The organism is Allocellulophaga tsushimaensis (genome assembly GCF_055383085.1).
This window is the reverse complement of sequence record NZ_AP039451.1, coordinates 2,883,572-3,114,257: the sequence shown is the minus strand read 5'-3', so window position 1 is coordinate 3,114,257 and position 230,686 is coordinate 2,883,572. Positions and strand designations below refer to the sequence as shown.

Below are 230,686 nucleotides of genomic sequence, written 5' to 3'. Positions count from 1 at the left end.
TCTTTATAAGCCTGATTATAAGCTAAATCATTAAAATCTTTATAGTTAAATGTGGTTTTACGAGACTTTTTCATTGTTTTAGAAATCAAAGTTTCTGATAAGTCATTTTCATGAGGTTTGTTTTCAATGAAATTACTAGCTTTTTTATCATTCTTTAGGGTAGCATTCAAAAATTGTAAGGCATGTTCACAAAGCAAATGATAAGAAGCCATTATTTTTTTGTCACTTTTATCTTGCCTTGTATCTCTATTGGCAAACAAAATACCGAAAGAACTAAAATAGGAATGCGATAAGTCATGAAATTTATACCGATACACATTACTATATTCTAGGGAATCGTACAATTGGAATTTGTAATTCAACTCTTCAGGTATTTTATCTTTAGTAAGAACTTCTTTAGGAATCTCTTTTTGAGCAAAATGGATATAGGGAATAGTGAACTTATCTAAATTAAAATAAGGTGATTTTTCTAATACAGCATAATTATATCTTTCAGTTCCGTCTAAACTTACTATTGCTCTAACATTCTTATTTTTCATAACCGTTATAGCATTTGACAAACCTCCAAAACTAAAGCCCATTAATGCAACCTTATCAGAATCTATATTCTTGTAATTGTGAATTTCATTTAAGAGGAATTCTACATCTCTAGATTGCGTTTCCATATCTTTTGTAGTACCACCATCTAAGGATCTGGTATCTGTTCCTATTGAAGGGCTTGATATCACAACAAATCCATTACTTGCTAAATATTCGAATAGTACAAAATTCTCAATCGAAGAAGCCTGATAACTTGGTGCATAAATTATAACCGGAAAATTACCTTCTAAAAAAATTGAATTAGAAAATGCAGTCACTTTTTCAGTAAGATGAGCTTTATTCTGGGGGGTGTTCTGCAAGTAAGGAAACCAATCTAATAAAAATACATTTGGTAAGTTCTTCCATTCTTCCTCTTCTTTTAAAACCTCTAAATAATTTAAAACCGTTAAGGGTTCGTCATTATTCTTGTTAATTACCGCAGGGTACCAAATGCTAATAGGAATTGGTCTGTTTATGAATTGATTGTTAAAATCATTTTTAATTTGATAAGTTCTCGTACTATCAATACGCGTATAATGTTTAAATCCTACTTTATACTTTCCCTTACTTAGGTTTATTGCTTTTAATGATGTCTGCCCTTTAACATAACATACCTGAAAAAATATTACAATTATTAAAATAGCTATTCTCATCTTTATAGTTTAATGTTTATACTATAGATGTAATATTGTGCTAATTGTTACAGGTCTTTTCAGCTTAAAGATAATGTTCAATGTAGGCGTCTTTGCGAGCAGAAAATCACAAATTTTAGGAATAAACACAAGGTGTTACCTTATTATTTTTTTAAATACTCTTTTGATTTTTCGTTATACTATTTGATATAATTCCAAAGAATGAGCAATTAATCAAAACTTTCTATTTTTTTAACAATATCTATAAGATAACCTCTAAACATTTCTGCACGTGTTCTTAGGTGTATTATTTTATTGTTGTATGGTACTAGATAATTTGGTTCTTTTCCATTGCAATATCCATTAGATGATTCAAAAGCGTTAAGTATTTTATTTTTAGCTATTAGCGCCTGATTTTTATTTTCAAATTCATAAACCCAAATTGTAAAATCAGGATAATAATTTTTAGGTTTAGCTAATGTTCTTTTTACATAATATTGCTTTAATCCTTTTCCTTCAATTCTCAATATGGTATTGTTTTTACAATTGTTATAAGAATTACTTTTAATCAGCTTAGCCTCCTCAATTTTAAATTTTTTCTTATTCAAAAATGGTTTTAGGCTTGAGATCAATGTGGTATCATTAATAAATCTATTTGATTTTAAAATTTCTGTTTTAGTATTTTCATTCGGAATGTCCCAAAAATCTACCTCTTTGACTGATTTATTTTCGATAGATTTTTCATTAGATTTTTTTTCTGTAATTAGCTCATTCTTGGTTGTAGAAGATTCTTTACAAGAATGTAAAATCAAAATTATTGATAGGTATAAAATAGATTTCATTTGTAGTTTTTTAATCCAAGTTTAAAAAAAACTTGTAATGATGTATAAGAAAGTAACTATTAAAAAAGTAATTAAAAAAGCTGTGTATGCTATTTCCAATTGCATATAATTTCTTGATATGCTTTTACTCATAAAATAATTAAACCTTGTGAGGTTTCCTATTTGTAAATTTTGACTCTTTAAAACCTTTTTCATGGAAGATTCATATTTTTCAAATTCGGGTACATCAAATAGCATGAAGTTGTTTTCTTCTAAATTTGGATACTTTTTCTTTATTGTTTTGTTAAACACTTTATACATGGTATAGCTAAAAGGTTTAGCAGCAAGAATTGCAAAAATTAGTGAAATAGAAAGTCCCACAATCAGAATTGGAATGATTTGATTGTTAAAAGATGAATTCCCTTCAAAATAACCTTCAAAGACTATCAATGCAGAAATTATTGCAGTATTTATTCTAATCAATATTGCTGCTTTTTTATCAGCAATGGCAATGGAATTCATGATAAGTCTATTCTGATTTTTTAAATAAACTCCAAGTGATTTTCTAGGTTCTTTTTTTGTATCATACATCTCAATAACCGATTTACTTGGATTTATATCATTTATATTTTGAGCTTCACTATTCATTTTTATTCATATTTTGATTTACAAAATCGTTTTAAATCATTTAGAAAAAAGAATTATTCATATTTTCTTGATATCATTTATCATTTCACTATCCAATTTAGGGTAACACGTTTGTATATAGCGTGTAACAGTTAGTTATAAGGTTGTAACTAAGTTAGTAAAAGAAAACGAACTAGAGGAGAATCAAAAGGATTTCTCAAGTATACACAGAACAAACAATTAAATATACTACTGTTATAAAACTGTATTTTATTATAGCTATTCATATTAGCTTCTACAAAAAATATTTAGATTAAGTTCATTGGCTTTATTAAATACATATTACATTTTTTTAAAATTCAATAATAAATATTATTAATAAAACTAAAAACAAGTAATCAAACCTTCTGAATGAGTATAACTTTATTCTCATTTAGTGTAGGGCCAAAACGGTTTGTATATGATTTGTGAATGAAGTACAAAAGCCAACATTAATTATACATGTTGTTATAGCTGCTAGTATTTAATTTTATTTAATTCAAGAAGTTGTTTTGCTTCTTTAGCAACTATTTCTATTATCGAAACAAGTATACAAAAGTAACACTACGTATTTTAACATGTAAACCAATCCAAAAATTTAAAAATTTTCAGACTCTTTTATAAGAACGAACACTTTCAATAGCTACGGAGCTTAATATTAAAACACCACCAATAATGGTTGTCCATTCAGGGTATTCTTTTAAAAATAGTACTCCTATAATAATCCCAAAAATAGGCTGTATACTACTTAAAATACTTACCGTTGTAATAGAAAAATGCTTAAAACTATTTAAAAACAGCGTATGCCCAATAGCGGTAGTTAATAATGCTAATGCAACTATTCCTTGCCATTCTCCTATAATTTCATCAAAAGAAACCGTAAAAACTAATGGAGCTAAAACAAAACCAATAACTAGCATCTGGTAACACATTAGCATAGAGCCATTATAGGCTGCAACTTTTCGTTTTAAAATTAAATTCCGAAGGGCATAAAATAATGCTGATAATACCCCCACGCCTACCGCTATAGTATTAGAATTTACCATATTAAAATTTGGAACTAAAAAATAGATCCCAGCTAAAACAAGAATTCCTAAAAACAAATGTATTTTCTGCAGTTTTGTTTTCAATAAAAGTGGCTCTAAAAAAGCAGTCAAAATAGGATATGTAAACATAGATAACATTCCTATAGCTACATTAGAAAGCTTTAAAGCATAAAAATAAGTAATCCAATGGGCGCCCATAAAAACACCACTAGCTATTACTGCCAATAAGTGTTTTTTTTCAACTTTTAAAGAAATATTTTTCCATTTACAATACAAAAAAAGAAAAAGTAGGGCTAATAATGCTCTCAATGCTATGGTTACGGGTACTGGTAATGACACATACCTTCCTAAAGCACCAGAAGTACTAATAAAAAGCATGGAAATATTTAACTCTAAAAGCTGTCTAAAATGGATGTTTTTTGTGCTCAATATAGGATAGCTTATCTGGTGAGCATTGCTGCTTTTTCTTTAATAATTTGTGCCACAGGTTTGTTATGCAAATGGCTTTCTAACCAAGACAAGATATCTAAATATAAAAAAGCTCGTTTTTCATAAGGGTGATCTTCATATTTTTTGAGTTCGTTGTATAATTTCTGAAATTCATTTTGCAACTCATTAGGGTATATATCACCTAAGTTTCTTAAAAATTTAATCATCTCTTTTTGCACTGCATGTAAATCATTCATTTTTAATAAAAACTTATAGGTACTTTTTAATTGCACTTCTAAATGATAGTCCATACCTGCCTCATAATGTGCTACTAGACTTAATACACGGGAAAAACACATAAGGTCTTCTCGCATTTTTAAATTTTTATTACTAATAATTTTTTTGAGGTATTGTATGCAGGTTTTATTATCGCCCATTCCAAAATACAAACAGGCAATTTTATAATAAAAAAGCATAATATGATGTGCATCTAAACGATCCTTATGCTTTGCAATACCATATTCTATAATTTTTACGAGGTATTCCCCTTTTGTAAAAGTGCCTTTTAAAAAGTGTAAATTTAATTTATTGCTATTAATGTATAGGAATGCCAAAGAGGTAATATTATCGTTTTTAGGAAAATCTTTAGCACTGGTTATTTCTTCTAGTTTTACCAAAGTTTCTTCAAACTGTGAACTATAACGCACATAAAAGAGCGATTCTAATAAATAATTATTCCCCTTTAAAAAGAAAACTGGATTTAAATAAATCATCTCTGGATGGTCATAAAATAATTTGGACCATTTTTTAGCATACTTGTAACAGGATAAAAAATCTTGCGTTAAAAAGCTATACCACAAGTGCGCTTTATACAACCATAGTTTTTCTCTAAATCCTAAATCTTCTAGTTTATATTTGGGCAAATGCTTTTCAAAATACTGTTTTACAAATTGAAAATCTTCATCGCTTCTTACATAACCTACTTTTAGCATTTGTCCGTATAACTGCAAAGATAAATTAGAGAGCTTGCTCGTCATTACATTTTGAGCAGAAAGCTCTTTTGCTTGTACCGCTAATTCATCTGCCCTATCTGGGATACTTCTTGTAATATATTGTGTTTCAATAATCTTCTCAAGCTCTACAATCTCGTAGGCTATATTTTTTTCTTCATTATCAATTGCTGTAGACTTCGCTTTATCTAAAATTTTAAGACTTTGCTTATACAAACCTTTTTGGTATAATATGGTTGCAAAGTCTAATTGCTCTCGTATTTGTACTCTAATATTTTGGTTTACGGGGTTTAACCGCAAGCTCACCAGAATTTGTTTATACAAATGCGCTTTTAAATTAGAGAGCTGTGATTTTTTAACGATACCGCTATCTAAAATTATTTTTTCTTGATATTCTTTTATTTTATCTAACAAATTAAATAATGCTAAAAATTTAGCATCAGTATTGACACCCAATCGCCCTACATATAACTTAAATTGTCGTTTTTCTGACTTAGAAAGCGATTTTATAAGTACAAACAAAGAGTCTTTATGCGTATTTGTCATCGTAAAAATTATAGTTTAAACAATTGTTAATCAGTTATTTAAATATTCCAAAAAGTCATTTAACATTGTAAATGGTTTAATAAACAACGTCTATTATTTTAAGTTAAGTATATATTCGTATAGACTAGTTAAAATTAAGCAAATATAATGAGCAAAGATATAGTACAAATTTTTGATACCACATTAAGAGACGGAGAACAAGTACCAGGTTGCAAATTAGATGCAACACAAAAATTGGTCATTGCCGAGCGTTTAGAATTTCTTGGAGTAGATGTAATAGAGGCTGGTTTCCCTATTTCCAGTCCTGGTGATTTTAATTCTGTTTTAGAAATTGGAAAATTAGTGAAGAATGCTACTGTTTGTGGATTAACACGTGCTGTTAAAAAAGACATAGAAGTAGCAGCAGAAGCCTTAAAGTACGCTAAAAAACCAAGAATACATACAGGAATAGGTACCTCGGATTCTCATATAAAGTTTAAATTTAACTCTAATAAAGATGCTATTATAGAACGTGCTATTGATGCGGTTGCTTATGCTAAAACATTTGTTGAGGATGTAGAGTTTTATGCAGAAGATGCAGGGAGAACAGATAATGAATTTCTAGCACGAGTATGTGAGGCTGCCATAAAAGCGGGAGCAACAGTACTTAATATTCCAGATACTACAGGGTATTGCTTACCTGAAGAATATGGGCAAAAAATAAAATATTTACGTGAAAATGTAAAAGATATCCATAAAGCAATTCTTTCTTGCCATTGCCATAACGATTTAGGCTTAGCCACTGCCAATTCTATTTCTGGTGTAGCTAATGGTGCGCGCCAAATTGAGTGTACCATTAATGGTATTGGTGAACGTGCCGGAAATACAGCTTTAGAAGAAGTTGTCATGATTCTTAGACAACACCCAACATTAGGTTTAGATACCAATATTAACAGCAAATTACTAAACGATACTAGTTTGATGGTTTCCCAAAAAATGGGGATGATGGTACAACCCAATAAAGCTATTGTAGGCGCTAATGCTTTTGCACATAGTTCTGGAATACACCAAGATGGTGTTATTAAAAACAGAGAAACCTATGAAATTATTGACCCTGCTGATGTAGGTGTAAACGAATCTTCTATTGTTTTAACCGCAAGAAGTGGTAGGGCTGCCTTAGCATACCGCGCTAAAATTGTGGGCTATGAGCTTACTAAATTACAACTGGATATAGTATACCAAGAGTTTTTAAAATATGCCGATGTTAAAAAAGAAATTTTAGACGAGGATATTCATAAGATCATTGAAACAAGTGGTATAAAAATAGAAAGTCTCGTTTAAAATGAATCTTAAAATAGCATTATTACCAGGAGATGGTATTGGACCAGAAGTGGTAGAACAGGCTGTAAAATGTTTACAAGCTGTAGAAGAAACATTTAATCATAATTTTACGTACACCGAAGCTATGGTTGGCGCCGTTGCCATTCATAAAACCGGAGACCCGCTACCAGAAGAAACTTTACAATTATGTAAAGATGCTGATGCTGTGTTATTTGGAGCAATTGGTTCTCCAGAATTTGATGATAATCCAGATGCAAAAGTTCGCCCAGAACAGGGTTTACTTCGGTTAAGAAAAGAGTTAGAACTCTTTGCTAATATTAGACCCGTAGAAATTTTCCCAACCTTAATGCATAAATCGCCTTTAAAGGAAAATATACTAAAAGGAACAGATTTTGTAATCTACAGAGAGCTTACTGGAGGTATTTACTTTGGAGAAAAAACCTTAAGTGAAGATGGCAGTTATGCTTCAGATTTATGTGCCTATTCAGAAAAGGAAATTACCAGAATAGCGCATTTAGCATTTAAAAGAGCAAAAAAAAGAAAAAAGAAAGTAACCCTTATTGATAAAGCTAACGTCTTAGAGTCTTCTCGTTTATGGAGAAGAGTTGTTTCTAGAATCGGAGAAAGCTATCCAGATATCCATCTAGAATTTATGTTTGTAGATAATGCAGCCATGCAAATGATTCTAAACCCTAGTCAGTTTGATGTTATTTTAACCGAAAATATGTTTGGCGATATTATTTCTGATGAAGGAGGTGTTATAGGTGGTTCTATAGGTTTATTACCTTCATCTTCTATTGGAACCAAAAATGCTATGTTTGAGCCCATTCACGGTTCGTATCCGCAGGCAAAAGGTAAAGATATTGCAAATCCTATAGCTACTATTTTATCTGCTGCAATGTTATTAGAACATTTTGGTTTGCGCGAAGAAACAAGAGCCGTAGTAAGAGCAGTAAATAAATCTTTAAAACGGAATATTGTAACACCAGATTTAGATTCAGAGAGTAATTATGGCACCAATAATGTAGGCGATTTTATAGCCAATAATATTGTTGATATAGAAGACGAACTGAATATGAATGATGAAAATATAGATTTAGGAAAATCTACCATTATCTAATTCATAATATCTAAACTAAATTATTCTTTAGCTAGCATTGTTACAAACGCTGAAAATTCCTCTTTAAAAGCAGTATACTTTTCTCCAGTGGCAGGTCCATTAAAACCAGTATGGATTTTTCGTATAACTCCTTTTTTATCTATAAAAATACTAGTAGGATAGGACAAAACATGATTTAACATCGGCAATTTTTCTTGCGCTTTCTTTTTATCAGAAGTACCATATTGTGCTAGTAAAATAGCATAATCCACTCCTATTCTATCTTTTAACCGCTGTATGCTTTTAAAAGCTTTTTCTTCTGTTTTAGCATATTCAAAAGCTAAGCCAACAAATGCTACAGCTAGGTTTGGATTTTGTTCCTGAAAAGCTGCATAAAACTTAGTTTCATCTAAACAATTTGGGCACCATGTTCCCATAATTTGCACTACAGTAACTTTATCTTTAAAAGCATCATCTTGTAAAGAAATTAGGTTACCATTAACATCAGGAAAAGAAAAAACAAGTTGATCATAACCTTCTCTTAAATAAGTTAATTTATTGGCATCTGGAAGTTCAAAATTGTCATTACGTTTTGCTACAAAAGGTTCTTTCCAATGATTGCCAGAGTAAAACATACCATTTAAGGTAGAATCGGTAACCTTAGCTGTAAAAAGAAATGCATGTGCGCCATCAAAAGCAGATAGTTTTAAAGAATCTCCACTAACAACACCTTCTAAAAACCTGTAATCTCCTGTAGTTGTTCTAAAAGTACCAGTAACCAAATCTCCTTGCTGCTCAAAAATGCCTTTAGCAATATAGGCATCATCTGTTTCTTTACTAAATATTGTTTCCCAAGTTCCGGTAATATTATTCTGAGCAGCATTTTTTACCATAAAACGATCAACTATACCATTCTTGGCAGTAAAGGGCACAATTCTGTCTAGACTTTCTTTTACAAAAACACCTTTAATTTCATTTTCGGTAAACACTCCTTTTAGATAGCCTTCAAAAACGGGCATTTGTATAAAAATAGAATCGTGATCAATACGTATTTCGTCTACTGTAATGATTTCTTCTGCATTGTACACCTCCGCAATATAATCTGTTGTATTATTTTTACGAAGCAACATTTTAAAAGGCAATGTCTGATGTTCAGAAATTTCTAATGAAACTAACCAATTCCCTGTATTTAATTCTTGTTTTTGGGTGCAAGAAATAAAAGAAAACAATACAATAACTAAAAAATAAAACCGCTGCATAAGTACTTTTTTTGAAATATGATTCCAATTAACGACTAAATCATGAGTAAATAAAATAATTCGATAAAATTGCTATTGAATGTATAGCAGCATTGTTTTATATTTGTCAACCTTTTGCCATATCAATATTTCTAATGTGTTGTATTGATACTACAGACTAACAGCTATAAATAAAAAATAGTAATGAAAATTTCATACAACTGGTTAAATCAATTTTTAAAAATTGGTTGGGAACCAAATAAAACTGGCGAACTTTTAACAGATTTAGGTTTAGAAGTAGAAGGTATTACTTCATTTGAAACTATAAAAGGAAGTTTAGAAGGTATTGTGGTTGGGCATGTTTTAAGTTGTGAAAAACATAGTAATGCGGATAAATTAAAATTAACTACTGTAGATATTGGTTTAGAAAAACCAGTGCAAATTGTTTGTGGTGCTAGTAATGTTGAGAAAGGCTTAATGGTACCTGTTGCCACAATTGGCACCAAACTCTATACTCCAGAAGGGGAAGAATGGGTTATTAAAAAAGGAAAAATAAGAGGCGAAGAAAGCCATGGAATGATTTGTGCCGAAGATGAAATTGGCTTAGGAACAAATCATGATGGGATTATGATTTTGAGCGATAGTTTGATTCCTGGCACCCCATGTTCTGAAATTTTTGAAATAGAAATAGATACTGTATTTGAAATTGGTTTAACGCCCAACCGTGCAGATGCTATGAGCCATTTAGGGGTAGCAAGAGATTTAAAAGCCGGTTTAAAGCAAAAAGAAATTCAAATAGAACTTATTACTCCATCTGTTAGTACATTTTCGGTTTCTAACAGATCTTTAAAAGTAGATGTAGATGTAGAAAATTCTGCACTAGCGCCAAGATATTGTGGCGTAACCATCAGTAATTTAACGGTTGAAGATTCTCCTAGTTGGCTAAAAAATAGATTAAGAGCTATTGGTATAAACCCTATAAATAATATTGTAGATGTTACCAATTATGTGCTTCATGAACTAGGGCAACCGCTACATGCTTTTGATACCAATAAAATAAAAGGCAACAAAATAAACGTTAAAACTGTAGCAGCTGGCACTAAATTTACAACCCTTGATGCAGCAGAAATTGAACTTCATGAAGATGATTTAATGATTTGTGATGCCGAAAAACCTTTATGTATTGCTGGGGTATATGGAGGCTTAAATTCTGGCGTAACGCGAGAAACAACTTCAATATTCCTAGAAAGTGCATATTTTGATCCAGTTTCTGTTCGTAAAACATCAAAAAGGCATGCTTTTAATACAGATGCTTCTTTTCGTTTTGAGCGAGGTATAGATATCAATAATGTAGAATATTGCTTAAAACGAGCAGCCATACTTATAGCACAAATTGCAGGAGGAGAAATTACTTCTGATATTATAGACTTTTACCCAAACAAAAAAGATGATTATCAGGTTTTCTTAACTTTTGATAAAATTAATAGATTAATAGGTCAAGAAATTCCGCAAGATACTATTAAATCTATTTTAGCATCTTTAGATATAAAACTTAATAATGTTACAGAAACTGGCCTAGGGCTTACCATTCCTTTTTACAGAGTAGATGTACAGCGAGAGGTAGATGTAATTGAAGAAATACTGCGGGTTTATGGTTATAACAATGTAGAATTTACACAAAAATTAAATGCATCTATTGCCAATACTTCAGTTTTTGAAGATTATAAAATTCAGAATACAATTGGCAACATACTTGCTGCTAATGGTTTTTATGAAATAATGACCAATAGTTTATCTGCTATTAATTACAACAGCAATAGTGAAGAATTTAAAGAAGAAGAAACCGTTAAAATTATAAATCCATTAAGTAATGATTTAGCGGTTCTTAGAAGGTCTTTATTATTTTCTGGTTTAGAAACAATAGCGTTTAACATCAATAGAAAAAGAGCAAATCTTAAATTATTTGAGTTTGGGAAGAGTTATCATATGTATACTAATAAACGGATAGAGAACAAACATTTATCTATATTTATTACGGGTAATACTACCGAAGATAATTGGAATATTAGCACCAAAAAAACCGATTTTTATTACTTAAAAGCAACTGTAGAAAATATCTTTGAACGTTTAGGAGTGCCTATAACAAATTCTGGAGATGTTAATAATGATATTTTTTCTGAAGGCATAACACTTAAATCAAAGAAAATAAACGTAGTAGAAATGGGATTGGTTTCTAATACTGTTCTTAAGAATTTTGGTTTAAAACAAGATGTATATTATGCAGATTTTAAATGGGATGCCATTTTAGCAATTGCCGCAGATAATGTGATTAAGTTTCAAGAAATTTCTAAATATCCAGAAGTAAAAAGAGATTTTGCACTGTTAATAGATGAGCAAATTACCTTTAAACAAATAAGAGATATAGCATTTGAAACAGAAAAAACAATGCTAAAAGAAGTTAGCTTATTTGATGTGTATACGGGTTCTAAACTGCCTAAAGGAAAAAAATCATATGCAGTGAGCTTTACGTTAAATTCTGAAAAAGCGACTTTAACGGATAAGCAAATTGAAAAAATGATGCGTAAATTTCAAGAAAAATACGAAACTAAACTTGGTGCTACCCTTAGATAGCAATTAAATCCTAGTAGCTTTTAGTTTCTTATCTTTTTTAACTGTAATGCTATCAATAACGTGGATAACACCATTGCATTGGTTAAAATCTGCTTTAGATATTACTGATTTATTCCCATTTTTATCTGTTAAGATAATATCTATCCCCTTCATAGTAGCGGTTAAGATATCTCCTCTAATGGTTGTAAATTTTGCAACGCCATTTCCTCTAGACAATGCTTTTAAAATTTTAACTGCTGTTAAATTTCCTGCAATAATATGGTAGCCAAGAAGGGTTTGCAATTCTTTAATATCATTGGTATTAATTAATTGTGTTACCTTATCCTTTGTAGAGCTATTAAAGTTCATATCAGAAGGCGTAAAAACAGTAAACGGACCATCGTTATCTAGTGTCTTTTCTAAATCGGATGCACGTACAGCTGCCAAAAGTAATTTATGATTCCCTGAGGCTTCCGCATTACGTATAATAGATTTATCAGGATCCATTTTTGTATTTGAATTTTGAGAAAAAGAAGTATAACAAATACACGAAAAAAGTAAAATAAGAGGGGCTTTTAGTTGTTTCATAATTAAAGTTAAGTTCATGTTATTTAACAATATAATTGGGGATATATTGCAGATTAACGACAAAATCGGTATTATATCGAACAATATACATCATACTTACGCTCATTGACACAAAAAAGATCACTAATTATGTATTTTAACTTTTTTTTAACATTTAGAAATGTAAGGCGAAAAATGAAAAGTATTTAGTAAATTTGGTATAGGTATAAAAAAAATAGGAAATGGTGTTTAAAAAAATTGATCTTGAAGAAAAATTAAACGATTATAAAACTCTTAATAGTCCTGAGAGTATCCTTAAAGATGTTGAAAAAATATTGTTATTAAATGATACTAAAAGAGCTGCAATTAAAGAAAAATTACACCATACAAAAAAAGTAACTTTTAACAATTTTAAATTAGATTTACTTGAAACAAAATACATTTATCATAAAAGCCAGATCAAAAATATTTGTATTGATTACAGGTTACGCTTTTTAGATGCTACATACTTTAAAGGTAAAATACCAGAAGAAGGTATTTCTAAAATTAGGCATTTAGAAGAACTACACGATACAACTTTAAATGGTTTTAAAATTGTAGCCCCTTCTAAATTATTTAGACTAGAGGATAAAGATGATCCCCTATTATTTGCTCCAATAGGAAATGGATATTTTTATTTAATACACAAATGGGGTAATGATCTTCATCCCCTACGGAAAGCGTATGCTTGGCCATTTAAAAACATAAAGAACTTAGTTGCCGTTTGTTTAGTATTAAGTTACTTTCTAACTCTGTTAATTCCTGAAGGCTTATTTTCCAAAAAAAATTCTTCAGCCGAATTTTGGATTCTGTACATGTTTTCTTTTAAAACAGTATGTTTTATTGCTATCTACTATAGTTTTGCAATGGGCAAAAACTTTAATCCAGCTATTTGGAATAGTAAATACTTTAACTAAGATCAAAACAAAAGCCTCATTTCTTAGGAATGAGGCTTTTGTTTTTTAAAATACAGCTACTTAAGCTGTATACATTTTTTCTCTTTGTGCTTTTATAGATTTATCAGACATATAATCATCAAAACTTAAGTACCTATCTATATTTCCATTGGGTGTTAACTCTATAATTCTATTAGCAACTGTTTGCGCAAACTCATGATCATGTGTAGTAAACAAAACAGTTCCTTTAAAGTTCTTTAACGAGTTGTTAAATGCGGTAATACTCTCTAAATCTAAATGGTTTGTAGGCTCATCTAATTGTAAAACATTAGCGCGTAACATCATCATTCTGCTCAGCATACAACGTACTTTTTCCCCTCCAGAAAGCACAGAACATTTTTTTAAGGCTTCTTCTCCACTAAAAAGCATTTTTCCTAAAAAACCTCTAATATGTACTTCTTCCCTTTCTTCTTCTGTCTTGGCCCATTGTCTTAACCAATCTACAAGATTATCATTCCCTGTAAAAAAATGATGATTATCTGCTGGTAAATAAGACTGGTTTGTAGTAACCCCCCATTTATACTCACCACTATCTGCTTTCTTATTGCCATTTATAATCTCATAAAAAGCAGTAGTAGCTCTAGAGTCTCTAGAAATAACAGCAACTTTATCTCCCTTTGCCAGGTTTATACTCACATCTTTAAATAATAAATCGCCATCTTCTGATGTTGAGGCTAGTTTATCTATGTTTAATATTTGATCACCGGCTTCTCTTTCTCTCTCAAAAATAATAGCGGGGTATCGTCTACTAGAAGGCTTTATATCTTCAACTTTTAACTTAGAAAGCATTTTTTTACGAGATGTTGCTTGCTTACTCTTTGCTACATTGGCACTAAAACGCATAATAAACTCTTGCAGTTCTTTTGCTTTTTCTTCAGATTTTTTATTCTGTTGTGCACGTTGTCTGGCTGCTAACTGACTACTTTCATACCAAAAGGTGTAATTACCAGAAAATAAATTTAATTTCCCAAAGTCTATATCCGCAATATGTGTACAAACGGAGTCTAAAAAATGACGGTCATGTGATACTACTATTACGGTGTTATCATAATTTGCTAAAAAATGTTCTAACCAACTAATGGTATCATAATCCAAATCGTTGGTAGGCTCATCCATAATTAATACATCAGGATTTCCAAATAATGCTTGTGCTAATAAAACACGTACTTTTAATTTAGAATCTACATCAGCCATGGTTGTATAATGCAAGTCTTCACTAATACCTAAGTTAGATAATAGTGCGGCAGCATCACTATCTGCATTCCAACCATTCATTTCTTCAAATAAAACTTGTAACTCCCCTATTCTATCCGCATTTTTATCATCATAGTCGGCATACAGCGCATCCATTTCTGTTTTTATAGCAAATAAAGGCTTGTTACCTTGTACTACGGTTTCTAGTACCGTATGAGTATCATATTCATTGTGGTTTTGCTCTAAAATAGACATTCGTTTACCAGGCTCCAGATTAACACTACCCGAAGTAGGGTCTATCTGACCCGCCATGATTCTTAAAAAAGTAGATTTACCTGCCCCATTAGCACCAATTACTCCATAACAATTCCCTTGCGTAAAACTAATATTTACTTCATCAAAAAGAACTCTTTTTCCAAATTGTACCGATAAATTAGATACAGATAACATAGACTTGAATTTTAAAATTTGCGCAAAAATAAACAAAAATAAACCCGTAGACTAAAAATCATACATCCAAAAAAAGATCACTTTAATAGATTTTAACGCAGCATTAACAACAACTACAACCGCTGTTTGTTAGATTTGTTACCTATAGTATAGCTATTGATATGGACAAATATTCTTTTTACTTAATGCTGCTAGCTTTAATTGGCTGTAATACAGGAGAAAAAGAGCTTTATACAGTCTTTACTGGTGAGATCATAAATCCCACTAGTAAATCTATTGTATTACTTAAAGATGATGTAGTTGTTGATTCTGTAAACCTAGATATGTTTAATAGGTTTTCTTTTAACCTAAAAAATATAGAAGAAGGCTTGTACTATTTTAGACATGCTCCTGAATATCAGTATATCTATTTAAATAAAGGTGATAGTATTTTAATGCGTTTAAATACATTTGATTTTGATGAATCTCTTGTATTTTCAGGAAAAGGAGGAGATATCAACAATTTTTTAATTGATGTTTTTCTGCTACAAGAAGATGAAAAATATAGCATTACGCAATATTATAAATTAGAACCAAAAGAGTTTAGCCATAAGTTAGATTCATTAAGGCAATATAAATTAGATTTATTAGACGAAATGTTGTCTGAGATTGATGTAAAACTTTCCGAAAAAACTATTGCCACTGCAAAAGCTAGTATAGATTACACCAACTTTATAGCAAGAGAAGAATATCCTTTTAAACACAAAAGAAAAAAAGGAGAAAAAAATATGCATGAGCTAGCAGGCAGTTTTTATGACTATCGTAACGAAATTGATTTTAACAATAAAAACTTAACCTATTTTAGACCATATTATGATTTTATGAAAGGTTATTTTGAAAATCTTTCTTTTAAAGGTTGTAAAGATAATTGCGAGCATAAAAAGGAAAAATTAAGAACAAGACTACATTTTAATAAACATAAATTAGTACTTATAGATAGTATTGTTAAAGAAAAAGAATTGAGAGATAATTTATTTAGAAATGTAGCTATGACCTACTTTTTATCTACTCATGACAATACTGAGAAAAACAAAGTTTTTTTAGAAGAATTTTCTAAACTTTCTAAAAACAACAAACATATTAATGAAATTAATGAGCTGTATAATGATGTTACTGATATGCAACCCAATAATAGTTTACCAGATTTAGTGGTCTTAAATCGCTTAAACGAAAAAAAATCGTTGCAAGACATTAAAGAAGATAATGTGGTCTTCTATTTTTGGTCTAGTAAGCAATTAAGGCATTTTGAAAATATTTCTAGACGGGTTAACAAGTTAAAATTAGAATACCCAGATCATCATTTTATAGGCATTAGTTTAGATACGGATGCAAAATCTTGGAATGCTACACTAGAAAAATATAAACTAAATAAAGAAAAACAATATAGAGCAGAAGATTCTGGAAAAGTGAGAAGTAAATTGGTAATTAATGAGCCTAATAAAGTAATCATTACGCAAAAAGGGATCATCAAAAATGCTTTTGCAGATATTTATTCTTCTTTCTAAATAACTTTTAAATAAAAAAAACCGCAGTTATAAAAATAACTGCGGTTTTTTTATGGGTAAATTCTATGTCTACTATTTAATTTCCTTTAGCATAATCTGCTAAAAATTTAGCAAGACCACTATCAGTTAAAGGGTGCTTTAATAAACCTTCAATTGCAGATAAAGGTCCAGTCATAACATCTGCTCCAATTTTAGCACAATCAATAACATGCATGGTATGCCTTACAGATGCAGCTAAAATTTCTGTTTCAAAACCATAGTTATCATAGATGTGTCTTATTTCTGCAATAAGGTTTAAACCATCTGTAGAAATATCATCCAAACGTCCTATAAAAGGGGATACATAAGTAGCTCCTGCCTTCGCCGCCAATAAAGCTTGCCCAGGAGAGAATACAAGTGTTACATTTGTTCTTATGCCTTTATCACTAAAATACTTACATGCCTTAACACCGTCTTTAATCATTGGTAGTTTAACTACAATTTGTTTATGTAAAGCAGCTAGTTCTTCTCCTTCTTTAATCATTTGCGCGTATTCTGTAGCAATAACTTCTGCAGAAACATCACCATCAACAATATCACAGATAGCCACATAATGTTTTAAGATATTATCTTTTCCAGTAATACCTTCCTTAGCCATAAGCGAAGGGTTAGTAGTTACACCATCTAAAACTCCTAATGCTTGAGCTTCTTTTATCTGTTCTAAATTTGCTGTGTCAATAAAAAACTTCATTCTTCTTATTTTAATTTGTATTGCTTTTGAATATAAGGTCTACAAAACTACAATTTATAATGGTTTAACAACAATTTCTCATATATTTTATCTGGTAGTATTTTTTTTAAAACGATCGAAAATTTCTGCATAAAATCACCTACTTTATAATGTACTTTTGGGTTCTTTGTATTTATGATTTTTAAAACTGCATAAGCAACTAAAATAGGGTCTTTACCACTATCTACGTGGCTATCGATCATTGCTAAGGTATTTTTATAAGGTGTTTTGTAGGGCGAATTTTCTAAAACGGGCGCATGGTATCTGCCTGCTGCAATATTGGTAACAAAATCTCCTGGTGCCAAATTGCACATTTTTACTCCAAAATGTTTGGTTTCCATGCGTAAGGTTTCGGTAAGTAGCTCTAAAGCACCTTTACTAGCAGAATAAACACCTCTGTAGGGCAAGCCCATATAAGCCGCAATAGAAGTGATATTAATAACCAAACCAGCGTTCTGCTTTCGCATTTGGGGTAAAACCGCTTTTATAGTACGTATAGGCCCATAAAAATTAGTATCAAAATTATGTTGTATTTCTGCTTCAGCAATTTCTTCAATAGGGCCTGTAATTCCTACTCCTGCATTGTTTACAAGCACATCTATACGGCCTTCTTGAGCAATAAGCTTAGACACAGCACTTTGTATAGTTGCAGCATCATTTACATCTAGCTCTAATAAATTAAAAGCATTAAAATTAGGATATTTAGTTACATTACGTGTAGTACCATAAACAATAAAACCTTTAGATTTTAAATACACACCAATAGATTTTCCAATACCAGAAGATCCACCAGTAATCAATACAACTTTTGCCATGTTACATTTTTTTAAAGGGCTACAAAGAAACAAATAAAAAGGGTCTCGAGAAAAAATTAAAGTGCTTTAGCAAAAGCATTTAAGTTTGGGGTATAAAAAAAGGCAAGCTACCTACGTCGCACCGCTACAACCACATACCCTTGCTGCGTTCCCACCCTGGGGGATTCTGCAGGAGCTGGTCGCGTAGGACTTGCCAAGGGCAAAGATACAATCTTTGAATTCTTTTCACAATCATTTTAGTTTCTTAATTTAAATAAATACCTTGCTTACTTATCGGATTTATAGTATCTAATTGATACCCAATTTTTTGAGTTTATAAAACATTAAAATTTAACCAATGCGCATTGCAAATTTCTTCCTTTTTTTAAGTTTATCCCTCCTTTTTACATCTTGTGGAAGTGGAAATTTAGCTACATCAGATCTTTTTGAAATAAAACTTGACGGTAATAAAAGTAAGTTTCAACAAAATGATGTAGTTACGATAAGCCTCCAAAACAAGAAAAATGTACCTGTAGAAAGCATCAGCTATTTTATTGACGGAAAACAACTCACCGTAACAGATCAAAAAATAAGCTTAAATGTAACGCACTTAGGGAATAAGGTATTAAACGCTAAAATTAAGTATGATGGTAAATCTGGTGAGCTTTCTAAAAAAATACAAGTCTTAGCTAATAAAGCACCATCTGCTTATACCTATGAAATTATTAACGAATTTCCGCACGATATAAAGGCATTTACACAGGGCTTGGAATTTTATAACGGCGTATTATATGAAAGTACTGGATCTGGTAGAAAAGGGAAATCTTTTTTACGTAAAGTAGATTTTAAAACAGGAGAAGTATTAGCGCAAACAGATTTAGACAAGGCTTATTTCGGAGAAGGGATTACCATTTTAAATGATAAGGTGTACATGCTAACCTGGCAAAATAAAATAGGCTTTATTTATGATGCGGAAGATTTAAAAAAAATAGATAGTTTTAAATACGGGCAAAGTAAAGAAGGTTGGGGCTTTGCAAATAATGGTACTAAATTATTTAAAAGCGATGGCTCTGAAAAAATATGGATTTTAGATCCTGAAACCCTTATAGAAGAAGACTATATCCAAACCGTTACCAATAGATCTATTTTTAACAAGACTAATGAATTAGAATATGTAGACGGAAAAATATATGCAAACGTTTGGCAAAAAGAAAGCATGATGATTATTGATGCCAGTTCTGGTGCTATAGAAGGTGTTGTAAATTTTGGAGGACTTAAAAGCAAAGTAGAAAAGCATCCTAATTTAGATGTTTTAAATGGAGTGGCCTACCATAAAGAAAGAGGTACATTTTTTGTGACAGGAAAAAACTGGAGCACTTTATTTGAAGTAAAAATATTTAAAAAGTAATGTTCAAAAGTTTTGAGAAAATTATAAAGGTTATAGAAGATGATATTGATGATCTTAACCATGTAAACAATGTACGTTATGTACAATGGATACAAGATATTGCTAAAGAACATTGGAAAACTAAAGCGTCAGTAGCACTGGTAAAAGAATGTATTTGGGTGGTAAAAAGTAATTTTATTGAATACAAAAAAGCATCTGTTTTACATGATACTATAAAAATTAAAACCTACATAGAATCTTCTAAAGGAGCATTATCTGTACGTATTGTAGAAATGTTTGATGCCTTTACAAATGATTTATTGGTACGGTCTAAAACAGAATGGTGTCTTTTAAACGCTAGTAGTTTAAGACCCATACGTGTATCACAAGAAATACAAAACGTTTTTAAATAATATGAAAAAATACCAAACTTTTACCTTCTTATTTTTTGGCATAGTCATCATTTTTAGCTCGTGCAGAAAAGATTTTGACTTTAGCCCAAGTACAGGAGATTTAAGTTTTTCTAGAGATACGGTTTTTCTAGATACCGTATTTTCTAATATTAGTAGCAGTACCTATTCCTTAAAAGTATACAACAGAAGCAACCAAGATGTACAAATACCTAGCATACAACTTTCTAACGGCCTAGAGAGCGAATACCGATTAAATGTAGATGGGCAAGCAGGAAAGCAATTCCAAAACATTCCGCTTGCTGCCAAAGACAGTTTATACATTTTTATAGAAGTAAATTTTGATGTGAGCACAACGGCTCTGAACGAATTTTTATATACCGATGCCATTTTGTTTGATGAAGGCGCCAACCAGCAAAGTGTACCATTAGTAACCCTAGTAAAAGATGCTATTTTTATTTTTCCAAAAAGAAATGCAAACGGAATACAAGAGACCATTCCTTTAGATTTTAATAGTACAGGTAATACAAGTGTTGGTTTTTTATTAGACACTACACAATTACAGTTTACCAATGAAAAACCCTATGTAATATATGGTTACGCAACAGTACCAGAATACACAACGCTACAAATTGATGCAGGTGCAAGAGTACATTTTCATAAAGATTCTGGAATATATGTGCAATCTGGCGCTTCGCTACGTGTAGATGGGGCCTTAAGTACAGACCAAGAATTCTTAGAAAATGAAGTAATTTTTGAAGGAGACCGCTTAGAACCAGAGTTTTCTGATATAGCAGGGCAATGGACAGGTATTTGGTTAGCCAATGGTAGTACCAACAACAACATTAATTATTTAACCTTAAAAAATGCCATCAATGGTATTTTTATAGATGGTTTAGGAGCCAATACAACATTAAATATTAGCAACTCGCAAATTTACAACAGTGCAAATACTAATTTAAGAAGCAGTGCAGGTATAGTAAACGGTACAAATGTAGTATTAGGAAGCGCAGGCAACAGCTCTTTATTTTGTGAGTTGGGTGGCAGTTATAGTTTTAACCATTGTACTATTGCAAATTATTGGAATACTAGTTTTAGAATTGGTTTTGCTGTACAACTTACAAATACCTCTGGAACAAACTCTAATGATTTACTGCAAGCTAACTTTAGCAATTGCATTATTGATGGTTTTAACAATCAGGAGCTATTGTTAAGCAGTAATACCAACAATCTCTTTAATTTTAATTTCACCAATTGTATGCTAAAAATTAATGAAAATATAGCAGACAATATGCTTTATAATTTTGAAGACAATACCTTATATGACACCGTCTTTTTTAATGAAGATGCCGCTTTTACAGACCCTGTAAATAATATTTTTACCATAGAACCAACTTCTTTTGCAATAGACAATGCAGATCCTGTAAATGCAGGGCTAGCTCCCACAGATCTTTTAGGGCAAAATAGAATAATGACCCCTGCCATTGGGGCGTACCAATAAGTTTTTATAGAAAATTAGCCGCTATAGAGCTTAAAATTATAGGAAACCCCTAAAAAGTTTAAGGTTTTCGTGTAATGGATTCTCAATATGATGTATTATTTTATGATAAATTAATTATCATGGAATATACCTATGCCATAATCAATTTAGATCCAGTTACTAGCCATGAGCTAACGCAGGAGCTATGTGGGTTTGAGTCGTTTTATTGTTCCGGAATTACTGAAGATTGTAAGCAAGGTCTAAACCTTATTTTAAAAGAAAATCCTGATGTTGTTTTCATAAATCTGTCGAAAAATGCAGCAAATTGTTTTGCAATGATCGTTGAACTGCATCAATTTATGAAAGTTTTACCCGTTTTTATAGGAATTTCTAAAAATACAAAGCACGCTTATAATGCTATTAAAAATGGCTTTTTTGATTATTGGTTGTATCCCTTTAACGAGTTTGAAATTAGAAAAACAAAACTTAAGCTAGACAAACTAAAGTTAAAGGAAGACAATGATAATAACACTATATGTATAAAATCATATAGTGATTACAGATATATTGCTACTGATGAAATATTATATTTAAAAGCAGATAATAATGCTACAGATTTTTTTATGGAAGATGGTACCATAATAAGCGCTTTTAAAACATTAAAGACATTTGAAGACAAATTGCCTAAGAAATTTATTAGAATACATCAAAGTTATATTCTTAATACGGATCATGTATCAAGAATAAATTACGGAAAATCGGTATGTTCTATAAAAAATAGAAATACTAAAATACCATTTTCAAAATCGTATAAAACCAATATAGATGAGTTTAAAAATATATTGGCAAAAAATACTACTATTAATCTTAATTAAAATATTTGCGTATATACACTTCTATAACAGTACAATAGTTTTACATAAGTACCTCCTCCATTAAACTATTATAAATATCCCCCCAGATATCTTATCATTTTTTAAACTTAAAACAACTTACACACTGGCTTAAAGCATAGCAATACTATGTTTTAAATCCTCCTATATTAAAAAAATTATAGGAGCAAAAGCTGTAATATACAACCATATTAAGCTAACATCTTCATTTAACATAAAAGTAACCAATAACAAAAAAATTGCCTTTGTTTGGCTAAATTCTTACAAACGCCACATAAATACTAACAGATATCTGCGCTTTACTTCTACACTACAAAAAATGCCGTAAAACCCTTACAGTCGTTATAAATTTGACATATAAATATTAAACTCAAAACAGAATATTATGAAAAAATTTGTAGGAATTATCGCATTATTAGTATTAAGTTTAGGAATGTTCTCTTGTACAGAAACCAGTGCAGAAGATGATGCTGTTTTTGAAACACAAGCAACCGAAGGAAATGAAGAACCAGAAGTAGATGGTAGAGATTAATTTTTTTAGTCTTAAAATAATATAAAGCCTTAAATATTTTTATTTAAGGCTTTTTTATATCTTGTAGGTTTATTCAGCTTCATATGCTTTACAAGAGTACAAAAAATAAAATTTATTTTATATGTTTATTTACCATAACATTATACGGTATTTCTTGCAAATCAGATGTATCAAATACCAATGCAAATAGTACAAATAATACTATTGCTGCAGATAGTCTAAGGCTAAAAATAGAAGAAGCACTAGATAGAAATGAAGATCCAGCAATCCGTTCAAAATTGTTATCCTCTTTAACCAAAACCTTAGAACAATACCCAGATGATACACTGAAAAACAGGTATTTATCTAGAATTTCTTTGGGTTATCTTAGATTAAACGACTCCCTTGATTTCAGAAAATTAAGCACCCAAGTATTACAATTATCTACAAAAATTGGTGATTCTGTTCGGCTAGCTGAAACGTACTGGGATTTAGGAATTTTTTTTAGAAATAGCACTCAAAAAGATAGTTCTTATTACAATTATACCAAAGCGCAAAAAATTTATCAAAGCTTAGGCGATAAAGAAATGGAAGGTAGAATGTTACTTAGCATAGCTTCTTTACAAAATAGCGCAAGAGATTATATAGAAAGTGAAATTACCACCATAAAGGCTTTAGAAATTTTTAAACCCTTAGGTATCACAAGAAGATTATATACATCTTATAATCTTTTAGGAATTGCTAATAGTTCAATTGGTAAATATGAAACCGCATTAAATTATTACCAAAAAGCACAAGAATATACTGAGAATAACACTAATTTAACAGTCATCACATTAAACAATATTGGCTTAGTGTTATTAGACTCCGAAAAATACCAGGAAGCCAAAACTAATTTTGAGCAAGTTGTTACTACTGATGGTATAGAGAGAATCAACCTAAGTTTATATGGTACCGCCTTAAATAATTTGGCCAAAACCAATTTAAAACTAAAAGACTTTAGCCAATTGCCTGCCATGCATTTCAGGGCTTTAGACATACATGAAGAAACCGGTAATATAGCCAAACAATCTGGAGTACATTTTGCCTTGGCAGAATACTATGCTGCAAAAAATAACACTGCAATAGCTATAGAACATGGTAAAACTGCAAAAAAATTATGTGAACAAAGTGAAAATTCTGATACCCAGCTTAAAATTTTAAACTTTTTAATTGAAAACGATAAAGCCAATGCCTCTGCATACGCAAAAGAGTTTATTAACCTTAGTGATCAATTACAACAAGAAGAACGTAATTTAAGAGATAAATTTGCACGGATAAGTTTTGAAACGGATGAGTTTATTGCGGAAAACAAATACCTGGAAAGTGAAAACAATTTGCTAGAAAAACAAAAACAATTATGGTTATTAGGGGTTGTTTTTGCCATCATATTTGTAATAGCTTCTTCTGTTATTTATTGGCAACAGATAAAAAATAAAGACCTAGAGTTTAAGCAGAAAGAGCAAGAGAGTAACCAAGAAATATTTAATTTAATGCTTTCGCAACAAGAAAAATTTGAGGAAGGCAAAAAAATTGAACAAGACCGGATGGCATTAGAATTACATGATAATGTATTAAACAAAATGCTTGGCATACGCCTTATTTTATTGGGCTTAAACAAAAAAACAGATCCAGAAGCCATAGCAGAACGCGCACAACGTTTAAAGGATTTAGAAGCCCTCTCTGAAGAAATAAGAGCAGTTTCGCATGAATTAAATAGTGCGGCTTACCAAAAAATTAATAACTTTATTGAAACTATTAAAAATTTACTGGATGAATTTAGGCTTGCTACAACAGAAATAAAGTATGAATTTAAAGCAGATCATAAAAAAGGTTGGGAGACTTTAACGGGTGATATAAAAATTAATTTATACCGTGTAATACAAGAAAGTATCCAAAATGCCGTTAAACATGCAAATGCTGACACTATTTCTTTAGAATTAAGCCAAACCGAAACAGAAATTATTGCCCAAATAAAAGATAACGGTGATGGTTTTAAATTCCATAAACGAAAAAGAGGAATAGGTTTAAAAAACATTTCATCTAGACTAGGTAAAATAAATGGCAAATGGCATGTAGATAGTACAGTGGGCATTGGCACTTGTATTAAAGTAACCATTGCTAAAGATAAAAATAGTAATATTGCTTAACTAATAAATATATATATGAAAAAAACACCAATTCGTATTCTATCAGTAGACGATCATTTTATGACTATGGTAGGATACAAATATATTTTAGAAGATGATGATTTTCCAAGATATACTGTAAAAATGGATATGGTGACCTCTTTAGATAGCGGTAAAGAAGCGATATTAAAATCTACTAAAAGTCCAAAACTAGCCTATGACATTTTGCTTTTAGACATTCAATTATCAGATGACCAATCTAAGGAATTTGGTACAGGTGAAGATTTAGGCATTTTTGCACGTAAAAACATTCCAGATTCTAAAGTGGTATTTATGTCTTCTTTTAGCGATAATTATAGAATTAATAGTATTCTTAGCTCAGTAAATCCAGAAGGGTATTTGGTGAAAACAGAAATTAATGAAGTTACCTTAATGGACATGGTACATGCTGTAATAGATAGCCCACCATTTTATACACCAAAAGCCTTATCTGCCATCCGCAAAAAAATGGCCAACAATATTCATTTAGATGAAAAAGATAAGAAGCTCTTATATTATTTATCCTTAGGTTCTAAAACTGCAGATATTGCAAATAAAATATCATTATCTGTTGCCTCAATCGAAAATAGAAAAAGACATATAAAAGAATTATTAGGCATTCAAAAACAAAATGATCAGGCCTTAATTACGGCAGCCAGAGAAAAAGGATTTTTATAAAAAGTAATCTTTTTCTTTATATAATACATCCAAATCTTTTGAATATGTAATATTTAGTCGTTTTTTGCAGGAAACCCCTAGAAAGTCTAAGGTTTTCCTGTAATGGAAAGAGAGAGATATAAAGTAAATTTGTTAAGTAACTTTTATTTCTTAGAGGGATGGCAAATAAAAAAAACGATAACAATAATTTAAAAACTAATTCTGAGTATAGTGATATCATATTTGGATTAGAAAAATTTCAAAAGAAACTAGAAAAAGAATTTTTCGCTACAATTACAATTAACACAATTTCTACTGGTGATAATGCTAAGGATTTACTAATTGAAGCACAGTGTAATTTTTCTTTACTGCAAGGACTTCCTTTTTTAAGTTATAAAAATACTGCTATACTAGATCAAAAAGATAATCGTAAATCTAATTTTATATTATTAGATGCTCTTGAGGATTTAAACAAACAAAATTGTACAGACATTGATATAGAAGAGGTTACCATTTTGTTTTCAGATACCTCTATAATTATTTCTAAAATTCATGAATATAGTATTGCCAATCAGTTTGGGAATATTCTAGTAGAACTATACCGTAACCATAGCACCTACTCTTGTCCAAATTATGGAATACCCTACGAAATACATATTCCTATTTTTGAAGAAATCCCCGCTAAAAACAATTTTATGCTTTGCAATCTTAGCATTCCAAAAATTTCGCATAACGCATACTACCATTATTGGGGTGTTTATTTTGAAGATACTATTGAATCTAAAATTTATGATTTCTGGAATACAACCATTATAGATGGCGAATTAAAAATGATAAATATGTAAAAAACTACTTTAAAAAGCCTATAAAATCATAAAAATAATGTAAAAAAGTAACTATTCTCTAACCAACAACATGTTTTACATTAAAATAAAAAGCGTATTTAAGAATTTCTTAAATACGCTTTTTAGGTTTTATAGGGTAAGTTACTTAACTCATATAAAATAAGTCTCTACCACGCATTAATGCGTTTACTTTTTCTTTTACCGATGCAATTACAGCATCATCTTCTGCATTAGTTAAAACAGTATCAATTAAATCTACAATAAGAGCCATATCAGCTTCTTTTAAACCTCTAGTGGTAATCGCTGGTGTTCCAAAACGAATTCCAGACGTTACAAAAGGAGATTTATCATCAAAAGGAACCATATTTTTATTAGCTGTAATATCTGCCTTTACCAATGCTTTTTCGGCATCTTTACCCGTAATATCTTTATTTCTTAAATCAATCAGCATCATATGGTTATCTGTTCCTCCAGAAATAATTTGATATCCTTTGCTTACAAATGCTTTAGCCATGGCATCAGCATTTTTCTTTACTTGTAATATGTAGGACAAATATTCGTCTGTTAACGCCTCACCAAAAGCTATAGCTTTCCCAGCTATAACATGCTCTAAGGGACCACCTTGGTTACCTGGAAAAACGGCCAAGTCTAATAAGGCAGACATTTTTCTAAGTGTACCATTTTTTAAAGTAATTCCAAACGGATTATCAAAATCTTCTCCCATTAATATTAAACCACCTCTAGGACCACGTAATGTTTTGTGTGTTGTAGTAGTAACAATATGGCAATGTGGTATAGGATCGTTTAAAACGCCTTTAGCAATTAAACCAGATGGGTGCGAAATATCTGCTAACAATAAGGCACCTACGCTATCTGCTATTGCTCTAAATTTCTTAAAATCGATATCTCTAGAATATGCAGAAGCTCCTGCAATAATCATTTTTGGTTTTTCTTTAGTTGCAATCTCTTGGATGGTATCATAATTTAAGACACCTGTTTCTTTTTCAACTCCGTAAAATACAGGGTTGTACAATCTACCAGAAAAATTAACAGGTGAGCCATGTGTTAAATGCCCACCATGCGATAAATCAAAACCTAAAATAGTATCACCAGGTTTTAAACATGCATGGTATACCGCTGCATTAGCTTGCGATCCAGAGTGCGGCTGTACATTTGCATATGCAGCTCCAAACAATTCTTTTGCTCTATCTATTGCAATTTGCTCTACAATATCTACTATTTCGCAACCTCCATAATATCGCTTGCCTGGATAACCTTCAGCATATTTGTTCGTTAAAACAGAACCTTGAGCTTCCATTACTTGTGGGCTTGTAAAATTTTCAGAAGCAATAAGTTCAATACCATTAATTTGGCGTTCTTTTTCTTCTGCTATAAGATCAAAAATTTGATTGTCGCGTTGCATACTAAATAAGCTGTTAAAATTAAGCGGCAAAAATACAAATTGATATCTGTAAATTTGCATAAAACAATATATTTGATTGTATATTTATCAAACAATAATTAACAATTACGCTATGCCTATACATACGAACAATCCGTCTAAAAAAACATGGTTACCTGTACCAGAGCACTCTGACTTTCCCATCCAAAATATTCCATTTGGTGTTTTTTTAACTAGAGATGATATTATTACCATTGGAACCAGAATTGGTGACTATGCTATAGACCTTGGTGCTTTACACCAGCTAGGGTATTTTAAGGATATTCCTTTAACAGATGATATTTTTCTTCAGGATACCTTAAACGATTTTATATCAGACGGCAAAAAAACATGGCGTTTGGTACGGAATAGGATCAGCGAAATTTTTGATGTTAATACGCTAGACTTACAAAACAATAAAGCACATCAAAAAATAGTGCTTTTTAAAATGGACGAAGTAGAAATGCAATTGCCAGTACAAATTGGTGATTATACAGATTTCTATTCCAGTAAAGAACATGCTACAAATGTTGGGACAATGTTTCGTGATCCAGACAATGCATTATTACCCAATTGGCTGCATATTCCTGTAGGGTACCATGGCAGAAGTTCCTCTATCGTTACAAGCGGAACACCTGTGCGGAGGCCTATAGGACAAACATTACCTAACGGTGTAAAAGAGCCTGTTTTTGGTCCTTCTAAACTGGTAGATTTTGAACTAGAAATGGCTTTTATTACAACAGACACCAATAATTTAGGAGAGCCTGTGAGTATTGATGAAGCTGAGGATTATATTTTTGGAATGGTTTTATTTAACGACTGGAGTGCTAGGGATATTCAAAAATGGGAATATGTTCCTTTAGGACCTTTTTTAGCTAAAAACTTTGCTAGTTCTATCTCTCCATGGATTGTAACTATAGATGCTTTGGAACCTTTTAGAGTAGAAAGCCCAGAACAAAACCCTAGACCACTACCCTATTTACAGCAAAAAGGTAATAAAAGTTTTGATATCCATTTAGAGGTAAGCATTACTCCAGAAAATGGAAGCCCTACTAAAGTTACTAAATCTAATTTTAAATACATGTATTGGACCATGGCGCAACAACTTACGCATCATACCAGTAATGGTTGTAATGTAAATAGTGGTGATATGATGGGAAGTGGAACTATTTCTGGGCCAACACCAGACTCTTATGGCTCAATGCTAGAATTAAGTTGGCGTGGCGAAAAACCAGTACCATTAAATGATGGTAGCACCCGTAAATTTATACAAGATAATGATACAGTTACCATAACTGGTTATTGTAATAAAGACAATGTTAGAATTGGTTTTGGAGAAGTTTCTGGTAAATTATTACCTGCATTTCAACCAAAATTAAAATAAATATGAAGTTTTTCTAAAGTGCGATATTTATTGGGTTTTCATACGAAAACCAAGTAAACATACGTTAATATATAAATTTTGTGGCATAACTATTGAAATATTCAGTAGATAGAAACCAATTAATCTGTTGTATTATGAAAAAAATTACGTATACAATAATCGTTTTGTTTTTAATTTCTTCTTGTGGAGGTGTAAAAAAAACGCAGGAAGCGCTAAATTCTGGAAATTATAATAGTGCTATGAATAAAGCGCTAAAAAACCTTGCTGATAATAAAACTAAAAAAGGAAACCAACCTTACGTTTTATTACTAGAAGAAGCTTTTGCTAAAAATGCTGAAAGAGAATTAGCAAATATTTCATTTTTACAAAAAAATGGAAACCCGGCCAATCTAGAACAGATTTATAAAGCTTACAATAATCTAAAAAATCTTCAAGAAAGAATTAAACCCTTATTACCGCTTTCTATTTATAATGAAAATAGAGAAGCGCAATTTTCATTTATAAATTATGATAACAAAATTATTGCTACTAAAAATAGGTTATCCGATTATTTATATGCTAATGCATCTGGATTATTAAAAAATGCTATTCAAAAAGAAGATTATAGACAAGCCTATGCAGATTTTGATTATTTAAATAAAATTAATCCTGGTTTTAAAGATACCAGAGTTAAAATGGAAGAGGCGCATGGTAAAGGCCTAGATTATATACAATTATTAATGCTAAACAATACAGAGCAAGTAATTCCTGTTCGTTTAGAAGAAGAGTTGTTAAATATTAACACCTATGGCTTAGATAATTTATGGGCAGAATACCATACAACTAAAGTAGATGATGTTAAGTATGATTATGAACTTCAGGTGGTATTTAAAGATATAAGTATTTCTCCAGAACAAATAAAAGAAAGAGAAATTGTAAAAGAAAAACAAATTAAAGATGGTTATAAATATGCAGTTGATAGTAACGGTAACCAAGTAAAAGATAGCTTAGGAAATAAAATTAAAGTTGATAAATTTAAAACAGTTCGATGCAACTTCTATGAGTTTAACCAATTTAAAGCAGTACAAGTTGTTGGCGATATTAATTTTATTGATTTAAAAACACAACAAGCACAACAATCTTTTCCTTTGGCTAGTGAATTTGTTTTTGAGCATAGTTATGCAACTTATGAGGGAGATAGAAGAGCTTTAGATTCTGCTTTAAGTGTTTTACTAGACAGAAGAGCAATTGCTTTCCCAACAAATGAACAAATGATTTATGATGCAGGAGAAGATTTAAAGCAAAAATTAAAAAGAGTTATTGTAAACAACAATTTTTAAATACCTAAACTCTAAAGTAATAAACACAAAAAAGCAACGAAAATTCGTTGCTTTTTTGTGTTTAACTATTTTTATAGTGTTCTAAAAATATTTTAAACAAACCTATTTAAATCTATATCTGTAATTGCTCCATGTGATGCATGCGCCACTGTAATACCATTTTTGATGACTAATAATTGTGGGGACTGATGCATGACTTGAAACTTATATCCTGTTTCATTAGAAACTTCTCTATTTCTATGCAAATCTAAATAATACAAATCCATTTGGTTTTCTGTAAAATTATACGTGTCTACAAACATTTTAATTACCATTCGGCTAATACCACAAGTGGTTGAATGTTTAAAAATAACCTGTGTTTTAGATTTTGACCTTTTTTCAATTTCTTTAAGTTGTCCAACTGTTTCTAATTGAAGCCAAGGCAGCACTTTTTCTACTTTCTTTTCTTTACTACCTCCTAAAAAATTAAATAATCCCATAAAAAAATTATATTTTATTATCAGTCGGCTTAAAATTAAAATCTTACAGACTGACGAATTGTCTTTATTTTTCAGCAGTTAACAGACATTTAGTCAGCAACTTAGCATTGGTAAGGTTATTGATTTTAGCTGTGTAAAAATAATATAAATAAGCATAAAAAACCCGGATCATGAATTTTAATAATTTCACTATAAAATCTCAAGAAGCAGTACAACAAGCGCAGCAAATTGCGCAAGGTTTAGGGCATCAACAAATAGAGAACGAACACCTATTTAAAGCTATCTCAGAGATAGACGAAAACGTATTGCCCTTTATTTTGAAAAAAACAAACGTAAACATTGGGCTCATACAGACAATTTTAGAAAAAGAATTAGAAAGTTTTTCTAAAGTTTCTGGAGGAGATATGATGCTTTCTGGAGAAACAGGGAAAACTTTAAATGAAGCCATTACTATTGCAAAAAAAATGGAAGATGAGTATGTTGCTATAGAACACTTACTACTCGCCATTTTAGATTCTAAAAGTAAAATAGCGCAAATTTTAAAAGATCAAGGAGCTTCTAAAAAAGACTTTACTGCAGCCATAGCAGCATTGCGTAAAGGTGGTAAAGTAAGCTCGCAAAGTGCAGAAGACACTTATAATTCTTTAAACAAATATGCTAGAAATTTAAATGATTTAGCAGATAGTGGAAAATTAGACCCAGTAATTGGTAGAGATGAAGAAATTAGGAGAATACTACAAATACTATCCAGAAGAACAAAAAATAATCCTATGCTCGTTGGTGAACCTGGTGTTGGTAAAACAGCAATTGCCGAAGGTTTAGCGCATAGAATTGTACAAGGTGATGTTCCAGAAAATTTAAAAGAAAAAACAATTTACTCCTTAGATATGGGCGCTTTAATAGCAGGAGCAAAATATAAAGGTGAATTTGAGGAACGCCTAAAGTCTGTTATAAAAGAAGTAACTGGCTCCGATGGTGATATTGTTTTATTTATTGATGAAATACATACCCTAGTAGGTGCTGGCGGTAGCGAAGGAGCTATGGATGCAGCAAATATTTTAAAACCTGCCTTGGCCAGAGGAGAATTACGTGCTATAGGTGCAACAACTTTAGATGAATATCAAAAATACTTTGAAAAAGACAAAGCCTTAGAGCGTAGATTTCAAAAAATAATAGTAGATGAACCAGATACAGAAAGTGCTATATCTATTTTAAGAGGCATCAAAGAAAAATATGAAACGCACCATAAAGTACGTATTAAAGATGAAGCTGTAATTGCTGCCGTTGAGCTATCTCAACGCTATATTACAAATCGATTTTTACCAGACAAGGCAATTGATTTAATTGATGAGTCTGCAGCTAAATTACGAATGGAAATTAACTCTAAGCCAGAAGAATTAGATGCCTTAGATCGTAAAATAATGCAGTTAGAAATTGAGCTAGAAGCCATAAAAAGGGAAAACGATAAAACAAAATTAAAATCGCTAAATCATGATCTAGCCAATTTAAAGGAAGAGCGAAATGAAATCTTTGCCAAATGGGATAGCGAAAAAACTGTGGTAGATAATATCCAAAAAGCAAAACAGGAAATAGAAGACTATAAATTAGAAGCAGAGCGTGCCGAACGCAATGGTGATTATGGTAAAGTTGCAGAGCTTAGATATGGCAAAATAAAAGATGTACAAGAAAATTTAGAACACTTACAAAACACTTTAGAACAGCAACAATTAGGAGATACTATTATAAAAGAAGAAGTAACTTCTGAAGACATTGCACAGGTAGTAGCCAAATGGACAGGTATCCCAGTAATTAAAATGTTGCAAAGTGAGCGAGAAAAATTATTGCAGTTAGAGGCTGTTTTACATGAACGCGTAGTAGGGCAAGAAGAGGCTATTGAGGCTGTTTCTGATGCTATTAGAAGAAGTAGAGCTGGACTACAGGACACGAAACGCCCAATTGGTTCTTTTCTATTTTTAGGTACAACCGGAGTTGGTAAAACAGAACTAGCAAAAACATTAGCGAGTTACCTTTTTGATGATGAAAATGCAATGACTCGTATAGATATGAGTGAATATCAAGAGCGTCATTCTGTAAGCAGATTAGTTGGTGCACCTCCCGGTTATATTGGGTATGATGAAGGAGGGCAACTTACCGAAGCTGTAAGGCGCAGACCTTATTCTGTTATTCTTTTGGATGAAATTGAAAAAGCACATCCAGATACTTTTAATACCTTATTACAAGTTTTAGATGAAGGTAGACTCACAGATAATAAAGGTAGAGTGGCCGATTTTAAAAATGCTATTATCATTATGACCAGCAATATTGGGAGCCCTATTATTCAAGAAAAGTTTGAAGAAACAAGCAATATTGATGAAGCATCATATGCTTCTAAAGTAGAAGTTTTAAATTTATTACGGAAAACGGTTCGCCCAGAATTTTTAAATCGGATAGACGATATTATTATGTTTACCCCTTTAAGTAGATCTAATATTACTAAAATAGTCCGTTTACAATTAAATGCATTAAAAAAGATCCTCTTAAAACAAAACATCATTATTGATGCTACAGATGAGACGATACACTACTTAGCCGAAAAAGGGTATGATCCTCAGTATGGTGCTAGGCCCATAAAAAGAATTATTCAAAAAGAGGTTTTAAATAACTTGTCTAAAGAATTATTAAGTGGACGTATAAAAGCAGAAAGTATGGTGCTTATAGACTCTTTTGATGATAAATTAGTCTTTAGAAATCAAACAGATCTGGTAGGCTAAAATCATAATAATAGAACCTTATTTATGATATAAAGCCAGTACTATAAATTAGCATAAGAGTATAAGGTGTTCCTTTTTTATAAATTTAAAAAAGCCTCTGCATATCTAAATCTGGAACATAAAGTAGTTTATATTCCAGATTTGATATTGCATTTTAAACTTTATAGTAATGTTTTAAATTAGGTACCAGTACCATTTTTTTTTCCTAACATATACCATACAGTATATAATTTTTTTATATTCGTAATAAATTGGTTTTTAATGGCTACAAAAGCGCAAAAAACAACTGGGTTTATTATAGAAACTGTAGCGCCTATATTTAATAAATTAGGTTATGTTGGCACCAGTATGAGTGATCTTACTGAAGCAACTGGTTTAACAAAAGGTGCTATCTATGGTAATTTTGAAAACAAAGAAGCACTCGCTTTAGCTGCTTTTGAATTCAATAGAAATATTTTATTGAATACTATTGATGAAAAATTAGCTATAGAAGGTTCTGCATTAGAAAAAATATTTTCGCTTACTAAATTTTATCGTCACTACGACATTTTTACCTTAAAAATGGGTGGCTGTCCTATTTTAAATATTGGAGTTGATGCCAAAAACAATAATAAATTATTAACTGCTGCGGTTAAAGAAACCGCTAAGGAATTAGAAGGTAAAATTGCATTAGTATTAGAAAATGGTGTAAATAGTGGAGAATTAAGGCTACCCGTAACACCGCTACAATTTGCAAAACAAATGTATACTATGATACAGGGCGCCATAGCCATGGCTACAATTACGGATGACAGAAAGTATTTGCTAAACACCATAGCCTACCTGGAACAATTAGTACAGAAAGAACTACAGAAATAGTAAAAGCTTAAAAATTATTATGAAAAAAATATATTGCAGTGCAGCATTACTTGCAGTACTTACCATTTTTAGTTGTAACCCAAAAAGCGAAATTGAATTTCCCATACAAGTAGGAACAAGACCTGAAAGCATTACCAAAGGTTTTAACGATAACTACTATGTAACCGTAATGAATGGAAAAGAAAAGGGAGATGCAGAAATTGTTGAAATTTCTAATGGTGTTGCTAAAACGTTTGCAAAAGGTTTTGATGAACCTAAAGGAATTGCCTTTGTAAACAATCACTTATATTTTTCTGACCTTACGCGTGTTTGGAAAGTAGATAAAAATGGTAAAGCAAGTCTTTTAGCAGATAAATCAGCTTTCCCTGAAGAAGTATTGTATTTAAATGATGTTGCTGTAGATGCAGAAGCTAAAGGTATTTATGTGGTAGATATGGGTGCTACAAGCTACATGCGAGATGCAAATAACGACTTATGGCCATTAAATAGTGAACAAGCAAAATTAATTCCGCAAGTAGGACGTGTATATCATATTACTTTAGATGGTATTGTAAGTATAGCACAAAATACTTCTCCGCTTATGCTAAACCCAAATGGTGTAGGTTTAGACAACGATAACAACATCATGATTGGTTCTTTTTTTCTTGGGAATTTTTTAGTGAAAAAAGATGGGAAACTTAGCCCTTTACAAGGTACTTATAGAGGAGCTGATGCTGTTGAGCAAGACAGCAAAGGAAATTATTATGTAAGCAGTTGGTCTCAAGGTAAAGTCTGGAAAATAGATGGTAAAACCGAAAAATCAACGGTATTAATTGATGGATTAGAATCTGCAGCAGATTTTTATTTAGAAGAAGAAAAAGGGCGTTTATTACTACCAGATATGCTTACAGGTAAAATACATAATGTAGCTATAGATAAGTAACGTATTTTAGTTTAAAAAAGCTTCAAAATATTTGAATCTTGATTATTTATTATAATCGGTTTTAGGACAAGCTATATAAAACTGAAAAAGGAACCAAAATTGGTTCCTTTTTTATTATTCGTCACGTTTCGCTTTTTTAGCGTCTCGTTTTTCTTTTAAAAATTCAAGTAAAGATCCTCCTAACCAATAGGGTATAACAAAGGTTAACAAGAAAATCATTAACCAAAAACCTATAGTTAATATGGTTAAAAAGGCTATAAATCCTAAATATTGATCAAAATCGAACATAATATACTATTTGTTAGCACAAAGATACTTTGAAAATGATGAATTGTACAAATGAAATTAAAAAAAATATAAATAAATGTTAGAGTCTTAAAAATAATAGACAATGCAATATCTTTGTAAGACATTAAATTTAATGAATCATGAGTTTTAGAATAGAAAAAGATACGATGGGGCAAGTACAAGTACCATCAGATAAATATTGGGGGGCACAAACAGAACGTTCTCGTAATAATTTTAAAATAGGTGCTCCTGCTTCAATGCCATTAGATGTTGTTTATGGTTTTGCTTATTTAAAAAAAGCAGCAGCATATACAAATGCAGAATTAGGTGTTTTAACAACAGAAAAAAGAGATTTAATAGCCACTGTTTGTGATGAAATTTTAGCAGGCAAACATGATGATCAGTTTCCATTAGTCATCTGGCAAACAGGATCTGGTACACAAAGTAATATGAATGTAAATGAGGTGATTGCTAATCGCGCTCATGAAATAGCAGGTAAAGTTATTGGAGAAGGCGAAAAAACAATACAGCCTAATGATGACGTAAACAAATCGCAATCTTCTAATGACACATTCCCAACAGGAATGCATATTGCCGCCTATAAAAAAATAGTAGAAACCACTATTCCAGGAGTGGAACAATTAAGAGATACTTTTAAAAAGAAATCTAATGATTTTGCAAATGTGGTAAAAATTGGGCGAACACATTTAATGGATGCTACTCCCCTAACCTTAGGCCAAGAATTTTCTGGTTACGTTTCTCAATTAGATCATGGCCTTAAGGCATTAAAAAACACCTTAGCACATTTATCTGAATTAGCATTGGGTGGTACTGCTGTTGGAACAGGATTAAATACTCCTGCTGGTTATGACGTATTAGTAGCCAAGTACATTGCACAATTCACTAAATTACCATTTGTTACTGCTGAAAATAAGTTTGAGGCATTAGCTGCGCATGATGCCATAGTAGAAAGTCATGGAGCCTTAAAACAATTGGCTGTTTCTTTAAATAAAATTGCTAATGATATTAGAATGATGGCTTCTGGGCCTCGTTCTGGTATTGGTGAAATTATAATTCCTGCAAATGAACCTGGCAGCTCAATAATGCCAGGGAAAGTTAACCCTACACAATGTGAAGCCATAACAATGGTTTGTGCACAGGTAATGGGTAATGATGTAGCTATAAGTGTTGGTGGTACACAAGGGCATTATGAGTTAAATGTATTTAAACCTATGATGGCTGCCAATATATTACAATCAGCACAATTAATAGGTGATGCATGTGTTAGTTTTGATGAAAATTGTGCCGCTGGTATAGCACCAAACCATGAAGTGATTAAAGAACTTTTAAATAACTCTTTAATGTTAGTAACTGCTTTAAATACTAAAATAGGCTATTACAAAGCGGCAGAAATAGCTAATACAGCACATGAAAACGGAACTACTTTAAAAGAAGAAGCGATTAATTTAGGTTATGTTTCTGCAGAAGACTATGACAATTGGGTAAAGCCCGAAGAAATGGTTGGGAGTTTAAAATAATTTCAAATTTATTTATAGAAAAAAGGGCTATCTATTTAAAGATTAGCCCTTTTTTATGGATAGTGTTTTTGTTTGTTTTATTTTAAAGTAAACTTACTAGTTCCTAGTAATTTTAGTTTGTTGTCATAAACATTAACCATATAATTCCCTTTTTGAAAATCACCTGCAGGTTTGCTTACATAATCACATACATCTAAGGCATTATTTTCATAGTAAAAAGCTGTTTGCTTGCTATAAATTACAGTAGCACCAGAATCGTTAGTTTGAGAATTACCACCCCCTAAAACATTACCTTGTGGATCTAACACCTCTAATAAAAATGCTTTATCACCCGCTTGTGCAATCGCATTGTCAGTGATGGTAAAACAAACTTTAAATTTGTCTGTACTTTTAGCCTTTGAAGTAGATACCAATTTTCCGCTTTTACGCTCTTTAACTGCATCCACAGATAATTTTGCTAAGTTTAAGGCAGAACCTCTTTCAACAGCATCAGACAATTGTGTATTTTGGATTAATAAAGAGTCATTAAATACTGTTTGTTTCTCTAACTCTACAAATGTACTATCTCTTTGCATTGCTAACATCGTGTTAGATTTAGACAAAGAATCTACTTTTTTAAGCAATTTTGCTCTTTCTGCTTTTAATCTACTTACTTGTCTTCTATATTTTCCTAATACAGCAATATCGGCTTTCATAGTATTTACAGAATCAATGTATTTAGAAATATTATCTCTTGCAGAAATTAATTCATCATTTGTTGCATTACTTTCTAAGATAGCCTTATCATATTCAGATCTTAAACTCGTTAGATCTTCTACAACAAGGTCTTTTTCTTGGTTTAGTTTAGCTTCATTATCTTGTTTCTCATTATAAAGTGTTACAGAGTACCCTATTACACCTATTAATAAAACCAATAACAAACCTGCTATTACTTTTAAACCTGTATTACTTTTTGTTTCATTCATAATAATAAAAATTAATTCATTTTTTAATTGTAGTGGTCTGATTTGTATTCTGGAATTATATACGGTGCTTTTTAATTTTTAGATTTTTTGGTTCAAATATTTAGATAATCGGCAAATAAATCAGATGTATTAACTTTATACTGTATTTCTAATAATGATTGGTTAATGTTAACACAAATTATCCCTTTTAAAAAAGAGTATGCCAGCGCTTTTAAAGAGTTAAACATCGCATGGTTAGAAAAATATTTTTATATAGAACCAAAAGATGCAACTTTACTAGAAAATTGTGAAAGTAGTATTATAAAACCTGGTGGTTTTATCTTTTTTGCTTTACAAGATGACCAAGTGGTTGGATGTTTTTCATTTATAAAAACAAATGATAGAGTATATGAATTAGGAAAAATGGCTATTGCTCCTAATTTTCAAGGACAAAAAATTGGGCAACAGTTATTGGAATTTGCCATTCAATTTGCTAAAAATGAAAACTGGTCTAAACTAATTTTATATTCTAATACCATTTTAAAACCAGCCATACATATTTATAAAAAATATGGTTTTAAAGAAATACCATTAGAAGAAGAACTCCCTTATGCGCGTAGCAATATAAAAATGGAATTGCTTTTAAGGTAAGCAATGCCATTTCTAAGAGACTAATAGAATTGTAAGTGATCACCTAAAATAAAAAACAAATGAAAAAGCAACTACTTATTATCTTTTTAAGTGTTTTAGGTTTACAAGGATGTAAAGAAAACACTAAAAAAGAACGGACTTCTGATCTTGCAGAAAACAATATAGAAAATGAGTTGACTGTAAAAGAAGTAAAAATTATTCCTATTTCTCATGCCACTACTATATTAGAATGGGGAGATATTACTATTTACATAGATCCTGTTGGTGGAGCAGATGTCTTTAAAAACCAGAAGCTTCCCGATTTAATTTTAATAACAGATATTCATGGAGACCATTTTAGTCTACAAACTTTAAAAGGCTTAGATACTTCTAAAGCAAAAATTATAGTTCCACAAGCTGTAGCAGACAAAATGCCAAAAAACTTTACACCACAATTAGATATTTTAAATAATGGTGATGCTAAAGAACGGTATGAAATTAATATAGAAGCAATACCCATGTATAATTTAAGGAAAGACGCCTTAAAATTTCATACAAAAGGAAGAGGAAACGGTTATGTTTTAAATATAGATGGGAAACGTTTTTATTTTTCTGGTGATACTGAAGATATACCAGAAATGCGTGCTTTAGAAAATATAGATAAAGCTTTTATTTGTATGAACTTGCCCTATACCATGACTGTAGAAAGTGCTGCGAGTGCAGTTTTGGAATTCAAACCCAAACAAGTATATCCTTATCATTATAGAGGAAACCCTGATGTGAGTGATGTAGCAAAATTTAAACGTATCGTTAATAAAGAGAATGCAAATATTGAAGTAGTTCAGTTAGACTGGTATCCCTAGTGTAAAGCCAATTAAATTTTAGTAGTTTTAAACTTTTAGTAAATAATCTTCAGAGCAACCGAGGCATTACAATAGAAAAGATTAAGTTGATTGGTTTTGAGCAAGAGTTCATATTCTTGCTCTTTACATATTGAGTAATTGTCCTTTGATTGCTGTGACGTTCAACTGCATTTAGATAAAAACCACTACCTAGAGAAAACCTCACCAAAGAGTTCTTTTTACTCCAAGAGTTTCTCAAAATATTTACCCAGCTGTTATACTTCTTATTGTTCTTGGTATTTTAGTAGGACTATAGGTTGGAACACTCTGTAAAAGAAAATGAATATGATCAAGATCTTAGCAAATTTCAAGAAGACGTATATTATATCTATCTAAATATCCAAACATGCATTTTGTATATGTGGGTGCTTTATCTCAAACTTAAGATTACTATTTTTTTCTTGTACAAGACAAGCCCCAGGGTATTAAAGCTAGCTAGAATAATACAAATTGTAATCTTAACAAAAGAGCTAAAGATTTATATGACTGATATTAAATAAATGAAATCCAAAATCAATTAACAAATGTTATTCTAATTCATGAGAGGAAAATGTTTTCATAAAGACTATTCTTAGACTGCAAAATAATCAAATAAATGAACTAAATTAAAAACCTGAAAATAATTTATTATAAATAAAGAAGAACTTAAAATGAGGTAATCTAAAAGATAATAGAGCAGTAATCCCTTGAATAATTTTAATGAAAGGACAAAATTATAATTGCATTTGAGTTTAAGCATTTAGACAACATACAAATAGATTTAATAAGCAGACAAAATAAACTATAAAAATAAAAATTCTCAGTAAAGCAAGTTCACTGAGAATTAAATTGTATATTATTAGAGTAATAATATACATGGATTATTTAGTATACTACACTTATACCATAAATAATATTTGGAATAAGCGTGAATAGATTTTTAATTGCAATCTATTGTCAACACTTTTTTTCTTAATACACCATCATCTTCAGATTGTGCCCAAAATTCTATTGAAAATTTGTAAGATCTTAATCTTCTACTTGAATAATAAGGTCTAAAAGATTTGTTAGCCTTATTAAAAATAGTTGATTGGTGAGGGCCAATAGCTCCTGTCCTCTTTTTGTTCCTCCAAACATTTCCAGAACCATTAGTTTTTAAAAACATTTTCCAGCTACTTGTCCCATCTAAACCTAATTCTTCTTCTATCTTACTTTGTAAAGAATTTAAAAATCCTGCTTTTTGGTATACAACTTTTGCATGAATTTTATTAGATAAACTTCTGAAGTCAATATTCCAAGATAACTTTCTTTTACTGCAATATCTACGCCTAGATGATGTATTTTCATCCTCTTTTCCATCTAAAATATCTAAGACATTATCATCAGTACTGAAAACTTTTAAGTTTTTGCTTGTACTTTCAGAAAAAGATTTACTATAATCATTATTATTAATAACAAAAACTTTTTCTTCTAGCGCATCTAATTTTAAGGTATTTCCACCAATTGAAATTTCAGAATTTAAATTTATAATTGATGCTAATAAATCATCATAAATACCTAATTCTTCCAATTCATTCTGTGATAATTGTGACTTCATAGATCGGAATTCAATACTATTTGTCCATGATGCTAGTTCTTCAGCCGATTTCTGACCTAAATAATCTATCGCTAAATCATAATCAGATGTTGTGGGAAAATAAAGCATTTCATTTTTTACACTAACATTAAACTCTGGATTAGAATTAGCAATTAAAATTTGGTTTTTTTCTTCGAGAATCGATTCACTTTTTTGACATCCTAATATTAAAATCATTAATAAGGATAATCCGGATAAACATTTTTTTTTCATTTTATATATATTATAAGGTTAATAATAATTTTATACAGAGTATTATTTATATTAAAATTCAATTTTGGTTTAACATTGAAAATCATGCTTAAATAATTAATTTGTTCATTAACATTAGATTATTAATTTTAAGTAGTCACTGTACATACTCAAAAAACAAAAAACTTAAGTAGAAATTTTAGTTAAAACAATTGATGAATATTTATCATTATTGTATAAAATATACATCAAATATAGAATAAAATAATAATTTATAAAAATTTATTCTATATTTAATATTATTTTTTAATAAAATTTAATTATTGTTAAGTAAGTGTAGGTAAAGTAATTTTGGATAGTATTTACTCTAAAGGTTTAATATAGTACCTCATAAGTCAAAATTGATCATAAAATAGTAAGAAAAGTGTTTCGTATAGATTTTAAAATGAAAGAAGGTTTTTTTATAGTTTAATTGTGTTAATTAGTTTTTGATCTTAATATTATGATATTCAAAATAGGTTTAATTGATATGTTGTAAAGGAATTACTTCATATTACCATATAAGAACAATTTTTAATTGATCCTTGGTGTCTTTAATAATTAATGTTAATACGAGAGAAACACAAATATCCTTATCGTTATATAAGGTATCTTAATGTAAGTGATGTTGCAAAATTTAAACGTATCGTTAATAAAGAGAATGCAAATATTGAAGTAGTTCAGTTAGACTGGTATCCTAATGAGAGGTATTAATTAATTATTTATTTATTTATAATACTACCATTTTAAATTAAATTTAAAATGGTAGTAAAAATGTTCCATTAGTTGATTTCCATACTCTTTCCCTTGACTTACTTGTAAGATAAAATGGTTTTCCAATCCCTAGTGTTTTCGCTATAAATTCATTATAATTTTCAAAATCAATATAATTCTCAGATGCAGCTTGTAATAATTCATATTGAACATTACCAATCTTATCTTTTAATATAGCGTTCTCAAAAATTTCAGAAGGAATTTTTGGTATTGTAATCTGAGTTTGATCATCACTAGTCATTAAAAATGTGGTAAGTGCTAGACCTGAAGTATTTCTTAAATAAAAACGAACAGTCTCAAAATTATTTAATCCTGTATAATTTATAGTTTGATTTTCAAATGTATAATTAATACTTTCTTGCGGTAAAATCAATTTATTAGGAATAGTATCCACGCCTTCTATTTCATAATTAGCGTGTTGAATTTTATATTTAATATTTGTAAAAATATCAGCATAAGAATAGTATGTACCAAAGAAATCTAGGCGAATATTATTTGAGTATAATAGGTGACCTACATCAGCTTCATACTTTTTAACAGTTTCATAACCTCTTATTTCCATAAATGCTAATTCATAAGGATTATCAATCTCTATAGAGCCATGTTTAACATTCACATCTAAAAGTGTTGAAGTATTAATACTTTCCAAATTTTTTAAATCATTATTATCAATAAAATTATATTTGTAATCATAAGGATTTTCAGAATTTATATAACTTATAAAACTTTTATTTAAGCCAAGTTCGTTAAAGTGATTAGATGAAAAATGCCCTCGAAATTTATTTTCTTGATTTGCTATTATAGAATATCCATTTCCTGAAGCTCTTAAAGACCATCTAGAGTCTAAATTAATTATGGGTTTTTCTAAAATGTTAGTGGTTGCTCCTAATCCTTTTGGAGTTAACTTAATTATATTTCTTAATAAGTTTAAATTTATTTTTTTGTATAACTTTTGAAATAGTATCTCATCTTCAAAATTTGTGATAATAGCTATGCTAAACAATGCTTCATTGTCAAATTCATTTTCTGAAAAAATTTGTAACGTTTCAGACGAACCTGATTTATGAGTTGCATAACCTATCATTGAATCAGAATCATCGTAAAGCACAAAATGAATTTTATCGATATTTGGTCTTACATACCCTTCTGGAACTTCTATAGATAATATTAAATTGTCATCTACTTCATTTGAGATTACTTCTTCTTCCGTATTTTCAAGGTCAATAATCTTAGATTCATCACCATCCCTATTACAAGATAAAAATGTAAATATTAAAGTTATAATTATTAAAATATGTTTGTTATAAATCATATGAATATTATTTATCTGATCAACTTCTTATACTTGATACGTTTCGGGATGAGATCACCTCCTAAACGTTTCTTCTTATTCTCTTCATAATCAGAGAAAGACCCTTCAAAGAAATACACTTGAGAATCGCCTTCAAAAGCTAAGATATGGGTACAAATCCGATCCAAGAACCAACGGTCGTGACTAATCACTACAGCACAACCTGCAAAATTTTCTAAACCTTCTTCCAAAGCACGTAAGGTATTTACATCCAAATCATTAGTAGGCTCATCTAAAAGCAAAACATTACCCTCTTCTTTTAGGGTCATGGCTAAATGGAGTCGGTTACGCTCTCCCCCAGATAACATACTTACTTTTTTATTTTGCTCGCTTCCAGAAAAATTGAATCGACTTAAATAAGCTCTGGAATTCACCTGTTTTCCACCCATCATCACCAACTCTTGCTCATCACTAAAATTCTGCCATATAGATTTTTCCGGATCTATATTAGAGTGACTCTGATCTACATAAGCAATCTTAGCCGTGTCACCCACTTCAAACTCACCTTTATCTGGAGTTTCCTCTCCCATAATCATTCTAAAAATAGTAGTCTTACCCGCCCCATTAGGACCAATAACACCTACTATCCCCGCCTGCGGAAGTTTAAAATTTAAATCTTCGTATAATAATTTATCACCATAAGCTTTACTAACGCCATTACCTTCAATTACATTAGTTCCCAAACGTGGACCATTAGGGATATAAATCTCTAATTTTTCGTCTAGCTGCTTTTGGTCTTGACTCATTAATTTGTCATAATTCTTTAGACGCGCTTTCTGTTTGGTTTGACGACCTTTAGCCCCTTGACGTACCCATTCTAACTCTCGTTCTAATGTTTTTTGACGCTTAGATGCTGTTTTACTCTCCTCTGCCATTCGCTTAGATTTCTGATCTAACCAACTAGAATAGTTACCTTTCCATGGGATACCCTCTCCTCTATCCAATTCTAAAATCCAACCTGCTACATTATCTAAAAAGTACCTATCATGCGTTACGGCTATTACGGTTCCTTTATATTGTGCTAAATGATGCTCTAACCAATGTACCGATTCTGCATCTAAATGGTTGGTTGGCTCATCTAATAATAATATCTCTGGTTCTTGAAGTAGCAAACGGCATAAAGCAACACGTCTTTTTTCTCCACCAGATAATACACCTATTTTCTTATCAGAATCTGGAGTTCTTAACGCATCCATAGCAATTTCTAACTTAGTATCTAATTCCCAAGCATTGCTGGCATCAATCTTATCTTGAAGTTCTGCTTGCTTATCCATAAGTTTCTGCATTTTATCAGCATCACTATAGACTTCTTCCAAGCCAAACATATCATTAATCTTATTGTATTCGTCTAAAACAGCAACCGTTTCTGCTACACCTTCTTTTACAATTTCGAGCACTGTTTTTTCTGGATCTAATTGCGGTTCTTGTTCTAAATACCCTACATTATAACCTGGCGAGAAAACAACATCACCTTGAAAATTCTTATCTACTCCTGCAATAATTTTTAATAAGGTAGACTTACCAGAGCCATTAAGTCCTAAAATTCCAATTTTAGCACCATAGAAAAAGCTTAAATAAATATTTTTGAGTACTGGCGTGTTTGCTGTTTTAAAGGTTTTTGTAACCCCAGACATTGAGAAAATTACTTTCTTATCGTCAGACATATGCTAAGAATATTAAATATTATATTTTGTATTTAGTGACTATGACTTGCGTATTTTAAACCCTTCCTTTTAATGCATTAAAAACCCAAGCAATGGCAAAGAAACCCACTCCTACTGCAGAAAAACCCCATGCTGCAACATGGTTATATCTTATGATACCAAGTGCTATTAATGAAATACCTACTACTATCATTATAAATGTTGCCCATGCAAGCACCGTATTTTTATTCATTCCCATATAGTATATTTTTTTAGATTAGTTGGCTAAGAATATATTTTTAAAACTTTTAACCTTTGATTATGAAATCATTAGAGTGTGCGCTAAAAATAAAACATATTCTTTTTGGCTATTTATATTGCAATATAGGGGATTTACAAGAATCTAAAAAGCAAAATCTACTCTTCAAACGGAAAAATCACTCCTGCTTTAGCTCTAACCAGATCTAATAAGTAGATTAAATCTATGCTATTTTGATGATTCCATAAGTCACTTTGCTTTTTATTTGTGCGCAAACAGGCATGCACTTCTTCAATTTCATGGGTATATCCTTTCCCTAATTTTAGATGTGTTATTTCTTTTTTCTCCTCTCCAATTAATATAGAAAACCCTTCTGTTTCATGCCATCTAGGATGGATTATAATAGTACCTTTTTCTCCAGATATTTCTGCTCTCATTTCAGAATTTGAGTTTAAACCACTATATAAAATGGCTTGCGCATTAGGGTAATCAAAAATCATGGAAGTTTGAACTTCAACACCTGTTTTATACATTTTTGATGTTGCCGTAATAACATCTGTTTTTCCTAAAAGTAAATATGAAAGAAATATAGGATATATGCCGATATCTAAAATAGACCCCCCTGCCAAATTAGGATTTAAAAGTCTACTTTCTTCTGCTCTATCCAGAGCAGGAAAAGCAAAATCTGCTTGTATATGTTTAATTTCCCCTATGAGTCCCTCATCAATTACAGCCTTTATTTTTTGTATGGCTGGGTTAAACCTTGTCCATAAGGCTTCCATTAAAAAAACATTGTTTTTTTGAGCAGCAGTTATCATTTTTTGTACTTCTGCACTATTAACCCCCATAGGTTTTTCGCATAGCACATGCTTCCCTGCTTCCATAGCCTGTATGGCAATAGCCGCATGATGTGTATGAGGAGTAGCAATATAAATAACATCAACATCATTACAGTGAAATAATTCTTCATAGCTGCCAAATGCATATGCTGTATGATATTCTTTAGAAAAATGTGCTGCTTTTTCTGTGTTTCTAGACGCTACTGCAACCAATTGAGCATCAGAAACTAATTGTAAATCTTTTGCAAATTTATGTGCTATACTTCCTAAGCCTAGTATTCCCCAACTAATTTTTTGTTTCATCTATAATGCAAATTATTTATTTTCTCAAAGTTAATACATATTACTCCTTATCTTTATGCTGGAAATACAAAACGATTAAAATGGATCTAAACTTCAATAAAAACGAAGATCATAATAAGTTACTCCTATCAGATTTAAAAAAGAGATTAAAAACTGTTAAACTAGGGGGTGGAAAAGCAAGAATTGAAAAGCAACACGCTCAAGGAAAAATGACCGCTAGAGAAAGAATTGATTTTCTCCTAGACAACAATAAGGATGCTATAGAAATTGGTGCTTTTGTGGGTGATAATATGTATGAAGAGCATGGCGGGTGCCCTTCTGGAGGTGTTATTATAAAAATAGGCTACGTACAAGGCAAGCAATGTATTGTTGTTGCTAATGATGCTACTGTAAAAGCTGGTGCCTGGTTCCCTATTACTGGAAAAAAGAACCTAAGAGCACAAGAAATTGCAATGGAAAATAAATTACCTATTATCTATCTCGTAGATAGTGCTGGTGTATACTTACCGATGCAAGATGAAATTTTTCCTGATAAAGAACATTTTGGGCGTATTTTTAGAAATAATGCGATAATGAGCAGTATGGGCATTACACAAATAGCTTCTGTTATGGGCAGTTGTGTTGCCGGTGGTGCCTATTTACCTATAATGAGTGATGAAGCGCTGATTGTAGATAAAACAGGAAGTATTTTTTTAGCGGGAAGTTATCTGGTAAAGGCAGCTATTGGCGAAACTATAGATAATGAAACCCTTGGTGGAGCAACTACTCATTGCGAAATTAGTGGGGTTACTGATTATAAAGCTAAAGACGATACCGATGCTTTAAATACCATTAAAAATATCATAGGAAAAATAGGGGATTATGATAAAGCAGGTTATAACCGAGTTACCGCAAAAAAACCAAAAGAAAACCCCGATGATATTTTCGGAATCCTTCCAAAATCAAGAGCAGATCAATATGATATGCTCGAAATTATAAAGCGTTTGGTAGACGATTCTAAGTTTGATCAGTATAAGAAAGACTACGGAAAATCTATCTTAACAGGTTATGCTCGCATCGATGGTTGGGCCGTTGGTATAGTGGCGAACCAACGTAAATTGATAAAAAATGCTAAAGGAGAAATGCAATTTGGAGGCGTTATCTACTCCGATTCTGCAGATAAAGCTACCCGATTTATAGCCAACTGTAACCAAAAGAAAATTCCATTGGTGTTCTTACAAGATGTTACCGGTTTTATGGTAGGAAGTAAAAGTGAGCATGGCGGAATCATAAAAGATGGTGCAAAAATGGTGAATGCCGTTAGTAATTCTGTAGTGCCAAAATTTACTATTGTTATAGGGAATAGCTATGGTGCAGGAAATTATGCTATGTGCGGTAAAGCATATGACCCAAGGTTAATTGTAGCTTGGCCCAGTGCTGAACTTGCGGTAATGAGTGGAAATTCTGCCGCAAAAGTGCTTTTACAAATAGAAAAAGCATCATTAAAAAAGAAAGGAGAAAAAATTACTCCAGAAAAAGAAGCAGCTCTTTTTGATAAAATAAAAAGTAGGTATGACAATCAGGTTTCGCCATACTATGCAGCAGCTAGACTATGGACTGATGCGGTTATTAATCCTTTAGACACTAGAAAATGGATATCTATGGGAATTGATGCTGCAAACCATGCACCTATAGAAAAACCGTTTAATTTAGGAGTGATACAGGTGTAATTGGCTCTTGGCTCTTGGCTCTTGGCTCTTGGCTCTTGGCTCTTGGCTCTTGGCTCTTGGCTCTTGGCTCTTGGCTCTTGGCTCTTGGCTCTTGGCTCTTAAAAATTATATTTTTACACCATATAAACAAAATAAACTTTATAAACTAGCAGAGCGAATAAACTCATAAACTCTTAAAAATTATCGAAACAAAGAAAAAACAAAACTGGCCTTATTTAGTTCTACTCATTTTAGCAGGAGAGGCAGTTTTTATATTGCCGTTTGTATTAAAACGTGTTTTTAGGTCTACTGTATTAGATGTTTTTGAAGTCACAAATCTAGAATTAGGGTCGCTAAATGCTGTTTATGGTATTGTGGCTTTCGTCTCTTATTTACTTGGTGGGCCTATTGCCGATAAATATGCGCCTAGAAAATTAATTGCTGTTGCTTTATGGGCTACTGCTTTAGGTGGCTTACTTCTGGCAAGTTACCCTTCGCTAAACACCTTACGAATACTATACGGTTATTGGGGTTTTACTACTATTTTCTTGTTTTGGGCACCTATGATAAAAGCCACAAGAGTTTGGGGAGGAGAAACATCACAAGGAAAGGCTTTTGGCTTTTTAGATGGCGGCAGGGGATTAGTTGGTGCATTGTTTGGCGCTTTAGGTGTTTTTATTTTCTCATTATTTATAGTAGGTAAGATTGAAGATGCTATTTTATTAGATAGAAAAGAAGCTTTTAAATATGTGATTTTAATTTCATCAGGAATTGTTACGCTTATTGGTCTTTTAGTTTGGTTTTTTATGAAATCTCCTGTAGAAAATGAAAAAGAAATTCTAGTAGAAAAAATTTCAGTTTCTCAGATTATCACCGTTCTAAAAATACCCGCTGTTGGGTTGTTAATGATCATTATTCTATGTGCTTATGTAGGCTATAAAACTACAGATATCTTTTCGCAATATGCTAAAGAAATCATGTTATTTGATGAAGTGAAAGCTGCACAAATAGGAACCTTTTTATTATTTATACGACCCGTTATCGGAATTACAATTGGCTTTTTAGCTGATAGATCTAAAACAACACTATGGCTTATGATTAGTTTTATCATTAGTATTTTGGGTGCACTATTATTTGCTTCTGGTATCATAATTCCTTCTACAAGCACTTTATTTTTTATGGGCATATTAGTAACAGCTACTGGAATATATGCTGCTAGAGCTTTGTATTTTGCCACTATGCAAGAAGGTCATATTCCGCTTGTACTTACTGGTACTGCTGTAGGTATGATGTCTTTAATTGGTTTTACTCCAGATATTTTTGCAGATTTATTAAGTGGTTATTTATTAGATCATTCACCTGGCAAAACGGGACATCAACATGTGTTTATGATGCTCGCTGTTTTTTCTTGTATTGGACTAATTGCTTCATTTATTTTTTATCGTTTGCAGCAAAAAAAATACATAAAAAAGACCTATTAGGTTTTAAAATAAATACCTGTCAGGTTTTTAAAACCTGACTGATTCACAAATTAATATATTAATTATTTTTATGGATTGCAAAAAGAATAGGTGCTTCTATAGGTTGCATAAAAGGTAAAACACAAACCCCATTATTAGGGTTGTATCCCAATACTACTACTTCTTTTAATTTTATAAAGCGTCTTTTTAAAAATATATTAATGGTATCTATTTCTGATATTATTATTTTTTCCTTTTTACAATCCATTCCTTCAAAAACTAATGTATCTCCTTTTGAACCTTTTATGGTAAACGATCCTAAAAAATTAGTTTTTGTTCCTTTTTTAGTATTCAGATTTCTAATAACAATACTAGGTAAAGGACCCATTTCATCAGAAACAAATCCTTTAATTTCATTGTTTTGCCCTAATATTGTTAGACTATAGCATAGTAACAAGAAAGTTATTTTACTTACCATAATCCCCTTTACCAATTTGGTTTTTCGATGCTTTTACCAGTCGTATAAACTCCGCTCTATATCCTTGTTGATCATCCCCTCTACCCGCTTCTGCAAGTGCTAGTACATTAGCTACATTTGTAGCATTTGTGTATTGAGATTTACGCAATTGCATGCCAAATAAAGCTACAGATGCAGCAAATTTAAAATCTGAAGACATTTTAGTCTCTTCCGTTTTTAATACCTCTACTAATTCAATACTCTTTTCTCCATCCGGTTTTTTATAACGGAATTTTACCGTAAGCCACTCATCTGTATACTTTGAATATACTTTAGACTCTGTATATTTTAAGTCTGTCATATCTTTTACATAATCACTTTTCACTCCTACAGGTACTACTTCATACAATGCCGTAACGGTATGGCCACTTCCTAATTCGCCCGCATCTTTAGTATCATCCACAAAATCTTCATCGGCAAGTAATCTATTTTCATACCCAACAAGTCGATAAGCTTGTACTTTATTAGGATTAAATTCTACTTGAATTTTTACATCTTTAGCTATCGTATATAAAGTTCCTCCAAACTCTTTTCCAAAAACTTTTTGCGCTTCCTGCATGGTATCTATATAGGCATGATTTCCGTTTCCTTTATCGGCTAAGGTCTCTAATTTAGAATCTTGATAGTTCCCCATTCCAAAGCCTAATGCTGATAAGAATACACCCGATTTTCTTTTTTCAGTGATCAATTCTTCCATGGCCATATTGCTTGATGCCCCTACATTAAAATCACCATCGGTAGCAAGAATAACTCTATTATTTCCATTCTTTTTAAAGTTTTTAATGGCTAATTTATAAGCCAATTCTATTCCTGCTCCACCAGCAGTAGAACCTCCCGATTCTAATTGATCTAATGCCGCTATAATTTTCTCTTTTTGTTCCCCACTTGTAGGTTCTAAAACAACACCAGCTGCACCAGCATATACTACAATGGCTACTTTATCTTTTTTACGCAATTGGTTTACTAATAATTTAAAAACGGACTTTAATAATGGTAATTTATTATGACTACTCATGGAACCAGATACATCTATTAAAAAAGTAAGATTAGATGCAGGTAATTCTTCATTGGTATATTCTTTTCCTTGTAAACCTATTCTAACTAATTTGGTATCCGTATTCCACGGTGTTCCTGCTATTTCTGTATTGATAGAAAAAGGATGTGCTGTTGGTTGCGGATAGGAATAATCAAAATAATTAACCATTTCCTCAACTTTTACAGCACTAATTGGTACTCGTTGCCCATTATTAATCATTCTCCTCACATTACTATAACCAGCCTTATCAACATCGATAGAAAAAGTAGATAACGGATTTAATGTGGTTTTCTCAAAAGTATTTTCGGTTATCTTAGCGTAATTCTCATCATTTTCTAATTGATAATTACCTCTTTTAGTCGTAATTACTACGCATCCTCCTTGAGCAATTTCTCCAAATAATTTGGTTGCTTTTTCTGGTTTATGAACCTTCATCTTTTTAATTTGATTGGGATTCATCTGAGTTAAAACAGCATTATTATATTTAGGCATCGGGGTACCATCAATAATATACAAAGGCTCTTTATCTGTTTCGGTTGAATTTACACCTCTAATTTTTATTTTAGTGGTACTTCCTGAAGTTCCATTAGCACTAGTAACTTTCACTCCCGTAATTTGTCCTTGTAAAGTATTTGCTAAAGATTGTTGATACGCTTTTCTTTTTTCTTTTCTGGTTGGACCTCTAGAAACGTAATCTTTTGAACTGACTCTTGAAACAGCACCTGTTAGATAGCTTCTTTTTTGGACTCCATAGCCAACAACAACAACTTCATCTAATGCTTGTGAATCTGCTTCCATCTGAACATTTATGACTACACTATCATCTACCTCTATTTCTTTAGTGATATACCCAAGATAACTAAAGGTTAAAAAATCTCCTTTTGATGCTTTTATTGAATATTTTCCGTCAAAATCTGTAGCATCACCTATTGATGTTCCTTTAATTAAAACTGTAACTCCTGGTAATGGAGCATTCATCTCATCAGTTACTACTCCATAAATACTTTTTACTTGTGTATTTCCCACTATGCTACATAGCGCTATAAATACAAATACAATTAAATTTTTCATTTTATTGGTTATTAGAAGTTAGAAAATAGTTTAAAGCTGAGGGATCATTAGAAACTTTTATGGTTTCTATATCAGATGGGTTTATGGTATTTAAAGCCGAAAGAGACCTACGAACTCCATCTATAATTACAATAGTATTATCATCACCGCGCATCGTTATTCTAGGCGTTTGATTAGGATAACCTACTGTATTAGAGATTCTAACACTAGGTACTTGAGATTGTATAGCGTTATAGACATCTTGTTGGGTTACAAAGTTGTTATTCTGAATCTCGTAGACTTTGAAAGGATATTCTTTTTTATAATTAAAGTAACAACAACACGATAAAACAACATCTTCAAATTGCTGATCTTCTCTTAATTCAATTTTTAAGTTCGAGAAACCTTTAATTTCAATTTCTTCTGTTATAAAACCCAAATAAGAAAACTGAAGTATATCTCCCATGGCAGCCACAATTTCAAATACACCATCAAAGTCAGTTACTGTATTATTTTTAGTTCCTTTAATAATAACCTTTCCTCCAGGCAGTGGTTCATTATTACTATCTAATAAAACTCCTTTTATAGGCTTCGCTTTAATAGTATCCTTTTGTTGAGTTTCCTGTGCACTTCCCAAAAATGCAATACATAATGCAATTCCTAAAATTATATTTCTCATCTTTCGCTGGTTTTTAAATTCTAGGTAAACCTACACAAGATGTATACTATATAAAATGAAGAATGAGTAAAGTGGACTTTTGGATGAGGGAAAGTTACTTCTTTAAAATCACTAAGGCCTTAAAGCGGTTAGTATTACTATCTTATAATTAAAGCTCAAAAAAATAATAGCTATTCTAATTAGTTTCCTTGATGCTGCTGAACTCTTGGTATTACTAAGAGTTCTGTTTGCCTTCCATTAACATATCTAAATCCGTTTTCGCCATAAAACCCAGCCTCTTCTAACATAATACGGATATCTCTTTTCCACTCAGGTATTGTAATTGTAGTATTTAATTCAATAGCATAAACGGTATTGGGGTTTAAAGGATAATTGTCGCCATCATCTTTCATTACTCCCCCTTGAGAATCCCACATACCAATGGTAGTACCTGCAGAATGACCATAAAAACCTAGCGGATGTGTGTAAATAGATGGTCTTAATCCTGCAGCTTTAGCTTGTTGTAAAGATTTAGATAAAATCTCATTACCCGTTCTACCTGCAATCATATTTTTGGTTAGGAAGTCTTGTACGCTATTACCCTCTTTTAAACCATCAATTAAAAATTGAGGTGCGGTTTTCTCACCAGATTTTAAAACATATGCCAACTCTTGGCAATCTGTGTTTAAGCGCAAATAGGTAATCCCAAAATCACAGTGTAATAAATCTCCTGGTAAAATCACCGTATCATCTGGTCTACCAGAAAAGGAATATAAATGACCAACAAGCTGTTTGCTTGTGCGTTGCACATCTACTGTGGGATGAAACCAAGTTTCTAAACCCAAATCCGTAACTTTTTGACGCATCCACCACTCCACTTCGGTTGTTGTGGTAATTCCTGGCGTTACTACTTTTTCTGAAAATGCTTCAGCAATAATATCATGAGTTACACTTACTAACTGATTGTAGATCATCATTTCTTTATGTGTTCGTGTTTCAATCCAACGAACCGCTAATTGCTCTGCCGAAGTAACTTTTGAATGGTGTTTTTTAGGCAGATTAGCCATAAATTCATCATAATCTGTTTTATCTAAACCGTCGGCTATATTATGGTCTTTAGAAAAGTTTAATCCAATTTTATTAGGTTTTCGTTCTTCAATCAATTCCATTAATCTTTTCCATTGATCTGGTTCTTTTTCCTTATCCCAAGCAGATTTTATACTTTTCCCAACATCATAACGCGCAACTGCTAATTTTTCAAGAGTATTCTTTACTTTATTTCTATAAAAAAGCAGTATGGTTCTTCTTCTTGCATTTAGCCATGTAGCGGGTAACATTGTTTTTAATACAGGATCCTCATTATATTCTCTTGAAATTACAATCCACATATCAATATTACTTTTATCCATTAACGCTGGAAGTAAATTTGTGAAGCGATCTTCTAAGATTTCATCTACTAGCCTAGCGCGTTGTTTTTCTGGAAGAATTTGTTGTGCACTAAGTAAGGTTGTACATAAGATAAATATATAAAGAATGTATTTTTTCATAATCGGTTGTATTCAATTATGAAAATACAAAAATGTAATGTATTTATTCCTTCTTTATGGCAAGTTCTAAGGTTTTGATGCGTTGTATTTTTCCGTTCTGTGTAGTTATAAACTTTGGAAGTTGAATAATTTCTTTAGGAATTTCAAATTTTTTAAGATTCGTTTCCTTTTTCAGCTGCGCTAGCAACCCTTTCGTTTTTGTATTGCCTTCAACAATTAAAACTAATTTTTGACCAAGATTTTTATCTGGAAAACCCACCACAAAAAAACGATTCGAAATAATTTTTGAAACTATACCTTCTATACGTTCTGGATTTAGTTTTATTCCACCAGAATTTATAATCATATCATAACGTCCTAACCATTCAAATGCTGTTTCAGAAATTAAATGAACCACATCATTGGTAATCACAGGTTCCTCAGTTATCTGTGGAGCCGTAATGATAAGGCAATTTCTATGATCTATTGAAAATGATACCTCAGGTAAAGCTTTAAAGGTATTTTGTGTAGTCTGAATATTTTTTACAGCGACGTGAGTAATCGTTTCCGTCATCCCATAGGTCTCATAAACTGAAGTAATTTTATTTTGAACTTTATTTTTCAATGCTTTAGCCATTGGTGCTCCACCAACAATTAGGGTTTTAACTTGTTCTATTTTAGCAAATGAATTTTGAACCTGTAATGGAATCATTGCACAAAAATCATAGATTTTAGAAGTTTCTGTTAAAGGATTTAAGTTAGGTGCAACAGCATCTAATTGCAAACCTAAAACCATAGCTCTAACAAGCATCATTTTGCCAGCTATAAAGTCTACAGGTAAACATAATAATGCAGTATTAGTCGCTTTTAAGTTAAAAAAAGTACCAGTAGCAATGGCCGAATTTATCATGTGTCCTTTTTTTAACACTATAGTCTTTGGTTTCCCTGTAGAACCAGAAGTTTTCACTTTTAGATCTTCGGAATCATTTAACCATTCTAAAAGAAAACTGCCTATTACTCTTTTATAAGACTCTTGGCTCTTACTATAGTTTTGAGCTTCTAAAAAAAGGGTCTTTTCATTATACAAAGAACCATTAAAAGCAAAGCTAGGATGAATTATTTGGCTGCCCACTCGTTTATTTCTTCATTTACAACTGACTCCCTAGGCAATACCTTTCCAAATAACCGTTCTTTCCAATTTTTCCATCTGTATATTTTAGAAAAAATGAAAAGTAAAATAGGATAAATCACTAAAACAGGAATTAAAACATCCCAACCCAACACTGGATCAGAAATATCACGATATATAGAATCCGTTTGAAAAGCGGTCCAATCTGCCGTAACTAAAAGGGCAGTAATTAAATTATTAGCGGCATGAAAACCTAAAGCTAATTCCATACCTTCATCCATTAGCGTTAAAATCCCCAAGAAAAAACCTGTACCGATGTAATAAACCATAATACCATAACCCAGTTTTTCTACTTCTGGATTAAAAATATGCAAGCCTCCAAAAATAACTGAGGTTAGTACTAAAGGCAACCATCTATTTTTAGCTAATATTCCAATACCTTGCATTAAATATCCTCTAAAAAAATATTCTTCAAAACTAGTTTGTAAAGGAATAAATATTACAACTATAAAAAAGAGCGTTAAAAATGGTTCTAACTTAAAATTACAAACATAATTATCTGGTGCTATATAGATGTCTATACCTGTCATTATCATAGAAATAACTGCCCATAAAATAAAAGCAAAAGCTATTCTCTCTTTATCTATTTTTTTTCTTGAAGTAGTTAATTCTGTAAAAGATTGCTTATGTAAAAGCTTAGAAGTTACATAAATAGCTAATAGGCCTATTGCAAATGATAACAACATTAAAAAGAAAAATAAGTTAGACCCCAAAGCTTTTGAAATAGCAGAAATATCACTCAGTAGATTACCATTTTCAAAGAATTCCATAAACATTGCCACCCCAATAGGAATTGAACCTATAACTTGCCAACCTATAATAATGATTATAAAACCTAATAAGTACCTCCAATTATCATACAAACTCTTATATGCTTGTTCTATATACATAATTCTTTAATTAAATTTTCTTTCCAATTTTCATTTTTATCGTAATATAAATTTCCATTTGCTACTGTAAGCGGGCTGTCTATATTATTTGTATATAAACCACCAGTTCCAAGACCTTGAGGCATGCTATTATTTAACTGATATGTCCATTGTGCAATGGCATTAAGTCCTATATTGCTCTCTAAAGCACTAGTAATCCACCATTTTATCCCTAATTTATTAGCTATTGTTATCCATTCTTTACTTCCATTGTAACCACCAACAAAACTAGGTTTTAAAATAATATATTGTGGCTGAATGGTTTTTAATAGCTGTTGCTTTTTCTCAAACTCAAACACTCCTATTAATTCTTCATCTAATGCTATAGGTAGTGGTGTTTCTGCACACAAAATACGCATTTCTTCTATATTCCCTTGTTTTATAGGTTGTTCTATAGAATGTAAATTATATTCGGAGAGTCTTTTTAATTTTTCAAAAGCCTCGTCTATTCCAAAAGCTCCATTGGCATCTACACGCAATTCTATTTGTTCTGCTTTGTATTTTTTTCGAATAACGGATAGTAATTTCAACTCGGTTTTAAAATCTATAGCACCAATTTTCATCTTAATGCATTTAAAACCTTCTTCTAATTTTTGTTGAATTTGATCTAACATAAAACTTTCGTCTCCCATCCAAATTAGACCATTAATTACAATTGGACTTTTGCTTTTAGTAAATTGAGAAGGGAAAAGTGCAAAGGGTGTTTCTGATGCTATGGATAAAAAAGCTTGTTCTACACCAAATTGTAGGCTAGGGTATGTCAATAATTTTTCACATAATTTTCCTCGACCTAAATGAATATTTTCACAAGTCCATTTTAATTTTTCTTCATAATTAGGAACATCATCTATACTTAAGCCTCTTAATAAACCACATTCTCCTATTCCTATTTTATCATTGTGTTCTATAATAATAAACCAGGTTTCTTTTTGACGCAGTATTCCTCTAGAAGTTCCACTTGGTCTTTTAAAGTCTAAAATGTATTTTTTGTAATATGCTTTCATTTTTTAAAAGCATTTTTTAATAGAAATTGCATGTCTTAATGGTAATAAATGTAACTATTTACCGCTTTTAAATTTTTCTTTCGCTACATCATGATCAATTTTAACATATCTAAAAGTATCATAATGATAGTGAAATGGTATAGAAAAGTAGTTTTCATAATACCATATAACAACTATTAATACGTTTTTATTTAAAATTAAACCAAAAACGAACTCCTTCAGAAACTTTATCGATATTTAATGTAGATTGTAATTGATTTACAAGGCGATTCATTAAACGAACTCCCATTGAAGAATCTGAACGTTCATTTACATCTACTGGTAAACCTACACCATTATCTGTATATTCGAAAAAGCCTTCTGTATTATTTTTTCTAAGATGGATATAAATTTTTCCACTTTCGTCATTATCTGGAAATCCGTATTTAAAAGAATTAGATACCAATTCATTTAAAATTAGCCCAAAAGGAATTGCCCTGTCGATATCTAACTCAACATCTTCAGCATCAATTGTAATATTAATGTTATGCCCACCTTTTCTATACACTGACTGTACACTATTAATAAGGCTTTCTATATAACCTTGCATTTCAATAACAGAAAGGTCTTCATTTTGATATAGCTTTTGATGAATTAATGCCATTGCCTTAACTCTGCTTTTACCTTCTTCCAAAGCTTGTATTGCTGCCTTACTTCTTGTGTTTTTAGTTTGCAAGCTAAGTAAGCTAGAAACCATTTGTAAGTTGTTTTTTACTCTATGGTGAATTTCTTTTAGTAATGAGTCTTTTTCAACCAAAGAAGCTTCAATAATATGTTTTTGCTCTACAATTACGCGTTGCGCTTTAATACTTCTTAAATAAGCATACACCAAACCTGCAAAACCTAATAGCGTAAATATTAAAGAAATATAAATAACACTTATTTTGCTATCCATAGCCTCAATTTCTATACTCTTTTTTGCTAAATCTTCTTTAGAGGCATCTAGTAATGCTTTTGAGTTTTCTAATTCTGCATCATAAACAGCTTTAAATTGTTGATCTATAAGATCTGATTCAGTATTTATTAATGAATCTCTGACTCTTTCATTTTCTTTTAAATAAAATGTTGCCTTTTCAAATTCATTCGTTTTATCATAATATAAAGCAAGTAACCTATTCTTTTTTAATATTGCCTTAGGTTCTAAATAATTAAAATTTGTTTCTAAATATATAAATGCATTTTCATACGCCTCTTCTTGTAATTCACATTCGGCTAAACAAAGTACATTTTCGGTAAAAACCGTGTTATAACTATCTATCTTATAATCATTTAAAATAGTAATGCTAGATTTAAGATTTTCTATTGCCTTGGTATATTCTTTCATTTCCATTTGGCATTTACCAATATTACCAGCTATTATACCCTTTAATAAATTTGCTTTAATTAGTTCATTTTCAGTTCTTTCATTAGTAATATTACTTAAATACAATTCAATAAAGCTATTTGCTTTTTTAAGATGCATTAAAGCAACTGGATTGGAATCATCTAATCTTAAATAATAACCTATCGTATTGTTATATTCTGCTTGTTCATAATAATTATCAGTATCTAAAGTCTTTTTAGACTCTTCAATATAACTTCCCATAGCCTTTCTTGGCGATCCCATATTGGCATAGATATCATAAAAAATAATATCATCTGTAAGTCCTATTTGTTTTTTTTCTTTGCGAACTTCTAATTGTTCTCTGTATAGCTTTAAATTATAGTAATTGTTATCCATTAATTCTAACAATAACTTTTTTTCTTTTAAGCTGATATTTTTTACCTTATAATATAGATCACTACTTAATTTAACACTGTTAGCGTATTTACCAATATCATAATCTAATTGACTCAGCATTATTTTGTATTTAACCAAAGATGTAGAATCTTGTTTTTCTTCGGATGTAGTCACATGACCTCTAATGAGATCTAACCATTCGTACTGAGAAACTTGAGAGTATCTATTTGAGGAATTAAAAAATACATTAAATTTATCCTCTACACTATTCGCATTTTGGAATTTGGTAAATGAATTTGGTATTTGCAGATCTGTTTCTTGGGAAAGAACTGATATAGATACTAAAATAAATAGTATTAGAAGATATTTTTTTATGATAAATACTTTCACGATGTTAGTTCAAATATAGTCAATTAATGTAAAAAAATAATATACTATGTAAAAGTAAAGTATTAGTTGTTACAAATACACAAAACTTAACATAAACAAATTCAAAATTTTTATTTTATGCAACAAGTGGTAGGATAGTATTAATTAAATATAATGTTGAAACACTAAATAATTTAATTATTTGGCTTTTAAAATTATTTAATCTATGAATAAATGATAAGATTTGGGATGTTCTTATAAATATAAATTAAAGATATAAGCAACATCTAAAATTTAAAATATAATGTTGTGTACAAGTACATATTTGTTGTGAAAAACTTATAAAAATTGGCATATAAGGATGCTTAGAATCATAACAGTGATGCACTAATAAGCTGTAGTAATCTTTGAACTTTAAAAAAAGAAAATTATTTTATTTAAGAATTCATAGCAGAAATAATAAACTCTTTAAATTCCTTTGAAATTGGAATTAGGTTATTATTAATCATAATATCTTTTGAGTTAATAGCATCAATATGATCTACATTAACGATATACGATTTATGTGCTCTGTAAAACTTTTTTTGTGGTAATTTTTCTAAATAATCCTTTAATGGAGAACGAACCAAGAACTTTTTATCAACTGTATTTACTTCTAAATAAACATTATCAGCCTTTATAAATTGAATATCTTCGAATTGAATTCGATAATAAAGATGCTGTTTTTTGACAAAAATAGAATCTTTTAAAACAGAATTAGAAACTACTTTTTCATCCATATCATTAGCACCATTAGCAGCACTAGCTGAATTAGATTTTTCATTATAGTTAAAACTAGATAATGCTATTTCTATTGAAGTATATAAATCTTGTTGCTCAAAGGGTTTAACTAAGTATCCGTTTGGCTTTACAGTTTTTGCATTTTCTACAGTAGCTCTATCAGAATTAGAGGTTACAAAGATGAAAGGAATATTATAATGTTCTCTTATATGCTTACCTAAATCAATACCAGTTTTATCAGAAGCTAAAATGATGTCTATTAAAACAAGATCAACCTCTTTACTTTTAAGTATTTCTTCCGCCTGCTCAAAAACAATAACGTTACCTACAATTTCATATCCAATCTCTTCTAACATAGATTGCATATCATCTGCTATAATAACATTATCTTCTACTATGAGTATCTTAATTGGTTTTTCCAAGATCAGTTTATTTATTAGTATAAATTTACAAAAAAATATTAAAACTAAAATAAAAGAGTATTGCTAATAAAAATGTGCTAATAGCAAGCTTTTTTAATTCAGGATCTAATGCGTTTGGTGTGTTTGTTTGGTAAACTTTTTTTATATGGGCTAATATAGGAATAAAAGCAACCAAAAATAATAATTGTTTCCAATTTTTAAAATGAATAATGGAAAATATAGCTATAGCGCTAAATGCTATAAGGATTAAAACGTAATGATATATTTTCCCATTATTAAAACCTATCTTAACAATTAGAGTGTTTTTTCCTGCTTTTTTGTCAGAAATAGCATCTCTTAAATTGTTTAAATTTAGAACCCCTACACTTAAAGTACCTATACTAATTGCCGGTAATATTGCCATAGGTGTTATAAATTTTGTAAATAAAAATAATGTTCCTAAAACACTTACTAAACCAAAAAATAAAAATACAAAGATATCTCCAAAGCCCTTATAACCATAGGCAGAAGAACCAACAGTATATTTAATAGCTGCCCATATACTAAAGATACCTAGAGACAAAAAAAATAGGGATAAGCCTATTTTTTCAACTCCAAAAGAAAAATATAATAATATAATAACAAGAATAAGGTTTATAATTACGGATATAATAATTCCGTTTTTAAGTTCTTTTCTAGTAAGCAAACCAGCTTGTAAAGCTCTTTTAGGTCCAATTCTATCTTCATTATCGGTACCTTTTACTCCATCACCATAATCATTTGCAAAGTTTGATGTGATTTGGAAACCTACTGTAGTAAAAAGCGCAATAATAAAAATTAAGTAGTTAGAATAACCATAATAAGATGCTAAAGATGCTCCTACTATTATACCAGAAATGGAGAGAGGTAACGTACGTAATCTTGCAGCATTAAGCCAAGCCTTAATTTTATGCACTAATAAGGGTCTTCTATTTTTAAACGCTTTCCATCTTTATATGAAGCTACAAATGCATCTTCAAACCCCATTTTTACTAATTGATATCTAAAGTCTCTTGCCTCTTTAATAGTTTCAAAAGTTCCTAAAGAATAAGAATAAAATGGGTTTGCTTTAACAAACATGGTGTTGTTTAATGCTTTTGATGACAACGTAAGGTTATTCTCTACAAACGATTTAATTTGTACGGAATAGACCTTTTCTTTCTCTATAAATTCTTTTGCTAAATAAAATTCTTTAACATTACTAAGTTCTTGATTTTTAACTCTAAGGTTATCCATTCTTGACTTAATAACATCTAAACTATCAATAGATACTAGAATATTGTCATCATTGGTTTGATTAATTCTGGCTCCCATACTAAAAGAATACAAAGCGAGCACTCCTAAAAGAAAAAAACATGTAAAACCAGCCAAAATGTTACGTTGAATTTTACTGCGTTTTAATTCTTTATTCTTATACTTTACTTGATCAAGAAGTCTTTCATTTAAAATTCTGGATTTATCAATATCCTTGTGTAAATCTAAAAGGTCGCTTTCTTCTATAAACGGCATATTTTTTTGAATTAGGGGGTCTGTTAATTTTTTCTAAAAATAAAAATTTTTATTGGAGTTTAAATGTAAGTATTTCTAAATAAAAAAATAAAAAATATTGGATATATTTGATTGGTTTTCATAGTATTAGATGTGAAATGCCATATTTCTGTGGTCAAAGTAAATAAATGCCATCATTTTTTATCTCAATCTTCCGGTTTTTATACAATGTACCAATACTTTTTTTAAAAACTTTCTTACTAATTTGTAGTATTGCACTTATTTCTTCTGGTGAAGATTTATCATGTAAAGCTAAAAAACCTCCTTCTTTTTGCAACATTTCATAAACTAGATGTGCTCCTGGTTCTAGAACATTTGCACCTAATGGTTGCAAGCTAACATCTATTTTTTTGTCTGGTCTTATATTTTTAATATACCCTTTGGTAGTATCTCCTACAGCAATTCTTTTAAATACTTCATTTTTATACACTAAACCTTTATGCTTATTATTTATGATAACGTCCCAACCTAAATTATGCTGTCTCGTAATAATAATAGAAACTTCTTCTCTTTCTCTTAAAGCAATTTTTTCATTATCTAAAAACTTGTCTAATTTGTTTGAAGCTACCAGCCTAAAAGAAACCTCATCTAAATAACAAAAAACTACATACCATTGTCCTTCTTGCATTTTTGTACGTTGCTCTTTAAAAGGAACTAATAAATGTTTTTCTAAACCCCAGTCCATAAATGCGCCAATGTTATTTACCTCAACAACTTTTAACAATTGAAATGAGTTTCTTATGATATGTGGTTTTAAAGAAGTAACTATAGGTCTTTCATCATGATCTAGGTAACAAAAAACATCAAGTTTGTCGCCTATCTTATAACTTTTAGGCACGTATTTATTGGGTAGTAACACATCATTCCCCTCATCATCACCCAAAAAAAGTCCAACACTAGTATCTCTTAAAATTTCTAATGTATTATAATTTCCTAATTCTATCATAGTGCAAAAATACGTTATAATACGAAATACAAAGTATATAAATTCCTTACTATTATTTTGTTTTTTAATACTAAAAAAAGCCGTTTCTTAGTAGAAACGGCTTTTTAAAATAGTTAAAAAAACTTATTTGTTGTAAACAGATGCTTTTTTAAAATGTTTAGCTAACATGTAATAAACAACAGCTCTGTGTTTATTTTTATTAGACTTTCCATACTTTTCTACAACATCTTTAATAGCAGACATTAAATCGTCACTGTCAGCCATTCCTAATTTTTTCATTAAGAAGTTCTTTTTAACAGTTTCTAATTCCTTATCATCACTACCAGATACTTTAGATGCATCTGCATTATAAATAGCAGGACCTAATCCTATTGCTACTTTAGTTAAAAGGTCCATGTCTGCTGCTTCACCAAATTTATCTTTGATATCTGCCGCATACTTTACAATTAGTTCGTCTCTTTTGCTCATAATTAATTTAGTATTCTTAGATTACAGTTAATGATTTTTATTTGCTCTAAGATATAAAATCAAAATAACTAAGCAAAATTTTATCATTTATTAACCTTGGCGTTTTAATTTCTAAGAGTTTTGCATTTTTACTACTCGAGTAAAAATCAAGCAAACTTTTTGTTAAACTATTTTCATCTTCAACAAGATCATAATCTATCTGATACATTCTACATAAATAGGATGCTTCTAAATTGTGTTTTGTTTCAAAAAAGGTTTCAAAATTTTCTGTATTTGTTTTCCCTGGTAAAATTCTAAAAATACCTCCTCCACTATTATTAATTAAAATAATTCTAAAATCCGGTCTCATATAGTTATTCCACAAACCATTACTATCATAGAAAAAACTTAAATCTCCTGTAATAAGTAATGTTGGTTCTTTTGCATGTATTGAGGCTCCTATTGCTGTAGAGGTACTGCCATCTATACCACTAGTTCCTCTATTGCAAAACACTTTTATAGAAGTATGAATATCAAATAACTGTGCATAGCGTATGGTAGAACTGTTTGCTAAATGTAATTGATAGTTTTTAGGTATAGTTTTAGCAATATGATGAAAGGCAAGCATATCAGAAAATGAAATTTCTTTTAAATAAGCCACTCTCTTTTTTTCATAATTTATTTTAATAGTATTCCAATAGGAGTAGTAATTACTCTTTACGTTTATATAGTTTTCAAGAAATTTATTAAAAAAAGTAGCTGCCGTAGTTTTGAAATGATGTGACAAACAAAAAAAAGTATCATAGGCCTTATTAGGAGATACATGCCAATGCTGTTTAGGCGCATAACTTCGAAGAAAACTTTTTATTTTTTTAGAAACTATTAGCCCCCCAAAAGTTAAAACAACATCTGGTTGTAATGCCGCAAATAATTCTTCTTTTTGGTCAGATTTTTCTATTGGAGCTATTAAACTATCGATACTCGGAAAAAAATTAGGGTGATGTAAATTAGAAGTTGTTTCTGTTAAAACAATAACCGAATCATCTTGAGCCAAAATATTTAAATATGCATCTAGTAGAGTATTTGGATATGCTACACCAACCAAAACTAATTTTCTTTTAGCTGACTTCCATAATGCTTTAAAATCAGAAATTTGAGCTAATACATCAATAGTATTTTCTTGAACGCCACTTACTAATGGTGTTACTGTTTGTTTTTCTGTAGTATCATATAGTGGCTCTTCAAAAGGAATATTTATATGTATGGGTCTTAATGTTTTAACTGCTAATGACAAGGCTTTATCTAATTCGGTATCATTATAAATCTGTACTTTTTCTTGTGCTTCTTTAATAGTTATACTAGTGTCTAATAAATCTTTACCCTGTGTTCTTACTTTTTCGGTAGCATGGGAGACATCTAATTTTAAATTAGCCGAATAACCAATATGCCTATCAAAAACAAAATCTTGTCGTATGGTTTGCCCATCTCCTACATCAATTTTATAAGGTGGCCTGTCCGCAGAAATAACAACTAAAGGAATATCACTATAAAAAGCCTCTGAAACTGCTGCATAATAATTTAATAAAGCACTACCTGATGTACATACTACAGCTACTGGTTTTTGTTGTTGTTGCGCAATACCTAATGCAAAAAATGCTGCACAACGCTCATCTACAATACTATAGCAATTAAAAAATGGATCTTCGGAAAAACTAATGGTTAAAGGAGCATTTCTAGAACCTGGAGAAATTATAATATTTTGTATATCATGTAATTTACAGTGATAAACAAGTGTTTGAGCAGATGGTATGGTAGAATATAACATGCTTTACAAAAGTACAACCTAGTGTTTTCTTAAACCAATTCTAACGCCTTTTATTCTAAAATAACTGATAACATTGTTTCACTTTTTGCAACCGTTTCTAACCATTCTTTTTCTGGGTCAGAATCTTGTGTAATACCACCTCCTATATAAATTTCAGCAGTACCTTCTTTTATCTGCATGCATCTAAGGTTCACAAAAAGGGTAGTTACGTTTGTGATACTCTTATATGCTTGGTTCTCCTGATTTTTTTTATTCCCAGAACGTTGCTGCGCTACTTTAAAATTAAGCTCTCCTAAATACCCAGTATAATACGTCCTGTTATAATTTTCATGCGCTAGTATAAAGGTTTTTGTTATCGCTTTTGGCAAACCACAGACTGCTGGAGTTGGATGCAGTTGATGAATCACTTCTTTTACATTACTTGTTTTAAGAATTCCAGAGATTATCGTTTTTAAATGCCATAAATTACCAGCTTTAGTCGCTGTTGTTTCTGCCACCTTTAATGAACTTACTTTATCTTTTAAAGCATTAACAATAAAAGTAGTTACAAGCTCTTGTTCTTCTAGTTCCTTTGCACCCCATTCTGGTTTTTCTACTCCAGTATATTGGCATGTTCCTGCTAAGGACATCGTTAGAATTCTTTTATTTTCTGTTTTTAATAAACTTTCCGGTGTAGCTCCCAACCACAAGCCTATTTTAGGATGGTACCATAAATAACAAAATGCATTAGCATAACGATCCAAAATGGTCTCATAAATCTCGAAAATAGATTTTTCTATTGTTGTATTTAACTTTCTTGAGAGCACTACTTTTTTAAAAGTACCACTAGCAATTTCTTTAATTCCCTTTTTAATTAAATTGGTATGAAATGTTTTTTCTGAAGGAAGCGTTTCTAAAGTAACTTTTTGAGGTGATTTTTTTTTAACACTATATTCAGCAGTAAATTGCTCATCTTTCTGTATTAAAATAATTTTATGCTGATCGTTAAAAGGGGCAAAAACAAAACCTGTTTCTGAAAAATCTTTAACGAAATGAAGTTCGTCATCAAACTGAAAAATTCCTGTAACCCATTTTTCTTTGGGCTTTCTATATAGTACAAACGGCTTACTTGTTGTATAAGAAGTATTCGCCTTATCAAGTAAATTAGCAAACATATTACTTTCTGGGTAATGCAATTGTTGTTAGTTTACATACTGATATTAAATTCTCGTTTGCATCTGTAATCTTAATATCCCACAATTGTGTTGTTCTTCCTTTATGCACAATAATAGCTTTTGCAAAAACATAACCTTCTTTGATACTCTTTACATGATTAGCAGAAATCTCTATTCCTCTTACCATAACTTCTTGCGCATTTAAAAAAATATAAGAAGCAGCACTTCCAACGCTTTCTGCAAGTGCAACCATAGCTCCACCATGTAAAACGCCATCTGGCTGGTATACTTTAGGTGTAACAGGCATTTTACCAATTAAAAAATTCTCTCCAACATCTACATAGCTAATATCTAAGGTTTCCATTAAGGTTCCCTTACAAGTTTCATTACAAATTTTAAGTATCTTCTCTTTATAATCGTCCATGTAAAATTGGTGTCTATAGTTTATGTAAAAATATGAAAACTATATGCAACTACTTCATGTTTTATCCCATCAAGTAAACATTAATTATAAAAACTATTGCCTTTCCATTAGAAGAAAAGCTAAAAACACGAATTTTTTATTTTAAAGAAATAAAAATTAAGAATTAACTTTGAGTATATGGAACAATTAGAAAAGAAAATTTCTTATACAACTACCAATACTTACCAAACATTAAACACACTTTCTGAAACTACTAAAAACATATGGATTGTTTTACATGGTATTGGTTACTTAAGCAAATATTTTTTAAAATATTTTAAGGAGCTAGCACCGTTAGAGAATTATATTATTGCACCACAGGCACCCTCTAAATATTATCTAAATAATAAATACACCCATGTTGGTGCTAGTTGGCTTACAAAAGAGCATACCGCATTAGAAACTAAAAATATTATCAGCTATTTAGAGGGCGTTTTAGATAATGAAAAAATACTGACCACACATCATTTAATTATTTTTGGATTTTCTCAAGGTGTTTCCATTGCTACACGCTGGGTAATACAAACTAAAATAAAATGCCATCAATTAGTCCTTTATGCGGGTAGTATTCCAAATGAAATCACAAAAGAAGATTGTGGTTTTTTACAACAAAACCATACCAAAATCACAATTATAATTGGTGATAAAGATCAGTACATAACTGCCGAACGAATGCAAACCGAAAAAGAGAAAATTCAACAGCTTTTTAATGGCAATGCTGAGTTAATTTCTTTTAATGGTGGGCATGAAATTGTAAAAGAGCTTATTCACAACTTAATTATTTAACTCGCTTTTTTTTATCCTACACATCAATCTAGAGCATATTCACCACTTTTATTTTAAAAAATTAACGAATATTCTTTTCTTGTTGGTCCAAATCAAATTAACCTACAACCAAGATGAAAAAATTTACTTTTTTAACTTTACTTGCTATCCTTATAAATTTTAATGCTTTTGCGGAATGTGCTGATGCATATACTGCAACTACATATGCATTAAACCACACTAAAAAATCTTTATCTGCTAATAATTTTGAGCACCAAACCTATTATGCAGAAAAAGCACTTACTGCTATGGAAAAATCTATGGCACAATTTGGATCTTGTTCTTGTTCTGAGTCAAAAGAAAATATAGAAGATATTATGGGTGTACTAGAACGCTCAATAGATCCTGAAAATTGGGAAGAGGGCAGGTATTATGCAAAAGATGCCTATGCTAAAATTCAAGAATTACTCACTACATATGATCTTTGTAGCTCTTCTGGCGCTGATGAAACAGAAGCAGATATAGAAGATGCTGTTAATTACGAAGAAGTACAAAATCTTGTTATTGAGTTAAACGAATCTTTAAAAGCGTACCAAGAAAATTTAAAAACTGTAGCTAGATCATTAAAATGCTACGATTTAAAAGTTGAGAAAATCAATGAAGGAATTGATACAGAAGGGAAAACTGCAAATGAAGTACGTAAATTATATGCAGAAAAATTAATGCATATACAGCGTAAACAAGCAGATATTCTAAAAACTTGCTCAGAATAAAGTCTATTCAGCCTCGGTTAGTTCATCTTTTTTATAATATGCTATTTTTCTGGTGATATAGGTATTATCTGGAGTAATAATTTTCTTTACCCAGTTTCCATTTTCACCATTATCATATTGATAAATAAAATTTTGTGAGCTAACCTGCTTATTCTTTGTTGTTTTTATTTCTGTAAGCATTCCTTTATCATTATAGGCATAATTAACAGTCTTTTCGGCAACAAAAGAATTTACAATAGTATCGTATACAAACTTATTTTCTGTTAGCACTTTATTAGTCTCAATATCTACTATTTGTTCTGAAGCAGTTTCAGGAATACCTTCTAGATACTCTTTAGTAAGTACTATTCTGATATTTTTATTATTTACTATTTTTTTTGAAACACGAACCGATTTTTGAAGCGCATCATTTTTAGTATATGTAGTGGTAGATTCTCCTTTGTGGTTTGTGTAAGCAACTATAGTTTGTTCTATACCATTTGCATTATTCCTTTTAATATGAATTAGTCTTTGATCTGCATCATAAGTATATTCATACTGGTCTAAAAACTCTTTATTATAGGTAAGTATTTGCTCAGTAACTTTTCTTGCTACTGTATCTACAGCATACATATTAGCTATGGAAGTATTTTTATCGAATATTGCATTTCTATAATTTTCAAAACGTTTTTCAATAATTTCTCCATTCACATATTTATAATAGGTGATATCGTAGTCTTTTTCATTATGGCGAGTTACTTGTTTGGTAAGTCTACCTCTTTCATCAAAATAAAATTCTTCTTTTCCATAGGTAGTACTCACCAGGCAGGATTTAACGTTTTCATTTAAATCAAAATCGTGTATTGTATAGATCTTTTCTTTCTGACTATATGCAATGGTATACCCCAATATAAAATTGGTGATGATAAAAAAGCGAAATAAACGCATTGTAATTTTCCAACCCATGCTACAAATTTACATGTTATTCCATAAAAAATAATACTTTCAGTAGTAAACTCCAACACCATAAATTGTAAAAGCAATTAAAATAGGAATTAGTACCTTCTTAATTCTTCGAGAATTTTTATACCCTCGCTCCAATCGCCTAAACCAGATTCTGAATTAATATGTCCTAAATGTCCAACATTCTTAAATTTACTTCCCCATTTAATTGCTAATGCTTCAGCACGTTCTAGTGTTACATACGGATCATTTTCACTTGCTACTACTATTGAAGGAAAATTTAATGCTATTAGCGGCATTGGAGCAAAAGAACGTACTATATCTGGAGTATGCTCAGGTGAATCTACATCAGCTGGAGCTATTAATAATGCCCCTACAATATGCTTATTCTTAAAGTTTTTATTCCAATGGGCTACTAAAGAAACGGCAAGACTATGCGCTATAAGAATTGTTGGTTTTTCTAATTTTTGGATATATGAATTTAAACGAGTTAACCATGCATCTTTTTCTGGTTTATCCCAACTATCCTGAACTACTCTATCATATGAAGTTAATTGATTACGCCAATGCGTTTGCCAATGGTCTAAATCGGAATTTCCTAAACCAGGAATAATTAGGTAGTTGTAATTTTTCATATGATAGATTGATTATAGCTATTGTTGGCTAATCATTTCATTTTTTAATTTCAGCTTCAAATAATTCAGCCAAATATTTCTTTGATCTAATACTTTCATACTTAAAACTGCCCGTTACTAAAGCATAGCCAAAAATCAGCATTCCAAACGGAATTAAGCTCATTGGTTCAAAATTTTGATTCTCAAACATAGATGCTAAAAAAACTAAACAGCCAAATCCTACTCCTCCAAACCACGCGAACATAAAGACAATTACGAATGTATTGAGTCTCATTTTAATATTTATTTTTGTTCCATTAGAGTCTTTTTCAATAACTCCATTAATTCTAGGTAAAAACGAATTCCTATAACTAATTATTCTAGTTATGTTAAATGAGTTTCCAACGAAACTTCCTTGATATGGCTTATGATTATTACTCCAAAAAATCCCCGATATCTTAAATGGTTTTTTAGGCTCAATACTATCACCTATTCTTTTTAGGATTTCCTCGGAATTATGTCTAGACTTATATGTTATATTTTCAAATGGCAAGTATTTCATTTGAATATTTACTAACTTATTTTATGTCATAATTGGTACGGGCTTTCTTTGCCCAAGCTATTAAGGCTTCTTTTTCAGCATCCGTCATACTACCATGTGTCCATGTATATTCATCTAATGGCATTTCACCTTCTTCAACCTCCTCAATAAGTTCATCTAACTTATGATCTTTTTTCTTGTCATTATAACTATTCCATTGGGAAAGGTTAAAATGCTCATTCCCTTCTTCTATATGATCTGCTAACCATATAGAAACTGGAGAAATTTCTGCATACCATGGGTATTCTGTATGATTGCTATGACAATCATAACAATTATTTTTTAATATCTCTACTACTTCTTTAGAGGGTTTTGTTTCACTTTCAAAAGCAGCAACATCTCTAAATTCTGCAGTGTTTTTCTCAGGTCTCACAAATTGAATGGCCACAAAAGCAAGTAATAAAATAATTAAAATAGGTTTGATAACTTTTTTCATAATTCAGGTTGTTTTTTGTTAAAATTTAAATTGTAATGTGGTATAAAAAGTTCTGGGTTCTGATGGAATTATCCCTGGTCCTGGATAGCCTGTTGCTCTTCTTGTAAAATAGCTATTGTCTAAAACATTATTAATTCCCGACTCTAATTTCCACTTTTTATAGGAATAAGACAAAGAAAAATCTAAAATATCATACGCTGGTATTTCTCCTACAACACCAGCACCTGTTGCTCTAACAAATAACGGGGCTGCATTTGAAGCATCAGAAAACTGACTTGATAGATAAGTATATTGCAAACTTCCTAAAAAGTTTTTATACCCAAAATTAAAACCAGTTTTAAGGTTGATTGTTGGGATAAATTCTACCTGATTACCCTTTTGTATAGGAACAACTTCTGATTGGCCTTCTGGAGCTAAACTATTAACAGCTATATATTTTGATTGTGTCAATGCCAAATTTGTAAACAAATTAAGTTTATAATCTGTGTTATTATCAAAAAATGTATTGATAATACTCCAATTAAAAAAACTTTCTAATCCATAAATAAAGGCATCACCAATATTTCCTCTAGCTCTGCGAAGGCTACCATCATTACTTACAAATAATGCTTCACCTAAACGATCTTTATATAATAACCCAAAAGCACTGATATCATAAGACAAAATATTGTGATACCTACCTCTTGTACCTATATCTGCTGTAAAACCATCTTCATCACTAATATTGGGGTCTATTGAGAAAGAAGGATTTACCACTCTAATATCACTAAAGGTAACAGATCTGTAATTCTGAGAAAAGTTACCATAAGCTTCTACGCTAGACGATATTTTATATGTAGCTCCAACTCCTAATAACAGAAAAGTTCTATCAAAAACCCTGTCATCCTGATTGTCTTCATTCGATATTAAATTTCCTGCTAAATCTAAATTTATCGTTTTAAAACTCCCTATACTTTCAGTTTTTATATGTTCTAATCTAAAGCCTGGCGTAATCGTAAATTTATCATTTAAATAAAATATGTTTTCTCCAAAAAAAGCGAGATTTAAATTTGGGAATTCAAACTGTGATTGTCGCTCAAAATTAGGAAACTGATCATCAGCAAAAGTAAAATCTGCATTTAGTGCATTAGAACCTGGCCCTTGACGCTGATCGTTTTGGGTCTGGTAATATTTAGCGCCAAGCAATAATACAGATTCTTGATTACCAAGTGCATAACGTGTTAAAAAACGTGCTTCTGCTCCCCAGTTTACAAAATTATCTACTAATAATTCTCTTGGCTCTTCTAATATATCAGCTTGAAAAACTCTATTGGTTCTAAAACCAAGTGCTTTTCTAGAGGCATCTAGGCTAAAAATATTTAAACTAAAATCTGATTTTGGCGAAAACTTGTGATCTAAACGTAGTGAATACAGTTTCCAATCTACATTAAACCAATTTCTAGTTCTATTGCTAAATGTAGGATCTTCTATAAATTGTGCATCGGTAAGTCCGCCAGGCTGCTTGGCCAAATAATTTAAGAATGTAGTTTCTAATGTAATCTTTGTATCGTCAGCAATTTGGTAAGCGAGATGTGCAAAATAATTTCTACTATTAAAATTAGAATTTGGTCTAAACCCATTCCCTTCTTTATAATTAAAATAGGTATAGTAACTAAATTTCCCAACTGTACCACTTAAACTATTAAAACTGGTAAATAGGTTGAATGAACCTAAGCTCTGCCTACTGATCAGTTCTATTTTTTTCTTTGGATTAGGCCTTTTAAATTTAAAATTAACTAAACCTCCAAATTGCGTTCCATATTGCAATGATGCTGCTCCACGAATGACTTGGATTTCCTGTAAAGCTTCTGCTGGAGGGGTATAGTAACTTTCTGGATATCCTAAAACATCTGCACTAATATCATATCCGTTTTGCCTTGTATTAAAATTAGACGTACGATTAGGATCCAGACCTCTACCCCCAATATTAAGTTGCAAACCAGCATCGCCGCTGTCATAAATATTTAAGCCTGCTACTTGGCTGTATATTTGTCTTGGGTTATTTGCTGCTAAATTCCCTGTAATACCTTCTAATAAAACTACTTCATTTTTCTTTCCATCATAAATGGCAGTTCCTTCTACTTTTTTTAATTGCTTTAGTGCAAAAACACGTTCTCTTTGTGCTGTTACCACCACTTCTGATAGTTCTTCTCCTAATGAAACAAGTGCTACATTAAATGTACGGTTTGCATCTATGGTTAAAGTCTCTTCAAAAACTTCAAAACCGTAAGCAAAAAAAACAAAGTTATAATCACCTTCGGCAATATTTTCTAATTGATAAAATCCGTCTGCAGTTACTTTTGCAGAAAGTTCTAATTTTTGTACATAGATTTCTACATCTGGTATCACATTCCCTTTTTCATCAGTTACTTTACCTGCAACGGTATATTGCGCTGTTACAAACTGCGTAAAAATGATCAAAATAACAATGCTTCTAAATTCCTTTAATGACATCCTTGAAAGGTATAATATAACTTTTGTGTTTAAACGATTCTTTTTCTTGTGCTAAATCTACTTTTGGATCTATAAGTGGTGTACTCAAACGCCCGTTTAATGTGACGCTATTCTCTACATAAACTTGAATATTTTCATGCCCCTCTTTTTTAAAATGATCTCTTAAAAAATGCGCATATTCTAATATAAAATCAGATTGAAAAGCCATTTGTTTTTCTTGAAGCGGAGTTAAAAAATCTGAATTATTTACATAAAACCATTTTTTAGTCTCGCCATCTACAATTTTAAACTGTGCGTAACCTGATTTTTCTGTTAACATTACGCGCCATGAAAAACGATAGCCTTCTTCTGTCCAAAACAGTTCTCCAGGATATAATAGATACCGAAATGGAAAAATAAGTTGAAAAACAAAAAATACTACAACAATACTATATTTTATTTGCGCAAAACTATGTGTTTTAAAAACAAGTTGCTTTTTATGATCAAAATATTCTTTTTTGATCTTGAAAAATTTGCTAATACCTGCTAATATTTTGTGATGTAGTTTAGCATCAAAGAAAATTAACGTGGCTATGATCATGATATATGGGAACATTCCTATTGGAAATAAAATCCGCGTTAACAAATGAAAAATAACTACCGCTACAAATGCTAAGGGTCTTGTTTTACGGTACAATAATAAAAAAGGAATACTTAAATCATAAAGTGCCCCACTCCAACTAAAAAAATATTGAAACCATTCTAAATGAAAAAGCTTGCCTAATAAAGGGAGATCGTACTTTGCGGGCAACCATATTTTTAAAGGCATCGCCTTAAACAACCAATCTGAATTTAATTTTGCTAAGCCTGCATAAAAATAAACGATCCCCAATAGTAACTTAATACTATTGATCGTCCATACAGGTATACTCTGATATGCTTTTGTCTTGTTTTTATAGGCATCAATAGCATAATACGCATTAGCGGGTAAAAAAATCATTAAAAATGATAGGATACTTATAAAATAATAGTGGTTAAGATAAGTGGTCTTATCCATCAATTCGATATAGGTAAAGCTTAAAAAGAAAGTTGCTATTGCTATTTTATATTGATAGCCAATGGTGATAAATAAAGCGGAAAGCCCGCAAATGATAAAAAGTAAGTAGGTATAGTTCCCTAAAGGCTGTACCCATTCAAAACCATAGTATGAAAAGAAAAATTTAGGTTGTATATAGAATTTATCAATCCATCCGTAGCTCCAAAACCGAATAATACTAATACACATCATAAGTCCAAACAAAATGCGAAAGACCGCCAAAGGGGCGGCCTCTACTTGTTTTGTTATGTATTGATGTTTAAATGACATATTTCTTAGTCGCCATCTGCATCAGCAAAATCAATACTGATACTTAATGCCGATACCATATCAACTTTTAATAAAGGTACCAAACGTTGTACCTCATCATAAGCCAATAACATTTGTGTGGGAACTGTATTATTCTCAATCTCTTCTTTAAAAGCTTCTAATGTTGTTACACTAGCTCTTGCAGTATTAAATTGATTATTGATCAGTGCATTTAAATCTTCTCTATTGGTATCTTTACGTAAAGCATCTAAATAGGAAGATAAGCCAACTCCTGTTGTGCTAGCATTAAAATGGTTACCATTAAAGATATCTTGAACTGCCTGTAAGCCTTCTAAAAATAATTCATTAGATAAATTATCTCCTCTGTAAAAAGCTTCTATATTTTCTGGGATTGGATTATCTGAGAATACGCCTAATGGAATTCCCATTTTTCCTGCTCTAAGAAATCTTTCAAAATAAAAAATATAATCATTCACAAAACGATCTACCGAAGAATTTGCTGAAGAGCCATCATTAGCTATAAAACTAGCTCTAAAACTACCTTGCCATTCTGCCAATACTCCATTTGATATGGTTTGTATATCTGCAATAATAGCTCCCATATACTGCAAGTCAGCTTCAGTCATCGCAGCTATAATTTCAGCATCAGTAGCAGCTAGTCCATTGATTAGATAATCTAATGCTGGAAAACCTTTAGCATCTCTATTGGAAGGAAGAGATAAATCATAATTTCCACTACTGATATTATTCTGTATTTTAGAAACATCTGTTGGGTATATATTTACGTTTAAACGCAGGTCTACTATTTCCGCAGGTCCTGTTTCTAAAACGGACACATACTGCCAAGATTTATAACTAGCAACCCACTGAGCACGTAAAGCCACAAGATTAGTTGTCGTTTTTTCGGCCTCAAAAGTGTTAAATGCTGTATTTAAAGTCGCAATAGCTGAAGAAAAAGATGCATATGACGGGATAATAATATTATCTGCCCAATTGGTTAATAATGCAGCTCTATCAAAACTAACAGTACCTGGTGTAGGTTCATCACTTCCTCCATCTTCTGTACTACAAGCCCAAAATACTACCAAAGAAAGGAATACTATACATACCTTTTTCATTACACTATTTTTATTTATTCTAATTAAATACAAAATTAAATAAAACAGTCTATAATATCCCAGTTATAAACTGCTTTTTTTTAACATTTATTAAAAATTAAACTTTATTAATTTTAATCTACGCTTTGTGCTTGAGCCACAGTAAAATTAAACTTATCTGCAATTGCTGTAGACAAAGCATCTAAAGTTTCTTCGGAAACCGTCCAAAGACCATTTTCAGTACTATTCATTAAATCATTAATAAATCCATCTACTTCTGCTTTAGTAAAATATGAAGCATTTGTATTTGGGTTTCTAGTGAATTGTAAGCTATAAATAAATCCATAACCTTCAGATAAATCATGAAAAGCTGGACCAAAACTAGGTGTAGCACCTCCAAATAAAGCATTTTTACCTTGTTGTAAATAATACACTGCTCGTATTCCTATTACTTCTGAAATCTTTTCTCTTAATACAGCTGCTTGTTCATCTCTTACCGTATAATTTTTAGCAACTATAGCTGCTCTACCTAATTTAAAAGCTTGAAAAATTTCTTCTGCTATACCTGCAAAATCTGAATCACCTTCTACTCTACCCACATATTTATTTAAAAAACTATCTGCACCTAAATCTAAATTGGGATTTGCTTCATCTGCATTTATTCCATATACATAACCATAAGCCTCATCCCACTTATGCTCCATTGTAGTATAGTTTTTACCTTCACTAACTATATCATTATCATTATTAGCTCTATTGTCTTTTTCATCTAATACAGCAGTTCCTAAATAGTTGTTTAATGCTTGGTCTACCATTAAAGCACCTATTAAACCTTTATTTAATGCTTGGTTATATTCTAAGCCTTTACCACTTACATATCTTGTAGAAGTGCCATCAGCAATTTGACCTGCAATTCCCGCTGAAGCGGCCACATTCCAATTAGGGAATACTTCTGAAACTTGAGTTGTAATAAGCGCATCAAAATCTGCTCGTATCAATGCTTGATCAGCTGCGTTAGTAGAAAAGAAATCTTGAGAAGCAGCTACTTTACTTCTTATGCTTTTATTTGAAGCATTTAAATCTGCTTGTTCAAAATCTGCATCACCTTCTTGATGCGCAAACATTGCATTTAATTTTTCTGCTGTATTAGTTGGTACTTTAACAGCGCTTATTAACTCTTCTCCCATGAGTATTCTAGTCGTTTGCCCACTAAAACTAACAGTACTCTCTCCGTCTCTGGCAAATGCATAGGTAGCAGGTGCTACAACTTCTACTGGTGGAGTTAACCCTCCTTCATCTATATCCTCATCTTTACTACAAGATGTAAATAGTGTTAATGCTAATGCTGGTACTATAAAAAATTTATTCATTATGATTTCTATATTTATTTAGACTTGTTTTAAATAACTGTTGTAATTTGATGCAAAATTAAGATCAAAAATGGATCTCACAAGTTTTATTTAAACTAAATCTAAATAAAATTAAAGATTTAACATTTACATAATATCTAAGGTGATTTTTTAATAATATGCTAATAATCTTAAAAAAAATAAATAGTTGAAAAATACTAAAACAGTAATAAATACAGCACTTATACAAATAATAGAGGAAAATATATTTCTTTATTTTTATTTATTCTAAATAAAAATAGTAATTTTAGCCCATCATTTAAAATACTAAAAAAGGAATCATGGAAGACATTAATCATATCTATCACAACAAATTTGGAGTAGCTTTTCAATGGAAAAAAAATAGAGCTGAAAATGCAAATAAAGTACAAGTTGTTTTTAGAGATACTGGCTTTCTGTTATCTAAAGAAGAACTTGTCTTATTCTCAAAAAATTTAAAATACCTCAAGGATAACTATCCGCTATGCGAAGATTGTGCTCAAAATGAATCGTGTAAATCTTTGGTTGTAGCAACTCCTGCTTCGCAAGTATCTTTGGCTATGAACACAAAAGAATTAGATGCTGTATACGACTTAATTGAGGGCACTTTATTTCAGTTAAATTTTGATGATTATTTGAGTGATATTTGGCAGTGAGTAGCGAGTAGCGAGTAGCGAGTAGCGAGTAGCGAGTAGCGAGTAGCGAGTAGCGAGTAGCGAGTAGCGAGTAGCGAGTAGCGAGTAGCGAGTAGCGAGTAGCGAGTAGCGAGTAAAAATAATTTTTTTAACTCTTATTCTTACTCTAAACTCCTAAACTTTTTTATAAACTTATAAACTAGCGAAGTGAATAAACTCATAAACTCTTTACTGAATACTCTTTACAAATTACATTTACTCAATACTTTTTTTATAAACTTATAAACTAGCGAAGCGAATAAACTCATAAACTCTTTACTGAATACTCTTTACAAATTACATTTAATCAATACTTTTAATAAACTTATAAACTAGCAAAGCGAATAAACTTATAAACTTTTTACTGAACACTTAATGATATTTAGCGAAAAGTTCTGTAGCCTTATTGTAAGCTGCTTCAAAAACCATCCAATTTACATTTGTATTTGCTTTTACTGAGGTAAAATAAGAAAGCATCTTTTCAGTAGGCATATTTCCTGTTAATTCATCTTTTGCCATTGGGCAACCGCCAAACCCTTGTACTGCACCATCAAATCTACGACAACCTGCTTTATAGGCGGCTTCTACTTTTTCGTGCCACTTTGTTGGTGTGGTATGCAAATGTGCTCCAAATTCAATAGTGGGGTATTTGGGAATTAAATTAGAAAACAAATATTCAATTGTTTTTGGATCAGAACTCCCTACGGTATCTGATAAGGAAAGTATTTTTGCACCCATAGCGGCTAATTTCTCCGTCCACTCCCCTACTATTTCTACATTCCAAGGATCACCATAAGGGTTTCCAAATCCCATAGAAATATATGTGACTACTTCTTTATTTGCCGCATCTGCAATATTAAATATTTGTTCTAATGTAGCTACAGATTCTGCAATTGTTTTATGTGTATTACGCATTTGGAAATTTTCTGAAATAGAAAATGGAAAACCTAAATAATCAATCATAGGTTGTTTTACCGCATCTTGAGCACCACGTACATTAGCAACAATAGCTAATAGCTTGCTTGTTGTAGCTGACAAATCTAAAAGTGATAAAACTTCAGCAGTATCTGTCATTTGAGGAATAGCTTTAGGAGATACAAAACTGCCCACATCTATAGTATCAAAACCACAACCCAACAATGATTGTATGTACCTCACCTTCTCTTGGGTAGGTATAAAAGTTTTAATGCCTTGCATGGCATCTCTAGGGCATTCTATGATTTTAACTTTGTTTTGCATTCCTTAAATATCTGCATCTCAAAATTACTATTATTTATTCGATAAAAATAGCCATATGATAATCCCTATAAATACTGGTATTTACATCAGAACTGAACTATTTTGACAATATATTCATTTAAGATGAATGGATTAAAAACTTAACATTCAGTTTCTACTTTAGAGGATACTCTTGATTTGAATATGATTTAAACTCTACAAATACGATTACCCCAATTATAAAAAACTCAAGTATAAAATAAATGAATCCCAATACAGTTAGTTTTTCATAATACATAAACACTAAAGCTGTAGAAGCTAGTAAATAAATACTATTACAAACTAGTAGTATTCCTAAAAAAGATTTCCAATTAGATTTTATAACTAGAGAACAACATATTGAATATATAAATATGCAAAATGCTACTCCTGATAATACGTACAAAACTTTACTAGGCATCCCAAAATAGGATTCAAATTGTGCTAGGATTCCAGCTAATAAAATTGAAGTGAGTAATGCTCCTAAGGCATCTATTAAAAAAACATGTTTAGGAATTACTTTAAATTTATTTAGAAAATTTTGTTTTTCATTATGCATATACAAGATCTTCTCATCAGGTAAATTTTAACAATACGATATTCAATTTAAGATTGTTGTAGTAGGGCTTTATTAATCTTCTTAATTAATGCCGGACCTTCGTATATAAAGCCTGTCCATAATTGAATTAAATCTGCTCCAGCATCTAATTTTTCTAAAGCATCTTCTGCAGAATGTATTCCTCCAACTCCTATAATAGGAAATGCTTTATTACTTTTCTCTGCTAAAAACTTAATGACCTCGGTACTTCTCTTTCGTAAAGGCATACCACTTAAACCACCCATTTGTTCTTTTAACAGCATATCTGACTTTAAATTATTTCGTTCTATGGTAGTGTTTGATGCAATAACCCCATCTATTTTAGTAGTAGCTACAATTTCTATAATATCTAATAATTGACTATCTGTTAGGTCTGGTGCAATTTTAAGTAGAATTGGTTTTTCTTTTAATGCTCTTTTTGTGGCTTGTTTTGTATTTGCTTTTTTTAATTGCTTTAGCAAATCTGTTAAGGGCTCTTTTTCTTGTAACTTTCTAAGTCCCGGTGTATTAGGCGAACTTACATTGACTACAAAATAGTCTACATGCTCAAAAAGCGCATCAAAACAAATAAGATAATCTAAAGTAGCATTTTCATTGGGCGTAATTTTATTTTTTCCAATATTACCTCCTATAAGTACGCTATGTTTCTTTTTAAGTTCTTCTACAGCTTCTAAAACGCCTAAATTATTAAATCCCATACGGTTTATAATTGCCTTGTCTGCTTTTAACCTAAATAAACGTGGCTTAGGGTTTCCGTCTTGTGGTTTAGGAGTTAAGGTTCCTATTTCTATAAAACCAAAGCCAAAGTCTGATAACTCATTGTAAATTTTAGCATTTTTATCAAACCCTGCCCCAAGACCTACAGGGTTTTTAAAAGTAAGTCCAAAAACGTTACGTTCTAAACGCTTATCTTCAACAGTATATATAGACTTTATGAGCTTAGAAATACCCAGCGCTCCGAAAATTTTAATCATTGAAAAAGAGAAATGATGGACTTTCTCAGGATCAAATAAAAAAAGGAAAGGCCTTATAATTAGTTTGTACATGGTATGGATTTGTTTATGCAAAAGTACAAACAACAAACACCAAGTCATTCACTATACCCAAAATTTATCAACACAGAAATTAACTGTAACAAGCTTCTTTTCCTATTAAATCTCGCTTAAATATGTTATTACTCAGGCGTCTCTGTTTCTAATACAGGTATTGGTGTTCTTTTGGCAGAAGCACATAATGCCACATAGCGTTCATATTGTTTTTCATTAAATAAAGAAAGTAATTTTTGATCATAAATAACAGTGGTTAGAAGCATGCTTTCTTTTAAATCTTCATGCTTTTGCCCTAATATAGTTAACTCTTCTGGTGTTTTTTGTGGATGTGTAGCTAACAGTTCTTCTACCTTCTCTTCTTGTAAGCGTCTTTGAATTGACAACTCATTAACTAATACATCCAATTTTGCTTTTTGCTCGTCATTTAATTGAAAAATTTGAATGATGGTAGCCGTGTCTTTACCTCCAATATCTAGAATACAATCTTGAGCTTTAGTTGAAAAACTAAATAGAACAAGCATCAAAAAAACAAAAACTAATTTCAATTTCATCATAATATTTATCAACAACTCTAATTAAGCTGCATTTTCCGATGTATTTTCATTAAAAAAATCATTTATAATACCTTTTAAATGCGAAGAAGACATTTCCATAGCATCACCCATTTTTGCAATAAGCGCTAATTCTGATTCATCTACATGACCATCTGAAGCGGAAACTGCTAAAGCACATTTAATAATAGTTTCTTTTCCATGCTCATTTAATGATGGACCTACTTTCTTTAAATAGGTTTTTACATCTTCATTTTCTTGTTGTACCTGAACAATATAATTTTCCAATTCTTGCATGCTTATATCATTGTGTCCAAACTTATTAATAATGGCTAATACCGTTTTCTTTTCATTATCATCTATCTCACCATCAGCAAGCATAATTAGCACCATAGAATGCCTTATCGCTTTTTGATAAGTAGCCATAAATTCTTCTTTGTTTGAAGTATTACCTTCTAAAACCCTAGTAATAAAAGTTCCTTTGCAACTACCACATTCTACATATTCTCCTTGACTTCCTAATGGAATAATAGGAATAAAATAAAGTGTAAAAAATTTAGTGACTTTTCTATGCCGATATGCTCTAGATTGTTCGCATTGCGGGCAATTAAAATTTCCTGACTTTATGGTTGACTTTACACCTCTGGTTCCAAATATAATCATATGAATCTTGGTTTAATTTAGGTATTCTTTTTTATAAAACCGTATAATAAGAAAAAAAGTATATTAAATATCTTAATTTTACGCTATCTACAATCGTTTATTTTCAATAAAACCATAAGAATGCAGCATATTATAGATCGATTTTTAAGTTATGTAAAAATTGACACACAAAGTGATGAAAATTCGAATACTACACCTAGTACTGAAAAGCAATGGGATTTAGCAAACAAACTTGTTACTGAATTAAAGGCAATAGGAATGCATGAAGTTTCTATTGACGAGAATGCATATATTATGGCAACATTACCTAGTAATATCAACAAGGAAGGGCCTACTATTGGTTTTATTTCTCATTTTGATACTACGCCTGACTTTTCTGGTACGGATGTAAAACCACAAATTATAGAAAATTATGATGGTAAAGATATTATACTGAATGCAGCACAAAACATTATTTTATCTCCAGCTTATTTTGATGATTTACGCCAATACAAAGGACAAACCCTAATTACTACGGATGGCACCACCTTATTAGGTGCTGATGATAAAGCTGGTATTTGCGAAATTGTAACGGCTATGGAATACCTTATTCAGCATCCGGAAATTAAACATGGAAGAATCCGTGTTGGGTTTACTCCAGATGAAGAAATAGGACGAGGTGCTCATAAGTTTGATGTAGAGAAATTTGGAGCAGATTGGGCCTATACTATGGATGGCAGTCAGATTGGAGAATTGGAGTATGAAAATTTTAACGCAGCTGGTGCTAAAATTTCAATTTCAGGCAAAAGTGTTCACCCAGGTTATGCAAAAGGGAAAATGGTAAATGCTATTAGTCTCGCTCAAGAATTCATGGAATTATTACCCAAAGAAGAAACGCCACAGCATACTGAAGGCAGAGAAGGTTTTTTTCATGTGCATACACTCTCTGGAGCAATAGAAAAGGCAACCATAGAACTTATTATTAGAGATCACGATAAGGTAAAATTTGAAGAACGTAAACAACTTTTACAAACAATTGGTAAAAAATTAAATACACTCCATGGTGATTATGTTTCAGTAGACATCAAAGACCAATATTTTAATATGAAAGAAAAAGTCACCCCCGTTTTTCATATTGTTAAAATAGCCGAAGAAGCCATGTTAGCTCTAGGCATTACGCCCATTATTAAACCAATACGTGGTGGCACGGATGGGTCTCAGCTTAGTTTTATGGGACTACCATGCCCAAATATATTTGCTGGCGGGCATAATTTTCATGGAAAATATGAATATGTTCCTGTAGAAAGTATGCAGCGTGCTGTTGATGTAATCGTAAAAATTTGTGAATTAACGGCTGAGAAATAGCTTGGCTGTTCGCTGTTCGCTAAGAAAAAAAAGCTAAACTTCTAAACACATAAACTCTTGAACTTTTTTTAAACTAGCGAAGCGAATAAACTCAATTATTACATCATAGGCAATTTCCAACCATTATGGTAGTTTGCTTTTGTAAACGCCTCTGCTTCATCTTCTTTAAATCTATTTGCTGTAGCATCCCAGTAAATTCTATTTCCAGTCTTGTATGCCACATTGCCCATATGCGAAACAACAGCGGCATCATAACCCACTTTTATAGGTGCTGTTAAAATAGTATTGTCTCTACTTTTTACCGCTTCAATAAAATTCTTAGTATGCAAATCTAATCCGCTTATTCCTCCATTACCTTGTAAAGCTATACTTTCCATACGTGGAGTTCCTGGTTTTCCCCAACCATTAAAATCATTTTCATGAATTACTTCCCAACCACCTCTATTTAATACTAAGGTACCTTCATTACCAATAAAAGCAATGCCATGAGTTCTTCCATAAGGGCCACCATCTATCCCAGTAGCATGTTCCCATAAAATAGAAAAGTCGTCATATTCATAAACGGTTTGTAGTGTGTCTGGTGTTTCTGCAGCATCATTAGGGTATGCAAATTTTCCTCCTAAAGCCATAACAGATTTTGGAGTATTAGCCTTCATACCATATAAAGCATAATCCATAAGATGTACGCCCCAATCTGTCATTAGTCCCCCCGCATAGTCCCAAAACCATCTAAAATCAAAATGAAATCTGTTTTTATTAAAGGGTCTTTGCTTTGCTGGACCTAACCACATGTTATAGTCTACACCTTGTGGTACCGGACTATTCGGAACTACTGGGACAGAACCCATCCATCCTTGATATGCCCAGACTTTTACCAAGCGTATTTTTCCTAATTTACCAGAATGTACATAATTGATAGCATCAACAAAATGAGGTTGACTCCGTTGCCATTGCCCAATTTGAACCATACGATCACTAGATTGCACATATTTTATCATAATGTCTGCTTCTTGGATAGAATTTGCGATAGGCTTTTCGCAGTACACATCTTTCCCTGCTGTTAAAGCCTCCGTTAATTGTAAACAATGCCAATGATCTGGAGTACCAATAATTACAACATCTATATCTTTATTTTCGAGTAATCTTCTATAATCTCTGTACCATTTTGGTTTCTTAATACCCGCTTTTTCTAATTCTATTGTTTTAGATTGGAGGACATTTTCATCAACATCGCAAAGCGCAATTATACTTACTTCGCTCATTTTCAACATAGAAGTTAAATCTGCAAAACCCATCCCCTTACAACCTATTAAACCAACATTGATACGATCATTAGCACCTACTGTTTTTCGTAGTGTAGCCAATAATTCTATAGGAAATAAAAATGCAGCACTTGTTCCTGCCACTGCTAAAGAGCTCTTTTTAATAAAATTTCTTCTATTGTGGTACATAGTTTTTGTTTTTTGATGGATGAAGATACTTATTTTTAAAAACAAAAAGCTCCAATTTTTAATTGGAGCTTTTAAATATATTATATTATGATGAACTATTTTTTCTCAGCAGGAGGCGCATTTAATTTTTTGCTCATCTCCATAGAAATTGCAGAACGATCAAATTTAATTTTACCTGCCATGGTTTCAATTACACAAGATCCATCATCATTTAAATCCATAATCTTACCGTGCATTCCACTTTTGGTAATTACTTTATAGCCTTTTTTTAAATCAGCTGCAAATTGTTTTTCTTGCTTAGCACGCTTTCTTTGTGGTGCAATCATAAAAAAATAAAAAACGGCGAACATGGCTACAAAAGGAGCCCATGGTGGTAAATTTTCTAACATAATCTTTATTTAGTTTTTAATGGTCCTACACCAGCACCAGCATCTTTAGGAGTAACAAAAGCCTTTATTCTTATTACTTCACTACCCTTAGCTGTATTAGCAGTTACGGTAACATCTTTAGTAACTTGGTTGTTTCCGTTACCATTGAATTTTACCAATAACTCTCCAGTTTCTCCAGGAGCAACTGGCGTTTTTGGATAACTAGGCACAGTACAACCACAACTACTTTTAGCATTTGTTATAATTAAAGGTGCATCTCCAGTGTTTGTAAATTTAAAAATGGTTTCCTGTGGAGTTGATTGTACAATAGTACCAAAATCGTGTTCCGATTTTTCAAAACTCATTACGGGCACTTTTTTAGAAGCTTCATCTCTTTGTTGTGCAACTTCTACATTATCTGAATTAACTTTTGCTGTTGCATTCTCTTTACATGAAGTAAATGTAACAACGCTTGCTAGACTTAAAATAAGAATAATTCTTTTCATGATTTTTATTTAAATTTTATAATTTCAAAAATAACACTATTTATAATAAACCTCTACCAATTTTGTTGAGTTTTCCTGCAATTTTATATTCTTTAACTAACTTATCTAGAATTCCATTAATAAAAGTGCTACTCTTAGGCGTGCTATACTCTTTTGCTAGTTCTAAATATTCGTTTATCGTAACACGCTCTGGTATAGAGGGGAAGTTTAACAACTCTGCAATAGCCATTTTCAGTAAAATAGCATCTATATCTGCAATTCTATCTTTATCCCAATTAGGTGTTTTTCCTTCTATTTCTTTTACTAAATCATCATTTTTAAGCAATGTTTTTACTAATAATTGTTCAGCAAAATCTAAATCTTCATCATCTCTAACTAAATCTGGTAAAAAATAAGAGTCCGCACTATTTTCTTTTGTCTTCTTTAATAATTTTAACAAAGCTGTATTAATAATAGGAATATCATCTACCCAAGTCAGCTGATCATCCTCAAAATAGTCATAGATCTTATCATTGGGCGCTATAATATTTTTGAAAATAGCAACAATTAATGCTTTATCTTCTTCAAAAGAGGTGTTAGCTGAAGACATGTAAGTTTTATAGGCATCACTTGCTATAATTTCCTTATATAATATTTTTACATATTCACCATTTAAATACCAATTTTTAAGTTTCCTCTTTTCTAACTCATTTTTTAAAACAGTATTATGAACAATCATTTGTAAAAGAGTATTATTTACAAATTTATTGGGATTAGTAATTTTATCTGTTGCATCAGAAAGGTATTTTTTAGAAGATAATTTTACTTGTTCTTCTGCCATTGCATGGATTTCTCTTATAAGACTTACCATCAACAGGTATAGTACCTGCATATTATTTATGCTTAATCTTAAAAATTTTTGTTGTTTCTCTAAGGAATCGTCTTTAGAATGGGTTAATGCATAGATACATTGCATTACTTTTACTCGGATATGCCTTCTTGTGAGCATTAAAAAGAACTTTTAAAAGATTAAACTTAAGAGCACAAAAATAATATTATATTTTTAATAACACTGCACCATTATAGCATTAAATCTTAGGGGTTTTATAACATTTGTTTGCATTGTAATGTTCTATATTTGCACAACTTTTTAAAGATTAATATTAGCTTAAAATTTGTATGAAGGAATTAAAATATATTAATAAATACTTTAAAAAATATGGTTTTAAACTATTTATAGGTTTATTAATAACTGTTACTGCACGTATTTTTTCTTTAGTAATGCCTTCATACGTAAAAAAATCTATTACGGTTGTAGAGGATAAATTTAATGGCACTATTACCAGTGAGTTTGCACAATCTGAACTTACTTATTACATCCTAATTATTTTAGGGACTACTTTATTATCTGCCTTTTTTACTTTTTTAATGAGGCAAACCATCATTAATGTATCCAGATATATTGAGTACGATTTAAAAAATGAAGTTTTTGATCACTACCAATTACTTAGCCTAAATTTTTATAAAAAAAATAGAACTGGAGATTTAATGACGCGGATTAGCGAAGATGTTGGTAGTATCCGGATGTACGGTGGCCCTGCCATTATGTATGGTATGAATACTATTACGCTTTTTGCTTGTATAATTCCATTAATGTTTATTACAGCTCCTACCTTGGCACTTTATACACTAATTCCCTTACCTATTTTATCTGTTTTGATCTATAAAATTAGTAAAGTAATACATAAGCGTAGTACGGCAGTACAAGAATATTTATCTCGATTATCAACATTTACACAAGAATCTTTTTCTGGAATTTCGGTAATTAAAGCCTATGGATTAGAAGCTAGAACCAATACTGAATTAACAGAATTAGCTTTAGAAGGGAAAGAAAAAAGTATGGATTTAGCCAAAATAAATGCTTGGTTTTTTCCACTTATGATCCTGTTAATTGGGATTAGCAATATTTTTGTAATTTATATTGGCGGCAAACAATATATTAGCGGGGAGATTGCCTCTATTGGAGTTATTGCTGAGTTTATCATATATGTAAATATGTTAACTTGGCCTGTAGCTATTGTAGGTTGGTTAACTTCAATTATCCAAAGAGCTGAAGCTTCTCAAAAACGTATTAATGAGTTTTTGAATGTGCTTCCCGAAATAAAAAATGAAAATACCGAGGACACAAAAATTGATGGTAAAATTGAGTTTAGAAACGTTACATTTACATATGAAGACACTAATATTACAGCTTTAAAAAATTTATCGTTCACTATAGAAAAAGGAGAAACTGTAGCCTTTATTGGTAAAACTGGATGTGGAAAATCTACGATTTTAGATCTTATTGCACGTTTATATGATGTTTCTTCAGGCGAAATTTTAATTGATGATATTCCAATTAAAAAATTAAACCTAAACAATGTTAGAAATTCGGTAGGAGCTGTTCCTCAAGATTCCTTCTTATTTTCTGATACTATAAAAAACAATATAAAGTTTGGAAAAGAGAATGCCACTGATGAAGAAATTATTACTATTGCTAAAAAAGCAAAAGTTCATGAAAATATCATGGGCTTTACAGAAAAATACAATACCATATTAGGAGAACGTGGTATTACCTTAAGTGGTGGTCAGAAACAAAGAGTTTCTATAGCTAGAGCCTTAATTAAAGATCCACAGATTTACCTTTTTGATGATAGCCTTTCTGCTGTGGATACAGAAACAGAAGAAGAAATTTTAACGAATTTAAAAAGTATCTCTAAAAATAAAACAACCATCATTGTAAGTCATCGTATTTCTACAGCCAAAAATGCAGATAAAACGATTGTTTTACAAGATGGAGAAATTTTACAAAATGGAGCTCATAATGAGCTTATTGAATTAGATGGGTACTATAAGCAACTCTATGAGGATCAATTACTTGAGAAAGAAAACTAAAAAAAGGTTGGCAGATTAGGTTTTTTTTTTCACTTTTGATAAGCAAACACTTAAATATTAATACTAATATAGATTGAATATGGGGGATAAAGATTCAATGGATCAAGAAGATATTTACTCAAAAGTTTTAAGAGCAGGAAGAAGAACTTATTTTTTTGATGTAAGAAGTACAAAGGCTGGAGATTATTATTTAACAATAACAGAAAGCAAAAAATTTACACATGATGATGGATCTTTCCATTACAAAAAACATAAAATTTATCTTTACAAGGAGGATTTTGCTGCTTTTAAAGAAAATGTTGATGAAATGATGAACTATATCATTGATGAAAAAGGTCATGAAGTGATTTCTGAACGCCATCAAAGAGATTATAAGAAAGAAGAAAACAACATACAAGAAGTAACTACAAAAGAAACGGGTAGTTTTACTGATGTTGATTTTGATGACATTTAAAAAATATTTTTAATAGACATAAAAAACGACTCTTAAATAAGAGTCGTTTTTTTATTTTAAATTATTGTAATCAGAATTTAATTAGCAACTTCACTTATAAATTTAAGGCGGTATAAACGTAATTCTTCATCTTCATAATCGTCATCAAACTCATTAATTGCTTCTTCTATACTATCTGTTTCTGCTTCTAAGAAATATTCATGGATTTCTTCTTGCTGATCTTCGTCTAAAATTTCATCAATCCAATAATTAATATTAAGCTTTGTACCACTATAAACTATTAATTCCATTTCTTTAATAAGTTCTGGAAGCTCTAAACCTTTAGCAGAAGCAATATCATCTAAGGGTAACTTTCTATCTACATTCTGAATTATATAGAGTTTTAAGGCAGAATTTGCACCTGTACTTTTTACCACTAAATCATCTGGTCGCAAAATATCATTCTCTTCTACATAGCTTTTAATAAAATCTACAAAAGGTTTTCCATACTTTTTAGCCTTTCCCTCACCTACTCCATGAATATTAACTAATTCTACTGTAGAAATAGGATATTTTAAGGCCATATCATTAAGAGAAGGATCTTGGAAAACTACAAAAGGTGGTACTCCTAATTTATCGGCTTCTCTTTTTCTTAAGCTTTTTAGCACTTTAAGTAATTTTGCATCAGCAACACCACCTGCGTTTTTAGAAGCGCTTACGATAGCATCATCTGCTTCTTGGCTGTACACATGATCTTTTGTCATCATAAAAGAAACTGGCTTTTCTAAATAATCATGACCTTTAGGAGTTACATGCAGAATACCATACTGTTCTATTTCTTTTCTAAGATATCCGGCTACTAAACCTTGACGTACAAGTGCCATCCAATGTCCTTTATCTTTATCTTTTCCGATACCAAAAAATGGTTTTGTATCTGTTTTATGAGAAGCTATTAAAGCATTTACTTTACCCGTTAAGGTTAGTACAATTTCTTTAGATTTAAATTTCTCCATAGTACCTTTAACTACTTGGATTAATTTTACCAAATCTTCTTTTGCTTCTACTTTTTCTTTAGGATTTCTTGTATTATCGTCCATTAGAGCCCCATCACCATTCACCTCGTCGTAAGATTCTCCAAAGTAATGAAGAATAAATTTCCTTCTAGACATAGATGTTTCTGCATAAGCAACCATCTCCTGTAATAATGCATTACCAATTTCTTGTTCAGCAACTGGTTTACCTGACATAAATTTTTCGAGTTTCTCTATGTCTTTATAGGAGTAAAACGCTAAACAGTGTCCTTCTCCACCATCTCTACCAGCTCTACCAGTTTCTTGATAATAGCTTTCAATACTTTTAGGAATATCATTATGTATTACAAAACGTACATCTGGCTTATCTATACCCATACCAAATGCAATTGTGGCAACAACTACATCAACATCTTCCATCAAAAACATGTCTTGATATTTAGATCTTGTTTTGGTATCAAAACCTGCATGATATGGAACGGCTGAAACACCGTTGACTTGAAGAACCTGAGCTAGTTCTTCTACTCTTTTTCTACTGAGGCAATAAATAATACCCGATTTCCCAGAATTCTGTTTTACAAAACGGATAATGTCAGATTCTATATTTTGTGTTTTAGGGCGTACTTCGTAGTACAAATTGGGTCTATTAAATGACGCTTTAAAGAGGTTTGCATCAGAGATTCCCAAGTTTTTAATAATATCTTCTTGTACTTTTGGAGTAGCAGTTGCTGTAAGCCCAACAATAGGAATACTAACATCTAATCTACCAATAATAGCTTTAAGGTTTCTATATTCAGGTCTAAAATCATGACCCCACTCAGAAATACAATGTGCTTCATCTACGGCAACAAAAGATATTTTAACAGATTGTAAAAATGCTACATACTCATCTTTAGTTAAAGATTCTGGAGCTACATATAAAAGTTTAGTGATGCCGCTAGTAATATCACTCTTAACCTGTTTTATTTCTGTTTTAGTTAATGATGAGTTTAAAACATGTGCTACACCGTCTTCTGAAGAAATACCTCTTATAGCATCTACTTGGTTTTTCATTAAAGCGATTAAAGGAGATACTACTATAGCTGTACCCTCTTGCATTAATGCTGGTAATTGATAACAAAGTGATTTTCCTCCACCTGTGGGCATCACTACAAAACTATTTTTCCCTTCAAGAATACTTTTTATAACACCTTCTTGGAGTCCTTTAAATTTTGAGAATCCAAAATATTTTTTTAACGATGCATGCAAGTCCATCTCCTTCAAACTCATAATTTTATTTACCTATTGTCAATTTTAAACCTCTAAATTTAAACCTTTTTTAACACTTGTCAAGAATTCTAAAAACTAAGCGCAGTAATTTACATAACTCATCACATATAACGTATAGTTTATGTAATTTTGTAACAACAATATAATACATTCTTTTAGGAATATCATCAGTAAATGAAATTATTAGTTTGAAAAAAGCAACCGACATCTTAAAAATTGCAAGAAATACTATTGAAAATGAAGCTATTGCTATTAAAAATTTAACGCAATTTTTAAATGATCATTTTACAAATGCAGTAGAACATATACTTGCTTCTAAAGGCAGAGTTGTAATTACTGGGATTGGTAAAAGTGCACTGATAGCCAACAAAATTGTTGCTACACTAAATTCTACTGGTACTCCAGCCATTTTTATGCATGCAGCTGATGCTATCCATGGTGATTTAGGGACGATACAAGCAGATGATACTGTAATTTGTATTTCTAAAAGCGGTAATACCGCAGAAATAAAAATGCTACTCCCATTACTGAAAAAAGGAGGTAATACGCTTATCGCAATTACTGGAAACGAAAATTCTGCATTGGGGAAACAAGCAAATTATATTTTAAATAGTTATGTAGAAAAAGAGGCTTGCCCAAATAATTTAGCGCCAACAACCAGTACAACAGCCCAATTAGTACTTGGTGATGCGTTGGCTATAAGCCTATTAAAGCTCAGAAATTTTGGAAGCAAAGATTTTGCCAAATATCACCCAGGGGGTGCGTTAGGCAAACGGCTATATTTGACTGTTTCGGACATCTGTGAAAATAATTCTAAACCTTTAGTAACTATTACCACGCCGGTAAAAAAAGTAATTGTAGAAATTTCTCAAAGTATGTTGGGGGTGACTGCTGTTACCGAAAATAATAAATTGGTAGGCATTATAACGGATGGTGATATTCGTAGAATGCTAAACAAACATGATAATATTAAAAACCTAACCGCAAAAGATATTATGAGTCATGCGCCAAAAACAGTTGCTGTTGATGTATTAGCGGTTAAAGCTTTAGAATTAATGCAAGTAAATGGCATTTCGCAACTGCTTGCTGTAGAGGGTGAAAAATATAAGGGTGTAGTACATTTGCATAATTTAATAAATGAAGGTATAGTATAATGGCAAAGAAAATTAGTACTGCTGAGATGTCTTTTTTAGATCATTTAGAAGAATTAAGATGGCATTTAATTAGATCAACTTTAGCTGTTATTATTGTTGCTTGTGTAGCCTTTATAATGAAGGAGTTTATTTTTGAGACGGTCATATTTGGTCCTAAAAAAATGAATTTCCCAACATATAGATTCTTCTGTAATATTGCTACTTTTTTTGGTTTCGATTCTGATTTTTGTGCAGATGCACTACCATTCACTATTCAGAATAGAACCATGGCCGGGCAATTTTCTGCACATATATGGACATCTATTTGGGCTGGTTTTATAGTAGGCTTCCCATACATATTATATGAAATGTGGAAATTTATTAGCCCTGGTTTATATGAGAATGAGCGTAAAAACTCCAAAGGTTTTATTTTTATAGCTTCATTTTTATTTTTCTTAGGAGTGATATTTGGATATTATATTGTTGCTCCTTTTTCTATTAACTTTTTAGGTACCTATTCAGTAGCTGAAGAAATACAAAATCAAATAGATATTAGTTCTTTTATTGCTACGGTAAGGTCATCTGTTATTGCCTGTGGACTCATTTTTGAATTGCCTATCATTATTTATTTTTTAACTAAAGTAGGCCTAGTTTCCCCAGAAATATTAAGAAAATATCGTAAAATAGCAATCGTTGTTGTACTGATCCTTTCAGCCATTATTACGCCACCAGATGTAGTGAGTCAGATTGTAGTAGCTGTACCAGTTTTAGGTTTATATCAAATTAGTATTTATATATCAAAAGTTGTTTTAAAACGGCAAGAAAAAAAAGAAAAGCATGTCAAATCCAATTGAAGAATTTAATGCATATCGTTCTAAAATGAATGATAAGATCCTTTCTGATAACAATAAAGTCATTAAAAGAATTTTTAATTTAGATACCAATGCATATGCAGCTGGTGCTTTAGATGTAAAAACAAAAGAATTATTAGGTTTAGTAGCTTCTGCTGTTTTGCGTTGTGATGATTGTGTAAAATATCATTTAGAAAGTTCTTATAATGAAGGTGCTAGCAAAGAAGAGGTTATGGAAACCTTAAGTATTGCTACCTTAGTTGGTGGTTCTATTGTAATTCCACATTTACGAAGAGCCTATGAATATTGGGAAGCCTTAGAAACACAAGAAGGTTAAAAAATATATAATTGCTACTGACTACGTATTTTTTACATTAGTTTTGAGCATTAAACAGGAATTGCAATTGATAGTAGTTTTAAAAACATTTTCAACTAATCATCAAAACAATTAAGTAGTAGTATGAAGTTAAGTGCAGACAATATTATGAAGTCCTATAGAGGACGGCAAGTAGTTAAAGGAATTTCTTTAGAAGTAAACCAAGGAGAAATAGTTGGACTTCTAGGACCTAATGGTGCAGGAAAAACAACTTCTTTTTACATGATTGTTGGTCTCGTAAAACCTAATGGCGGTAATATTTACTTAGATAATATGAATATTACTAAATTTCCGATGTACAAAAGAGCACAAAACGGAATTGGATATTTAGCACAAGAGGCTTCTGTTTTTAGAAAATTAAGTATTGAAAAAAACATATTAAGTGTACTACAACTTACGAACCTGAGTAAGAAAGAGCAAGAAATGAAAATGGAATCGCTCATTGAAGAATTTAGCTTAGGTCATATTCGTAAAAACCGTGGTGATTTATTGTCTGGTGGTGAACGTAGACGTACCGAAATTGCACGTGCATTAGCAACAGATCCAAAATTTATTTTATTAGATGAGCCTTTTGCTGGTGTAGATCCTGTTGCTGTAGAAGATATACAACGTATTGTTGCGCAATTAAAAGACAAAAATATTGGTATCTTAATTACAGATCATAATGTACAAGAAACACTTGCCATTACAGAACGTTCGTATTTAATGTTTGAAGGGGGCATCCTAAAATCAGGAGAACCAGAAGAACTTGCTGCTGATGAAATGGTGCGTAAAGTGTATTTAGGACAGAATTTTGAGCTGCGTAAAAAGAAATTGTTTTAGGCTAATCAGCTGTACTTTTCCAAAATAAAGAAACCAGTATATAAAATAAAATAATTATAGGTATTGCTAAAAATTGTAAAGTTATGAGCAGTACTAAACTTATTATCAAAAAAATATAACGCAGCCCATTCTCTTTAAACCCCCAGTTTTTAAACTTTAAAGCAAAAAGCGCCAATTTTGCGTTTAACAGATAAGCACTTAATAGCGTGATTACTAATAAAAACCATTTGTTTAGAATAATACTATTTAAATAATCATTATTTTGATATAGTAGAATTAAGGGTAAAGAAATAACGAGCAGGGCATTAGCAGGTGTTGGAAGACCAATAAAAGATGAAGTTTGGTTTTCATCTATATTAAATTTTGCCAAACGATAGGCTGAAGCCATTGTAATTAAAAACCCCAGAAAAGGCATTAATTGTATATCCGCTAAAGCAAAAGAAGTTTCCATATTCCAATCACTAGAAATAGACATCCCTAATAACTTAAACATTACAATTCCTGGTACTAAACCGCTTGTAATCATATCTGCTAAAGAATCTAATTGTAAGCCTAATTCACTTTTAACATCTAAAGCCCTGGATGCTAAACCATCAAAAAAATCGAAAAATATTCCTAAAAATACAAATAGCGCTACAAGTTGAAATTCCCCTATTACAGCAAATAAAGTAGCAATACACCCACAAAGTACATTTAATAATGTTATAAAATTGGGAATATACTTTTTCATGAAGATTGGTTTTCGTAAAAATAGTATAAAATTCTGTTTCGCTTATTTAGTACAGCAAATTATTCAGATATTTGTTTTTTAAGACTAAAAAGTGAAGTTACAATGCAATTAAAAAAAATAATTCTTTTTCTTTTTTTACTTAGTACAACAATTGGTTTTTCACAACTTCCAGAATTATCTACCTCATCTAAAGTAAGCTTACTAACAGTAGGCACTGCTGATGAATTACATTCTAAATTTGGTCATACTGCTATACGAATTCAAGATCCTGAATTAAGGATAGATGTTGTTTATAATTACGGACATTTTGATTTTAACACTCCCAATTTCTATTTAAAATTTACGCAAGGAAAATTACTATACCAATTGGCAAGGCATTCTTTTAAAAATTTTATGTACACCTACGAAATTGAAAACAGATGGGTAAAAGAACAACTATTACAAATCAATCAAGCAGAACGCAACCAATTATTTAAGTTCTTAGAAGATAATCACTTGCCCGAAAACAGATATTACAAATATGATTTTTTATTTGATAACTGTGCTACTAAAATTCCTATAGTCTTTTCAACTGTTTTTGGTGATCATATTAGCTATAATTATGATCATTTGGTAAAAGAAAATACTTTTAGGCAATTGATTCATGAAAATCTAGATACCAACTCTTGGTCTAATTTTGGAATAGACCTTGCCTTAGGATCTGTAATCGATAGAAAAGCGACCAAAAAAGAACATCTGTTTTTACCGCTATATGTTTTTGAGCAAATGTCAAATACCTATATGAATGGAAAAGCAATAACAACAGAAAGTACTCTTCTACTAGAAGAAACACCTACAGAAAAAAATAGTTCTTTTTTCCTTTCCCCATTATTTTGCTTATCTGTATTATTGATTCTTACTGTTTTTGTTAGCTACCGTGATCATAAAAATAAAACAAGAAATAGGGCTTTAGATTTCTTTTTATTCTTTGCGACTGGTATTGCTGGTATTTTAGTTCTTTTTTTATGGTTTGGTACTGACCATAAAGCTACTGTAGAAAACTTTAATTTTTTATGGGTTTTTCCTTTAAACCTTGTTTTTGCATTTTTTACGCTCCAAAAAAGTAATTTACCCCGTTGGTCTAGAAAGTATATATTATTTCTTTTAAGCTTACTTATAGTTACTACTGTAGTATGGATCTTTAAAATTCAAATATTCTCCCCTTTAATTATCATTATAATGCTAGCATTAGCCATCAGATATGTATTTTTACAGTCTTGGTTAAAAAAGCAATCCTTTTAAATAAAATAAGATTTAAAATATGTTAGGTTAAAGCCAGTATAAGTTTATATTAATTACAAATCATTTATAGTTCTTAACTGTACAGAAACATATATTAATTCTCTTTTATAAATAGTTTTGATGGCTAAATAAACCTTTTATTTAATTCATAATCACGCAAATGAACCTACTGTCTGTAGAAAATATAGCCAAAGCATATGGCGAGCATGTCCTTTTTGATAATATTTCTTTTGGGATTAATAAAGATCAAAAAATTGCTTTTATTGCAAAAAATGGAAGTGGAAAAACGTCTATTTTAAATATCTTATCTGGTTTAGATACTCCAGATGCTGGTAAAGTAAATTATAGAAAAGGTATACGTGTTTCGTTTTTAGCGCAAGAACCAAATTTAGATCCTACCTTAACTATAGAACAAACTATTTTTGCTTCAGATAATGAGGTTTTAAAAGTAATTAGAGCGTATGAAAAAGCACTAGAAAACCCAGAAGACCAAGACGCATACCAAGCTGCTTTTGAAGCTATGGAACGCTTTTCTGCTTGGGATTTTGAAAGTCAGTACAAACAGATCCTTTCTAAATTAAATTTAGATGATGTTTCTTTAAAAGTAAATGTTCTATCTGGTGGGCAAAAAAAACGGATTGCACTTGCCAATGCGCTCATCAATAAGCCAGATTTACTGATTTTAGATGAGCCTACAAACCATTTAGATTTAGAGATGATCGAGTGGTTGGAGCAATACTTTGCTAAAGAAAACATTACGCTTTTTATGGTAACACATGACCGTTATTTTTTAGAGCGTGTATGCAATGAAATTATAGAATTAGACGAAGGCATTTTACATCCATACAAGGGTAATTATTCCTATTATTTAGAGAAAAAGGAAGCCAGAATAGAACAAGAAAACACAGAACAACATAAATCTAAACTATTATTTAAAAAGGAATTAAATTGGATGCGAAAGCAACCAAAAGCACGAACCACAAAATCTAAATCTAGAATTGATGATTTCTATCATATAAAAGAGAAAGCTAGTAAACGTAGAAAAGATCACGAAGTACAATTAGAGATTAATATGGAACGTATGGGAAGTAAAATTCTTGAACTTCATAAAATTTCTAAGTCATACCCTGGCAAACCTATTTTAGACAAATTTGAGTATAATTTTTTACGAGGAGAACGCATTGGGATTATTGGAAAAAACGGTGCTGGAAAATCTACTTTTTTAAATATCATTACAGGGACAGAAAAACCAGACAGTGGTAAAGTAATTGTTGGGGAAACTATAAAGTTTGGGTATTATACTCAAAAAGGAATCAATATAAAAGAAGGGCAAAAAGTAATTGATGTTATTCGAGAATTTGGTGATTATATTCCGTTACAAAAAGGGCGGCAAATTTCAGCGCAACAACTTTTAGAGCGTTTTCTTTTTGATCGTAAAAAACAATACGATTTTGTAGAAAAACTGAGCGGTGGTGAACGCAAACGCCTGTATCTATGTACCGTTCTTATACAAAATCCAAATTTTTTAATCTTAGATGAACCTACAAACGATTTAGATATTGTTACCCTTAATGTTTTAGAAAGTTTTTTAATGGATTTTCCAGGCTGTCTTTTAGTTGTTTCGCATGATAGGTATTTTATGGATAAAATTGTAGACCACTTATTTGTTTTTAGAGGTAATACCGAAGTAGAAGATTTTCCAGGAAATTACTCAGATTTTAGAGCTTATGAAGACAGTGTTGTGATAGAAAATAGAGCTGCTAAAAAAGAGAAAACACAAGATAACGTAGTACCTTCAGAAAAAGGTTCATGGAAAAATGAAGGGAAAGCTAAAAAACTATCTTTTAACGAACAGAAAGAATATAATCGTATCGAAAAAGATATTCAGAAATTAGAGGCTAGTAAAATTGAGACGCAAGAAAAATTCATGGATGGTACGCTTACAGGTGATGAAATTGCAGCACTTTCAAAAGAATTAAAGCAAATAGAAAATGATATAGAAATCAAAACAGAGCGTTGGTTTGAACTTTCTGCAATGATGGAAGAGTAATTTTAATATAGTGCCCAACCTAACAAAATATATAAAATTCTTATTCAACTCCACCAACCAACATGGTGTACATTCTCCTTTTGTATATGCATTTGTAACCAAATGCTTGTACTCTGGCAAAAAAAAGCATTCAAAAAAAAACTTAAATACCTTTTTTAAAAGCATCGCATACTTTAAGGTTTCAAATCTTAATCTAGCTTCAGACAATAAAAAGTTAAAAAAAGAAATCTTAATTCATTTTCCATCAATTAAAATTGATTCCAAATCATCTAATTATATGTATTTGGATATTTTAAAAGATAAAAGTTATTTTCTAAAAATATTAGAAATGGCACCTATACATAATGAGAGTATTGTATTCATCGATAATCTTAACCAAAAACAGGAAATTTGGAAAGAAATTATTCAAATAAAATACATTACTGTTAGCATAGATATGTACTATTGCGGAATGCTCTTTTTTAGAAAAGAACAAGCAAAAGAACATTTTATAATTCGGATATAAACTAGTAATTTTAAGCATAAAATAAATGATATGGGAGATTATGCACTATACATCATTGCAGGAGTTTTATTAGCCATTTTTATTTTTAATATAGGTGCTACTAAAAAACGAAACGCAAAGCGAAAAGAACGTAAGTTTATGGATAGGGATAAGAGATAATGAGTTATGGGTTATGGGATATGGGTTAAAGTTATCTATGCAAAACTATTCAACATATAAACCCTTAAACTTTTTTATAAAATCACAAACTGCGAGGCAATACGCTTATAAACTTCTTATGAATTGCCATCCAAAATATTTTTCAATTAAATAGCGTATCTCAGTATACATAAAACATTTAGAGTACATGAAAATATATACCAAAACAGGAGATAAAGGAACTACAGCACTTTTTGGAGGCACCAGAGTAGCAAAACATCATATTAGAATAGATAGTTACGGCACAGTAGATGAGCTTAATTCTTGGATTGGACTTATCCGCGACCAAGAAATAGACTTGCATTCTAAAAAAATATTGTCTAGAATACAAGATAGGCTTTTTACTGTAGGTGCTGTATTAGCTACAGCTCCAGAAAAATTACTCCTAAAAAATGGTAAAGAACGTTTAAATATTCCTAAAATAAGTAATGAAGACATTCTACTCTTAGAAACAGAAATGGATGCTATGGATGCTAATTTACCTCCTATGACACACTTTATACTACCAGGTGGGCACACCACCGTGTCATACTGTCATATTACCCGTACAGTATGCCGTAGAGCGGAGCGTTTAGCATCTCTTTTAAATGAAAACGAACCTTTTGATGCTAATGTTCTTGTTTACATTAATAGATTATCTGATTATATTTTTGTGTTGGCACGGAAATTGTCAATAGATTTAGGAGCGGATGAAGTAAAATGGATTCCTGAAAAAGAGAAATAAATTCGTTATTTATTCGTTATCAAAATATTAACGCAAAAATATAGCCAAATAAACTTGGCTATTTCGATTAAAAAATTATTTTTGCAAAAAATTAAAATAATACGAATAGCATGTATTGGACTTTAGAATTAGCATCTTATTTAAGTGATGCACCCTGGCCAGCAAGTAAAGATGAATTAATAGATTACGCAATTAGAACTGGTGCCCCTTTAGAGGTTGTTGAGAATTTACAATCTATGGAAGAAGAAGGTGGAGAGATTTATGAATCTATTGAAGAAATTTGGCCAGATTACCCAACAGAAGAAGACTACCTCTGGAATGAGGATGAATATTAAATAGTAGTATAATAACAATATAAAAGTCTCATCTGAGGCTTTTTTTTTACTTAATTTTGGTATTCACTGTTAGTATTCTTAGATATAAGTACTAAAGAAAATGAAACTGCTTTATTTAGAACTATTTAAAGCAAAAAACATCAAGTAACACTATATAAATATGAGTTTTTTAAATTCAATTTTAAAGGTTTTTGTAGGAGACAAAGCAAAAAAAGATGTAAAAGAATTACAGCCTTTAATAGACAAAATACACTCTTTTGAGAAAGAATTGGAGCAATTATCTATTGATGAACTTCGTGCAAAGACTGCTGAATTTAAACAGAAGATACAAGATGATTGTAAAGAAATTAATGATCAAATAGCAGCACTTAAAGAAGAGGTAAAAGCATCTAAAGACATCGATAAGAACGAAAATATTTATATTGAAATAGATCGTCTTAAAGAAGAAGCGTATAAAGTTTCAGAAGAAACATTAAATACCATACTTCCAGAAGCATTTGCTGTAGTTAAAGAAACGGCAAAACGTTTTACAAATAATACCACACTTACTGTTACCGCATCAGAATATGATCGTGAGCTTTCTGGAACAAAAGACTATGTTACGCTAGATGGTGATAAAGCTATTTGGAAAAACTCTTGGGATGCTGCCGGAAAAGAAGTAACCTGGAATATGATCCATTACGATGTACAGCTTATAGGTGGTATCGCATTGCACCAAGGTAAAATTGGAGAAATGCAAACTGGGGAAGGAAAAACTTTAGTAGCTACCCTACCCCTATATTTAAATGCTTTAACAGGTAATGGTACACATCTTGTAACTGTAAACGATTATTTAGCAAAAAGGGATAGTGCTTGGATGTCTCCAATTTTTCAATTTCATGGTTTAACTATAGATTGTATTGATAATCACACGCCTAATTCAGATGGTAGAAGAGCAGCATATAATGCTGATATTACCTATGGTACTAATAACGAGTTTGGTTTTGATTATTTAAGGGATAATATGGCCCATACACCAAGTGATTTGGTACAACGTCCTCATAATTATGCAATTGTAGATGAGGTAGATTCTGTTTTGGTAGATGATGCCCGTACACCATTAATTATATCTGGACCCGTACCAAAAGGAGATATTCATGAATTTGATCAGTTAAAACCTAAAGTAGCTGATATTGTACAGCTACAAAGAAAATATTTAACAGGTGTTTTATCAGAAGCAAAGAAATTAATTACTGAGGGTGACACTAAAGAAGGAGGTTTTCAATTACTACGTGTATTCCGAGGTTTGCCCAAAAACAAAGCTTTAATTAAGTTTTTAAGTGAAGAAGGTGTAAAACAATTGCTACAAAAAACAGAAAATTTCTACATGGCAGATAACAACCGTGAAATGCCTAAAGTAGATGAAGCATTGTGGTTTGTTATTGATGAGAAGAATAATCAGATAGAACTTACTGAAAAAGGAGTTGAACATATTTCTGGTGAACAAGACAAAGAGTTTTTTATTATGCCAGATATTGGTGGAGAAATCGCCAAAATAGAGACTCAAAACTTAGACATTGAAAAAGAAGCTGAGCTTAAAGACGAATTATTTAAAGAGTTTAGTGTAAAAGGAGAACGTATCCATACCTTAAACCAGCTATTAAAAGCATATACTTTATTTGAAAAAGATGTGGAGTATGTAGTAATGGAAAACAAGGTAATGATTGTTGATGAGCAAACGGGGCGTATTATGGACGGTCGTCGTTACTCAGATGGACTGCATCAAGCTATTGAAGCTAAAGAAAATGTAAAGATAGAAGCAGCCACACAAACTTTTGCTACGGTTACTTTACAAAACTACTTTAGGATGTATAGTAAATTGTCTGGTATGACGGGTACTGCTATTACAGAAGCTGGTGAATTCTGGGAAATCTATAAGTTAGATGTAATGGAGATCCCAACCAACAGACCTATTGCCAGAGATGACAGAAATGATTTAATTTACAAGACAAAACGTGAAAAATACAATGCCATTATTGACGAAGTAACTAAACTTTCGAAAGCGGGCAGACCTGTATTAATTGGTACAACATCAGTAGAAATTTCTGAGTTATTGTCTAGAATGTTAGGCATTAGAAAAGTACCTCATAATGTTTTAAATGCAAAATTGCATAAGAAAGAGGCAGATATTGTAGAAGAAGCAGGTAAAGCTGGTATTGTAACGATAGCCACAAACATGGCGGGTCGTGGTACCGATATTAAATTATCAGATGAAGTTAAAGCAGCTGGTGGTTTAGCCATTGTTGGTACAGAACGTCATGACTCAAGAAGGGTAGACAGACAGTTAAGAGGTAGATCTGGTAGACAAGGAGATCCTGGAAGCTCGCAATTCTATGTTTCGTTAGAAGATAACCTAATGCGCCTTTTTGGTTCTGACAGGGTTGCTAAAATGATGGATAAAATGGGCTTAGAAGATGGTGAAGTAATTCAGCACTCAATGATGACCAAATCCATAGAACGTGCTCAGAAAAAAGTAGAAGAAAATAACTTTGGTGTTCGTAAACGTTTGTTAGAGTATGATGATGTGATGAATGCGCAACGTGAAGTAGTCTATAAAAGAAGACGCCATGCCTTACAAGGAGAGCGATTAAAAGTAGATATCGCCAATATGATTTACGATACTAGTGAAGTTATTGTTGAAACGAACAAAGGTGCGAGTGACTATAAGAACTTTGAATTTGAACTGATTAAATATTTTTCAATTACATCTCCAGTATCTGAAGAAGATTTTGGAAAAATGAGTAATCAAGAAATTACTGATCTTTTATACAAAGCATCTTATCAGCATTACCAAGAAAAAATGGAGCGCAGTGCTGCAAATGCATATAGAGTCATTAAAAATGTTTTTGAAGATCAATCTAATACATTTGAACGTATTGTTGTTCCTTTTTCTGATGGTACCAAAACGTATAATATTGTAACAGATTTAAAAGATGCGTATGAAAGTGATGGGAAACAATTAGTTACAGATTTTGAAAAAAGTATTACACTAGCTATTGTTGATGATGCTTGGAAGGTACATTTAAGAAAAATGGACGAATTAAAACAATCTGTACAATTAGCAGTTCATGAGCAGAAAGATCCATTGTTAATATATAAGTTTGAAGCCTTTGAACTTTTTAAAGGAATGATAGAAAAAGTAAACAAAGAAGTTGTTTCTTTCTTATATAAAGGTGAAATACCTACTGGTAATACTTCTAATGTACAAGAAGCAAGAAATATAAGTAGACCTAAGGAGAAACTTAATGTAAGTAAAGAAGAGGTTTTAAATAGTGATGAACTCGCAGCACAAAACCGTGCGGTTGGGCAAAATCAAGGTCAGAGACAAGCCGTTACAGAAACAATTACTAGGCAAGCTCCTAAAATTGGCAGAAACGACCGTGTTACTATAAAAAATGTAATGTCTGGAGAAAGTAAGACCGTAAAATATAAACAAGCGGAACCACTTATTTCTAAAGGAGAATGGGTTCTTACTGAACATTAAGTGTTAAAAACCTTATAAATAGTAAAACGACAGCTAAAAAACAGCTGTCGTTTTTGATTATATCAAAAAACCTTTTAGATTTACGTAACGAAGAATATCTCGTGAATTCAATTATATAAATTGAAAACCATTAGAAACAGTGGTCTTTTTATAAATCATATAAATGTCCCTAAAAGCAAAGACTTCATTAGTACTTAGAGTAAATTATTTTTCAAGTGCGCTTACCCTTTTGTTTTGTATCGCTTGCTATTACTTTTTGGATATTACAGATGTTATTCCACTTACATTTTGTTCTTTTAGTTTTTTAAATCTTGTCAATACTTTAGTATACAAATCGCATAGAAATTTAACGCTTACCTACAACATTACCTCAATTATGGCACTATCTGCTGCTGTTATTGTTACCCTTTATAGCGGAGGCATTAATAGTGGTTTTATATTTGTTTTGGCCTTAGTAGTTTTTGCAGGTTATGTTACTACCAGACAATATGGAACCATATATTTATATATTGTATTCTTATTAATAACCCTTATTTATGTACAAGGCGCTGGAGATTTTGAATTTACCAGAAATGTAATCCCTGAAAAGTCTAGAAGTGTTTTTAACTATCTAAGTGTTATGTTTTCGGTATACATATTAGGCGGTGTTTTTGGTAAAATACTAATCACAACACACTATAAATTATATAGTTCTAAAAAAGAAGTAGATCAAAAAATAAAAGAAAAAGAAACTTTACTAAAAGAAGTTCACCATAGAGTTAAAAACAACTTACAAACCGTTTCTAGCTTATTAAATTTACAAGCTAGAACTATGGATAATCCAGCTATGAAAAGTTTGTTTAAAAGCAGTCAAAACAGAGTAAATTCTATGGCTATGGTACATGAGATGCTTTATATGAGAGAAGATCTTTCTAAAATAACATATAAGTCTTATGTAAAAGAACTAGCCGAGTATTTAATAAAATCTATTAAAGGTGCTGAAAATAATATTCAATTAAAAGTATCCATTAATGATATTGATTTAGGTATAGATACAGCTATACCATTAGGTCTTTTAATTAATGAAGTGATTACAAATTCACTCAAATACGGTTTTAAAGATCGGACAGAGGGAGAGATTAATATTGCTTTAACGAAAGTTGAGCACCAAACGTATAAATTAATTATAGGTGATAATGGTGTGGGATACCCAGAAGATACAGATGCTACTAAAACAAAATCTTTAGGTTTAAAACTCATACAAAACCTCAGTAGACAATTACAAGGTTCTGTAGAAAGAGATACCAGCTTAGAAGGCACCAATTATATTGTGATTTTTAAAGATTTAGAAGATAACACTCCACTTATTAAATAGTAAATTCTTATTTTTTACGCAGAAAAGTATAAAATAAGTGAAATTATAAGTAATATTATCATACTATTTTTTCAAAAAAATAGTTTTTATTTAAAAAAGTTATAGTTCTTATCATTAATATCAAGATATTATACAGATGAATTTAAAGAAAACAAATAAGAACAGGCTGGTCAATAAAACTCGCCTCCTTATAAAGTTTAATTATATTTCATCTATTTTGAGTATCGTTTTAGGGGTCTTTTATATATTTTTCATAGACTCAAAAAAAATAATACTTCCTGCTATTTTTTTTTCATACACAGTCTTTAATTTAATTAATGTAATTTCTTATACCTTTCATAAAAAATTAGTTGCTATGGCATTAGCAACTTCCTTAATTTCACTTATCAGCACATTATTAATTACGCTATATAGTGGTGGAATAAGCAGTCCTTTTATGTTTATTTTAGCCTTAATTGTTCTTGCAGGCTATGTTTCTACTAGTAAATTTGGGAAAATTTATCTCTATACCATCATCATAATGATTATTGCTATCTATTTTTTAGATAGTTATTATTTTGATTTTACCCAAAATGTAATCCCAGAAAAATCTAAAAAACTTTTTGATTTTATTAGTATTTTATTTGCAGTATACTTATTAGGAGGCGTATTTGGCAAATATTTACTTAGAGATCATCATCAATTATATAAATCCAAAGCAGAAATAGAACAGCGTATAAAGGAAAAAGAAATGCTTCTTAAAGAAGTACACCATAGAGTTAAAAATAATTTACAAACAGTATCTAGTTTGCTTAATTTACAAGCAAGAAATATAGAAAGCAACAATGTAAAAACGCTTATAAAAAGCAGTCAAAGTAGAGTAAATTGTATGGCTATGGTTCATGAAATGCTATATATGAGAGAAGATTTATCTAAAATAGAATATAAATCTTATGTGGAAGAACTGTGTAAATATTTAATAAACTCTATAAAAGGAAATGATAATGATATTGCATTATATATAGATATAAATGACATTAAATTAGGAATAGATACCGCAATTCCGTTAGGGCTTCTTATAAACGAAATTCTTACGAATTCTTTAAAATATGGATTCCAAAAAAATGAAAAAGGAGAAATCTCTATATCTATTAAACCTAAAAATTCAGACAATTATATTTTAAAAATTGGAGATAATGGTGTTGGGTATTCAGAAGACATTACTCCAAAAACGGTGAAATCTTTAGGTTTAAAGCTAATCTATAACCTCACTAGACAATTACAAGGGTCTATACAAAAAGATAATAGCCTAAAGGGTACTAATTACAATATCATTTTTAAAGAAATTGATCAAAACATTCAGCATATTACAACAGTATAGAGGGCTATTTCGATAGTGTTTTAAGTGATATAAAAAGTATTAAGCCTTATTACAAGCCTTTGCCGATATAACGAGTCAACCAAGATTTTACAGAAAAAGCAGTATGAATTCTAACATACAATTTTGAGTAAGTCTTTTCAACTTATCAAAATTGAGTTCAACAAATAAACACTTTCTTTTCGCATTTAGAAATAGTCATGAGAAAATCCTCAAGATACAGATTTATGTAAGGTGATAAATGTCTTGAATAGTTTTTAAAATCTTAAAATTGATTCTGAACACAAAATTATTGTGAAATTGAATTATAATTAAACAGAAAGATTCAATCTAAATTTTAAACTAAAACTTCAAATTCATTCTCTTTAGTTGTAAAATTTAATGCTTTTTGTACCCTATAATTCTTGAATAAGTATAAACGAGTAATTTGTGTTGGAGGATTTGATTTTAAAATATTGACCTTGAACAAAACAACTTGTTTTGCTTTTAAAGTTATTTTATTTTCTGGTTTTTTCTCGTTTCCGTAAGTAAAAAACCCAATGCATAAAGCAAAAAGGATTGTAATAATTGATTTCATAATGTAGGTAGATTTGGGAGTCTAATTATAAATGTAATAATAACTTCCATGATAACACAAAAAAGTCGCCCAAACTCACTAATATCTGTTGTTTGAACAAAACTTCGATAAAATGCATATTTTTTAACCGATAAACGATAGTATTCATCCACCCATCTAAGCAAAAACCTATAACTATCTAAAAAAGTGAAGTTGCTATTTTTAGGATAAAACTTAGAACTACATCAAAAATAGAAACCTGAATAATAACTATAAAAATTATTTTTTCTTTTGAATATATACCATAATTGGTTTTAATATATTTTTATTATTTCTACTTACCCCATAAAAAGAAAAAAATAGTACTATAGTAATCAGTATTATAGTTAAAATCATAATTGCTTTGTTTTACAACTATAAATTTAACAGCTATAGTGGTCGTAGCTACTTTATAATCGCTCAAGGCAGTTTATTTTTCGGTATCTAACAAAAACGTAGATAAGATGAGTATGTAATGGAAAGAATTATATTATTCTGCCATTGGCAAAGTTAAGGAGAGTAATTTTTGTAGCTTTAGTTATATAGTACATGTAAACGTAAAACGCAAAATAAAGTAGTATTTAATGAACTAAGCCAATTTAGCTCTATTTCTTTTGGTATAAAAAGATAATTCTTTCTTTACTCTAGAATTTTTGTACAGATATAAACGAGCAATATTATCTGTTTTTTCAATACTATTTATAATAACTACTGTTTTAGTTATTGTTTTTACTTTTACTTCTGTGTTTTTAGTATTAGCATTTGCAAAAAGAGTTGTAAAAAGAATAAAAGATATTGTAATAATTAATTTCATGACTTGCGTTTTAGTTACACTGCAAAGTTAGTAGCAAACACAGGTCTATTTCTTTAAAAATCGCTCAAAACCCCTTATTTTTAGGTATCTGATCAAAACTTGGATAAAGTGTTCTCTTTAACCGTTCATCGATATTACACCTGTTTTCGCTCATCGAAATGAGATGCATTTCATCGACTTTTTAAAATTATACTTTCAATAATAGATTTGGATTTGGACTATTTTCAGCATAAAAAGGCAGGTCTTTTTTTGTACAAACTCCAGGATAATCACCCATATACAATGCTATATTCTTAATAATTTGAAAGTGTAAATGGGGCGCATAGTTTACATTTATAGCCGTCTCCCCTATTGTTCCTAGAACTTCTCCATCTTCAAAAACTTTACCTACATACAATTTGTCTAAAGACGCTATGGTTAAGTGTCCATATAGGGTATAGAATTCTATACCGCCTGTATTGTGCGAAAGAATTATGGTTGGACCATAATCACCTTTAACAGCATTATTCTTAAAGCTATGCACTATACCTTTTATAGGAACTAATACTTTGGTGCCAACTTTTGTCCAGAAATCTAAACCTAAATGAATGTTACGTAAAGCATCTTTATTTTCAGAAAAATTACTTTTATCTGCATATAAATTTCTTTCTTCTAAATAACCACCGTACGCCACTGTAGCCTTATTGGAATGCAAAATAGTATCTATATATTTTTGACATTCTGTAGGCTGAGTAATATCAATGGAGTTTAATGCCGTATTATGAACAGATAAATCTAAATTTGTATATGTATTTAAATGAATAGCAGTGTCTAAAATTGCTATAGGTTGTTCTGAGACCTCAGTAAGAGTTTTTTCAAAAGAATTCATCTGGTAATTTAACTTAAAAACATATGTAACGCTATGGTAACTAAGAATACAAGAATAAGCAATATCTAATAATGTAAGGATTTATATATTTCTTGTACTAATATTTTATAAAATCATATCATGAAATTAATTAAAATTACTCTTTTATTAGTATTAACATTTGTTTCTATTGGCTGTCAGTCTAAAAGTAAAGCTAAAGATAACAGTAAAGAAATTGCTATTGCAAACCAACAAGATTTAGATAAATACGAAACTGCATATTTTGCAAGTGGTTGTTTTTGGTGTGTAGAAGCAATTTTTGAGAGTGTAAAAGGAGTTAAAGAGGTAATTTCTGGTTATTCAGGTGGTACAGAAAAGAATCCTACATATGAACAGGTGGGCTATGGAAGAACTTCACATGCTGAAGCTGTTGAAATATATTACGATCCAAAAGTAATTTCTTTTGAGGAGCTCGTAATTGCTTATTATGGTTCTCATGATCCTACTACTGTTAATGGGCAAAGGCCCGATATGGGACGCCAGTACCGTTCTATAGCTTTTTATAAAAATGCAGCAGAGAAAAAAATTATTGAAGATTATATGGCAAAACTAGAAGCTGCTAAAATTTATGACAGCCCACTAGCTACAGAAGTAACTAAATTTACTGTGTTTTATGATGCCGAAGAATATCACCAAGATTTTGAAAAAAGAAATCCCAATCAGTCTTATATACGCGCTGTATCAGTACCACGTTTAAATCGATTTAAAAAAAGACATCCAGAATTATTAAAGAAGGAAGCTGAAGCAAATCATTAATATTATTCAACTACAATATTGCTATAGTTAGACGTTACTGTAACTGTTTTATCACTGTTTTTATTTTTATGGTAACCCTTGTATATCGTTGTTCCGTTATTGTCTACTTTGTTTAGTGTTAAATTTGTTGTACAATGTACTTTTGACCTTGTTCCGTTAATGTAAACGTCATAAGCAATTACCTTAGGCATTTTACAAGAAAATTCGCCATTATCTACAGCAATATCAATAGTAGAAAAATTAGGGGCTACAGCATTAATCTGTAGCGCCCCTAAGTTATTCTTTGCGTATATATTTTTCATTAAATTATCAATATTGATATCTGAAGATACTGCATTCAAGGTCAAGTGATTCACTTCTTCTAAAGTAACATGATCAGAATAATCAACATTTAATCTTCCATAATTCCATTTTTGAATGCTTATAGGAGAATAAGATGCATTAATTTGTGTTTTATCACCATCTATAGTAGCGGCATATAAATCTGTATATGCCAAAGTAGCATTTATATTTCTGGTATTAGCTGCTAGTTTTACCTCACCATGACGCACATTCATTTTTAAAGTAGCCGATTTTGGCATTTTTATTTTTATACGCTTTGTTACCTTTACTTTAGCATTTTTTCCATCTTCACGACCATCAAAATAAAAAACACTTGGTTTGTGATCACCATTCCAAAATACTCTTGGATCTTTCTCACGTTCTGTAATCCTATTTATCCATTCTTCTCTTCTTTCAGTTAAATTTTTTCTGCGCTCTTTGTATTCAGCCTCACGTTCTTTTCTACGTTCTTTGTATTCGGCTTCACGTTCTTTTCTAGCTTCTACAAATCGTTTTCTTCTTTCTTCATATGCTTTCTTTTTTGCATCTATTCCTTTTTTATTCTTAAGTTTCCTTTTACTATTCGCTATTTTAATTTTTACAGCACCATCAAAATCGTCTCCAAAATTTTTCTCAAATTCTTTTTGCCATTTTTTTAAATATGAATCTCCTTCTCTTTTAAAAGCTTTATGATCAAATTCTGGTATATTATCGGTAAGATCTATTACAGCATCACCCAAATCCAAAGCACTCTCTTCCAATTCAATCACTAAAGGTTCTATGTGAGAGATATCAAAATCAAAGTCTTCATATGTAACATGACCAAAATTTCCATTTCCCACATGATCTAACCAACGATTAGAGGATCCTGTATTAATTTTTATTTCTTTGCTATTTCCAGTGATTTTAACTTCATTCCGTTCAAAATATTTTTCAACATCTTCAATTTCAACACCATCAATCTCTACAATGGCTTCGATAGAAATTTGGTTTTTATCCCAAGTTTCAAACTCAATATCTGTGTGTGTGGTATTAATATTTAATACCGCATCATCACCAACATTATAAATTTCACTATAGGTTTTTGATTGTTTTTGTGCTGTTAGACTTAAATTAGTAAGTATAAAACCTAAGGCTAGAATAAATTTATATATTTTGTACTGTTTCATTTTTTGATGATTTTAATTCGTTTAATTTTTCTTTTAATTTTAATAACAACTTTAAACGTAATTGTAAATTAGTAATCAAGGCATTAATAGTTTGATCATTTGGCCCTAAGGTATTTAGCTCTTCATTAAGGTTTTGATATTCTTCATTTAATTCAGATAATCTATTCATAAAATTATCTACAATGATTTTATTATCACCTTTTATTTCTATTTGAGCTAATTCTAAATTAATATTGGCTACATAGTACTGTTCTATCTTTTTTAAATCTGGAGATAAATCACCTAAAGAAATACTACTATTAGCATCTTCTTTTGGTTTTTCAGTACCAACAATAGTTGTAGTTTTTTCTATATCTCCATTATTAAAAAACATATATCCTATACTACTAAGACCACATAAAAGCAAAACGGCAGCCGCTATTTTATATACAGAAAAAGCAGGTTTTTGAGCAACTGGAAAAGCATCATCTAACAATGCACTAAAGCGCTCTTTATGCCCTTCTTTTAAAGTAGGTTTTTCAGACATTCTTTTTTCTTTAAATAACTCTCTAAGATCCTGTCCCATATACTTTTTCTTTTAATAATTCTTTTAAAATAGCTTTACCTCTTAACAATCTAGTTCTACAGGTTGGCCCTGGAATAGCTAAAATTTCGGAGATTTCTGAATGATCATAACCTTCAATAAGATACAGCATCAATACATATTTATAAGTATCGGAAATACTTAATATTGCATCCCGTACTTCGTCTATTGACACTTTACTAGAAACACTCCAATCTTCATCTTCAACAAGTTTTAATTGATTTTCTGCCAATGGAACGTGCACATTCTTTTTCGCTTTTAAAAAATCTAAACTTGTATTGACCACTATTCTTTTTAACCATGCACCAAATGTAACTTCACCTTTAAATTGATCAATTTTTTGAAACGCTTTAATAAAAGACTCTTGCAAAACGTCTTCTGCATCATCTTTGTTCTTAACAAAGCGCATCGCTACACAAAACATTCCATCACAATATTTATCATAAAGCTTTAATTGTGCTTTACGGTTATTACGCTTACATTTTGTAATTAAATCTGTTTGGAACATGTAATGAATTTCCAATTATTAGTTTTTAGTTGTTATTTTAAAGACGACACAATTATTTTGATGTTTCAAAATAATGTAATTTTATAACTTAAATATATGATTTGTGATTCAAAACACCATTAAAACTAACGCTATAAGCCTTACTGTACTTGATTATGGGGCTATTATTCAAAAACTTATTGTTAAAGATAAAAATGGAAAACCAACCAATATGGTTTTAGGTTTTGAACATCCTGAAGATTATCTTAACAATCCTATGTATTTAGGTGCTTGTATTGGTAGATATGCTGGAAGAATAGCAAATGAAGGTATTGCTCTAGAAGATAAAAAGTATCCTATACATGCTGACAAAGGAGTGCACCTACATGGGGGTATAGAAGGTTTTGATAAAAAATATTTTACTGTTGATGAAGTTTCTCATGGAGACACTCCTTTTATTAAACTATCATATACAAGTCCTGATATGGAAGAAGGTTATCCGGGCAATTTAAATGTAACGATTACCTATACTTTAATTAACGATACTTTACAAATTACACATGAAGCGCAAACAGATAAAACCACAGTAATCAATTTAACAAATCATTCTTATTTTAAAATAGATACAGAAGATAGTATTAACGGATATGAGTTGACATTAGATTGCGAAGAAATTTTAGAAACGCATGATAATTTAGTACCTACTGGAAATTTTCTAAAGGTAAAAAATACGAAGTATGATTTTTTAAATATGACAAGAATAGGCGACACTCGTTTAGACACCCCTTTTTCTATTAGCCATAAAAAAGAATATACTGCTTGTTTACACTCTCCAATTTCGGGTATTAGTTTAAATGTAAAAACCAATCAACCTGCAGTAGTTATATACACTCCAGAAGAAAAACCATCTATTTGTTTTGAAACGCAGAATTTCCCTGATGCACCAAACCATTCTAATTTTCCTTCAAGCATATTAAAACCCGGAGAACAGTATAAAAACGAATCTTTTTTTAAATTTACAACACAATTATAATTAACGGACTAATAAGGCATATAAAAACCCACAACGAAAAATGAATGATTAAATTTGTATAAAACTTTAGTCATACATCAATAAAGTTTTTAGTATTAAAACATTGGGCATTTGTGAAAAAAACCACTAAAAAAGCTACGCTAAAAGAAAATGCTGGAATCCCTCCTCCAAAAAGCATCAACACAAAATCTATTGAAAAAATAGTTGCTAAGCGAAAATCACAACCCAGTGCTCTAACATTACATAAAGCAATTTTAAAAAGTGATAAAACGGCTTTAAGCAGAGCAATTACCTTAGTAGAAAGCACTAATCCTGAACATCTTAAAAAAGCAAATCTCATTATTGAGAAATGTTTATTATCGTCAAATAATTCGGTTAGAATAGGCATTACTGGAGTGCCTGGTGTTGGCAAAAGCACTTTTATAGAAAGTTTAGGAAAACAATTAACACAAAGTGGTAAAAAAGTTGCTGTGCTAGCGGTAGACCCAACTAGTTCAATTAGTAAAGGGAGTATTTTAGGAGATAAAACACGTATGGAAAACCTTGTAAAAGATTCTAATGCATTTATACGTCCTTCTCCTTCTGGAAAATCTTTAGGTGGTGTTGCTCGTAAAACTAGAGAAACTATTGTTTTGTGTGAAGCAGCTGGATACGATGTTATTTTAATAGAAACTGTTGGTGTAGGACAGAGTGAAACCGCAGTACATAGTATGGTAGATTTCTTTTTATTATTAAAATTATCTGGTGCAGGAGATGAATTGCAGGGCATAAAAAGAGGTATTATAGAAATGGCAGATGCTATTGTAATTAATAAAGCCGACGGAAAAAATATTAATGCAGCCAAGCTTGCCAAAATAGAGTTTACACGTGCATTGCATCTTTACCCTGCAAAAGATAATGGTTGGGTTCCTAAAGTATTATTGTGTTCTGCTATAGAAAAAACAGGTATAGATGGTACTTGGCAGGTAATTGAGAATTATATCACTGAAAATAAAAAAACAACGTTTTTTCAAGAAAAAAGACAACTCCAAAATAAATATTGGGTATTACAAACGATAGAAGAGCAATTAAAATCTAATTTTTATCAGCATAAAAAAGTAAAAAAAGCACTAGAAGAGATCTTAGAAAAAGTAACTACTCATAAAATTTCTCCTTTTATTGCTGCAGAAAAATTGCTAGCGCTCCAAAATGAAAATTAAAATCATAAATTTGCAGTCCTAAGACAGACACTATCTATGAGTATTTTAACCGATTCCCTTCTTTCTATAGTCGTTCCTTTATATAACGAAGAAGAGAATGTAACGCTATTAACGCAAAAAATTCACGAAAGTTTACAAGGCTATACCTATCAAATAGTTTATGTAGATGATTTTTCTACTGATGCTACTAAAAAAGTAGTAAAAGCAATGAAAGATGATAAAGTTCATCTTATTGCATTAAAGAAAAATTATGGCCAGAGTTTGGCTTTAGCTGCTGGTTTAGATTATGCAGAAGGCGAATATATTATTACTATGGATGGTGATTTACAAAACGATCCAAGTGATATTCCAGAAATGCTATCCTATGCTGTTAGTGGTGAGTATGACGTAGTAACAGGAATTCGGCAAAAAAGAAAAGATTCTCTGGTAAAAAAAATACCCTCTAAAATTGCTAATTTTTTAGTGCGTAGAGTTACAAAATTAGATATAAAAGATAATGGGTGTGCCCTTAAAGTATTTACAAAAGACATTGCCAAAGACTTGAATTTATATGGCGAAATGCATCGCTTTATTACCTTATTAGCACATTTAGAAGGTGCGCAAATGAAACAAGTGCCTGTAAAACACCATGCAAGAAATGCTGGCGTTTCTAAATACGGTTTAGAACGTGTTTTTAAGGTAATTGCAGATATGGTGCTTTTACTCTTTATCCGCAAATATTTTCAAAGACCTATTCATTTATTCGGAATCTTTGGTGCATTATTGATCTTTTTAGGAGGAGGTATAAACATCTACTTATTAGTGGTCAAATTATTAGGAGATGATATTGGCAACAGACCCTTATTAATATTTGGCTTGATGTTTATTTTAGCAGGAATACAGTTATTTACCATAGGAATTGTAATGGAACTATTAATCCGTACCTACTACGAATCTCAAAATAAGCGGCCATATCGAATTAAAAATATTTCCATAGGTGATAAAACCAAATAAAAAACTGGTCACTGCACTAAAAATTGTTATTAGTGTTATCTTATTATATTTTATTTTTACCAAAATAGGTCTTGATTCTGCTTTAGAAACGCTACAAAAAACACAGCCTTTTTATCTTCTTTTAGCAGTTCTCTTTTTTGTCATCTCAAAAGTAATTGCAGCCCTAAGGCTTAATCTTTATTTTCATCAATTAAACGTTTTTTTAACTCAAATAAGTAACCTAAAGCTATACTTATTAGGGATGTTTTACAACCTGTTTTTACCTGGTGGAATTGGTGGTGATGCCTATAAAGGCTATATTATAAAAAAGAAATTTGAAATAAATACCAAAAAAATTGTAGCAGTTTTAGTTATAGACAGATTAAGTGGTTTATTGCTGCTTTTTGTTTATGCTTGTATTTTATTAGCCATATTAGACACTTCCTTATTTATATATAGCAAACAAGTAGCTATTACTGCTAGTATTGCTAGTATCTTTATTTTTTGCTTACTTCATAAAAAGTTTTTTAGCTATGTACATGCAATTTTCTGGAAATCATTTGGATATTCTGCTTTAGTGCAATTATCGCAATTAGTTGCGGTATTGCTTATATTGAAAGCTTTACAAATAGAAGCATCAACTATCCCCTATTTGTTTATTTTTCTAATCTCTTCTATAGTATCTGTAATTCCACTTACTTTAGGCGGATTAGGAAGTAGAGAAATTACTTTTTACTATGGAGCAGCCTTACTTAGTTTAAACGAAAATACTGCTATTAGTGTTAGTGTTGTCTTTTTCTTAATTACTGCTCTAGTGTCCTTATTTGGCGCGGTATATCATTTTAAAAAGCCAGAATTAATAACTTCTGTTTAAATTATAACTCTTTTTTGTTTATTATTTTAAACGATTCATACCTGAAAACTTTGGAATAATCTGGTTTTTCAGGTGTTTTTATTTGATAAGATCTCGAAATTCCTTTTTCTAGATAAAACTGTCCAACCAATTTTAAATTCTGATTTTGGTAAATTGTATCAAAATATTTTTCTGGAATGATATTATTTTTATCATTTGGTTCAATAAAAATACAATCTTCCGCTTTTAAACTATATGCCGTATTGTGTTGATACAACTTTGTTTCATAGAAGTTTGCACAATCACAAGCCCAATTTACATAACCTACTTCTATGGTTTCAATTTTATTACTCAAATTATTGGGATGATCTAGAAATGTTGGAGTTGATTTAAAGTATGTATAACAGAATATGATTCCGATTACAGTAGCACTAATTTTGCCTGTCCAAATTAGTAATTCTTTCAACTTTTGCAATTTATTTATATACTAATGACTACTTAATAAATATAAATAAGATGTCTCTTATTAAGTACTTTTTCTCTTTTAAAAGGATTTAAAAACCTAGCTTGTAAACGGCTTATTCTAAACTGATTTACGGTTAATTGCTTATTCCAATAAAGATTAGCTTTTCGTAATGCTTCAAGATCACTATCAGTAGCATATACCCATACCGCATTTTTATATTTCAACTCGTTTATAGAAATAGATTGTACCGGCTTTTGATTGTAAAAATCTAAAGCCCAAGTATGATCTTCTGAAAATTTATAGATCGTTGTTTCTAAAGGAATATTTTCTTCTTGCAATTTTTTGGCTATGGATGATCCTGCTTGATATTCTAACAAATTTGGATAAAAATGAAAATTCATAACTGCATTGATCAATAAAGAACTTGTAACAGACAGTGTAATTATTCTTAGGTAATAGGCCTCTCTTTTTAGCGAAAAATATACTGCAAAAGCGTATGAACCAAATAGTGAAGCATATGTGAAAAAAGAATCGATTTTAAACACAAAAAAGCAAATTAATGCACTAGCAATAAATACAACACAAAGCATAAAATACTGAATACCTAGTATTACTTTAATGGCTTTTTTCTGGGTATAGACATATAAACTGTATAAATAAGATGCTGTAAGAATTGAATACAGCGGTATAATGATATTTAAATAGTGTGGTAATTTAAATTGTGCAAAACTTATTAAAATAAAAACTACAGCAATTCCTCCTAAGGTTAAAAACTCATACTTAGGATTGTATTTAAATTTTAGTTTAATAAATGTTCCTACTCTACTCCAATACGCTATGATACAGATAAATGTCCATGGTAGAAAAATCCAAAAGAAGGTATGAAAAAAGAAAAAGTAATCGCTACTATTCTTGCCAATTCCTTGTCCACTCATTCGTTCAAAACTTTGTTCCCAAAGAATAAATAAGATTCCACTTCGATGATCTTTACCTCTTATAATTTTCTCCGGATGCAAATCAAATTGAATATAATAAGCATACAACATTGGAGCTATTGTTATTGCAAAAACGACTATTGCAACTAAAACACGCCAATTTATAAACTGATTCCATTTACGTGTATATGCTAAGTGGCATAATATAGGTAAACCAATAACAACTAATGCTATTTGTCCTTTTGTAGAAAATGCAATACCAGCCCCAAAAGCACCTAAAACAATATGTTTTAAGCTATTTTTATTAATGTAAGCAGTTAAATGCCAGAGTCCAAAAATGGTAAAGCCTGTTAAAACAGCATCTGTACGGACATCTATAACAGACAAGATAATAGTCTGTGTTGTGAGAAAAATTAAAGCTGCAAATTTACCAACGTATGTATTATATAATAATTTTCCTAGTCCATAACAACTGTATGCCCCTAGAAATGTAGCCAATATAGCTGGGATTCGATACGCCCAATCATGAATTCCAAAAATTTTAAAAGATAAAGCAGCAAGCCAAAAATGCATATGTGGTTTATCTAAATATTCACTTGGTCCTTTAAATAAATGTAAAAAATCATTTTCTTGAACCATTCTCATGGCCATAGTTGCAAATTGCGCAGAATCGTTTTCAAATAAAATAGAAAACATTCCTGCAATATAAATTACAACTACACAAAAAAGTAAAAACCAATACCTAGTATTAGAAATCATACACCTATTTTACGAATCACAAATATATACAACTTTGCAAATAACCAACTAAAAACTAGTCCTATAATAGCTCCTGTAAAGATATCTAAAGGGAAATGAACACCAATATAGATACGGCTATACGCAACTATAAATGCCCATGTTAATAAGAAAATAACGATATATTTTACTTTTTGTTTTAATAAAATGCTAAAAAATCCAGCAACAGCAAAAGAATTTGCTGCATGCGCTGAAAAATAACTGTATCTCCCTCCGCAAGAATCTTTTACCAATCGCATTAGACCATACAAACTATCATCATAACAAGGTCTTAAGCGTCCAATTCCGTATTTAAATAATGTAGAAAGTTTATCTGTTGCTGTTATTAATAAAGCAATCATTACCAATACCAACAATAGCTTCTTTACACCATAAGATCTATAAAATAAGAATGCTAAAAATAGGTATAATGGAATGGCAGTAAATTTATTTGTCATAAACATCCAAAAGCCATCCCAAGTAGTATTTCCTAAATTATTTAGAAATAAAAAGAGTTCTTTATCATACTGTATGATTTCCTCTAGCATCTTATTTTATTCTTCATATCTAGCAACTTCTCTATCATAAAAAGCGGTTGCCTGTTGTATTAAGTTTTCAGCCTCAGATTCTAGTTCTTTTTCATCTTCTCTAGTAAAATCTTCTAACCACTCTACTTCGTCATTTTCAAGATTTATTATAAACCTAGGATATTCTGTATGCACTATAAATATAGCGCTTGGATAATCAGTATTATCCCCTAATAAAAATTTAGGAAATTCCATTTATTTACTATTTAAGCTAATTAGTTTTTTAGTTTGTATGTTAAATCGAATATACAACATTATGGCTGATGCTGTAAGCCCTGCTAATAATCCAATCCAAATTCCTGTGCTTCCAAAATTTGTATGTAATCCTAAATAATAACTTATAGGAAAACCAATAAGCCAGTAGGCAATAAAGGTAATAAAAGTGGGTATTTTAACGTCTTGTAGACCTCTTAAAGCCCCTAAAACAACAACTTGTAAGCCGTCTGAAATTTGAAAAACAGAAGCTACTAATATTAATTTAGCTGCCATTAAAATTACTTCTGTATTATCTACTTGATTGGCTACATTATTAATATCTAAGTAAATGGTAGGCAACCAATTATTAGATAATAAGAAAAATAATGCAAAAATAATTTCTATCAGTAGGGTTAAAAAGAATATAGACTGCGCTATACGTCTCAAATCTTTAAAGTTTTTTATCCCTTTTTGATTCCCTACTCGTATCATAGCAGCAACACCAAGCCCCATACCAACCATAAAGGTCATACTAGAAAGGTTTAATGCTATTTGATTGGCAGCTTGGGCATTTTTTCCAAGTACACCACTCAACCATATGGCAGCGGTAAAAATAGCAACTTCAAAAAACATTTGTAATGCAGAAGGGAAACCTAAAGCTATAATCTTTTGCATCACTTTTTTTTCTAACGTTTTAAAGTTAAAATTGGTCACATAGGCCTCAAATTTAGCAGCCTTTTTTAATAATAACCAAAGGTATAACAGCATTATAATTCTTGCTACTAATGTACCTATAGCTGCTCCTATAATTCCAAGTTTTGGAAAACCAAAACTTCCAAAAATGAGGAGGTAATTTAACACAATGTTCACCACATTTGCTATCACTGTAGCATACATAGGGTATTTGGTTTGCGATAAGCCTTCAGAAAATTGTTTTAAGGCCTGAAATATGATTAAAGGCACCAATGAAAATGCTACTAAATCTAGATACGGTAAGGCTAATGAAACTACTTCAGGTGGTTGTTTCATATAGTATAATAATGGTTTGGCAATAAGTATACAACCAAATAAAGACAGGCCTAGTACAGTACAAAGTACTAAACCATGTTTTAAAGCACTTTTGCCTTTTGCAATTTCACCAGATGCATCGGCTTCTGCTACTAAAGGTGTTATAGCGGTAGAAAAACCTATCCCTAAAGACATTGCAATAAAAACAAAACTATTCCCTAAAGAAACAGCTGCTAATTCAGCTGTACCAATGCGACCCACCATGATATTATCTGCAAGACCCACAAAAGTATGTCCTAGCATTCCCAAAATTACTGGAAATGACAGCTTTAAATTATAACGGAATTCTTTAGTGTATTGCTGAAACAATTTGTACGTATTTTAAAGTACACAAAGATAAGGGGTAGTATTGGATAAATATGAAGTAACTGTTTATTTAGATTAGTGAATTAAACTTTACTAGAATACCGTCAAAAACACCATTAATTCCGCTAAAAAGAAAATTTAAAGTTTAAATACAAACGGATAGTTTTTTTTTATTACCTTGCTTACGAGACACATAGTTTAATATAACTGAACACTATATGAAAACGAAAAAAATACTAGCTCTGCTGGCACTCTTGTGCTTTGCATACACGGCTACTTATTCACAAAAAAATGAAGGTACTATAAGCTTTAAAGATGGTACTACTGCAAGTGGAATTGTACAAATTAAGGGCAATAAAATTATTTTTAAAGCAGAAAAAAATGCCAAAAAAATAATTTGTAACTACAAAGAAGTAGATATAGTTGAATTGAAAGATAAAAAAGGACTTAGCTATTTCTATGAATATGTAGCTTTAGATGATGAAAAAGATCCCGTACTTCTCTACATAGAAAAAGATGGGTATTTAAAAACATATTCTGACACATATACTTCTGTTAGAAAGCGATTGAAACCAAAATATGGTATTGCAACAGAAGTAGAAGTTGACGAAGATTAAAAAAATTAATCGCTATTACACTTCAAAAAAGCTAGGTTAAAAATATTTTTAATCTAGCTTTTTTTATTTTCGCTTACTGTAAAATTAAAGTTCTTTAAACATTTTTTGCTTCATTCCAAAATACATCCATTTCAGCTAAGGTCATATCTTTAAGGGCTTTTCCTAAACCTTTTGCTTTATTCTCCAAATATTGAAATCTACCAATAAATTTTTTATTAGTACGCTCTAAAGCATTTTCTGGATTTATTTTTAAAAAGCGAGCATAATTCACCATAGAAAACAAAACATCACCAAATTCGGCCTCCATAGCATCTTTATTATTGGCTATTACCTCTTCTTGAAGTTCTGCTAATTCTTCTTGTACTTTTTCCCAGACTTGTTCTGGTTGTTCCCAATCAAAACCAACACCGGATGCTTTATCCTGAATTCTATTTGCTTTTACTAATGCTGGCAAGCCTTTAGGAACACCTTCTAAAACACTTTTTTTACCCTCTTTAAGTTTTAATTGTTCCCAATTACGTTTTACATCTTCTTCATTTTCTACCTTTACATCTCCATAAATATGTGGATGACGATGAATAAGTTTATCACAAATTTCATTAGCTACATCTGCTATGTCAAAAGTATTTGTTTCACTTCCAATTTTTGCGTAAAAAACAATATGCAATAAAAGATCTCCTAATTCTTTTTTTACCTCCTCTAAATCATTATCTAAAATAGCATCGCCTAATTCATAGGTCTCTTCTATAGTTAGGTGGCGTAGCGTTTCCATAGTTTGCTTTTTATCCCAAGGACATAATTCTCGCAACTCATCCATAATACTTAACAATCTATCAAAAGCTTGTAATTGAAGTTCTCTTTTACTCATAAACTATAATTCTACTATTTTTTTCTTTGCCGCTTCAAACTCTTCCATCATTGTTTTTACAATTTCACCAGCAGGCTTTATTTCATGAATTAAGGCAGATACCTGTCCTATTTCTAATTCTCCATCATCTAAATCACCTTCAAACATACCGCGCTTTGCTCTTGCTCTTCCTAACAAGGCTTGCAATGCTTCTGGAGTAGTGCCGTTAGCATATAATTCTTGTATTTGGGTATAGAATTTGTTTTTTATCAAGCGTACAGGAGCTAATTCTTTTAATGTTAAATGAGTAGCGCCTTCTCCAATTTCTACTACTTTTTTCTTAAACAATAGATGTGATGAAGCTTCTACACTAGCAACAAACCTACTTCCTACTTGTACCCCATCTGCCCCTAATACCATAACGGCCAGCATTGCATCACCAGTAGCGATACCACCAGCAGCTACTAACGGAATAGATATTTTTTCTTTTATAGCAGGAATTAAAGTTAGGGTAGTTGTTTCATCCCTTCCATTATGACCACCTGCTTCAAAACCTTCAGCAACTACAGCATCTACACCTGCTTGTTCGGCTTTTAAAGCAAATTTTAAACTACTAACTACATGCACGACAGTAATTCCATTTTCTTTTAAAAAAGAGGTCCATGTTTTTGGATTTCCCGCAGAAGTAAAAACAATTTTAACGCCTAATGCTACAATAGTATTCATATGCTTCTCTATATCGGGATAAAGCATTGGTATATTTACCGCAAAAGGTTTATCTGTAGCTTTTTTACATTTTAAAATATGTTCTCGTAATACTTCTGGATACATAGAACCAGCACCTATAATACCCAAACCACCGGCATTAGAAACAGCGGAAGCCAAACGCCACCCACTTGCCCAGATCATACCGCCTTGTATAATAGGATGTTTTATCCCAAAAAGTGATGTAATTTTATTTGGCATATTTCTATTTTGAATATTTTTCAAGATTTTCTTTTTCTTTTTTCGATAAACTATCAATTCCTTTTTTACTTATTTTATCAAGTAATTTATCTAACTCTTGTTGTTTGTTTTGCTTTTTTTCATAATACTGTTTGTCAATATCAAAATACGTACTCTTTTGTTTTAATGAAAAATTATTCAAAATTAATATTTCAGGTCTTGTAACAATCAAATAAATAAAAAGTAGTGTTGGTACAACAATTAGTAAAATAGGTAAGTAATTTTCAAACAAAGCATTAGGTTTCATTGCTATGGCTATTAAAACGCCAACTAAGCCTCCTCCTAAATGCGCTTCATGGCCAATATTATCTTTATTTGATGTAATCCCATAAATAGAATACCCTACATAGAAAAGTCCATAAATCCAACTTGGAATTGAAAATGGAAGTCCAAAAAAACTTAATCCAAGTCCGGGATAAAGAGCAATTGTAGCAAATATAACTCCGCTTACTGCTCCTGAAGCCCCTACAGCAGAATAGTTACCATGATTTCTATGGATGTATAATGCAAACAAATTACCTCCTACTAAACTTAGTAGATAAAGTATTAAAAAATAAAATCTTCCTAATTTAATTTCTAAAAGGTCACTAAAAAAATATAGCGTAAACATATTTAGAAGTAGGTGTGTCCAACCTACATGTAAAAATCCTGATGTTAAAAGCCTTTTGTATTCTTTATGAATTAATACGCTATCTACTTCAAATTTATAAGCATTAAATAAAGAGAGATTCATAAAACCTTTGTAAGAAAAGATAATATTAGATACGATCAATAGCACTCCAACAACTCCACCAATATCAATCATACTAAAATTATAATTTCTTGATCTAAGATAAAACTAAAAAAATCTTTTTTACATATTACGAAATCACACCAGAACCTACAAGCTCATCTCCTAAATACCAAGCTACAAACTGTCCTTCGGTAATGGCAGATTGTTTTTCTTTAAAGTCTACATATAATCCTCCATCAATTTTATAAAGAATTGCTTTTTCTAAAGCCTGTCTATATCGTATCCGTGCCATTACCTCCATAGATTCATCTATCTGCAAAGCCAAATCTGGACGTACCCAATGCAATTCACTATCATTTACGAATAAGGTTCTACGGTATAAACCTGGATGACTTTTTCCTTGCCCTGTATAAATAATATTTTCTTCTACATCAGTATCTATAACAAATAAGGGTTCTTTAGTACCACCTACATCTAAACCTTTACGTTGTCCTTTTGTAAAGTAATGCGCTCCTTGGTGTTCGCCCACAACTTTACCATCATTTAGATGATAACTTGGTTTTTCTGAAAAGAAAGCTAATTCTTCTTTTTTTGTTTTAAAATCTGGAATTGTAGTCTGTAATTGCGGGGTGTCTGATGGTACTTCTACTATAACACCTTTTTTAGGTTTTAATTTCTGTTGTAAAAAGTCTGGCAAACGAACTTTACCAATAAAGCAAAGCCCTTGAGAATCTTTTTTATCAGCAGTGACAAGATTTTGCGTTGTTGCAATTTTCCGAACCTCTGGTTTTAATAATTCTCCAATTGGAAATAATGTTTTTGCCAATTGCTCTTGCGATAACTGACATAAAAAATAAGATTGATCTTTATTAGGATCAACACCAGATAGGAGTTGATAAGTTTCTGATCCATTTTTATGTACAATAGTGCCTTTTCGGCAATAATGACCCGTTGCTACGTAATCAGCCCCTAAATCTAATGCGATTTTCATAAAAACATCAAATTTTATTTCTCTATTACATAATACATCTGGGTTAGGTGTTCTTCCTTTTTCATACTCGCTAAACATATAATCTACAATACGTTCTTTGTATTCTTCACTTAAATCAACTGTTTGAAATGGGATTCCTAGTTTATCAGCAACAATAAGAGCATCATTACTATCTTCTAACCAAGGGCATTCATCAGAAATGGTAACCGAATCATCATGCCAATTCTTCATAAAAAGACCAATTACTTCATATCCTTGCGCTTTTAAAAGATACGCCGCAACACTAGAATCTACCCCTCCAGAAAGTCCAACAACAACTTTTTTCATCATTTAAATATATCAATATAAAAATACAAAATTACAGTTTATTTATGTACCTGCACAAGTCGTTAATCAAGCAATTTTGAGTAATACAACACTTATACTTTAAACCAATATCTTAAAACCACAAATACTAATATTATGTTAAAATTAAAAAAGATAAGCAACCTTTTTTGTTTAACTGTATCTAAAATATATTAAACAAATTTAAAAACATATATCATGAAAAAATTCTTGAAATTAAAAACCTACTCTTTTTTAGCTATTGTATTTTTATTTGCTGTATCCTGTAATAATGACGATGATGATAACACACCTACACCATCGCAAACTATTACAGATTTAGTGATTTCAAATCAAAATTTAAGTAACTTATTAGCCGCCTTACAAGCCGCAGATGGCGATTTACCAACAGTATTACGAGGCACCGGACCATTTACAGTATTAGCTCCAACTGATACTGCATTCGAAGCATTTTTAGATGGTAGAGAATTAACTGATATTCCTACCGATGTATTGACTCAAGTATTATTAAACCACGTAATAGCTGGCGCAATCACATCTACAGATCTTGAAGCCAATGTTGCTGCTGGTAATTATTATGCCAAAACACTCGCAGATGGGCAAGCTGAGGGCAGTAATATGAGTATTTATTATGATACAGAAAATGGAGTGACATTTAACGGTACTTCTACTGTAACTACAGCAAATGTAGTTGCCGACAATGGAATTATACACGTAGTTAATAGTGTTATAGATTTACCTACCGTAGTTACTTTTGCCACTGCAGACAATAGATTTTCCACTTTAGTGAGTGCCTTAACCAGAGAAGCTTCTTTTGGATATGTTGCTGCACTAAGTACTGCTGACGGAACTGCACCTGCACCTTTTACGGTATTTGCTCCAACAAACGATGCATTTGGAGATTTACTTACAGACTTAGGAGTCTCTGGATTAGGAGATATCGAAACTGCAACTTTAGCAACTGTATTAGAACTACATGTTATAGCTGGCAGTAATGTACAAGCTTCTGAATTAGCAGGAATAGATGGAATGATGGTTGAAACTCTTGGAGGCACTAACATTACTATTGACGCAAGTACTCCTGGAATTATAGGAACAGACGAAACTGTTAACCCAATTATAATCACAGATGTACAAGCTTCTAATGGCATTATACATGCTATAAGTAGAGTAATTAGATAGTTACTAAACATCTAAATAAATATCTCCTTTACATTAAAAGTAAAGGAGGTATTTCTAACATATCTACACAAAAAATAAATTTGAAATGTCTAACATATATAATAATTAATTAAACAAAAAAATAAATTAAAATTTTCTAACAATAACTCTAAAAACACTTTTAAAAATGAAAACACTACCCCACTTAAAAAAGGTGCTATTTATATTAGCCTTAATCACTTTTACGATTTCTTGTGAAAAAGAAAAAGATGATCCAGTAACTACAACACCAAATATTGTTGAAACGGCACAAGCTACTGACGCTCTTAGTAATCTAGTAGCAGCTTTACTAAAAGCAGATGAAGACACCAATAATAATCTGGTTAGCACATTAAGCAGTGATGGGCCTTTTACGGTATTTGCACCAACAAATGATGCTTTTACTGCTTTATTAAGTCAACTTGAAAATTACAATTCTCTCGATGACTTTGAAACTACAGAAGACAAAGCCTTATTAGCTAAAATCCTTACTTACCATGTCATTTCTGGTAATAGCCTAAATTCGGAGCAGTTATCTGATGGTCAAGAAATAGAAACGGTACAAGGAGAAACGCTTACTATTCGTTTAGATGATGGTAATGTATTTGTACAAGATGCCACAAATGCAGATGCTAGAGTTTTAATGGCTGATGTAAATGCTAGTAATGGCGTGGTACATGTTATTAGTAAAGTATTACTACCACAAGAAGTTATTGATGCAATTAATGGTTCAGATACGCTTGTAGACATTGTTGTAGCTAGTGAAGCCTTATCTATTCTTGAGGCTGCCGTTATTAAAGCAGGATTGGTAGATACTTTAAATAGCGATGGACCTTTTACTGTTTTTGCGCCTACGGATGATGCCTTCATTGCTTTACTAGATTTTCTAGGAGATGATTATAATAGCTTAGATGATTTTGATACCGATGAAGAAATGGCTTTATTAAAAGACATTCTTTTATATCACGTACTTCCTATTAGTGTATTAGAAGCAGATCTTGCTCCAAGTACTGTAGGTACAGCTCTTGCTGATAACAGTTTAGAAATTATTGCTAGTGGCGATTCTTTTGTTATTGGTGATGCTTCAGGTGTAGATGCCGAAATTACAGCAACAGATATTCTTGCCTCTAATGGAGTAGCACATACCATTAATAAAGTGCTTTTACCACAAGCTGCTATTGATTTTGTAGCAACATTAAATTTAGAAACAATCGTAGAAATTGCAGTAGCAACAGATAATCTTAGCTTACTAGTAAACGCATTAGTACAAGCTAATGCAGGATTAGCAGAAACACTTAATGGCAATGGACCTTTCACTGTATTTGCTCCAACCAATGCGGCTTTTATTAATTTATTACACGCTTTAGGTAGTAATTACAATAGCCTTACTGATTTTGATACTGATGAAGAAAAAGAATTGTTAGTAAAAATACTTACGTATCATGTTGTATCTGGCACTGCAGCTTTTTCTGGAGATTTATCAAATGGGCAACAAATAGAGACCGTACAAGGAGAAAAAGTAGGTATCAACATTAAAAATGGCACCATCCATATAGAAGATGCTACAGATAATAATGCAACAGTAGTCTTAAAAGATATTGAAGCTAGTAATGGCGTAGTTCATGTTATCAATAAAGTTTTAATACCACAAGAAGTTTTAGATATTTTAAACCCTCCTACTCCTAATATTGTAGAACTAGCACAATCTGTAGACAATTTAAGTTCTTTAGTAGCAGCTTTACTGCAAGCAGACGCAGGTTTAGTTGATATATTAAGTGGTGATGGTCCTTTTACGGTATTTGCACCAACCAATGCAGCTTTCCAAAACTTATTAGATGCGCTTGGTAATGATTACAATAGCCTTGCTGATTTTGATACCGAAGAAGAGAAAGAATTATTGGCAACCATACTTAAATATCATGTAGTAGCTAATAGAACAATACGCTCAAGGGGCTTAAGAAATCATCGTGCTTTTAGAACAGTTCAAACAGAAAGAATATTTTCAATTGTAAGCCATGGTGATATTTTTATAAGAGATAAAACTACTACTGATGCAAAAGTAATTGCAAAAGATAATGAAGCAAGTAATGGTTTAGTTCATATAGTGAACAAAGTGTTAATACCTCAAGAAGTATTAGATATTTTAAATCCACCAGCAAATCATTAAAAATACTATTTAGATAATAGCGTAAGTTGAGTTAATAAAAACGTCCTTGAGTATTCAAGGGCGTTTTTTTATGTTTATGATATACTGAAAAACTATGCTAGTTTATTGTTTATTACAAAGATGGGCTAATTTTATTTTGAGCTACATTATTTAATTTGTGTAAATACTTTACAACTTAGAAATTAATTCATTCTATTTTTATTAGCATAAAAAAATTAAAAAAAACCCTAAATAATCATATGATTATTTAGGGTTTAATAAAGTAATAAACACTTCTTATTTCTTATTTGCATTTTTCTGTGCCTCCGCTTGCTCCATCATTTCACGCATTTTACGCTGAAATTTATTCTCCTTTTTGGGCTTAGCTTTATTCTCTTGTATCTGAGCTCTAATCTTTTTATCATCTAGAATATAATTCTTAATGACTAACATAATTAAAATAGTGATTAAGTTAGAAATAAAGTAATACAAACTTAAACCACTGGCATAATTATTAAAGAAAATTAACATCATTAATGGTGATAGATATATGATGAATTTCATATTAGGCATTCCTGGCTGGGTTGGCATATTTTGCCCAGTCGTCATCATCATATAAAAGAAAATGGCGATAGAAGCTAATATGGGGAATAAACTCACATGGTTTCCATAAAAAGTAGAAATCAGTGGAATATTTGTGGTCCATTCAAAAATAGAATCATAAGAAGACAGATCATTAGCCCATAAAAATGATTTTTGACGCAATGCAAAAGATGTAGGGAAAAACATGAATAAGGCATAAAATATAGGCATTTGTATCAATGCAGGAATACAACCACTAAGAGGGCTCACACCTGCTTTGTTATTAATTTTCATGGTTTCTTGCTGCCTTTTCATTGCATTGTCTTTATACTTCTCATTAACAGCAGCAATCTCAGGTTTTAATACCTTCATTTTTGCCTGTGACAAGTATGATTTATAGGTAACAGGTGACATTGCCAAACGTACCAAAATAGTCATAACTATAATTGCAATACCAAAAGGTAAAAAGCTACTTAACAAAGTGTAAAGTGGTGTAAATACATACCTATTAATTAAACCAAAAATACCCCAACCAAAGGGTATAGAATCTTCAAGTCCTAGTTCATTATACTCTTTAAGCACTAAAACATCTGTTGGCCCGTAATACCAGTTTAAGTTATGAGAAAGCTCTCCACCTTCTAATTTTAATGGTATTATTGAAGCATATTGTTTAGTAAAACCTGCCGTTTTACTTTCTTCTTTCACTAAATTAACAGAACTTAAATCAGCTGAATCAAATTTATTTTTATTCGCCAAGATTGAGCTAAAGAAATGTTGCCTGTAAGAAATCCATTTTACGCCTTGTTCCGTTTCTTCATCTAAATCGCTACTCTCCGATAATTTATCTATATCATCATCTTCATGATTATACGTAAGTCTTGTATATCTGTTTTCGTACTTTATACTCTTAGAATGGCGGATTCCTTTTAATGACCATTCTAATTTTACAGGGTTAGAAACATTAATTACACCGTTTAAACCTTGAGAACGTATTGTAAAATCAACCAAATAATCATCTGGCTTAATTTCATAACGGTATTCTAAAAATTTATTTTCTGCAACTTTAGCTTTCATAGAAAGTACTGTATTCTCTCCATTTTTAGATAATGTTGGTTCAAAATATAGATCTTTAGTATGTAAGGTTCTGTTATCTGAGGTTGTAAAGTTTATTCCAAAACTAGCATTACCATCTTTTATTAAATAAACAGGAATAGAGTCATAAGTCTTAAACTTTTTCATTTTTGCCTCTACAATCTGCCCTCCTTTATTGCTTATTTTAAAATAAACCAAATCGTTTTGAAATTCGGTTATACCATCAGAAGCTTTTGTGTAACCAAAGGCTCCAATACTACTTTTATAGTTGGCTACTGCTGTAGAATCTTGAGTGTTTAAAACAGGTGCTGTAGCTTTTTCTGGTACAAGTTCAGCTGGTTTATTACTTTCACTCTCTTTATCAATTTGTTCTTGCTTAGCTTTTTCTGCTGCTACTTCCTCTGGTGTTGGCTGGTTTTGCCAAAACATAAACAATAAGATTGCAAAAATTAATACAAAACCAATAATTGAATTAACATCTAATTTTTTTTCTTCCATCTAATAAATCTCTTTATATACTACCTGCAACATTTATTTGGTTGTTCTACGCCTTAAATAAAATGTTTTAGCATTTTTAACTTTACAAAAACATCACCAAACCTGTGGTTTATGCCATAGTGGCATAGAATGTTATTTTTTATTATTTAAAGCAGCTTTTACAAATGCAACAAATAATGGATGTGGGTTTAACACCGTACTCTTGTATTCTGGATGATACTGAACACCTACAAACCATGGGTGTGAAGGAATTTCTATAATTTCTACCAAACCAGTTTCTTTGTTAATTCCAGAAGCAATCATTCCTGCTTTTTCTATTTGCTCCTTATATTCGTTATTAAATTCGTATCGATGACGATGACGCTCTGCTATTTCTTTTTCACCATTATAAATAGTGCTAACTAGCGTACCTTCTTTTAATTCACAATTCCAACTTCCTAAACGCATAGTACCGCCTTTATTAGTAATATTTTTTTGGGCTTCCATTAAATTTATAACGGCATTATTTGTACTATCACTCATTTCTGTTGAAGAGGCATCTGATAAACCTAAAACTGTTCTAGAAAATTCAATTACGGCCATTTGCATTCCCAAACATATTCCTAGAAACGGAATATCATTCTCTCTGGCATACTGTACTGCTTTTATTTTACCCTCTATACCGCGTTCTCCAAACCCTGGTGCTACCAAAACACCATTCAACCCCTTTAATTTAGTTTCAAAATTGCTTGCATTGATATGCTCGGAATGAATAAATCTGATATTAACTTTTACCTCATTTACAGCTCCTGCATGTATAAAAGCTTCTAAAATAGATTTATAGGAATCTTGTAACTCTACATATTTACCCACTAAACCAATGGTAACCTCATTCTTTGGGTTTTTATGCTTGCGTAAAAACTCATTCCATTGGTCTAAATCTGGTCTGGTAATATCTGGTAAACTTAAGCGCTTTAATGTTACAGTATCCAAACCTTCTTCCTGCATCAATAAGGGTACATCGTAGATGGTAGAAGCATCAATAGATTGGATAACAGCTTCTCTTTTTACATTGCAAAACAATGCTAGTTTCCTTTTTATATCATCTGAAATCTCATGCTCTGTCCGGCATACTAAAATATCAGCTTTTATTCCACTTTCCATTAGGGTTTTAACAGAATGCTGTGTTGGTTTTGTTTTTAACTCTCCAGCAGCAGATAAAAAAGGTACTAATGTTAAATGAATAACAATACCATTATCGTCTCCCAACTCCCATAATAATTGTCGAACTGCTTCGATGTAAGGCAAAGATTCGATATCACCCACTGTTCCACCAATTTCTGTAATCACAATATCATATTCTCCACTTTTTCCTAAGATTTGAATACGCTCTTTAATCTCATTAGTGATATGGGGTACTACTTGCACGGTTTTACCTAAAAATTCTCCTCTACGCTCTTTCTCAATTACACTTTGATATATTCTACCTGTAGTTACATTATTGGCTTGTGATGTTTTTCCATTCAAAAAACGTTCATAATGCCCTAAGTCCAGATCCGTTTCTGCCCCATCATCCGTTACATAACACTCTCCATGCTCATATGGGTTTAGTGTACCCGGATCTACATTGATGTATGGATCTAACTTTTGAATAGTAGTTTTGTAACCTCTAGCTTGTAATAACTTTGCTAAAGAAGCTGCTATAATACCTTTACCAAGAGAAGAAGTTACTCCGCCTGTTACGAAAATATATTTGGTTTGTGCCATGTAGCGTTAGGTTGAATTCTTAACGCAGGCAAAAATACAAATTGCTATAACATATAGCGGCTATTGTAAAGGAAAATCTTTTTGAATTTTTCTAATAAGCCCTTCTAAGCCATTAATTTTTATTTCCAGCATGCTTTTTAACATTATTCCAAGCTTACCCTCAGGAAATCCTTTTTGTTGAAACCATACTAAATAGGGTTCCGGTAGATCTACTAAATAAGCACCTTTAAATTTACCGAAAGGCATTTTATAATGAGAAAGGGCAATAAGTTCTTCTGGGTTGTTTTTTAACATCTTAAAGAAATCGAAATTATTACGTAAGTATTTCAACAAAAAAACTACAAAATATAGAAAAAGAAAAAGAAAATACAATGAAAAAATTAACACTAATATGCGCCATGATAGTATTGCTAATATCATGTAGCAAAGAAGAACAAGGAATTAATGATCCTATTACAGAAGCAATTGAGAATATTAGCCCTCAAGAAACAGATGACGATACGGATACTCAAACTGAAACTGATCCAGAACGTGATACTGAAACTGAAACTGAAAATACACAAGAAGTTATTGATACCGACGGTGACGGTGTGTATGATCTAACAGAACTAAATGATGGAACTGATCCAAATGATAATTGTTCTTTTATTTTAGAGAATCAAGAAACGGAGACTTCAGTCGCTTGGAATACTGCTGATTGCGATGCTGACGGAATCTCTAATGCAAATGAAATTGCAAATGGAACAGATCCATTAACTGCTGAAGAAGCACAAGAAGAAAATATCCCTTCTCCTATTTCAGGAAATTGGAATTTAACTGATGCAGCTGTTGCGGATGGTACAGCAACAACAGTCTTAAACGGCGTTAATGCTACTATTAACTACACTGCTTCATCAGTAAATGAAAATGCACAAGTAAGCTTTACAGAAAATCCAAATCTTATAAGTGGTTCTGGTTCGTTTGATATCGATATCACTTTTGTTTTTTTAGGGGTACAAAATAATGAAGTCACCACTTTTGACAATCCTTTGACAGATGGGGTTTGGGAAATACAAAATGATACTGATTTAGTCATAACCAATAGTACAAATTCGGATGGCAGGTATAGTATTGTTCAGTTAACAGAAACAACACTAATTATAGAAACAGCAGTAGATAGAATGATTACTTTTGCTGGGTCTGATTTAGACGCACAAGGAACTTTAGTTTTAACTTTTATGAAATAATAACACAAAAATAATAAAGCAACCGTAAGTTAATTAGTTAACTTACGGTTCTATTATTTTATAATATTGAGATAAATTTATATGTAAAACAACTAAAAATAATAGCAAATTACATAAAAACAAATTTAACATGTTTTAAAAAATCTAAAGCAATAAAATTTCCGTATACTAACTAGGTTATTATTGCTAAAATTAGCCCAAATTTAGAAATAGTAATCCAGAGCCTACACAAAAGAACAACACTAAATAAATATAAAGGAAAACAAAACGAACACAAATGAAAAAAATCGCACTATTCGCAATCTTTATTGTATTACTAGGCTCATGTAGTAATGGAAGTCAGCAACTCTTAGACATTCTTCAAGAAGAGAATAACAATCCCGAAGATCCTGGAAATCCAGAACCAATAGATACAGACGGTGATGGCGTATATGATAGTAAAGAAATAGAAGATGGTACAGATGGTAATGATAATTGTTCTTTTATATTAGCCAGTCAAGAAGCTACACCTTCTGATGAATGGAATATGGGTGATTGTGATGAAGATGATGTAACTAATGCCGATGAAATTACGAATAACACAAATCCATTAAATCCAGATTCTGATGAGGATGGTGTAAATGATGGCGTAGAAAATACGGATGGCACAAATCCATTAAATCCAGACTCAGATGAAGATGGCGTAAACGATGGTGTAGAAAAAACTGATGGCACAAATCCATTAAGTGCTGATTCTGATGGAGATGGTGTAAATGATGGTACTGAAAAAACCGACACTACAGATCCTTTAAATAATTGTTCTTTTGTTTTAAGTAGTCAAACTCTTGCTCCTAGTGAAGAATGGAATAATGGAGATTGTGATTCTGATATGATTACAAATGGAGATGAAGTTGCAAATGGTACAGATCCTTTAACTCCAGAAGATAATACCCCACCAGCATCTCCTATCGCTGGAACTTGGGATCTTGTTTCTGCAGAAATCGCTAATGGTACTGCTACTACGCTTTTTAACGGAATTCCTTTTGATTTACAGTATACGGCAACTTCTTCAGATGAAAATGCTCAGGCAATTTTTACCGAAGATCCGAATGTTGTAACTGGAACAGGAACTTATAATACCATAATTCAATTTTCATTTTTGGGAACCGAAAATACCGAGATTGTTCCTTCTGATAATCCTTTGCAAGATGGCAATTGGGAAATACAAGGTAATTCTATTATTATTACTAATAGTAGTAACGAATCTGATGGAACTTATACCATAGTTGAGCTTACCGAAACTAGCCTTATCGTAGAAGCAGAAATCAATAGAGTGGTTAATGCTGGTGGTGTAGATTTAGATACTAGAGGTACTTTAGTACTTAGTTTTAGTAAACAATAAGAAAAAACTAATTTCCTAATAGAGATTAGACTAAGTATACTCGAGTATAAAATAAAAATAAGCCTCAGATTTTAATATAAAATCTGAGGCTTATTTTTTTGAACAATCTCTATAAAAATTCTTCATTTAAATTTTAAAAAATTATATTTAAATCTTTTACACGGCAAATTTTATATCTAAATATGAAAAGAAGAACTTTTATTGAAACCTCTGCAATGGCTACTCTTGGAGTAGTATCTTGTAAAAACAATACCGAAATGTCTAAAAACCAAAACCCAGCATTTAAATTAAAAAATAATATTAATCATAGTGTTTGCCATTGGTGTTTTAATGATATTCCTTTAGAAGATTTTTTGAAAAATTTAAATGAACTTGGCGTAAAAGCCATAGATTTAATGGGACCTGATGAATGGCCACTTCTAAAAAAATACAATATCCATAGTGCGATGTGTAATGGAGCTGAAATAAGTTTAACTGAAGGATGGAATGACCCAAAATATCATGAAATTTTAATAAAAAACTATTCGGAAATTATTCCTAAAGTAGCCGAAGCTGGTTATACAAATCTTATTTGTTTTAGTGGTAATAGAAGAGGTATAGCTGATAGTACTGGGTTACAAAATTGTGTTGATGGGTTAAAACAAGTGATCCCTTTAGCTGAAAAACATGGCGTAGTACTTCAAATGGAACTTTTTAATCAAATAGATCATCCAGATTATATGTGTGATACTTCTGCGTGGGGTATTCAATTATGTAAAGCATTAAACTCTTCCAGTTTTAAGTTGTTATTTGATATCTATCATATGCAAATTCAAGAAGGTGATATTATTCGTAGTATTCAAGAAAATCATATGTATTTTGGGCACTATCATACTGCTGGCGTTCCTGGAAGACACGAAATTGATAACGATTATCATCAAGAATTATACTATCCTGCTATTATGCGAGCTATTTTAGAAACTGGATATAGAGGTTATGTAGCACAAGAGTTTGTACCGCAAAGAACTGATAAAATAGCTTCTTTAAAGCAAGGCTTTATGATTTGTGATGTTTAATTTAATTGCAACGCTTTAACAATCTTTGCATTCCAAAGAATTTGCTGTTCGCTGTTCCTAGAAAAATTAGTTTCGGTATCATATAAATCCTGATAAGCTGCAAGCTCTTTTAAAATTTCTTTGTAGATTTTTTTTACCTCAGCCTTAATATTATCTGTAAAAGTAGTTGTATTTAAACGTTTTATAAACTTACGAGTATACAATTCAGTTATATCAAAATGATGTTGTTCATGCTCCAGAATAAAAGCGTCGCAAACTGCGGGTCTATACCACGAACTACCAGGGTAAAAAAATGATTTTACTTCAAAATCTACTTCCATTTTCCCATTGTGATTGGATGTTGAAAAACGATAAGAAATGCCGCTAGCGGTAATTGCAGCAGCAGCACTATTTTCTGGTTTGCCTTTAAAGTCTTCCCAAGTTAATAACCTGTCTTTATCCCATAATAAATCATCATATTCTTGTGCTACAACAGTACTTATGCAGAAACACAAATAAAATAGTAGCGATGTGATTTTTAAACTATTCACAAATTAAGTATTGAAAAACAAAAGTTATTTTACTTCTTTAATATACATTTCATGATAAGACATGATATAGGTACCTGAATTAAAGTATCCAGAAGAAACATCTTTTGTATAATTATATTTGGTATTACTGTATTCCGTTTCTGTAACTAACTTAGATACTTCAAATAAGTTTTTCTTATACGCTAACTTTAACAAAACATCAAGCGTAATATCAAAACCACGTCTTGCATATTTATCTGGTGCTAATCCAAATCGTTTTCTATATTTAGCCGTAAAAGCATCATAACGATCTTCTTTTTCTATAGAAGGATACGTAAAATTTAAGTTAGATAAGTGGGCATTTTGTAGTTTAGGATTATCGTAAGCCTTACTCTTATTTGTGGTGAAAAGTTTAATCTTAATATCATCCATATTAGATGCATTTAAAACTGATATCACACTATTGATGGTATTAAATTGATTGGTTTCTAAAAAAACCCAATTCTCTTTTTGCTCTGATAATAAGGCTACAATTTTATCTTTCATTGCAAATTCTTCATCAAGCTGCATAGACTTAGATTCTGGAAACTCTATTTTAAATTCTTCAATGAGTCCTTTATGCTTTTCATCTACAATAACTACAATGTTCTGATCTGTTCGTTGCGCTTTAACATAATCAAAAATTCGTGTTTTTAACACCTTATCAGAAGGCACAGAAAAGAAAACATTAGAAAGGCTTATATCGCTTTTTGATGGAATTGGTGCAATTACTGGAATACGATTAGCGGAAAGCCTAACCGCTACCTCTTGCAAAGATTTTTGATCTAGCGGTCCTATTATAGCATCAGCAACTTTAATATCTTGATTTTCTAGAAGTCCTTTTATTTTATCTAAATTTTTCTCTGTATCTAAAAAGGAAACATTAGCCGATATCCCTAACTTTTTAATAGAATCTAACGCTATTAGTGCTCCTGAATGGAAAGCAAGACTAAAATTAGCGTCTGCTCTTTTTTCTACAGCATTCCTTGCTTTACTTTTATTATTTAAATCGATTAAATCTAAGCGATATGGTAATAAATAAACCAAATTAGGTTTGTTATCTGTATTGATAAGATTTAGCAAATTAATATTTTCTATTACAAGAGAGTTTTTAACTTCAAAATCTCCTGTATTATTTTTAGGTAATTTTAAAACAGAACCCGCTTTTAAACCATCTAGCAAATCTGGATTTAATGCTAAAAGCTCTTTATAGCTCAGGTTAAGCATCCGCGTTAAAGAATACTCCGTATCTCCTTGTTTTACCTGGTAAAAATTATAATTATCGGTATTAACGGGTGCATTAGACAACTTTTTCTGAGGCAATCTAATGACCATTCCTTCTTGTAAACCACGTTCTAAAAGCTCTGGATTTAGCTTCTTTATTTCTTCTTCTGTTGCTCCAAACTCTCTTTCTAATGCTAAAAAACCTTTTTTAGCGGGCACAGTATATGAAATAAACAATTCTGTCTCTACATTTTCTAAAGTGCTGCCTAATAGTTTTGGCAAACGCAATTTTTGACCTGCAGCTAAATACGAATCATCTTTTGAAAGTCCCGGATTCAATACAAGTAAACTATCAATAGTTATTCCATATTCATGTACCAATGACCATCTTGTTTCTTTTGGTTGTACTATATAATCCTTAAAAAATTCATCACTAAAAGGATTGTCTTTAGGGTCAATTTTTTTATACTTCGGAATCTTTAAAGTCATTCCTTTTTTAAGTTGTACAGAATATAACTCTTTATTATAACGCTTAATATCCTCTTCTGTAATGTTATAACGTTCGGCTAAGCGAAAAAGATTATCTCTTCTTTTAACTTTATGGGAGGTAAAGGCAAAAGGTTTTTGTTGGTATGGATCAGGTATTTCTTCTACTTCATCTACAGTCGGTTTCGTAATTACTTCTCCCGTTGTTGCATCAAGAGGAATAACTAATATAGTATTTGGCTTAAGGTCTGAGCTTGTTTTTATCTCCTTATTAAAGCTTAAAATATTGTAAGGGGTAACTCTATATTGTTTTGCAATACTTTCTAATGTTTCTCCTTTTACTACTGTATGAGTCGTATATTTTTGCGCAAAAGCTACGCTACTCAAAAATAAAAGTAGTACCGTTGTTACAAAACATTTCATTATTCTTTTATTCATCGTTATTCCCATTCTATTGTTGCTGGTGGTTTAGAGCTAATATCATAAACAACTCTATTAACACCTCTTACTTTATTTATTATTTCGTTAGAAGTTTTTTGTAAAAACTCATATGGTAAATTCACCCAATCAGCCGTCATCCCATCTGTACTTTCAACTGCACGTAAAGCTACACATTTTTCATAAGTACGTTCATCTCCCATAACTCCTACACTATTTACGGGTAAAAGCATCGCTCCGGCCTGCCAAACGCTATCATAAAGTCCAGATTCTTTTAACCCGTTAATAAAAATAGCATCAACTTCTTGTAATATAGCTACTTTTTCTGGAGTAATATCACCTAATATTCGAATTGCTAATCCAGGTCCAGGAAAAGGATGCCTTCCTAAAAGCTTCGCCTCCATACCCATACTAGCCCCTACTCTACGCACCTCATCTTTAAATAACATTCGTAACGGCTCTACTACTTTTAATTTCATAAAATCTGGTAAGCCACCAACATTATGATGACTTTTTATCGTTGCAGAAGGTCCTCCTGTTGCTGAAACAGATTCTATTACATCTGGATAAATTGTTCCTTGCGCTAGCCATTTTGCATCTTCTACTAGATGAGATTCATCATCAAAAACTTCAATAAAAACGCGACCAATTGTTTTTCGTTTCTTTTCTGGATCGCTCTCTCCTGCTAAAGCATCCAAAAAACGTGCCGAAGCGTCTACACCTTTTACATTAAGCCCCATGCCCTCATATTGTTCTAAAACATCTGAAAACTCATTTTTACGTAATAAACCGTTATTTACAAAAATACAGTGCAAGTTTTTACCAATAGCTTTGTGTAATAGCATTGCTGCAACTGAGGAATCTACACCACCGGAAAGTCCTAGAATAACTTTATCTGAGCCTATTTTTTCTTTTAATTCTTTAACGGTACTATCTACAAAAGAATCTGGCGTCCATGTCTGCTCTACTTCAGCAATATGTACTAAGAAATTTTCTAATAACTGTTTCCCATCTGTACTATGGTACACTTCTGGATGAAATTGTATGGCATAGGTTTCTTCTCCTTCAATTTTATATGCTGCATTTTCTACATCATGTGTACTAGCCAAACGAACCCCATTTGTTGGTAATTGCTTAATCGTATCACTATGGCTCATCCAAACTTGACTTCCTTCAGAAATATTCTGAAAAAACCTTTCATTAGCAGCTACGAAAGATAAATTAGCTCTACCATACTCTCTTGTATTAGATGGCGCTACGTTACCTCCTTTAAAATGCGCTAAATATTGCGCTCCATAACAAACCGCTAATAATGGCTTTTTTCCTTGTATTTCTGATAAATCTGGATGTGGTGCATCTTCAGCACGCACCGAAAAAGGAGAACCTGAAAGTATTACAGCTTTATATGATTTGATATTTTCTGGAAGTTTGTTATAGGGCTTAATTTCGCAGAAAATATTGAGCTCTCTAACCCTTCTTGCAATAAGTTGTGTATACTGAGAACCAAAATCTAAAATGAGAACTTTATTTTGCATGGGCAAAAATAGTAAAATGATTTTTTTGCAATAGCTTCTTTTTTGATATTTATTACAAATTATAAACATCTTTTCTTAAGATAAGGAATTGCTGTAATTCTTCTTATTGATTCCCTTAAATTTGATGTTTAATAAATCATCTATTTATGATTGAAACTATTTTTACAGCACTAAAAAATGAATTAAAAACAGGCAGCTCTAGTAAAGGACATCCTTTTAAATTTTGCTCACTAGCAACTGTAGACATTAATCAAAAACCTCAGCAAAGAACAGTTGTTTTACGTGGAATTTCAGACCATCTAGAATTAAGCTTTTATACGGATAAACGTTCTAAAAAAGTACTGGAAATTGAAAAAAACAATACTGTTAGTGTTTTATTTTATCATCCTGAAAAGCAAATTCAAATTATAATAGAAGGTATTGCTAGTATCATTTCCGACTCAAAAATAGCACTAGAACAATGGAATAGTGTTCCTGAATATGCACATAAAGATTATACTACAACAAAAAGCCCTGGAACTCCTATTTCTACACCTGATGAAACTGTATATACGAATAATGAAAATTATTTTTGCTTACTAAAAGTTGTTCCTACTAGAATAGAATACCTAAAACTAGGAAGAGAAAAACACACAAAAGCGAGTTTTACAAGGGTAGAAAATACCTGGAAAGGGGAATTTTTAACGCCTTAATACTATTAATGAAGTTCTATTTTTTAAAATATATTTATAAGAAGTATTAATGGTATAAAATTATCTCACTTAGGATAATTCAGAAACTCATAATTTATTATACATATTACTATTCTCTTACAATATCTTTATTTTTAAACTCAATACTTTTAGCTTTTAGATACTCCCAAACTTCAATAGCGTTGGCTGCTTTTGATAATTCTGAAAAATCTTTTTGCGACATGCAATATGTCAAAAATCCATCAATAGCTGTTTCGGGGATATCAAAATCTTGTGATATGGTTTTCTTTGAAAATTTGGTGATAATTTCTTTTTCTAAAGCTATATCTTCATCTCTAGCAACCATATCTTCAAAGGATTTGGTTCTACCAGAAACCCTATTCATAATTTTATGTGTATTGATTATTAAAGCTATTCCATAATAATAGAAATATTTTCCTCTATCTGCCTCTATAAGTAATCGTTCACTTTGTGTCATTTTTATGACATCAGCATTAGGTATACCCAATGTTGAAGTGGTAACAGCAGGTTCAATATTAAGTTTATTAATATCTAAGCCTATTTCACCTGTTAAATTATAAGGTGTAACAGTAACTTCCTTTAAATTGATAACATTTTCAGTAAGATTCACGATAAGCGAATTTTTAAGCAGAATGGAATCGGTTATAACAACTTCTTTTTTTTGATACTGAACTGCAGTAAATCGCAATGAATCTCGTAACTTAACTTCAATAACAAACAAGCCTAATGAATCAGTAATTGTTGATTCTTTAGAATTTAAGTTGATAATTAATACATTAGAAATATCATTTTTTATGTTTTTAACCCTACCGTTTAACATCACAGTATTTTCTTGGCAAAATCCTAAAAATGAAGCCTGCACATGTAATATGAATAATAAAAACTTAAACCAAAGCTTCAATATTTAATAGAATTTAGATGAATTGCTTTTCCAAAGTAAGAAATAGTTATTTAATATAACTACACTATAGTTTCTAAAATAGCATTTTAACTTGCCGTTAAAATTTGCTCCATTAGCTTTCCAAATTATAGAAAACGTAATGCGTAGCATGTTTCGTGACATCCAAGGTCATTTCAAATAAATCGGTATCTATTTTCAGTGTTTTTTTTAAAGCTTAACTATTGTAAACTTACCCTCTAAAGGTTTTAATTGCGCTATTAATTGTGGTATTAATGTTCTGCCATATTCTAAATAAAATTCAGAAAAATTTTGATATCGTTCTTGTAAAGAGTGGTTTGGAAATAATTCGTTTTGTATCGCTGTCATCCGGACCACTTGATCTTTTAGTTTTAATCGTTGCGCTTTTAACAAGCGTTTTTCTAGATGATCTAAACCTTTTAATTGTTTTACTTCTTGTGCTTTTACAGCTCCTAAAAAAGATTTATCTGTTAGGCTAGCTAGTTCATGAAGTGCTGCAAATTGGGTTGTAAGCGTTTTTCTTTGAGTCGAAAAATTAATATCTATATTAGATATTTCTCTTATTTTTTTATTGATAAACGTATGCTGCTTTAAAAATAAATCTGTAACAGTCAGCTCCAATTTTTCTAACTTCTGTTGCTGTTTATTAGTGATCAATAAAGCTGAATTCCTTAACAATAACATCGGAAAAGGAACTCCAACAGTATCAAAATAGTCTTTTAATTCTAACCAATACGCAATTTCTCCACCACCACCTATATAACATAGATTAGGTAAAATTACTTCTTGATACAAAGGACGGCAAATAACATTAGGTGAAAAGCGTTCTGGATAGGTGTGTAATTCTTCTAAAATTTCTGATTTAGAGAATTGTATTGTTGTATCATTTACATAATAAACTCCTTCTTTTTCTATAATCCGCTCACGAACTCCATCAACTAAATAAAAATAATTGATCTCGCGTGGGTTCACTTGTATGTTAAGGTTCTCTGGTAATGCTTCTAATTTAGCAATGGTTTTAGTTACTGCATTAAAAGACGTATTTTCTAAAATATCTTTTTCTACAAATGGTATTAATTGCTTTTTTAATTGGGCATCATCACCATCTACAATAACTAATCCATAATCTTTAAATAGTTCGTTTGCTAAAAACCTAGTGGCTTCCGTTAAATTGTTATGCTCTAAATAGGCTTTAGAAAACAATTCTTTTATAAAAATGGCATTATTACTTCCTCCTAATTCATTAGAAAAAATTTCAAAAACTGCCTCTAAACCCTCTGTAGACAATCTTCCTACACCTCCTGAAGCTTCTTTATTAAGTTGTACTTTTTTTCCCTTGAAGTTAAAATAATTAATCTCATCAAAATCATGATCTTCTGTGGCCATCCAATAGATTGGCACAAAATTATAATCAGGATATTTTTCTTTTAATTCGGTAGTTAGGTTTATAGTGGATATAATCTTGTATAAAAAATACAATGGTCCTGTAAATAAATTTAGCTGATGCCCTGTAACTATTGTAAATGTATCTGTATTCGCTAAAAGTGAAATATGAGATGCAGTAAGCTCCGATGTATTTATATTTGTGTATTGTTTTTGTAAAGCGTTTACCAAAACACTCCTATGAGCCTCAGAGAAGTTTTTTTGTTTTTGTGCTATTTGGGCTTTAAAATTTTCAATTTTAGGGAATCTGTCATAAAAAGGTTTTAAAGAAGAACGCTCTTCTAAATAATCACAAATCAGCTTAGAAAAATAACCCGTTTCTCGAAACGGAAGACTATCAACTTTCATAAAAAAAATTAAAAACAGTGTAAAGATAGAATTCTTCTTTTATTAATAAATTCTAAATTTAATAATGTGGTCGATTATTGTTAGATTTGATTACAAAATCATCTATAAAAGCATATGAAACATTTTTTACTAGTAGCAACACTATTGATATCTTACCTAAACATTGCCCAAAATATTAAATCTCCTTCCGAGTTTTTAGGCTATGAACTAGGCACACAATTTACCAGACATCATGAAGTTTTAGCCTATTACAATTATATTGCAAACACCGCTTCAGAAAAGGTTACTCTTAAGGAATATGGTAAAACTAATGAACGTAGACCTTTAGTTTTAGCCTATATTTCTTCTGCTAGTAACATGCAAAATATAGATGAGATACAAGCAGAACATATCAAAAACACAGAAGGAGGTGGAAATGCTAAAAAAGCCATAGTCTGGCTTAGCTATAATGTTCATGGCAACGAAAGTGTTAGTACAGAAGCTTCGATGCTTACTATTTATGAATTATTAACTTCTAAATCTAATTATTTAGAAAATACAATTGTTATTATAGATCCTTGTATCAACCCCGATGGTAGAGACCGCTATGTAAATTGGTATTATGAAAATAAAAACACTCCCTTTACTACAGATCCAAATAGCAAAGAACATCATGAAGGTTGGCTTAGTGGAAGAGCAAATCATTATATGTTTGATTTAAATAGAGATTGGGCTTGGTTAACACAAGTAGAAAGTCAGCAAAGACTTAAAGTTTATAATAAATGGCTCCCACATGTTCATGTAGATTTTCATGAGCAAGGAGTGGATAGCCCTTATTATTTTGCTCCTGCCGCAGAACCTTTTCATGAAGTAATTACAGATTTTCAACGCAATTTTCAGGTGACTATAGGAAAAAATCATGCAAAATACTTTGATAAAAATGGTTGGTTTTATTTTACAAAAGAAGTTTTTGATTTGTTTTACCCTAGCTATGGTGATACCTACCCTACCTACAATGGCGCAATAGGGATGACCTATGAACAAGGCGGTAGTGGACGTGCAGGTTTAGGTATTAAAACGAGTATTGGTGATACGCTTACTTTAAAAGACAGAATTGCGCATCATCATACCACTGGTTTATCTACTGTAGAAATTGCTAATACCAATGCATTAAAATTAAATAAAGAGTTTAAAAAATTCTATACCAATAAAAATTATAAATATAAAAGTTATGTATTAGATGGAGATTGTGATAAAATTGAGGCATTAACCTCTCTTTTAGATGCTCACAATATAAAATACGGAACTACAACCAATAGTTCTGTAAAAGGATACAATTATAATAATAGGAAAATTAGCACCAGAAAAATTTCTAAAAATAGTTTGGTCGTTTCTACCAATCAAACCAAAGGAACTTTAGTAAAAGTTTTATTTGAGCCTAATGCAAAATTAACTGACTCTTTAACCTACGATATTACAGCTTGGTCTTTACCTTATGCATATGGGCTTGATGCTATTGCTTCTGAAAATTTAATTTCAGCTAATACTACCTATGGAAATGTACTTGAAGATAAGGTTTTTGACGAAAATGCATATGCCTATTTAGCAGATTGGAATAGTATGAAAGATGCTCGGTTTTTAGCTGCACTTCTAAAACAGAAAATTAAAGTACGGTATACGCAAAAACCATTTAAAATTGATGGAAAGAATTTTAATAGTGGTAGTTTAATTATTACCAAAGCGGATAATAAGCAAAACGCCAGCTTTCCAAATGCTGTAATGAAAGCTTCTCAAAAATATTCTAAAGAAATTCACCAAACAAAAACAGGTTTTGTAGATAGCGGTAATGATTTTGGATCTAGCACTGTACAAATGATAGCTAATGCAAAAGTGGCAGTACTCTCTGGCGGCCCAACAAGTACTTTACAATTTGGAGAAATATGGCATTTCTTTGAAAAGCAATTAAACTATCCAATAACTGTATTAGATGAGACTTACTTTAACTCAGTAGATTTAAGCGCATATGACATTTTAATTTTACCTAGTGGATGGTATGGTAGTTTTATGAATAAAACAAGAAAAAAGAATCTTAACGATTGGGTTAAAAATGGTGGTAAATTGATAGCCATGGGTAATGCCATTAGCAATTTATCGGGAGAAAATGGATTTGGCATAAAAGCTAAAGAAATAAAAAAAGACAGCACTACTGCCTTTATAACATATGATAAAACAGAAAGAGAAAGCATTAAAAATGAGATTACTGGAGCTATTTTTAAAACTAAAGTAGATACTACACATCCTTTAGCATATGGTTATAACTCCACTTATTTTACGTTAAAATTAGGAAATGATGCGTACTCTTATTTAGATCAAGGTACAGTAGCTTATATAGAAAATACCACCCCTATTTCTGGTTTTGCTGGTAGTGAAGCTAAAGAAGCTATTAAAAAAACACTTGTTTTTGGTGTAGAAGAACATGGAAATGGTCAAGTTGTGTACATGGTTGATAATCCATTGTTTAGAGGTTTCTGGGAAAATGGAAAATTATTTTTTGCGAATGCCCTTTTTATGGTCAACTAAAAGTGGTCTCAAGAAATAATAAATGCTTATTTAATTGTTAAAATAGTGTACTTTAACTTATGGGAATGTCATTAACGCTATACATTTTCGACTTACTACAAAAAACGATGCATAAATCTATTTTTATTTTACTTAGCAGTCTTTTTATTTGTGTTAGCCTTACGAGCCTAAATGCACAAGAAAGAACTGACCCAAAAAATCAATACGAAGAATTAGGAATGGTGAGTTGGTATAGAGATTATGATGAAGCTCTAGCACTATCTAAAAAAGAAAAAAAACCAGTTTTAATTTTATTTCAAGAAGTACCTGGCTGTTCTACATGTAGAAATTACGGACATCATGTATTGAGTAATCCATTAATGGTTGAAGCCATAGAAAATGAATTTATCCCATTAGTAATTTACAATAATAAAGGAGGAAAAGATAAATTAATTTTAAACCAATTTAATGAACCTAGTTGGAATAATCCTGTGGTTAGAATAGTAAATTATACTGGCAAAGATATTATCAATCGTATTTCTGGAAAATATTCAGCATCAAGTTTATATAGTGGTATGGATAGTGCACTAAAAAATAGTAATATAAAAGTTCCTGAATATCTGAAATTGTTAGGTGAAGAACTTACTGCTGTTTCTAACAGAACTGTAAAAGAAAAATACTTTAAAATGTATTGTTTTTGGAGTGGAGAAAAGCATTTAGGTGCTTCTAAAGGTGTTTTAAATACTGAAGCTGGTTTTATGGGTGGCCATGAAGTGGTCAAGGTAAAATATGATGCTTCGCAATTAGATGAAAGTGAGCTTACTCAATATGCTAAAACAGCATCTATTACACCTATTAATAAAGATAATACTTACCGACCTGCAACAAATGATGAAGATTATTATTTAAAGCATACAAATTACAAGTATTTGCCACTTACTGAGCTTCAAAGGACAAAAATAAATAGTGCGCTAGGAAATAGAAAATCGGCAAATAAATATTTAAGTCCTAAACAATTGCTTTGGTTACAAGAATTAAATTCTTCTGATGCAAAAAGAATTACATTATACAATAGACCTTTTAAAAAATCTTGGGCTTCTAAAAATAGTAAGTAGTATCCAAAAAACGATACTAAGTAAAAAAGCGAGCTAGATGCTCGCTTTTTTTATACTCTCAATACGAAATATGATACGAAATATTATTTAGCTACATTAACAGCTCTTGTTTCGCGTATTACAGTTACTTTAACCTGGCCAGGATAGGTCATATCTGTTTGTATTTTTTGTGAAATTTCAAAAGATAATTCTGCTGCCTGATCATCAGTTACTTTTTCGCTTTCTACAATAACACGCAATTCTCTACCTGCTTGTATTGCATAAGCTTTCTGAACTCCTTTAAACCCAAAAGCAACTTCTTCTAAATCCTTTAATCTTTGTATGTAAGAGTCTAAAACCTGTCTACGAGCACCTGGCCTAGCACCACTAATTGCATCACAAACCTGTACAATTGGCGCAAGCAATGTTTTCATCTCAATTTCATCGTGGTGCGCACCAATAGCATTACAAACATTTGGTTTTTCGCCATATTTCTCAGCCCATTGCATCCCTAATATCGCATGTGGTGTTTCCATTTCAGCTTCGGTATTAGGTACTTTTCCAATGTCATGTAAAAGTCCTGCTCTTTTTGCCATTTTAACGTTTAATCCTAACTCAGAAGCCATTACGCCACAAAGTTTAGCAACTTCTCTAGAGTGTTGTAATAAATTCTGGCCATAAGAAGAACGGTATTTCATTCTACCAACAGCTCTAATCAATTCTGGATGCAATCCATGAATTCCTAAATCTATAATAGTACGTTTTCCTATTTCTACAATTTCTTGTTCTATTTGTTTTTCTGTCTTTTTAACAATCTCTTCAATTCTTGCAGGGTGTATACGCCCATCTGTAACCAATTTATGTAAGGATAAACGTGCTACTTCTCTACGTACCGAATCAAAACAAGATAGTATAATTGCTTCTGGTGTATCATCTACAACAATTTCTACTCCTGTGGCAGATTCTATTGCTCTAATGTTTCTACCTTCTCTACCTATAATACGACCTTTAACATCGTCAGATTCTAAATTAAAAACAGAAACACAATTTTCTATAGCTTCTTCGGTACCTATGCGTTGTATGGTATTTATAATTATTTTCTTAGCTTCTTGCTCTGCAGTAAGCTTAGCTTCTTCCATTGTTGTCTGCATATAAGACATGGCATCAGACTTTGCAATTTCTTTAAGAGAAGCCAAAAGTTGTTCTTTAGCTTCCTCTGCTGATAATCCTGAGATAACTTCTAATTGCTGTACCTGGCTTTTGTGTAGTTTGTCTAATTCCGATTGTTTCTTATCAAGAAACTCTCTTTTGTGGTCTATATCTTTTATTTTTCTTTCTATTTCTCCGTTTAACTTTTTGTTTTTTGCCAATTCATTACTTACTTGAGACTCTTTATCTCTAGTACGCTTTTCTGTTTCTGCAATCTTTTTATCTTTATTGTTAATTACTTTTTCGTGCTCTGCTTTTAGCTCTAAAAATTTTTCTCTTGCCTGAAAGATTTTATCTTTTTTAGTACTTTCTCCTTCAGATTTTGCAACTTTTAAAATTGAGCTTGCTTCTCTTTTAGCATTTGCTATTATTTTGGAAGCTTTACCCTTTTCCATAAGTTTGGCAATTAAAAAACCTAAAACTAAGCCTATTATTGCTGCAATTATTCCTATTGTTATATTATCCATAATGTTATAAAAATATTTATAAAAAAACCCACATTGGGGAAGTTTTGTACAAACTCCAAAAAAACAGGTTTAGGGCTAACAGATTGCTCAAGAATCCTTGTACAAGCAAGGCCTGCTTTTACAACCTAAACTCACCCTTTTTAAAACAATTTAACGTTGAGTTTGTCAAAAATAATACCAATGTGGGTAGTAACTTTATTTATTTAAAAGAACTTATTTTACACCAATCTTAGGAGATATCATTTCATCTAAGGCTTTTAAACGAGCCATAACTTCTGTGGTATCTTCCATCTGATCTATACTGCGTTGCTCTATTTTAGAGGCAAATTGCAAAGCACACATGGCTAATACATCTTGCTTGTCTCTAACGGCGTAATTTTTTTCAAAATTCTGCGCTAACTGCTCTATACTTTTAGCTGCTTTACGCAAACCTTCTTCTTGACTTGGGTCTATCGTTAAAGGATAAACTCTATCAGCAATAGAAAGTTTTATTTTGAGTTTTTCTGCCATTTTAATATATGAAAACGTTATTCAGATAGTTGTACTATGCAATAATCCAACTCTCTAATTAACGTATTAATTTTAAGCTTCGCTTCGGTTTTATTTGTATCACTACCCAGCATTGTGTTAGCAAGTTTAAGAGCATTATATTTTTCCTCCCAAACAACACTCGTTTCTTTAGTAGTAGCATGATCATTTATTTCAATCTTAAGTGCTTCTTCTAATCTTAAATTAGTTTGTTGCAACAATTCCATTTGATGCAATAACTTACTAATTTTATTCTCTAAAGAATCTACTATACTTACTAAATCACTCATATGCAAACATCAATGCATTTTACACAAAGTTAACACACATCTTTAAACTTCCAATTCTTTTTTCATTAATCTTTATAAATCATTAAATAAATAGTGGCTTATCAGTACTTTAGAAATTTAAAAGGTTGATCTTTTTCTTATTTTAAGTTCTATTAATTACTTTCGTAATATAGTTATGAGAATTATGAGGTTAATTATTTTTGGGATATTACTACTTTTCTTTACAAGAAATACTGCTCAAGAGAAGTATCCTGAAAACTATTTTAGGTCTCCTCTAGATATTCCACTAGTTTTAGCAGGTACATTTGGAGAATTACGAAGCAACCACTTTCACTCAGGAATAGATCTTAAAACACAGCAAAGAGAGGGTTTACCTGTTTACAGCATAGCAGATGGTACTGTAACCCGTATTAAAATATCACATTGGGGTTATGGCAAGGCTATCTATGTAGCACATCCTAACGGTTATACTTCTGTATATGCACACTTGCAAAAATATAGTCCTAAAATTGAAGCATATATTAGGAAAATACAATACACTAAAAAATCGTATCAGGTTGAAGTTTTTCCAGATTATGGAGAGTTACAACTAGAAAAAGGAGAAATACTCGCCTATTCTGGGAATTCTGGGGGATCATCAGGACCACATTTGCATTTTGAAATTAGAAGTAGTATTTCTGAAAAACCTACTAATCCATTATTTTATGGATTAGAGGTAGAAGATACTTCAGCTCCAATTTTAGTGGGTTTATTTGCGTATCCATTATCTGATGATGCCCAATTAAATAAAAGTAATCGTAAAACACAGCTTAATTTTACAAAGCAAAAAGATGGTTCATTCTTAGCAGATAAAATTTTAGCATCTGGTACTATTGGCTTTGGAGTAAATTCTTTTGACAGGCAGGATTTAGCTGCAAATAAAAACGGATTATATGCTGTAAAACAACTCGTAAATGGTAAAATATATACCGATTACGATTTAGAATCATTTTCTTTTGGAGAAACAAAATACATCAATACACTTATTGATTACGAACATTTTGGAAAATACAGTCAACGCATCCAAAAGCTATTTAAGACAAAAAGTAATAAGCTAAGCATTTATAATAAAATGCATAATGATGGCAAAATTAGAATTGAGGAAGGGCTTAGTTATAAAGTAGAAATCCTCATGAAAGATTTTGAAGATAATACCACAAAAGTAATTATACCTATTGAAGGTAAAAAACAGGAAATAGAAATAAAAAAAGAACTCCTAAAAACCGAGAATTATATTGTTGCCAAGAAACCCAATACTTATAATTTAGGTGCAGCTCAAGTTTATTTTCCTGCCAATACCTTCTATGAAGATTTTTATATCGATTTAAAAAAAGATCACGATACAGTTACCATTCACAATAAAAAAGTGGCAGCGCACAAAAAGTTCACAATTACTTTTGATACTTCTAAATACACCAATGAAGAGAAAAAGCAGTTATTTATTGCTCGTTTGGATAAAAAATTACAACCAAATTATACTTCAACATATAAAAGAGGAAATACATTTTCTACCAGAACGAGAAATTTAGGAGTCTATACATTAGCAAAAGATACTATTGCCCCAATAATTAGACCTAAAAATTTTAAAGAAAAACAGTGGTTAACTAACTATAGCTATTTAAGCTTAGAAATAACTGACGATTTGAGTGGTATAGATACCTACTCTGCTACTTTAAATGGCAAATGGATTTTAATGGAATACGAACCTAAAAAAAATACCATAACCTATAGTTTTGATGATGATATCATCACTCAAAAACAGTATAATCTAGAAGTAATTGTTACGGATAATGTAGGTAATAGTACTACCTTTACGAGTTCTTTCTTTAGAAAATAAAATTTGAAATACATAAAATTATATTTACTCTTCTTTTTTCCTTCATTTTTAATGGCACAAACAGCTATTATTACTGGTGTAATTTTAGATGAAGACAACAAGCCTATTGCTGATGCAACCATACAATCTGCAAAAAATGGAACTGTTTCTAATGCTGATGGTTTTTATTTTTTAGAAATTGATGCTGATATAGCCGTATCTGTTACATTCTCTCATTTAGGTCATGAAAATGTAGTCTTAGAAAATGTAGTGCTAAATACAAATGAAACTTTTGAATTTAATCCTATTCTAAAGGTTGGTGCTATCCAGATTGATGGGGTTACCGTTACCGCAACTGGGGAACGAAAAGTAGATGGTATTATTAATATTGCTCCAGAAATTATAAGAGTCATACCCGGCGCAAACGCAGGAGTAGAAAATGTTTTAAAATTGCTTCCTAGTGTCTCATCTAGTAATGAACTGAGTACGCAATACGCAGTACGAGGTGGTAATTTTGATGAAAACTTAGTCTATGTTAATGAAATTGAAGTATATCGTCCCTTTTTAGTCCGTTCTGGACAGCAAGAAAGTTTAAGTTTTGTAAATAGTGATTTGGTCCAAAATATAAAATTCTCAGCAGGAGGTTTTCAAGCTAAGTACGGAGATAAGCTATCATCAGTTTTAGATATCACTTATAAAAAGCCTACTTCTTTTGGTGTAAAAGTTGATGCCAGTTTTTTAGGTGCTAGTGCAACTGTAGAAGCTACTTCTAAAAATAAAAAGCTTAGTTCCATATCAGGTATTCGATACAGAGACAATAGTTTATTAGTAAATAGCCAACAAACCATCACAAATTTTACACCGGTAGTTTTAGATTTTCAGACTTATAATACGTATCAATTTTCAAACAAATTTAATCTAGGGTTTTTAGGAAATATAGCCATTAATGATTATCAAAATGAACCCTTAACCCGAGAAACTAATTTTGGTACCATAAACGAGCCCCGGTTTTTATCTATATTTTATGAAGGTAGGGAGAACAATACCTATAATACAGTACTTGGAGCATTAAAAGCTACCTATTATTTAAACGAAAAAATAACATTAAAACTCATTCCATCCATCTATAAAGCAACAGAAGAAGAATCTACAGATGTTATAGCACAATACCAATTGGGGGAAGCAGACCCATTAGGAGAAGTGAATACTACACAAAGGTTAGGAACGCAATTCAATAGGGCTAGAAATACCCTAGATGCACTTATATTTAAACTAGCCCATAAAGGAAAGTATAAAAACAATGATACTGATATTGATTGGGGAGTAACCTATACGCATGAGGATATTAGAGATCGTTTAAATGAATCTGAATTTTTAGATTCACTCGGTTTTTTTATCCGCCCGCCTAGAGAAGAATTTATAAACAATCAGCCAGAAGAACCTTTTAATGCTCCTATAGAAGCATTAGAAAGTATAAATGCAACAAACTTTGTTACTACAAATAGAATTGCAGCTTATGTACAATACAGCAAACAAAAAAAGTGGGGAAACAATCAGGTTTATTACAACTTAGGTTTAAGATCGCAGTATTGGACAATTTCTGATGATCAGAATAATCAAAATTCAGAATTTGTATTTAGCCCTAGAGCACAATTTGCCATTAAGCCCAATTGGGAAAAAGATATGCTGTTTAGGCTTTCTGGGGGGGTGTATCATCAACCTCCTTTTTATAGAGAATTAAGAGATTTAACAGGTGAAGTGCAAGTAAATGTAAAAGCACAAAGAGCCATACATGCAGTACTTAGTAATGAGTATAGTTTTGATCTTTGGAACAGTCCGTTTAAGTTAACTAGTGAAGTATATTATAAAGATTTACAAAACGTAAATACCTATACCTTAGAGGATGTTCGTATTCGATATAGAGCAAACAATAACGCAACAGCGTATGCCTATGGTCTAGAATTTAGAATGAATGGGGCTTTTGTACCAGGAACAGAATCATGGATAAGTTTAGGTTATTTAAAAACAGAAGAAAACCAAGATAACCGTGGTTTTATCTCTAGACCATCTGACCAACGTTTAAAACTTGGTATTTTGTTTCAAGATTATGTTCCTACCATTCCAGATTTAAAAATGTATTTAAATTTGGTGTATAATACAGGAGTACCTGGTGGCTCACCAAACTTTGCAGATCCATATCTTTTTCAGAGTAGATTACGAGACTATAGAAGAGCAGATTTAGGAATTTCTTATATTTTTGTAGATGGTACCAAAAAGAGAGTAGAAAATAGTTGGTTAAACCGTTTTAAAGAACTCTCTGCAGGATTTGAGATTTATAACTTATTTAACAATCAGAATTCTATAACAAATACTTTTGTAAGAAATATTGATAATCAACAGCAATTTGCTGTACCTAATTTTTTGACAAGTCGCATTTTAAACCTAAGAATAAAAATGCGTTTTTAGCCTTAAGCAAATGAAAAGAAATTTAATTTTCCTCTTTTTTTTAACTTTAACCCTAGTTACAGCACAAAAGAACATTTATGAAAGTCCTAGATTTAATGAACTTTCTAAACACCACAAAGAACTTGCTATACTTCCTTTTTTTACGCATTTACAATTAGAAAACACAATTAGTGCAAAAGAGAAAAAGAAGCTAGAAGAAAAAGAAGGTTATGCTATACAAGATGCTTTTGAGCTTTATTTTTCTAAGAGAATGAAAAAAAAGAAGTTATCGGTAGCATTTCAAAATAGTAAAAACACCAATGCTATCCTTGCAAAAAATAATATCACCTATGAGAATATTGATATTTATAGCATCAAAGAATTATGCGAAATATTGGAAGTTGATGGTATTATAAGTGGTAATACAGATTTAAATATTTTATTATCTAAAGGTATCCCTGATGATTTTAGTTTTATAGACTATCTCATTGGTAATGCAGATTTTGGGAGAATAGGCATTAAAATTAGTGATGGAAAAACTGGGAAACTATTATGGAGGTACGAGAAAAAAATTAATAAAAAATCTGGAAAAAACACTACAGATCTTATTGATCGGATGATGAAATTAGCTACCCGTAAATTTCCTTATGAGAAAGAACGCAAGAAGAATAAAAAGAATAAAAATTAAGATTGCTTCTAACGTTCAGAAAACAATCTTAATTCTTCAATAACATAATCTATTTCTTCTTTAGTATTATATTTAGAAAAAGAGAATCGTATAGAAGGTTTTTTACGCTCTTCTTCATCCATTAGTTCGGCTAAAACATGAGAACCCAAATTACTACCTGATTGACAAGCGCTACCTGCCGAACAAGCAATTCCTTTGATATCTAAATGAAATAATAACATTTTAGATTTTTTTTCATCAAAAGGTAGCCTCACATTAACTAGGGTGTATGTACTCTTAGCAGTATTGCCAGAGCATCCGTTAAATAGAGCATTTGGAAAAGTCTTTTCTATTTGCACTATAAAATATTCTTTTAAACCTAAGATATATGCGCTTTCTTCTTCTAAATGATCGTATGTAGCAACAAAAGCTTCTTCTAAACCAACAATATTATGAAATGATTCTGTACCAGCTCTAAACCCTCTTTCTTGTGACCCGCCAAAAATCATAGATTTTAATCCTATATTTCTTCTTATAAATGCAAAACCTATTCCCTTAGGTCCATGAAACTTATGTGCAGCAGCAGTTAAAAAATCAGCTTTAATTTCTTTGGTATCAAAAGACAAATGCCCTAAAGATTGTACGGTATCTGAATGAAATAAAGCATTGTTTTTTTGACATAAATCTGCTACTAATTTAATATCTAAAATGTTACCAATCTCATTATTTACATGCATTAAACTTACTAATTTCTTAGAATCATCTTTTGCCAAAAGTGTTTCTAAGTGCGAAATTATTGGATTGCCATCAGTATCTAAATCAACATAGTTTACTTCTATCGCATATTCTTTTTCTAATTCTTCTACAGTATGCAAAACTGCATGATGCTCTATCTTAGAAGTTATAATGGTAGTAACTTCTAAATCACGTACAGCACAACGCAGTACCATATTATCTGCTTCGGTACCTCCAGAAGTAAATATAATTTCGGATGGATGGGCATTTAAGTATTTAGCAATGGTTTTTCTTGTTTTTTCAATAGCAGTTTTGGCAGAACGTCCAAAACTATGTGTAGAAGACGGATTACCATAAAAAGAGCTTAATGCAGTTTGCATTTTTTCTATAACAACAGGTCTTACTGCTGTTGTTGCTGCATTATCTAAGTAAACTTTTTGCATTAGTTTGGTTAATTTTTTGACCAAAGTAGTGCATTTTAACAAAAGCGCAAAACAAGTTTATTGCTTTCTCACCCCCAGTAAAACCTATAGTTTTAATAGGAAATATTGAATTTAAATGGCATATTTAAGACTTTTACGATTTTAACTTTAATCTAATATTTTTTAAAATTTATTTCGTTTAAATTTGAAGTCTAGATTTTTGGTAAAAAAATTAAAGAAACTATGAAGCATTTATTTTGTTTATTGACTTTATTAGCCTGTGTAAGTTGTGATGACGGAGATTTACAAATTGAAACGTTAGATTTTGAAGATGGACTTATAAACTCCTGCAATTCTGTTATTAAAGTAGATGAAGACAACTTACTTTTCAAAATCAATACAGAAGAAGCTTTGATAATGGAAATACCTGCTAATTTGCTTCAAAATGAGGTTACAATAGATCCTATAATTTCTACTGTTGGCAATGGTAGTACAAATACTACTATTACATATCGTATTTTTTCTGATAATGTAACCGCAAATTATTTTTGTAGTACAATACCACCTTCTACACCATCTGTAGTACAAGAAATTGTTGCCTCAGAAGGAGTAGTTTCTATTATAACAAAAGATACGTTAGTAAATGATATTCCAGGGTTTAGACATGAAATAAATATCAATTCTATTTCTTTAATAACATCTCAAGGACAACGAATAACTGATTTAAGTGTTGAAGAATTTGGTGCAATAGCTACATTTCCAGAATAAACTTCTTATTAATTTTGGAAAACATAAACTTCTGTTGCTCCCAAACCATATTTTTGGTAGTCTGCATCGTAATATTTTACTTGGTCGTATCGGCCAAATAAATATTTTAACTCTTCTTTTAAAACGCCTTCTCCTACTCCATGGATAAAAACAATTTTTTGTATTTTCTTTTGTATTGCAAATTCTAATTGCCTTTTTGCAGTATCTAATTGAATGTTCAATATCTCATGATTAGACATTCCTCTTTCAGATTTTACTAATTGGTGGATGTGTAAGTCTACCTCCATTTTAGGCATACTACGCTCTTTAGGTTTTGCAATAGGCCTATTCTTTTTCTTTGGTAGTTCTTTTTCTCCTTTAATTTTAGCTACTTCATAATTAGTTACAGAAATAGTATCACTCTCAGAAGTTTTTAAAAGTTCTTTTGCTAAAAATTTTAATAAAAAACCTTCATCACTTTCTACTGTAATTTCAGAATCACTAATTTTTACAATAATCCCGGTAATATTGTCATCAATAGTTTCTACCGTATCTCCAACGTTTAAAGTATTCATTCTACATCACTTTCATTAGAATCATTTGTAGTATTACTGTATGTTTGAGTGATTTTATAAATCCCAAACATTAAAAAAACAATCCCTACAATTAAAGTATATTCTTTACGGATCATATGTTCGCCAAAACCCATAAAACAAGCTCCAATTGCAATGAACAATAAATAAATGATCTGTTTTATTTTCATTCACCAAAAATAATAGTAATTTTCGGCAAACGAATTTACTTTTTATATAAAATGCTATTAACAACCTTATTCTTACGCATTGAAGATTATATGCTACCTTGCATGAATAAAAAACTTTTTGGTATAGATTGCCCTGGCTGTGGTCTGCAACGTTCAGTTGCCTTATTATTTAAAGGAGAATTTGTTGCCGCTTTTAAAATGTACCCCGCTATATACCCAATACTATTACTTTTTGGATTTTTAATCCTAAATAATTTTTTAAGCATTAAATATGCAAATAAGATTATCATATCTTTAATGATTAGCAGCGTAGCATTTATTTTAGTTAATTATGTTTTAAAATTTTTATAAATTACCAAACCTCAATAAATTATGGAACAACAAAAACTACCCAATTCAACAATGATCATTGTTTTAAGTATTTTTGGATATTTGTGCTGTTGTTGTGGCTTAGGGGTTATCCCTTCTGCTATAGCTTATATGATGGCAAATAAGTCTCAAAAAATCTATACTGAAAAACCAGATATTTATAGTAATATTAGTGCCATAAAGACCGGGAAAACCATCGCTTTAATTGCATTGATTATAAATGTTTTAATCATCATCTATTTAACGTATTGGATTAGTAGTGTAGGCTGGGAAGATTGGTCTAAGGAATTTATGAGAAGATGGAATGAAGGCCTAGAAAGGGGAAATCAATATTAAAAAAATAAAAATCAACTAAATATTTTAACTATGGAACAACAAAAATTACCAAATGGAACTTTGATTATAGTTTTGAGTATTGTCAGTTTTGTATGCTGTTGCTTTTACGCATCTGGAATAATACCTGCTATAATAGCTTTAGTTCTAGCTATTATGGCAACAAAAACATACAAAGAAAACCCAAGCGAATATTCTGATTATGGAACTATAAAAACAGGAAAAATAATTGCCATTATTGGTATAATCGTAAACTTGGCTACCATAGGATTTTTTGTATGGATGATAAATGTATTTGGTTGGGATTTACTTATGAGTCAAGATGAAGAAGCTATAAGACAAGCATTAGAAGATTATTTTAATAAATAATAATGAATCAAAAACAAGGATTACCAGGTGCAAGTAATGCACTAACCTTTGGAATATTATCTATTGCGCTTTCTATTTTCTGTTGTGGACCCTTTGGAGCTATATTCAGCTTTATAGGGCTTTCAAATGCTAAAAAAGCAGAGAAAGCCTACCAGCAAAATAGTGAAAACTATAATTATAAGGATTATGAAAATGCAAAAACAGGAAGAATACTTTCTTATATTGGTTTAGCTATAGCTATTTTAATGTTAATTCCATTAATCCTCTACTTAGGTGCAATTATAGCAATTATTGGTTCTGCCATTGCTGAAAATGGAGGATTTTAATTCTAAAATTACGTTTAATATAAAAAATCCCAAAGTCTAGATATAGGCTTTGGGATTTTTATTTTTATTTATTTTTCTGTAAAAACAAATTACTCAAATTGTCGTAGTGTTTTAATAATAATAGCAATACAATCTAGTAATTGTTCTTTATTCATCACCAATGGGGGTGCAAAACGAATAATATTACCATGGGTAGGCTTAGCTAATAATCCGTTTTCTTTTAAAGCCATGCAAATATCCCAAGCAGTAGAACTTTCTTCCGTATCATTGATCAAGATAGCGTTTAAAAGTCCTTTTCCTCTAACGCCATTTACTACAGAACAGGTTGGAATAAATGTATTCAATTCAGCTCTAAATAATTCTCCTAAATCAAAAGCATTCTGTGCTAGTTCTTCTTCTTTAATAACTTCTAAAGCTGCCATACCTACAGCAGCAGCAATTGGATTACCACCAAAAGTACTACCATGATTTCCTGGTTGTATTACATCCATAATAGCATCATTTGCTAATACTGCTGATACAGGGTAAGCACCACCAGATAATGCCTTACCTAAAATAAGGATATCTGCTTTTACCTCTGGAGTACCACTACAATGCTTGTCTGCACAAGAACAATTACCACATGTAGCTAATAAACGCCCTGTACGTGCAATTCCTGTTTGTACTTCATCTGCAATAAAAAGTACATTATATTTTTCACATAGTGCTTTAGCAGCTGCTAAGTATTCCTCTGATGGTACATAAACACCTGCTTCACCTTGTATTGGTTCAACTAAAAAACCTGCAACATTTGTATTATTTGCCAAGGTTTTCTCTAAAGCTTCAAGATTGTCATACGCAATCTTTAAAAAACCATCTGTATAAGGACCAAAATTCTTACGCGCTATTGGATCATTAGAAAATGAGATAATAGTGGTTGTTCTTCCATGAAAATTATTTTCACAAACTATAATTTGTGCTTTATTTTCTGGAATTCCTTTTTTCTCATATGCCCATTTACGGCATAATTTTAGTGCCGTCTCAACAGCTTCTGCTCCAGTATTCATTGGCAATAGCTTATCAAAACCAAACGTCTCGGTAGCATACTTTTCAAACTTTCCTAAAACATCATTATAAAATGCTCTAGAAGTTAAGGTTAAGGTTTGCGCTTGGTTCACCATTGCTCCAATAATTTTTGGATGACAATGGCCTTGGTTCACGGCAGAGTAGGCGGATAAAAAGTCATAATATTTTTTACCTTCTACGTCCCAAACAAATACACCTTCTCCCCTACTTAATACTACGGGTAGTGGATGGTAATTGTGAGCTCCATACTCATTTTCTAATTCAATTGCTTGCTGTGATGTTAATTCTTTTAAAACAGCCATTTTAATAAAGTTTAAATTGATAAAATAACCATTCCTTCTATACCTTTATCCTTTCAAAATTCCGATAGTTATCGGAACGAAAATTCAGCGTGGGAGAGAAATCACCCCTAGTAGAATTGCAAATTTACAAAAAAGATTAAAATTTAACTGTTAACATATCATTTTTCAATTTTATTAGAAATCGCAGAAATTTGAAGTTCTATTCGTTTTAATTCACGTAATACATCATTTTTATCAACTTGCATCCAAACATATAATTTTATCATACTCATAAACAGCAAACTAACAACAATCCCTAAAGCCCATTTTATGAGCTCATTTGTTGTATCAACATTAAAAAATTGTACTGCACTATAAATTGCAAAAGTAAAAACACCAAGGTTTGCGATATTCATCATAATGGCAATCCAACCTAATTTGCCTCTAAACACTTCTCCAATTTTTTCGATAAGATTTTGTTCCTCTAACTCCTCATAAAACTTAGCCTCTTCTTGAGTTAGTGCCTCTTTAATTAAGGCATCTATTTGTTCTTTATCATTTTTCATCATGTTTATTTTTTATTATTAATTTTAATTTTTCTCGCGCATGAAACAATCTCGACTTCACGGTACCTTCTGAAATTCCTAAAATAATACTCATCTCTTTTAAGGAATATGCTTCTGTATAAAACAATCGTAAAACTACTTGTTGCGTTTCTGGTAATAATTTAATCGCTTTTAAAAGCTTGATTGTTTCTATGCTTTGGCTATCATTCTTACCTTCTTCACTATTTGAAGCTTTATCATAGCTTTCTAAATTTTGCTGTTCTTTTTTTCTTTTTTCGATAAAATCTAAAGATTTGCGGATCACAATTTTAGTTGCCCAGCTACTAAAGCTGCTTACATCTCTTAAATCATTTATTTTACGAATAATAACAGCCCAACAATCTTGAACAATATCTTGGGCAGCAGCAACATCTTTAGTATACCAATACGCATTTTTACATAGTTTTAAATGATAGCGCTTCACTAGTAGATCTAAAGCTTTTTTATTGCCAGATTTATATTGCAATACAAGTAACTCATCCAATATAGTATCCTTGTTTTTCATACGAGTAATTACTCTTAAGACAGAAGAATATTAAAAAGGTTCACTTTTTTATTAAAAATTTGTTATTCCTTTTAAAGATAAACGTATAAAACCAATCCAATTCCTATTTTTGCTGCATGCGCAAAAAAAATAAAAGAGTAGTTTTTGAAAACATAGAAGTTGTTGATGCTGCTGCCAAAGGAAAAACCATTGGTAAGGCTCCCGATGGGCGTGTTATTTTTTTGAATAATACTGTACCTGGCGATATTGTAGACGTACAAACCACAAAAAAGAGAAAAGCGTATTTTGAAGGCACCGCTACTAACTTTCATAAACTTTCTGATAAACGCGTAACACCAACTTGTGAGCATTTTGGTACCTGTGGTGGTTGCAAGTGGCAAGATATGGGTTATGAGCACCAATTATTTTATAAACAAAAAGAAGTAGAAAATAACTTAATACGCATTGGGCATCTAGAACTCCCAGAAATTTCACCCATTTTAGGTTCTAAAAAACAATATTTTTATAGAAATAAAATGGAATTTTCTTTTTCTGATAGTCGTTGGCTAACACTAGATGAAATTAATTCTAAAAAAGATTTTGATAATAAAAATGCTTTGGGTTTTCACATTCCTGGCATGTGGGATAAAATTTTAGACGTCAAAAAATGTCACTTACAAGAAGACCCATCCAACGCTATTAGATTAGAAACAAAACAATTTGCAGAAAAAAACGGGCTTACCTTTTTTAACCCTAAAAATCATCATGGACTATTAAGAACCTTAATGATTCGTACTTCATCTACAGGAGAAGTAATGGTGATCATTCAATTTTTTGAAGATGATAAAGTTAAAAGAGAACTTTTATTAAATCATTTAAAAGAAACTTTCTCTGAAATAACAGCTTTATTATATGTTGTAAACGCTAAACAAAATGATACCATTTACGATCAAGAAATTATTCTTTTTGCGGGCAGAGATCATATTTTTGAAGAAATGGAAGGCTTGCGCTTTAAAATTAACCCAAAATCGTTTTATCAAACCAATTCCGAACAGGCTTATGAATTATATAAAATTGCAAGAGATTTTGCTGGTTTAACTGGTGAAGAACTAGTATACGATTTGTATACTGGCGCAGGGACCATTGCGCAATTTGTAGCAAAAAAAGCAAAAAAAGTTATCGGTATAGAAGCAGTTCCTGATGCTATTACTGCAGCAAAATCTAATGCAATATTGAATAGTATTGCTAATGCAGATTTTTTTGTTGGGGATATGAAAAATATTTTTAACGAAGCATTTATAGCAGCTAATGGCACACCAGATATTATTATTACAGATCCGCCAAGAGATGGCATGCATAAAGATGTAGTACAACAAATCTTAACTATAGCACCTAAAAAGATCGTTTATGTAAGTTGTAATAGTGCTACACAAGCTAGGGATTTAGAGATGATGAAAAACCAATATAAAATTACAAAAACACAAGCAGTAGACATGTTTCCACAAACACATCATGTAGAAAATGTTGTACTTTTGGAAAAGCGATAAGCACCATTAAATTTATATGAAATATATACATCGTAGCCTTTTTTTTATAAGTATCCTCATTAGCATTTATGCTTGTGAAAAAGATGATATTTGCGTAGATGGAGATACGCCTCTTTTAGTGATTCGTTTTTATGACGCTGAAAACCCAACAGAATTTAAAGTAGTTCCTTCACTTAGAGTAACCTCAATAAATAGTGCTGGAAACGATACCATTGTCAACTTAACACCAACTTTAGATAGAAATGTTGAAAATGAGCCCTTTGTTGACAGGTCTAGCATAGATTCAATTGCAATTCCGTTAAAAACCACAGATACCGAAACAAGTTTTTCTTTTATCATGGATTCTGCAGGGGATATGGATGCAGACACTGGGAATCTAGACTTAATTACTTTTACTTATAGTAATGAAGATCAGTTTATATCCAGAGCCTGTGGATTTGTTGCCATTTATAACAACTTAGCAAATAACTTTCCTGATGTACCAGAAAATTGGATTAGCAGAATAGAAATAGATACTATTTTAGTAGAAAACACAAACCAAGCGCATGTTAAGATATTCCATTAGTATTTTCTTTTTTATATGTATTACTACTACGGCTTGGTCACAATCACCAAGTAAACCAATAGACTTACAACCAAAAGATACCATTAAAAAAACGGACCCTTATGGCTTGCGAATTGGTTTAGATTTAAGTAAAATTATAAATTCTTCTATAGAAGAAGATTACCAAGGTATTGAATTTGTTGGTGATTATAGAATTAATAGAGATTGGTATTTGGCTGCTGAATTAGGGAACGAAAAATATACACAACAAGAAGATTTATATAACTACACTACTTCGGGTAGTTATATAAAAATAGGTGCTGATTATAATACTTATGAAAATTGGTATGGAATGAAAAATCTTATCCATATTGGGGGAAGATATGCCGTAAGTAGTCATAGTCAAACACTAAATAATTATAGTATTTTTAATGCCAATCGTTTTTTTAATCCAACAAATTTTGATGAGCGTTCTACTATTCCTGAAGAATTTAGTGGACGATCAAGAGGGTGGATAGAAGCTGTTGTTGGAATGAAGGTAGAATTATTTGCTAATATTTTTTTAAACTTCAGTGCTAGAATAGGTGTTCTATTAAATACAGATGATTCTAATGAAAGATTTCCTGATCTTTGGATCCCTGGTTTCAATAAAATTACGGATAATAGTAGATTTGGCGCAAACTATAATTACTCCATAAGCTATTTTATTCCACTCTATAAAAAGGTTAAAAAGAAAAAAGAAGAAAAGTCAATTAATTAAATATGGCATATTAACCCAAACATTCTTCGCATTTTCCTTGTATTAAAATTTGTGAAACAAATAATTCTCTATTTGGTATTTTAGGTATTTTAATATCTATATTTAAACAATCTACTTTACCACAATATGTACATTGAAAATGAGGGTGAATATCTGAATGTCCTTTTTTAGTACAACCATTACACATAGCATACCACTTATTACCATTTATTCCTAAAAACGAATGTAAAATACCATCATCTTCAAGCTTATTTAAAACGCGGTAGATTGTTGATTTATTTAATACTACGCGCAAACGTTTTGTTAATTCAATAACAGAAATTGCTGTTTTTTTATTTTTAAACTCATTAAGCAATAAATTAATCGACTGTGTTTTTCTAATTATTCCCATAAAGCAAAATTAATACAACTTAGTTGCAATAAAAAATAATAGCGCTTATATTTGCAACTCAGTTGCATTAATTAAATAAAATGAATTTCATTATACAAAAATCAGATGCTTTAGGCATATTTTCTAGTGTTTTATGCCTTATACATTGTTTGGCCACACCATTTATTTTTATAATACAAACATCTTCTTTGCATAGTAATACTATTTCCACATGGTGGCAATATGTTGATTATTTTTTCTTAATTATCTCATTTTTTGCTGTTTATGGTTCTACCAAAAAAACCTCAAAAAAATCGATAAAACCTTTATTATGGGGAAGTTGGTTTTCACTTTTTACACTTATTCTTAATGAAAAACTTAAATGGTTTTCTATACCTGAAATTATAATTTATGCAGTAACAATTATTCTTATTGTACTGCATTTTTATAACTTAAATTACTGCAAATGTAAAACAGATAATTGCTGCATAAAAATGGGTAAATAGTTAGGCGACTACAATAGCATATGAACGTTATTTTAATATGAATTATAATAATGATATATAAAATCTCTTGTATAATTATATCCTGTTAAAGATTATAATTCTTTAAATCCATTAACAAATATCCATTTCATCAATAACTTTTCTACACCTTTTACTTTTGTAGCAACAAATTTTGGAGCTAGAATAACAGCTCCTAAGGCTGATACTAAAACTAATATAAATCTATTTAAATGTAAAATGTATGGTAAGCTAAAACGAATTGCTATAAATAAAAACGCATAGCCTAAAAAATTATACAAATTTGCTTTGTGTTTTAATTTCATTTTTAATTCTGTTTATTGTATTTAGCTTTTTTACTCCCAGAATACATTACATACTTTACTAATCTAGATTCTAAATGACTATTATAGACTTTTATTTTTCTAGAAGGTCTTAATCCTATATATTTTAAAGCTTCTAAATTAGAGGTGATAAACCATGCATCTGTACCTGCATAATGTTGTTTTAAGGTATCTCCTATTTCTTTGTAGAATTCTTCCATTTCAATATCTAAACGCTCTCCATAAGGCGGATTAAAGACAATATGCAGATGATTTTCCATTGTTTTTTCAGTTTCAAAAAAATTAAACTGTCCTACAGAAATGTATTCAGATAAATTCGCATTATCAATATTATCTTGTGCTTTTTTAATTGCAGAAGGTGCCTTATCATAACCCGCAATTCTAAAATGAAACTCTCTTGTTTTATTAAGACAGCTGTCTACAATTTTTTCAAACAAATCCTCATCGTAATCTGCCCATTTTTCAAAAGCAAATTCTTTCCTGTTAATATTTACAGGTATATTACAGGCAATCATAGCTGCTTCTATTAAGAGCGTTCCACTACCACACATAGGGTCTAAAAAATCGGACTGCCCATCCCAACCACTTAGCAGTAAAATACCTGCTGCCAAAACTTCATTAATCGGTGCAATATTAGTAGCAGTTTTATAGCCTCTCTGGTGCAATGATTTTCCTGAAGTATCTAGAGCTACATTACAATGGTTTTTCTGAATATGAATATTTATTCTGATGTCTGGAAACTTAATATCTACATTAGGTCGTTGTCCATCAGTGTCTCTAAATTTATCTACAATAGCATCTTTAACCTTTTGGGATACATATAAAGAATGTGTGAAATTTTCTGAATTTATAGTAGTATCTATAGCAAAGGTAGTGTCTGGAGAAAGGTAATTGCTCCAATCAAAAGCATAAATTTTCTGGTATAATTCTTCTTCGTTTGTAACCAAAAAAGAATGGATTGGTTTTACAATTTTAATAGCCGTTCTTAAACACAAGTTAGCTTTATACATAAAACCAGTGTCTCCATCAAAACTAACGCTTCTTATACCTTCTTTAATATTTTGAGCACCTAGTTTTCGTAATTCTTTCGCTAAAACCTCTTCAAAACCAAACATAGTTTTAGCGACCATTTTAAAATTATTCTCCATAAATTGTTAAAATAATACCACAAAAATACAGTATTTTTACACCTTAGGGTTAACATTCCATATAAACCTAACAACCATACATGATCTATTTATTACCAGCATTATCCGTTCTATTAAGTTTTCTTTTTGTATTTATTTTAAAACCTAAAAAAAAAGAAGGTTTTAAGCTTCTTTTAGCCTTTAGTGGTGCCTTTTTATTGGCATTAACTTTATTTGAATTACTACCAGAAATTTATATGAATTCAGATTCTAAAACCAATGGTGTTTTTATCATGTTAGGGATACTTCTTCAGATATTTCTAGAATTTTTTTCTAAAGGTGCAGAACATGGTCATGTACATATAAATACCAAAAAAAAACAATTTCCTTGGTTGGTGTTTGTGAGTTTGTGTATTCACTCTTTATTAGAAGGCACCCCTATAGATGATCATCACAATATTTTATATGGTATTTTAATTCATAAAATTCCAATTGCTATTATCCTCAGCATATTTTTACTAGCCTCTAAAATGAAATTATATAATGCTGTATTATTTATTATCGTATTTTCATTAATGACGCCATTAGGAACATATCTCTCCTCTAATTTTAATATCATTTCTCAATATGCCGAACCATTAACTGCATTAGCAATAGGTGTATTTTTACATATTTCTACGGTAATTCTGTTTGAAAGTTCTGAAGGACATAAATTTAATCTTAGAAAATTACTCGTTATCATCATAGGGATCATAATTGCATACTTTATATAATGTTTAGTAAAGAAGAAGCTAAAAAATTACGTGAAGATTTTTGGATTTCCTTTGGAAAATCGTTTCCAAGAAAATGGATTTTATACAACACCAAAATAAAAGACTTCTCTTTTAAGTTTCATTTTACGAAGCAAAAAGCAATGGTATCTATAGACATTGCACATACAGATATTGAAAAAAGAATTGAATTATGGGATAAATTAGTTTCGCTACAAGCTATTTTAAAAAACGATTATTTACCTGAAGCTATTTTTGAAGATTATTATGTATTGGAAAATCAAAAAGATATTTCTAGAATTTATGTGGAAAAATTAGGAGTATCTATACACAACAAAAATACATGGCAAGAAACGATGTTATTTTTAAAAGCGTCTATGGAGCAGATAGAAGCTTTTTATGAATCGTATGAGACCATTATTAATCCTTAAACAACATCTAAATAAATCATCAGCCAATGGCTTATACTACCACCTAAAACAAACAAATGCCATATAAAATGATTATGAGGTATTTTTTTAACGGCATAAAAGATAATTCCAACGGTATAAAATGCTCCTCCTAACATCAATAAATTTAGACCCAATGAAGTGGTATTAGCAATTAAGTTTTGTAGATCAAAAACAATGAGCCAACCCATTACTAAATAAAGTAAGAGCGAAACAATTTCGAACCTTCCTGTAAAGAATAATTTTAAAATGGCACCAAATAAAGTAATTCCCCAAACTATAGAAAAAATAAGCCATCCATTACCGTTGATTAAGGTAATTAATGCTACTGGTGTATAGGTACCAGCAATTAAAAAGTAAATACTAATATGGTCTAAAATTCGCAATTTATTTTTTAAAATAATTTCTTTTGCGGCATGGTAGCTTGTAGAAGCCACATATAAAAGAATTATTGTAAAACTATATAGTATAATAGAAAAAAAAGCATATTCCGTTTTATCGGTATTCTTGCTTAAAAGGAATCCAAAACCAACAAATCCTAAAACAATACCAATAGCATGTGAAATGGTGTTGAGTACTTCTTCGTTTTTGTAAATTGATTGGTTTTGCATACTGCAAATTTAGTAAATAACCTCGGGGCAAGCCCACGAGACATTAAAAGGAAGAATTCATATTGATTTCGATGCAAGCGTTTCAGTATTTTAAATCTCGGTTATCGAGTAAAACGTTTCGCTTTATTTGCAGTTGATTATAGCGTTACTATTCCTATTTTTTAGCCCAGATGGTCTCAAACCATTCGCACACAACTAGCATTTCTTCAGTAGGTTTCTCTTCACTTTCTACTAAAGCACTTTTAAAAAAATCCCAATGTGCTTTTCGCCATTTTTTGAGCGGTTCCATATTTGTTCCCATATCTATTGTAGCATAGGCTTTAGAAACTTTAATAAATGGGATAGTATCTACTTTTCTAATTTCAATAATCGCTTGTGCTTTTCCGTCAAAATTAGTTATAATATGTTTTGTTCCAACTTTCGGTAAATCAGCATTAGCCTGTTTGTACCAAGCATATAAGCCAGAACTCGCTTTCTTTTTTCCATTCACAACTAATTCTGCTAACCTGTTTGCATCTTTTTCATTATTATGAAAATACCAAGATTCAGGAATTTCATCATTTTTATATTCGGGGTATAATTTGGTAAAATCATCCCATATAGCGTAGACCGTTTTATCAATATTCGCATCTTCTTTAGACTTATTTTTACAGCTTATTGTAAAAATTAGTAGTAAAATGATTTGTAAGTATTTCATTATTTGTCAAAATTAATATGACAGCATATGTAATTTAAAGATCCTATTTCAATTTATCAGCAACCCATTTTTGCAGTTCAGGTTCGCTCATTTTGATTAACTTTTTCAATTCGTTTATCTTTTTTCATCCCATTATCTTTATTCAAAGAATAAACTTTAATAAGGCTATTTATTCCAGCTATATTAGCTGCTTCATTATTATCTTTCTCAGAAGGATTATCAATTGCGTACTTTATCCAACCTCCCATAAAATTTAATAATAAACTAGAATTTTTTTTTGTTAAATCTATTTGAAACGATTGCATACTAATAGTAACAGTAGGCGTTCCTGTAGCCCATTTTAACAAAAAAGCATTTGCCTTTTCTCGCTTATCTAAATTTTGATTTACAGGCGTATTTTCAAGCCAATTGATACAATTTACAATATCAGCTTCATATTGCTGATAATCTTTGGCAGAATCTAATTTTACATTAGTTGGAATATTAAATTCTTGAGAAAAACCAAAGTGAATGAATAAAATAGTTAGCAGTAATGTAAGTAAAGTCTTTTTAGTTTTCATTTAAAATATTTAAGTTTATCAATTTTAAAATTAGTAATGGTTTTATATGTGTAAAGGAAAGTTATTTTTCGATCGAAACTAAAGTTGTAAAATGGAAGAGTTATAATTCAGTTAACTATTTAATCATTCTTTATATATGCCAATCTTTGATAACATCTTATTTTAATAGCTCATACTGCCCATTTAGCCTAATAGTTACAATAATATCTTCGTTGGTTTCATTTCTAAAATACCAACCATGTTTTCCTTCAAAAGGAGCCGTTAATGTTCCTGCCATATTATTGGAATATGCAAGCGTATAACTCTCATAAAATACATTTTTTGGTGGATTTTCTTGTTTTACTTCACCATGAAAATCTATATAAACAATACCCTTATCTGTTGCCCATTCATATTTGGTGCTACCATATTTAAGGCTTTTAAATTTATATTCAATTCCTGTTTCAGTTGGTACGATAACCTGTATTGTATCCTCTCTTATGGTATATTGAACTTCAGGAGGTGGATTATCAGCTTCCTTAGGCCTAGGTGTACTTTTTGGAGAACCTATTTTTTCCATTTTAATTTTTCTGAAATTTAAATTAGAAGAGGCTACATTATTTTCTGTTGGTTCTGCTTCTTGATATAATTTAGCAAAACCAAAGAGTTTACCAGTTCCTAAAGGATCTAAACCATATTCTGCAGGTAAAACGGCAGTAAGTAATACAACGGCACCAACTATAAATGCAATGATGAGTGATTTTAATAATTGGCTTTTACTTATATTAGGTTGATTATGTGTCGTCATAGTTATTATCTATATTATGAAATAAAATATCCTGTTAGCTGATAACCAAACAACAAAAAGCCAGCTGCAATTAAGAGGATGTTAGTGAGTTTGGAAAATTTGATAAAACTATTATACTGTCGCCAAAATGAAATAAGTAGAAGTACAAATCCTAATGCTAAAAACTGACCAATTTCTACACCCAAATTAAAGCCTAATAAATTAGTAAAAAGTCCTTCTTTATCAAATTCAAATTCTTGTAATTTTGTTGCAAGTCCAAAGCCATGAAATAATCCAAAAATTAGAACGGCACCTTTGGTGTTAGGCTGTTTTCCAAATACTGTTTTAAACCCTCCCAAATTATCAAAACCTTTATAAACTATAGACAAGCCAATTATAGCATCTATGATATACGCATTTACTTGTATATCTATCATAACACCCAATAGAAGGGTAACACTATGCCCAAGAGTAAAATAACTTACATAGGTAATGATTTCTTTAGTTCGGTATAAAAAAAAGATAACTCCTATTAAAAAAAGTAAATGGTCATAACCAGTAATCATATGCTTAGCTCCTATATAAAGAAAAGGTCCAAAAGCAATACCTTTATTTGCTGTTAAGAATGATTGTGTCCCTCCGTCAACCCCGTGTGCATAGGCAGAAACAGAAATAAAACAACATAATATTAGCATTAATGGAGATACTATTTTCACTAACTTCATATCATATTAATTAGTGTGCATGGCCATGTTCTTTTACCTGACGAAGACTATCAAGCCTAATTTTTTCTGCTTCATCAATAGTATCTTTAACGGATGTTTTATTCTCTTCTAATATAACCTCTGGCTTAGATTGCTCTTCTAATATGGGCTCTTTACCAGATTGCTCAGTTGTTTTTTTCTTATCATTACAAGCGGTAAATAAGCTCATTGCTAGTATTAAAGTGATCATTAATGTTTTAGTTTTCATATTGTAAAAATTTAATATTGATTACTTTTCTTTGTTAAACTGTTTTTACAAAGAACAATTATATAAGGTTATGAATAATATCTTAATTATAAGAACTAAGGTAGAAAAAATTAATTACTATATATAAAGTTATAGTTGTACTGAAGATTTAGGATATTGATTCCGAAGAAAGAAAGAAAAAAGAAAGAAAGGGTAGTAAACAAAAAAAGTCCTTCATAGTATTATGAAGGACTTTTATAAAAAAGGCAACGACCTACTCTCCCACTTGGTATAGCAGTACCATCGGCGCTGATGGGCTTAACTTCCCTGTTCGGAATGGTAAGGGGTGAACCCCATCGCCATGGTCACCTTAAACTTTCTCCCCTCGATCCTCCCAAAGGGAAGAGGTCATAAGGGCAATATTGTAATAACTTCTAACTAGCATCACTTTTTTTTAGTGTGTGTAACTTATATGGTTACTGAGCGTAGCCGAAGTGAACATATTAAAGGGATAAAGGTGGTCTAAGACCACTATTTAGAATTTAAACTCGCTTACTTAAAAAGTAGCCGAAGTCGGGGTTACTGAGCGTAGCCGAAGTAATGAATGTAGATTAAAGAAAAGTAAGTTTAACTTATTAGATACTGAAAATTAATTCAGCATAAAAAAAAAGGTGTCCACTGCTACCTCTTTTCGAAGTAGCAGCGAGTGCAAGCCTATGAGCTATTAGTACCACTCGGCTACATGTATTACTACACTTCTACCTATGGCCTATCAACGTGGTCATCTCCCACGGCTCTTTAAAGAAATCTCATCTTGTGGCTGGTTTCGCGCTTATATGCTTTCAGCGCTTATCCAATCCCGACATAGCTACCCAGCAATGCTCCTGGCGGAACAACTGGTGCACCAGCGGTCAGTCCAACTCGGTCCTCTCGTACTAGAGTCAGATCCACGCAAATTTCTAACGCCCGCAGTAGATAGAGACCGAACTGTCTCACGACGTTCTGAACCCAGCTCGCGTGCCACTTTAATGGGCGAACAGCCCAACCCTTGGGACCTTCTCCAGCCCCAGGATGTGACGAGCCGACATCGAGGTGCCAAACCCCCCCGTCGATATGAGCTCTTGGGGGAGATCAGCCTGTTATCCCCGGCGTACCTTTTATCCTTTGAGCGATGGCCCTTCCATACGGAACCACCGGATCACTATGCTCTTGTTTCCAACCTGTTCGGCCTGTATGCCTCTCAGTCAAGCACCCTTGTGCCATTGCACTCTACGCACGGTTACCAAGCGTGCTGAGGGTACCTTTAGAAGCCTCCGTTACTCTTTTGGAGGCGACCACCCCAGTCAAACTACCCACCACGCACTGTTCTCTCACAAGAGAGTTAGGCCTCAGACAAGTAAAGGCTGGTATTTCAACAATGACTCCACAACACCTAGCGATGCCACTTCATAGTCTCCCAGCTATCCTACACATTACTTGACCAAGGTCAATACGAAGCTATAGTAAAGGTGCACGGGGTCTTTTCGTCCCACTGCGGGTAACCGGCATCTTCACCGATACTACAATTTCACCGAGCTCATGGCCGAGACAGTGTCCAGATCGTTGCACCATTCGTGCAGGTCGGAACTTACCCGACAAGGAATTTCGCTACCTTAGGACCGTTATAGTTACGGCCGCCGTTTACTGGGGCTTCAATTCAATGCCTCGCCGAAGCTAACATCTCCTCTTAACCTTCCAGCACCGGGCAGGTGTCAGGCCCTATACGTCATCTCTCGATTTTGCAGAGCCCTGTGTTTTTGATAAACAGTCGCCTGGACCTCTTCACTGCGGCCCACCTAAAAGGTGGGCGACCCTTCTCCCGAAGTTACGGGTCTATTTTGCCTAGTTCCTTAGCCATGAATCTCTCGAGCGCCTTAGAATACTCATCCCAACCACCTGTGTCGGTTTACGGTACGGGCTGCTTCACTTGTTTTTCTCGGTAGATCTTACGCTAGATTATCACCTTGACCGAAGTCGCAGTGTACTATCGGGGTGTCACCACTCCCTTCAACGTACTATTCCGTCTGTACGCACTAACTCCAGATCCACGTCACTTTTAATGTGAGCAGGTAGCAGAATATTAACTGCTTGTCCATCCACTACCCCTTTCGGGTTCGCGTTAGGTCCCGACTGACCCCCAGCTGATTAGCATAGCTGGGGAAACCTTGGTCTTTCGGCGTGCGGGTTTCTCGCCCGCATTATCGTTACTTATGCCTACATTTTCGTTTCTATACGTTCCAGCATGTCTTACAACACACCTTCAACACCTATAGAATGCTCCCCTACCCCTCTGTACCGTGTACAGAAGCCATAGCTTCGGTGGTATACTTATGCCCGATTATTATCCATGCGGAATCGCTCGACCAGTGAGCTGTTACGCACTCTTTAAATGAATGGCTGCTTCCAAGCCAACATCCTGGCTGTCTATGCAATTCCACCGCGTTATATCAACTTAGCATACACTTGGGGACCTTAGCTGATGGTCCGGGTTCTTTCCCTCTCGGACATGGACCTTAGCACCCATGCCCTCACTGCATACAATCATTTTATAGCATTCGGAGTTTGTCAGGAATTGGTAGGCGGTGAAGCCCCCGCATCCAATCAGTAGCTCTACCTCTATAAAACTATGTATACGCTGCACCTAAATGCATTTCGGGGAGTACGAGCTATTTCCGAGTTTGATTGGCCTTTCACCCCTACCCACAGGTCATCCCAAGACTTTTCAACGTCAACGGGTTCGGTCCTCCACTTTGGGTTAACAAAGCTTCAACCTGCCCATGGGTAGATCACACGGTTTCGCGTCTACTACTACTAACTAAAACGCCCTATTCAGACTCGCTTTCGCTACGGCTCCAATTCTTAAAATCTTAACCTTGCTAGTAAAAGTAACTCGTAGGCTCATTATGCAAAAGGCACGCCGTCACACATAAATGCGCTCCGACCGCTTGTAAGCGTATGGTTTCAGGATCTTTTTCACTCCCTTATTCAGGGTTCTTTTCACCTTTCCCTCACGGTACTGGTTCACTATCGGTCTCTCAGGAGTATTTAGCCTTACCGGATGGTCCCGGCAAATTCATACAAGGTTTCACGTGCCCCGCACTACTCAGGATACCACTATCAATAACGCTCTTTACTTATACGGGACTATCACCCTCTGTGGTCACTCTTTCCAAAGTGTTCTAATTCATTGCGCATTAAATAGCGTGGTCCTACAACCCCAATTATGCCGAAACATAATTGGTTTGGGCTAATCCGCGTTCGCTCGCCACTACTAACGGAATCACTATTGTTTTCTCCTCCTCCGGCTACTTAGATGTTTCAGTTCACCGGGTTTGCTTGCCTTGCGGCATAACTGGCCTTCAACCAGCTGGGTTGCCCCATTCGGATATCTACGGATCATAAGTTGTGTGCACCTCACCGTAGCTTTTCGCAGCTTATCACGTCCTTCTTCGCCTCTGAGAGCCTAGGCATTCCCCATACGCCCTTTCCTAGCTTGTCACTAGTCCTTTTTTAATTCTAATCTTTGTACTTATCGTACTTCTCTTTACTCTAATTCGTTTCTCTTTAATTCTGTTATATATAGATATCCTGTAGATCCTATATATAACCTTTATCCCAATATGTCAATGAACTTTTTATCCTGAATTCAGTTCAGGATCTCTTTATAAAAGCACCAATGTAAAATTGACGCAAACTTTAAAGAGGTACTGAAACGAGTTCAGCACTCGTGGAGAATATCGGAGTCGAACCGATGACCTCCTGCGTGCAAGGCAGGCGCTCTAGCCAGCTGAGCTAATCCCCCATGTTTTAGTTATGAGTTATTAGTTATGAGTTTTTAGTTGATGCCCGGGTTAATTAAAACTTAACACTCAACACTTAAAACTAAGTCTCTCAACTTCTAAAATTTCCTTTCAATTTATACTAATGAACGTATTTCTAAAACTTAATTATTATTAAATATATCTAATAATAAATCAGCCTTAGGCTGTAGTCTCAGGCAGACTCGAACTGCCGACCTCTACATTATCAGTGTAGCGCTCTAACCAGCTGAGCTATGAGACTCTCACTTTTTTGTTACTATTGCTTCACTTTTAAAAAACTAACAATACTAACTTCCAATATTTATAATGAACATATCAAAAAAGACAACTAGACATTTAATAAAAAATCTTATCAAAATTTAGAACAAGTATAATAAAGCTATGAGTTAAGCTAAAAATTCTATAGATAATAATTACTCATTATCTGCATAACTGGTCGTGAACTTCTCTAGAAAGGAGGTGTTCCAGCCGCACCTTCCGGTACGGCTACCTTGTTACGACTTAGCCCTAGTTACCGATCTTGCCCTAGGCCGCTCCTTACGGTGACGGACTTCAGGCACTCCCGGCTTCCATGGCTTGACGGGCGGTGTGTACAAGGCCCGGGAACGTATTCACCGGATCATGGCTGATATCCGATTACTAGCGATTCCAGCTTCACGGAGTCGAGTTGCAGACTCCGATCCGAACTGTGACCGGTTTTGTAGATTCGCTCCTTATCACTAAGTGGCTGCTCTCTGTACCGGCCATTGTAGCACGTGTGTGGCCCAGGACGTAAGGGCCGTGATGATTTGACGTCATCCCCACCTTCCTCACGGTTTGCACCGGCAGTCCCGTTAGAGTCCCCATCTTTACATGCTGGCAACTAACGGCAGGGGTTGCGCTCGTTATAGGACTTAACCTGACACCTCACGGCACGAGCTGACGACAACCATGCAGCACCTTGTAATATGTCCGAAGAAAACTCTATCTCTAAAGCTGTCATACTACATTTAAGCCCTGGTAAGGTTCCTCGCGTATCATCGAATTAAACCACATGCTCCACCGCTTGTGCGGGCCCCCGTCAATTCCTTTGAGTTTCATTCTTGCGAACGTACTCCCCAGGTGGGATACTTATCACTTTCGCTTGGCCGCGCAGTCCGAAAACCACACAGCTAGTATCCATCGTTTACGGCGTGGACTACCAGGGTATCTAATCCTGTTCGCTACCCACGCTTTCGTCCATCAGCGTCAATATATTGTTAGTGATCTGCCTTCGCAATCGGTATTCTAAGTAATATCTATGCATTTCACCGCTACACTACTTATTCTAACCACTTCACAATAATTCAAGACCGCCAGTATCAAAGGCAATTTTACAGTTGAGCTGCAAACTTTCACCTCTGACTTAACAGCCCGCCTACGGACCCTTTAAACCCAATAATTCCGGATAACGCTCGGACCCTCCGTATTACCGCGGCTGCTGGCACGGAGTTAGCCGGTCCTTATTCTTACAGTACCGTCATCAGTGCTCACGAGCACCTTATTCTTCCTGTATAAAAGCAGTTTACAACCCATAGGGCAGTCTTCCTGCACGCGGCATGGCTGGATCAGGCTCTCGCCCATTGTCCAATATTCCTCACTGCTGCCTCCCGTAGGAGTCTGGTCCGTGTCTCAGTACCAGTGTGGGGGATCTCCCTCTCAGGACCCCTACCCATCATCGTCTTGGTAAGCCGTTACCTTACCAACTAACTAATGGGACGCATACTCATCTTATACCGTAACCTTTAATTATATAATCATGCGACTTTATAATACCATGAGGTGTTAATCTTCGTTTCCAAAGGCTATCCCTCAGTATAAGGTAGATTGTATACGCGTTGCGCACCCGTGCGCCGGTCGTCATCAAGTGCAAGCACTCATGTTACCCCTCGACTTGCATGTGTTAGGCCTGCCGCTAGCGTTCATCCTGAGCCAGGATCAAACTCTTCATCGTTGTTTTGTAAATATTATATATCCACTTCCCAATAACTCAAATTATCATCCTAACTCATTAACTATATTAAAACTTGTTCTAAATCCTAATATCTCTTTATCTTATATCTTATATGTGGTCATTATTTGATTCCTAAAAAACCAAACAACAACTATCATACGCGTTGTCTTTTCTATATGTCAATGAACTTTTTTATTCCCTTAACTAAACCATTGTTTAACTAAGCGGGTGCAAATATACATACCTTTTTTATCCCAACAAGAATTTTTTAAGCTTTTTTTGGAAAAAAATTATAATTTTTATAATACACTAGAAACTAAACGATTAAGTTGGTTATTTTTTAAAATAAATTAAAATAGATTGTATAAAATGTAAGGTATACGCATAGCTATTAGCTATTACTTTTTATTAGACCATTTGTTTGTTAACTGAGAATAGTCATAACTTAAGGCTGTATTCTGTTTTTCTAATTTAAAATCTGCAAAAGCGCGTAGTAATATATCTTCTATTAAATAGTCTTCGTGCACACTTTCAGGATGAAATTCTTCTTTTAAACTAATATCAAATAACTTTGCTGTAGTATTATACCAAAAAGCCCGCCAACCATTACGCAATTCTTTTACTAATCTAAAAGCTGTAGTTGCTGTTTGACGATGAATAAGCTTTACTAATATTTGCCCTTCTGTACGAGTCAATTTTTTTAATTCTGCAGAAAACTCTTCTTCTATATATTTTTGAACTTTTTTTGTGTAACGTTTTCTTTTGGATTTTTTCTTAATAAATTTTAGACTATCATTAAGTTCTATTAAACGCTCTGCCGCTAGTTTAGCATACGGGTATACCTTTAACGTTTTTCTTCGTAATATATAATAACGTAGTTTTTCTTCTTTATTAGAAAATTTAAGTTTACTAAAAATATAAACTTCATCCAAAGGAATAGAACTTTGAATAATGGTATCACCTTCTATTATTATTCTTTTCTCTACAATAGAATCTTGAGGAATTTCTTCTACTTGCGACCATCCAAAAAAAGAGGAGATCAATAAAAAAATGAATATATACTTCCTTTTCATAAAAAATTTTAAAAAATATAAATTTTGGCTAAAATTAAGAATAAACATGATAACTCTATATTAAATAAAAGTGAATATTCTTAACTTAGCTTTTAAATCTAAAATTAAATGAGCAAAAAAAAAATACTTACAAAAAAGTCGATCAACTTTTTAGAAAAATATTTAAATAATGCTGCTCCTACTGGTTATGAGTGGGAAGGTCAGAAAATATGGATGGACTACCTAAAACCTTATGTAGATACTTTTATTACTGATACTTATGGTACTGCCGTAGCTGTTATTAATCCTGATGCAAAATACAAAGTTGTTATTGAAGGGCATGCTGATGAAATCTCTTGGTATGTAAATTACATTTCTGATAATGGTCTTATTTACGTTATTAGAAATGGAGGTAGTGATCATCAGATAGCGCCTTCTAAAATTGTTAATATACACACCAAAAAAGGTATTGTTAAAGGTGTTTTTGGATGGCCCGCGATACATACTAGAAACAGAGCTAAAGAAGAAGCTCCAAAACCAGATAATATTTTTATAGACGTAGGAGCTAAAAATAAAGAAGAGGTAGAAAAAATGGGAGTGCATATTGGGTGTGTGATTACCTATCCTGATGAGTTTCATATTTTAAATGATGATAAGTTTGTTTGTAGAGCCTTAGATAATCGTATGGGTGGCTTTATGATTGCCGAAGTAGCGCGCCTTTTACATGAAAACAAGAAAAAATTACCATTTGGATTATACATCACCAACTCTGTACAAGAAGAAATAGGTTTAAGAGGAGCGGAAATGATTGCGGAACGTATTCAACCAAATGCAGCTATCGTTACAGATGTAACGCATGATACTACCACTCCAATGATTAATAAAAAAGTACAAGGTTTTGCCGAAATTGGTTCTGGTCCAGTAGTGGCGTATGCTCCTGCGGTACAACAAAAATTGCGAGATTTAATTACGGAAACTGCCGAGGATAAGAAAATTCCTTTTCAGAGAGCTGCTTTATCTAGAGCTACTGGTACCGATACTGATGCTTTTGCTTATAGTGGTAGTGGTGTAGCCAGTGCTTTAATTTCTTTACCCTTACGCTATATGCATACCACTGTAGAAATGGTACATAGAGATGATGTTGAAAATGTTATCAGATTGATATACGAGACATTATTAAATATTAAAGATGGTGAAACCTTTAGTTATTTTGAGTAGCATCCCTTCTTATAAAGAGATGACTTTTATTTTATAATGGATGAATTAATAGATGTATTAGATACGGACGGTAATTACACCGGAAAAACTATATTAAAGTCTAAAGCACATGCTGAAGGCATTTTTCATCCAACAGTCCATATATGGTTTTATACTACTGATGGACTAATAGTAATACAGCAAAGAGGGAAAACAAAAAAGGTTTTCCCTCTTTTATGGGATGTTTCTGTTGCAGGACATATAGGTGCTGGAGAACCTATTATAAATGCTGCGCTAAGAGAAATAGAAGAAGAAATTGGCATTAAAGTTTCTGAATCTGAACTTTGTAAAATTGGTGTTTTTAAAGCTTCTCACACACATACCCCTATTTTAATTGATAACGAATTTCATCACACATTTTTATGTGAATTAAAAGTGCCTTTTGAAACTCTTATAAAACAAGATGCTGAAATTGAAAATTTAACTCTAATTGATCTTGCTACATTTTCAGTAGAAACTTGCAAGCATTTAAACCCTCCAAAATATGTTCCGCATGGAACTGAATATTACAAAACGATAATTACGGAAATACATAACCGATTAAAAAAACCTGCTTAATGTGCAGGTTTTAAATTGATATTTTATTTTACTTCAAAAACAGTAGCATGTTAGATGATATAGTATTTACTTTTCTAAGGTTTTTATAAACTTTTCTGCTTCGTTAAGCTTATAGGTTTCTTGGTTTCTAGTTTCCATATTCTTAACTACAAAAGAATTATCTTCCAATTCTTGTGCTCCTATTAAAATAACAAATGGAACCTTTCTATTATTGGCGTATTTCATTTGCTTTTGCATTTTAGCACTACTAGGGTATACATCTGCCTTTATATCAGACTTCCTTAATTGCATCACTAATTTTAATGCTGCAAAGGCTTCTTGATCTCCAAAATTAACACAAAGCACATCTAAAGATTGTGCTATAGCCTGCGGAAATAGATTTAATTCTTCTAAAACTAAATAAATACGATCTAAACCAAAAGATACGCCTACGCCACTCACATTTTTTAAACCAAAAATCCCGGTTAAATCGTCATAACGACCTCCACCACCAATAGACCCCATACGTACTCCTTCTGGAGCTGCTACTTCTAAAATAGCACCTGTATAATAATTTAGTCCACGTGCTAGAGTTACATCTATACTTAGTTTTGCAGATTGTAAGCCTAACTCTTCTATTGTTTTAACAATAAATCTCAATTCCTCAACACCTTTAGTACCTTCTTCTGAAGTTTCTAACAAATTCTCTAGAGCTTTTAACTGTTCTAAGTTAGTACCTGATAATGAAAATAATGGAGCTGCTTTTCTAATGGCAGATTCAGAAATACCTTTTGCTAGCATTTCTTTCTGTACCCCTTCTACTCCTATTTTATCTAATTTATCTAATGCTACCGTAAAATCTATTAATAAATGTTTAGCACCTATAACTTCTGCTATGCCTGCAAGTATTTTTCTATTGTTTAATTTGATGTTGACACCATTTAACTTTAAAGCAGTAAAAACAGTATCATAGAGTTGTATGAGTTCTATTTCTTGTAAAAGTGAATTAGAACCTACAATATCTGCATCACACTGATAAAATTCTCTAAACCTACCCTTTTGGGGCTTATCTGCTCTCCATACAGGTTGTATTTGATATCTTTTAAAAGGAAAATCTATTTCGTTCTGATGCATTACTACATAACGGGCAAAGGGTACTGTAAGATCATAGCGCAGTGCCTTTTCAGATATTTTTGGTGTTAATGAGCTTGATTTTTTAGAACTATACGTAACATCATCTACCTTACTAATAAAATCTCCTGAGTTTAATATTTTAAAGATCAAACGATCTCCTTCATCTCCATATTTCCCCATTAAAGTATCCGAATTTTCAAAAGATGGTGTCTCTATTGGTTGAAATCCAAATGTTGTAAAGTGTTTTTTTACGATATCAAAAATATAATTTCGTTTTACTACTTCATTAGGAGTAAAATCTCTTGTCCCTTTTGGTATGGATGGTTTTTGTGCCATTACGGTATATTATAGTAATTAGAATCTTAAATAATACTAATCTAGGTTTGTTGTTATTGCTATTTTTAAGCTGTGGTTATAATTTTCTCAAACCACTTATACAAATCTCCTTTGGTAATTACTGCTCCTTGTTGTATGAGTTGAAATTTATCTAAATTCTTATCATCTGTATATGCTTTAGCTGCAGTAAGGTATTCTACAAAGTCTGACTGCCAGTTTTTTCTAAACCAAGAAAAACCTACTTCAGTATTTAAATCTATTTCAGGGTTCATAATTTTAACAGAAATCAGTTTCATTTCATTAGCGGTTAAAAAGAATAAATGCATTTGCTGCGCACTTATATTTTCTAAGTATTGTACTTTGGTTAACACGCCTTCCCAAACCAGATCACAAAATACATCTATTTCTTCTTCTGCTACTTCTGGCTTATTTTTTTTTAATTCATCCCACTCATCCCCTGTAATAGATTGGGTTGCTAAAAAATTAATAAACTCTTGGTGTAATTCTTCTAACTGTTGTTTTGTTAGTCTTGTATATTTCATATAACGAAATGTCTTCTCTAATTTCAATTGTTTGTAAAAATAAAAAAGGCTATACGATTATGCACACCTTTTCAGTATAATAATATAATTTCTTATGGTATCTAGATCTAAGCTTTCATTTAGAAGTTCCAAAGGTAAAATATTTGATTAACCAACTTATACGTAATAATTGGCTGGCTTTTACATAAGAAAGCTTGACAATGATATCATTGTCAAGCTTAAATAATTGGTATTTTAGTATAAAGTAATTTAACTTTTTAGTTAAAAATATATCTAAGTCCCACTTGCGCTCTCCATCTTGATGTTTCGAAAGTATTTGGAGTGAAAGTTTGAGTTTGATCTGGATTAAAAGTAAAAGTTGGCGTATTGGTATCATCTACACTCACTCCTAAAACCTGATCGAATGCTTGTACATCTACAACTCCCCAATTAGAGTTGAATAGGTTACCAATATTTAGAATATCTACACTCACTTGAAATTTATTCTTATCATTTAATTTGATGTCTTGGAGAATTTTAACGTCCCAACTGCCTCTCCAAGGTGCTAAAGCGGCATAACGCTCTGCATACTGACCTCTATTATCACTTAAATAATCGTCTTGTTGAATAAAAGCTTCAAAAGCTTCTGCTTGTCCTGCTCCACTAAATTGCATTTGCCCAAGTTCGTCAGCAGTGGGTATATACAATAAATCGTTTATAGCTGAACCATCATTATTGATATCGCCTCCATAAATATAATTATATCTACCACCTTGAGCATACTCAAAAAATGTAGAAATAGTAGTCCCAGTTTTAAATGCCTTAGATATTACTCCTATTATTCTGTGTTTATCCCCAAAACGAGAATTAGATAGCACATCAACATTTGCATCGCCTACAACTGCATTTGCATTAAAAGCATCACTTGTGATTTCTGCATCAATAGAGTTTACTTCTTTTGCATCTAAATAACTATAGGCTAATTGTGCGTATAAACCATTATCCCATGTCTTTTGTGCTTTTACAGCGGCATTAATAATTCTACCCTGATCAGAATTTGTAAATACAAATGCTGAATTACCTCTATCTGCATCAGCATATCTTGCTCTATTATCTATTCCAGCCAAATTCTCAGTAGGAGGTCTTAACCCCCAATTTTGCACATGAGCTGCATTTAAATCTTTTGTATAAGAAACATCTCCTGTAAGTACTACTCCATTATCTAAACGTTTATCAACACCAATATTTGTACGCCATACTTGTGGCCATTTAAAATCTGGGTCTACAATTTGATAAAAGAAAAAGTCAGTTGCCTGAACTTGATTTCCTAACCAAACAAATGGAAAACGACCTGTAAAAACTCCAGAACCACCTCTTAATTGTAATGAATTATCACCTTCTACATCCCAATTAAAACCAACTCTAGGAGAAATTAGCCATTGATTTGTTGGTAAGCGTTCAGAATCTAAATTAACTGTTTCATTTGTATTTGGATTAAAATAAGGTATTCCAGGATCATATGGCCCTCCTTGATCAGCTGAACCTCCTTTACGCGCAATATTTTCGCGTACTTTTTCTGCAGTGTCAAAATATAGTGGTCTATCAAAACGAATACCATAAGTTAATTTAAACCTATCATTTATATTCCATTCATCTTGCGCATAAAAAGATAGTTGACCTACATTAGTTTCTGCTAAAGCCCAACCTCCTGGTGTACCCTCTGGAGATTGATTATTTCTATTAAATGTTTCTTGGGCATTTGCAAAAGCAGCGGCATAATCATTAGGGTCAAAATCCGCTATATCAACACTACCAAAAAGGTCAAAACCATAAGCTGTTAAATTAAAGGAATTGTCAAATTGAAATTTCTCAAAAGCAAAACCTATGGTATAGGTATGGTTTCCTTTAAAATAATTCATATTATTTGTGAGCTGAAAAACTTTTTGATCTAGACGATTATTTATAGAAAAAGGTTCGTGCCCTGCAATAATATAATTTGTACCATCTTTTGTAATGTTTATAGAAGGCGCTGGTGTAGAAAATGGATTTCTAAAATCATCAAAATGCGTATAACCCACTTGCAATTTATTTGTTACTTCATCTGTTAACGTAGAGTTTAGTTCTACTTGTACAGATTGAATATTATTATTGATCTCGTATCCACTATTTTCAAATTGTAAAGTTTGTACGCTTGGTCCTCTAAATGCAATAGCATTTCTATTTGCTGGCAAACCCCTCGAGGCATTTAAGAAATTATAAATGATTGCTAACCTATTATTATCATTAATATTCCAGTCTAATTTTAAAATCCCTTTAGTAGATTCTTGATCAAAATTAAAACCTTCATATCTCCCTGTATCATAACCCAATGTAGCTAAAGCATCACTTACTGCTATTAAATCTGATTCTAAAACTCTAGACTCACTAACAGAACCTGTTCCCCTATTTGGTGTAAAACCATTGGTGCCTAAAGAGGTAAGTTCGTCTTTTTCGAAATTGGCAAAGAAGAATAATTTGTCTTTTACTATAGGCCCTCCAATACTAAAACCATACTGTTTCTGCTCTAAACCGGTTTTAGAAACTTCATCTCCATTAATTTTCCCACCTGTTAAATCATCATTTCTAAAAAAGCCATAAACTGTTCCTTTAAACTCGTTTGTTCCACTTTTTGTTACTGCATTTACAGATGCCCCAGTAAAACCAGATTGGGTTACATCATAAGGAGCTGTAGTAACTTGTATTTGCTCTATTGCATCAATAGAAATAGGTGTTGCATTTGCTTGGCCACCAGGTTGTGCTGCATCTAAACCAAATGGATTATTAAAAATTGCCCCATCTAAAGAGAAGTTATTAAACTGATCATTTCGTCCACCAAAAGAACCTCCACTTGCTGTTGGCTCTAACCTGGTAAAATCGTTTGTAGATCTAGAAATAGTTGGTAAACGAGATAATTCTCTTCTGCCCACACTAGTTTCTGCTCCTGTTCTATCACTACCAAAAGTTCCGCTTTGATCTGAAACCACAATAACCTCATCTAATGCTTGGCTATCTAATTTCATAGCAACGTTTAGATTAAATGTTTTTCCCAAGCTTAGGTACACTTCATTTTGTGTATACGTTTTAAAACCTACATAAGAAACTGTGATCTCATAAGGGCCACCTACTCTAAGGTTTAATAAATTGAATCTTCCGTCTTCATTAGTAACTGCACCATACTTGGTGCCTGTTGGGGTGTGTATCGCTACAATATTAGCACCTAGTAAAGGTTCGTTTAAATCATCGATAACAAGCCCTCTAATATTAGAGGTTGTAACTTGGGAGGAGACATTAAATGCTATAAATAATAGCATTATACAAAAAAGTAGTTTTTTATTCATAATCATTTGTTTGAGTTTATTAGTCTAATTCAAAAATAACGCAAAAAAAAAGAGTTACGCCAGACGTAACTCTTTTTTTATTAACGTGTTGTTCATAGTATTCTTAACGTATAATCAACTTTCTGAGCGAAGTGCCAAATGGAGTTTCTAATACTACGGCATAGATACCTGGTGGGTTACCAGAAACATCAAATTCCATACTATAATTAAGATCTCCTCTCGCACGCTCGGAAGCTATTAGTCTATTATTTGAAAAACCAAATATTTTTATACTCACACTTCCCACTTCTGCCATCTTCACATCTGCTGTGAATTTCCCTCCTGTTGGATTAGGGTATATGATAAAATCATTTCGGTTTTTATCCGATGCTGCTGCACCGTCTGCTTCTACTATAGCCCTATCTTTATCTAATACTAGGATTCTTTTTACCTGTTCTGCTACGCAATCGCCCTGAGTGGTAATTAATCTAATCTCATACTCTCCTGGGTTATCAAAACTCAACTCGGCGGCATCCTGATCTTGCTGAATTACATTAGCTGCTTCGGGAAGGATCCATTCTACGGTATCTGGTAAGGGGAAACTAATATCTACAATCAGCGTTGGATCACCTACAAAAACTTGACTTGACACTGCAAATTCTGCATCTATTTCTTCAGCTGAAACACTTATGTTTATATTTCCCGCGGCGGTACACCCTTGTGCTGTTGTAATTGCAACCGCATAATTACCAGCTTCTGTTACTGTTATACTTGGAGCACTACTGCTAAAACCGGTATCACTTGTCCATTGATACACTGCTGTTGGGTCTAGTACCGTTACATCTAATACCGCACTTTGGCCTATACACAAGGTTTGGTCTTCACCTAAATCTACAGCTACTGGTGCTGGGTCAATAATTTCGTAAGTCCGCGTTAATGTTCTATTTCCAAATCCGGTAATAGTTACGGTATATGTTCCTTCAGATAAACCTGTGATACTTTGAGTGGTTGCACCAGTATTCCAACTATAGCTAAATGTGCCATTACCTAAGTTGACTAATAAACTGATACTTGCATCTGAAAAACCATTGCAAGTAGGTTGTACTATAGTTTCTTCTACAACATCGGGTTGGGTAATAGTATAAGTCTCTGTAAAACTACAGCCATTTGCATCTATTATACTTAGGACATAATCGTCAGCTGTAAGAGTAGTTATTGTTGTGGTGTTTCCTACTATGCTGTTATCCGATCCTCGAGTCCAAGCAATATCATACGGCGTTGTTCCACCAGATACAGCTATAGTAATACTACCATCTGTTCCTAAATAGGTTGATGTGTTTACGATAGTGGGGTTTACTGCTATTGGGGTTGTTAGGGTATTTACTGTGATGCTTCTTTCTGCCCTACAACTATTTGCATCAAGGATTTCTAAAGTATAAGTCCCTGATGGAATATTAATTAAATTTTCAACAGTAGCACCATTACTCCAAAAGTATCGATATGGTGCTGTTCCTCCTATTGCAGTAATATCAATAGCACCCGTTTCTTCTCCATTGCATAGTACATTTGTTATGCTGTTCAATTGAATTTCTAATACATCTGGTTCAGTTATAGTTACAATATTAGAATTTGTGCTAATCATATTATTATCAGTAACTCTCAAAAAGAAACTCCCTGCTGATAATCCTGCAATTATTGCAGTATCTTCTGTTAAAGCTACATTAGTTCCGTTTACAATTTCAAACCATTCGTAAATATATGGAGTCACATTTACGCCTCCTTGTACGTTTGCCATTATTTCTGCAAATGCATCATCATTACATTCTAAAAATACCGTTTGCGAAATCATAGCTTCTAAGACTCCAGGCTCGTTTATTTCAAAATCTTGAGTGAAAGAACAGAGTGGATTAACAAGAGTTGTCCAGTTTTGGTCTCTAATGGTTAGTGTATATGTTCCTCCTACTAGTCCAGAAATATCTTTTTCTGTAGCAGTAAAACTATTTGGACCTACCCAACTATAGGTTAAATTACCTGTACCACCAAAGGCAGTAATGCGAATAGCTCCGTCTGCCGCATTTGCAGCTGAAAGGTTTTGTCTTAGATCTAAATTTATTCCAATAGGTAAAGGTGCATTAATTACAAAAGGGACATCAAAAATACATTGATTTTGATCTCTAACACGAACTGTGTAATTTCCTTCACTTAAGTTACTAAATATATTGCTTGGTTGATAATTTGCACCTCCATCAATAGAATATTCATAACCAGGTGTACCATTAGTTGCCGTAATAAGGACGCTACCATCTGAACCACTTGCACAACTTATAGCCGTAGGAAAAGCTTGTGCATTTAATGCTAAAGGTTCTATTATTTGTATTGGACCAGTAGTTTCTGGTGGTGCATTTGTATCATCGGAAACTGTAAGTGTGTATGTACCAGGGCCTACACCCACAAGGTTAGGTCCATTTTGGCCTGTTATTACTGATCCATCTAACCGAGTCCAAGTATAAACAATAGTACCTGTTCCTTGTACTGTTGTAGTGATGCTACCATCCATTTCTCCAAAACAACTTATATTATTACTTCTAATATTACTTATTGTTAAAGGGCCCGGTTGTGATATAGTGATTGGAGTTGCTATGGTTATGGAACAACTTAAATTTCCGCTTTCGCTAACAGTAAGTACATAAGCACCTTGTTCTAAATTAACTAAATTTGTATCAGTAGAGCCTACTGGTGGCGTAAATGTAACTGCTCCAGCCCCTATATCTCTAGTCCAATTGTATACATAGTTACCAGAACCTCCTACAACTGTAAAAGAAATTGTACCATCAGCTCCTCCAAAAAAGGTAGCATCTGTTGTTACTATATTTTCTACTCTTATTTCGTTTGGTTGGCCAACAATAGCTGTTGTTGGAAATTCACAATTATTAGCGTCTCTAATCGTAACAGCATATGTTCTTGGTGCTAAGTTTGTAAATGTAGTACTGGTTTGAAATCCAGATCCGTTATCAATAGCATATTGGTATGGAGCAGTACCACCAACAACATTGTTTACTACAATCTGTCCGTCTGTATTCCCAAAACAGCTAACATCTGTTGGTATTGCAGTACCAGATAAATCTAAACTTGGTTCTCCAACAACCACAGTACTACTTACCTCAGGGTTAAGAGATGCATCAGTAAGTCGTAATCTATATGTACCTTCTCGTAAGCCCGTTATGGTTGCAGTATTAACTGAAGTTATTGGCTGACCATCTACTCTTTCCCATATAAAATTAAATGGTGCAGTACCCGTAATAGTAGCTGTTATTTCACCTGTACTACCGCCCCTACATAGAACGTTTGATGGTACTAAATCAGTAATAGCAAGAGGATCTGGTTCTCCTATTGTTATTGGGTTAGGTAGCGTAGCAGAACAAAGATTAGCATCTGTAACCGTAACTTGATAATCTCCCGCCTCTAAACTCACAAGATTTGTATCGGTTGATCCTATTGGTGGGGTAAAATTTGCTCCATCTTTTGTCCAAAGATAAGTATATGGTCCCACTCCATTTGCTAATGATATTGACAAGCTACCATCATTAGCACCAGTTAGGGTAACATTAGCAGATGAATTCTCAGAAACGGTAAATGCAACTGCTGGTTCTGCTATGTTAATGGGGCTTTCATTACCAGAAAGTCCATCATTAGTGACGGTACAAATACCATCTGTAACAGTATAAATATAATTACCTGCTGATAAGCCAGTCCTATTCACTGCGTTTGTAGGGCTATCAATCCAATTAACAGTATATGGTCCGCCATTTCCTCCTGTAATAGTTAAATTAATACTGCCTTCATTAACACCTAAACAAACATTATCCATCTTAGTAAATGACACTGATAATAATGGGTTTACATAATTTAAGGTAAAGGAATCGTTAGCAGCGCTATTAGCATCACTAACTGTTACAGAATAGTTGCCTTGACCCACATTTATGCTTTGTGTTGTTTCTCCTGTAGACCATAAATACGTATAAGCACCTACCCCGCCACTAGCATTTGCTGTTAGTGTTGCGGTATCTCCGACACAATTAATTTGTTGCGTTGTTCCTATAGCAACCGATAGTGGGGGTATTTCTGTAATTACAAATGGTGCTTGTGATGAACTTGAAACGCAACCATTACTATCTGTAACAAGCAATCTGTAACTACCAGGATCTAAACCTGTTAAATTAGTAGGATTAGTAGGGGTAAAAGCAACATTATTTCTAGTCCATGCATAGTTGGTATACACATTACTACCACCAGATACTAAAACATTAATTCTACCTTGCCCTGCAAGTGCAGATGGGGTAGAAGATCCTAAATACGATACTATTGGCGGAGTAGCCCCCTCTGCTATAGTAATGGTTTGTGGATTTGACAAGCAATTGTTAGCATCCCGAACTCGAATCTGATAATCTCCTGCTGCCAAATTTGTAAACCTATTACCAGCTTGGAAATTTGTACCATTATCAATAGAATATACAAGTGTTCCTGTTCCCCCATTGGCATTTATGGTTATAGAACCATTATCTTCTCCTGCGCAAGTAATATCAGCTTTTGGAGCTGTAAAAGTAATGGGACTTGGTTCTGTTATCGTAAAGGTTGCTGTTCCTCCTGGTATGAGTGCTCCACCAGTAATTAAACCAACATTCCATTCTATTTCATACGTCCCTGCACTTAAATTATTATAAGTATAAGATCTATTTGCAAAATTTCGTCTAAATAGTTGTCCAGTACTACCAGATGGATTTTCTTCAAATGTACCATTACCATTTTCATCTCTAGTGAAAATTATTTCTAAAAACTCATTGTTTGCAAGTCGCCTATCAAAAACAGCAATAAAACCTCCATCAGAACCACCATTACATTGCACATTTATACCTCTAGGATTATCTGATACTGTGGTATCCAGAACTGGAGGACATGAATTTACTTGATATGTTATGATATCGGAGTCTGTTTTATCTGCTGTATAAAATATTTGAAATTGAATGATACTATTCTCATTAGCGCCTAGAAAATTAGAAGGTGTAAAAGAAAAACGTCTTGTAGACTGATTTAAATCAAAAGAACGAACTTCAACAGGTGCTGAACCATCTACTCTTGCCTCTAAAGAATATCTGTAGCCAATTGCAAGTGGACAATCTGATGTAAATAATGTTTGCTCTTCACAGTATTTTATCGTTAAATCTGTATTAATTTCGTTTAAAGGTTTTAAAGAATTAAATCCATATGAAAATAGAGTAACACCTCTTGCAGTATTAAAACTTGTACCATCAATTGTCATACAACCGTTTTCTAGATCCACACTATCAAAATTTCTAAGTCCACTGTTCTCTGTACTTAAATTTATCCTAACTACTTCTCTAGAAAAATTTAAAATAAGATCTTCCTCAAAAAATTCAGTAACCATTGAATTAGAATGAAAACCGGATGCTATCTGTTGAAAACTACCATCTGCAAATGTTGCAGTAAATCTAAAGGAGCCTGAGCTACCACTACCAAAATCTCTAGGATCTACTGTTATACTATACTTTAGATTATACTTAAATTGTGCTTGTAGGTTGAAGCCTAAAAATAGTATAAAAAATAGTAGGATTATTTTTTTCATAGATTTGGTTTTAATATTTTACCTTTATTTCAGCCCATTTCCCTATACTCCCATCATTATAAATAACTTTAACACCATAATAATATTTCGTATTAGGAATGATTTCTACATCAACAAATTGTTTTGTTGTTGGTTTAAATGTTTGGTACAAACTATATTGGCTTTCATTATCCTTTCTAAACAACAATATTTCAGATATGTTAGGTTGATTGATACGCCAACTCAGTTGTATAAATTTATTTTCCCTGTCTGTACTCGCAAATAAGCCTTTTACTCCAGGGTTTAATAATGTATTCTGGGTAGTTATGGATATGGGAGGCGAAGGGTTACTTTCTATGCCATTTTCATTAACGGCAGTAATCGTATAGAAATATTTTACGTTAGGGCTTGTATTAACATCGTGATATTCTGAAATAGTATTATCTTCAGTTTCATAAATATTTTCCCATAATACTTCTTGATTTTCATCTACTTGTTTTCTATATACAATCTGTTTTATTACGTTTTCTGATGCACTTGGTATCCATTGTAATTGAATAGTGTCTGCTAGTATTTCGTATCCATTAAAAACTGGAGTAACAGGTGGTATTTTACTTGGCCTTTTTAATGCTAAAACAGCTGTAGACAGAGATTCGTTATACCTATTGTCTAGCGCTGTTATTTTATAAAAAACATTTTCATTAAATGTTTTTAGATTAACAGTGTCTATATATTCGGCCTTAGTTAATTCTTGTTTGTTTAAGCGTGTAAATTCTTGATTGGGTCTATTTGCCTTAAATATAGCATAGCCTCTTAGGTCTAATTCAGTATTTTTATCCCATTGCAAACGTACAATGCCTAAAGTATCTATAGTACCAACTAAGTTTTTAGGTATAAGAGGTGGTATAGAATCTATGGGTTGTATCATATTTGGAGAAGAGTCTTGATAATCCCCTGCTATACCTTTTGCTCGTATTTTAAAATAATTAATATCCTGTAATTCTTTGTAATGATACGATCTAGTTTCTGGCTCTAAATTTTCTTTGATCACATTGTATGGCCCTATTGCTTTATCTGCTCTTAGAATATCAAAGGCGGTAAGTTTCCATGTTTCATCGGCTGCAAAACCCCAATTAAGGATGGCTTCTTTATCTGAAATCATTTTATTAGCCTTTATTTCTGGTGATACCAATAACTTTTTAAAAGCAATTACAGAAGTAGTATCCGATGCTGGGCTTATCTCATTAAAAATTGTTTTACCTTTTATACGGTACCAATATTTCTTTCCATATTCTTGTATACTATCGGTATATGAAATACCTGTAACTTCTGTATCTGCAAGTTTGGTAATAGGTACATCATTAATCTTAACAAAAGTTAGCCCGTCTTCAGATTTTTCTAAATCATAGGCATTGTAATAATCTTGTAGTCCATCATATTCCCAAATTAAAACAAAAGCATTATTATAGTAATAGCCCAGAAAGTCATAAGGCTTAGGCAAAATATTAGCTTTAGCAGGATCAATTATGAGTCCAGTTTCTTTAATATTTAATTCTTTTGGATCAACTAGTTTGATATTATATAAATATCGTTCGTTTGCGTTTACATCATTATCTACAAAACCAAGGCCTGCATATTGGGCTACTTCAAAATCTTGATCAATAGCAAACATTGAAAATGCAAAACGTTGTTGTAATTCTGAACTTTCGTTAATTACCTGCATTAATTGACTCTTATCATTAGTATTGTTCACCGTAAAATCATCACCATACAAAGCTTGTGCAGCTACTGCTGCCATATTGTTATCTTTTACTTGTTCCCAATCTGCTATAGGCTTAGGTTTTATAGGACCATTATTTAAGATTACTTTTTCTGATGTAGTGAGTGGTTTTCCATCACGGAAAATAGTAGCTCTTTCAATAATATATCCATTTTCGTTACCATATTTCCATGCCAATTTATCATCAACACCCCAACGTAATAAAACAGCATTTTCGGAATACTTTCCTTTGATGATTATTCTTGGTTCTTCTATTATTTCTGGATCGGGCTCCTGACTGAAACCTTTTACATAAAGTGATAGAAATAAAACTAAGGCTACATATTTATTTAAATTTTGCATTTAAAATCTATTCTGGTATTTAATAATTCCTGTATTTCCATCTGTATTTCCAGGAAGTACATATTTAAATTCAACTTCGTATTTTTCTCTTTGCATAAAAGGAAATCTTCCCCAGATTAAGTAATAATATTTATTATATTTTTTTTCATTTGTTATACCATCTCGCATATACCTGTTTGTAATTTGATATTGTAAGTCTACATAATCTCTATAGTAGGCTACAGGTAAATTCCAGCTATAAGGAAAATGATTTTTAAGATAATTATGATCTGGATTTATTTTAGCGTAAGTCAAATATGTAGTATTTGGATATACTGATTTAACTGGGGGAACCCCTAATATTGATGTATTTCTCCTTACTTGAATATTGTTATCCAATGGATATTCTTTATATAATAATGGGTTAATATCTTCCTTATAATAATCATCGGTTAATAATGCCTTGTATTGCAGCAAAGGTTTATTTAAAGTATAATTTATTCCCTTTATATCAGCTAACTCAAAAGGTTCTACATTATCTAAAATTAAAGTTATGCGTCCCACATTATTAATAGGATTACCTGTTATAGGGTTAATATCTGAACGAGTAATAGATTGTTTTACTTTTAAAGATTTCATTTTTTGTTTAAAAGTATTGTATTTACTAGTAGTAAAGCTAAAATCTAAACGGCTTATAAATGCGCTACTACTAGCACTACCCACAATAGTTTTTGTTGAGATCTCTAAATCTTCTGAAATTTCATTAAACTCTGTTGCTGTCATTACTTCATCTTCTTCTCCATCACTTGGGTTTAATGTTACTAATGCATAGGTATATTTGGTTCTATTATCCAATTCATCTGGGATAGAAAAATTAAGGCGCCTATTAGCTGCATCATAACTAAAATTAGCTAGTATTTTATCCCCTGCTTCATTTAAGAAATATAATTCATCCTTATAACCATTTCCAAATAAATATTGCTGACCTATATCTAATTGTACAAAACCAACCTTACTTTCTTTAGGTAGCATATATTGCTGATCTATAAAAGGGTACATATATTTTATATTATTTCGTGGTATTTCCCGTGGTGCCTTCCCTGTTGTAAATTTCGATTCTTTTTTTTCTAATATAGGCTTCCCTTCTTCAGTTACTAAAGTCCAATTACTTCCAATTTTCTCTTCAAAAGAAACTTTCACAATCACATTTATTTCTTGTTCTGGAGGTAATACTTCAAAAGCTTTAAAAGTTAACAAATCATTTTGCTCGTTAAAACTTGCTTCTCCTTCAATTTCTACTCCTAAAGACTTTACAGACAATTCATTTAATTTTATTCGATACGTTTTAAATCCGTCATCTCCTTCTACCTTTAATATGCTATTTATGGGCGTATTGAAGGCTACTTGTACTGCATCAAAAACATCTACATCACTATAACCATCTCTTGGGGAAATATCAGAAATCATTTGTAGTTCTTGAATTCCATTCTGCCCTATCATTTCACATTCTTCTCCTATTATTACTTTTAAACGCGCCTTTATTGTTATTAATCCCAAAACATTAACATTAATACCTGCGTAACCTTTAATAAAAACAGGATTAGGTAATTGAGCTTGAGCCAGAACTGCAATACCAGCACTTAATATTGGAACTCTTATTTTTCCGAATGGGAATATCTTTACTTGAGCACCTATTTTTCCCTGTAAATAAGCATACATTTGTCCAATAGCGTACCATCCATCCATTCCTAAAGGTCCTTCTCTTCCTTTACATTTTGTACTACCAAAATCTCGGAGCATTAAATCAAAACCAGCACCTGCTTGTACATCAGCATAAACAATACCCCAGTCAAAGCCCATACCCAACTCAAACTGAGCTCCAAAAGCGTAACCAACTCCTTGTGCTAACTCTTGGTTAAAATTTCTTCCAAAAACGAGTTCATTTCCTTTTAGGTCTAAAATATCTATAACATTTTGTGGTGGTAAGGCCGGGTCTGGTAAAATGGTTCCTGTCATAAAATACAAGTTAAACCTAGCTTTAAAAGCACCTACAGGAATATCTTTAAGACCAAATCGTTTTGTAGGTGTACCTACATAGATGTACCAATCATCTGGAGAATTGTAGAACTCTAAATATCCAAGTCTATTTTTCTCTCCTTCACCCTTTATAACGCCTGCATTTAGAAAAACATCAAACATACCCCAATAGGTTCTATTTCTAAAATCAAAATCGATACCTACTTGGGCAGCAAACAATTCTTTTCCTGTTAAAATATTAGGAAATACTTCTGTGGCAAAATATTTTATTCCTTCTTTATCTAATGAAAGCTCATGGAAATTACCTAAAGCTTGTTCTTTAGCCGAAGCGGTAGCCTGCATTTCTTCTACACTACCAAAAGGTTCTCTGGAGTTACTGGATCCTCCTGCTCCCTGTATTAATGCAGCAGCACCATAAAAACCTACTCTACTCACACCACCCCCTGCAGCTTTAGAATTAAAACTCATTTCTATACCTACCAAGCCCGTAAAAGAAGCTCCTTTTTGTACTTCAAAAGCAGCTAGGGCTTTAAAACCAAGTCGAGTGTTGATATCTGGTTGGTAATAAATGCCAGACATAGAAGTGGCTTCTTCATTCATACCTGCTTTACGCATGTGGTGGTATACGCCGCCGCCAATATCAAAAATGGTGAAGTTTTTATTATTACTCTTTGTTGGTCTACCATTGGCATCTACAAACCAATAGCGGTACCCATCTACAGACCCAAACAAACCACGAGCCCCCATCTCTAATCCTAAATCTTCTGCATATAGCTTAATTTCGCCTGCGAAACCTTTTCCGTAGACTGGATTTTCTTTAAAGAATTCTAACCTTCCATTAAATTCAAAAGATTTTCTTTTTACATCTATTTCTACAGTACTTACTTCTATTCCTTTATATTTCCATCTCAGGTAATCCCCTTCTTTAAGTTCTCCCGTAATACTTAATCTAACATCACCACGAATACCAGATTCATCTAAATTAATGTAACTGTTTAAGGCTAGAACCGCATTTTCTTTTTCATCAGTTTTTAAGCTGATATCGTAGAAACCAAGTTCAAAACCTGCAACTTTAGGCAGTGCTATAGTATCTTTAAAGCCTGCATAACCTATCTGTAAATAAGGTCTTGATCTGGTCTGAATTTTAAAATCTTGAAAAGAAAGTCCTTCAAATTGCAATTCTTCTACCCCTCCTGCCTTTGCAAGTGTATCAGACGAAATTTCATTAAACTGTTTGTCTTGTTTGGCATTAAAAGACATTAAACCAGTTAAATTAGCCTCAGGGTAAAACTTATTATCTTCTACCTCTAGTTTTATATAAGAGCCTTTAAAAAGTTTCGCTTTTGCTTTAAAAATATCAAAACTTACATCTTCGGTAGCTTCTACATTTACTGAATAAAATTGATCTGCTGTTATTAAACCTTTATATGCTAGCTTACCTTTACTGGTTTTTCCACTACTTACAGGAAGTATGATCTCTCCATTAAAACCAGCTTTTATAAATCGGTTTACTTTTAAATCTACGCCAATAGAATCTACAGAAATTTGCCATTTGCTGGCATCACCTTCGTTAATATCTAATACATTAATGGCATAAAAATCTCCAGATACTCCAAAATTATCTATAAATAGATTCTTAGCTCCAACTGCAATTCGTTTTTTTGAGCCTTTCTTTTTAAATTCTGGTGGCAATAAAATCTTAACATCTTTAGAATGAAAGCCTCTCCATAAATTTTCGTTCCCAGGTACTAAAAGCCCTTGGGTTTTGTATAAATCTGGAAAAATAATTCCTTCAGCATTTTTGGTATCACTAAGATCTAATACCGTTTTTTCCATTTTAAAGCCCCATTTAGGTAAGACTTTTAATTGAAACATTGGTAAATCTAGTTCTATCAATAAGTCATCTAGGTTCTCTGTTTGTATTTTAAAAGTAGCTCCTAAATAGCTAGGATTATCAACAGGTGATTCTCCTGACCTGGGTGCTGTTTTTCCTTTGTATTTTACTGTACCATCTTCGTTTAGAGGAATAGCAACACTCTTTGCTATCCGCACATCTGCAGTTAAACCTATTTCTTTTACTTTACCCTCACAATTAATAGTGATGTAGGTTTGTTCGTCTCCTCCGCCACGTTCGCCTTTACCCCCTTTAAACGTAACCAACCATTGCCCTCCATTTTGAGGCACCGGAAAATCGCCAAGTAAGTTGAGCCTAGCTTCATCATAGATTCCACCGTCTTTAGAGATTTTTACATCACTGGCACTAAAGAATAGCTCCGTATTTAATTCTGCTAATTTTACTCTAGCAAACATATCTACCACAGTATAATTAGGATGGTATTCCATACTAACAATACCTAAGGTAATGTGAGAGTTTTTGCTTATGTTTTGTTTTATTCCTACAGGCAAGTCTATAACCTCTTTACCACCTATTATTTTTATAAAACGCTGTTCTTTTTCTATGATATCAAAGACTTCTTTACTAGCATCTATAACTTTTTGAGTGTTTACATCTACATCAATAGTTTGGGCAATATAGTCTTTGGTGAACTCCGCCAAATCATCCAAAAAATTATAATGCATTGTTTTGGTATAATCTTCTAACTCTGGGAAGCTTTTAAATTTTTTATTACTAAGTGCTACTGGTGAGGCAACTTTTTGTGTTTTTTCTTTTTGCCAACGCGTCATAAGCGCACCAGCATCTGTTGTTTTAGAAGGTAACTGTTTTACTTTTAAAGAGTCCTTAGAAGGTTCTAAAAATACCTTTGCAATATTATTTTTAGAACTAGTGATTAGCTTTTTCCGATACGTTATCTGATTTTCTTCTTCTTTTTTAACTTTAGCACTATCTCTCTTTGTTTTTGGTTTTGTTTTTTTAATAGTAGAATTAAAAAAGATTGTATTATCATTTTCTTCTGCTGAAGGTGTAGTGGGAAATGCCCAAAGACTAGCAGTGAAAAATAGTGTAAGTAGGTATAGGAAGGTTTTTTTCATAATTAACTATTATGATTTGGTTTTCTATTTGGTTTAAAAAAGCGGTTATCTTGCTTTTTTATGATTTGGTTTAATACATATATTGGTAATTGGACAGCTATATACTGACTCAAATTATGATATCTAAAATATATCAAGATACTATTGTAAAACTTTTTATAATTTGTAGGAGTGCAGCTTGATGATAAGGCACAAAAAAGACCAGCTATACTGCTATTGCTGTAAAGCCATTTTTCTTGTTTCTGATCAAAGCTAGTAGTTTGTGAGAAAAGTAAACTAAAGCATAAAAAAACAAATACTGTAATCAAGCGCAATTTTTTTTAGTTGAAACTAGGTGTAATTTCTACTATAAAGCTACTGTTATTAATTATGCTGTAAGAATTTTTGTTGTGAAAGAAGTCTCCAAGTGGGCAAAGTCTCTTAATATTGATGTGAAATTATACTTACAAAAGTAAATATTCTATAAAGTACCTTAAAAAAGGGCTTAGTTTACTCATTTTACATCGTAAATAAAAGCTATATGCAGTGCATAAGAGCATGTAGTTTTTAGAAAATTATTCTATTTTATGAAGTTTTTTTGTGGCTCAATATTTTAAATATTTTCCAAAGTGGATATAAGGCTATGAGTAACAAAATAATTTTTCCTACCCAATATCCAATCACATTTTTACTAAACAGGTGTAATAAAATACCTCCTATTTTTCCTTTACTTTGTACTCCTTTTACTGTATCTAAATCAATTATATTATCATAATTAAAAAAAATGTAAAAGAATAAACCTGAAAGTAGAAGCTTAGCTAAAAACCCAGAAGTTTGTTCTTTATCTAATTTTCCCATTCTTCAACTACTCCAGTTTAACTCATTCTATTTCTTCTGCTTTAATTTTAACTTCTTCTATTCTCGTTGAATCTATTTTTAAGGTATCTATTGCTTTTTCATACGCATCTTCATTATCATAAATACTATCCGTTTCTTTAAGATCGTAAAAAGAAGAATTTTCATCAAAAGCGCCTTCTTCTTTTAAGGTATCAAACATATTATAGAAAAAAGTTCCAAAAAATAATACGCCAATAAAAACGATAAGACAAACAATACTATTAAACACTACAGAAATAATATTGAGTATTTTCCCTATAGAAACATTGCTTCTACTGCTTTCAGAATATTCTTCAGGATTATCTTTAAAGAGTTTTAAACTCTTATTGGCAACCACAATCCCTATAATAGAGATGATTAAAGGGATTATAGATGATAACCCATAAAGCACACAGCATCCTCCTATTCCTATTAAAATGCCAAAAATTCCTAGTATTAAGGCTATTGGGTCTGCTGGTAGTTTGTTATTGGACATCTCTATTGGTTTTACAAGTTTTTTGTGCTGGTTAATGTGCTATAAATTTCGTTTTCTTGAAAGTAAAAGTTTTAATCTTTTACACTAAAGGTTTTGCTAATTTATACATTTATGATTGGCTTTTGTTTAGGATGTCTTTTTTATGTTTTTACAAGTATTTTAGGACAAGGCAGGGGTCTTGTAAAAATAGCTATCCTATTTATTGTTGAGAAACTAACACAGTACAGGCCTTCTTTATTATGAAATTTGTACTTTCTACTCATAGTCCTATAAATACAAAAAGCTATACTTTTTACAGTATTTTTTTTATGTTTATTCTCTTTGACGGCAATAGTATATACTAGCTCTAGCAATTACTATGATAAACTAGCGCCAGCAGAATTTAATAGATTCTAAATGCAAAGAATTAAGATGGTGAGGTAAGTTTACCTATCCTTTTTAAGTATTCTTCCAAACTCCAATCTGCACCAGTACCCCAATATTTAGAAAATACTTCATCCATAATTTTATCAAAATTAGGTTCAAATTCTTTCATGGATTTATACCACTCTGGAGTATAAATAGAATAAGGGTCTAAACCACTCTCTGCCTGCCATCGCATTTGTTGATGTAGTTGTCCTGACCAATAACTTACTTTTTCTTTAAAAGAATAGTTAGGGTATACATTTTCTTCAAAAGCTAGCCTTTTATTATCGCTTTTTTCTCTTTCTATATCAAACAATCGAGACTTTTCTTCTACAGGTAATTTAGAAAATTCCTCATTTGTATAATCTTTCATTGTTTTTTTCATTTATACATCTATTTTATTTGTTCTAGTCTGATAATTGGTTTTCCTGTTAATTTATCAATAGTATTATTTGATATAACTCTAAATTCTGCTCCTGACTTTATAAGTAATTCATGTGGTGGATAACCTCTAAATTTAATACCATCAGCAAAATCAGATATGTCTTTAGCATCTATATGTTTAATTTCGAATATCACATCAGATTTAGCTATAAAGGAGGCTTCTTTACTACTCCCACAAGAAGTAAAAGCATCCCAAGTATGTTCAGAATTTTGAGTATAAATATCTAAATATTGCTTTGGGTTACCACTTCTTCCAATACCTCTATAAATCAAAGGTCTATCAAAATTTTCCATTTTATTTAAAGTTAGATTTAATAACTCTTTTAATTTTTCAGTTTTGGAAATATTAATTTTCTTTCTAAGCCAAAGGTTTAAATTTTCATAAAATAAACGAGTAGTATACCCCCAAAGTAAATTTACATCTGTTTTATTAAACTGTGGATATTTTTTCATTAAATCTCCAACTTCATTAAAAAACCTGAGATCATTGTCATTGTGGTATTTAGCAAAATACTCAAATATTTCATCTTCTGTAAAATCCATTTTCTTTAATGCATTCACAAAATCATTAGGTAACTCTTGTTTTGCAATAGTTTTAGATACTTTTTTAAAAATATTACTAGCATCAGCTATATCATCAACTCCATAAACAAATGTTCGGGAATCTTTAATAGGTTTCCCTACTCTAAAAGACTCTTTAATGCCTTTACTTTTTGCTAACAACCACGGATATTGAATATTATCTTCAAGCTTTGTTAATCTAATGGCTCGTCTTAAGGCCATAGTTAAAGCTATTGTTTTTGCACCACGAATAGGATTCCGAGCTAGTGGTGCTGCATATTTATAAAATTTAAATGCTCCAGAGCCAGCAGCAATAAGTGCTTTAGGTGCCGCTACTGCTCCTGCAGCAATATCAATAGTTAATTTAATGTCTTTCCAAGCTTTTATACCTTCCGCTTGTTCTAATTGTTGAGTAGTAAGTTTATACTCTTCATTCGCTACAATTAAATCAACCGCCGCCGCAATTCCAGTAAAAATTTCAACGTAGGCAACCATTGTCATTCCCCCGCTAAATGCAGCACCTACAAGTGCTGCAGCACCTACACCAATTTCTACGGCATCTATGGCAATACGTATATTCTGCCAGAAATTTTCATTATCAATATTATGCTGAATTAACAGTGCCGTCATTGCTGTGACTGTAATAGTATCACCAATATCATGCCCTATTCCTGCGAAATTTTTTCCCACAATAACGTCTACCATATCATATGGGCTGAGATAGTAGGTCTCTGATATTGGCAGAATATTATAATCTTGAAGCTGCGTACCAGTTTGTACAAATTGTTGACCTGTATAGGTCTCATACATTAAATAAGATTGGCTAACTTTTATACGACCATTTTCTGTAAGTTCTAAAGGATATTCTGGATGTGCACCTTTGGTTTGTATTTTAATTGTAGAAATATTACCATATTCACTCGGAACTCCATCCATTCTTCCCAATTCGATATTTGTAGCCTCTTCTGCCCCAATAACTATAGGAATATTTTTATATGGAAATTCTATAGCATAAATATTAGAAGGTTCAATAAAATTAGAACCGTCAACAGTTAAGTATACAGTTTTTGATGCCTCAGACTCTGGAAAAGAAGTGCGGTTATTGGACAACATTATTGCATATTGTGCCAAAATATCGCTCAATATAACATAGTCTTCTTGATCATAAATATCCAGTAATTCATTTAATTGAGGATCAAATTTTCTCAGTAACTCAAAATTCACTGCTTTTAAATGATTCAATAGTTCAGTCGCTTGCGTAGAATTTTCTCTTTTTGGAATGGTACTAATAAGTGGTAAAATTTGATGCCAGTCTGAATCGTCTAAGAAATGGTTGATTGCAGAAATTCTATCTGAAGCACTTAGTCCATATAATTGACATAGCGAGGTATTTTCAAGTGCTTTTATAATTTCGTCATGTGATCCATTAGCAAGAATTGCCTTTAACGTAGTTATCCTAGATTGATCCCATGAATCTATAGCGCGTTTAATTACTTCATTACTTAATTTTTCGAGCTCTGCCTCGATACTAGTTGTTATAAAATATGGTACTTTAGGCGAGTAATCTGTATAAAACTTTTTAAAAGTTCCTATATCAATAGCAGTATTAGATACAGCAATACGATTCTCTTGTTCTGCAGGTTCATTTGCCAATTCTTCTTTTAGCTCATCTAACTTCCAATTACTCAGTATTATAGAGTTTAAACAGTTTGCAAGAGATTCATAATAATCTGGTGGCACATTAATTAAAGCTAAATAACGAAGCCATTCCTCAACATTACTATCACCATCTACTAGTATAAAAAATACTTCGGTAGAGTTTAAATTTTTAATATCTTCACCCCATTCTCCACTTAAACCAATAGGTGATTTACTATTACCGAAAAAGAAATTGCTCAAGTCAGAAGTTGTAGTTTTGAGTGCTGGTGAATCAGGATCCCGGTGATTCTCTACAAAACTGCGAATATTAATATTTCGATCTGATCCTTGATTTTCAAATAGAATTAATTTATCAAGTAATTCTCCTGAAGGATTCTCATAATCTGTCTGATTAATAGGAGATTTTACTTTAAAGAAATATTGAGTCATGCTATTATCATCTAGCGGGGCAAACATACTAGTGATACCATTAACTGGTTTTATTTTAAATGTAAGTTCATCTTTATATGTAATGGTTTCATTTGAAGAAGTATCAGACTTTATTAATTTAAAAATCCCACTACTACCTGTTGAATATGTATGATCATTGCCATCTATGAATTTTACTAATGCTCCTACAGGAGCAAGTCTATCGGTTGATTTTTTAGATTTTTTCCAAAAAAAGCGATCTAATGTTGAGAAATAAACTGCTTTTGTATCAGAAGGAAGCGTAATATACTTTCCATTACTCCTAAAAAAAGTAAATGTTCCATCATCATTTTTGAATTCTGAAAGCTCAGTCATATTAACAACATATGATTCTGCATCCTCTCTATCCTGAAACAAGCCAATATTTAAGCTTTCATCACTCATTAAGGCCCAATCTGAATACGAGAGTTGGTCGCCCTGGTTGTAATCCATTAACCAATTGGTACCACTCCCTTTTACATTATCATCATCCTGAAAAGGGTGTGCAAGTCTAAATACCCCATGCCCCAATTCGTGAGCCGCAAGGGTGTTTATAGAAGATTTGTTTTCTGGAGTGCCTGTAGTATGGGCATTAAAAATATAACCCCATTGCCTTGTTTTTGGCATAAAACCAGCAACAGGTTGTGTTAGTTTTACATTATCTGGTAATACAAACAAGTAGTAAGCTTTTTTATCATAACCCCGATTTTCGTCTTTGTATTTTTTATGAATTTCAGCAAGCTCTTTAGGGTAGTTACTAAATCTAGAACCTAGACCGTCTGTATCAAAATTTAATTGTCCATCTCCATTGGTATCCCAGTCAGATGGTGTTAAAGACATCTCTTCTTCCTTAACCACTTTAAAATTAGCACCAGCCTGCCCAAAAATAGTATTCAATTGCGCTTCTAAGCCTGTTAATGCATTAGTACCGCCTACAGAAACTACTACTACATTTATAGGGTCTTGCTGTTTAATGTGATGTATAAAGAAACTTGCTGCAATTTTATACTTTCCATCTTTTGCTTTATAGCTTACTATCGCTTCTTCGCTTTTATAACTTGGAGTTCCTTTTACAGTAAGTTTAAAGGTATTGGTACTATCTATTCGTTGTGCAGTTATTGCAGAACCCGTAACCGTTTTAAAGATTAAACTATCTACTGCTATAGCGGTATTTGTTATTTTTACCTCGGCTAAAAACTCATCTGTTTTACCTTCTACAACAGCTTTATGTGGAGGATAGTAATAGCCACCGTTTGGCATGTTTACTTTAGGATAACGTTCTTTTTCAAAACCATCATCTACACTATCTAAACCATAAATGGTTGCATCACTTTTCTTAAAGTTTACTGTAATACCTTCTGCAGTTATTGTAGCTACCGAAGGGGAATCTGCTGTTGCATTACCACTACTAGAAATACCATCTGTATTAGCAACTGTGGCAGGGCCACCTTCTGCACCTGGTGCTCCTTCAGTAATATTACCATCTTCGTCTATATGAAACGAATTCCCTTCACTATCGGTTATGGTATACCTATCTCCTTCATCATAGTCATATACATCTTTTGTACCATCTGGTTTTGTAATTTCTATCTTACCTTCATCAGTAATTTTGATGTCACCTTTGCTGATCGGGTAGTCTAAATTTTCGCCTTCTCCTGGAATGCTAATATCATCTCCTCCAGAAAATGTATCTCCTATATCTTCTATAACATCTACTACATCTGCAGTATCTACAATATTCCTCCAAGTTGCATCATATACTGTTAATACAGCACCTTCTGCTAATTCTCGGTCTGTATTTATTAATATATTGGTAAATTCTACAGCTACTTTAATATTTTTTAAATAAGGTAACCGTACATATCCTTTTCCTGTAAAACGCCCATTACTACCACTTACTTGTTCTATAGTTACAGGAAAATCTCCTGCCTTAAAAGAAGCTCCCTTAGAAATACTCGATAAGGGTTCCATATTTTCCAGATTAATATCTGGAGCAATGCCACAATCTACTATACTTTCTTCGGTACTTTCTATAGCTGTAGTAAACTCTTTAGAAAAACTCCAATCACTAGCCGTAATGATGCATTTTTTTTGTACCTGATACTCATAGAGCGTATCTGGTTTTAAATTCCAGATCGTAAGCTGATTTCCTACAGTTTTGGCTAAAAACCATTCATTCTCTTCGGCTCCGCTCTGTGAACTCCCCTCGACTCCGCTCAGGGAACTACTTTTTTGTCTATATCTTACCGTATACTCAGGAACATCTGTAGAAAAATCTTCCCAAAAAACATTAACATTTGTACTTCCTTTTACCTCATGGTTAATACCTAATGGTAAATCGCATGAGCCCGCATAGCTAAAGGAGAAGATTTCGCTAAAACCTTGATTTTTAAACAATCCTATTTCTTCGGTACCTTGCTGCGCTTTTGCTTGTACCCGCCAAGCGTAATTTTTACCTGAGAGCAAAAGTGGATCAGCTGGACCATACACATAGGTAGTAGCGGTAGTGGTGGTCTGAAAAACGGGTGGAGAGCTTAAAAAGGCTGCTTGTGGATCTATGGTAGGATCCCAAATTTCTACTAAGCTTAACTCATAAGCTACATTGGTGACATTAATGTTTCTGGGGGTCCACTGAAAAACAATATACTGTGGGTTTACTTCTGCTACATTTTCTTTATTTCTTGGGCTTACTAAAAAAGGCGGATCGTTTTGAAAAACGACTGTTGTAGCACATGTTTTTGCAGATAATGGGCTTCCTGTGAGTACATCTATGACTTCAAAACAAAACTGATAGGAACCTTCTGGTATCGCAGCTGCATAGGTATTGGGGGCTATGCCTGTAATGTTCTGAAATTCAAAATAAGGCGCTAAGTCTACATTGGTCAAGTTTAAAGGAATACCACCTTCTAAAAAAAGTGGTGCTGCTCCTATCACAACATCATTACTCTGAAAATTAATCCCTCTACCTTCAAAAGAAGTTTTTAAGCGAATTTGCCGATTAGGAATGGTAAAATCGTTTAAAATAATTTGCACGCGCAGAGGGCTATTTACCGTACTTGCATCTGCATAATTAGAAAAATAGATAGGACTTGGTGGTGTAGCTTGGGGAATAATTTGTACTGGAAAACTCCCCACCTGACTCCATAGTGGGAAGGCTACAACTATTAGTAAAAAACGTAGAATTTTATGCATTTTATTTTATTATAATACCCAAAATTGCTGTCTATAAAACTGTTTATATAAGCTTTCTTAAAGCATCTGGGTTAGTTTTTATTAATATATCTAAGTTTAACATCATCTGGATTTACAATGCGCAAGGACTTTTGGTAATAAAAATCTATAAGCTGTACTTCTAAATACTCCTTTAATTCTTTATTATCCTTATTCTTATTATAAATTTGATATGCTTTTATAAGTTGCCCTTCTTTAAATTCTTTTAAATATGTTGTTGGTTTTTGTATACTCTCTATGGTAGTAAAATTCACAAATTTACTTTCCATCCAACGGTGTCCGGCTAATTTTTTCAAGCGTATATTGCGCTCTAACACTATTTTTTGATATGTTTTGGCTAAGTTTCTATCTGTATTATTTGTGATTTCTACTTTATTTAATGGATGTTTGTCTACAGCTAACTTTTTTGAAACGTATTTGCTTTCTAGCTTTATATCTAAACGCTTCATATCTCCTCTTAATTTCTGAATGGTTTCAAATAAAGTTTCATCATATAAATTTTTAAAATCAGCAAAGTCGTATAACTCTTTTAAATAGTTAAGCGCACTTTCTTTATATTTTTCTTTCTTTTTCTCTGCAGTTACTGTTGCTAAGAGTACCTTTAGTTCATCTCGTTTAAATAAGGGAATATCATTAAATTCGGTACTTTTAGACACTGTGGTGATTTGCTCATTTAATTCTGGTATGCTACCACTGTAGGATACATTTTTATATCGGAAACGAATCAAGTCTTTAGTTTCTCTTTCTCTTTTACCTTCTTTAGCTCTTTTTTTGCTATTAATTTTAAAATTATCAAAAGTATAACTGTAGCCAAAAGTTAGCGTATGGTCTGTGCTACTGGTATTTGTACTATTTCTAAAAAGACTCAAAAAATTTAAATTAAAATTGTGTTTCTCTAACCAAGTATAGTTGCCCCCTACTCTAAAATTATATACATTGTTCTGTTGTTCTCCATTGGTAAAAGAAGTATTGTAAGAACTGGAGAAACTACTCCGTAATTTTTTATCGAAAAAAAGTTTACTTACTGACACCGTTGGTCCTAAGGTTAAATTTTTATTGTCTGCTACAGTATTGTAGGAGGTGTTGGTTGCTAGAGAAATGTTTAAATCTTGCTCTGGATAACCAAGTGTATAAGCTGCTGTTCCATTATAAAAAGCATTCTGACCACCTTCTACAGTTTCTCCTTCTTGTTGATTTTCTGAGATTTGATACACTAAATTTAAATTGGTACTATGCTGTTTTGTCTCTGTTTTTTTTAAAGTATAGTTGATGCCTAAATTTGCATTTTGAGATATTTGACGGTAATTTAAAGTATCTACATTATCCAATTGCCCTACCTGATTAATATAATCGAACTGATCTCTAATATTAGTAAAAGATTGAAAGTTAGAGTATGCCCCCGTAAGTCCTAATTTTTCTGATGGAGTATAACTAAGGTTAACAGCACTTACTACTCTTTTTTGATCAGTGGCTTTAACTTTGTTTAAATTATCGCGTTGTAAACCTGTATTTACACTAAGGCTTACTTTAGAATCAAAAATAGACTGACTTGCGTTTACGGTAATATTTTCTAAATCGTTATTAAAAAAATATGCCCCTAAGGTTCTATAATCTGGATCTATACGCTGATAGCCTAGTCCTAAACTACCATTACCAGCTGGGTAATCTAATGAGGCATTTAGTGCGTTAAAATAATTGGTGCTTACATTTTCGTTCAATAAAAAAGAAAGTATTCCTTTAGTTCCTGGCGCTTCTGTTTGTCTGGTATCTTCACTAAGCCCGGAGATTGCATATTCTAAACGAATATTTGCCTTTTTTAAAAGTTGAAATTCAGATTCAAAAGAGACTACAGCATTTTCCCTAGGTGTGACTCCTAATTCTACAGGAATTGGATTCACAATAGAGTTTTCTTCATCTTGTGCTTTAAAAAAAATAACACCTAGGCTTAAAAAATCAAAATCATAGGTGCCTTTTAGCCCATAACCTATTCTCCTATATGCTGTTATACTTTGCGGAGTTTCTTCGTTATACTCTGTAGCGCGTAATAAGCGCCCATACATGGCACTAATTTTAAACTTCCCTTCTGGTGTTAAATCAAAACCAGCTCCGGTAAATTGGTGTCCACTTAAAGTATATGGAGAAAAGTTCATCGCTACATCGCCAATGTGCGCCGTTGCCCATTTATAAGATGGATGAAAACTTAATCTGTTAAAATTAAACGGACTTGGGAAATTAAAATCTTGATTGCTATACGTAAAGGAGAGTGGAATATTATATAAACCAGCGATATTAAAGTTTAAATTTCCTGTAAGAAAATAAGTTAGCGGCTTTCTATTGGCAGAACCATCATAGAAAACACTATTAGCAGCAATACCTCCATTATAGCGGAGCAATTTTTCTTTTCCCAACTTATCAAAGTTAATACTTTGGGAAAAGCTATAACTACAGAACAAAAACAAGCAAATAAATAATCTGGTCAAGCGCAATTTTTTTGGTGAAACTAGGTGTAATTTCTAAACGAAAAGTAGCGCAATAATTGTTCTGTAGGAATTTTTTGTTGTGAAATGGAGTATGTAGACGGCTAAGTCTCTTAAAACTGATGTCTACTAATACTTACAATCTATATAATCGGATATAAACTATGGCAGAGAAAAATATCTTTACACCCTTTATGATATGTGGTTACTTTAAAGAATAAAAAAAGGGTTACGCCATGCGTAACCCTTTTAAAAAATGTATTTTGTTCTTGTATTATTTTTTCTCTCCTACAACTTCGAAAGGAAAATCTACAACAACATCTCTATGCAACCTAATTTGTGCTACATAAGGACCAGTTCTTTTGACAGAACCTCCTTTTATAGAAATGAATTTTTTATCAATTTCTTGACCTTCTTTTTCTAAGGCAGCCGCTAAATCTATATTGTTTACAGAACCAAATAATTTAGTACCTGTACCAATTTTAGCGGAGATTTTTACTTCTAATTGTTTTAAAGATTCTGCAATTTTAGTGGCTTCATCAACAATTTTCTTTTCTTTATGCGCTCTTTGCTTTAAATTTTCTGCTAATACTTTTTTTGCAGAAACAGTTGCAAGTGCTGCTAAACCTTGTGGTATTAAATAATTTCTTCCATAACCATTCTTAACAGTTACTAAATCGTCTTTAAACCCTAAGTTCTGTACGTCTTCTTTTAGTATAAGTTCCATTGCTTGTCTCTTTTTACTTTAATAAATCACCAACATATGGCATTAATGCTAAATGACGTGCTCTTTTTACAGCAACAGCCACTTTTCTTTGATACTTTAAAGAAGTACCTGTAAGTCTTCTTGGAAGTAATTTTCCTTGTTCGTTTACTAATTTTATTAAAAAGTCTGGATCTTTATAATCTACATATTTGATACCAGATTTTTTAAAACGACAATATTTTTTTTGAGTATTGGTTTCAATATTCAAAGGGGTTAAATATCTAATTTCCCCATCTTTTTTACCTTTTGCTTGTTGTTCTATTGATGACATAACGCTTAAGCTTTAGTTTTTAATTTTACTCTTCTTCTTTCTGCCCATGAAATTGCATGTTTGTCTAATTTCACAGTTAAAAATCGCATCACGCGCTCGTCTCTTCTGAACTCCAATTCATATGGGTTAATAATTTGCCCATCTGAGGTAGAAAATTCAAATAAATGGTAAAAACCACTTTTTTTGTGTTGTATTGGATACGCCAATTTCTTGAGGCCCCAATTTTCTTTAGATACCATTTTGGCACCATTGCTAATTAAGAAATCTTCAAATTTCTTAACTGTTTCCTCTATCTGCTGATCAGATAGAACGGGATTTAAAATGAAAACAGTTTCGTAATGATTCATATTATTATATTTTAGGAGTGCAAAAGTAATAATATTTATTCCTAATCACAAGATTTCTTAAAAAACTTCGTTATAGTATTAGACAATAATAAATATTAAAAAATAAATTGAATTTAACCAGATCTTTAATCGTGTTTTTTACTGATTACACAACAAATTATACGATGTTCACATCTTTTGTTGTAGTTCATCTAGTTTTTTCAGTAATTTGCCGATGATTTAACCCCACAAATCAACCATTTATGAAATTAAGAAGTATAATAGTAGACGATTCGTCTATGCAGCGGATGGCAGTTGCAAAACTAGTCAACAATCACCCCAACTTAGCATTAGTAGCCGAGTACAGCAACGCTATTGAAGCTAAAAATGGAATCAAGAACAGTGAAATTGATTTGATCTTTCTTGATGTTGAAATGCCTATTATTAATGGTTTTGACCTACTTGAATCATTAGAAAACAGGCCACAAGTAATCTTAATAACAGGTAAACCTGATTATGCTTTGAAAGCATTTGACTATGATGTTACGGATTATTTGCACAAACCTATTACAATGTCTCGTTTTGATTCTTCTGTGCGTAGAGCCGTAGCTAAATATGAGCAATTGCATAAAATTAACGAAGATGAAGAGCATATTTTTGTTAAAAGTAATCTAAAGAAAAGAAAAGTAATTCTTAATGACATTAAGTGGATAGAAGCATTAGGCGATTATATTAAGCTCGTTACTGATGAAGCTAATATTGTTATCCTTTCTACCATGAAATCTTTTGAACAACAATTACCATCAGAAAAATTTCTTCGTATTCATAAATCCTATATCATTAATTTAGAAAAAGTGGAGAAGTTTAACAGCAAAAATGTTGAAGTTAGTGGTAGACAAATCCCTCTAAGTAGAAATAAAAAGACAGAATTAGCAGAAGCTTTGAGTAATGTATAGCTATTTTTAAGACCTACGATACATTATTTAACATACATATTTAAAAATCGCTTTTCTCTCAAGATGAGCGATTTTTTTATTTACATCATATGTAATCTACATTATAAATTACTCTTACACTAGCATATTGCGGAATTGCATTAAAAGATTTTTCTATTCTTCTAATACTATTCTTTGTTTTAACCAATGATTGTTTTACGGGTATTTTTACCAATACATGTTTTAAATATTGATTTCTAATTCTAGCAACTGGAGGAAATTCTGGCCCAAGAACATGAATTCCAAAATAATTACGCAAACCTTTAGTAAACCACTCCGCAGCTTCATTTAACTTATTATAGTCTTTGTGCTTAAAGGTTAGCTTTATAATTCTATTTAAAGGTGGGTATTTATGCTGATGTCTTTCGTATAATTGCTCTTTATACATCTCTATATAATCGCCTACAGACACTTGTTTTAAAATTTGATGGTATGGATTATAACTTTGAACAATAACTTTTCCTCGTTTTTTTGTACGCCCTGCTCTACCAGATACTTGCGTTAATAATTGATATGTTTTTTCGTGTGCTCTAAAATCTGGAAAATTAAGCAGCGTATCTGCATTCATAATTCCTACAAGATTTACGTTTCTAAAATCCAAACCTTTTGTAAGCATTTGGGTTCCTACCAAAATATCCAGTTCTTGCTGTTCAAATGCTGTAATTATTTTTTCGTAGCCATGTTTTCCTCTCGTAGTATCTAAATCCATCCTCCCTACTTTTGCTTCTGGGAAAAGGGTTTGCACTTCTTTTTCTACTTGTTCTGTACCAAAACCTTTAGTATCTAAAGTGCTACTACCGCATGCTTCACAGCTTTCTGGTAAGGCTATATGGTGGCTACAATAGTGGCAACGCAATTGCTTTTTATATTGATGATAAGTAAGGCTTACATCGCAATTAGGGCATTGTGGGGCATGACCACACGTAGTGCATTCTAAAATAGGAGCATAACCTCTTCTATTCTGAAAAAGAATTATTTGTTCTCCAACTTCAAGTGTTTCAGTAATTTCTTGTAATAAACGCTCCGAAAAATGCCCTTTCATTCTTTTTTTACGTGTCTGCTCTTTTATATCTACCAATTCTATATCTGGCATTAAAACATCGCCAAACCTTCTTGTTATACTTGCATAGCTATATTTTCCTTTCTCTACATTATAAAAACTCTCTACACTAGGTGTTGCAGACCCTAGTACAATATTAGCATTGTGGAAATTTGCTAAAACAATAGCCGCATCTCTTGCATGGTATCTTGGCGCTGGATCGTATTGTTTAAAAGAACTCTCGTGCTCTTCATCTACTATAATTAAGCCTAAATTTTTAAAAGGAAGAAATAATGAAGAACGTGCCCCAATAACTATAGTTGCTTTCGTTTTTTCTTCTAACACATTATTCCATACTTCTACTCGTTCTTGAACGTTATATTTAGAATGATACACGGCTACTTTTTCTCCAAAATACGCCTGTAACCTATTGATCAATTGCGTTGTTAATGCAATTTCTGGTAATAGATAAAGGACTTGCTTTCTTGTTTTTATACATTCTTCTATTAATTTTACATAAACCTCTGTTTTACCTGATGCCGTTACACCATGTAATAAGACAGGTTTCTTAGCTTTAAAACCTGCTTTTATAGCTAAAAATGCTTCTTGTTGGTATTCATTAAGATTTTTAAGTGTAGTACTTTTATGTTCCTGATACCCTACTCTATCTGTCTGGATAAAATATTCTTCTAGTATGTTTTTGTCTATTAGTGTTTTTATTATTGCACTAGAGCTTTCACTAGCTTTTTCCAATTCTTTAGCCTTTACAGGTTTTTTGGTTGTTCCTACTAACTGAAATAAGGATAAAATTACTTTGCTTTGCTTAGGTGCTCTGGTTAAGGTATCTAAAAGTTCTGCTAACTTTTCTTCGGTTTTATATGCTTCTCCCAAACGAACATACCGGACCATTTTAGGTTTATACTGTTCATAGACTTCTTCTTTTAAAACAATTATATTTTTGTTTATGAGTCGGTTTAAAACTGGAAGTACGTTTTTTTTATCTAAAATGGCACTGATTTCATGCACCCTTAAAATAGATTGATTTTGTAATGCCTCAAATACCAAAAACTCATCATCTTTAAGCGTTTCTTCTGCTACAACAATAGTTGTATTTCTTAAAATAAGTGTTTCACTCTCTAATAAAAAGGCGCTTGGTACTGCCATTCTATATACCTCCCCTATAGAACACATATAATATGTAGCAAGCCAGTGCCAATGTTTTAATTGTATGGTTGTAATTAAAGGTGTTTCATCTAATATCTGATGAATTTCTTTTGCCTCATAAACTACTGGTGGAGTTTGGTGTATTTCGTTGACTACAGCAGTGTATATTTTAGTTTTTCCAAAAGGAACAGCAACACGCATTCCAGGTAGAAGAAAGTTAGCTTCTTCTGCTGTTATACGATATGTAAACAGTTTTTCTAATGGTATTGGAAGAATAACATTTATAAAATACGACATGCTAGCGTTTTCTACTCTTCTACTCGTAACCAAGTTTGGGTACGATACAAAAAGGCTAAATATCCTCTTACTTTAAGCTCGTTTGAGTTTTCTGGATTTAACCATATTTTACATCGGAACGTCATTGCTTGTTCAGGGTCAAAAAGTTTTTTTCCTTTCCATTCTCCATCTTCATTTTCCTTTGCTCTTTCTATAATGGTCATTCCTAGTATAGGTTTATTTTTTAAATCTCCATCACATTTGGTGCAAACAGCATTTTCTTTACCCGGTTCTAATATGGAAACAATTTTACCGTACATTTCACCATTCTTCTTGTATATTTCTATAATGCCTTTGGGTTTTCCTGTTCTATCATCAATAGTTTTCCATTTACCAAAAATACTCTGGGCATAACCAATATTTAAAACGAATACTGTTACTACTAGTAATAAAACCCTAATTTTCTTCTTCTTCATTCAATTTTATATTATTCCTTAAGGAATTTAAAGTTGCATTCAACTCAAAACCGAGTAGTAAGATATTAGAATTTAACCAGATATACACCATCAAAATTAATAAACCTCCTAAAGCACCATATAATTCGTTATATCGTGCAAATTTCTCAACATATATACCAAATAAATAAGATGTTAATACAAATAAACCAGTAGTCATTAAGGCTCCTGCTGAGAAAAAACGTGCTTTTCTTCCTTCAGCCGTTCCAAAATAATAGAGTATTGCTGTAGTAAAATATGACAGTATAAGGAAAAATAAAATCTTAGCTATTTGAACTCCTATAATATCGCCTTGTTCTACATCAAAACCATTTGTTTTTGCTGCCAATTCGCTCATATATTCTAAAATATAGAATTCAAAATATACAAAACTTACTGCACCGATAATTAATAGTATGGACAGTATTAAACCTACCATAAAGGCATATACATATTGCCTTAAAAAATTACGATTTAGAGTTACATGATATGAATTTTCGAATCCACCAAAAATTGCATTTACACCATTAGCAACTAAAAAAATAGAGATGATAAAAGCTGAAGATAGTAAGCCTCCCCTTTTTTGATCTTTAATTTGTTGAAAAATTTCTTCAAAGTAATCACCTGTAGCATTCGGAAGAAACGATTCTAGAAAAACTAAAAACTGTTTTTCAAAACTTTCTCCTCCTTCTATAGTTACATACGGAATGATAAAAGGTAACAATGTTATGAGAAAGATTAATAACGGAAATAGTGCCATAAAAAGGCTAAATGCAATAGAGCTGGCTCTAGATGATACTGCACCATTTACAATTCCAGAAATATACATTTCTACTAAATCGTATAAAGAAAGCCCTTCAAAAGCCTTTAATTTTACTTTTTTTAGCAAAGTGGCGATCCAATTTAATACTGGAATTTTAGCAATTTTTTCTTCTATAGGCTTAGACATTTAAACTGCTTTAAGGCTTAAGTCCATATTGTAAATAGAATGGGTTAATGCCCCCGAAGAAATATAATCTACACCGCATTCTGCATATTGACGAATTGTTGCTTCGTTGATTCCACCAGATGATTCTGTTAAACAGGTATCTCCTATAATTTTTACGGCCTCTTTTGTGTCTTCAAAACTGAAATTATCTAACAGTATTCTATAAACACCCGAAACACTTAAAATTTCTTTCACTTCTTCTAAATTACGTGCTTCAACTATTATTTTTAAATCTCTATTTGTCGCTTTTAAATAATCTTTTGTTTTGTTTATTGCTTTAGTAATACCTCCTGCAAAATCGATATGATTGTCTTTTAGCATAATCATATCATACAAAGCAAATCTATGGTTTTCTCCTCCTCCAATTTTTACGGCCCATTTCTCTGCTGCTCGTAATCCTGGGGTTGTTTTTCTAGTATCTAAAATTTTGGTTGATGTTCCTGCTAAAAGCACAGCAAAATAATTGGTTTTTGTTGCAATAGCACTCATTCGTTGCATTGCATTTAAAACCAAACGCTCTGCTTTTAAAATACTTTGCGAACTTCCACTTACATAAAAAACAATATCTCCATATTCTACCTCATCCCCATCCTTCATCAAGGTTTCTACTTCTAAATTTTTATCAACATAATTAAAAACTTGTTTAGCAAATTCTACCCCAGCAATAATACCTTTATCTTTTACTAAAAGTTTAGCCTTTCCTGTTGCGGTATCTGGAATACAAGCTAAAGAACTATGATCACCATCTCCTACATCTTCTCGGATGGCATTGGTAATAATTAAACGTAATTCTTCATTAAATTGTTCAGTAGAAATCATATTAGAAATTTGATAAATGCTAATTTACTAATTATAGGTTGAATGTTTTAAAACGATAAAAAGTTTATTTCCGTATTTTTTATCTATAATTTTGATTGTGTATAAAAACCATAGCTATTAAATTATTGCTCCATGACCATAAAACTACTTGCCATTGGAAAAACAGATCATAAAGCATTACAAACGCTTATTGCTGAGTATGAAAATAGATTAAAACATTATATAAAATTTCAGTTAGAATTAATTCCTGATATTAAAAATGTAAAAAACTTATCTGAAGCACAACAAAAAGAAAAAGAAGGTGAAGCTATTTTAAAAAAATTAAACCCTACCGATGTTCTTGTTCTTTTAGATGAGAATGGCAAACAATTTTCTTCTGTGGAATTTTCTGCTTACCTACAGAAGAAAATGAATAGCGGTATTAAACAACTGGTTTTTGTTATTGGTGGTCCTTATGGTTTTAGCGAAAGTATGTATAAAAAAGCGCAAGGGAAATTAAGCCTTTCTAAAATGACCTTCTCTCATCAAATGATTCGTCTTTTTGTGGTGGAGCAAATTTATAGAGCTTATACAATTCTAAAAAATGAACCCTATCATCATCAGTAATTAGTTTAAAAGTTTATTCGTTTTACTTGTTTATGAGTTTATTTTATGAATCTTTAGCAAATAGAAAAATACTTCTAAAGAAAAATCCTCGTTGTTTCACAACGAGGATTTTTAGTTTATAGCTTTTAACTACTAGTATAATACTCTAAACCGAATCGTATTTTCTATTGCTTTTAACTCTTTCATTACGTCTACATTGTATTCTTTATCTAGATCTACAATTACATAACCTACTTCATTATCTGTAGATAAATATTGCCCTGAAATATTTATTTCGAATCGTGCTAAAACATCATTAATCTTAGCCATAATTCCAGGCACGTTTTTATGAATATGTAAAAAACGATGTGCTTCATTCTGTTTTGGCAAACGAATGTTAGGGAAATTAACTGCATCTACTGTATTCCCAGAGTTCATATAATCCATAATTTTATTTGGAACAAAATCTGCAATATTACGTTGTGCTTCTTCTGTACTACCTCCAACATGAGGGGTAAGAATTACATTTTCTAAACCTTGTAATTCTGTTTTAAATTCCCCGTTTTTTCTTGGTTCTTCTGGGAAAACATCTATAGCTGCACCTTTTAACTTGCCACTTTTTAATGCAGCTGCTAATGCCTTAATATCTACAACAAAGCCTCTTGCTAAATTAATAAAGATAGCGCCATCTTTCATCTGGCTTATTTCTTTTTCACCAATAAAATTAAGGTTAGCTTTATTATCGTCTATATGTAAGGTTACCACATCAGAAATCTGCAATAATTCTTCTAATGAATTGCATTTTATGGCATTACCCAATGCCAATTGATCATTTACATCATAATAGTATACCCGCATTCCTATAGATTCTGCTAGTACTGATAATTGTTTACCAATATTACCATAACCCACAATACCTAAATTTTTACCACGTACTTCTTGCGATCCTATAGCTGTTTTTTGCCATTGCCCATTGTGTATCTCAGTACTTCTAGAGAATACACTACGCATTAGCATAATAATTTCTCCTATTGCCAGCTCTACTACCGATCTTGTATTACTGTAAGGTGCATTAAAAACAACCACCCCTCTTTTTTTACAGTAATCTAAATCTATCTGAGTAGTACCAATACAAAAAGCACCTACTACCATTAGTTTTTCGGCAGCATCTAATACTTTCTGTGTTACTTGCGTTTTAGAACGTATGCCAAGTACATGTACATCTTTTATTTTTTCTATTAAATCTTCTTCTGTTAAACTGCTTTTTACAGTTTCTACAGTAAAACCAGCATCTGTTAATGTTTCAAATGCATCTGGATGCACATTTTCTAGTAATAACATCTTTATCCTATTCTTAGGATAAGAGATTTTTCTTGGTAGTTTATTCACAAATAAAAATTCATCTAAGTTAGGTGTAATATAATCTGCATTTTTTGCAGCTTTATCTCTATGTACATTTTCTGTATACGCAAAAAACTTATCTGCTATACCCGCTTGGCGCATTACATAATCACTATAACCATCGCCAATTACTTGTACTTCGCCCTCTAAATTTAAATTCTTAAGGCATTCTATTTTTCCATTATGAGCCGATAACACATTGGTTTCATCAAAACCAATAATTTTTCCATTCTCGTCAAACTTAAAGGTATTGGCATGTACTCGCTCAGATGGGATGTTGTATTCCGCAACTATTGGATCTATAAACTCTTTAAAACCGCATGAAATAACATAAATATCATCTGCATAATTTTTAAAAAAATCTTTGTTTTGTTCTATAGATAATGATATTTCTTTGCGCAACTCCGCAATTAAAAGATCTAAATCTTTTTTATTGGCATCTAATAATTTAATTCTACGCTCTAGAGATTCAGTAAAAGATATATCTCCATCTATTCCAAGGTTTGTAATTTCTTGAATTTGCTTAATAATTTCATCCTTGTCAGACCTTCCTTCTAAAGTTAATTCCGCTAGAACATCTAAACCTTCAACACGTGTTAAAGTACTATCAAAATCAAAGACGTACTTTCTATCTGTAGCAACCATTATTTTAAGATAAATATAAGTTGTAAATGTAAAAATTAATTCACTTTATTAGCTTTAAATCTTATGAAAACTAATTCACAATCAGTATTTCTAACATTTTAATATGGAATTGTTTTTTTGAACAGTGAAAAATTATGAATTTCACATTTTAAAAAATTAAAACGTAAAATGGTTTCTCTTTTATCATTTTCGCAAACCATTAAATTAGCACAGATGTTAAAAAAGTATTGTAAATAATTAGCCTCTAAAAGCTACTATTATTTTCTCTTTATTAGGGGCTTGTATAAATAATTCCTGTTAAAATAGCCACCCCAAAACTAAGAAGTGTTCCGATTAAAATATATTCAGTTAGCTCACGACTATTGCTATCTTTTAAATCGTTAAATCTAAAAACTGACTTAGCAGCTATTAAAAAACCAATTACTTCCCAACGTCCTAAAATAATAAATGTCAATACAAAAAGGCGTTCTATAATACCAATATACTTACCTGCATTTGGCAAAGATTCATGATCCATTTCTATATGTTTCGACATCCCTTCTAATAATTTTCCAATAATTATTGCTGTAGGAAATGATACAAAAACCAAGGCTGTTACCAATGCAAAATCTAATGCTTGGATAGCAGTTGTAAAATGGTTTGCTAAATCTCCATAATAAGCACAAACATATAGTACAATTATATGCAATGCCTGATCTATAAAAAAAGGAATACTCTTATAATTAAATCGTGGTGTTACATATAGTTTTAAAGCATCTATACCATAATGAGATATAAGCACTATTAATCCAATACCCCAATAACTTAAATCCCATAATAATAACATTGTTATGATAAAATGTAAGAATACATGAAAATACAAGTATTTAGATTTTATTTTAAAGGTCTCCTTATGTGCTACCCATTTATTGGGTTGTATTAAAAAATCTCCAATTAAATGTGCTAAGAGTAATTTAACAAATACTGTTATCATGAGTTGAGTTGTTTTATAAGTTCTGGATAATACGCTAATAATTGCTTTACTAAATCTAACCTTGCTCTTTTTTGCCGCTGGCTTACGGCAGATTGTTTAATTTGCAACTGTTCTGCAATTTCTTGTTGTTGTGCATCAGGATTTTCTAAATATAAAGCAATAATTTCTGCGGACACAGGGGACCAATGATCCATAAAATCTAAAGCTAATTGTAAAACAAGGTTTATTGTTTTATTTACTGTTTGGTCTATTGTTGCCACAGACAAGTTTCTATTTTGTTTTTTTAGTGTAGACAAAGTTCTTCCAGAAAGTTGATATGCAGTTCCATTAGACTCACTAACAGTATCACCAACATATGTTTCTTGGCCTAAACCTATAGACATCCTAACATCTAAACCTTTAATAGTTTTTATATGTGCTTTTAAACCTACTGCAATAGTTAATGCTTCTTTTGCAGTAGTTTTAAGCTGAAACTCATCTCCTCTGTATACTTCCCAATCTGTTGGAGTATCTCCAAATTTTGACAAATAGTTTTTTAGAATTGGCATCCACTCTGATGCTTCGTAATTTTCAGAATTGATAATATCGCCTGTTAATATAGCTGCCATCATAAATTATAAGCTAAAATGATAATATATTAAAATATAAGCAAATATACTAATTAAATTAATTATAAGCAATTTAGCTTATAATAAAAAATATTAGTCTTTTAAGTACTATTTAAAACCAACGTCTTACTTTACTTAAATAACTGATATAGGCTTTACCAAAAAGTGCTTTAAGTGCTTCTTCTTCAGGTATAATTTGATACCTATTCATATAATAAACAAAACCTACAACAAGTAAAATATTGAAACTATTTCCTAAATATAAAGACCAAGCTAAGAGCAATAATAACAAACTTAAATACATAGGGTTTCTAGAAATTTTATAAACCCCACCAATAACAAGTTTTGAAGCTTTATTTGGTTGTGTAGGATTTGTAGTTGTTTTAGTTTTAAAAAATTGTAAAATAGCTGTGATACTTAAAAGCATACTTAAGCCTATTAAACCGTATATAAAATATAATCTTCCCGTAAAATTAAAATGACCAAATGGTGCATATTTAGCAAAAAGATACATTAGTAATCCCGTAATTAGCATTACCAAAGGAGGAGGAATTTTTAAACGCATACCGTAATGATAGATTTAATAGTTTATTTATGATACTAATATATTTGTTTTATAAGTTTTTAATTAAATAAAAGATTAAAAATCTGATATTATTTTTACCACAAAATAACAACTCTATAAATCTTATGGAGAAGAATTTATAAATTTAAGATTCATTCACTATTAGTTTATTTACAGATATTTTAAATAGCTATGTATGATTGTAGTTAAATTTATTAATTTCGTATCACTTATTTTTAAGATATTCTAAAATGAAAAAAGTAGTAATTGTTTCAGCTGTAAGAACCCCAATTGGTAGTTTTATGGGAAAATTATCTTCAATTTCTGCACCTAAATTAGGTGCAACTGCTATTGAAGGAGCTTTACATAAAATTAATCTAGACCCAAAATTAGTGGAAGAAGTTTTAATGGGTAATGTGGTACAAGCTGGTACTGGACAAGCACCAGCTAGGCAAGCTGCCATTTATGCAGGAATTCCTGATACTGTACCATGTACTACCATAAATAAGGTATGTGCTTCTGGTATGAAAGCAGTTATGCAAGCTGCCCAAGCCATTGCTTTAGGTGATGCCTCTATTATTGTAGCTGGAGGAATGGAAAACATGAGTTTAATACCGCATTATGTTCACCTTAGAAAAGGTCAGAAATTTGGTGCTACAACTTTAATTGACGGAATGCAAAAAGATGGATTAGTAGATGCTTATGATGAAAATGCTATGGGAGTTTGTGCAGATGCTTGTGCTGATAAATATGAATTTACAAGAGAAGATCAAGACAATTACGCCATACAATCCTATACAAGATCTACAAAAGCATGGGAATCTGGAAAATTTGATACCGAAATAGTTCCTGTAGAAGTACCACAAAGAAGAGGGGAACCAATTTTAATTTCTGAAGATGAAGAATACAAAAATGTTAAAATTGAAAAAATACCAGCACTAAGACCAGCGTTTACAAAAGAAGGTACCGTAACTGCTGCAAATGCATCTACCATAAATGATGGAGCAGCGGCATTAGTTTTAATGAGTGAAGAAAAAGCCAATGCCTTAGGCTTAAAACCTATTGCAACAATAAAAAGTTATGCAGATGCTGCACATGAACCAGAATGGTTTACCACAGCACCAGCAAAAGCACTTCCTAAAGCCTTAGAAAAAGCAAACATTACAATTGATGATGTTGATTTCTTTGAATTTAATGAAGCTTTTTCTGTTGTAGGCCTAGCAAACATGAAAATATTAGGATTACAAGACGCTAATGTAAATATAAATGGTGGTGCTGTTTCTCTAGGTCATCCTTTAGGTTGTTCTGGGGCTAGAATACTAGTAACGCTGATACATGTTTTAGAACAACAAAACGCAAAAATAGGTGCTGCCGCAATATGTAATGGTGGTGGAGGCGCATCTGCTATAATTATTGAGAAAAATATATAAAATATTTCTTTAAATATTTATGCAATACGGTATTTGCCCTCTTAGCATTGTTCCTGTTAGATTAATTGCAGATAACGCAAGTGAACTGTGTACCCAATTATTATATGGGGATTATTTTAAGATTCTTGAACAACGAAAATTTTGGAGCAAAATAAGAGTTTCTTTTGATGCTATTGAAGGGTGGGTAAATAATAAACAAATTCAACTAATTTCTGAAGAAGTCTACAATACCATTCATCAATCAGGTAAACATAAATATGCATCAGATCTGGTCTCTTTTGTAAGCACTTCTAATAATGTTTTAGTACCAATTGTAATAGGTTCATCTGTACAAAACACTACTATATTACAACATACTTTTGATGGTGATTATATAGACACTGTTATTAAAAAAGAAGCACTAATTGATATTGCGCTATTATATTTAAACGCACCATATCTTTGGGGAGGTAAAACACCATTTGGCATAGATTGCTCCGGTTTTACACAAATGGTATATCGTATCAACGGATATCATTTATTACGAAATGCTGCACAGCAGGCAACTCAAGGAGAACCTTTAAGTTTTATAGAAGAAAGCGAGCCAGGAGATTTAGCCTTTTTTGACAATAACGAGGGTATTATTGATCACGTGGGTATTATTATGGAAAATAATTACATTATTCATTCATCTGGTAAGGTAAGAATTGATCGTATAGACCATACTGGTATTTTTAATACTGAATTAAAGAGTTATACACATAAACTAAGAGTTATCAAAAAAATTATATAAAAAAGCTTCTTTTACAAATTGCAAAAGAAGCTTTTTTTGAGTTATGTATAATTGGATAGTTTACTCTCCTAACAACTTTTTAAGGCGCATAAAATTTTCATTATCGCCCAAAGCCCCATATATATTTTTTAACTGGGATAATATACCTTGGTTATCGGGATTTAACTTAAGTGCATTCTCTAATATTTTAGAAGCTTCAACAAACAAATCGTCTTTTTGTTTTTTAATTTCATCGTATTTTTTAATGTCTGCTCTAGAATTTCCTAAAGAATTTAAGGTATCTACAAGTCCATTTCCTTCATTTACATAAGTTGTAGAAAGGTTTAAATGAGCATTAACATAATTAGGATCAAGTTCTAAAGTTTTATTATATGCTGCTCTTGCTTCTTCTATATTTTCTTGTTCCATATTAATTACTCCAATATTGTACCATAAATCTGGATTATTAGGTGCTATTTCAGTAGCTTCTTTCATTAAAGTAATGAATTTGTCTTTATCTCCTAATTTAAAATAAAGATTGGCTTGGTTTAAAATTAAATTTACATCTTTAGGATCATTTTTACGTGCATCTACATACGCTTGTAAAGCTTCATCATCTTTACCTAATTGTGTATATATTAATGCAATATTTTTAATGATTTCGGAAGATCTTGATGGAGTTGTTTCTTGCTTAGGATCTGTATACGTCTTAGATTTCACTAGCAAGTCACGTTGTTGCTTAGACATCACTTCTGTTTCACCATTCGCTACATTAACAGCAGTATATTTTACTTCAGAACCATCATATCCAATTTTTTTAAGTTCTTCATAATACTCAAGGGCAATTCCATAATACTTATTCTTTTGTGCTTCATCTTTCTCTTTTGCAGCTGCATTAACTGCACCACTAGCAGCATAATACAAACGAACTGTATCTTGAGGACTTAATTTATAACTTAAATATAATTTATCTGCGCCTTGTATTTGTTTGCCTTCTTGGTTATCTTTTATAGCAGAATTCACTAATTCACCTGCTAAATCGGTAAGCCCTTTTCTTGCTTGAGCCGTATATTTAACTTTCCCAGATTCTTCAGCTTTTATTGTACCATTATATGCATCAACAGCAATTTGAAAAGCATCACTATCTCCATCTCTAGCTAATACAGAATATACCTGACCTTTTAAAAAATGATATTGAGCTTTGTATTTTGCATCAGCATTTTCCATAAGAGACGCGGCCCCATCTATAGCAGTTTTAGCATCTTCTATTTTCCCTGCTTTAATTGCTTTATCTGCTGCTTTTAATTCTGCTTTTTGAGAAAATCCAATCATTGTAAATGACATGGATACAGCAATTATAAAAATTTTAGTTTTCATCTTTAACGTTATTAAATTTTACTTTGTTAGTGTTTATTCTTCTGTTTCGGTTTCAGTATTATCAAGAGCCGTGCCATTTTCTGGATTCACTTCAAGGTCATTCACATCTACTTCATCTACAGCATCTTCTTCTTTCATTACTTTTGCTACAGCTGCAATAGAATCATTTCCTTTGATATTAATTAATTTAACACCTTGTGTAGCCCTCCCCATAACTCTTAAATCTTCTACACTCATCCTGATCGCGATACCAGATTTGTTAATAATCATTAGATCATCAGAGTCCGATACATTTTTAATAGCAACTAAACCTCCAGTTTTTTCAGTAATAGAAATTGTTTTTACCCCTTTACCGCCTCTATTAGTTACTCTATAATCGTCTATACTGGATCTTTTTCCATAACCATTTTCTGAAACAACAAGGATTTCTTCGTCAAAATTATGAACAGAAACCATTCCTATTACCTCATCTGTTTCATGGGCTAATGTAATTCCACGAACACCAGATGCATTCCTTCCCATAGGCCTTGTTTTACTTTCTTCAAATCTAATTGCCTTACCAGATTTTAAGCCTAAGAAAATTTCACTAGTACCTGTTGTTAATTTTGCTTCTAATAATTCATCACCCTCACGAATACCTATGGCATTAATGCCATTTTGGCGTGGTCTAGAATACTGCTCTAAAGATGTTTTCTTTACAGTACCTTTCTTAGTCGCCATGATTACATAGTGACTGTTTACATACTCTTCATCTTTTAGGTCTTGCGTACAAATAAATGCCTTTACCTTATCTTCTTTTTCAATACTAATTAAATTCTGGATGGCACGTCCTTTTGATGATTTACTTCCTTCTGGAATTTCATATACACGCATCCAAAAACATTTTCCTTTTTGCGTAAAGAATAACATGTATTGGTGATTGGTACCAACAAATAGGTGTTCTAAGAAATCTTCATTCCTAGTAGAAGATGCTTTTTGACCTACTCCGCCTCTATTCTGCGTTTTATATTCTGTAAGTGGTGTTCTTTTGATGTAACCAGCATGAGAAATAGTAATCACTACTTGCTCATTAGGTATCATATCTTCCATACTTAAATCACCACCAGCGAAATTTATTTCCGAACGTCTTTCATCTCCATATTTAGCTTTAACTTCAGCTAACTCATCTTTAATGATTTGCATTCTACGTTCTTTCTTTGCCAAGATATCTTTTAAATCTGCAATAGTTTTAATAATATCATCGTACTCTGCACGCAATTTATCTTGCTCCAGTCCAGTAAGTTGTCTCAATCGCATTTCAACGATTGCCTTAGCCTGAATTTCTGACAATTTAAAGCGCTCCATAAGGCTAGCTCTAGCCTCATCAGCATTAGAAGAGGCCCTTATAATTTTAATTACTTCATCTATATGATCCGATGCAATAATTAAACCTTCAAGGATATGTGCTCTATCCTCAGCTTTTTTCAATTCAAATTTTGTTCTACGAACTACAACTTCATGCCTATGCTCAACAAAATGATGAATCATTTGCTTTACATTCAACATTTCTGGTCGCCCATTTACTAATGCAATGTTATTGACACTAAAAGAAGATTGTAATGCTGTATATTTATATAGCATGTTTAATACTATATTAGGAATAGCGTCTCTTTTAATGATATAAACAATACGCATACCATTTCTGTCAGACTCATCTCTAATAGTAGAAATACCTTCTATTTTCTTATCATTTACAAGATCGGCAGTTTTCTTAATCATATCAGCTTTATTTACCTGATATGGAATTTCCGTTACAATAATACATTCTCTGCCTTGTACTTCTTCAAAAGTAGCTTTAGCACGCATTACCACTCTACCTCTACCGGTATGGAATGCCTCTTTTACACCATCATAACCATAAATAATACCTCCTGTTGGAAAATCTGGGGCCTTTATATGTGTAATCAATTCATCAATCTCAATATCATTGTTGTCTATATAGGCTATAGTACCATCTACAACTTCTGATAAATTATGAGGAGGCATATTTGTTGCCATACCTACAGCAATACCAGATGCTCCATTAACTAATAGCGCTGGAATACGCGTTGGCAATACTTTAGGTTCTTGTAAAGAGTCATCAAAATTTAATTGATGATCTACAGTATCCTTATCAATATCTGCCAACATATCATCAGCAATTTTACGCATACGTGCTTCTGTGTAACGCATTGCTGCCGGACTATCACCATCAATAGAACCAAAATTCCCTTGCCCATCTACTAACATGTAGCGTAAGCTCCATTCTTGAGCCATACGCACCATAGCATCATAAACTGACGTATCTCCGTGTGGATGGTATTTACCCAACACTTCTCCTACAATACGTGCAGATTTCTTGTGCGCACTAGTAGACCGAACACCCAATTCATACATTCCAAACAAAACTCTTCTATGCACTGGTTTTAAACCATCCCTAACATCTGGCAAAGCACGTGACACAATGACTGACATTGAATAATCAATGTAAGCAGATTTCATCTCATCTTCTATATTGATAGGAATTAATTTTTCTCCTTCTGCCATATATAAAATCTTAATTATTTACTTGGTTAAAAAACAAGCCAATATACAGAAAATACAGATTTTCAACACATTTATATAATAGTTTATTAAAGTATTTATTAACATTAAAATCATAAAAAAGAAAAAAAAACATGCTTCTTAAATAATTTTATTTGTTTTTTTCCGTCATATATATATAGTTTGTCGAATATTAGGTATAGTATTTGCTTTAGTTTGATATAGATTTACTATTTTTAATGTAGATAATGATAATATATGGATGATAATTTTTCACCTAGAGTAAAAGACGTAATTGCATACAGCAAAGAAGAAGCCCTAAGACTTGGGCACGACTTTATTGGAACTGAGCACTTAATGCTTGGGCTATTACGAGATGGAAGTGGTAAGGCAATTAGTATTTTAGATGCACTTGATGTAGATCTAAATCATTTAAGAAGAAAGGTTGAGATACTAAGTCCTGCTAATCCTAATTCTAATACCATACAAAAAGATAAAAAGAATTTACACTTAACAAGACAAGCTGAGCGTGCTTTAAAAACTACATTTTTAGAAGCGAAGCTTTTTCAAAGCTCTTCTATAAATACTGCACACTTGTTACTTTGCATTTTACGCAATGAAAATGACCCTACTACCAAACTACTTCATAAGCTCAAAGTAGATTATGACAGTGTAAAAGAGCAATTTAAATCTATGATTACTAGTGATGATGATTATATAGATTCCCCAACTTCAGAATCTTTTCCTAATGATGCTGAAGATAGTAATGAAGAAAAAGAAAGTACGTTTGGAGGAGCTTCTAACCAAAAAGGAAGTAAAAAATCTAAAACCCCGGTTCTAGACAATTTTGGTAGAGATCTTACCAGAATGGCAGAAGAAAATAAATTAGATCCTGTTGTTGGTAGAGAAAAAGAAATAGAACGCGTATCACAAATATTAAGTAGAAGAAAGAAAAATAATCCGCTACTTATAGGGGAACCCGGAGTTGGTAAAAGTGCTATTGCAGAAGGTTTAGCCTTGCGTATTATTAATAAAAAAGTATCGCGGATACTATACGGAAAAAGAGTTGTAACACTTGATTTAGCTTCTTTAGTTGCTGGCACAAAATACCGTGGACAGTTTGAAGAACGAATGAAAGCTGTAATGAATGAACTCGAAAAGAATGATGATATTATTCTTTTTATTGATGAAATACATACTATTGTTGGTGCTGGTGGTGCAACTGGAAGTTTAGATGCTTCTAACATGTTTAAACCTGCATTAGCAAGAGGTGAAATACAATGTATTGGCGCTACTACACTAGATGAATACAGACAATACATAGAAAAAGATGGTGCATTAGAACGTCGTTTTCAAAAAGTAATTGTTGAGCCAACTTCAGTAGTCGAAACTATTGAAATTCTTAACAATATAAAGAGTAAGTATGAAGACCATCACAATGTAACCTATACAGATGAATCTATTATTGCCTGTGTAAAATTAACGAATAGGTATATGACTGATCGTTTTTTACCAGACAAAGCTATTGATGCTTTAGATGAAGCAGGTTCTCGTGTACATATTGTAAATATGGATGTCCCAAAGCAAATTCTTGAATTAGAAAAGCAGTTAGATGATGTTCGTGAGCTTAAAAATACGGTGGTAAAAAAACAACGCTACGAAGAAGCTGCTAAATTAAGAGATGACGAGAAAAAAATAGAAAAAGAACTTTCTTCCGCTCAAGAAAGATGGGAGCAAGACAGTAAATTACATAGAGAAACTGTTACAGAAGATAATGTGGCTGATGTAGTTTCTATGATGAGTGGAATTCCAGTAAATAGAATTGCGCAAACAGAAATAAATAAATTAGCAGAGTTACCACAACTTATAAAAGGTAATGTTATAGGACAAGATGATGCTGTTGCTAAAGTTGCAAAAGCCATACAGCGGAATAGAGCTGGGTTAAAAGATCCTAATAAACCGATTGGATCATTTATCTTTTTAGGGCAAACTGGCGTTGGTAAAACTCAGTTAGCTAAAGTACTTGCTAAAGAATTGTTCGATTCTGAAGAAGCACTTATCCGCATTGATATGAGTGAGTATATGGAAAAATTTGCGATTTCTCGTTTAGTTGGTGCACCTCCAGGATACGTAGGCTACGAGGAAGGTGGGCAGCTAACTGAAAAAGTTCGTAGAAAGCCATATGCAGTAGTTCTTTTAGACGAAGTTGAAAAAGCGCATCCTGATGTATTTAATATGATGCTACAAGTATTAGATGATGGTTTTTTAACAGATAGTTTAGGTAGAAAAATAGATTTTAGAAATACAATCATTATAATGACCTCAAATATTGGGGCGCGTCAATTAAAAGATTTCGGTCAAGGAGTTGGTTTTGGAACTGCTGCTATGAAATCACAATCAGATTCTCATCAAAAAAGTGTAATTGAAAATGCACTTAAAAAAGCCTTTGCTCCTGAATTTCTAAATAGAATTGATGATGTAATTGTATTCAATGCATTAGAAAAACAAGATATTCATAAAATCATAGATATTGAACTTCAAAAGCTTTTAGCAAGAATAAAAGATATTGGATATGAACTTGAATTATCTGATGCTGCTAAAGATTATATTGCTGATAAAGGGTTTGACAAACAATATGGCGCTAGACCCTTAAAAAGAGCTATTCAAAAATACATTGAAGATGCGTTAGCAGAAGAAATTGTAAATTCTAAGTTAGAAGAAGGTGATTCTATTTTCATGGATTTAAATAAGAAGAAAGAAGAACTTACCATTAAAATTAAAAAAGCAAAAAA

196 protein-coding genes, 2 tRNA genes, 3 rRNA genes, 2 other RNA genes and 1 pseudogene (2 of these 204 cut by a window edge) are annotated in these 230,686 nt (G+C 31.7%); 77 read left to right on the top strand and 127 right to left on the bottom strand.

Translation table 11 applies throughout. From position 1 onward, the window contains the following. From ACZ451_RS13565 to ACZ451_RS13545, 5 genes are all read right to left on the bottom strand, one after another. Nucleotides 1-1,232 carry the 5' portion of an alpha/beta hydrolase gene (locus ACZ451_RS13565; protein ID WP_464213283.1) on the bottom strand. 301 nt of this gene lie to the left of the window's left edge, so 1,232 of the gene's 1,533 nt are visible here — the first part of the coding sequence; its start codon is at nt 1,230-1,232; its stop codon lies beyond the left edge, outside the window. Between the two features lie 209 nt (nt 1,233-1,441). Beyond that, a complete protein-coding gene (locus ACZ451_RS13560) occupies nt 1,442-2,053 on the bottom strand; it encodes a hypothetical protein (protein WP_464213281.1) in 612 nt (203 codons plus the stop codon). Between the two features lie 21 nt (nt 2,054-2,074). Beyond that, nucleotides 2,075-2,680: a Pycsar system effector family protein gene (locus tag ACZ451_RS13555; protein WP_464213279.1), complete on the bottom strand. Its 606-nt coding sequence runs from the start codon at nt 2,678-2,680 to the stop codon at nt 2,075-2,077. Between the two features lie 626 nt (nt 2,681-3,306). Next, nucleotides 3,307-4,122: a DMT family transporter gene (locus tag ACZ451_RS13550; protein ID WP_464213277.1), complete on the bottom strand. Its 816-nt coding sequence runs from the start codon at nt 4,120-4,122 to the stop codon at nt 3,307-3,309. 62 nt (nt 4,123-4,184) lie between these two features. Continuing rightward, entirely contained in the window at nt 4,185-5,729 is a 1,545-nt protein-coding gene (locus ACZ451_RS13545; protein ID WP_464213275.1) for a hypothetical protein, read from the bottom strand. Nucleotides 5,730-5,876: 147 nt separating this feature from the next. Here ACZ451_RS13545 and ACZ451_RS13540 point away from each other — a divergent pair, with 147 nt between their 5' ends. Both ACZ451_RS13540 and leuB read left to right on the top strand, forming a co-directional pair. Further along, the gene (locus ACZ451_RS13540; protein ID WP_464213273.1) at nt 5,877-7,049 is read left to right on the top strand and encodes a 2-isopropylmalate synthase; all 1,173 of its coding nucleotides are present in this window, start codon (nt 5,877-5,879) and stop codon (nt 7,047-7,049) included. A 1-nt stretch (nt 7,050) separates the two neighbouring features. After that, nucleotides 7,051-8,169, top strand: a complete 1,119-nt coding sequence (gene leuB, locus ACZ451_RS13535) for a 3-isopropylmalate dehydrogenase (RefSeq protein WP_464213272.1) — start codon at nt 7,051-7,053, stop codon at nt 8,167-8,169. A gap of 20 nt (nt 8,170-8,189) precedes the next feature. Here leuB and ACZ451_RS13530 read toward each other — a convergent pair whose 3' ends face one another. Then, complete coding sequence (locus tag ACZ451_RS13530; RefSeq protein WP_464213271.1) at nt 8,190-9,407, bottom strand: peroxiredoxin family protein; 1,218 nt, start codon at nt 9,405-9,407, stop codon at nt 8,190-8,192. 183 nt (nt 9,408-9,590) lie between these two features. Between ACZ451_RS13530 and pheT the strand changes: the two genes are divergently transcribed. Beyond that, complete coding sequence (pheT, locus tag ACZ451_RS13525; protein WP_464213270.1) at nt 9,591-12,017, top strand: phenylalanine--tRNA ligase subunit beta; 2,427 nt, start codon at nt 9,591-9,593, stop codon at nt 12,015-12,017. A 3-nt stretch (nt 12,018-12,020) separates the two neighbouring features. Here the strand turns inward: pheT and ACZ451_RS13520 are convergent, their stop codons facing one another. Next, entirely contained in the window at nt 12,021-12,584 is a 564-nt protein-coding gene (locus tag ACZ451_RS13520) for a fasciclin domain-containing protein (RefSeq protein ID WP_464213269.1), read from the bottom strand. Nucleotides 12,585-12,805: 221 nt separating this feature from the next. Here ACZ451_RS13520 and ACZ451_RS13515 point away from each other — a divergent pair, with 221 nt between their 5' ends. Then, on the top strand, nt 12,806-13,519 hold the full coding sequence (locus ACZ451_RS13515; RefSeq protein WP_464213268.1) for a hypothetical protein: 714 nt from the start codon (nt 12,806-12,808) through the stop codon (nt 13,517-13,519). Nucleotides 13,520-13,579: 60 nt separating this feature from the next. Here ACZ451_RS13515 and ACZ451_RS13510 read toward each other — a convergent pair whose 3' ends face one another. Beyond that, nucleotides 13,580-15,202 carry an ABC-F family ATP-binding cassette domain-containing protein gene (locus ACZ451_RS13510; RefSeq protein WP_464213267.1) on the bottom strand — a complete coding sequence of 541 codons (1,623 nt, stop codon included), beginning with the start codon at nt 15,200-15,202 and terminating at the stop codon, nt 13,580-13,582. 161 nt (nt 15,203-15,363) lie between these two features. Here ACZ451_RS13510 and ACZ451_RS13505 point away from each other — a divergent pair, with 161 nt between their 5' ends. Next, nucleotides 15,364-16,746 (top strand): TlpA family protein disulfide reductase, encoded by a 1,383-nt coding sequence (locus tag ACZ451_RS13505; protein ID WP_464213266.1) that lies wholly within the window; start codon nt 15,364-15,366, stop codon nt 16,744-16,746. Between the two features lie 76 nt (nt 16,747-16,822). On the opposite strand, the gene fsa is transcribed toward ACZ451_RS13505, so the two are convergent. The 3 genes from fsa to ffs form a co-directional block, all read right to left on the bottom strand. After that, complete coding sequence (gene fsa / locus ACZ451_RS13500) at nt 16,823-17,476, bottom strand: fructose-6-phosphate aldolase (protein WP_464213265.1); 654 nt, start codon at nt 17,474-17,476, stop codon at nt 16,823-16,825. Nucleotides 17,477-17,523: 47 nt separating this feature from the next. Further along, on the bottom strand, nt 17,524-18,330 hold the full coding sequence (locus ACZ451_RS13495) for an SDR family oxidoreductase (RefSeq protein WP_464213264.1): 807 nt from the start codon (nt 18,328-18,330) through the stop codon (nt 17,524-17,526). A gap of 97 nt (nt 18,331-18,427) precedes the next feature. Beyond that, nucleotides 18,428-18,526, bottom strand: an RNA gene (ffs, locus tag ACZ451_RS13490) — signal recognition particle sRNA small type. A gap of 141 nt (nt 18,527-18,667) precedes the next feature. On the opposite strand from ffs, the gene ACZ451_RS13485 reads away from it, so the two are divergent. From ACZ451_RS13485 to ACZ451_RS13450, 8 genes are all read left to right on the top strand, one after another. After that, nucleotides 18,668-19,717, top strand: a complete 1,050-nt coding sequence (locus ACZ451_RS13485) for a glutaminyl-peptide cyclotransferase (RefSeq protein WP_464213263.1) — start codon at nt 18,668-18,670, stop codon at nt 19,715-19,717. Beyond that, nucleotides 19,717-20,109, top strand: a complete 393-nt coding sequence (locus ACZ451_RS13480) for an acyl-CoA thioesterase (protein ID WP_464213262.1) — start codon at nt 19,717-19,719, stop codon at nt 20,107-20,109. Before ACZ451_RS13485 ends, ACZ451_RS13480 begins: the two co-directional genes overlap by 1 nt. A 1-nt stretch (nt 20,110) precedes the next feature. Continuing rightward, nucleotides 20,111-21,607 carry a hypothetical protein gene (locus tag ACZ451_RS13475; protein ID WP_464213261.1) on the top strand — a complete coding sequence of 499 codons (1,497 nt, stop codon included), beginning with the start codon at nt 20,111-20,113 and terminating at the stop codon, nt 21,605-21,607. Nucleotides 21,608-21,681: 74 nt separating this feature from the next. Beyond that, nucleotides 21,682-22,461, top strand: coding sequence for a LytR/AlgR family response regulator transcription factor (locus ACZ451_RS13470; protein ID WP_464213260.1), 780 nt, complete (start codon nt 21,682-21,684; stop codon nt 22,459-22,461). Nucleotides 22,462-22,864: 403 nt separating this feature from the next. Then, a complete protein-coding gene (locus tag ACZ451_RS13465) occupies nt 22,865-23,011 on the top strand; it encodes a hypothetical protein (protein ID WP_464213258.1) in 147 nt (48 codons plus the stop codon). A gap of 83 nt (nt 23,012-23,094) precedes the next feature. Then, the gene (locus ACZ451_RS13460) at nt 23,095-25,179 is read left to right on the top strand and encodes a tetratricopeptide repeat-containing sensor histidine kinase (RefSeq protein WP_464213256.1); all 2,085 of its coding nucleotides are present in this window, start codon (nt 23,095-23,097) and stop codon (nt 25,177-25,179) included. Between the two features lie 15 nt (nt 25,180-25,194). Next, nucleotides 25,195-25,875: a DNA-binding response regulator gene (locus tag ACZ451_RS13455; RefSeq protein ID WP_464213254.1), complete on the top strand. Its 681-nt coding sequence runs from the start codon at nt 25,195-25,197 to the stop codon at nt 25,873-25,875. Between the two features lie 158 nt (nt 25,876-26,033). Further along, on the top strand, nt 26,034-26,699 hold the full coding sequence (locus ACZ451_RS13450; RefSeq protein ID WP_464213253.1) for a hypothetical protein: 666 nt from the start codon (nt 26,034-26,036) through the stop codon (nt 26,697-26,699). Between the two features lie 145 nt (nt 26,700-26,844). Here ACZ451_RS13450 and glyA read toward each other — a convergent pair whose 3' ends face one another. After that, on the bottom strand, nt 26,845-28,122 hold the full coding sequence (glyA, locus tag ACZ451_RS13445; RefSeq protein WP_464216929.1) for a serine hydroxymethyltransferase: 1,278 nt from the start codon (nt 28,120-28,122) through the stop codon (nt 26,845-26,847). Between the two features lie 112 nt (nt 28,123-28,234). Between glyA and fahA the strand changes: the two genes are divergently transcribed. Both fahA and ACZ451_RS13435 read left to right on the top strand, forming a co-directional pair. Next, nucleotides 28,235-29,524, top strand: a complete 1,290-nt coding sequence (gene fahA, locus ACZ451_RS13440; RefSeq protein WP_464213251.1) for a fumarylacetoacetase — start codon at nt 28,235-28,237, stop codon at nt 29,522-29,524. A 134-nt stretch (nt 29,525-29,658) separates the two neighbouring features. After that, nucleotides 29,659-30,843: a hypothetical protein gene (locus ACZ451_RS13435; RefSeq protein ID WP_464213249.1), complete on the top strand. Its 1,185-nt coding sequence runs from the start codon at nt 29,659-29,661 to the stop codon at nt 30,841-30,843. A gap of 92 nt (nt 30,844-30,935) precedes the next feature. Here ACZ451_RS13435 and ytxJ read toward each other — a convergent pair whose 3' ends face one another. Beyond that, the gene (gene ytxJ / locus ACZ451_RS13430) at nt 30,936-31,322 is read right to left on the bottom strand and encodes a bacillithiol system redox-active protein YtxJ (RefSeq protein WP_464213247.1); all 387 of its coding nucleotides are present in this window, start codon (nt 31,320-31,322) and stop codon (nt 30,936-30,938) included. A gap of 170 nt (nt 31,323-31,492) precedes the next feature. Between ytxJ and clpB the strand changes: the two genes are divergently transcribed. From clpB to ACZ451_RS13415, 3 genes are all read left to right on the top strand, one after another. Beyond that, on the top strand, nt 31,493-34,093 hold the full coding sequence (gene clpB / locus ACZ451_RS13425; RefSeq protein WP_464213245.1) for an ATP-dependent chaperone ClpB: 2,601 nt from the start codon (nt 31,493-31,495) through the stop codon (nt 34,091-34,093). 261 nt (nt 34,094-34,354) lie between these two features. Next, nucleotides 34,355-34,951, top strand: a complete 597-nt coding sequence (locus ACZ451_RS13420) for a TetR family transcriptional regulator C-terminal domain-containing protein (RefSeq protein ID WP_464213243.1) — start codon at nt 34,355-34,357, stop codon at nt 34,949-34,951. Nucleotides 34,952-34,970: 19 nt separating this feature from the next. Then, the gene (locus ACZ451_RS13415) at nt 34,971-35,873 is read left to right on the top strand and encodes an SMP-30/gluconolactonase/LRE family protein (RefSeq protein ID WP_464213241.1); all 903 of its coding nucleotides are present in this window, start codon (nt 34,971-34,973) and stop codon (nt 35,871-35,873) included. 114 nt (nt 35,874-35,987) lie between these two features. Here the strand turns inward: ACZ451_RS13415 and ACZ451_RS13410 are convergent, their stop codons facing one another. Next, complete coding sequence (locus tag ACZ451_RS13410; protein WP_464213239.1) at nt 35,988-36,161, bottom strand: hypothetical protein; 174 nt, start codon at nt 36,159-36,161, stop codon at nt 35,988-35,990. Nucleotides 36,162-36,301: 140 nt separating this feature from the next. Here ACZ451_RS13410 and fumC point away from each other — a divergent pair, with 140 nt between their 5' ends. Further along, nucleotides 36,302-37,699 carry a class II fumarate hydratase gene (fumC, locus tag ACZ451_RS13405; protein WP_464213237.1) on the top strand — a complete coding sequence of 466 codons (1,398 nt, stop codon included), beginning with the start codon at nt 36,302-36,304 and terminating at the stop codon, nt 37,697-37,699. Nucleotides 37,700-37,776: 77 nt separating this feature from the next. Here fumC and ACZ451_RS13400 read toward each other — a convergent pair whose 3' ends face one another. Continuing rightward, nucleotides 37,777-38,664: a hypothetical protein gene (locus tag ACZ451_RS13400; RefSeq protein ID WP_464213235.1), complete on the bottom strand. Its 888-nt coding sequence runs from the start codon at nt 38,662-38,664 to the stop codon at nt 37,777-37,779. Nucleotides 38,665-38,829: 165 nt separating this feature from the next. Between ACZ451_RS13400 and ACZ451_RS13395 the strand changes: the two genes are divergently transcribed. Together ACZ451_RS13395 and ACZ451_RS13390 are read left to right on the top strand one after the other, a co-directional pair. Beyond that, nucleotides 38,830-39,294 carry a GNAT family N-acetyltransferase gene (locus tag ACZ451_RS13395; protein WP_464213233.1) on the top strand — a complete coding sequence of 155 codons (465 nt, stop codon included), beginning with the start codon at nt 38,830-38,832 and terminating at the stop codon, nt 39,292-39,294. Nucleotides 39,295-39,353: 59 nt separating this feature from the next. After that, complete coding sequence (locus ACZ451_RS13390) at nt 39,354-40,136, top strand: MBL fold metallo-hydrolase (protein ID WP_464213231.1); 783 nt, start codon at nt 39,354-39,356, stop codon at nt 40,134-40,136. A 242-nt stretch (nt 40,137-40,378) separates the two neighbouring features. Here the strand turns inward: ACZ451_RS13390 and ACZ451_RS13385 are convergent. From ACZ451_RS13385 to ACZ451_RS13360, 6 genes and pseudogenes are all read right to left on the bottom strand, one after another. Then, nucleotides 40,379-40,472, bottom strand: a pseudogene (locus ACZ451_RS13385) (IS200/IS605 family transposase); the annotation flags it as partial. 622 nt (nt 40,473-41,094) lie between these two features. After that, nucleotides 41,095-42,003 carry a hypothetical protein gene (locus ACZ451_RS13380; RefSeq protein WP_464213229.1) on the bottom strand — a complete coding sequence of 303 codons (909 nt, stop codon included), beginning with the start codon at nt 42,001-42,003 and terminating at the stop codon, nt 41,095-41,097. 775 nt (nt 42,004-42,778) lie between these two features. Next, nucleotides 42,779-44,107, bottom strand: a complete 1,329-nt coding sequence (locus ACZ451_RS13375; protein WP_464213227.1) for a hypothetical protein — start codon at nt 44,105-44,107, stop codon at nt 42,779-42,781. 11 nt (nt 44,108-44,118) lie between these two features. After that, complete coding sequence (gene ettA / locus ACZ451_RS13370; protein ID WP_464213225.1) at nt 44,119-45,810, bottom strand: energy-dependent translational throttle protein EttA; 1,692 nt, start codon at nt 45,808-45,810, stop codon at nt 44,119-44,121. 55 nt (nt 45,811-45,865) lie between these two features. After that, the gene (locus ACZ451_RS13365) at nt 45,866-46,048 is read right to left on the bottom strand and encodes a CAL67264 family membrane protein (protein WP_464213223.1); all 183 of its coding nucleotides are present in this window, start codon (nt 46,046-46,048) and stop codon (nt 45,866-45,868) included. 158 nt (nt 46,049-46,206) lie between these two features. After that, nucleotides 46,207-47,190 (bottom strand): Gfo/Idh/MocA family protein, encoded by a 984-nt coding sequence (locus tag ACZ451_RS13360; protein ID WP_464213221.1) that lies wholly within the window; start codon nt 47,188-47,190, stop codon nt 46,207-46,209. An 80-nt stretch (nt 47,191-47,270) separates the two neighbouring features. Here ACZ451_RS13360 and ACZ451_RS13355 point away from each other — a divergent pair, with 80 nt between their 5' ends. Next, complete coding sequence (locus ACZ451_RS13355; RefSeq protein WP_464213219.1) at nt 47,271-48,899, top strand: acyl-CoA carboxylase subunit beta; 1,629 nt, start codon at nt 47,271-47,273, stop codon at nt 48,897-48,899. Nucleotides 48,900-49,081: 182 nt separating this feature from the next. Continuing rightward, nucleotides 49,082-50,359: an MFS transporter gene (locus ACZ451_RS13350; RefSeq protein WP_464216928.1), complete on the top strand. Its 1,278-nt coding sequence runs from the start codon at nt 49,082-49,084 to the stop codon at nt 50,357-50,359. A 58-nt stretch (nt 50,360-50,417) separates the two neighbouring features. On the opposite strand, the gene ACZ451_RS13345 is transcribed toward ACZ451_RS13350, so the two are convergent. From ACZ451_RS13345 to ACZ451_RS13270, 16 genes are all read right to left on the bottom strand, one after another. Continuing rightward, nucleotides 50,418-50,816 (bottom strand): carboxypeptidase-like regulatory domain-containing protein, encoded by a 399-nt coding sequence (locus ACZ451_RS13345; RefSeq protein WP_464213217.1) that lies wholly within the window; start codon nt 50,814-50,816, stop codon nt 50,418-50,420. After that, nucleotides 50,806-52,962 (bottom strand): vWA domain-containing protein, encoded by a 2,157-nt coding sequence (locus ACZ451_RS13340; RefSeq protein ID WP_464213215.1) that lies wholly within the window; start codon nt 52,960-52,962, stop codon nt 50,806-50,808. The genes ACZ451_RS13345 and ACZ451_RS13340 overlap by 11 nt, the downstream gene beginning before the upstream one ends. Before the next feature lies 1 nt (nt 52,963). Next, a complete protein-coding gene (locus ACZ451_RS13335) occupies nt 52,964-53,620 on the bottom strand; it encodes a carboxypeptidase-like regulatory domain-containing protein (protein WP_464213213.1) in 657 nt (218 codons plus the stop codon). Between the two features lie 179 nt (nt 53,621-53,799). Continuing rightward, nucleotides 53,800-55,146 (bottom strand): M24 family metallopeptidase, encoded by a 1,347-nt coding sequence (locus ACZ451_RS13330; RefSeq protein ID WP_464213211.1) that lies wholly within the window; start codon nt 55,144-55,146, stop codon nt 53,800-53,802. Nucleotides 55,147-55,189: 43 nt separating this feature from the next. Next, complete coding sequence (locus ACZ451_RS13325; RefSeq protein WP_464213209.1) at nt 55,190-56,257, bottom strand: AMP-binding protein; 1,068 nt, start codon at nt 56,255-56,257, stop codon at nt 55,190-55,192. Then, entirely contained in the window at nt 56,242-57,204 is a 963-nt protein-coding gene (locus ACZ451_RS13320) for a lysostaphin resistance A-like protein (RefSeq protein WP_464213207.1), read from the bottom strand. The genes ACZ451_RS13325 and ACZ451_RS13320 overlap by 16 nt, the downstream gene beginning before the upstream one ends. Beyond that, nucleotides 57,195-58,247, bottom strand: a complete 1,053-nt coding sequence (locus ACZ451_RS13315) for an o-succinylbenzoate synthase (RefSeq protein WP_464213205.1) — start codon at nt 58,245-58,247, stop codon at nt 57,195-57,197. Before ACZ451_RS13315 ends, ACZ451_RS13320 begins: the two co-directional genes overlap by 10 nt. 187 nt (nt 58,248-58,434) lie before the next feature. Then, a complete protein-coding gene (locus tag ACZ451_RS13310) occupies nt 58,435-60,396 on the bottom strand; it encodes a sensor histidine kinase (protein WP_464213203.1) in 1,962 nt (653 codons plus the stop codon). 416 nt (nt 60,397-60,812) lie between these two features. Beyond that, nucleotides 60,813-61,577 (bottom strand): LytR/AlgR family response regulator transcription factor, encoded by a 765-nt coding sequence (locus tag ACZ451_RS13305; RefSeq protein ID WP_464213201.1) that lies wholly within the window; start codon nt 61,575-61,577, stop codon nt 60,813-60,815. 25 nt (nt 61,578-61,602) lie between these two features. Further along, entirely contained in the window at nt 61,603-62,511 is a 909-nt protein-coding gene (gene menA, locus ACZ451_RS13300; protein ID WP_464213199.1) for a 1,4-dihydroxy-2-naphthoate octaprenyltransferase, read from the bottom strand. Then, nucleotides 62,511-63,104, bottom strand: coding sequence for an SPOR domain-containing protein (locus tag ACZ451_RS13295; RefSeq protein WP_464213197.1), 594 nt, complete (start codon nt 63,102-63,104; stop codon nt 62,511-62,513). Before ACZ451_RS13295 ends, menA begins: the two co-directional genes overlap by 1 nt. 154 nt (nt 63,105-63,258) lie before the next feature. After that, complete coding sequence (locus tag ACZ451_RS13290) at nt 63,259-64,089, bottom strand: CvfB family protein (protein ID WP_464213195.1); 831 nt, start codon at nt 64,087-64,089, stop codon at nt 63,259-63,261. Between the two features lie 123 nt (nt 64,090-64,212). Further along, on the bottom strand, nt 64,213-64,557 hold the full coding sequence (locus ACZ451_RS13285) for a DUF2853 family protein (RefSeq protein ID WP_464213193.1): 345 nt from the start codon (nt 64,555-64,557) through the stop codon (nt 64,213-64,215). A gap of 46 nt (nt 64,558-64,603) precedes the next feature. Next, complete coding sequence (menD, locus tag ACZ451_RS13280; RefSeq protein ID WP_464213191.1) at nt 64,604-66,361, bottom strand: 2-succinyl-5-enolpyruvyl-6-hydroxy-3-cyclohexene-1-carboxylic-acid synthase; 1,758 nt, start codon at nt 66,359-66,361, stop codon at nt 64,604-64,606. 50 nt (nt 66,362-66,411) lie between these two features. Then, nucleotides 66,412-67,515, bottom strand: coding sequence for a chorismate-binding protein (locus ACZ451_RS13275; protein ID WP_464213189.1), 1,104 nt, complete (start codon nt 67,513-67,515; stop codon nt 66,412-66,414). A 1-nt stretch (nt 67,516) separates the two neighbouring features. Further along, the gene (locus ACZ451_RS13270; protein ID WP_464213187.1) at nt 67,517-67,939 is read right to left on the bottom strand and encodes a PaaI family thioesterase; all 423 of its coding nucleotides are present in this window, start codon (nt 67,937-67,939) and stop codon (nt 67,517-67,519) included. A gap of 177 nt (nt 67,940-68,116) precedes the next feature. Here ACZ451_RS13270 and ACZ451_RS13265 point away from each other — a divergent pair, with 177 nt between their 5' ends. Continuing rightward, complete coding sequence (locus ACZ451_RS13265; RefSeq protein WP_464213185.1) at nt 68,117-68,764, top strand: alpha/beta hydrolase; 648 nt, start codon at nt 68,117-68,119, stop codon at nt 68,762-68,764. Nucleotides 68,765-68,877: 113 nt separating this feature from the next. Continuing rightward, nucleotides 68,878-69,516 (top strand): hypothetical protein, encoded by a 639-nt coding sequence (locus tag ACZ451_RS13260; protein ID WP_464213183.1) that lies wholly within the window; start codon nt 68,878-68,880, stop codon nt 69,514-69,516. A 3-nt stretch (nt 69,517-69,519) separates the two neighbouring features. Here ACZ451_RS13260 and ACZ451_RS13255 read toward each other — a convergent pair whose 3' ends face one another. The 8 genes from ACZ451_RS13255 to ACZ451_RS13220 form a co-directional block, all read right to left on the bottom strand. Next, nucleotides 69,520-70,461, bottom strand: a complete 942-nt coding sequence (locus ACZ451_RS13255) for a hypothetical protein (protein WP_464213181.1) — start codon at nt 70,459-70,461, stop codon at nt 69,520-69,522. Nucleotides 70,462-70,550: 89 nt separating this feature from the next. Next, nucleotides 70,551-71,093, bottom strand: a complete 543-nt coding sequence (locus ACZ451_RS13250; RefSeq protein ID WP_464213179.1) for an RBBP9/YdeN family alpha/beta hydrolase — start codon at nt 71,091-71,093, stop codon at nt 70,551-70,553. Between the two features lie 37 nt (nt 71,094-71,130). Continuing rightward, entirely contained in the window at nt 71,131-71,634 is a 504-nt protein-coding gene (locus ACZ451_RS13245; protein ID WP_464213177.1) for a hypothetical protein, read from the bottom strand. Nucleotides 71,635-71,650: 16 nt separating this feature from the next. Then, on the bottom strand, nt 71,651-72,109 hold the full coding sequence (locus ACZ451_RS13240; RefSeq protein WP_464213175.1) for a heme-binding domain-containing protein: 459 nt from the start codon (nt 72,107-72,109) through the stop codon (nt 71,651-71,653). A gap of 18 nt (nt 72,110-72,127) precedes the next feature. Further along, a complete protein-coding gene (locus tag ACZ451_RS13235; RefSeq protein WP_464213173.1) occupies nt 72,128-74,602 on the bottom strand; it encodes a TonB-dependent receptor domain-containing protein in 2,475 nt (824 codons plus the stop codon). Beyond that, entirely contained in the window at nt 74,583-75,947 is a 1,365-nt protein-coding gene (locus ACZ451_RS13230; protein ID WP_464213171.1) for an HTTM domain-containing protein, read from the bottom strand. Before ACZ451_RS13230 ends, ACZ451_RS13235 begins: the two co-directional genes overlap by 20 nt. A 5-nt stretch (nt 75,948-75,952) precedes the next feature. After that, nucleotides 75,953-77,065: an imelysin family protein gene (locus ACZ451_RS13225; RefSeq protein WP_464213169.1), complete on the bottom strand. Its 1,113-nt coding sequence runs from the start codon at nt 77,063-77,065 to the stop codon at nt 75,953-75,955. A 113-nt stretch (nt 77,066-77,178) separates the two neighbouring features. Then, nucleotides 77,179-78,414, bottom strand: coding sequence for a DUF4856 domain-containing protein (locus ACZ451_RS13220; RefSeq protein WP_464213167.1), 1,236 nt, complete (start codon nt 78,412-78,414; stop codon nt 77,179-77,181). A gap of 320 nt (nt 78,415-78,734) precedes the next feature. On the opposite strand from ACZ451_RS13220, the gene ACZ451_RS13215 reads away from it, so the two are divergent. Further along, nucleotides 78,735-79,088 carry a hypothetical protein gene (locus tag ACZ451_RS13215; RefSeq protein ID WP_464213165.1) on the top strand — a complete coding sequence of 118 codons (354 nt, stop codon included), beginning with the start codon at nt 78,735-78,737 and terminating at the stop codon, nt 79,086-79,088. 390 nt (nt 79,089-79,478) lie between these two features. Here the strand turns inward: ACZ451_RS13215 and ACZ451_RS13210 are convergent, their stop codons facing one another. From ACZ451_RS13210 to ACZ451_RS13195, 4 genes are all read right to left on the bottom strand, one after another. After that, complete coding sequence (locus tag ACZ451_RS13210) at nt 79,479-80,345, bottom strand: hydroxymethylglutaryl-CoA lyase (RefSeq protein WP_464213163.1); 867 nt, start codon at nt 80,343-80,345, stop codon at nt 79,479-79,481. 624 nt (nt 80,346-80,969) lie between these two features. Further along, nucleotides 80,970-82,007 carry a quinone-dependent dihydroorotate dehydrogenase gene (locus ACZ451_RS13205; protein WP_464213161.1) on the bottom strand — a complete coding sequence of 346 codons (1,038 nt, stop codon included), beginning with the start codon at nt 82,005-82,007 and terminating at the stop codon, nt 80,970-80,972. Between the two features lie 128 nt (nt 82,008-82,135). Beyond that, complete coding sequence (locus ACZ451_RS13200) at nt 82,136-82,561, bottom strand: hypothetical protein (protein ID WP_464213159.1); 426 nt, start codon at nt 82,559-82,561, stop codon at nt 82,136-82,138. A 24-nt stretch (nt 82,562-82,585) separates the two neighbouring features. Further along, a complete protein-coding gene (locus ACZ451_RS13195) occupies nt 82,586-83,224 on the bottom strand; it encodes a TerB family tellurite resistance protein (RefSeq protein ID WP_464213157.1) in 639 nt (212 codons plus the stop codon). A 120-nt stretch (nt 83,225-83,344) separates the two neighbouring features. Between ACZ451_RS13195 and pepT the strand changes: the two genes are divergently transcribed. After that, nucleotides 83,345-84,568 (top strand): peptidase T, encoded by a 1,224-nt coding sequence (gene pepT, locus ACZ451_RS13190; RefSeq protein ID WP_464213155.1) that lies wholly within the window; start codon nt 83,345-83,347, stop codon nt 84,566-84,568. A 98-nt stretch (nt 84,569-84,666) separates the two neighbouring features. On the opposite strand, the gene ACZ451_RS13185 is transcribed toward pepT, so the two are convergent. From ACZ451_RS13185 to nusB, 4 genes are all read right to left on the bottom strand, one after another. Next, entirely contained in the window at nt 84,667-86,019 is a 1,353-nt protein-coding gene (locus tag ACZ451_RS13185) for a Gfo/Idh/MocA family protein (protein WP_464213153.1), read from the bottom strand. 95 nt (nt 86,020-86,114) lie between these two features. Next, on the bottom strand, nt 86,115-86,408 hold the full coding sequence (gene yajC / locus ACZ451_RS13180; protein WP_464213151.1) for a preprotein translocase subunit YajC: 294 nt from the start codon (nt 86,406-86,408) through the stop codon (nt 86,115-86,117). Between the two features lie 5 nt (nt 86,409-86,413). Then, nucleotides 86,414-86,893, bottom strand: a complete 480-nt coding sequence (locus ACZ451_RS13175; RefSeq protein WP_464213149.1) for a DUF1573 domain-containing protein — start codon at nt 86,891-86,893, stop codon at nt 86,414-86,416. Between the two features lie 40 nt (nt 86,894-86,933). Further along, nucleotides 86,934-87,881, bottom strand: coding sequence for a transcription antitermination factor NusB (nusB, locus tag ACZ451_RS13170; protein WP_464213147.1), 948 nt, complete (start codon nt 87,879-87,881; stop codon nt 86,934-86,936). A 170-nt stretch (nt 87,882-88,051) separates the two neighbouring features. Here nusB and ACZ451_RS13165 point away from each other — a divergent pair, with 170 nt between their 5' ends. Both ACZ451_RS13165 and ACZ451_RS13160 read left to right on the top strand, forming a co-directional pair. Further along, nucleotides 88,052-89,806 (top strand): ABC transporter ATP-binding protein, encoded by a 1,755-nt coding sequence (locus ACZ451_RS13165; protein ID WP_464213145.1) that lies wholly within the window; start codon nt 88,052-88,054, stop codon nt 89,804-89,806. A gap of 79 nt (nt 89,807-89,885) precedes the next feature. Then, nucleotides 89,886-90,260 carry a PUR family DNA/RNA-binding protein gene (locus ACZ451_RS13160; RefSeq protein ID WP_464213143.1) on the top strand — a complete coding sequence of 125 codons (375 nt, stop codon included), beginning with the start codon at nt 89,886-89,888 and terminating at the stop codon, nt 90,258-90,260. 77 nt (nt 90,261-90,337) lie between these two features. Here the strand turns inward: ACZ451_RS13160 and recQ are convergent, their stop codons facing one another. Continuing rightward, nucleotides 90,338-92,539, bottom strand: a complete 2,202-nt coding sequence (recQ, locus tag ACZ451_RS13155; protein ID WP_464213141.1) for a DNA helicase RecQ — start codon at nt 92,537-92,539, stop codon at nt 90,338-90,340. Between the two features lie 188 nt (nt 92,540-92,727). Here recQ and ACZ451_RS13150 point away from each other — a divergent pair, with 188 nt between their 5' ends. From ACZ451_RS13150 to lptB, 4 genes are all read left to right on the top strand, one after another. Next, nucleotides 92,728-93,693 (top strand): KpsF/GutQ family sugar-phosphate isomerase, encoded by a 966-nt coding sequence (locus ACZ451_RS13150; RefSeq protein ID WP_464213139.1) that lies wholly within the window; start codon nt 92,728-92,730, stop codon nt 93,691-93,693. After that, the gene (tatC, locus tag ACZ451_RS13145; protein ID WP_464213137.1) at nt 93,693-94,526 is read left to right on the top strand and encodes a twin-arginine translocase subunit TatC; all 834 of its coding nucleotides are present in this window, start codon (nt 93,693-93,695) and stop codon (nt 94,524-94,526) included. The genes ACZ451_RS13150 and tatC overlap by 1 nt, the downstream gene beginning before the upstream one ends. Then, the gene (locus tag ACZ451_RS13140; protein WP_464213135.1) at nt 94,510-94,860 is read left to right on the top strand and encodes a carboxymuconolactone decarboxylase family protein; all 351 of its coding nucleotides are present in this window, start codon (nt 94,510-94,512) and stop codon (nt 94,858-94,860) included. Before tatC ends, ACZ451_RS13140 begins: the two co-directional genes overlap by 17 nt. Before the next feature lie 123 nt (nt 94,861-94,983). Continuing rightward, nucleotides 94,984-95,721, top strand: coding sequence for an LPS export ABC transporter ATP-binding protein (gene lptB / locus ACZ451_RS13135; RefSeq protein ID WP_464213133.1), 738 nt, complete (start codon nt 94,984-94,986; stop codon nt 95,719-95,721). A gap of 1 nt (nt 95,722) precedes the next feature. On the opposite strand, the gene ACZ451_RS13130 is transcribed toward lptB, so the two are convergent. After that, the gene (locus tag ACZ451_RS13130; RefSeq protein ID WP_464213131.1) at nt 95,723-96,451 is read right to left on the bottom strand and encodes a CDP-alcohol phosphatidyltransferase family protein; all 729 of its coding nucleotides are present in this window, start codon (nt 96,449-96,451) and stop codon (nt 95,723-95,725) included. A 102-nt stretch (nt 96,452-96,553) separates the two neighbouring features. Here ACZ451_RS13130 and ACZ451_RS13125 point away from each other — a divergent pair, with 102 nt between their 5' ends. From ACZ451_RS13125 to ACZ451_RS13085, 9 genes are all read left to right on the top strand, one after another. Beyond that, complete coding sequence (locus ACZ451_RS13125) at nt 96,554-97,732, top strand: lipoprotein N-acyltransferase Lnb domain-containing protein (protein ID WP_464213129.1); 1,179 nt, start codon at nt 96,554-96,556, stop codon at nt 97,730-97,732. A 160-nt stretch (nt 97,733-97,892) separates the two neighbouring features. Further along, nucleotides 97,893-99,782, top strand: coding sequence for an ABC-F family ATP-binding cassette domain-containing protein (locus ACZ451_RS13120; protein ID WP_464213127.1), 1,890 nt, complete (start codon nt 97,893-97,895; stop codon nt 99,780-99,782). A 328-nt stretch (nt 99,783-100,110) separates the two neighbouring features. Beyond that, nucleotides 100,111-100,287 carry a hypothetical protein gene (locus tag ACZ451_RS13115; RefSeq protein ID WP_464213125.1) on the top strand — a complete coding sequence of 59 codons (177 nt, stop codon included), beginning with the start codon at nt 100,111-100,113 and terminating at the stop codon, nt 100,285-100,287. Nucleotides 100,288-100,317: 30 nt separating this feature from the next. Continuing rightward, entirely contained in the window at nt 100,318-100,446 is a 129-nt protein-coding gene (locus tag ACZ451_RS13110) for a hypothetical protein (RefSeq protein WP_464213123.1), read from the top strand. Nucleotides 100,447-100,633: 187 nt separating this feature from the next. Beyond that, complete coding sequence (locus ACZ451_RS13105) at nt 100,634-101,209, top strand: cob(I)yrinic acid a,c-diamide adenosyltransferase (protein WP_464213121.1); 576 nt, start codon at nt 100,634-100,636, stop codon at nt 101,207-101,209. A 110-nt stretch (nt 101,210-101,319) separates the two neighbouring features. Further along, entirely contained in the window at nt 101,320-101,544 is a 225-nt protein-coding gene (locus ACZ451_RS13100) for a DUF2795 domain-containing protein (RefSeq protein WP_010520089.1), read from the top strand. Between the two features lie 160 nt (nt 101,545-101,704). Further along, the gene (secA, locus tag ACZ451_RS13095; protein WP_464213116.1) at nt 101,705-105,067 is read left to right on the top strand and encodes a preprotein translocase subunit SecA; all 3,363 of its coding nucleotides are present in this window, start codon (nt 101,705-101,707) and stop codon (nt 105,065-105,067) included. Nucleotides 105,068-105,230: 163 nt separating this feature from the next. Further along, entirely contained in the window at nt 105,231-106,421 is a 1,191-nt protein-coding gene (locus ACZ451_RS13090) for a sensor histidine kinase (RefSeq protein ID WP_464213114.1), read from the top strand. Nucleotides 106,422-106,776: 355 nt separating this feature from the next. Then, the gene (locus ACZ451_RS13085; RefSeq protein ID WP_464213112.1) at nt 106,777-107,781 is read left to right on the top strand and encodes a sensor histidine kinase; all 1,005 of its coding nucleotides are present in this window, start codon (nt 106,777-106,779) and stop codon (nt 107,779-107,781) included. A gap of 334 nt (nt 107,782-108,115) precedes the next feature. Here the strand turns inward: ACZ451_RS13085 and ACZ451_RS13080 are convergent, their stop codons facing one another. The 3 genes from ACZ451_RS13080 to ACZ451_RS13070 form a co-directional block, all read right to left on the bottom strand. Continuing rightward, a complete protein-coding gene (locus tag ACZ451_RS13080) occupies nt 108,116-108,355 on the bottom strand; it encodes a hypothetical protein (RefSeq protein ID WP_464213110.1) in 240 nt (79 codons plus the stop codon). A 607-nt stretch (nt 108,356-108,962) separates the two neighbouring features. Beyond that, nucleotides 108,963-109,187 (bottom strand): hypothetical protein, encoded by a 225-nt coding sequence (locus ACZ451_RS13075; RefSeq protein ID WP_464213108.1) that lies wholly within the window; start codon nt 109,185-109,187, stop codon nt 108,963-108,965. 187 nt (nt 109,188-109,374) lie between these two features. Next, complete coding sequence (locus ACZ451_RS13070; protein WP_464213106.1) at nt 109,375-110,055, bottom strand: peptidoglycan DD-metalloendopeptidase family protein; 681 nt, start codon at nt 110,053-110,055, stop codon at nt 109,375-109,377. Nucleotides 110,056-110,175: 120 nt separating this feature from the next. Here ACZ451_RS13070 and msrA point away from each other — a divergent pair, with 120 nt between their 5' ends. After that, on the top strand, nt 110,176-110,850 hold the full coding sequence (gene msrA, locus ACZ451_RS13065) for a peptide-methionine (S)-S-oxide reductase MsrA (RefSeq protein WP_464213104.1): 675 nt from the start codon (nt 110,176-110,178) through the stop codon (nt 110,848-110,850). A gap of 2 nt (nt 110,851-110,852) precedes the next feature. On the opposite strand, the gene ACZ451_RS13060 is transcribed toward msrA, so the two are convergent. Genes ACZ451_RS13060 through ACZ451_RS13050 form a run of 3 tightly spaced genes read right to left on the bottom strand, consistent with a single transcriptional unit; the run spans nt 110,853 to nt 113,431 of the window. After that, nucleotides 110,853-112,340 carry a hypothetical protein gene (locus tag ACZ451_RS13060; RefSeq protein WP_464213102.1) on the bottom strand — a complete coding sequence of 496 codons (1,488 nt, stop codon included), beginning with the start codon at nt 112,338-112,340 and terminating at the stop codon, nt 110,853-110,855. Further along, nucleotides 112,318-112,905, bottom strand: a complete 588-nt coding sequence (locus ACZ451_RS13055) for a hypothetical protein (protein WP_464213100.1) — start codon at nt 112,903-112,905, stop codon at nt 112,318-112,320. The genes ACZ451_RS13060 and ACZ451_RS13055 overlap by 23 nt, the downstream gene beginning before the upstream one ends. Continuing rightward, entirely contained in the window at nt 112,889-113,431 is a 543-nt protein-coding gene (locus ACZ451_RS13050; RefSeq protein WP_464216927.1) for an RNA polymerase sigma factor, read from the bottom strand. Before ACZ451_RS13050 ends, ACZ451_RS13055 begins: the two co-directional genes overlap by 17 nt. A 103-nt stretch (nt 113,432-113,534) precedes the next feature. Between ACZ451_RS13050 and ACZ451_RS13045 the strand changes: the two genes are divergently transcribed. The 4 genes from ACZ451_RS13045 to ACZ451_RS13030 all read left to right on the top strand — a co-directional run bounded on the left by ACZ451_RS13045 (nt 113,535) and on the right by ACZ451_RS13030 (nt 117,488). Beyond that, on the top strand, nt 113,535-114,443 hold the full coding sequence (locus tag ACZ451_RS13045) for an aldose epimerase family protein (protein WP_464213098.1): 909 nt from the start codon (nt 113,535-113,537) through the stop codon (nt 114,441-114,443). A 113-nt stretch (nt 114,444-114,556) separates the two neighbouring features. Then, entirely contained in the window at nt 114,557-115,642 is a 1,086-nt protein-coding gene (gene meaB / locus ACZ451_RS13040) for a methylmalonyl Co-A mutase-associated GTPase MeaB (RefSeq protein WP_464213096.1), read from the top strand. Nucleotides 115,643-115,678: 36 nt separating this feature from the next. Then, complete coding sequence (locus tag ACZ451_RS13035) at nt 115,679-116,635, top strand: glycosyltransferase family 2 protein (protein WP_464213094.1); 957 nt, start codon at nt 115,679-115,681, stop codon at nt 116,633-116,635. Next, nucleotides 116,619-117,488, top strand: coding sequence for a lysylphosphatidylglycerol synthase transmembrane domain-containing protein (locus tag ACZ451_RS13030; RefSeq protein ID WP_464213092.1), 870 nt, complete (start codon nt 116,619-116,621; stop codon nt 117,486-117,488). Before ACZ451_RS13035 ends, ACZ451_RS13030 begins: the two co-directional genes overlap by 17 nt. Before the next feature lies 1 nt (nt 117,489). Here the strand turns inward: ACZ451_RS13030 and ACZ451_RS13025 are convergent, their stop codons facing one another. Genes ACZ451_RS13025 through ACZ451_RS13005 form a run of 5 tightly spaced genes read right to left on the bottom strand, consistent with a single transcriptional unit; the run spans nt 117,490 to nt 121,804 of the window. Beyond that, nucleotides 117,490-117,933, bottom strand: coding sequence for a hypothetical protein (locus ACZ451_RS13025; RefSeq protein ID WP_464213090.1), 444 nt, complete (start codon nt 117,931-117,933; stop codon nt 117,490-117,492). A gap of 32 nt (nt 117,934-117,965) precedes the next feature. Further along, a complete protein-coding gene (locus ACZ451_RS13020; protein WP_464213088.1) occupies nt 117,966-119,627 on the bottom strand; it encodes an ArnT family glycosyltransferase in 1,662 nt (553 codons plus the stop codon). After that, on the bottom strand, nt 119,624-120,193 hold the full coding sequence (locus tag ACZ451_RS13015) for a phosphatase PAP2 family protein (protein WP_464213086.1): 570 nt from the start codon (nt 120,191-120,193) through the stop codon (nt 119,624-119,626). Before ACZ451_RS13015 ends, ACZ451_RS13020 begins: the two co-directional genes overlap by 4 nt. Nucleotides 120,194-120,199: 6 nt before the next feature. After that, nucleotides 120,200-120,427 carry a hypothetical protein gene (locus ACZ451_RS13010; protein ID WP_464213084.1) on the bottom strand — a complete coding sequence of 76 codons (228 nt, stop codon included), beginning with the start codon at nt 120,425-120,427 and terminating at the stop codon, nt 120,200-120,202. Continuing rightward, nucleotides 120,428-121,804: an MATE family efflux transporter gene (locus ACZ451_RS13005; RefSeq protein WP_464213082.1), complete on the bottom strand. Its 1,377-nt coding sequence runs from the start codon at nt 121,802-121,804 to the stop codon at nt 120,428-120,430. A gap of 215 nt (nt 121,805-122,019) precedes the next feature. Here ACZ451_RS13005 and ACZ451_RS13000 point away from each other — a divergent pair, with 215 nt between their 5' ends. Beyond that, nucleotides 122,020-122,418 carry a hypothetical protein gene (locus ACZ451_RS13000; protein WP_464213080.1) on the top strand — a complete coding sequence of 133 codons (399 nt, stop codon included), beginning with the start codon at nt 122,020-122,022 and terminating at the stop codon, nt 122,416-122,418. A gap of 94 nt (nt 122,419-122,512) precedes the next feature. Here ACZ451_RS13000 and mazG read toward each other — a convergent pair whose 3' ends face one another. The 4 genes from mazG to mnmA are packed head-to-tail and all read right to left on the bottom strand — an operon-like array spanning nt 122,513 to nt 126,321. Continuing rightward, entirely contained in the window at nt 122,513-123,286 is a 774-nt protein-coding gene (gene mazG, locus ACZ451_RS12995; RefSeq protein WP_464213078.1) for a nucleoside triphosphate pyrophosphohydrolase, read from the bottom strand. A gap of 3 nt (nt 123,287-123,289) precedes the next feature. Further along, a complete protein-coding gene (locus tag ACZ451_RS12990; RefSeq protein WP_464213076.1) occupies nt 123,290-124,231 on the bottom strand; it encodes an NAD(P)H-dependent flavin oxidoreductase in 942 nt (313 codons plus the stop codon). 4 nt (nt 124,232-124,235) lie between these two features. Then, the gene (locus tag ACZ451_RS12985; protein ID WP_464213074.1) at nt 124,236-125,075 is read right to left on the bottom strand and encodes a rhomboid family intramembrane serine protease; all 840 of its coding nucleotides are present in this window, start codon (nt 125,073-125,075) and stop codon (nt 124,236-124,238) included. A gap of 55 nt (nt 125,076-125,130) precedes the next feature. Then, entirely contained in the window at nt 125,131-126,321 is a 1,191-nt protein-coding gene (gene mnmA, locus ACZ451_RS12980) for a tRNA 2-thiouridine(34) synthase MnmA (protein ID WP_464213072.1), read from the bottom strand. 216 nt (nt 126,322-126,537) lie between these two features. Between mnmA and ACZ451_RS12975 the strand changes: the two genes are divergently transcribed. Together ACZ451_RS12975 and ACZ451_RS12970 are read left to right on the top strand one after the other, a co-directional pair. After that, nucleotides 126,538-127,521, top strand: coding sequence for a fasciclin domain-containing protein (locus ACZ451_RS12975; RefSeq protein WP_464213070.1), 984 nt, complete (start codon nt 126,538-126,540; stop codon nt 127,519-127,521). 166 nt (nt 127,522-127,687) lie between these two features. Next, nucleotides 127,688-129,706 (top strand): fasciclin domain-containing protein, encoded by a 2,019-nt coding sequence (locus ACZ451_RS12970; RefSeq protein WP_464213068.1) that lies wholly within the window; start codon nt 127,688-127,690, stop codon nt 129,704-129,706. Between the two features lie 276 nt (nt 129,707-129,982). Here the strand turns inward: ACZ451_RS12970 and yidC are convergent, their stop codons facing one another. The 3 genes from yidC to ACZ451_RS12955 all read right to left on the bottom strand — a co-directional run bounded on the left by yidC (nt 129,983) and on the right by ACZ451_RS12955 (nt 133,897). After that, entirely contained in the window at nt 129,983-131,857 is a 1,875-nt protein-coding gene (gene yidC, locus ACZ451_RS12965) for a membrane protein insertase YidC (RefSeq protein WP_464213066.1), read from the bottom strand. A 132-nt stretch (nt 131,858-131,989) separates the two neighbouring features. Then, nucleotides 131,990-133,603, bottom strand: a complete 1,614-nt coding sequence (locus tag ACZ451_RS12960; RefSeq protein WP_464213064.1) for a CTP synthase — start codon at nt 133,601-133,603, stop codon at nt 131,990-131,992. Between the two features lie 60 nt (nt 133,604-133,663). Continuing rightward, nucleotides 133,664-133,897, bottom strand: a complete 234-nt coding sequence (locus tag ACZ451_RS12955; protein WP_464213062.1) for a DUF3820 family protein — start codon at nt 133,895-133,897, stop codon at nt 133,664-133,666. A gap of 77 nt (nt 133,898-133,974) precedes the next feature. Here ACZ451_RS12955 and ACZ451_RS12950 point away from each other — a divergent pair, with 77 nt between their 5' ends. The 3 genes from ACZ451_RS12950 to ACZ451_RS12940 all read left to right on the top strand — a co-directional run bounded on the left by ACZ451_RS12950 (nt 133,975) and on the right by ACZ451_RS12940 (nt 137,265). Further along, nucleotides 133,975-134,829 carry a hypothetical protein gene (locus ACZ451_RS12950; RefSeq protein WP_464213060.1) on the top strand — a complete coding sequence of 285 codons (855 nt, stop codon included), beginning with the start codon at nt 133,975-133,977 and terminating at the stop codon, nt 134,827-134,829. Between the two features lie 277 nt (nt 134,830-135,106). Continuing rightward, nucleotides 135,107-136,210 (top strand): lipocalin family protein, encoded by a 1,104-nt coding sequence (locus tag ACZ451_RS12945; protein WP_464213058.1) that lies wholly within the window; start codon nt 135,107-135,109, stop codon nt 136,208-136,210. A gap of 182 nt (nt 136,211-136,392) precedes the next feature. After that, nucleotides 136,393-137,265, top strand: coding sequence for a hydroxypyruvate isomerase family protein (locus tag ACZ451_RS12940; RefSeq protein ID WP_464213056.1), 873 nt, complete (start codon nt 136,393-136,395; stop codon nt 137,263-137,265). On the opposite strand, the gene ACZ451_RS12935 is transcribed toward ACZ451_RS12940, so the two are convergent. Genes ACZ451_RS12935 through guaA form a run of 3 tightly spaced genes read right to left on the bottom strand, consistent with a single transcriptional unit; the run spans nt 137,262 to nt 141,496 of the window. Continuing rightward, nucleotides 137,262-137,795, bottom strand: a complete 534-nt coding sequence (locus ACZ451_RS12935; protein ID WP_464213054.1) for a DUF922 domain-containing protein — start codon at nt 137,793-137,795, stop codon at nt 137,262-137,264. The two genes, ACZ451_RS12940 and ACZ451_RS12935, sit on opposite strands and share 4 nt — an antisense overlap. A 24-nt stretch (nt 137,796-137,819) precedes the next feature. Then, a complete protein-coding gene (locus ACZ451_RS12930) occupies nt 137,820-139,961 on the bottom strand; it encodes a PBP1 and LysM peptidoglycan-binding domain-containing protein (RefSeq protein ID WP_464213052.1) in 2,142 nt (713 codons plus the stop codon). Between the two features lie 2 nt (nt 139,962-139,963). Continuing rightward, nucleotides 139,964-141,496, bottom strand: a complete 1,533-nt coding sequence (gene guaA, locus ACZ451_RS12925; RefSeq protein WP_464213050.1) for a glutamine-hydrolyzing GMP synthase — start codon at nt 141,494-141,496, stop codon at nt 139,964-139,966. Between the two features lie 146 nt (nt 141,497-141,642). On the opposite strand from guaA, the gene ACZ451_RS12920 reads away from it, so the two are divergent. Continuing rightward, nucleotides 141,643-142,188, top strand: coding sequence for a pyridoxamine 5'-phosphate oxidase family protein (locus ACZ451_RS12920; RefSeq protein ID WP_464213048.1), 546 nt, complete (start codon nt 141,643-141,645; stop codon nt 142,186-142,188). A 109-nt stretch (nt 142,189-142,297) separates the two neighbouring features. Here the strand turns inward: ACZ451_RS12920 and ACZ451_RS12915 are convergent, their stop codons facing one another. After that, on the bottom strand, nt 142,298-143,029 hold the full coding sequence (locus ACZ451_RS12915; protein WP_464213046.1) for a peptidase associated/transthyretin-like domain-containing protein: 732 nt from the start codon (nt 143,027-143,029) through the stop codon (nt 142,298-142,300). Nucleotides 143,030-143,317: 288 nt separating this feature from the next. Then, nucleotides 143,318-144,919: a bacillithiol biosynthesis cysteine-adding enzyme BshC gene (gene bshC / locus ACZ451_RS12910; protein ID WP_464213044.1), complete on the bottom strand. Its 1,602-nt coding sequence runs from the start codon at nt 144,917-144,919 to the stop codon at nt 143,318-143,320. Between the two features lie 114 nt (nt 144,920-145,033). On the opposite strand from bshC, the gene ACZ451_RS12905 reads away from it, so the two are divergent. Both ACZ451_RS12905 and ACZ451_RS12900 read left to right on the top strand, forming a co-directional pair. Beyond that, on the top strand, nt 145,034-147,478 hold the full coding sequence (locus ACZ451_RS12905) for a M14 family metallopeptidase (protein ID WP_464213042.1): 2,445 nt from the start codon (nt 145,034-145,036) through the stop codon (nt 147,476-147,478). 65 nt (nt 147,479-147,543) lie between these two features. Further along, complete coding sequence (locus ACZ451_RS12900) at nt 147,544-148,572, top strand: VPGUxxT family thioredoxin-like (seleno)protein, type 2 (RefSeq protein ID WP_464213040.1); 1,029 nt, start codon at nt 147,544-147,546, stop codon at nt 148,570-148,572. 83 nt (nt 148,573-148,655) lie between these two features. Here the strand turns inward: ACZ451_RS12900 and rny are convergent, their stop codons facing one another. From rny to ACZ451_RS12880, 4 genes are all read right to left on the bottom strand, one after another. Next, nucleotides 148,656-150,227, bottom strand: a complete 1,572-nt coding sequence (gene rny / locus ACZ451_RS12895; RefSeq protein ID WP_464213038.1) for a ribonuclease Y — start codon at nt 150,225-150,227, stop codon at nt 148,656-148,658. Between the two features lie 50 nt (nt 150,228-150,277). Beyond that, nucleotides 150,278-150,389: non-coding RNA, 6S RNA (gene ssrS / locus ACZ451_RS12890), on the bottom strand. A 51-nt stretch (nt 150,390-150,440) separates the two neighbouring features. Beyond that, nucleotides 150,441-150,737, bottom strand: a complete 297-nt coding sequence (locus tag ACZ451_RS12885) for a cell division protein ZapA (RefSeq protein ID WP_464213036.1) — start codon at nt 150,735-150,737, stop codon at nt 150,441-150,443. A 17-nt stretch (nt 150,738-150,754) separates the two neighbouring features. Continuing rightward, nucleotides 150,755-151,045 carry a hypothetical protein gene (locus ACZ451_RS12880; protein WP_464213034.1) on the bottom strand — a complete coding sequence of 97 codons (291 nt, stop codon included), beginning with the start codon at nt 151,043-151,045 and terminating at the stop codon, nt 150,755-150,757. A gap of 184 nt (nt 151,046-151,229) precedes the next feature. Between ACZ451_RS12880 and ACZ451_RS12875 the strand changes: the two genes are divergently transcribed. Genes ACZ451_RS12875 through ACZ451_RS12865 form a run of 3 tightly spaced genes read left to right on the top strand, consistent with a single transcriptional unit; the run spans nt 151,230 to nt 156,033 of the window. Beyond that, nucleotides 151,230-152,921, top strand: coding sequence for a M23 family metallopeptidase (locus ACZ451_RS12875; protein ID WP_464213032.1), 1,692 nt, complete (start codon nt 151,230-151,232; stop codon nt 152,919-152,921). A 51-nt stretch (nt 152,922-152,972) separates the two neighbouring features. Continuing rightward, nucleotides 152,973-155,366, top strand: coding sequence for a TonB-dependent receptor (locus tag ACZ451_RS12870; RefSeq protein ID WP_464216926.1), 2,394 nt, complete (start codon nt 152,973-152,975; stop codon nt 155,364-155,366). A 10-nt stretch (nt 155,367-155,376) separates the two neighbouring features. After that, nucleotides 155,377-156,033, top strand: a complete 657-nt coding sequence (locus ACZ451_RS12865; RefSeq protein ID WP_464213030.1) for a hypothetical protein — start codon at nt 155,377-155,379, stop codon at nt 156,031-156,033. Nucleotides 156,034-156,041: 8 nt separating this feature from the next. Here ACZ451_RS12865 and ACZ451_RS12860 read toward each other — a convergent pair whose 3' ends face one another. Continuing rightward, nucleotides 156,042-157,190 (bottom strand): cysteine desulfurase family protein, encoded by a 1,149-nt coding sequence (locus ACZ451_RS12860; RefSeq protein ID WP_464213028.1) that lies wholly within the window; start codon nt 157,188-157,190, stop codon nt 156,042-156,044. A gap of 222 nt (nt 157,191-157,412) precedes the next feature. Between ACZ451_RS12860 and ACZ451_RS12855 the strand changes: the two genes are divergently transcribed. Continuing rightward, on the top strand, nt 157,413-157,937 hold the full coding sequence (locus ACZ451_RS12855; protein ID WP_464213026.1) for a hypothetical protein: 525 nt from the start codon (nt 157,413-157,415) through the stop codon (nt 157,935-157,937). An 8-nt stretch (nt 157,938-157,945) separates the two neighbouring features. Here the strand turns inward: ACZ451_RS12855 and ACZ451_RS12850 are convergent, their stop codons facing one another. Together ACZ451_RS12850 and ACZ451_RS12845 are read right to left on the bottom strand one after the other, a co-directional pair. Continuing rightward, nucleotides 157,946-158,491: a Smr/MutS family protein gene (locus ACZ451_RS12850; RefSeq protein ID WP_464213024.1), complete on the bottom strand. Its 546-nt coding sequence runs from the start codon at nt 158,489-158,491 to the stop codon at nt 157,946-157,948. Then, nucleotides 158,488-158,679: a hypothetical protein gene (locus ACZ451_RS12845; RefSeq protein ID WP_464213022.1), complete on the bottom strand. Its 192-nt coding sequence runs from the start codon at nt 158,677-158,679 to the stop codon at nt 158,488-158,490. The genes ACZ451_RS12850 and ACZ451_RS12845 overlap by 4 nt, the downstream gene beginning before the upstream one ends. A 102-nt stretch (nt 158,680-158,781) precedes the next feature. On the opposite strand from ACZ451_RS12845, the gene ACZ451_RS12840 reads away from it, so the two are divergent. Genes ACZ451_RS12840 through ACZ451_RS12825 form a run of 4 tightly spaced genes read left to right on the top strand, consistent with a single transcriptional unit; the run spans nt 158,782 to nt 160,076 of the window. Continuing rightward, entirely contained in the window at nt 158,782-159,030 is a 249-nt protein-coding gene (locus tag ACZ451_RS12840) for a DUF2752 domain-containing protein (RefSeq protein WP_464213020.1), read from the top strand. Between the two features lie 21 nt (nt 159,031-159,051). Further along, nucleotides 159,052-159,384, top strand: coding sequence for a CCC motif membrane protein (locus tag ACZ451_RS12835; RefSeq protein WP_464213018.1), 333 nt, complete (start codon nt 159,052-159,054; stop codon nt 159,382-159,384). 30 nt (nt 159,385-159,414) lie between these two features. Next, complete coding sequence (locus tag ACZ451_RS12830) at nt 159,415-159,750, top strand: CCC motif membrane protein (RefSeq protein WP_464213016.1); 336 nt, start codon at nt 159,415-159,417, stop codon at nt 159,748-159,750. Between the two features lie 2 nt (nt 159,751-159,752). Continuing rightward, nucleotides 159,753-160,076, top strand: a complete 324-nt coding sequence (locus tag ACZ451_RS12825; protein ID WP_464213014.1) for a CCC motif membrane protein — start codon at nt 159,753-159,755, stop codon at nt 160,074-160,076. Between the two features lie 89 nt (nt 160,077-160,165). On the opposite strand, the gene rocD is transcribed toward ACZ451_RS12825, so the two are convergent. The 3 genes from rocD to ACZ451_RS12810 form a co-directional block, all read right to left on the bottom strand. Then, a complete protein-coding gene (gene rocD, locus ACZ451_RS12820; RefSeq protein WP_464213012.1) occupies nt 160,166-161,443 on the bottom strand; it encodes an ornithine--oxo-acid transaminase in 1,278 nt (425 codons plus the stop codon). A gap of 158 nt (nt 161,444-161,601) precedes the next feature. Continuing rightward, nucleotides 161,602-161,988: a DUF6768 family protein gene (locus tag ACZ451_RS12815; RefSeq protein WP_464213010.1), complete on the bottom strand. Its 387-nt coding sequence runs from the start codon at nt 161,986-161,988 to the stop codon at nt 161,602-161,604. Continuing rightward, nucleotides 161,978-162,532 carry an RNA polymerase sigma factor gene (locus tag ACZ451_RS12810; RefSeq protein WP_464213008.1) on the bottom strand — a complete coding sequence of 185 codons (555 nt, stop codon included), beginning with the start codon at nt 162,530-162,532 and terminating at the stop codon, nt 161,978-161,980. Before ACZ451_RS12810 ends, ACZ451_RS12815 begins: the two co-directional genes overlap by 11 nt. Nucleotides 162,533-162,648: 116 nt before the next feature. On the opposite strand from ACZ451_RS12810, the gene rlmD reads away from it, so the two are divergent. Genes rlmD through ACZ451_RS12795 form a run of 3 tightly spaced genes read left to right on the top strand, consistent with a single transcriptional unit; the run spans nt 162,649 to nt 165,362 of the window. After that, nucleotides 162,649-164,058: a 23S rRNA (uracil(1939)-C(5))-methyltransferase RlmD gene (rlmD, locus tag ACZ451_RS12805; RefSeq protein WP_464213006.1), complete on the top strand. Its 1,410-nt coding sequence runs from the start codon at nt 162,649-162,651 to the stop codon at nt 164,056-164,058. Nucleotides 164,059-164,074: 16 nt separating this feature from the next. Further along, a complete protein-coding gene (locus ACZ451_RS12800; protein WP_464213004.1) occupies nt 164,075-164,623 on the top strand; it encodes a DUF6452 family protein in 549 nt (182 codons plus the stop codon). Beyond that, nucleotides 164,604-165,362 (top strand): DUF6048 family protein, encoded by a 759-nt coding sequence (locus ACZ451_RS12795; RefSeq protein WP_464213002.1) that lies wholly within the window; start codon nt 164,604-164,606, stop codon nt 165,360-165,362. Before ACZ451_RS12800 ends, ACZ451_RS12795 begins: the two co-directional genes overlap by 20 nt. A gap of 10 nt (nt 165,363-165,372) precedes the next feature. Here the strand turns inward: ACZ451_RS12795 and ACZ451_RS12790 are convergent, their stop codons facing one another. Continuing rightward, nucleotides 165,373-165,753, bottom strand: a complete 381-nt coding sequence (locus tag ACZ451_RS12790) for a Fur family transcriptional regulator (protein ID WP_464213000.1) — start codon at nt 165,751-165,753, stop codon at nt 165,373-165,375. Nucleotides 165,754-165,833: 80 nt separating this feature from the next. Here ACZ451_RS12790 and ACZ451_RS12785 point away from each other — a divergent pair, with 80 nt between their 5' ends. Next, nucleotides 165,834-166,238, top strand: a complete 405-nt coding sequence (locus ACZ451_RS12785; protein ID WP_464212998.1) for a MerC domain-containing protein — start codon at nt 165,834-165,836, stop codon at nt 166,236-166,238. 92 nt (nt 166,239-166,330) lie between these two features. On the opposite strand, the gene ACZ451_RS12780 is transcribed toward ACZ451_RS12785, so the two are convergent. Both ACZ451_RS12780 and ACZ451_RS12775 read right to left on the bottom strand, forming a co-directional pair. Then, nucleotides 166,331-166,561 (bottom strand): hypothetical protein, encoded by a 231-nt coding sequence (locus ACZ451_RS12780; protein ID WP_464212996.1) that lies wholly within the window; start codon nt 166,559-166,561, stop codon nt 166,331-166,333. Nucleotides 166,562-166,563: 2 nt separating this feature from the next. After that, nucleotides 166,564-167,727, bottom strand: coding sequence for a THUMP domain-containing class I SAM-dependent RNA methyltransferase (locus tag ACZ451_RS12775; RefSeq protein ID WP_464212994.1), 1,164 nt, complete (start codon nt 167,725-167,727; stop codon nt 166,564-166,566). An 80-nt stretch (nt 167,728-167,807) separates the two neighbouring features. Here ACZ451_RS12775 and ACZ451_RS12770 point away from each other — a divergent pair, with 80 nt between their 5' ends. Both ACZ451_RS12770 and ACZ451_RS12765 read left to right on the top strand, forming a co-directional pair. After that, a complete protein-coding gene (locus tag ACZ451_RS12770; RefSeq protein WP_464212992.1) occupies nt 167,808-168,479 on the top strand; it encodes a ZIP family metal transporter in 672 nt (223 codons plus the stop codon). Next, nucleotides 168,479-168,907, top strand: a complete 429-nt coding sequence (locus ACZ451_RS12765) for a DUF4268 domain-containing protein (RefSeq protein ID WP_464212990.1) — start codon at nt 168,479-168,481, stop codon at nt 168,905-168,907. Before ACZ451_RS12770 ends, ACZ451_RS12765 begins: the two co-directional genes overlap by 1 nt. Here ACZ451_RS12765 and trhA read toward each other — a convergent pair. The 12 genes from trhA to ACZ451_RS12705 form a co-directional block, all read right to left on the bottom strand. Further along, nucleotides 168,904-169,536 (bottom strand): PAQR family membrane homeostasis protein TrhA, encoded by a 633-nt coding sequence (trhA, locus tag ACZ451_RS12760; protein ID WP_464212988.1) that lies wholly within the window; start codon nt 169,534-169,536, stop codon nt 168,904-168,906. The two genes, ACZ451_RS12765 and trhA, sit on opposite strands and share 4 nt — an antisense overlap. A gap of 154 nt (nt 169,537-169,690) precedes the next feature. Further along, nucleotides 169,691-170,233: an ASCH domain-containing protein gene (locus ACZ451_RS12755; protein ID WP_464212986.1), complete on the bottom strand. Its 543-nt coding sequence runs from the start codon at nt 170,231-170,233 to the stop codon at nt 169,691-169,693. A 77-nt stretch (nt 170,234-170,310) separates the two neighbouring features. Further along, entirely contained in the window at nt 170,311-170,793 is a 483-nt protein-coding gene (locus ACZ451_RS12750; protein ID WP_464212984.1) for a hypothetical protein, read from the bottom strand. 157 nt (nt 170,794-170,950) lie between these two features. Continuing rightward, nucleotides 170,951-171,580, bottom strand: a complete 630-nt coding sequence (locus ACZ451_RS12745; protein ID WP_464212982.1) for a hypothetical protein — start codon at nt 171,578-171,580, stop codon at nt 170,951-170,953. Nucleotides 171,581-171,594: 14 nt separating this feature from the next. Then, a complete protein-coding gene (locus ACZ451_RS12740; RefSeq protein ID WP_464212980.1) occupies nt 171,595-172,284 on the bottom strand; it encodes a HupE/UreJ family protein in 690 nt (229 codons plus the stop codon). Between the two features lie 10 nt (nt 172,285-172,294). After that, nucleotides 172,295-172,531: a hypothetical protein gene (locus tag ACZ451_RS12735; protein WP_464212978.1), complete on the bottom strand. Its 237-nt coding sequence runs from the start codon at nt 172,529-172,531 to the stop codon at nt 172,295-172,297. 240 nt (nt 172,532-172,771) lie between these two features. Further along, a 5S ribosomal RNA gene (rrf, locus tag ACZ451_RS12730) occupies nt 172,772-172,883 on the bottom strand. 331 nt (nt 172,884-173,214) lie between these two features. Beyond that, a 23S ribosomal RNA gene (locus ACZ451_RS12725) occupies nt 173,215-176,049 on the bottom strand. Between the two features lie 228 nt (nt 176,050-176,277). Beyond that, nucleotides 176,278-176,351, bottom strand: a tRNA-Ala gene (locus ACZ451_RS12720). Nucleotides 176,352-176,537: 186 nt separating this feature from the next. After that, nucleotides 176,538-176,611: transfer RNA gene (locus ACZ451_RS12715), tRNA-Ile, on the bottom strand. A gap of 211 nt (nt 176,612-176,822) precedes the next feature. Then, nucleotides 176,823-178,342: ribosomal RNA gene (locus tag ACZ451_RS12710) — 16S ribosomal RNA — on the bottom strand. The 16S, 23S and 5S rRNA genes sit together here with 2 tRNA genes alongside, the layout of an rRNA operon. Nucleotides 178,343-178,740: 398 nt before the next feature. Further along, entirely contained in the window at nt 178,741-179,415 is a 675-nt protein-coding gene (locus ACZ451_RS12705; protein WP_464212976.1) for a DUF4294 domain-containing protein, read from the bottom strand. A 108-nt stretch (nt 179,416-179,523) separates the two neighbouring features. Here ACZ451_RS12705 and ACZ451_RS12700 point away from each other — a divergent pair, with 108 nt between their 5' ends. Together ACZ451_RS12700 and ACZ451_RS12695 are read left to right on the top strand one after the other, a co-directional pair. Beyond that, nucleotides 179,524-180,612, top strand: coding sequence for a M42 family metallopeptidase (locus tag ACZ451_RS12700; RefSeq protein WP_464212974.1), 1,089 nt, complete (start codon nt 179,524-179,526; stop codon nt 180,610-180,612). Nucleotides 180,613-180,648: 36 nt separating this feature from the next. Further along, a complete protein-coding gene (locus ACZ451_RS12695) occupies nt 180,649-181,209 on the top strand; it encodes an NUDIX hydrolase (RefSeq protein ID WP_464212972.1) in 561 nt (186 codons plus the stop codon). Between the two features lie 66 nt (nt 181,210-181,275). On the opposite strand, the gene hisS is transcribed toward ACZ451_RS12695, so the two are convergent. The 14 genes from hisS to rpsF all read right to left on the bottom strand — a co-directional run bounded on the left by hisS (nt 181,276) and on the right by rpsF (nt 211,243). Continuing rightward, a complete protein-coding gene (gene hisS / locus ACZ451_RS12690; protein WP_464212970.1) occupies nt 181,276-182,658 on the bottom strand; it encodes a histidine--tRNA ligase in 1,383 nt (460 codons plus the stop codon). 65 nt (nt 182,659-182,723) lie between these two features. Then, the gene (locus ACZ451_RS12685; protein ID WP_464212968.1) at nt 182,724-183,200 is read right to left on the bottom strand and encodes a DUF6495 family protein; all 477 of its coding nucleotides are present in this window, start codon (nt 183,198-183,200) and stop codon (nt 182,724-182,726) included. A 257-nt stretch (nt 183,201-183,457) separates the two neighbouring features. Continuing rightward, nucleotides 183,458-186,556, bottom strand: coding sequence for a TonB-dependent receptor (locus ACZ451_RS12680; protein ID WP_464212966.1), 3,099 nt, complete (start codon nt 186,554-186,556; stop codon nt 183,458-183,460). A 103-nt stretch (nt 186,557-186,659) separates the two neighbouring features. Further along, entirely contained in the window at nt 186,660-192,176 is a 5,517-nt protein-coding gene (locus tag ACZ451_RS12675; protein ID WP_464212964.1) for a hypothetical protein, read from the bottom strand. A 10-nt stretch (nt 192,177-192,186) separates the two neighbouring features. Further along, nucleotides 192,187-194,277: a fibronectin type III domain-containing protein gene (locus ACZ451_RS12670; protein ID WP_464212962.1), complete on the bottom strand. Its 2,091-nt coding sequence runs from the start codon at nt 194,275-194,277 to the stop codon at nt 192,187-192,189. After that, the gene (locus ACZ451_RS12665) at nt 194,278-199,284 is read right to left on the bottom strand and encodes a hypothetical protein (protein ID WP_464212960.1); all 5,007 of its coding nucleotides are present in this window, start codon (nt 199,282-199,284) and stop codon (nt 194,278-194,280) included. A 564-nt stretch (nt 199,285-199,848) separates the two neighbouring features. Beyond that, nucleotides 199,849-200,121, bottom strand: coding sequence for a hypothetical protein (locus tag ACZ451_RS12660; protein ID WP_464212958.1), 273 nt, complete (start codon nt 200,119-200,121; stop codon nt 199,849-199,851). Nucleotides 200,122-200,143: 22 nt separating this feature from the next. Then, nucleotides 200,144-200,635, bottom strand: a complete 492-nt coding sequence (locus tag ACZ451_RS12655) for a CCC motif membrane protein (RefSeq protein WP_464212956.1) — start codon at nt 200,633-200,635, stop codon at nt 200,144-200,146. Nucleotides 200,636-201,041: 406 nt separating this feature from the next. Continuing rightward, on the bottom strand, nt 201,042-201,425 hold the full coding sequence (locus ACZ451_RS12650; RefSeq protein ID WP_464212954.1) for a hypothetical protein: 384 nt from the start codon (nt 201,423-201,425) through the stop codon (nt 201,042-201,044). Between the two features lie 8 nt (nt 201,426-201,433). Beyond that, a complete protein-coding gene (locus tag ACZ451_RS12645; RefSeq protein ID WP_464212952.1) occupies nt 201,434-207,343 on the bottom strand; it encodes a fibronectin type III domain-containing protein in 5,910 nt (1,969 codons plus the stop codon). Between the two features lie 71 nt (nt 207,344-207,414). Continuing rightward, nucleotides 207,415-209,790 (bottom strand): TonB-dependent receptor, encoded by a 2,376-nt coding sequence (locus tag ACZ451_RS12640; RefSeq protein WP_464212950.1) that lies wholly within the window; start codon nt 209,788-209,790, stop codon nt 207,415-207,417. A 343-nt stretch (nt 209,791-210,133) separates the two neighbouring features. Next, on the bottom strand, nt 210,134-210,586 hold the full coding sequence (gene rplI, locus ACZ451_RS12635; RefSeq protein WP_464212948.1) for a 50S ribosomal protein L9: 453 nt from the start codon (nt 210,584-210,586) through the stop codon (nt 210,134-210,136). A gap of 13 nt (nt 210,587-210,599) precedes the next feature. Beyond that, on the bottom strand, nt 210,600-210,896 hold the full coding sequence (rpsR, locus tag ACZ451_RS12630) for a 30S ribosomal protein S18 (RefSeq protein ID WP_464212946.1): 297 nt from the start codon (nt 210,894-210,896) through the stop codon (nt 210,600-210,602). A gap of 5 nt (nt 210,897-210,901) precedes the next feature. Continuing rightward, complete coding sequence (rpsF, locus tag ACZ451_RS12625) at nt 210,902-211,243, bottom strand: 30S ribosomal protein S6 (RefSeq protein ID WP_464212944.1); 342 nt, start codon at nt 211,241-211,243, stop codon at nt 210,902-210,904. A gap of 242 nt (nt 211,244-211,485) precedes the next feature. Between rpsF and ACZ451_RS12620 the strand changes: the two genes are divergently transcribed. After that, entirely contained in the window at nt 211,486-212,178 is a 693-nt protein-coding gene (locus ACZ451_RS12620; RefSeq protein ID WP_464212942.1) for a LytR/AlgR family response regulator transcription factor, read from the top strand. A gap of 85 nt (nt 212,179-212,263) precedes the next feature. Here ACZ451_RS12620 and priA read toward each other — a convergent pair whose 3' ends face one another. From priA to nadC, 4 genes are read right to left on the bottom strand one after another with little or no spacing between them, the layout of a single operon-like run. Then, nucleotides 212,264-214,717, bottom strand: coding sequence for a replication restart helicase PriA (gene priA, locus ACZ451_RS12615; protein ID WP_464212940.1), 2,454 nt, complete (start codon nt 214,715-214,717; stop codon nt 212,264-212,266). Between the two features lie 11 nt (nt 214,718-214,728). Continuing rightward, nucleotides 214,729-215,172: a DUF2147 domain-containing protein gene (locus ACZ451_RS12610; RefSeq protein ID WP_464212938.1), complete on the bottom strand. Its 444-nt coding sequence runs from the start codon at nt 215,170-215,172 to the stop codon at nt 214,729-214,731. After that, nucleotides 215,153-216,139: a YihY/virulence factor BrkB family protein gene (locus ACZ451_RS12605; RefSeq protein WP_464212936.1), complete on the bottom strand. Its 987-nt coding sequence runs from the start codon at nt 216,137-216,139 to the stop codon at nt 215,153-215,155. The genes ACZ451_RS12610 and ACZ451_RS12605 overlap by 20 nt, the downstream gene beginning before the upstream one ends. Continuing rightward, nucleotides 216,140-216,997, bottom strand: coding sequence for a carboxylating nicotinate-nucleotide diphosphorylase (nadC, locus tag ACZ451_RS12600; protein ID WP_464212934.1), 858 nt, complete (start codon nt 216,995-216,997; stop codon nt 216,140-216,142). A gap of 132 nt (nt 216,998-217,129) precedes the next feature. Here nadC and rlmH point away from each other — a divergent pair, with 132 nt between their 5' ends. After that, on the top strand, nt 217,130-217,603 hold the full coding sequence (gene rlmH, locus ACZ451_RS12595) for a 23S rRNA (pseudouridine(1915)-N(3))-methyltransferase RlmH (protein ID WP_464212932.1): 474 nt from the start codon (nt 217,130-217,132) through the stop codon (nt 217,601-217,603). 132 nt (nt 217,604-217,735) lie between these two features. On the opposite strand, the gene serA is transcribed toward rlmH, so the two are convergent. From serA to ACZ451_RS12575, 4 genes are all read right to left on the bottom strand, one after another. Continuing rightward, nucleotides 217,736-219,628, bottom strand: coding sequence for a phosphoglycerate dehydrogenase (gene serA, locus ACZ451_RS12590; protein ID WP_464212930.1), 1,893 nt, complete (start codon nt 219,626-219,628; stop codon nt 217,736-217,738). 271 nt (nt 219,629-219,899) lie between these two features. Further along, nucleotides 219,900-220,601, bottom strand: a complete 702-nt coding sequence (locus ACZ451_RS12585; RefSeq protein WP_464212928.1) for a DUF3307 domain-containing protein — start codon at nt 220,599-220,601, stop codon at nt 219,900-219,902. Beyond that, nucleotides 220,598-221,209, bottom strand: coding sequence for a sigma factor-like helix-turn-helix DNA-binding protein (locus ACZ451_RS12580; RefSeq protein WP_464212926.1), 612 nt, complete (start codon nt 221,207-221,209; stop codon nt 220,598-220,600). The genes ACZ451_RS12585 and ACZ451_RS12580 overlap by 4 nt, the downstream gene beginning before the upstream one ends. A gap of 112 nt (nt 221,210-221,321) precedes the next feature. Then, nucleotides 221,322-221,774, bottom strand: coding sequence for a methyltransferase family protein (locus ACZ451_RS12575; protein ID WP_464212924.1), 453 nt, complete (start codon nt 221,772-221,774; stop codon nt 221,322-221,324). Nucleotides 221,775-222,025: 251 nt separating this feature from the next. Between ACZ451_RS12575 and ACZ451_RS12570 the strand changes: the two genes are divergently transcribed. Together ACZ451_RS12570 and ACZ451_RS12565 are read left to right on the top strand one after the other, a co-directional pair. After that, nucleotides 222,026-223,204: an acetyl-CoA C-acyltransferase gene (locus tag ACZ451_RS12570; RefSeq protein ID WP_464212922.1), complete on the top strand. Its 1,179-nt coding sequence runs from the start codon at nt 222,026-222,028 to the stop codon at nt 223,202-223,204. A gap of 19 nt (nt 223,205-223,223) precedes the next feature. Continuing rightward, nucleotides 223,224-223,976 (top strand): C40 family peptidase, encoded by a 753-nt coding sequence (locus tag ACZ451_RS12565; RefSeq protein ID WP_464212920.1) that lies wholly within the window; start codon nt 223,224-223,226, stop codon nt 223,974-223,976. Between the two features lie 60 nt (nt 223,977-224,036). Here ACZ451_RS12565 and ACZ451_RS12560 read toward each other — a convergent pair whose 3' ends face one another. Together ACZ451_RS12560 and gyrA are read right to left on the bottom strand one after the other, a co-directional pair. Beyond that, complete coding sequence (locus ACZ451_RS12560; protein WP_464212918.1) at nt 224,037-225,332, bottom strand: tetratricopeptide repeat protein; 1,296 nt, start codon at nt 225,330-225,332, stop codon at nt 224,037-224,039. A 33-nt stretch (nt 225,333-225,365) separates the two neighbouring features. After that, nucleotides 225,366-227,897 (bottom strand): DNA gyrase subunit A, encoded by a 2,532-nt coding sequence (gyrA, locus tag ACZ451_RS12555; protein WP_464212916.1) that lies wholly within the window; start codon nt 227,895-227,897, stop codon nt 225,366-225,368. Nucleotides 227,898-228,152: 255 nt separating this feature from the next. Between gyrA and ACZ451_RS12550 the strand changes: the two genes are divergently transcribed. Further along, on the top strand, nt 228,153-230,686 hold the 5' portion of the coding sequence (locus ACZ451_RS12550; protein ID WP_464212914.1) for an ATP-dependent Clp protease ATP-binding subunit. Its footprint extends 19 nt past the window's final position; only the first 2,534 of its 2,553 coding nucleotides appear in the window; its start codon is at nt 228,153-228,155; its stop codon lies off the right edge, out of view.

Excerpts from the sequence above, each read along its gene's own strand:
- ACZ451_RS13560 (WP_464213281.1), bottom strand. The coding sequence starts at position 2,053 with ATGAAATCTATTTTATACCTATCAATAATTTTGATTTTACATTCTTGT.
- ACZ451_RS13555 (WP_464213279.1), bottom strand. The coding sequence starts at position 2,680 with ATGAATAGTGAAGCTCAAAATATAAATGATATAAATCCAAGTAAATCG.
- ACZ451_RS13550 (WP_464213277.1), bottom strand. The coding sequence starts at position 4,122 with ATGCTTTTTATTAGTACTTCTGGTGCTTTAGGAAGGTATGTGTCATTA.
- ACZ451_RS13545 (WP_464213275.1), bottom strand. The coding sequence starts at position 5,729 with ATGACAAATACGCATAAAGACTCTTTGTTTGTACTTATAAAATCGCTT.
- ACZ451_RS13540 (WP_464213273.1), top strand. The coding sequence starts at position 5,877 with ATGAGCAAAGATATAGTACAAATTTTTGATACCACATTAAGAGACGGA.
- leuB (WP_464213272.1), top strand. The coding sequence starts at position 7,051 with ATGAATCTTAAAATAGCATTATTACCAGGAGATGGTATTGGACCAGAA.
- ACZ451_RS13530 (WP_464213271.1), bottom strand. The coding sequence starts at position 9,407 with ATGCAGCGGTTTTATTTTTTAGTTATTGTATTGTTTTCTTTTATTTCT.
- pheT (WP_464213270.1), top strand. The coding sequence starts at position 9,591 with ATGAAAATTTCATACAACTGGTTAAATCAATTTTTAAAAATTGGTTGG.
- ACZ451_RS13520 (WP_464213269.1), bottom strand. The coding sequence starts at position 12,584 with ATGAAACAACTAAAAGCCCCTCTTATTTTACTTTTTTCGTGTATTTGT.
- ACZ451_RS13515 (WP_464213268.1), top strand. The coding sequence starts at position 12,806 with ATGGTGTTTAAAAAAATTGATCTTGAAGAAAAATTAAACGATTATAAA.
- ACZ451_RS13510 (WP_464213267.1), bottom strand. The coding sequence starts at position 15,202 with ATGTTATCTGTATCTAATTTATCGGTACAATTTGGAAAAAGAGTTCTT.
- ACZ451_RS13505 (WP_464213266.1), top strand. The coding sequence starts at position 15,364 with ATGGACAAATATTCTTTTTACTTAATGCTGCTAGCTTTAATTGGCTGT.
- fsa (WP_464213265.1), bottom strand. The coding sequence starts at position 17,476 with ATGAAGTTTTTTATTGACACAGCAAATTTAGAACAGATAAAAGAAGCT.
- ACZ451_RS13495 (WP_464213264.1), bottom strand. The coding sequence starts at position 18,330 with ATGGCAAAAGTTGTATTGATTACTGGTGGATCTTCTGGTATTGGAAAA.
- ACZ451_RS13485 (WP_464213263.1), top strand. The coding sequence starts at position 18,668 with ATGCGCATTGCAAATTTCTTCCTTTTTTTAAGTTTATCCCTCCTTTTT.
- ACZ451_RS13480 (WP_464213262.1), top strand. The coding sequence starts at position 19,717 with ATGTTCAAAAGTTTTGAGAAAATTATAAAGGTTATAGAAGATGATATT.
- ACZ451_RS13475 (WP_464213261.1), top strand. The coding sequence starts at position 20,111 with ATGAAAAAATACCAAACTTTTACCTTCTTATTTTTTGGCATAGTCATC.
- ACZ451_RS13470 (WP_464213260.1), top strand. The coding sequence starts at position 21,682 with ATGGATTCTCAATATGATGTATTATTTTATGATAAATTAATTATCATG.
- ACZ451_RS13465 (WP_464213258.1), top strand. The coding sequence starts at position 22,865 with ATGAAAAAATTTGTAGGAATTATCGCATTATTAGTATTAAGTTTAGGA.
- ACZ451_RS13460 (WP_464213256.1), top strand. The coding sequence starts at position 23,095 with ATGCTTTACAAGAGTACAAAAAATAAAATTTATTTTATATGTTTATTT.
- ACZ451_RS13455 (WP_464213254.1), top strand. The coding sequence starts at position 25,195 with ATGAAAAAAACACCAATTCGTATTCTATCAGTAGACGATCATTTTATG.
- ACZ451_RS13450 (WP_464213253.1), top strand. The coding sequence starts at position 26,034 with ATGGCAAATAAAAAAAACGATAACAATAATTTAAAAACTAATTCTGAG.
- glyA (WP_464216929.1), bottom strand. The coding sequence starts at position 28,122 with ATGCAACGCGACAATCAAATTTTTGATCTTATAGCAGAAGAAAAAGAA.
- fahA (WP_464213251.1), top strand. The coding sequence starts at position 28,235 with ATGCCTATACATACGAACAATCCGTCTAAAAAAACATGGTTACCTGTA.
- ACZ451_RS13435 (WP_464213249.1), top strand. The coding sequence starts at position 29,659 with ATGAAAAAAATTACGTATACAATAATCGTTTTGTTTTTAATTTCTTCT.
- ytxJ (WP_464213247.1), bottom strand. The coding sequence starts at position 31,322 with ATGGGATTATTTAATTTTTTAGGAGGTAGTAAAGAAAAGAAAGTAGAA.
- clpB (WP_464213245.1), top strand. The coding sequence starts at position 31,493 with ATGAATTTTAATAATTTCACTATAAAATCTCAAGAAGCAGTACAACAA.
- ACZ451_RS13420 (WP_464213243.1), top strand. The coding sequence starts at position 34,355 with ATGGCTACAAAAGCGCAAAAAACAACTGGGTTTATTATAGAAACTGTA.
- ACZ451_RS13415 (WP_464213241.1), top strand. The coding sequence starts at position 34,971 with ATGAAAAAAATATATTGCAGTGCAGCATTACTTGCAGTACTTACCATT.
- ACZ451_RS13410 (WP_464213239.1), bottom strand. The coding sequence starts at position 36,161 with ATGTTCGATTTTGATCAATATTTAGGATTTATAGCCTTTTTAACCATA.
- fumC (WP_464213237.1), top strand. The coding sequence starts at position 36,302 with ATGAGTTTTAGAATAGAAAAAGATACGATGGGGCAAGTACAAGTACCA.
- ACZ451_RS13400 (WP_464213235.1), bottom strand. The coding sequence starts at position 38,664 with ATGAATGAAACAAAAAGTAATACAGGTTTAAAAGTAATAGCAGGTTTG.
- ACZ451_RS13395 (WP_464213233.1), top strand. The coding sequence starts at position 38,830 with ATGTTAACACAAATTATCCCTTTTAAAAAAGAGTATGCCAGCGCTTTT.
- ACZ451_RS13390 (WP_464213231.1), top strand. The coding sequence starts at position 39,354 with ATGAAAAAGCAACTACTTATTATCTTTTTAAGTGTTTTAGGTTTACAA.
- ACZ451_RS13380 (WP_464213229.1), bottom strand. The coding sequence starts at position 42,003 with ATGAAAAAAAAATGTTTATCCGGATTATCCTTATTAATGATTTTAATA.
- ACZ451_RS13375 (WP_464213227.1), bottom strand. The coding sequence starts at position 44,107 with ATGATTTATAACAAACATATTTTAATAATTATAACTTTAATATTTACA.
- ettA (WP_464213225.1), bottom strand. The coding sequence starts at position 45,810 with ATGTCTGACGATAAGAAAGTAATTTTCTCAATGTCTGGGGTTACAAAA.
- ACZ451_RS13365 (WP_464213223.1), bottom strand. The coding sequence starts at position 46,048 with ATGGGAATGAATAAAAATACGGTGCTTGCATGGGCAACATTTATAATG.
- ACZ451_RS13360 (WP_464213221.1), bottom strand. The coding sequence starts at position 47,190 with ATGAAACAAAAAATTAGTTGGGGAATACTAGGCTTAGGAAGTATAGCA.
- ACZ451_RS13355 (WP_464213219.1), top strand. The coding sequence starts at position 47,271 with ATGGATCTAAACTTCAATAAAAACGAAGATCATAATAAGTTACTCCTA.
- ACZ451_RS13345 (WP_464213217.1), bottom strand. The coding sequence starts at position 50,816 with ATGGTAAGTAAAATAACTTTCTTGTTACTATGCTATAGTCTAACAATA.
- ACZ451_RS13340 (WP_464213215.1), bottom strand. The coding sequence starts at position 52,962 with ATGAAAAATTTAATTGTATTTGTATTTATAGCGCTATGTAGCATAGTG.
- ACZ451_RS13335 (WP_464213213.1), bottom strand. The coding sequence starts at position 53,620 with ATGAGAAATATAATTTTAGGAATTGCATTATGTATTGCATTTTTGGGA.
- ACZ451_RS13330 (WP_464213211.1), bottom strand. The coding sequence starts at position 55,146 with ATGAAAAAATACATTCTTTATATATTTATCTTATGTACAACCTTACTT.
- ACZ451_RS13320 (WP_464213207.1), bottom strand. The coding sequence starts at position 57,204 with ATGTATATAGAACAAGCATATAAGAGTTTGTATGATAATTGGAGGTAC.
- ACZ451_RS13315 (WP_464213205.1), bottom strand. The coding sequence starts at position 58,247 with ATGAAAGCATATTACAAAAAATACATTTTAGACTTTAAAAGACCAAGT.
- ACZ451_RS13295 (WP_464213197.1), bottom strand. The coding sequence starts at position 63,104 with ATGCCGTTTATAGAAGAAAGCGACCTTTTAGATTTACACAAGGATATT.
- ACZ451_RS13290 (WP_464213195.1), bottom strand. The coding sequence starts at position 64,089 with ATGATAGAATTAGGAAATTATAATACATTAGAAATTTTAAGAGATACT.
- ACZ451_RS13285 (WP_464213193.1), bottom strand. The coding sequence starts at position 64,557 with ATGAGCAAAAGAGACGAACTAATTGTAAAGTATGCGGCAGATATCAAA.
- menD (WP_464213191.1), bottom strand. The coding sequence starts at position 66,361 with ATGTTATATTCTACCATACCATCTGCTCAAACACTTGTTTATCACTGT.
- ACZ451_RS13275 (WP_464213189.1), bottom strand. The coding sequence starts at position 67,515 with ATGTTTGCTAATTTACTTGATAAGGCGAATACTTCTTATACAACAAGT.
- ACZ451_RS13270 (WP_464213187.1), bottom strand. The coding sequence starts at position 67,939 with ATGGACGATTATAAAGAGAAGATACTTAAAATTTGTAATGAAACTTGT.
- ACZ451_RS13265 (WP_464213185.1), top strand. The coding sequence starts at position 68,117 with ATGGAACAATTAGAAAAGAAAATTTCTTATACAACTACCAATACTTAC.
- ACZ451_RS13260 (WP_464213183.1), top strand. The coding sequence starts at position 68,878 with ATGAAAAAATTTACTTTTTTAACTTTACTTGCTATCCTTATAAATTTT.
- ACZ451_RS13255 (WP_464213181.1), bottom strand. The coding sequence starts at position 70,461 with ATGGGTTGGAAAATTACAATGCGTTTATTTCGCTTTTTTATCATCACC.
- ACZ451_RS13250 (WP_464213179.1), bottom strand. The coding sequence starts at position 71,093 with ATGAAAAATTACAACTACCTAATTATTCCTGGTTTAGGAAATTCCGAT.
- ACZ451_RS13245 (WP_464213177.1), bottom strand. The coding sequence starts at position 71,634 with ATGAAATACTTGCCATTTGAAAATATAACATATAAGTCTAGACATAAT.
- ACZ451_RS13240 (WP_464213175.1), bottom strand. The coding sequence starts at position 72,109 with ATGAAAAAAGTTATCAAACCTATTTTAATTATTTTATTACTTGCTTTT.
- ACZ451_RS13235 (WP_464213173.1), bottom strand. The coding sequence starts at position 74,602 with ATGTCATTAAAGGAATTTAGAAGCATTGTTATTTTGATCATTTTTACG.
- ACZ451_RS13230 (WP_464213171.1), bottom strand. The coding sequence starts at position 75,947 with ATGTCATTTAAACATCAATACATAACAAAACAAGTAGAGGCCGCCCCT.
- ACZ451_RS13225 (WP_464213169.1), bottom strand. The coding sequence starts at position 77,065 with ATGAAAAAGGTATGTATAGTATTCCTTTCTTTGGTAGTATTTTGGGCT.
- ACZ451_RS13220 (WP_464213167.1), bottom strand. The coding sequence starts at position 78,414 with ATGAATAAATTTTTTATAGTACCAGCATTAGCATTAACACTATTTACA.
- ACZ451_RS13215 (WP_464213165.1), top strand. The coding sequence starts at position 78,735 with ATGGAAGACATTAATCATATCTATCACAACAAATTTGGAGTAGCTTTT.
- ACZ451_RS13210 (WP_464213163.1), bottom strand. The coding sequence starts at position 80,345 with ATGCAAAACAAAGTTAAAATCATAGAATGCCCTAGAGATGCCATGCAA.
- ACZ451_RS13205 (WP_464213161.1), bottom strand. The coding sequence starts at position 82,007 with ATGTACAAACTAATTATAAGGCCTTTCCTTTTTTTATTTGATCCTGAG.
- ACZ451_RS13200 (WP_464213159.1), bottom strand. The coding sequence starts at position 82,561 with ATGAAATTGAAATTAGTTTTTGTTTTTTTGATGCTTGTTCTATTTAGT.
- ACZ451_RS13195 (WP_464213157.1), bottom strand. The coding sequence starts at position 83,224 with ATGATTATATTTGGAACCAGAGGTGTAAAGTCAACCATAAAGTCAGGA.
- pepT (WP_464213155.1), top strand. The coding sequence starts at position 83,345 with ATGCAGCATATTATAGATCGATTTTTAAGTTATGTAAAAATTGACACA.
- ACZ451_RS13185 (WP_464213153.1), bottom strand. The coding sequence starts at position 86,019 with ATGTACCACAATAGAAGAAATTTTATTAAAAAGAGCTCTTTAGCAGTG.
- yajC (WP_464213151.1), bottom strand. The coding sequence starts at position 86,408 with ATGTTAGAAAATTTACCACCATGGGCTCCTTTTGTAGCCATGTTCGCC.
- ACZ451_RS13175 (WP_464213149.1), bottom strand. The coding sequence starts at position 86,893 with ATGAAAAGAATTATTCTTATTTTAAGTCTAGCAAGCGTTGTTACATTT.
- nusB (WP_464213147.1), bottom strand. The coding sequence starts at position 87,881 with ATGCTCACAAGAAGGCATATCCGAGTAAAAGTAATGCAATGTATCTAT.
- ACZ451_RS13165 (WP_464213145.1), top strand. The coding sequence starts at position 88,052 with ATGAAGGAATTAAAATATATTAATAAATACTTTAAAAAATATGGTTTT.
- ACZ451_RS13160 (WP_464213143.1), top strand. The coding sequence starts at position 89,886 with ATGGGGGATAAAGATTCAATGGATCAAGAAGATATTTACTCAAAAGTT.
- recQ (WP_464213141.1), bottom strand. The coding sequence starts at position 92,539 with ATGAGTTTGAAGGAGATGGACTTGCATGCATCGTTAAAAAAATATTTT.
- tatC (WP_464213137.1), top strand. The coding sequence starts at position 93,693 with ATGGCAAAGAAAATTAGTACTGCTGAGATGTCTTTTTTAGATCATTTA.
- ACZ451_RS13140 (WP_464213135.1), top strand. The coding sequence starts at position 94,510 with ATGTCAAATCCAATTGAAGAATTTAATGCATATCGTTCTAAAATGAAT.
- lptB (WP_464213133.1), top strand. The coding sequence starts at position 94,984 with ATGAAGTTAAGTGCAGACAATATTATGAAGTCCTATAGAGGACGGCAA.
- ACZ451_RS13130 (WP_464213131.1), bottom strand. The coding sequence starts at position 96,451 with ATGAAAAAGTATATTCCCAATTTTATAACATTATTAAATGTACTTTGT.
- ACZ451_RS13125 (WP_464213129.1), top strand. The coding sequence starts at position 96,554 with ATGCAATTAAAAAAAATAATTCTTTTTCTTTTTTTACTTAGTACAACA.
- ACZ451_RS13120 (WP_464213127.1), top strand. The coding sequence starts at position 97,893 with ATGAACCTACTGTCTGTAGAAAATATAGCCAAAGCATATGGCGAGCAT.
- ACZ451_RS13115 (WP_464213125.1), top strand. The coding sequence starts at position 100,111 with ATGGCACCTATACATAATGAGAGTATTGTATTCATCGATAATCTTAAC.
- ACZ451_RS13110 (WP_464213123.1), top strand. The coding sequence starts at position 100,318 with ATGGGAGATTATGCACTATACATCATTGCAGGAGTTTTATTAGCCATT.
- ACZ451_RS13105 (WP_464213121.1), top strand. The coding sequence starts at position 100,634 with ATGAAAATATATACCAAAACAGGAGATAAAGGAACTACAGCACTTTTT.
- ACZ451_RS13100 (WP_010520089.1), top strand. The coding sequence starts at position 101,320 with ATGTATTGGACTTTAGAATTAGCATCTTATTTAAGTGATGCACCCTGG.
- secA (WP_464213116.1), top strand. The coding sequence starts at position 101,705 with ATGAGTTTTTTAAATTCAATTTTAAAGGTTTTTGTAGGAGACAAAGCA.
- ACZ451_RS13090 (WP_464213114.1), top strand. The coding sequence starts at position 105,231 with ATGTCCCTAAAAGCAAAGACTTCATTAGTACTTAGAGTAAATTATTTT.
- ACZ451_RS13085 (WP_464213112.1), top strand. The coding sequence starts at position 106,777 with ATGGCATTAGCAACTTCCTTAATTTCACTTATCAGCACATTATTAATT.
- ACZ451_RS13080 (WP_464213110.1), bottom strand. The coding sequence starts at position 108,355 with ATGAAATCAATTATTACAATCCTTTTTGCTTTATGCATTGGGTTTTTT.
- ACZ451_RS13075 (WP_464213108.1), bottom strand. The coding sequence starts at position 109,187 with ATGAAATTAATTATTACAATATCTTTTATTCTTTTTACAACTCTTTTT.
- ACZ451_RS13070 (WP_464213106.1), bottom strand. The coding sequence starts at position 110,055 with ATGAATTCTTTTGAAAAAACTCTTACTGAGGTCTCAGAACAACCTATA.
- msrA (WP_464213104.1), top strand. The coding sequence starts at position 110,176 with ATGAAATTAATTAAAATTACTCTTTTATTAGTATTAACATTTGTTTCT.
- ACZ451_RS13060 (WP_464213102.1), bottom strand. The coding sequence starts at position 112,340 with ATGAAACAGTACAAAATATATAAATTTATTCTAGCCTTAGGTTTTATA.
- ACZ451_RS13055 (WP_464213100.1), bottom strand. The coding sequence starts at position 112,905 with ATGGGACAGGATCTTAGAGAGTTATTTAAAGAAAAAAGAATGTCTGAA.
- ACZ451_RS13050 (WP_464216927.1), bottom strand. The coding sequence starts at position 113,431 with ATGTTCCAAACAGATTTAATTACAAAATGTAAGCGTAATAACCGTAAA.
- ACZ451_RS13035 (WP_464213094.1), top strand. The coding sequence starts at position 115,679 with ATGAGTATTTTAACCGATTCCCTTCTTTCTATAGTCGTTCCTTTATAT.
- ACZ451_RS13020 (WP_464213088.1), bottom strand. The coding sequence starts at position 119,627 with ATGATTTCTAATACTAGGTATTGGTTTTTACTTTTTTGTGTAGTTGTA.
- ACZ451_RS13015 (WP_464213086.1), bottom strand. The coding sequence starts at position 120,193 with ATGCTAGAGGAAATCATACAGTATGATAAAGAACTCTTTTTATTTCTA.
- ACZ451_RS13010 (WP_464213084.1), bottom strand. The coding sequence starts at position 120,427 with ATGGAATTTCCTAAATTTTTATTAGGGGATAATACTGATTATCCAAGC.
- ACZ451_RS13000 (WP_464213080.1), top strand. The coding sequence starts at position 122,020 with ATGAAAACGAAAAAAATACTAGCTCTGCTGGCACTCTTGTGCTTTGCA.
- mazG (WP_464213078.1), bottom strand. The coding sequence starts at position 123,286 with ATGAGTAAAAGAGAACTTCAATTACAAGCTTTTGATAGATTGTTAAGT.
- ACZ451_RS12990 (WP_464213076.1), bottom strand. The coding sequence starts at position 124,231 with ATGCCAAATAAAATTACATCACTTTTTGGGATAAAACATCCTATTATA.
- ACZ451_RS12985 (WP_464213074.1), bottom strand. The coding sequence starts at position 125,075 with ATGATTGATATTGGTGGAGTTGTTGGAGTGCTATTGATCGTATCTAAT.
- mnmA (WP_464213072.1), bottom strand. The coding sequence starts at position 126,321 with ATGAAAAAAGTTGTTGTTGGACTTTCTGGAGGGGTAGATTCTAGTGTT.
- ACZ451_RS12975 (WP_464213070.1), top strand. The coding sequence starts at position 126,538 with ATGAAAAAATTCTTGAAATTAAAAACCTACTCTTTTTTAGCTATTGTA.
- ACZ451_RS12970 (WP_464213068.1), top strand. The coding sequence starts at position 127,688 with ATGAAAACACTACCCCACTTAAAAAAGGTGCTATTTATATTAGCCTTA.
- yidC (WP_464213066.1), bottom strand. The coding sequence starts at position 131,857 with ATGGAAGAAAAAAAATTAGATGTTAATTCAATTATTGGTTTTGTATTA.
- ACZ451_RS12960 (WP_464213064.1), bottom strand. The coding sequence starts at position 133,603 with ATGGCACAAACCAAATATATTTTCGTAACAGGCGGAGTAACTTCTTCT.
- ACZ451_RS12955 (WP_464213062.1), bottom strand. The coding sequence starts at position 133,897 with ATGTTAAAAAACAACCCAGAAGAACTTATTGCCCTTTCTCATTATAAA.
- ACZ451_RS12950 (WP_464213060.1), top strand. The coding sequence starts at position 133,975 with ATGAAAAAATTAACACTAATATGCGCCATGATAGTATTGCTAATATCA.
- ACZ451_RS12945 (WP_464213058.1), top strand. The coding sequence starts at position 135,107 with ATGAAAAAAATCGCACTATTCGCAATCTTTATTGTATTACTAGGCTCA.
- ACZ451_RS12940 (WP_464213056.1), top strand. The coding sequence starts at position 136,393 with ATGAAAAGAAGAACTTTTATTGAAACCTCTGCAATGGCTACTCTTGGA.
- ACZ451_RS12930 (WP_464213052.1), bottom strand. The coding sequence starts at position 139,961 with ATGAATAAAAGAATAATGAAATGTTTTGTAACAACGGTACTACTTTTA.
- guaA (WP_464213050.1), bottom strand. The coding sequence starts at position 141,496 with ATGCAAAATAAAGTTCTCATTTTAGATTTTGGTTCTCAGTATACACAA.
- ACZ451_RS12920 (WP_464213048.1), top strand. The coding sequence starts at position 141,643 with ATGATTGAAACTATTTTTACAGCACTAAAAAATGAATTAAAAACAGGC.
- ACZ451_RS12915 (WP_464213046.1), bottom strand. The coding sequence starts at position 143,029 with ATGTTAAACGGTAGGGTTAAAAACATAAAAAATGATATTTCTAATGTA.
- bshC (WP_464213044.1), bottom strand. The coding sequence starts at position 144,919 with ATGAAAGTTGATAGTCTTCCGTTTCGAGAAACGGGTTATTTTTCTAAG.
- ACZ451_RS12905 (WP_464213042.1), top strand. The coding sequence starts at position 145,034 with ATGAAACATTTTTTACTAGTAGCAACACTATTGATATCTTACCTAAAC.
- ACZ451_RS12900 (WP_464213040.1), top strand. The coding sequence starts at position 147,544 with ATGTCATTAACGCTATACATTTTCGACTTACTACAAAAAACGATGCAT.
- rny (WP_464213038.1), bottom strand. The coding sequence starts at position 150,227 with ATGGATAATATAACAATAGGAATAATTGCAGCAATAATAGGCTTAGTT.
- ACZ451_RS12885 (WP_464213036.1), bottom strand. The coding sequence starts at position 150,737 with ATGGCAGAAAAACTCAAAATAAAACTTTCTATTGCTGATAGAGTTTAT.
- ACZ451_RS12880 (WP_464213034.1), bottom strand. The coding sequence starts at position 151,045 with ATGAGTGATTTAGTAAGTATAGTAGATTCTTTAGAGAATAAAATTAGT.
- ACZ451_RS12875 (WP_464213032.1), top strand. The coding sequence starts at position 151,230 with ATGAGGTTAATTATTTTTGGGATATTACTACTTTTCTTTACAAGAAAT.
- ACZ451_RS12870 (WP_464216926.1), top strand. The coding sequence starts at position 152,973 with ATGGCACAAACAGCTATTATTACTGGTGTAATTTTAGATGAAGACAAC.
- ACZ451_RS12865 (WP_464213030.1), top strand. The coding sequence starts at position 155,377 with ATGAAAAGAAATTTAATTTTCCTCTTTTTTTTAACTTTAACCCTAGTT.
- ACZ451_RS12860 (WP_464213028.1), bottom strand. The coding sequence starts at position 157,190 with ATGCAAAAAGTTTACTTAGATAATGCAGCAACAACAGCAGTAAGACCT.
- ACZ451_RS12855 (WP_464213026.1), top strand. The coding sequence starts at position 157,413 with ATGAAGCATTTATTTTGTTTATTGACTTTATTAGCCTGTGTAAGTTGT.
- ACZ451_RS12850 (WP_464213024.1), bottom strand. The coding sequence starts at position 158,491 with ATGAATACTTTAAACGTTGGAGATACGGTAGAAACTATTGATGACAAT.
- ACZ451_RS12845 (WP_464213022.1), bottom strand. The coding sequence starts at position 158,679 with ATGAAAATAAAACAGATCATTTATTTATTGTTCATTGCAATTGGAGCT.
- ACZ451_RS12840 (WP_464213020.1), top strand. The coding sequence starts at position 158,782 with ATGAATAAAAAACTTTTTGGTATAGATTGCCCTGGCTGTGGTCTGCAA.
- ACZ451_RS12835 (WP_464213018.1), top strand. The coding sequence starts at position 159,052 with ATGGAACAACAAAAACTACCCAATTCAACAATGATCATTGTTTTAAGT.
- ACZ451_RS12830 (WP_464213016.1), top strand. The coding sequence starts at position 159,415 with ATGGAACAACAAAAATTACCAAATGGAACTTTGATTATAGTTTTGAGT.
- ACZ451_RS12825 (WP_464213014.1), top strand. The coding sequence starts at position 159,753 with ATGAATCAAAAACAAGGATTACCAGGTGCAAGTAATGCACTAACCTTT.
- rocD (WP_464213012.1), bottom strand. The coding sequence starts at position 161,443 with ATGGCTGTTTTAAAAGAATTAACATCACAGCAAGCAATTGAATTAGAA.
- ACZ451_RS12815 (WP_464213010.1), bottom strand. The coding sequence starts at position 161,988 with ATGAAAAATGATAAAGAACAAATAGATGCCTTAATTAAAGAGGCACTA.
- ACZ451_RS12810 (WP_464213008.1), bottom strand. The coding sequence starts at position 162,532 with ATGAAAAACAAGGATACTATATTGGATGAGTTACTTGTATTGCAATAT.
- rlmD (WP_464213006.1), top strand. The coding sequence starts at position 162,649 with ATGCGCAAAAAAAATAAAAGAGTAGTTTTTGAAAACATAGAAGTTGTT.
- ACZ451_RS12800 (WP_464213004.1), top strand. The coding sequence starts at position 164,075 with ATGAAATATATACATCGTAGCCTTTTTTTTATAAGTATCCTCATTAGC.
- ACZ451_RS12795 (WP_464213002.1), top strand. The coding sequence starts at position 164,604 with ATGTTAAGATATTCCATTAGTATTTTCTTTTTTATATGTATTACTACT.
- ACZ451_RS12790 (WP_464213000.1), bottom strand. The coding sequence starts at position 165,753 with ATGGGAATAATTAGAAAAACACAGTCGATTAATTTATTGCTTAATGAG.
- ACZ451_RS12785 (WP_464212998.1), top strand. The coding sequence starts at position 165,834 with ATGAATTTCATTATACAAAAATCAGATGCTTTAGGCATATTTTCTAGT.
- ACZ451_RS12780 (WP_464212996.1), bottom strand. The coding sequence starts at position 166,561 with ATGAAATTAAAACACAAAGCAAATTTGTATAATTTTTTAGGCTATGCG.
- ACZ451_RS12775 (WP_464212994.1), bottom strand. The coding sequence starts at position 167,727 with ATGGAGAATAATTTTAAAATGGTCGCTAAAACTATGTTTGGTTTTGAA.
- ACZ451_RS12770 (WP_464212992.1), top strand. The coding sequence starts at position 167,808 with ATGATCTATTTATTACCAGCATTATCCGTTCTATTAAGTTTTCTTTTT.
- ACZ451_RS12765 (WP_464212990.1), top strand. The coding sequence starts at position 168,479 with ATGTTTAGTAAAGAAGAAGCTAAAAAATTACGTGAAGATTTTTGGATT.
- trhA (WP_464212988.1), bottom strand. The coding sequence starts at position 169,536 with ATGCAAAACCAATCAATTTACAAAAACGAAGAAGTACTCAACACCATT.
- ACZ451_RS12755 (WP_464212986.1), bottom strand. The coding sequence starts at position 170,233 with ATGAAATACTTACAAATCATTTTACTACTAATTTTTACAATAAGCTGT.
- ACZ451_RS12750 (WP_464212984.1), bottom strand. The coding sequence starts at position 170,793 with ATGAAAACTAAAAAGACTTTACTTACATTACTGCTAACTATTTTATTC.
- ACZ451_RS12745 (WP_464212982.1), bottom strand. The coding sequence starts at position 171,580 with ATGACGACACATAATCAACCTAATATAAGTAAAAGCCAATTATTAAAA.
- ACZ451_RS12740 (WP_464212980.1), bottom strand. The coding sequence starts at position 172,284 with ATGAAGTTAGTGAAAATAGTATCTCCATTAATGCTAATATTATGTTGT.
- ACZ451_RS12735 (WP_464212978.1), bottom strand. The coding sequence starts at position 172,531 with ATGAAAACTAAAACATTAATGATCACTTTAATACTAGCAATGAGCTTA.
- ACZ451_RS12705 (WP_464212976.1), bottom strand. The coding sequence starts at position 179,415 with ATGAAAAGGAAGTATATATTCATTTTTTTATTGATCTCCTCTTTTTTT.
- ACZ451_RS12700 (WP_464212974.1), top strand. The coding sequence starts at position 179,524 with ATGAGCAAAAAAAAAATACTTACAAAAAAGTCGATCAACTTTTTAGAA.
- ACZ451_RS12695 (WP_464212972.1), top strand. The coding sequence starts at position 180,649 with ATGGATGAATTAATAGATGTATTAGATACGGACGGTAATTACACCGGA.
- hisS (WP_464212970.1), bottom strand. The coding sequence starts at position 182,658 with ATGGCACAAAAACCATCCATACCAAAAGGGACAAGAGATTTTACTCCT.
- ACZ451_RS12685 (WP_464212968.1), bottom strand. The coding sequence starts at position 183,200 with ATGAAATATACAAGACTAACAAAACAACAGTTAGAAGAATTACACCAA.
- ACZ451_RS12680 (WP_464212966.1), bottom strand. The coding sequence starts at position 186,556 with ATGAATAAAAAACTACTTTTTTGTATAATGCTATTATTTATAGCATTT.
- ACZ451_RS12675 (WP_464212964.1), bottom strand. The coding sequence starts at position 192,176 with ATGAAAAAAATAATCCTACTATTTTTTATACTATTTTTAGGCTTCAAC.
- ACZ451_RS12670 (WP_464212962.1), bottom strand. The coding sequence starts at position 194,277 with ATGCAAAATTTAAATAAATATGTAGCCTTAGTTTTATTTCTATCACTT.
- ACZ451_RS12665 (WP_464212960.1), bottom strand. The coding sequence starts at position 199,284 with ATGAAAAAAACCTTCCTATACCTACTTACACTATTTTTCACTGCTAGT.
- ACZ451_RS12660 (WP_464212958.1), bottom strand. The coding sequence starts at position 200,121 with ATGGGAAAATTAGATAAAGAACAAACTTCTGGGTTTTTAGCTAAGCTT.
- ACZ451_RS12655 (WP_464212956.1), bottom strand. The coding sequence starts at position 200,635 with ATGTCCAATAACAAACTACCAGCAGACCCAATAGCCTTAATACTAGGA.
- ACZ451_RS12650 (WP_464212954.1), bottom strand. The coding sequence starts at position 201,425 with ATGAAAAAAACAATGAAAGATTATACAAATGAGGAATTTTCTAAATTA.
- ACZ451_RS12645 (WP_464212952.1), bottom strand. The coding sequence starts at position 207,343 with ATGCATAAAATTCTACGTTTTTTACTAATAGTTGTAGCCTTCCCACTA.
- rplI (WP_464212948.1), bottom strand. The coding sequence starts at position 210,586 with ATGGAACTTATACTAAAAGAAGACGTACAGAACTTAGGGTTTAAAGAC.
- rpsR (WP_464212946.1), bottom strand. The coding sequence starts at position 210,896 with ATGTCATCAATAGAACAACAAGCAAAAGGTAAAAAAGATGGGGAAATT.
- rpsF (WP_464212944.1), bottom strand. The coding sequence starts at position 211,243 with ATGAATCATTACGAAACTGTTTTCATTTTAAATCCCGTTCTATCTGAT.
- ACZ451_RS12620 (WP_464212942.1), top strand. The coding sequence starts at position 211,486 with ATGAAATTAAGAAGTATAATAGTAGACGATTCGTCTATGCAGCGGATG.
- priA (WP_464212940.1), bottom strand. The coding sequence starts at position 214,717 with ATGTCGTATTTTATAAATGTTATTCTTCCAATACCATTAGAAAAACTG.
- ACZ451_RS12610 (WP_464212938.1), bottom strand. The coding sequence starts at position 215,172 with ATGAAGAAGAAGAAAATTAGGGTTTTATTACTAGTAGTAACAGTATTC.
- ACZ451_RS12605 (WP_464212936.1), bottom strand. The coding sequence starts at position 216,139 with ATGTCTAAGCCTATAGAAGAAAAAATTGCTAAAATTCCAGTATTAAAT.
- nadC (WP_464212934.1), bottom strand. The coding sequence starts at position 216,997 with ATGATTTCTACTGAACAATTTAATGAAGAATTACGTTTAATTATTACC.
- rlmH (WP_464212932.1), top strand. The coding sequence starts at position 217,130 with ATGACCATAAAACTACTTGCCATTGGAAAAACAGATCATAAAGCATTA.
- serA (WP_464212930.1), bottom strand. The coding sequence starts at position 219,628 with ATGGTTGCTACAGATAGAAAGTACGTCTTTGATTTTGATAGTACTTTA.
- ACZ451_RS12585 (WP_464212928.1), bottom strand. The coding sequence starts at position 220,601 with ATGATAACAGTATTTGTTAAATTACTCTTAGCACATTTAATTGGAGAT.
- ACZ451_RS12580 (WP_464212926.1), bottom strand. The coding sequence starts at position 221,209 with ATGGCAGCTATATTAACAGGCGATATTATCAATTCTGAAAATTACGAA.
- ACZ451_RS12575 (WP_464212924.1), bottom strand. The coding sequence starts at position 221,774 with ATGCGTTTAAAAATTCCTCCTCCTTTGGTAATGCTAATTACGGGATTA.
- ACZ451_RS12570 (WP_464212922.1), top strand. The coding sequence starts at position 222,026 with ATGAAAAAAGTAGTAATTGTTTCAGCTGTAAGAACCCCAATTGGTAGT.
- ACZ451_RS12565 (WP_464212920.1), top strand. The coding sequence starts at position 223,224 with ATGCAATACGGTATTTGCCCTCTTAGCATTGTTCCTGTTAGATTAATT.
- ACZ451_RS12560 (WP_464212918.1), bottom strand. The coding sequence starts at position 225,332 with ATGAAAACTAAAATTTTTATAATTGCTGTATCCATGTCATTTACAATG.
- gyrA (WP_464212916.1), bottom strand. The coding sequence starts at position 227,897 with ATGGCAGAAGGAGAAAAATTAATTCCTATCAATATAGAAGATGAGATG.